Raw genomic sequence first — 230,686 nt, forward strand, 5'->3', positions numbered from 1 at the left:
TCGTGCTCTTTGCACTCCCGTCTCCCTAAGACATGTATAGTTTTTATTTTTCATTAGATAAATAGCTTTTATAAGGACATATTTATGCGTTAGCACCTAACTGCTGTCAATAGAACTAAATTAACCAATAGATGTCAGCAATCACTACATTGGGTATAAATACTGAAATTAACGCCTAAAAAAAGCATTTTTTAGCGTTTTTTAATAAGGATAATGGTAAAAAACCAATTATTTTCTTATTGAGAATCAGACTATAAAGCGGGAATTTTCTTAAAAACTGCCGATTTATCATCCAACCATGGCCAGATGATAATTTTAAATAGCCAGATAGCGAATAAAGCTTTGTTTTAAATGCGGTTTAATTGCGTCACAGAGAGGGGATACCAACTGTAGGTTATGCACCGATACTTATTACCAGTGCATAATGTTGCATAATGGTCAGGCGGGATTGGGGATATCGATAAAGATAACTTCAAATTGATGTTCGCTAGCCAACCATTCACCTAACGCCTTGATGCCGTAGCGCTCAGTGGCGTGATGCCCCGCCGCATAAAAATTCACACCCATCTCTCTGGCAATATGAATTGTTTGCTCTGAAACCTCACCAGTGATAAATGCGTCAACACCAAATTCTGCCGCTTGCTGAATGTATCCCTGCCCGCCGCCGGTACACCAGGCAATGCGCCGTATATCAGCCGGTGCGTGAACACCACAATGTAATACCTCACGGCCCAACAGCGTTTCCAGCCGTTCACGTAAGGTCACTGCATTTAGCGGTGCATCAAACTCACCATAAGGTAAGAAAGATTCAATTTCCCCCAGCCCCCGAATACCCAGTAATTTAGCTAATTGCGCGTTATTGCCTAATTCAGGATGAGCATCCAGTGGCAAATGGTAGCCATACAAATTGATATCGTTGGTGAGCAATGTTTTCAGCCGGTTACGTTTCATTCCACGCACCACGACCGGTTCATTTTTCCAAAAATAACCATGATGAACCAAAATAGCATCGGCCTGTTGCCCAACCGCAGCATCCAATAGTGCCTGGCTGGCGGTCACGCCGGTGACAATGCGCTTGACCTTTTCGCGCCCCTCAACTTGCAAACCATTGGGTGCATAGTCTTGAAAAGCCGAGATATTCAGTTGGTTATTGAGTAGAGTTTCCAGTTCGGTATTGCGCATTTCATCAGCCTCAAAAAATATAAATGGGTAGTTAAAAACGCTGGCTATCGCCTTGCTCCATCAGGATAAAATCAACCCCCATATCATTGCCTTGTTGCAGCTCAGCGGCAATAGTTTTACGCACATCCTGCCCCTGTTGAAATGAAGGTTTTATATGGCTGATAACCACCGGCAGCCCCTTTAATGGTTGGCCTTCACCGCTGTATTTCTCCAGATTTTTCAATTCTTTCAGCAACCACTTTGGCGTCATATGGCCGTACAACTGATTATCAGCAACGTCATTGGGGAAAGAAACTTCAATTATCATCCCTTTCAATTGCTGCTGTTTAACCTTTTCGGCCAGGTTACGCCACACCGTATCCAGATTCTTCGACTTTTCCATCTCATCCGGGCCAGTATCACCAAAATAGGCAAATGACTGATTATTACTACTGATCAACAACATAGAAGAAGGTGATTTATCATGGCTCAGTGGATACATTTCCCCCGTCAAACGGGTTAACCCCAGGCTCAGAGGCTGGTTTGGCCGCACCATTTGCATGCGATAGGTTCCCAGCCGGGTACCGCTGCCGCTATCAGTAAAGTTAGGCCAGACACGCCAGTTAAAATAGTAGTTCCGCAACACATCAATCGTGTCTGCCGAGGCATAAATAGTCTTTTTACTGTCTTGCGGCGAACCGATAATCAGGCCGGAAACATGGTCCAGATGGGCATGACTAAGAAAATAGCTGTTGATGCGCTGGCGGAAGATATAACCCTGACGTGTCAATGGGGCGGCAGTTTCATCGGTAATTTCGGGGAAGGCCCCCTTCTCCAGTGCTTTAGCAATCCCCGGCAACACTGAACCGGCATCCAGAGCTAAGTAGACCGGCTGGCTATCGTCACGAATCAGATAAGATGTCAGATTGCCATCGCTGACACCACCATCAACCCCCAGTGCCACCACCTCGAAACCGGCCGTTGCCAGCGAGCTATATAGGCTAAACGATAAAATCAGCCCGGCGTTGAGCGCCATATGGGTTATCTTATTGGCGCATAACATGGGTTTCGTTAAAACATGGGTTTTAGTTGAAACACAGAATTTAGTCGAAATATATGTCAAAAACATGCAGGCTCCTGGTGATTAGGGGTCCTTGCGGCCATCCCGCTTAGCGGCTTCAAATGCCGCGAGTGTAGCCAATCTGGCCAGCTTATGATCCACCAACGGTAGTGGGTAATCCAGATGTTGCTGTTGCCGCTGCGCCCAACGCCATGGCTGATGGATATCACTGTCTGGCACCCCCGCCAGCTCAGGTAGCCAGCGGCGGATGAAAGCGCCGTTCGAGTCAAAACGCTCGCCTTGGGTGGTGGGATTAAAAATGCGAAAGTACGGTGCAGCATCAGTACCCGTTGAGGCAGCCCACTGCCAGCCGCCATTATTGGCGGCCAAATCCCCATCCAATAGTTGGGACATAAAATAGCGTTCGCCGTGTCGCCAATCGATCAACAGGTCTTTAACCAGAAAACTGGCGCTGATCATCCGCAGGCGGTTATGCATCCAGCCGGTTTCATTCAACTGCCGCATAGCTGCATCAACAATAGGGTAACCTGTCCGCCCCTGCTGCCAGGCGATTAATTGTTGCTCTGAGTGATTCCATATTACGCCATCAGTCCAGTCAATAAAGGGACGATGGCGGCATAAACGCGGATAAGCCACTAACAAATGACGATAAAATTCACGCCAGATCAACTCATTAAGCCAAGTAAAAGCACCGCCGTCGGTATTTTCCAACAATGCCGGGCATTCTGCCAACAGGCGGTTAAAACATTGGCGGGGTGAAAGTACCCCCAGCGCCAGATAAGGTGACAGACAACTGGTCCCTGCCACTGCCGGCAGATCACGTTGTAACTGGTAGTCCTGAACCTGCTCACGACAAAAACTGCGCAAGCGTTGCAATGCAGCCTCTTCGCCTGCCGGGAATAATTGGTTGTCTACCGGCTGTTGTGGATAGTCAAACGGGAGCAGCGGTAATGGCATAACAGCCACGCTATCGCGTATTTTTGGCGCAGGGACACAGCGGCATTCACTCATCATTAAACGCTGAATAAAAGCACGGCGAAACGGGGTAAATACTTTGTACATCTCATTATTACCGGTCAGGACGCTGCCTGGCGGCAATAACACACTGTCATCGAAACGGTGGCAGGTAATGGTGTGACCGGCTCCTTGCCGATGATTGAGCCGCGTGACTAGCGCCCCATCTCGCAGTTGTTCATTTAACTCATATTGTTGGTTAAAAAATAGCGCATCGACTTGCTGTTGCTGACAAAAATCATCCAGCCAGATAATGGAATCCTGAAAGTCATCACACTGGTGATAGTGTAGCGGTATCCCCCGGATAGCCAGTGCGTGCTGTAATTGTTGTAGATTTTGCAGCAGAAAGGCGGCCTGCCGAGGAGCCATATCATGTGCGGCCCATTGTGCAGGGGTCGCTATAAATAGCGCAATCACAGTGGCTTGCGGATCTTGGCAAGCGGCATGCAACGCCAGATTATCCGTTATGCGTAAATCATTGCGAAACCAGATCAGATGCGTCGCCATGCCTTATCCTTGTGCCGAGTAAAACGTAAAATAGCGTTGCCCGGCCAAATAATCATTTGGGAACTCAAGCAAATAAGCATTTATTTGGTCAATGGGGGCACTCAAAGGCAACTCACCTACCCGATACTGGTCGATAAGTTGTGCTAATGCCTGACGTTGCGTTGACATAAGGTAAGGCCGAAAATAGCCCTGTACATGCATTAATACATTGGTGTGATTGGCGGGCGTGGGTTGATGAGACAACAAATGCAGTAAACGCTGGCGATACTCAGCAGTAAACTCAATTAATGATGACCACCTATCCATTGAGGCAATAAAAGGACCAATTTCGCGATATTCAGGCTGTGAATGCGCCAATAGCACTAACTTATAGCAGCTATGAAAATCCATCAGTTTGCCACGCGTTATGCCTGCTGCACATAACGCATCGAGTTCATCACGCGCATGACGGTACTCAATACTGTGCGTTACCTGATTACTCTCCAGCATTCTATTCTCCCTTGGCCTTGGCAGCTTTTCTCATCACAGCATAACAGTTGTTGCCCGAGAACCACGTTATTGCTTGATACCTTTATATCTCTGTCAGGTATCGCAGACAGTAAAAAGCCCGTGAGTGTTTGCTCACGGGCCATTAATTTTACGACACCTTTACCTAATTATAAACAACTGATTTATATCAGTAAAAATCTTGCGCCGCCGATTCAGATTGCGCTAACCATACCGGTTTATCGCTGGTTTTAGCCCAAACACGGTGCAGGTAACTGTAAAAACGGGCACGGTCTTTGCGGAAAAGCATTACCGGCAGTGCCAATACTCCGACCAGAATCGCTGCGCTCCGGCGCAAGAGAACCTGATGTAATGGATATGCGTTGTACATGGACATAGTGATCCTCCTTTAAAACGCCTTCGTGTAACAGCCAACTCCACTAAACAGAGGGTCGATTTACAGCTTGGCGTTAAAAATAAAATAAACAAAAATGGAAACTGGACAAAATTTTACCGCATTGGTTGAAAGTTTACCACTCATCCGACCACTTAATTACGTAAAAAACCGGAATAAATTGTCAATCCTGTAATTTTGTTACAGATAGGTTAACTTAAAACCAACCGTTAGTTACATTACCGTTATGTACTATTTACCAATTGGCAAATTATATGTACTGACTCAGTGCTAACCCTTCAAGGGCCAGAATTGGCAGTGCTACGCTGCCACTACTCAATTTACACGCATTTAATGTCTATTTTTTGACCGTTTTTATACTTTTTTTACACCTCACGGCCTTTTTTTATCAGGAACTTTTCGTATGACTTCATAAGCTGTTGTTATCAAAAATAAGCGCTGTGGAGGTGTATCGTGAGTTTCAGCATCATTAGTGGTGCGCTGCTGGTTCTACTGCTTCTGGGCTATCTGGTTTATGCCTTGTTTAATGCGGAGGATTTTTAAATGGCAGCGTCAGGATTTCTGCTTATCGCCAGCTTCATGCTGGTGTTGTTGGTGCTGTCCCGTCCGTTGGGGAGCTTTTTGGCACGCATAATCGAAGGCGAACCCTTTGCCCCGTTGCGCCAGATCGAGGCCGGTTTATGGCGTTGTAGCGGTGTAAAAAATGAAGAGATGAACGGCTGGCAATATGCGCTCGCCATTCTCTGCTTTAACTTACTGGGTATTGTCCTGCTGTTTACGCTGTTGATGGCTCAAGGTTCGTTACCGCTGAACCCTGAAAATATGCCGGGTATGTCATGGCATCTGGCCTTAAATACGGCTGTCAGCTTCGTCACTAACACCAACTGGCAAGCCTATAGCGGCGAAAACACCCTCAGTTATCTGAGTCAAATGGCTGGTCTGACGGTACAGAACTTCCTCTCTGCCGCAACGGGCATTGCCGTCGCTTTTGCTCTGATCCGTGCTTTTGCCCGCCACTCTGCCCACACGCTGGGAAATGCCTGGGTCGATCTGGTGCGCATCACCTTATATGTCTTACTGCCGATTGCGCTGATTATCGCGCTGATTTTCGTCAGCCAAGGGGTATTACAGAATCTGGATAGCTACCTGCACATCACCACATTAGAAGGGGTAAAACAGACCCTACCAATGGGGCCGGTGGCATCACAGGAGGCGATAAAAGTACTGGGGACCAACGGCGGGGGCTTCTTTGGTGCTAACTCTGCACATCCATTTGAAAACCCAACTGCATTTAGCAACTTTGTCCAGATGTTGGCCATTTTCCTGATCCCCTGTGCGCTCTGTTTCGCCTTCGGTCAGGTGGTGGGGGATAACCGCCAGGGCCATGCGCTGATCTGGGCTATGTCACTGATCTTTGTGGTAGCAGTGGTCGTCGTGATGTATGCCGAACTGGCCGGTAACCCACATTTAACTCAGTTAGGTGCCGACAGTAATATCAATATGGAAGGTAAAGAGTCCCGTTTCGGTATTCTCGCCACCAGCATCTATGCCGTGGTGACCACTGCTGCGTCCTGTGGTGCGGTTAATGCCATGCATGACTCCTTTACTGCACTGGGTGGCATGGTGCCAATGTGGTTAATGCAAATTGGCGAAGTGGTGTTCGGTGGTGTCGGTTCTGGTTTGTACGGCATGCTGTTATTCGTGCTGTTGACAGTGTTTATTGCCGGTTTGATGATTGGCCGTACTCCTGAATATCTCGGCAAGAAAATTGACGTGTTTGATATGAAAATGACCGCGCTGGCCATTCTGGTCACCCCAACTATCGTGCTGCTGGGTACCGCACTGGCGCTCTGCACTGATGCCGGGCGGGCGGGGATTCTTAACCCCGGTGCGCATGGTTTTAGCGAAGTTCTCTACGCCCTCTCCTCTGCGGCCAACAATAACGGCAGCGCCTTTGCTGGCCTGAGTGTCAATACACCGTTTTATAACCTGCTGCTGGCTGCCGCCATGTTCCTTGGCCGCTTTGGCGTGATTCTGCCGGTATTAGCGATTGCCAGTTCTCTGGTCGCCAAGAAACGGCAACCTGCGGGTAATGGCACGCTGCCAACCGCCGGCCCGCTATTTATCGGTTTGCTGGTGGGTACGGTGTTATTGGTCGGCGCATTGACCTTTATCCCAGCGCTGGCCTTAGGTCCAGTTGCTGAGCATCTGCAAATTTGGTTAGCACTTTGATGAGAGAATGACTATGACACGCAAACAACGCGCGATTTTTGAACCTGCACTGGTTCGTACTGCGCTGATAGATGCCGTGAAGAAGCTGGACCCGCGCGTCCAGTGGCGTAATCCAGTGATGTTCGTGGTCTATCTGGGGAGCTGGCTGACCACCCTGATTTGGCTGGCCATATTAAGCGGCCAGGCCACTGGTAGCGCCATGTTTACTGGCAATGTGGCCCTGTGGCTGTGGTTTACCGTACTGTTTGCCAACGTCGCCGAAGCATTGGCCGAGGGGCGCAGTAAAGCGCAGGCAGAAAGTCTACGTGGGGTGAAAAAAACCAGTTGGGCTAAAAAACTGTCAGAAGCCCGCGTGGATGCTCCGCAGGAAAAAGTCTCTGCTGATAGCTTGCGCAAAGGCGATGTGGTGCTGATTGAAGCTGGCGATACTGTGCCCTGTGACGGCGAAGTGCTGGAAGGCGGCGCATCCGTTGATGAAAGCGCCATTACTGGCGAATCAGCTCCGGTTATCCGTGAATCCGGCGGTGACTTCTCTTCCGTAACCGGCGGTACCCGCGTACTGTCCGACTGGTTGGTGGTTGAGTGCAGCGTTAACCCCGGTGAAACCTTCCTGGACCGGATGATCGCCATGGTTGAAGGTGCGAAGCGGCGTAAAACCCCTAACGAAGTGGCGCTGACCATTCTGTTAGTGGCACTGACTATCGTCTTTTTACTGGCAACAGCAACGCTCTATCCGTTCTCGGTGTTCAGTGTTGAGGCCAACCATGCCGGTTCACCGGTAACGATTACCGTATTGGTGGCGTTGCTGGTTTGTTTGATCCCCACCACCATCGGTGGCCTGCTATCAGCCATCGGGGTTGCCGGGATGAGCCGGATGTTGGGGGCCAACGTGATTGCCACCAGCGGGCGTGCGGTAGAGGCTGCTGGTGACGTTGATGTGCTGTTGTTGGATAAAACCGGCACCATCACGCTGGGTAACCGCCAGGCATCTGAGTTTTTACCTGCGCCGGGCGTTACTGAACAACAACTGGCCGATGCCGCACAGATCTCTTCTTTGGCAGATGAAACGCCAGAAGGCCGCAGTATCGTGGTATTGGCTAAACAGCGCTTTAACCTGCGTGAACGTGACTTGCACAGCCTGAATGCCACCTTTGTGCCTTTCTCGGCACAAACCCGAATGAGTGGCGTGAACGTGCAAGACCGAATGATCCGTAAAGGCGCAGTGGATGCTATCCGCCGCCATGTGGAATCCAATCAGGGCCATTTCCCACGGGCAGTGGAAGATGCGGTGGAAAGCGTTGCCCGTACCGGTGGTACACCACTGGTGGTTGCCGATGGACCACGGGTGTTGGGTGTGGTTGCGCTGAAAGATATCGTCAAAGGTGGCATCAAAGAACGTTTTGCTGAACTGCGCAAAATGGGCATCAAAACAGTGATGATCACTGGTGATAACCGCCTGACAGCAGCAGCTATTGCCGCCGAAGCGGGTGTGGATGATTTCCTGGCGGAAGCCACGCCAGAGGCCAAACTGGCCTTGATTCGCCAGTATCAGGCTGAAGGCCGATTGGTGGCGATGACCGGTGACGGCACCAACGACGCCCCGGCACTGGCGCAGGCTGACGTTGCCGTAGCCATGAACTCGGGGACACAAGCGGCGAAAGAAGCGGGCAACATGGTGGATTTGGATTCTAACCCAACCAAGTTGATTGAAGTGGTGCATATCGGTAAACAGATGCTGATGACCCGCGGCTCGCTGACCACCTTCAGTATCGCCAACGACGTTGCTAAATATTTCGCCATCATTCCGGCGGCATTTGCAGCCACCTATCCACAGCTCAATGCCCTGAACGTCATGCAGTTGCACTCACCTGCATCGGCCATACTGTCGGCGGTCATCTTTAACGCGTTGGTGATTGTGTTCCTGATCCCGTTGGCACTGAAAGGGGTGAGTTATAAGGCGATGAGTGCTGCGGCACTGCTGCGCCGTAACTTATGGATCTACGGACTGGGTGGTTTATTGGTGCCGTTTGTCGGTATCAAATTGATTGATCTGGTACTGACCGCCCTGATGATGAGCTAAAAGCGCAGTAATCAATGTTGTGCAATGGCCACGGCGTGTTTTGCTCGTGGCCGCTATTAAGACCGAATAGAGAGGCAATATCCATGTCATACCTGCGACCTTCACTGGTTCTACTGATATTACTGACACTTATCACCGGGATAGCTTATCCTTTGCTGACCACTGGATTGGCAAAATTGATGTTTGCCGAGCAAGCGCGCGGTTCACTGGCGATGCTGGGTGATGAAGTTGTCGGCTCTACCTTGCTAGGCCAAAACTTTACTCAGCCGGGCTATTTTGCCGGCCGCCCATCGGTAACGGCAGATATGCCTTATAATCCAATGGCCTCTGGTGGTAGTAATTTGTCCATCAGCAATCCCGCACTGGATCAGGTTATCAGTGAGCGAGTAACATTACTGCGTCAGGCTAACCCGGCACAAACTGGCCCGGTTCCGGTTGATCTGGTGACAGCATCAGGCAGTGGCCTGGACCCAAGTATTTCACTGGAAGCGGCTTATTATCAGGCTCCCCGTATCGCCAGCGTGCGCCAAATGCCGTTGTCTGAGGTGAAGCAATTGATTGACAGCAATGTACAGAAAGCGACACCAAATTTCTTCGGTGAATCCGTAGTCAATGTGCTGAGCCTGAATATGGCATTGGATGCCCAAAGCCCGGTAAAAGTACCGGCTAACCCGGCAAAATCTTAAGGACATAACATGGTGGATGCAGAACCAACCCGCCCAGACCCTGACAGCCTGCTCGCAGCAGCCAATGAGAAAACCCGTGGCCGGCTGAAAGTCTTTTTCGGGGCCTGCGCGGGGGTGGGTAAAACTTACGCCATGCTGCAAGAGGCTCAGCGCCTGCGGGCTCAAGGGCTGGATGTATTGGTTGGCGTGGTAGAAACACACGGGCGCAGCGAAACTGCGGCGCTGCTGGAAGGGCTGGACATCCTACCGCAAAAGCGAATTCACCACCGTAATCGTCACGTTCGTGAATTTGATTTGGATGCAGCACTGGCACGCCACCCAGCACTGATCCTGATGGATGAACTGGCGCACAGTAATGCCTATGGCTCGCGTCATCCCAAACGCTGGCAGGATGTTGAAGAACTGCTGGATGCGGGTATTGATGTACTGACGACCGTCAATGTACAACATCTGGAAAGTTTGAATGATGTGGTCGGTGGCGTGACCGGTATCCGGGTGCGGGAAACCGTGCCCGACCATATGTTTGATGAAGCCACTGAAGTGGTTTTGGTCGATCTCCCTCCCGATGACCTGCGCCAGCGGCTAAATGAAGGCAAGGTCTATATTTCGGGCCAGGCGGAGCGAGCCATCGAGCACTTCTTCCGTAAGGGCAATTTAATCGCCCTGCGTGAACTGGCACTGCGCCGTACTGCGGATCGGGTTGATGATCAGATGCGTGCCTTCCGAGACACTCAGGGGCGCGAACGTGTCTGGCATACCCGTGATGCCATCTTATTGTGTATTGGTCATAACAGCGGTAACGAAAAACTGGTTCGAACCGCTGCCCGGTTGGCAGCCCGACTCGGGTGTATCTGGCATGCGGTCTATGTGGAAACACCCCGCCTGCATGGCCTGCCAGAAGCGAAGCGCCGGGCCATTTTACGTACACTGAAATTGGCGCAAGAGTTGGGAGCAGAAACCGCTACGCTGTCAGAACCCCGTGAAGAGCAAGCCATACTGCGTTACGCCCGAGAACATAATCTGGGTAAAATCATCATTGGTCGCCGCACGGAAAAAAAATGGAAACTGCGTGGTAGTTTTGCAGATCGCTTGGGCAAACTGGGGCCGGATCTGGATTTGGTGATTATTGCTCTGGAAGGCGATAACCCTCCCAGTGTGGTGAAAGAGAATGATTCTCGTACCTTCACTGAAAAGTGGCGGATGCAACTACGTGGCTGTGTGGCAGCCATCGGTTTGTGCGCACTGATTACGGTGTTATCGCAGTGGCTCATCCCCGGTTTCGATCAAGCCAACCTGGTGATGGTCTACTTGCTGGGTGTTGTGATTATTGCGCTGTTCTATGGCCGCTGGCCGTCGGTCTTAGCGGCAGTGATTAATGTCGCCAGTTTCGATCTGTTTTTTGTGCAACCGCATTGGTCACTGGCGGTCACTGATGTGCAGTATCTGGTGACGTTTGCCGTGATGCTGATTGTCGGTATCATGGTGGGTAATCTTACAGCCGGTGTGCGCTATCAAGCCAGAATTGCTCGTTATCGAGAACAACGCGCCAGACATTTGTATGAAATGTCGCGCGGATTAAGCCGAGCCCTAACACCTGCGGATATTGTCAAAACCAGTCGTCATTTCCTCTCCAGTAGTTTTCAAGCGAAAACTGACCTGTTACTGCCACGGGAAGATGGTCGCTTGCAGCAAGTCGTCACAGACGAAGGCGGGGCACTTTCTGTTGATGTCGCCATTGCCCGCTGGAGTTTTGACAAAGGCGCGCCGGCCGGTGCCGGTACCGATACCCTGCCCGGTGTCCCCTATCAGTTATTACCGTTAACCGCCTCCAAGCAAACCTTTGGCGTGCTGGCAATAGAACCTGCCAACCTGCGCCAATTAATGGTGCCGGAGCAGCAGCGCTTGCTGCAAACCTTTACCAGTCTGATCGCCAATGCTCTGGAAAGGCTACATCTGGCGCGCAGTGCTGAATTAGCAAAACTGGATGCCGAGCGGGAACAATTGCGTAACTCGCTGCTGGCGGCGCTATCTCATGATTTACGGACCCCATTGACGGTATTATTCGGTCAAGCCGAAATATTGACGCTGGATCTGGCGGCGGAAGGCTCACGCCATGCGCCGCAAGCCAATCAAATCCGCCAGCAGGTATTAAGTACCACCCGACTGGTGAATAACTTGTTGGATATGGCGCGTATTCAATCGGGTGGGTTTAATCTACGTAAAGAGTGGCAATCACTGGAAGAGATCGTGGGTAGCGCCCTGCATATGCTAGAAACCGCCCTCAATCATCATCACATCAACGTCGAATTACCGGATGAAATGGTGTTGATCAACTGTGACGGCAGCTTACTGGAACGGGTGTTTATCAATTTGTTGGAAAATGCCCATAAATATGCCGGTCAGGGGGCATTACTGGGGATCTGGGCTGCAGTACAAGGTGATTGGTTAAATGTAGAAGTATGGGATAATGGCCCTGGGGTAACCCTTGGGCAAGAACAGCTGATTTTTGATAAGTTTTCCCGAGGTAACAAAGAGTCAGCCATTCCTGGTGTCGGCTTGGGTTTAGCCATTTGTCGTGCCATTATTGATGTACATGGTGGGCGCATCTGGGTTGAGAACAATAAAGATGGCGGTGCTAGTTTCCGCTTCACGCTACCACTAGAGAAAGCGCCAGATATTGATGGTGAAAATATTGATAGTGAACACCTTGATGCTGAAAAATAATATACCCTAAATAATTCGAGTTACAGGAAGGCGGCAACTGAGTAAGTCCCCAGGAGCTTACATAAGTAAGCTCCTGGGGTGACAAATCTGCCAGGAGCAGATTTGAACGCTGCTTGCAGCGGCCTCACACAGGCGAGGCCCATGGATGGGCCGAGTAACGAAAGCAGCCAACGCACAAACAGCTTGAAGTATGACGGGTATGAGGAGAAGCGACTATATCCCCGACTAACATCCTAATCGTTGAAGATGAAAAAGAGATCCGGCGCTTTGTTCGTATTGCGCTGGAGAGTGAGGGCTGGCGAGTATTCGAGAGTGATACCTTGCAACGGGGGCTTATTGAAGCCGGTACCCGCAAACCGGACCTGATTATTTTGGATTTGGGGTTACCAGACGGCGATGGACTGACTTATATTCAAGACCTGCGCCAGTGGAGTGCCATTCCTATTATCGTTTTATCGGCTCGTAACAGTGAAGAAGATAAAGTGGCCGCACTGGATGCCGGGGCCGATGACTACCTAAGCAAACCTTTTGGAATCAGTGAATTACTGGCTAGAGTACGAGTTGCTTTGCGCCGCCATAGCGGGGGCAGTCAGGAAAGCCCGCTGGTGAACTTTGCTGATATCAGCGTTGATCTGATCAATCGGCAAGTTACCCGTGCCGGTGAAAACCTGCACCTTACGCCGATTGAGTTTCGCCTGCTCTCTGCATTGTTGGCGAATGCCGGTAAGGTGATTACCCAGCGCCAGTTATTGAGCCAAGTTTGGGGGCCGAATTATGTCGAGCACAACCACTATCTGCGCATTTATATGGGCCATTTACGTCAAAAATTAGAAACAGACCCTACCCGCCCTAAGCATCTACTAACTGAAACCGGCGTCGGCTATCGCTTTATCCTGTAACATGTTGTGTGACATCAAATTTTACATTGCTACTAGGAAAATAGACTTCAGCGGCGTAGCATCAAGCCTTTAAATGCTAATAGGTCTTATTATTCATGAGTACATGGTTGATTTACGCCCTGCTATCTGCATTCACCGCCTCTCTGGTCGCTATCTTCGGTAAAATCGGCTTGCAGCAGTTGGATGCCAATACTGCGACTGCTGTTCGTGCTGTCGTGATGGCGCTGTTCCTGGTCGGTGTGGTGTTAGCTCAAGGGAAATTCAATCTGATCGGTGGTGTATTGGCCGATAAAAAAGCCCTGTTATTCATTATTCTCAGTGGCGTTGCGGGTGCGTTATCCTGGCTGTTTTACTTTATGGCTATCAAGCATGGCAATGTCTCTCAAGTGGCCCCGATTGATAAACTCAGTGTGGTTTTTGCGGTGATTCTGGCGGTTATCCTGTTTGGTGAAAAAATCTCTCTGCTGGCCAGCTTGGGCGTTGCACTAATTACCGCCGGAGCATTGCTAGTAGCATTGGGGTAATCGGCTCCTGGCAATGGAAAGCAGGGCTAAAAGAAGAAATATAATATTAGGTGTCAGTTTATCGGCTGATCGAGCTTCTGGCGAAAAAATAGCGCCAATAGGCGCTATTTCTTACCGGTTATGACTATTTACCCGCTAGCACTTCACTAACAATATCTACAGCTTCCTGCTCTATCTTTTCGCGATGCTCTGGGCTGATAAAACTTTCACAGTAAATTTTATAAGCGTCTTCAGTGCCGGATGGACGAGCGGCAAACCAGCCGTTATCCGTCATCACTTTCAGGCCGCCAATGGATGCACCATTGCCCGGTGCTGTGGTTAAACGGGCAGTAATAGGATCACCCGCCAACGTGCTGGCTTTCACCATCTCAGGTGACAATTTAGACAACGCATTCTTCTGCGCCTGAGTCGCCGGAGCCTGAATACGGTTATAGCTTGGAGCACCAAAGCGTGCAGCTAAATCATCATAGTGATGCTGTGGATTTTTACCGGTAACGGCTGTAATTTCTGCCGCCAGTAAACACATGATAATACCGTCTTTATCAGTAGACCACGGCGTGCCATTGAAGCGCAGGAAGGACGCCCCTGCACTCTCTTCACCACCAAAACCAAAACTACCGTCGTGCAAGCCGTCAACAAACCATTTAAAGCCAACCGGGACTTCTACCAACTTACGGCCTAAATCGGCCACCACGCGATCAATCATCGCACTGGAGACCAGCGTTTTACCCACGGCTACATCAGCGCCCCATTGTGGACGATGCTGGAACAGGTAATTGATCGATACTGCAAGATAATGATTCGGGTTCATCAACCCTGCCGGAGTCACAATACCATGGCGGTCATAATCGGGATCGTTAGCAAAGGCTAAATCAAATTTATCGCGTAACGCCAATAAGCCAGCCATTGCGGATTCTGACGAGCAATCCATACGGATCACGCCATCATGGTCAAGGTGCATAAAGCGGAAGGTCTGATCGATGGAATCATTAACCAGTGTTAGATCCAACTTATAGTGCTCGCCAATACGTTGCCAGTAAGCAATACCAGAGCCACCGAGAGGATCAACACCTAATTTCAGACCAGCACGTTGAATGGCTGGGATATCGACCACATCCACCAAGCCTGCAACATACGGCTGAATCAAATCTTGTTCGCGCAGATGATCACCACGCCAGGCTTTATCCAGCGTTTGGCGTTTGATGCCTTCCAATTTCAGGCTGAGTAACTGATTAGCTCTTTTTTCAATTACCGAGGTCAGATTGGTATCGGCCGGGCCGCCATTGGGTGGGTTGTACTTGATGCCACCATCTTCAGGCGGATTGTGTGACGGTGTGATAACAATGCCGTCAGCCAAGGCTTTACCCTGCACATTATGGCAAAGGATGGCATGCGAAATCGCCGGAGTGGGTGTAAAACCATTATCTTGCTGTACCACGACATCCACACCATTCGCCGTCAGCACTTCTAATACCGAGATAAATGCCGGCTCAGATAATGCGTGGGTATCTTTGCCCACATAACACGGGCCACTAATGCCATGTTGGTGACGAACTTCTGCGATCGCCTGAGCGATTGCCAGAATGTGTGCTTCATTAAAACTGTGGCGTAATGAACTGCCACGGTGGCCGGAGGTGCCAAATTTGACCGCATGGGCCGAATTTTCAGCATCTGGCTGCAATACATAATATTGCGACGTTAACTGAGCAACATTTATCAAATCGCTTTGCTGAGCGGGTTGCCCGGCACGAGGGTGATTGGCCACAGTCACTACTCCCTATATATCCCCTTCGTACTTGGAGCCGCAAGCTGCGTTCACTCACCCGAATCACTTATTTACGTAAGCTCATCGGGATTATGAGCCTCTATGAGGTTCACCCTGCGGGCCAGTGCAAGCGCTGTTCAACATGGTTTACAACCAAGTTGCCATTCGCTTGCTGCCTACCTGCAACTCCAATTTCTTTGGGTATCGGTTCAACGAAATTAAATAGTCCCGCACACTTTTTCGGTCAAATCCGGCGGGAACTGCATTGCCAGCATGAGATGTTGCACCATACTGCGTTTACGCTCGGTATTGGTATTGGTAATGACCCAGTATGGCGTACCCGGGACATGTTTGGGTTTGGTGTGCGTCCCGTTTTGCAACAATGTCTGCTGGTCACCGGCAAAATAAACCCGAGTGCGACCATGTAATGATTCAGTCGCCTCAGTAAACGCCTGCGCATCCAGTGTGTAAAGTGTGGATAGCACTAACATAAAGCGGTTAACCGCCCTATTTTGTTCCGCATACTCATCGGACAGCAGCAATTCACGCACCGCACGAACCCGATCTCGTGGTGCTGGAGCCGCCGCCACTTTCACCGTATCAGTGCTGGCAGGTAGGCTTGGTACCGGCTGACCGGCCGTAAACTTCAGCATACGCCGTAAAATATCAGACGCGCTCTCGCCAATGTGCTGCGTATGGCTGGCAATATAGCGATAAAGTTCTTCGTCGAGTTCAATAGTTTTCATCTTTATCCAAAACAATAATTCAATTGATTTTTATATATTTTTTATAACAGTCAATGAAAAGTTTAATTTTGACTTACATTTTTTTAACCATCTGGTTTTACGATATTTCACTGCTTTCGGTTAGATTAACAGACTCTAGAAGGTCATCCAACTTTCCCCGCAATGACTTTGAATAGTGACCACAACAATGCCCAGCCTCAATGTGATATCAATCGCAACCATCCTGCTCAACTTCACGGCGTTGAACGTTGCTTTCTGTGCTGTAAGACTACATTCAGGGGGACCAAACTGCGAGGGCGGGTTTATTGGCGATCACTTCTCTGCCATGAATAGTTAACTGATTTCCTGCATTAAGAGTGACATCGCCCACCGGTGCTCATCAGACCCGATTTTTTCTGCTCGAACAGGTGAGACTCGCCCTTGCTCTGTTGCGCGGTGCTGACGGAGTTAGGCCCAAGATAGGGTGAGTATACCCAGCCAACAGCGGCAAGATTTGGCGATCGATTGGGTGCGGGGTAACGGCGAGCTGGTGATTTGTGGGGATTGGCAGACCGGATCCGGCATCACCGATGCCGAACAACTGGAAGTGACCGCCGCACCCGGTGTGATCCGGTTGCAGCGGCGGGAAGAGGACGTTTTCAGGGCTTAAAAGCAAAGATCCCGGCCAGTTGGCCGGGATTTGTATTATTCGATGGGCATCACTACATATCCATCAAGTATATGAACATCCCCTACATCGCATTCTGGATAAATCCATTCAGCCCAATTGTTGATAACCCATTCAGTGCTTAAAGCCCTACCTTCAGTTGAACCACTTTCAACAGGTAAAGATATTAAAATTAATCCAGCCTTGTGGCCTGAAGATACAACCAAGCCGTGAGCATCAAAGAAGTCAATAACCATAAAATCTACCCACGCTTCATAAGGCCAAACAGCTGGCAATCTGAAGACTGAACCACGTTTGATAGATTTATTTTTATAATCAACTAATTTCATTACTTCACCTTTAAATCATGGCCACCGGATTCATCTATGGTATTAGGGATTTTTTGCATAGAGAAATCAACCTCACCCAAATGCTTACCCTTTGATGTCACAGCCTCAAATCGGCCATGTTGCGTGTCAAGTGCATAAAGGTTCCCATCCAGTCCACGGTATACATCGCGATTATTTAGCTTGGTCAATTTGTTGTCTTTGACCATTCCGTTTGCTGCTGCAACCTGTGGAGCTGTCTCCTTGACCATCGCCACTCGTTCTCTGGGAGAAAGGAATGCCAGGTTTTTCTCAAAATCACCAACTGTTGTACCCGTAGCGATCTTGATATTTAGATCAACCGCTTTAACGACATCCGGTACTTTCTTACCCGGCAGGAAAAGTCCCGCCAGCATTCCACCAGTGGCTTCCAGCGCCATCTGATCCCCATCGTATGCCTTTTTGGCTGACTCTGCGATGGCTGACCAGGTTTCACTCTGTATCAGTGCTTTTACGGTATCTGCCGCAGCCTGATTTTTACCCGTCAGATCGTTTAATGCCTGAGTGCAATAACTGTCCCCGGTAGCACAGGACGCCAGCGCCATCACATAATCAAGCGCATAGTCGCCGCCACCCAGTGCCGTATCACCAGTATCAGCAAGAGCTGTGATGATAGCGTTTGCGATAGCAGATGTTGTGCCTTCCCCCAGTTTATCCCTAATTTGATTTTTCAGGGATTCAGCAGCCTGTTTCATCGACTCACGGCCTTGATCACCAGACAGCGCATTATTCTCTACAACAACTTCATCCAGTGCGGAGTCAGCCAGACAACAGAATTTTTCCTAGTACACTCAGAACATTACAACCACTTTTTCCCTGTGAATTTTGGCTCAGGCAACTCTTTTCCCAGACGCGCTTTTTCAGCCCGTTACGCCATTTTCCCCAATGTTGTTAAAGAGCAACTAACCGCAACATCATAACAGCGCTTTTCCCCCTGCCATTACCGCTGTCGGGGTTTTGTGACGGTGGACAGGCGGTGGGCAGCGTCTTTTGGCTGCCAGCCTGACACAGGCACAGATGGCGAAGGAGCTGAGCGTGTCACAACGGGCCGTGCAGTCCTAGGAGGCAGGCGGCGGATACAGATATCCATACTGCCCGCTGTAGCTAAGCTGCTGTCGGTTTCTCTGGAAGGATTACTCGCGGAAGAGACGGGACACACCCCGCGCAAGCGCGGCCCGACATCACGACTGGAACAACAGATTGAGATTATCAGCCAGTTACCCAAGATCAAGCAGAAGTTTGTCACCGAGATGCTGGATAACGTGATTGGTAAAACAGAGTAGTTTACAGACGCGGGGTTGTGGTGCTCGAACACCCCAACCCCGCTAACCACAAGCAACTAACAGAGGTAGTTACTATGGCTGAGCAACATCATAAGTCAGAACCCGCCACACCCCAAGCCCGTAAAAGCATTGTGGGCTACCGCCCCAACGGTGGCAGACCGAACCCGCTGCCACAACTGACGATTAGGGGAAGATGGCTAGAGCCGCTCGGATTTACTACCGGGCAGAAGATCGAAGTGATCACCGAACCGGGGCAGTTGATCATCCGGCTGGCGGTTGAAGGATAACTGGCTGACTCATAAAGTAATCCCGCCACTGAGGGCGGGATTTTATTCTTAGTTCAGAAGATCCGTTGATACGTTGCCAGTCTCATAAAACTCCTTAACCACCTCGATAACCAAATCGAACTCTTTAACTATTGATGCTTCTGAATACGGCTCGCCAAGTATTGATATGAATTTTTTGGACTCAGACTTGTTATAAAAAGTCCTAATATCTAAATCACCATCATCCATCATTGTCTCAAGCAATACCATGTAAAACCCACTATCAGAATACAATGTTAACTTATAAGGAATTTGATTATCCTCTTGATCATTATCAAGAACTAATATTCCGTTATGAGTTTTTAATATATTCAAGTAATTCATTATCTGAACTATTGATGGTTGCGTTATCAGAGGCAGTTGCACGCGTCTATCATAGTCAAAGTAATATCCACCCAGCTCAAAGTTTATCATTGTTTTTTAATTTCCTTGATTGATTTCATACCAGGTGGTTCTGTCGCATTAGCATGGGCAAGTCAGTAAACGTTGCGCTGCCGGTTATTTAAGCAGCCAACAAATAAAATTGTTCCGCCGGGGATAAATGCGGTCCGGCGTAATGCTGATATTGCCCTTTACGTATCATCTGTACCAACTCGATGCCTGCTAACAGTGTCTGTGCCCGTCGAAATGAGCTGAAGCCCAGCATCGGCCGTATTCGACGTTTGATATTCCGGTTGACTTGCTCAACCAGATTGCTCAGGTACTTGCTCTGCCTGATGGTCATCCTTTCTTCTTCTGGTTTGTTGGCGTTGAGTATGGTCAGGGCCCCCGTGTTGGCGCCACTTTTATCGATAGTGACCACCTCCGGTTCACCATGATGACGAATGGCCTTGCGAAAGAAACGCAGCGCAGCGGCGGCATCTCGCCTAGCGATCAGCAGGAAGTCGACGGTTTGACCTGCAGTATCGACCGCGCGGTACAGATATTTCCACTGCCCTTTGATTTTGATGTAGGTTTCGTCCATCCGCCACCGCCGACCCACGGTGCGCTTATGTCGACGAAACGCCTTCTCCAGCAACGGCACCAGGCGGATAACCCAGCGGTGAAGCGTCGAATGGTCAACAATAACGCCGCGCTCCGCCATCATTTCTTCGAGATTGCGTAGGCTAAGGGCATAAGCCAGATACCAGCGAACGCATTGAGCAATAACATCGATGGGATAGTGCGGGCGTTTGAAAGCTTTTCGTATCAGAGGCATGAGCAGGCAACATCGTTAAAAAAAACAGCATGTTACCTGACGCCGTCTTAATGCGACAGAACCCTTTTAGTCGAACTCTTTTTCTAACCGTTCAACAACCCGTTTATAGATTTCAACTACTTCGGGAACGCCATCACTTAGGTCATCATGGAAGTATTCCTGATAAAACTCTTCTGGCCAAAGTGATATTTCATATTCACTTAGCTTCTTTATCTTCCAGTATGAGGATGGCCGATCATCAACAATATCAAAAATACATAACGGAACAGATACGATGTAATCCATTGGTATTTTTTGTAATTGCAGCAATGTCCCTGCATTAACTCCAACTTTACTGCTCATAGCCAACACCGTATAAATTTCTCCGACAGTGTATGGATATTGAGGATCTTGCTTGTCCATCAAGCCAAGAGCAGATTTCTGCTGTGCTGTTAAGCTAGTCGCAAGGCATTTTACTTTCATAACATCCCACTATTTTTTATGGCTATCGTTTTTGGCTCAACAAGCTGGCCCGTAACTGCATTTCGGTAAGCATGGATTTCGAAAACTGTACCATCAGCAGCTTTGTAGCTTTGGCTGCTGACTTTACTCCAGTCAGACGCTTTGCCACCATATTCTGCAACTAGACGGGTCGAGTCTCTTAGTACAGCATCAGAACCATAGCCAGCCATCGAAGCGCCACCATCAGCGCATCGTTCATCGCCAGCCCTTTCTGGCAGGACGCTGAACCTGGGTCAGTGCTGCAAGACGCGATATTCTTGCCGTGCTCATGCACGAACTTGGTCTGGGTTTCTTCATTTCCGCCCAGAAGATTATTCTCAACAATAGTGCAGTAACCCCGACTAAAGCCGGGGTTACTGTTTAGTTACTTTCTATCCAGACTTGTTTAATCCAACTTGCCAGATCTGGCCATTTTTCATCACTATAACCATCCGTCGTCCAATATCTAACTTGGCCGCTAGGAACAAGGCAATAATAGCTACCGTTATCTTCACAGATAGGTAACCAACCTTCCGGTAGTCCCTGTTTTTTAGCATCACGTAGCGCCTGATCAAGCTCACCGTAGTAATTCCCATCTTTAGTAACCGATAACAGCTCAACTGTTCCATAGAAGACGTTACTGATCTCTTTAAGAGCTTTTTTATAGTCTTCTGGAAAAGTAAAACCAATATTTTTTTCATAGCTCGCTATTAATGCGTCGTCAGGTAGTTCTATATTAAGACGTTCACCTCCTGACAAAATCTTTAACTCATTAATTACTTTCTCGATATCACTATTCATATGTTCTCCTACTTAAGTCCTGCTGCTCTTTCTTTCCAATAGCTAGAACGCCATTTATTAAACTCAGCACGGTTAATGCCAGAAGGAATGCTGTTATCGTTAATATGGATAACTCCATGATTCTCCTTATGGAAAGATTGAGTGGCTTCAGCAATTGGCCCATCTTGTCGTTGCAACATATGATGGAGATTCACAGGGTTACCATCAGTACCTATTGGTGCCCTGCCTGCATCCATTAGCTGAAGATTTGTTTTTCCAGACTTTGGATCCACATAGTGAGGATCGAACAAATCATTCCGCTGATAGACCTTGTTACCATTAAATTGTACTGGCTCATCAGACCAATATTTTCTTTCCTGACCGAAGTACTTGGCGCTAATAACTTCATCGCTGGCCTTATTGAGTAACTTCGACGCTTCAGCAACATCGCCTTTTTTCAGTGCTGTTTCTGTTGCCTTGATAAGCTTACCCGCTGTATCACCCAATATAGGAACCAGACCTACTGTAGCTATCAAGTAATCCAGCGCACTCTGGGCTTCCGCAAAACTCTTGATATCGCCGATAACAGGAACGAAGTCTATCCCAAAACCCGCAGCCCCTTTCAACAGCTCATCTCGATGTTCACTTATCTTCGCCGAACAAGCATTAGCGCTAAGTCCGGCGCAGTTCTGCGCTTTGAACTCTTCAACAGCGGCAACCAGTTCTTTCTGCGCATTCTGGTATTTCTGTTCCTGGGTCACTCCAGAGACTTTATTATCGATAATGTCATGGAGAGAGTTATTCTCCACCGCATTCTTGCCTGTCTGCGCACCTGCAACCGTATCAGCGGTACTGTCACCGGTCAAGCCACCGGCCAACCCTGCAGCCAGTGTCGCCAGGGCGCTGACTGTCTGCTTCTGGTCTTCGGATAGATTATCCTTGTCCCAGCCCATTGCGGCGATAATAGTCGGGGCCATCAACTCGGCAGTGGCCGCGCCCGCTGCGCCCGCCAGCGCACTGTTACCACTAGCATAGGCGGTGACAGCACCCAGCACGGCGTGCGCCATGGCGTTGGCCGCCTGATTATCTCCGGTGCTTTTCTTAATGACTTCCGCCAGATACGGGGCTGAGGCTCCTGCCAGTGCTTGTGCCATATTACCGCCAGCCAGACCTTGGATGGCGGCCGTTGCCGCCTGAATCCCCTGTTGCAGTGCACTGCCGGTGCCATAAGGGGCCATGGCGGTACTGCGTATTTGGTTGGTCAGTTGTTCTTCCGTCGGGGTCAATATCCCTTTTTTGGCCAGTGTCTCTTTGGCAGCCTGAATAGCCTCTGGGTCTTTCAGCGCTTTTTCTTCCGCTATTTTGCCCTGTGTGCGAACGATATCGCTGACCTGACCACCAATCTCGCCAATAAGCTGCGCTTCTCGCAGCCGGTTCTGCTCCTTCTCTTTATCAAAGATAGGGCCGATGCTGCCGTTGGCGTTGTCGGTATCACGGCTCAGGTCATCGACATTCTGCTGCTGTTTACCGGTATCGCGGATAGTGATAGTGCCATCGCTGACCGCCGATTGCGTAGTACCATCGGCATGACCATCATTGCCCAGCCCTGAAAGCACTACACTCCCCAGATTACTCAGCAGGTCAGACCCCACCGGACCACCGGTACTCAGGCTGCCGCCCTGATGCTCGGCTTTGAAATTAGCTTTGTTTTCGATGTTACTGAAGCCCAGCGTACCGGTATCCAGACTGTTTTTGCTCTTGTCTGCGGTGCTGGCAATCACTGCGCCATCGAGCTGGGTATGCTCGCCGACCTTAACATCAAAGCCGCCTTTGCCGGCAAAGATACCCGTCTGCTCCTGCACACTGTCATAATTGCTGTGCAGCTTGTCTTTACTCATGCTCAGGTTGGCAGACCCCCCCCCACCAATCACCGCGACACTGATACCGCCGCTGATACTGGTTTGCTTCGAATCATAGTTATCGCTGTCTTGCTGGCTTTGCAGCAACAGGTCACGCCCCACATCGGCCTTGACACTTTCACCGCTCGCCTGAGCGCCTATCAATGACGTATCACGACCACTGTGCAGTGATAACGTACCGCCTGTGTCAACCTGAGTTTCACTCCAGAAGGTGCCGTCGCCGTGTTCTTTCCCCTGGCTCTTATTGGCGTTGGCAAAGATACTCAGGCCGCCACCAGAGCTCCCCACGCCCAAACTGACACCAATATTGCCGCCACTGCTGTTGTTACTGCCGTCGGTTTTTTGCGTGTTGGCTGCACCGAGCAGCAGCAAATCACGCGCCGCATCCAGCGTGGTATCGCCACCCGCTTTAAGCTGGCTGCCTGCAATCAGGATATCGCCGCTGTTTGCCGAGCTGCCTTTTCCGGTCGCATTGATGGTCAGATTATTGCCCGCCGTCAGGGTCGAACCACTCACACGGGTCTGTTCCTGATGTTGTTGCGAGGACGATTTCTGTGACCCTAATGAAATACTGATACCCACCATGCTGGCGGCATCACCGCCTTGTGCCTGCGCCAGTTGACCGGCCTGCACCGCCTGAATACCCGATAGCGCCGCTTTGGTGCCCTGCAAGGCAGCCAGTCTCCCGTTGGTCTCTTTTTTGGCGTCCTGTGCGGTGGTGACCGCGGTATTGACCGCACTGCCGACCGCGCCAGACAGGGCAACGGTGATGCCACTCTGTTTACTCTCGGTGGTATGTTGTTGGGACAGGTTGTTTTCCGCAGCAGTTATCGCGACATCTGACCCTTGCAGGCTGATGTCTTTATTGGCGATCACTTCGCTGCCATGAATAGTTAACTGATTTCCCGCATCAAGAGTGACATTGCCCCCCAGACTGCCCACCGTGCTGCCCACGTTGGAGAGAGATTTGCCCGTGTCGGTGGTTTTTTGGCTGTTGCTGCCCACCGTGACACCAATACCGCCCGTGCTCATCAGGCCCGATTTTTTCTGCTCGAACAGGTGAGACTCGTTCTCGCTCTGTTGCGCGGTGCTGACGGTGAGGTTCTCTTTAGCCCGCAGGTTAATATCGTTATCGGCCACCACGTTACTGCCGGTGACCGCGATAGTGTTGCCGCTGATATCGATAGAACCCGCTGACAGCATCGAGCCGACTGCCAGTGTCTGGCTAATACTGTCTTCGGTACGTGTGGTGGTCGTCGATGCCAGCCCTTTGCTGATGCCAGTATGATTGCGCTGCGCGTCATGCTGTTCAGTCTGGGTGGTGAGCGTAACAACATCCCCGCCCGCCGCCAGCTTCAGCGCACCGTCGGTTTGTACCGCACTGGCACTGATATTGATGTCTTTTGCTGCCTGCAAATTGATGTCGCCGGTGGCATTCAACTGGCTACCACGCAGCGTTTCATCGTAGAGATCCACTGAACTGGTATGGCGCGTGCTCGAGGATTCACCGGTGACATGCAGGCTGTCGGTCGCCGCACTCAGATTAATGTTTTGTGCCTGCACATCCACTGCGCCTGCATTGATGTTAGCCCCCACCGCAGTCAGGTTGTCTACTTTAGCGATCAACGCACCACCGACATTCACCTCGCTGCCCAGATGGCGGATATGCTCACTGGTCGAACTGCCATAACCATAATTCGCACTTATCTGGTCGCTGCTTTGTACGGTATTGAGGATCCAGTCGCCGCCGGTATTGACCTGAAGATCCTTGCCGACATTGAGGCCAGCGCCTTGCAGGATAAAATCACGACCGGTATTGATAGCCGCGTTATTACTGACATTAATGCTCGCCAGCGGCCCCAGCAGGGTTTGATTGCGCAGCACTGCGCCATTGCTGCTACTGAGTTGCTCACTGCTGGTGCGCAGGACCACATCGCGCCCGCTATCCAGTTGCAGGTTAGTGGCATTTAGCCGCGTACCGGTCAGGTCAATATCACTGTTCAATGTACTGAGCTGCATGTTGCCACCGGCCTGAAGTAAGCCGCCATTGCTGGTCAGGGTGATATCTTTTGCCATGTTAATGCGCAGGTCATTGCTGGCTTTAATCGCCCCTTGATTGGTGAAACCCTTCACCTCGGTTAATTCGATATTCTCGGCAGCAATCAAGGCCCCGTTGGCCTGTAGGTCACCCGGTTTGACGCCAGCCAGATAGACCACCGGTACCAGCACGGTTTGCCCGGCAACGTCACGGCTTTCCATCAGCACGATATTGTGGGTCAATGCCGCCATCTGTTCCGCACTGAGGTGGGTGCCAAGGGCAAGATTGAACGTCTTGCTGTACTCGAGCCCCGCCGCAAAGAGCTGTTCGAACTGCTCCTGAGCGCTACGGTAATCACTGGCGACTGCCTGACCGGTCAGCGCCAACACCTGATCCCGCACCAGACGTTGTTCGTAGGCGTTATCCCCCAAACGTTTGAATATCACATCCGGGTCGTTATTCAACTGCTGGAGTACATAATCTGACCCGCGCCAGTTATTAAGATTGGCAAACGCCGGGTTAGTTTCCACCAGATAGCCACCACTTACTGCACGATCTGGGGCGGCGAGGCCAGTGCGATCCACGTTGGCGGAGGGGGTATTGATACTGTCGAACGAAAGTTTGCCTTCCGGATCCGGCGCGTAGTGACCTTTATCTGTGTTGAGCTGATATAGCCCGCCATTGGGGAGTGTCAACGAAATACCGTTAAACTCGACGGCGAGATCTTTACCGGTATGGTCGCGACCACTCGGCGGCGCAATAGCACCGGGGTTGGCCCCATTGTTGATCGTTGTGCCGCTGCCACTCAGGGTTTTCGCCGTAAGACTGGAGGCATATTGGTTGGTGGTGCGCTCTCTGACCTCCGGCCCCCACGCCGTGCCCCACAAATTGCCTTTGTAGGTACGGTAGCGCCACTCACCGCTGGATGTCGTCCGTTCAATCAGGCGTTGTGCATTCCCCCAACCATCCTGGTTCAGGGTGACACCCGAAAGATCAATCTCTCCCTGCGCACTCACTTTACTCCAGAAGTTTTCCAGCGTGCCCACCTGCGGGGTCAGGTTCCCCCCTGCTAACAGGTGTGCCTCAGGGCTAATGTGATCAATGCCGTTATAGGCGTAAGTCGACGTATAATTAGTGCCAATATAATCACTGTTCATCGAGCCGCCATGAGGTGGTTCAGCATAGCGACCACCCGGTACATCAGGATTGGTTGGCGACCAGTAAGCTGATCCGCTAACGGTATTGCCCGTCACAAATTGTGTATTGGCGGTGAGAATATGGCGGCGATTGGTCAGTGTCGTGGCGTAAATCAACATATCTTTGCCGGATTCGATCAGACCGGAAATGTTGAGGATCTGAGCCGCCGTCAGGTAATTTCCGCCCTTATCTTGCCCGCCCGCCAGAATGACCTTGCCCATCCCTAAAAGGGTGGTGGTCGGGGCAGTGTCAGTGCTCGTGACGAGATCACTGTTCTCAATCACCGGTGCCAGCAGGGCTAGCGTGCCGTTTTCATCGGTGGCACCCATCAGGGCGTTAGGGCCAGAGTTGGTGATACGCTCCCGCGCTTTCAGCGTGGCTTCTGCACTGATCAGGGAGCCGGTGTTGAACAGGGTGTTGGAGTCGGTATCGAGCCGACCACGGGTTAAGATCTCGCCACGGTTCGTCAATGCGCCCGTCGCGGTGAGGCTGGCTTGGGTCGCACTGATATTGCCGTTATTCAATAAACTGACCGAGTGGGTGCTGAGTTTGCCGCCCGCTAATAACTGCCCGTCATTGGTTAACGTGCCGTCAGTGCTCAAGGTTAAATCACGCCCGGCCTGAAGTGTCGAACCGGCCAGATTATTGAAATCACTCAGTAAACCAATAGTCAGATCCTGACTGGCACTGACTTTACCTGCGCTGCCATCAAACTGACCAAGATTCAACGAGATATTATTCGCCGCCAGCGCACCGCCCTGGTTATGGAGGGTTTGCCCGGCATTTGCCCCCGCATTAATGGTCAGCGTTCCAAGGGAGAGAATATTGGCGCGCTGCGTGCTGATGTCACCACTGTTGGCGGTGATGTTTATCTCGCGGGCTTGTGTCTGACTGCCGGTCAAATCAACCCGGCTACCGGTTAACGTTATGGCACCGGCGGCGATATTTTGCCCTTGCGCATTCAAATCCTGACCGGTCGCCACCACCAAGTCACCGGTATCCGTCAGGCGGCCATTACTCTGCACACCTGCGCCCAAGAGACTGTCGCCGTCACTGTCAAGGCGCTCCGTCTGTACCGTCACGTTACCTTTGGAGAGCAGCGTGCCCGCGCGGTTATCCAGATAGCCAGCCAAATTGAGGGTGAAATCCATGATACCGGTTTGCGCTATCACCCCGCCGAGATTGGAGAGCGATTGGGCGCTAAGTGTGACCCTCTCCGCCATCAGGTTGGCCTTATCGGTGCGCAGCAGGGCGGTGGTGCTGGCCGACAGTTGCGTGGCCGCTTTTACCACGGCCTCCGTTAAGGTGATATCGCCAGATTTAGCCACAAAGTTGATGGTGTTGGCCTGAGTCTGGCTGCCAGTGAGATCAAGTTGGCTCCCCGATAGCGCCAATGCGCCGGCGGCCATGTTTTGCCCTTGCGCTATCAAGGCGTGTTCAGTGCTGACCGTCAAATCACCGCTGCTGGCGCGGTTGCCGTCAGATTGCAATCCCGCCCCTATCAGGGATTGATGGGTACTGAATAAGTCATTAGCGCGCAGTTGGAGATCCCTAAGTGCGGCGATTGAACCACTGTTGCCTACGCGCCCATCAGCCTGCCACTGCAGTGCGCCCTGAGTATAAATTGAGCCGCTGTTAACCGCGTCGCCGTGCGTAATGAGTTCGCTGTTGCCTGCGCTATACAGGCTGCCGCTGTTATCCAGATAACCTTCTGCCCGCAGGTGGACGTTGCCATTGGCGGCGTACAGCTTACCCTGGTTGGTTAGATTACCGTTGATGGACAACTGCATCTGGTCACCGGCGCTGTATAGCGTGCCACTGTTATTGAGGTCGCCCTGCGTCGATAACCGCATATCACCGCGCGTTTGCATCACACCGCGGTTAGCCAGATGACCGGTGGTGGTGAACGTCAGTTGCTGTTCGGTATAAATCTCACCGCGGTTCTCAACATTGCCGTTAACCGTAAATTGCCCGACACCGGTGGCATAGATAGCACCCCGGTTAAACAGACTGTCGGTGCTCAAGGCCATGTCACGCCCCGCCAGCAGGGCGCTACTGTCATCAGCATTGGTGTTGCTGATACTGAGCGCGGTGAGCTGCATATCCCGCCCGGCTTCCAGTTTGTATTGGTTAATCAGGGAACCGGTGGAGCTGAACACCAGATCACGCCCCGCCGTTAAACGTGCGCCAGCCTGATGAGTGAAATCACTTTGCAGGCGTATCCACAGGTCGGTCGCTGCCGCAATTTCCCCTTTGCTGTTATCCAATTTGGCCAGATTGAGCTGGATATTATCGGCATGCAATTTACCGCCACTGTTATTCAGGGTTTGTTTCGGATTTGCTGCGGCGGTGATCTCAAGGGTTCCGGGAGTGAGCACCGTCGCGTCTTGCGTAGAAACATCGCCGTCGCGGGCCGTTATAGTGATATTGCCAGCCTGAGTTTGGCTACCGGTGAGATCAACACGGCTGCCGGTTAGCGTCATGTCTTGTGCTGCGACGTTCTGCCCCTGAGCAATCAATGCTTGCCGCGTAGCGACATTCAGCGAGCCGCTTTGGGCCAGTTTGCCATCGCTTTGTACACCTGCACCCAACAGGCTGTTGCCGTTGCTGTTCAGGTTTTCAGCTTGCAGTGAGAGTTTCCCGCCAGAGAGCAAGGTGCCGCCACGGTTATCAATATCACCCGGCAGGTTCAGGTTGAAGTCCGTGGTACCGGTTTGCGCTATTACCCCGCCGACATTGGAGAGCGATTGGGCGTTCAGCGTGACTTGATCTGCAATCAGGCGGGCGCTGTCGGTACGTAATTGCGCGGCGGTCGAAGCAGACAGATGCTGGCTGGCGGACAGGTTCGCGCCAGTGAGATCGATAGCCCCGCCTTGGGTGGTCAATGTGATATCACGGCTTTGAGTTTGGCTGCCACTGAGATCGATACTGTGCGCGTTGAGATTCTGCGCCGTACCACTGACATTTTTCCCTTGGGCGATTAACTGCCCGCTGGCATCAATGCTAAGAGTGCCGCGGGTAACACTGCTGTTGTCGGATTTGACACCCGCACCTAACACCGAATTGCGGCTGCTGTTCACTTCAGCCGCGCGCAGCGTGGTATCACCTGCCGCCGCGACAGTGCCGGTGTTATTCAACGTGCCTGCGGTGGTGAGCTGGGTATTGCCCTGCGCATAAAGCACTCCTGCGTTTGCTATACCGGTGGTGGTCTTCACCGCCAGATGCTGAGCACTGTTGATCTGGCCGCTGTTGACCAGCATGCCATCCGCCGTGATAGTGATATCGCCCGCTGACGCGCCTATTTCACCCGCATTACGCACCCCGACACCGCTTTCAGTGCCGATCAGGCGAATTTTACCGGCGTACATGCCGCCCAAACTCGCCACATCCACCGCCACGGTAGGGCGGGCGCTGCCATCGTCGGCTTTGGCGGTAATATTCTGGTGCGCGGCGTCAACCTGATTGCGCCCGGCGGTGACTTTTAGATCATTGGCCCAGATACCGGCATTCACTTTAACCGAACGGGCAATCAGATCGGTATGGTCCTGACGGCTGCTGTCCAGACCTTTGCCCTGAATAACAATCTCACCCCGATCCACATCGTAGCCAGTGAGCTGGCCGTTATTGAGTTGTGCCTGACCGGTAGTTAAGGTCGCGCGGTTGGCATTAATAAAACCACAGCCTTCGCAGGTAATGCCCGATGGGTTGGCGATAACCACCTGCGCTTTGCGCCCGGCCACCTCGATATAACCGTTGAGTCTGCTGGGATCGCGGCTGTTGACTTCATTGAGGATAATACTGGCTTCACCGCGCGCCAGCGACGGGTTACCGCTGACAAAACCGCCAAGTTGGGTCTGGTTGACACCCTGACCGTTATTGAGGATCACCCCGCGATTATCGACATCAAACTGGCTGTAAACGTTACGGGAAACACCGCCGCTGCTGGGCGTCTGGATATTGACCTGTGGCGTACCGTTGGCGCTGTTGATAATGGTCGGTTGCTGGTTCCCCGGTGCACTGGCATCGGCGACAATAGTGGCCTGCGCGGATAACGAGACGCAACCGAACGCCAGTAACAGACTAAAGCTCAGCGGCGATAAGGTACTGAGACGGCGGCGCTGAGTATGCCCAACACCGGAGGACGGTGACGAGGCAGCCCGACCGGAGGCGGCGATATCGGCCACCACCATTAATAAGCCACGCGCTTTGTTGAAAACGATACGGTACAGGTTCTTATTCATAACTCATCCCAGAGTAAAGCATTAAGCGGGTGCATCAGTATTGCCAGTTCAGGTTAAAGCCTACGGTCACCGAGTCGGCCTGGAAGCCATCGGGTTGAGACAGCGGTTTGCCGGCAAACAGGTCATAGCGGGTATTGAGCACCGTGCCGCGCACGCCGATGACACTGCCCGCCAGATGGTGGCCCAGCAGATAAGGCCCGCTGCGACCGCTCACTTCACCGTAGTCCACGCCGACATACAGCTCATGCCCCGGTAGCGGGGTGTACCAGCCGAGATCATTGCGCACTGTCCAGCCGTTATCGGCGTTTAGCGTGCGCTCGCCATCAAAACCGCGCACCGACCAGCGGCCGCCGATGGCGAACTGATCCTGTGGCGTCAGGGGGGTGTTGGTGCTTTGCCGCTGGTATTGCAAGTTGTAATGGAAATTTTGCGCCGCAACCGCAAAAGGAATATCCAGTTGCGCATTCAAACGCAGAATTTTGCTCAGGGCAGTGGCTTCACCGGCGTACTCTTCCTGTGCCGGCACCGCACCCAACCAGCGGGTGCCGCGCTGGTAGCTGACACCGGCATCTAGCGTGGCCTGCGAGATAAAGTGGCGGTGTTGCAGGCCAACGCGCCAGGCTGAGGTACGGCGGCGCTGCACTTCAATTTCGGTGTCATTGATATAGTTTTTTGACGAACGGGTCAGCACATCGTAAGTAAAGGTGGTTTTCTGGCTGGCATTGCGGTGCAGCAGGCGGCTGAGTTGCAGCGTCACATTCTCACTGTCACCCCGGTATCGGATATCACCATTCAGGCCCGCCACCGTCTGGTGATAGTCATAGCTGCTGGCGGTGATGCCCGCCGTCCAGTAACCGAATGGCAGCGAGTAGTGGCCAGTCAGGTTATTGGTGCCTTTCTCGCCGCGATTCTTTATTGAACCGCCAGCCGAGACATAAAACAGGTCACTCAGCGAAAGCGGGTTATCGAGAAACAGGGTCGCGCCCCCTTGATAACGGCCGGTACTGCGGGTGCCGGAGTCATCCAGTGAGGCCGCCAGCCGCCACATTTTGCGCTGCTGCCAGCTCAGGGCGATATCGGTCTCACCGGGGGCTTCACCGGGGACCAACTCCATACTGGCTTGCACCGTGGGGACGCGCTGCAGGTTCTCCAGTCCTTGCTCGATATCACGCAAATCTAACAGGTTACCGGGGCGGGCGGGGAAGGCGCTGAACAGCGTGACATGGCGGTCACTGTCGGGCGTCAGCTCTACGCTGCGTATTTTGCCGGGCACTACGTGTAACGCCAGCGTGCCGCTGTTTAAGTCCTGCTGCGGGGCCAGCACCCGGGTGGTGACATAGCCGTGGTCGATCAGGCGGTTTTGCAATTGGCTCATCAGCAGATTAATGCCCTGCCCGCCCAAACACTGGCCTTGTGCCTGATTGGCGAGGCGTTGCAGGGGCAACCAGCGGGGTAGAGGCTCGGTGCCGCTGAGGGTAACGCGGTCAATAACGAAGCAAGGTTTCTCAGCCGGAAAGACAATCCGGCCCCAAGAGGCCGCCGGTGCTGATAAGCGCACATCCGGTGTTGCGGGGGCCAGGCGCTCTTCCAATGCCCGTTGCCGTTCCTGTTGGTGAATACTCTGTTGAACAGGGGCTAATTCCGCGCCAACACTGGATAACGGAATAGTCAATGCTGGCGATAATATGCCAGCTATTAATATGAAATAACAAGGACGTGACACGAGGAGGCCCTTCCCCAATATTTTGGGTAGATAAATATAAAATAGATTGTGCGCATTATGCCTGTAAAAACGTTATTTTCAATATTTTTATCGTCACTTTAAATACATATAATAAATAAAGAATTAATATTGTAGGAAATATCCCACAATCAGGATTCCCACCCAAAAAATATTATTTCCTCGTATTTTAATTACCGACCGTAGGATAATTTATCTTTTACTGATAATAAACTTAAGCAGTGGTTTCCGTTATTATAAACCCACCCTCCAATGAGCCTGGTGTGGCTTTTCATTCTCAGCATGCACTGATGAGTACCGTTATCATGGCGTTATCGAGATAACTGGCCCGCCGCGCCCACCACAACGCAGTAATCCACATATGCCTGATGATAAGGCCAATAATTGTGTAGCAGCACACCTTGGTTCAGACATGATATCCTAGCCACATTATTCCTTCGTATGAACGCCGCTATGAAATTAAACTTCCGCTTACAAAACGCGCTTTCTGCCACACCTTCCCTGCCAATCATGCTGATCCATGGGCTATTTGGTAATCTGGATAATCTGGGTGTTTTGGCTCGTGACTTGCAAAAAGATCATAACGTGATTCAGGTTGATATGCGTGACCATGGTTTATCACCCCGATCACCGCAAGTGAATTATCCTGCGATGGCGCAAGATGTACTGGAACTGCTGGACCACCTCGCCATAGAGAAAGCCATTATTATCGGCCATTCAATGGGCGGCAAAGTGGCAATGGCGCTGACGGCGATTGCTCCTCACCGTATTGAAAAGCTGGTCGCGATTGATGTCGCCCCTGTTAATTATCAAGTCCGCCGCCACGACCAGATCTTTACTGCCCTTAATGCCGTGAGTAATGCAGGTATAACCCAGCGACAAGAAGCCGCTCAATTGATGCGTGAATACATAAAAGAAGAAGGTGTCATTCAGTTCTTATTAAAGTCATTCCAAAACGGCGAATGGCGGTTTAATGTGCCCGCACTATGGGATCAATACGAAAATATTGTTGGTTGGCAACCTATTCCACCGTGGCCGCATCCGATCTTGTTTATTCGTGGTGAATTGTCGCCGTATATTCAAGATAGCCACCGTGATGAAATTGCCCGTCAATTCCCACAAGCCCGCGCCTATGTAGTCGCAGGGACAGGCCATTGGGTTCATGCGGAAAAACCAGATTCTGTCTTGCGGGCGATCCACCGCTTTATTGATGCAAACAGCACTGATGAAAAAGAGACTGAGTAAAAAAAGTACAGCTCACGATGGGGATTGATTAAAAATCATCCCCTGGGGAAAAAAAATGTATTTCCTGTGGAAAAATTGTGCAAAAAAGAACGAATTAGCACAATCTAATCACAGTAAAGCATTGTCGTTGCTCAGTTGGCTGGGGTATTATGGCGCGCTCTAATTTTGCTGCGGGCTTCGGTCGCTGTTCACGGATCGTAACCGGTGCAAATGCAAATTCAGGCTGCTGGTATATAGGTTATTCAATGCGCTCAAGCTATGTTCTCAACCTGAAACATGTAAACCGAATCGTCAGACAAGGCTCCGTTACGCTTTCTGATGTAAATCCCTTGTAGTACCGCTACCTATGGCAAAAGAACAAACGGACCGCACAACGCTGGATCTGTTCGCAGATGAACGCCGCCCTGGGCGTCCGAAAACAAATCCATTATCCCGTGATGAGCAGCTTAGGATTAATAAGCGAAATCAACTACGGCGCGACAAAGTGCGTGGCTTACGACGCGTGGAACTGAAGATTAATGCCGATGCCGTCGATGCTCTCAACAGCCTTGCTGAGCAACGTAACATCAGCCGCAGTGAACTGATTGAACAAATGTTGTTGGCTCAATTAGCTCACTCACAAGACGGGTTTTAACCCTATCGGTTACCACGACGGCGTGGCGTAATCACTTACGCCACGCCGTTTTTACTTTATCCCCGTCGTACTTGAAGCCACACGGCTGTTAGCTATTTTTAGAATGTTTCCCAGTTTGCGTTACTGTCCGCTTTGGCGGTGGCAGGTGCTGTGGTTCGCTGATTTGCCCGCATTTTCACCACCGGTTTTGCTCGTTCGTCATCTGCCTTTAATTTAAACACGGCCACCGCTTGGTTTAATTGAGTAGCCTGTTCTTCTAGCGAGGCTGCCGCACGGGAGGCTTGCTGTACCAACGCAGCATTTTGCTGTGTCACGCTATCCATTTCTGCCACCGCCTGCCCGACCTGGCTAATACCTTTACTCTGTTCATCGGACGCAGAGGCTATCTCACCCATTAAATCCGTTACATTAGTGATAGAACGAACAATCTCATCCATAGTAATACCGGCACTTTCTACTAATGCCGAGCCACTACTGACACGACTGACCGACTCATTAATCAAACCATCAATCTCTTTCGCCGCCTGTGCACTGCGTTGTGCAAGATTACGCACCTCACTGGCGACCACGGCAAAGCCACGACCTTGCTCACCGGCACGGGCAGCTTCAACGGCCGCGTTAAGGGCCAAAATGTTAGTCTGAAAAGCGATGCTGTTAATTACCGTAGTAATATCAGCTATTTTCCGCGAACTGGCTGAAATCTCATTCATGGTGTTAACCACATCTGCTACCAATACTCCGCCCTTTTTCGCGGTGGCAGAGGCATTGGCCGCCAGTTGACTGGCATGATGTGCATTATCAGCATTGTGTTTTACCGTTGCGGTTAACTGCTCCATGCTAGCCGCCGTTTCTTCAAGCGCCGCAGCCTGCTGTTCAGTACGAGATGACAAATCTGTATTACCGGCTGAAATCTCGGCTGCACCATGATAGATCCCATCGGTGCTACTACGAATTGCCTGAACAGTATTCACTAAACTGGTTTGTACATCGCGCAACAGCGGAAATAATCGCCCAACACAGTTGCGACCAAAATCGGTAATAGGATGACCAAGTTGGCCAGAAGCAATCACTAGAAAATGCTTACGAATATCGTCCAATGGGCGCACCAGATTGGCAACCAGGTAACGATCCGTTGCCAGCAAAATCAATAGACCGATGACCAACGCAGAGATCAGTGTAATGCTGCTCACTTTGGTCAAATGAGAGAATTGATCTTTAGCCACCCCAATGGCTTTTGATGCCGCCTGATTAAACTTTTCAGCGACTGAACCATACTGGCGACTCAATGCGGGTACCGTTTTCTTGGCTAAATCCTGATAAGCGGCGCTGTTATTGTCCATTGCAGCCTGATACAGCGGCGTAACGCCTTGTTCAATTAATCCACTCCATCCATCAATCACGCCGCTGACTAAAGCGGGATCTAGCTGTGCATGATCGATAGCTTTAAATTCTGCCAGCTTTTGCTTGAGGTTCTCCAATGCAACATCGGATGATTTCAACTCTTTATCAGCATCCGCAATGTTACCGTTCTGGCGGTAATCTACTGACCGAGAAAGGCGCGTCACCATACGGAAATATTGATCCGTCCCCTGATTAACCAGATTCATGTTTTCAACCAACACACTATTTGCGTTGGAGGATTGTGTCAGTTGATTGAGTGACAACAATGTATAGGCTGATACGCCCCCCCAGAGCAGGCAAAATGCGCCAAGTACCCAAAGCAATGCCACCCTGATAGTAATATTTTTTAAAAACTGCATGTTCGTTCCCCTTATATATCGGATAGTTACCGTTAGAAACTTAGGTGTTATTTGATGACCGAAAAGCAATAAAGGACGTTCATACAGCTAACGACAACTCCTTTGCCACCAGACTTGCATCTGACGGTTTTCCCCCTGGCACCGCAAGTTGCAACCATTCAGTTACACAATGGTTATCGGCAATGGCGTTCTAAGGTTGAGCGACTGGCAAAAATTAAATATCGCATAAACTTGATAAAAGTCTGACGGCGTTCTCTGGCATTATGTCGCCCTATACATGTGTTATAATACTTGGCGAAGCGCTCAGTAATTTGCATAACTATTTGAATTCAAAAGGTATTAAGCTATATGGCAACTGTAGGCATTTTCTTTGGCAGCGATACTGGCAATACTGAAAACATTGCCAAGATGATCCAAAAGCAACTGGGCAAAGATGTTGCTGAGGTTCACGACATTGCCAAAAGCAGTAAAGAAGATTTAGAAGGCTTCGATATTCTGCTGATCGGGATCCCAACCTGGTATTACGGCGAAGCGCAATGTGATTGGGATGATTTCTTCCCAACACTGGAAGAGATCGATTTCAACGGCAAGCTAGTGGCACTGTTCGGTTGTGGTGATCAGGAAGACTACGCTGAGTATTTCTGTGATGCGATGGGTACCGTGCGCGATATTATTGAGCCACGTGGTGCGGCAATCGTAGGTCACTGGCCAACGGCTGGCTACCACTTCGAAGCGTCCAAAGGCCTGGCCGATGACGAGCACTTTATTGGTCTGGCAATTGATGAAGACCGTCAGCCAGAACTGACTAATGAACGTGTCGAGGCATGGGTAAAACAGATCACTGAAGAACTGAGCCTATCTGAGATTGTGGGTTGATCGAACAATGTGGGTTGATCTGACAATCGTCAGTTAAGCTAACGAGTCGGAAACGCGATGGTCGTGTGCAACACTGCCGGGCGTTTCCGCTGCCTTTTATCCTTTTGACCTGCACTCTTTATTATAACGTTGCTTTCTCTCTCTCAGTAACCCACTCAATGTGAACAACCCGTTTGGCTATCCGATTGTGCTTTGTTAAGCGGCCCACAGATCCACACCGTCATTCGCGCAAAATGAAAATAAAATGCTACAAATTTGTAACTTTATCCCTCGGCACTGTACACTTAAATGATGTGTTATCCCCATTCATCAATACACTGCATGATTAATCTTACAAAGTGTGCAATTATATCTTTGTTAACAACCACGGTTTTCATTTGGGGCTAGCAGTTCTATAATGAGACGCAATTGTAATTATTGCGCCACGGATGTCATAGGCTGAACAGCCTTAATTTGAATCGATAGTAACAGGACTGAATCCGCATGACTGACAACAACAAAGCCTTAAAAAATGCAGGTCTTAAAGTAACGCTGCCCCGGCTTAAAATTCTGGAAGTGTTGCAAGACCCGTCGTGCCATCACGTCAGCGCGGAAGATCTTTATAAAAAGCTGATCGATATCGGTGAAGAGATCGGTTTAGCCACGGTTTACCGCGTACTGAACCAGTTTGACGATGCCGGTATTGTTACCCGCCACAATTTCGAAGGGGGTAAATCAGTCTTTGAGCTGACGCAGCAACATCATCATGATCACTTGATCTGCCTGGATTGCGGCAAAGTGATTGAGTTTAGCAATGAATCCATTGAATCGCTTCAACGTGAAATTGCTAAGCAGCATGGTATCAAACTGACCAATCACAGCCTGTATCTGTACGGCCACTGTGAGACCGGCGATTGCCGTGAAAACGAGTCGGCACACGATAAAAGATAATGTCGCGTTATCGCATTGATGTGATAAAGATTTTAAGCACTGAATACATTACGCTTATGTTTAATCCAGATTGATAAGTTCCACTGTCTGGCTAACATAAGCTATCAGCAAGATGGCCACCTTTCCCATTTTATACCCGAGTATCTCTCGGTTGGGAGTCAGGTGGTCGTTCTTATTTGTGCCCTTCGTACTTAACGCCGCTAGAGTGTTCGAACTCTCTGGGTGCCTTCACCTGCTGCCATCCGCAACGCCAATGACTTGGGCGTCTACCCCGTTATTAAAATCTGTATCCCTTTTGTAGTGACAAATTTACTGTTTATCCTCTCCCCCTCATTTAACGAGCCGTATCAATTTTTCAGCAAAAAAACCCCGGACTAGCCGGGGAAAGAACCATCAACTCAACTTCACTTAAATTTGTTTAGCTAAAAATCAAGCAAACAGGAGATAACATTAGACACAGCTCAATAGTACCAATGGTCAGACTTTAACCGGCTCAGCACGACTACTACGTTTACCATCTGGGCTGGTGGAGCGAATCATCACCTCACCACTCACGGTAGGTTGTACCTTGGCATCATACTTTTGCCACTGCTTACCGCCATCCGTTGAATACTCGATAATCAGGCCCGGCAGTGAGATATTGGCTTCCAACTGCCCTGCCACAACCCGAGCACCTGGGACTGGTAAGCGATATGACACACCGGCTTTATCCAGCTTCGCCAGCTCACGCTGCCCCATGATATTGGCAAAGCGCTGCCAATCGGTGTCCAACGCCTTGGTGTCAACCATATGCGTCTCACCACCTTTGTATTCGCGGCCCGCTTTGTAATCTTGCTCCCACGAAGCGCGGTGCCAGGCACGCTCGGCCAATGGCAACACGCGAGGGAAGATCATGTATTCCATCTGCTCATCAGTACGGACGGTTTCATTCCATGACTGACCTGAGATGCCATGTACACCCGGCCAAGGTTTATCACTTTTGGCGCTGAAGTGATTGCCATCGCGGTCCACCGAGGTCTCGGCATTCTGTGGCATGTTGTCTGGCGCGAAACTGAATACTTTTGCTTCGTCATTAAAGCGGGTTGCCCAGTAGTAACCGCGTTCATTCGGGTTAACTTCATATGGCATATCGAAGTAGACATAATCGGGATTCGATGCGACCACTTCATAGCCTTTATTAGCCCAATCATTAATTGAGTCGGCCCCACCCCAGAAGAGAGTATCCCAGAAGTTGACTCCAACACGTTTAGTCGCAAAAGCTTTGGCGTCTTTGGCATCTTTCAGCCCATCCTGCCACGCCTGCATCTTCTCGATGCCGTGCGCATTAACCAGCTTGCTGACTTCAATGGCAAAATAGCTGGAAAGATGTTCAACATCCTGCACCTTGCCTTGTTTGACCATATCCTGACAAACCTGTGATTTGGCCCAAGGTTTATCTTCAACACTCTTATCAATAATGCCCTTGCCCGCTTCAATCGGGCCGTTTTTGTCCTGATAACCCGCGCCCAAACGAATGTTTTTCGCCTCATCACCACCAAAGTGCCAGGTAGTCAGCGGCATACCGGCCTCTTTATGCATCTGCGCCATTTCGCCAATCACTTTATCGACAAAACGCTTAGAGGAATCGAGGCATGGGTTAAGATAGCTTTTACGCTCATAGAACTGAACTGACGTGGTGTTGGAATCATCAGTCGGGTCAAGTAGACGGAATTCGTTAGCTTCTTTTTCTTTGCCCTGTTTCATCAGATTGTTGTAACGGGCTTCCATCGACACTACGGCTGCACGGGCGTGTGCTGGCATGTCGATTTCAGGGATCACATCAATCTGGCGTGCTTTGGCATATTTCAGAATCTCAATATAATCATCACGAGTGAAATGGCCGCTACCCATATTATTGCTGTCTGGGCCAGAGCCTAATTGCGGCAACAAACAGGTATTTTCCGTCAAATCGTGACAACGTTTGCTGCCAACATCAGTCAATTCCGGCAAGCCCGGGATTTCAATACGCCAGCCTTCATCATCACTCAGATGGAAGTGGAATTTGTTGAGCTTATAAGCTGACATCTGATCGAGTAAGCGCAGCACCGCATCTTTGGTTTTGAAGTTACGGCCAACATCGAGGAAGACACCACGGTATTCGAAACGTGGCGCATCTTTCGCCTCAAGAGTGGCAATAGTCTTAGTGCCGTCAGTCGGAACCAATGACAGGATAGATTGCAGGCCATAGAACACGCCTGTCGGATCAAAACCAATAACCTGCGCCCCTTTCTCGCCAATTTTCAACTCGTAAGCACCGGAAACCGCTAAGTCCCCCTTAAAAGCAGCCGGTTGAATCACGGTTTTTATCGGGAAACCAGCTGAATTGGCCTTCAGACCCAGTAATTCAAAGCGTTGCCGGGCCGCCTCTGCGGCCGGTTTTGGCAATACACTCAGATCCAGCGCAACACCTTTACTCAGGTCCACATCCTGCTTGTGAACCTTAATCTCCATTGGCGTGGGAATTATCTGCCCACGCAAACTAGCGGCAGATAACGTCTTAACCGCTTCATTTTTCACAAAACGTGATTCCGGTGTCATCAACACGTTATGGTCATCTTTGGTGCGTTTCCACTGATCGCCAGTAAACTGTGTCAGATATTCATTGATATCTTCGGTATCAGTATTTTTCAGTACTTTTGGTTTTGCATCGCCAGCAGTGGCATACCAGCGCGGCATAAAATCAGTGGCAAACAACTGCCAGTATTCACCCGTAATGGGGATTTCAACCACCTGATTGGCGGGGAATCCGGTGAATTTGGCGGTAGGTTCAATTTTATGTAGATCACCCGTCAGGTGAGTAATTTTAAACTGGCTGTTATCAACTGCTAGAATCTGGCGGATGCTATGGAAATAAATGGCCCAGTCCTGACCGACTATCTTATCCCCGGTGTTAGTCAGAGTAATCATGACTTTATTACAGGATGCCCAGTCAGCACCCAGTTTGGCACAATCAACACCATTGTCAGCAGCACGGTTATCCAACAATTTATAATTAACTTTCAATGTGCTGAGTTGATCTACAAGTTGTTGATTGTTGGTATCAGCATTGGCATATCCCATCAAGCCAAAGGTTGCGGTTATCGCCGCTAAAGTATTTAATTTGAATTTATTCATCACTAACCTCATCCGTAATTAATAACTGCTGCCAGAACGGTTATTGACAGTATTGCTGCTAGCAGCGTTATTGTTAGCTCAATTACCGTTATCCTAATAATTTTTATCTGGGATGTTATTTATCTGGCTTATTATTACTGCGTATTTCTTGCCACAGCTTTCCGCATTGTGCGTCATAGGCTTGACCATTACCGGTATGTGCCGCGTCAATACAACGCTGATAATCCAATACTCGAACGGTCTCTTTCTCCGTAAAAGCTTGATGTGCTTTCTCTTGTTTCAGCACATTCAACACTGCCTTGCAGGGTATCAATCTTTCTGGCGAACCTTCGCTGGCATTGATGCACGCGCTGTAGGCTTGCTTGAGTTTGCTATCTTCCGGTTGAACCGGGGTTTGTGGTGCACAGGCACTTAGTCCCAATACAGTGGCAATGATAAAAAGTGTTTTCTTCATGGCGGATGCTCCAGTATTTCCCCGGTATAGTTACCGGGGATGGCAATCAGAAAGTGGTTAACATCAGAAGATGGTAAATGGTGCAATCACGATGAATTTAACGTCTTTTTCATCCTGGAATACGTTGCCGAAACCGCCGCCAAAGCTTGGAATATTGGTGTGGTTGTCATACATGGTGTAATGCAGTTTGAAGAGCGTGCCTTTCGCCCGGCCTTCTTGCAGGGTGTAGAGAACGTCAAAGTTCCATGCTGATTCTTTCAGGCGCGTATTCTGGTCATAAATTGGGTTAGTACTTGGTTTTGCATCCCAGCCATATGCATAGGAGGTTCCCACTGACCAGCCCGCCAGATTCCAGTTTTTCAGGTCATACATTACGCCACCAAACAGCGCTTTTTCGCCGTTGGCGTTGAAGTCAGAGCGGGAATCCCACCAAACATCCAAACGGCCATTAGAGCTCGCGTAGCCTGGCGTCATACGTTGCAGGAAGTAACCTTGGTTACCGTCAGCTTTGGCCCAAGTACCTTCAAGGCGCAAGTCAAATGGCCCGGTGGTGTAGCCCAATGTCAGCGCTTGTAACCAGGCTAATCCGTCATAGACGTCGTTCACATTGCTGGCACCGCCATCAACTTTATCTTTTGCGCCGTAGAACTGATAAGAAGTACGAAGATCATTGCCCTCCACCGGGAAGGCGTAAGAAGCCTTGGCAAAATACTGATCCATGTAATCTTTCGCCTGGCCGAATGCCGCTTCCATCACCAGTTTGTTTTTGAAGTCGTATTTAGCACCGATTGAATGCAGGTAACTTACGCCAGTCTTGCCATCAGCCTGACGGAAGTTGTACATATTTTGATACCAAGGTGCTTTATATTCATCGGTCCACATGTAAGACATGGACAAGGCACCGGCCGTATCAAAATCGAATTTTGCACCACCTTCAGCCCCCCGATAAGTGCCTGGCATAAAGCTCCAGTGTGGGGCAAGCAGTGTCTGACCTGTTGGCTGGATATAACCACCACGCGCCCAGAAATCGCCTAACTTAAATTTGGCCGCCGCTTTATAAACACTGACGCCACTCTTATCACCGGTCCATTTCTCATCCCAACGGGTTTTAGCATCACTGAAACCAATTTCGTTAGGAGCCGCCGGGCCACTGTTGGTCATTTCAACTGCGCCGAAAGCTGCCAGATCAATACCAAACATGTCAGCCGCATAACCGGAAGAGAAATCCAGATTGGCATTAAAAGTCGAGTGATGCAGGTTGGCGACATACTTGCCGTACTCCGCACTCCCTGGCGTTAAATCTTTACGGTCACGCTGACGCTGCCAATAATAAATCCCACCGGTCAGTGACGAATCATCAATAAAACCTTCAGCCTTGGCCTCAGGGGCTACTATGAACCCCGTTCCTAACAATGCACCCGCGACTGCGAGCGCCAGCGTTTTACGTTTAGCACCGTGCGTAACCATATGAAAAAATTCCTCTTTGACATCACATTTAAAGTGCGTTGCCTGTGTCCACCACAGCTCACAGGTTTAGCCTCAAAAAAAACCCTAGTGGGTAAAATTTTTGCTGGGGAGAAATAGCCACCAGCTGTTACTGCTAAAAACTTCTCTTGCAAAAAACAACCGCTCTGTAGATTGCTGCTGCCACACAGACTATTTTTCGCGACGCGAATTATCAATTAAAAAAAAAGCTAATTATTCAAAGTATGACAACGTGCACATAACTGTGAAAAAATATTACACAGCTCACAAAAGCTTTAAAAACAATGAATAACATCGTATTTTTAATCAAAAATCGTCTCTCGTTGACATATTGAATGGTTTCAGCAAATACGAGATTTATCCTAAATAAATAGGGTTAATTACTGGGTTATTTCGCAAAGCGAATATTTAAGAAAGACTTACAGACAGCCACGTTATCGCCAAAAAAGGAAGCAATATGTCGACATTGACCCGTGGATAAAATGTAGAAGGAGCAAAGAGGAGAGAATTAATGATTGTTTAGTAAAATAAACAAACGCGGTTTTATATCCAAAGAATTTGGCATTGCATCCCGATAGCCAGACCCATCCTGATAAGCTTACGCGGTCATGTGATTTTGGTGCATACCCTTCGATAGGAGCAAATTTGAAGGCGTTAAGGGCATAAAAAAGCGTGGACTAAGCCACGCTATATACTGTTTGGTGTGAGCGCTACAACTTAGTTGGACGCTTTCGCCGCCCAGGTATCACGCAGACCTACCGTGCGGTTAAATACTAAGGCATCAGGACGTGAATAGCGGCTATCGGCACAGAAATAACCTTCACGTTCAAATTGATAGGTTTTCTCTGGAACCGCAGCAGCCAAACCTGGCTCAACAAAACCCTGACGGATAATCAACGACTCAGGATTGATGGTAGACAAGAAGTCTTCCGCCGCAGCCGGGTTTGGTACGCTAAACAAACGGTCATACAGACGAATTTCTGCTGGCAATGCGTGTTTAACAGAAACCCAATGAATAACCCCTTTAACTTTACGACCATCAGCCGGGTCTTTGTTTAAAGTTTCTGCGTCATAACTACAATAAAGTGTAGTCACATTGCCTTCAGCGTCCTTTTCGACACGTTCAGCTTTGATAACATAGGCATTACGCAAACGTACTTCTTTGCCTAGCACCAAACGCTTGTACTGTTTATTGGCTTCTTCACGAAAATCAGCGCGATCGATGTAAAGCTCACTATCGAAAGGAACCTGACGAGTGCCCATATCCGGGTTATTCGGGTGATTTGGCATGGTCAGCCACTCTTCCCCGGCCACCCGATTTTCAATAATCACCTTGATTGGGTCAAGAACCGCCATGGCCCGTGGGGCATGTTCGTTGAGGTCATCACGGATGCAAGACTCCAGTGACATCATTTCAACGTTGTTATCCTGCTTGGTCACCCCAATACGGCGGCAGAACTCACGAATGGAACCTGCGGTGTAACCACGGCGACGCAAACCAGAAATCGTTGGCATACGTGGATCATCCCAACCTTCCACGACTTTCTCGGTCACCAATTGATTCAGCTTACGCTTAGACATAATGGCGTATTCTAGATTCAGGCGAGAGAATTCATACTGGCGCGGATGGCATTCGATAGAGATATTATCCAGCACCCAATCGTACAAGCGGCGGTTATCCTGGAACTCCAGCGTACAGAGTGAATGGGTGATCCCTTCGATCGCATCAGAAATACAATGGGTAAAGTCATACATCGGGTAGATGCACCACTTGTTACCTGACTGATGGTGCTCGGCAAACTTAATACGATACAGCACGGGGTCACGCATCACGATAAACGGTGACGCCATATCGATTTTGGCACGCAGACAAGCTGTACCTTCAGCAAAACCACCGGCACGCATCTTTTCAAACAGCGCCAGATTCTCTTCCACACTGCGATCACGGTACGGGCTGTTTTTCCCCGGAGCCGTCAGGGTGCCACGATATTCGCGCATCTGCTCAGCAGTTAACTCATCGACATACGCCAGGCCCTTATTAATCAGCTCTACAGCGTACTGATACAGTTGATCGAAATAGTCTGAGGAGTAACGTACATCACCGCTCCAGGTGAAGCCTAGCCACTCTACGTCGTGTTTAATCGACTCTACGAACTCGACGTCTTCTTTCACCGGGTTAGTGTCGTCGAAACGCAAATTACACTGACCCTGATAATCTTGTGCGATGCCAAAGTTCAGGCAAATAGATTTTGCATGACCAATATGCAGGTAGCCATTTGGCTCTGGCGGAAAGCGGGTATGAACCGACGTGTGCTTGCCGCTGGCTAAATCTTCGTCAATTATCTGACGGATAAAATTACTCGGGCGGGCTTCTGCCTCACTCATTGTTCTATTCCTCAATGCAAACGCAACAAATATAACCGCATATTTACCTAATAGATTTCAAGGATGCAGGAAGGCGGCAAACGAGAGACAAATCGGTCGGGAACCGATTTGAATAGCATCTATGCTAGCCCGCAGGGTGAGCCTCAAGGATGAGGCTCATTCATCCCGATGAGCTTACACAAGTAAGTGATTCGGGTGAATGAGAGCGGCCAACACACCTGCAACTTGAAAGATGACAGGTATAATCCAACAAGCCCGACTTGGAAACAACCGTTTGTTACAGGAAATAAAACAAAAAAACGGGAAGAGATTGCTCTCTTCCCGTTGGTTCAGCTAAAAGTTAAATCGGTTATTCAGGACAGCAGTCCCTTTTCACCATTAGCCTTAAGCCAATTATTTGCCACGGATCTCAAACAACGGGCTTTGACCGGCCACAACAGAGCTGCCTGCCAATACCGAGATACCGGCATAATCATCAATATTGCTTACCACAACCGGGCTAATCATTGAGCGCGCATTGGCGTTCAGATAAGCCAGGTCTAGTTCCAATATCGGTTGGCCGGCAACGACAGTGGCCCCTTCGTCAACCAGACGAGCAAAGCCCTGACCGTTCAGTTTTACCGTATCAATCCCGATATGAACCACAATTTCTGCACCGGTTTCAGTTTCCAGACAGAATGCATGGTCAGTATTGAAGATTTTTACGATAGTCCCGTTCGCCGGAGAAACCACCATTTTATCAGTAGGACGGATGGCAACACCCTCACCCACTGCTTTGCTGGCAAAAGCTTCATCAGGAACTTGATCCAGTGCGACAACATCACCGGTAATAGGCGAAACCAGTACCAGAGAAGCTGTTTTAGTGGTGTTAATAACCGCCTGAGGCTTAACGTCTGCGGGTGCCACAGAACTGCTGGCGGCAGGAACCGAACCACCAGCCAACACAGTACGCATGGCTGAAGCAATCAATTCTGCGCGGGTACCGACAATGATTTGCACACTTTGTTTATTCAGACGAATGACACCTGACGCACCTAAGCGCTTGGCAACACTGTCATTAACCTGCGCAGAATCTTTTACGTTCAGACGCAGGCGGGTGATGCAGGCATCAATGGCAGTCAGGTTATCTGAACCACCGATAGCACCAATATAGCGACGCGCCAGACCGTTGATTTCACTTTCGTTCACTGCAGGGGTGTTATCAACATTGACGTCATAACCATCTTCTTCACTGCCTTCAACGGCCAATTCACGCCCAGGTGTCAACAAGTTGAATTTCTGGATGGTGAAACGGAACACCACGTAGTAAATGGCGAAGAACACCAAACCTTGTGGGATCAGCATGTACCAATGTGTGGCGAGCGGGTTGCGAGAAGAGAGCACCATATCCACTAAACCGGCGCTGAAACCAAAACCGGCGATCCAATGCATGCTGGCTGCAATGAATACTGAAATACCGGTCAGCACGGCGTGCAAGAAGTACAGCACAGGGGCAACAAACATGAAGGAGAATTCAAGTGGTTCGGTGATACCGGTGAAGAAGGCTGCGAATGCACCCGCCAACATGATACCTGCCACTTTCGCTCTATTTTCAGGACGCGCGCAGTGATAAATCGCCAACGCCGCACCTGGTAAACCAAACATCATGATTGGGAAGAAGCCAGCCTGATAACGACCAGTGATACCCACAATGGCTTTACCAGAATCAATAGACTGCTGGCCACCGAGGAAGTTAGGAATATCGTTAATACCGGCAACGTCAAACCAGAACACTGAGTTCAAAGCATGATGCAGGCCGACTGGGATCAACAAGCGGTTGAAGAAGGCATAGATACCCGCCCCTACTGAACCCATATCTTTGATGTATTCGCCGAAGGTCACCAGTGCGTTATAAATCAGCGGCCAGACGTACATCAGAATGAAGGCAACCACGATCATCAGGAAGGACGTCAGAATCGGAACCAGACGGCGGCCACTGAAGAAAGAGAGTGCTTTTGGCAATTCAACACTGCTGAAACGGTTGTACAGTTCAGCAGAGATAATACCCACCAGGATACCAACGAACTGGTTGTTGATTTTACCAAAAGCTGCCGGAACCTGATCAACCGGGATCTTTTGAATCATCGACACCGCAGCAGGCGAGCACAGCGTGGTTAATACCAGGAAACCTACAAAGCCGGTCAGTGCAGCCGCACCGTCTTTGTCTTTTGACATACCGTAAGCAACACCAATTGCGAACAGCACGGACATGTTGTCGATAATAGCCGCACCGGATTTGATAAATAATGCCGCCAGTGCATTATCACCCCCCCAGCTTACCGGGTCGATCCAATAGCCTACGCCCATCAGTATCGCGGCGGCTGGTAGTGTGGCCACTGGGACCATCAAGGCCCGGCCCACTTTTTGTAAGTAACTAAGAATATTCACCTTTCCCCCTATTCGTCCGTTATCGGACCCTTTAAGTAGTTTATTTAATTGACTCACTACCTTTTAGAAAAACGCATGGCACACTTTTTATTTATTCACGGTACGTATTACTCATTGCGGAGTGTAAAAAAATTATTTCGTAACGCAAATTAAAACCCCCTATTTTGTGATAAATGTCACCAAAAACTAGTGAAAAAGCACCAATGCACTAGCCATGATACAAAACTTATTTTATCATTCGAAAAATGAACGAAGTATTGTACCAACGCATGAGTCAAAATCTGAGTTACGCTTAGCTGGATGATTCGAACCGCGTAGAGTATAGCCACTATTAGCAATCCAAGAGGTGCAAGATGAGACTTATCCCACTGAAAAACACCACAGAAGTTGGTAAATGGGCAGCGCGTCATATCGTTAGCCGTATCAATTCGTTTAAACCAACCGCTGAGCGCCCGTTTGTTCTGGGTCTGCCAACCGGTGGCACACCGATGGAGGCATACAAACATCTGGTCGCCATGCACAAAGCCGGTGACGTCAGTTTTCAAAACGTGGTTACGTTCAACATGGACGAATATGTCGGTTTGCCACAGGAACATCCTGAAAGCTACTACACCTTCATGCACTCCAATTTCTTCGATCATGTTGATATCCCAGCCGAGAACATCAACCTGTTAAATGGCAACGCGCCAGATATCGATGAAGAATGCCGTCGTTACGAAGCAAAAATTAAGTCTTACGGCAAAATTAACCTGTTTATGGGTGGCGTGGGCGTTGACGGTCACATCGCATTTAATGAACCGGCATCATCTTTGGCATCCCGTACCCGCATCAAAACCCTGACCCAAGAAACCCGCATTGCTAACTCCCGCTTCTTTGGTGGTGATGCAAACCTCGTGCCGAAATATGCACTTACAGTAGGTGTGGGTACATTGCTGGATGCAGAAGAAGTGATGATTCTGGTCACTGGCCACGGCAAAGCACAAGCCTTGCAAGCGGCAGTTGAAGGGAGCATCAATCACATGTGGACCATCAGTTGCCTGCAACTGCATGCCAAAGCCATCATGGTGTGTGATGAGCCTTCCACTATGGAATTGAAGGTTAAAACTGTAAAATACTTCCATGAATTGGAAGCTGAAAATATCAAAGGTCTGTAATAGTCATCAGGGGGCTAAGATGTACGCTTTAACTCACGGCCGTATTTATACCAGCCACGAAGTACTGGATAATCATGCTGTTGTCGTGGCTGATGGATTGATTGAACGTATCTGTCCTGCCGCTGAACTTCCGGCTGATATTGAGGTGCGCGATTTGGGCGGCGCCATTCTAGCCCCCGGATTTATTGATGTGCAGTTAAATGGCTGCGGCGGTGTGCAATTCAATGACTCTCTTGAGGCTATCTCCGAAGAGACGTTGGATATCATGCAGCGCGCTAATGAAAAGTCAGGTTGCACCAGCTTCCTGCCAACACTCATTACATGCAGTGATGAGTTTATGAAGCACGGCGTTAATGTCATGCGTTCATATCTACAAAAAAACCAGCATAAAGCGTTGGGTCTGCATCTGGAGGGGCCATATCTTAGCCCGCTCAAGAAAGGCACCCATAATCCGGCGTTTATTCGTAAACCCACCGCTGAAATGATTGATTATCTGTGCGCAAATGCGGACGTGATTAGCCAATTCACTCTGGCACCAGAAATGGTCGATGACAAATACATCCGCCAGTTGACTGAAGCCGGTATTCTGGTTTCAGCCGGCCACTCCAACGCTACCTATCAGCAAGCCCGCCAAGGCTTTGCTGCTGGTATTCGCTTTGCGACACACCTGTATAATGCCATGCCATACATCACCGGGCGTGAACCTGGCCTGATCGGGGCTATTTTTGATACCCCAGAAGTCTACACCGGGGTCATAGCGGATGGCCTGCATGTCGACTGGGCCAATATCCGCAACGCAAAACGCCTGAAAGGTGACAAACTGGTACTGGTAACCGATGCCACCGCTCCGGCGGGTGCTGAAATTGATCAATTTATTTTTGCTGGCAAAACAATATACTATCGTAACGGTTTATGTGTGGATGAGAATGGCACATTAAGCGGTTCAGCACTGACGATGATCGAAGCGGTACAAAATAGTGTTGAACACGTTGGCATCGCACTGGACGAAACATTGCGTATGGCGACACTGTATGCGGCCCGCGCTATTGGCGTGGATAAGCAGTTAGGGAGTATCGAAGTCGGCAAAGTAGCCAACCTGACTGCCTTTACCCGCGATTATAAAATCACTAAAACCATCGTTAACGGCAACGAGGTTTTAAAATAAGCGAGTAATTTTATTGATGAGCACCGGCGGACAGTCACAAATTGGTAATGTGGATCTTGTGAAGCAACTCAATGGTGCCGTTGTTTACCGGCTTATTGATCAGCAAGGCCCGATTTCGCGCATTCAGATTGCCGATCTCAGCCAGCTCGCCCCCGCCAGTGTCACCAAAATTACGCGTCAACTGCTGGAGCGGGGGCTTATCAAGGAAGTTGATCAGCAAGCCTCCACCGGCGGTCGCCGTGCTATCTCTATCGTGACAGAAAACCGCCAGTTCCATACTATTGCGGTGCGTCTTGGCCGCCATGATGCGACTATCACCCTGTTTGATATGAGTGGTAAATCGCTGGGCGAAGAGCATTATTCGCTGCCTGAGCGCACGCAAGAAACGCTTGAGCACGCGCTATTTACTATTATCAGCCAATTTATTGAAGCCTATCAGCGCAAATTACGTGAGCTGATTGCCATTGCCGTTATCCTCCCAGGCTTGGTTGAACCGCGCAAAGGTATCGTGCGCTATATGCCCCATATCAATGTCAGCGACTGGCCATTAGTTGAGAATCTGCAAAATCGTTTTAATGTCACCAGTTTTGTCGGCCACGATATTCGGAGTTTGGCATTGGCAGAGCACTATTTTGGTGCAACACGTGACTGCGAAGACTCCATCTTGGTTCGTCTGCACCGTGGTACCGGTGCGGGTATCATCGTAAATAGCCAGATATTCTTAGGCAGCAATGGCAACGTGGGTGAGATCGGCCATATCCAAATTGACCCACTGGGTGAGCGCTGTTATTGCGGTAACTTTGGCTGTCTGGAAACAGTGGCCTCCAATGCAGCGATTGAAAATCGGGTGCGCCACCTGCTCGCTCAGGGCTACCCAAGCAAATTAACGCTGGATGATTGCCATATTGGCGCTATCTGTAAAGCGGCTAACCGGGGTGACTTGCTGGCAAGCGAAGTGATTGAGCATGTGGGCCGCTATCTGGGCAAAGCCATTTCTATCGCCATCAACTTATTTAATCCGCAAAAAGTCGTTATTGCGGGTGAAATCATTGAAGCCGATAAAATCCTGCTACCCGCTATTCAGAGCTGCATCAATACACAAGTATTGAAAAACTTCCGCCTGAATCTGCCAGTCGTCACGTCGCAGCTTGATCATCAGTCTGCAATCGGTGCTTTTGCTCTGGCTAAGCGCGCCATGTTGAACGGCGTATTATTGCAACGCCTGCTGGAAAACTAACGCGTAGATGCAAATAAGGCTATGGCAGGGGTAAACCCCTTATCGCTCATGTTATAGTGGACCATTGCCGTGCAAAAATGAGTAATATAATACCCTTCTGACTTGAGGCTGCTGCTCTCACTTACCCGAATACTGACCAGCGTCAGCACATCGGGATGCACTCATTTGCTGCCTAACTGTAACTCCAATTAATTTGGGTTTAACCATGACAATTAAAAGCGTTATTTGTGATATCGATGGTGTGTTGTTACATGATAATAAAGCGATACCGGGCGCTAACGACTTTCTAGCCCGGATTCAAAATGCTGGAATGCCGCTGGTTATTCTGACCAACTATCCGTCACAAACCGCGCAGGATCTGGCTAACCGCTTCAGTTCTGCCGGGTTGGACGTACCCGAAAGCGCCTTTTATACCTCGGCGATGGCAACTGCCGACTTCCTGCGCAATCAGGAAGGTAAAAAGGCCTATGTTGTGGGTGAAGGTGCATTAGTGCACGAACTCTATAAAGCTGGCTTTACCATCACCGATATCAATCCTGATTTTGTGATTGTCGGTGAAACCCGTTCCTATAACTGGGATATGATGCATAAAGCTGCCTATTTTGTCGCCAATGGTGCACGTTTTATTGCCACCAACCCCGATAGCCACGGTCATGGGTTTGCTCCGGCGTGTGGTGCCTTGTGCGCACCTATTGAGAAAATCTCCGGTCGTAAGCCATTTTATGTGGGCAAGCCCAGCCCGTGGATCATTCGCGCGGCGCTGAATAAAATGCATGCCCATTCAGAAAGCACGGTGATTGTGGGTGATAACCTGCGTACCGATATTCTGGCCGGTTTCCAGGCTGGGTTGAAAACGATTTTAGTTCTGTCCGGTGTCTCAACGCTAACAGATATTGAAGCCATGCCATTCCGCCCGAACTATGTTTTCTCTTCCGTGGTTGATATCAATATTATCTAATCTCTGTTGGCGGTCATGCCATGGCCGCCAGCCTCTTTTTTGCTCCCTCCCTTTTAGCGCCATGCCTTTTTTTAGTGCAGTGCACCAAAGTTTCTTGCCATTACGCCCCATTTTGGCGCATTTTCTTTTATAGCCTTCGTCCTTGATGCTGTAGGGGTATTAGCTGGGGGTCACTCACCCTAATCACTTGACTGAGTAAGCTCATCGTGACTCACCCGCTGGCAGCCTACCTGCAACGTCGAGTGCTTTGGGTATAGGTACCCATTGCCATACCCGCCAGTGCACCAAAATAATAGCGCTGTGAATTGGCGTATAAATTGCATGTATTTCTCACATCTAGTTTAGAAATAATTTGGATGACTGCATCGTCATGGGGCATAACTTGCATCACTCATAAGCAAGTGTGAAAAAATAGATCCAGCGATGAACGACTCAAATTCAACATCATCACCGCCAAAGCAGAGAAGTTAGGGAGATTATTATGTGTTCTATTTTCGGGGTCCTCGACCTTAAAACCGACCCCATTGAGTTACGCAAAAAAGCGCTGGAAATGTCACGTTTAATGCGCCACCGTGGCCCAGATTGGTCTGGTGTGTGGGCAAATGATAAAGCTATTCTCGCCCACGAACGTTTGTCTATCGTTGACGTCAATACCGGTGCCCAGCCCCTGTTTAATGCGGCCCACACGCATATTTTGGCCGTTAATGGTGAGATCTATAATCATCAGGCATTACGTCAGCAATATGGCGACCGTTACGCATTCCAAACAGGCTCAGACTGTGAAGTCATTCTGGCGTTGTATCAGGAGAAGGGGCCTGAATTCCTCGACGACCTGCAAGGTATGTTCGCTTTCGTCCTGTACGACACAGAGAAAGATGCCTATCTGATTGGTCGTGACCATCTGGGGATTATCCCGCTGTATATGGGCCATGATGAAAACGGCAACATGTTTGTGGCTTCAGAGATGAAAGCATTGGTGCCGGTATGCCGCACCATTAAAGAGTTCCCGGCTGGCAGCTATCTGTGGAGTAAAGAGGGTGAAATTCGCGAATACTATCATCGCGATTGGTTTGATTTCGACAACGTCAAAGACAATGTAACTGACAAAGTCCAGTTGGCTAACGCGTTAGAAGAAGCGGTAAAAAGCCACTTGATGTCTGACGTGCCTTACGGCGTATTGCTGTCCGGTGGTCTGGACTCTTCCGTTATCTCGGCTATCACCAAAAAATTTGCGGCCCGTCGTGTCGAAGACGATGAACGCAGTGAAGCCTGGTGGCCACAACTGCACTCCTTTGCAGTAGGTCTGATTGGCTCCCCGGATTTGCGTGCTGCGAAAGAAGTCGCCAACCATTTAGGTACCGTGCACCATGAGATTCATTTCACCGTGCAAGAAGGGTTGGATGCTATTCGCGATGTGATTTATCACATTGAAACCTATGATGTCACCACCATCCGTGCCTCAACGCCTATGTATCTGATGTCGCGCAAAATCAAAGCGATGGGGATCAAGATGGTGCTGTCTGGCGAAGGATCAGACGAAGTATTTGGCGGCTATCTCTATTTCCACAAAGCGCCAAATGCGAAAGAATTACATGAAGAGACCGTGCGTAAATTGCTGGCCCTGCACATGTATGACTGTGCGCGTGCCAACAAAGCAATGTCTGCCTGGGGTGTTGAGGCCCGCGTACCTTTCCTGGATAAGAACTTCCTCGATGTTGCGATGCGTATCAATCCGCAGGACAAAATGTGTGGCAATGGCAAAATGGAAAAACATGTCCTGCGTGAATGTTTTGAATCTTACCTACCACACAGCGTCGCATGGCGTCAGAAAGAGCAATTCTCTGATGGTGTTGGCTATAGCTGGATTGACACTCTAAAAGAGAAAGCTGCTGAGCAAGTCACTGATCAACAGATGGAAACTGCCCACTTCCGTTTCCCATACAACACGCCATCATCGAAAGAAGGCTACTTGTATCGCGAAATCTTTGAAGAGTTGTTCCCGCTGCCAAGTGCCGCTGAATGTGTGCCCGGTGGCCCATCAGTCGCCTGTTCATCAGCAAAAGCCATCGAGTGGGATGAATCATTCAAAAGTATGGATGACCCTTCTGGCCGTGCCGTTGGCGTGCATCAGGACGCTTATAAATAATTGAATGTGATGGTCTGCCTATTATTGACTGTCCAATCTCAAGGCTGCCCTAGGGTGGCCTTGTTTTTTGCTGGCAAATTCAACAATTAATCACCATAAGTGCTGCTTTAATCACCAGACTGTTCACAAGCCACACAAACGAACCCTTTCAGCGCTTTTTTGGGAAAAAATTAGTTGACGCAATTCGGCCATATACGCATAATGCGCCCCGCAACGCCGATGAAGGTAATGCGGAAAAAGATGGCTACGTAGCTCAGCTGGTTAGAGCACAGCACTCATAATGCTGGGGTCACAGGTTCGATTCCCGTCGTAGCCACCATCTTTTTGCGGGAGTGGCGAAATTGGTAGACGCACTAGATTTAGGTTCTAGCGCCGCAAGGTGTGCGAGTTCAAGTCTCGCCTCCCGCACCATTATTCGTTCATCGGTTTGTCACAGCGGATGGGATATCGCCAAGCGGTAAGGCACCAGGTTTTGATCCTGGCATTCCCAGGTTCGAATCCTGGTATCCCAGCCATCTTTTTTTTTGATGGATAGCTGTAAGACAAGAATGTTGTCATGTAAAAAAGAATTGTATTTCAGTTGGGATATCGCCAAGCGGTAAGGCACCAGGTTTTGATCCTGGCATTCCCAGGTTCGAATCCTGGTATCCCAGCCATACAACTTCTCAAGATTAAAGATTTAAAGATGGCTACGTAGCTCAGCTGGTTAGAGCACAGCACTCATAATGCTGGGGTCACAGGTTCGATTCCCGTCGTAGCCACCATCTTTTGGGGTATCGCCAAGCGGTAAGGCACTGGATTCTGATTCCAGCATTCCGAGGTTCGAATCCTCGTACCCCAGCCAAATTTAGAAAAGCTCGCTTCGGCGGGCTTTTTGCATTCTGGGATTTCACTATATTCCCTCTTGTTGAGTCCTATGTCTCAAGTTCAGGTTGGATTAGGTTTCGATTGATGCTTAACATTGAGAGTAGTTCGGTTGTCAGAGCTTTAGATCTCACTTGACCTGCGAGGCTTCAACCGGTCAAGGGTGTGTTGGCGCACACCCTTGACAATCCCGCGCCTGCGCACGTATCGCTTGTCCACTTCGTGGATACCCTCAATTATCGTTACGGCTGACGGACCGGGCCGATTCACTCCTGTTCAAGCGGCCCTCGCTCGACATCCATGTCTCGCGTCCTACCTCCACTCTTCACTCGGCAGCTCAAATGTGCTTTTAAAGTCAAAAGAGAAAATCAAAACCTAAAACGATGGTTTTGACGTTGGGCGCAATATGGAATATTACCGACAAAGCTTGCAGGTCGAATGAACCGCATGGACGCGGCGAAAGGGACTGTCGAGCTGGGAGCGAGTCAGCCCCGATTAGAACAGCCTGCAAGCTGCCGGAGGGCCGGCATTGCCCTCCTGCTCGGTTGAGGCGACAAAGCCAGCAAAGAGAACAGATCGAATATCAACCGAAACCAGCTCCGATCTGTCCCAAATATTAAGTATTGAAGTCAAAAAAACAGATCCCCCTCCTACAGCCCCAATGCATACCTCAACGCATGTTCTTTCAACTTGCCCGCGCGCTGAGCGGCTATCAACGCCAGATTCCGTACGAATTTCACCGGTGGCAGATCATTGCTGAATGTGGTGTAAAACACATCCATACCACTTTGCATAATCAGATTATCAGTACGGCGGCGGCGTTGATAACGCAGTAATACCCGCTCGCTGTGCCACGGTTCTGCCCGTTCACGCGCTTGATTAAGTACCTCCAGCAACGCATCAACATCGCGATATCCCAGATTAACCCCCTGCCCAGCCAGCGGATTAATGGTATGGGCTGCATCCCCGAGTAAGACCAATCCCGGCTGTACATAACGTTGTGCATGGCGACGCACTAGCGGGAAAGAGCCAGCAGCAATCGCCTTAACAGCCCCCAACCGTGATGGGAAAGCCTTAGCAATTTCCTGGTTCAACTGTGCCATCGGCAGCGCCTGAAGCTGACGAATACGTTGTGGGCTGTCGTACCAGACCAATGACGCCCACTGACCAAACAGTGGTAAAAAAGCGCGCGGCCCCGTTGGGAAAAACTGCTGCCAGGTTGTGTCTTGCTGAGCAGTATCCGTCTCTACGGTGATTAACATGCAAGACTGGCGATACTGCCAGCCACTGGTGCCAATACCGGCTAATTGTCGCACCAGAGAATTTGCACCATCAGCACCTATCACTAAACGGCCCTGTATCTGTCGCTGAGCGTCTAACGTGATTTGCCAGCAGTCATCTACTCTAACCATAGTTTGCAGCCGTGACGGGCACAGCAACGTCAAATTAGGGCATTCCGTTATCTGTTGCCACAAAGCCAACTGCAAAATCCGGTTCTCAACCATAAACCCCAGCTCAGGCAACGAGAGCGAGGCTGCATCGAATACCACCTGTGAGCCGGGCTGCTCCCAGGTCTCTAACCGACGATAAGGTGCATAGCGCATCTGTTGTACCTGCGCCCAGACACCGAGTTGTTTCAGTAACGACACCGAGGTACAACCGATAGCGGAAACCCGCAAATCGGGCACGCTGTCAGCTTCAAATGGGGCTGGGGCTTCATGCTCCAGTAACGCGACTGACCAGCCTGTTTGTGCCAGTCCAAGCGCGGCGGCGGCACCGACCATCCCGCCACCGACCACCACAACATCATAATTTGGTTGCGATTTATTCATTTTGGCCATTCTTTAAAAGTTAAAATAACATCCATACTTTATCTGCCCTCAGTGTACCGGATTTTTCATCACCCCACAGAATAACTAAGCCGAACTGCGGTGGTCATCGCAACTGCAAATGACTACAATACCCCGCAACTACTGAGCCTTTGCGCCTGATGAACACATGGATCACCGCACCGCGCGATGTAACATTTATGATGAATTTTTGGTGGTAGATAAGCCATGACGAAAAAACTGCATATTAAAACCTGGGGCTGCCAGATGAATGAATATGATTCATCTAAAATGGCTGATTTGCTGGCCAGCACCCATGGTTACCAGTTAACAGAGATTCCCGAAGAAGCCGATTTACTGCTACTGAATACCTGTTCAATTCGCGAAAAAGCACAAGAAAAAGTGTTCAGCCTGCTGGGCCATTGGAAGCTACTGAAAGCAAAGAACCCCAATCTGATTATTGGTGTCGGTGGGTGTGTAGCATCGCAAGAAGGTGAACATCTGCGCCAACGCGCCCCCTGTGTTGATGTCATTTTTGGGCCGCAAACGCTGCATCGCCTGCCAGAAATGATTAACCACGTCCAAGGCTCGCACAGCCCGGTGGTAGACATCAGTTTCCCTGAAATTGAAAAGTTTGATCGGCTGCCAGAGCCACGCGCTGAAGGCCCGACCGCGTTCGTCTCTATCATGGAAGGATGCAATAAATATTGTACTTTCTGCGTAGTGCCTTACACCCGTGGCGAGGAAATCAGCCGCCCAAGTGACGATATTCTGTTTGAAATTGCACAGTTAGCCTCCCAAGGGGTGCGGGAAGTGAATCTGCTCGGCCAGAATGTCAATGCCTATCGCGGTGCCACCTATGATGGTGATATCTGTAGTTTTGCCGAGTTATTACGACTGGTTGCCGCCATTGACGGTATCGATCGTATCCGCTTTACCACCAGCCATCCAATTGAGTTTACCGACGATATCATCGATGTTTATCGCGATACGCCAGAACTGGTGAGTTTTCTGCATCTGCCAGTGCAAAGTGGTTCTGACCGAATTTTAACCATGATGAAACGCGCCCACACCGCACTGGAATACAAGTCCATCATCCGCAAACTGCGTCAGGCGCGGCCAGATATCCAGATAAGTTCCGATTTTATCATCGGTTTTCCTGGTGAAACTCAGCAGGATTTTGAGCAAACTATCAAGCTGGTCGCAGATATTCATTTTGATACCAGTTACAGCTTTATTTATTCTCCACGCCCCGGCACACCTGCGGCAGACCTGCCAGACGATGTCAGTGAGGAAGAGAAAAAACAGCGACTGCATATTTTGCAACAACGTATCACTCAACAGGCCATGGAAATCAGCCGCGAGATGGTTGGCAGTGTGCAACGTATTCTGGTAGAAGGCACCTCCCGCAAAAGTGCGGTGGAGTTAGCCGGGCGCACTGAAAATAACCGCGTGGTGAATTTTGAAGGCACGCCAGAGATGATTGGCAAATTCGTTGATGTCGAAATTGTAGGCGTTTATGCCAGTTCACTGCGCGGTATTTTGCAGCGAACCGAAGACCAGATGGCGCTACGGGTTCATGAATCGCCACAATCGGTCATTGCGCGAACCCGAAAAGAAAATGAAATTGGCGTGGGGCAGTACCAACCCTGATCGCCGTTGTTCGAGTTAACTCGCATTAGCAGGCACTGCATTGTCAGTGCCTGTTTTATTTCAGTGGGCTGCTACGCAGATTTGGACTTTTTAAGTTGCACCGTTTGATGGCCGCTACTTGAATAGAGCGTGAAAGCACGGATTGATAAGTAAACTTGCGTCAGCACCATGCACCATGAATAATTCTTAAATGACATGTATGATTGGCGTTATATACCCAAGGTCATTTCAAGTACGAAGGTATAACAGTGAATCATACAAATAATATCCGTGAATGATATATCCAGAGGAACACAGTGACTCAGAGAAATAGTTTGCACGTAGTGACACAAGAAATCTTGCTAGAGCCTACCGATAATCAGCGTTTGCTGAGTCTGTGCGGCCCTTTTGATGACAATATCAAGCAGTTGGAGCGCCGATTAGGCATCGAAATTAATCGCCGTGACAATCGCTTCAAGTTAGTCGGTAAGAATATCAGCGTTGTTGCAGCGGCAGATATCCTGCGCCATCTGTATGTTGACACCGCCTCCATTCGTGGTGTTACCCCGGAGATATCCCCGGAAGATATCCATCTCGCAGTGAAAGAGAGCCATGTATTGGAGCAAACTGCGGAGAGCGTGCCCGATTACGGGAAAGCCGTGAATATCCGTACCAAACGCGGCATGGTCAAACCGCGTACCCCCAATCAGGCGCAATACATCGCCAATATTCTCGATCACGATATTACTTTTGGGATTGGTCCTGCAGGGACGGGTAAAACCTATCTGGCGGTAGCAGCGGCAGTTGATGCTCTGGAACGCCAGAATGTGCGCCGTATCTTACTGACCCGTCCGGCCGTTGAAGCCGGCGAAAAATTGGGTTTCCTGCCAGGGGATCTAAGTCAGAAAGTCGATCCATACCTGCGCCCACTTTATGATGCGCTGTTTGAAATGCTTGGCTTTGAGCGAGTTGAAAAACTGATTGAGCGTAATGTGATTGAAGTGGCTCCGCTGGCCTATATGCGTGGCCGGACACTCAATGATGCCTTTATCATTTTGGACGAGAGCCAAAACACCACCATCGAACAGATGAAGATGTTTCTCACCCGAATGGGCTTTAACTCCAAAGCAGTTATTACCGGCGATGTGACACAAACCGACTTACCCCGTCACCAAAAATCTGGCTTAAGCCATGCCATTGAAGTGCTGTCTGAGGTAGAAGAACTGAGCTTCAACTTCTTCCATAGCGAAGATGTAGTGCGTCACCCTGTGGTCGCCCGCGTGGTTATTGCCTATGAAGCCTGGGAAGCGGCAGAACAAAAGCGCAAAGAGACCATTACCGAACAACGTAAACGGGAAAACCATACCCCGTCTGAGCAGGAGGCTCCGTGAGCCAAGTTATACTCGATTTACAAATTGCCTGCGCCGATAGCCAGGGTTTACCCGCCGAAGCTGATTTTCAACGTTGGCTAGAAGCGGTATTACCGCAGTTTCAAGATGTGGCAGAAGTGACCGTTCGGTTGGTTGATGAAGCTGAAAGCCATGAGCTGAATCTAACTTATCGTGGTAAAGATAAACCAACCAACGTGTTGTCTTTTCCTTTTGAGGCTCCACCTGAAATTGAACTGCCACTATTGGGTGATTTAATCATTTGCCGTCAAGTGGTTGAACAAGAAGCCATCGAACAAGAGAAAGCACTATTAGCTCATTGGGCGCATATGGTTGTTCACGGCAGTCTCCATCTGCTAGGGTATGACCACATCGTGGACGATGAAGCAGAAGAAATGGAGTCAATTGAGACTGAAATCATGCAAAGTCTGGGTTATCCAGATCCGTATATTTCAGAGAAAGACCCCGTATAAGCCCATAACACTGGGTGTTATAATGCCCAGCTAGTCAGGGGAAAAGCTGTCGGCGGTGTGAGTCTACTACTGCCGATAAAATATAATCTTTACCCAACGTCATTGGAATTACAGGTAGGCGGCAAGCGGACCTAGCTAACCCCCTGCACCTTCCAGTACCAAGGGTATAACATGAGTAAACTTAACTAAAACGCCATGAGCGACGACCACTCACAAAACAACGATAGCCCCAGTCCCAAGAAAGGGTTCTTTACTCTTATCCTTAACCAGTTATTTCACGGTGAACCTAAAAACCGTGGTGATTTGGTAGAGCTGATCCGTGATTCTGAACAAAACGATCTGATCGATCCCGATACCCGTGACATGCTGGAAGGCGTGATGGATATTGCCGAGCAGCGCGTGCGGGACATCATGATCCCCCGTTCTCAAATGGTCACATTAAAGCGTAACCAAACGCTGGATGAGTGTTTGGATGTGATTATTGAATCTGCTCACTCCCGCTTTCCGGTGATTAGCGAAGATAAAGATCACATCGAAGGTATCCTGATGGCCAAGGATTTGTTGCCGTTTATGCGCACCGACTCCGAGCCATTCAGTATTGATAAAGTGTTACGGACGGCGGTTGTAGTGCCAGAAAGTAAGCGTGTCGATCGGATGCTGAAGGAGTTTCGTTCCCAGCGCTACCACATGGCGATTGTCATTGATGAGTTTGGTGGCGTTTCAGGGCTGGTGACCATTGAAGATATTCTTGAGCTGATCGTTGGCGAAATAGAAGATGAGTATGACGATGAAGAAGACAGAGATGTCCGTCAACTCAGCAAGCATACCTATACCATTCGTGCGCTGACGCAAATTGAAGATTTCAATGATGTGTTCAATACCCATTTCAGCGACGATGAGGTTGACACCATTGGCGGCTTGGTAATGCAGGCCTTTGGCCATTTACCTGCCAGGGGTGAAACCATTGAAATTGAAGGTTACTTATTTAAAGTTGCCATGGCGGATAGCCGACGTATCATTCAGGTTCACGTAAAAATCCCGGATGATGCTCCGCAACCCAAACTGGAAGAATAAATCCTTGATGCCTATTGCTTCATATCTTCAACGCCAGTGGGTTCGCGCCCTACTGGCGCTATTTTTTGGTGCCTGCGGTACGCTGGCCTATTCACCGTTTGATCACTGGCCCGCAGCCATTGTTTCACTGTTTGGCTTACTCAGTCTAACGCTGAACCGCAATACCCGGCAGGCCGCCTTTATTGGCTTTTGTTGGGGGATGGGGCTATTCGGTAGCGGTATCAACTGGGTCTATGTCAGTATTTCTGAGTTTGGCGGGATGCCAACGGCCATCAATATTTTCCTGGTGGTGTTACTGGCGGCCTATTTATCGCTCTACACCCTACTCTTTGCCGGTGTGTTAGCACGTCTCTGCCCACAAGCGACATGGTGGCGGCTAGCGATTGCCGCACCGGTGGTATGGCAACTGACGGAATTCCTGCGCGGCTGGGTATTGACCGGCTTCCCGTGGCTGCAATTTGGCTACAGCCAGATTAATGGCCCGCTGCGTGGGATTGCCCCAATACTCGGTGTTGACGGCATCACCTTTGTACTAATGGCGATCAGTGGGCTACTGGTCTACGCCTGCTATCAGCGCCGGGTTACTGCGGCAATAGTGGCTATAGCGCTGTTATTATTACCATGGCCACTGCGCCAACTGCATTGGTTCACACCGGAGCCGGAACGCGCCGTCAATATCGCCATGGTGCAAGGTAACATTGCTCAGTCTATGAAGTGGGACCCTAAAGTCCTGCTCTCTACTCTGCAAGTCTATCTGGATGAAACTCGCCCATTTATGGGCAAAGCACCGATTATCATCTGGCCAGAATCTGCCATTCCTGATATTGAAACCGATCAAACCGGCTTCCTGACGATGGTTGATGATCTGATGCGGGCCAATCACAGCAGCTTGATCACTGGGATTGTCGATGCCCAGCGCCGCCCTGAAGGTAAGGGGTATCATTTCTTTAATAGTGTCATCGTGTTAGGTGATAAAGAGCCGTATCAATATCCGAGCCAAAACCGTTACAGCAAACACCATCTGGTCCCATTTGGTGAGTTTGTACCGCTCGAATCCCTGCTGCGGCCGCTGGCACCGCTCTTTGATTTACCCATGTCAACATTCAGCCGTGGCGGCTATGTTCAACCCTCGCTCAAGGTGGCTGGATATAACCTGACTGCGGCTATTTGTTATGAAATCGTGTTAGGCCAGCAGGTACGGGATAATTTCAACCCTGATACCAATTTCTTGCTGACTGTCTCAAATGATGCCTGGTTTGGCCACTCGATTGGGCCGTGGCAGCATTTCCAGATGGCACGGATGCGCGCACTTGAATTGGGTCGCCCACTGCTACGCAGTACCAATAATGGTATCACTGCGGCGGTTGGCCCGAGTGGTGAAGTGCTCGCCCAGATCCCGCAATTTACCCAACAGGTGTTAGAGGTCAAAGTCACACCAACTACGGGAATCACCCCTTATGCCCGTATGGGTTCATGGCCGATGTGGATTATCACGCTGGTACTTGGCGCCATCACGCTGTTCCACGCGATCCGTCGTCGTTCTGATAAAAAATAACGCAATATGTGGGCATGTTATCTGCATGCCCATTAATCTTGAGAGCCTTATGTCACTGAAGCCTGAATTTATCCTCACTAGCGAAGCACAACTCAGCGAGCACTACGCCGCCCCCTTTGAAACCGTGTTGAAGAAACAGATAGATCACATTGATGATTATGCTAAAAAACTCATCGCGGCTGCCCCCTTCGCCGTACTGGGTACCCTCGGTGCCAATGGGATCGACTGCTCCCCCAAAGGTGGGGAACCGGGTTTTATCCATGTACAGGACAGTAAAACGCTGATGCTACCAGACCGCCCTGGGAACAACCGCCTGGATGGTATCCGCAACCTGCTGCATAACCCCGCTATCGGTATCTTGTTCCTGATCCCTAACTGGGACGAAGGTTTCCGGGTGAATGGTCGGGCGAAGATTTCGGTCGATCCTGAACTGTGTGAGCGCTTTAGCCAAAATGGCCACCCCGCCCGCAGTGTATTAGTGATCGACGTTGAGGAAGTGTTTATTCATTGCGGCCGCGCGATTACCTTTGCCAAGCTGTGGAATCCAGAAAAACACGCTGCAAAAGAGACCCTGCCGACAGCATTGGATGTGTTTAAGGCCCATCTGGCTATCAATAACCAGCAATTAGGCTAACGGGCAGTAAAGCCGCTGTTTGGCGGCTGATTAATGACCTCATATCCCCCACTTGTCTCCTATAATCCTCAATTTGCAGAGCAATAATCCTTATCTCTTCGCCGCGACTGGCACAGACCTTGCATTATTTCTAACCATTATGTGTTAACTCTTGGGCAATACCCGCCAACCTTTTAGCCGTTGTCGGGGATTACCGCAACAAGTAGGGAACACAGGGTTTCAAATGCGGGATCACGATTATTTGTCCAATTGTTTGCACGCTCATTTATAGGGCATCCCCCGCACCATTGAAGTGCATTGCTGTTTTATTGCCTCTATTTGGTGCGATTTGCGTCCCAAAAAACAAACATTTATTCATCATTTACATAACATTTGGCTATTTTTTAAAGATAATCTGATACAAGTAACAGCGAAAACCACGTATCAACCAACAAAACATCGGTGGTTGTACCGCTGAAACGAAACAAAACGATTTCTCGCCTGACGAGATTTAGCAACAACGTACTTTTAGCATCACAACATCAAGTAATAAAACAACAGCAAAGGAGTTGGACCATGCATATGCGTAAATTGGCGTTAGCGCTACTGTTAGCTGGGATGGCAAGTGGCGTAGCCCAAGCAGAAGAAGCGGCAGCACAACCCGCAGCGAAAGCTGAAGCCCAGGCTGATACTCTGAAAAAGATTAAAGACAGCGGCGTGATTGTGGTGGGTCACCGTGAGTCTTCCGTTCCCTTCTCTTATTATGATAATCAACAGAAAGTTGTGGGTTACGCACAAGATTATTCTAATCTGATCATCGATGCAGTTAAGAAAAAACTTAATGCACCAGACTTACAGGTCAAACTGATCCCAATCACCTCACAGAACCGTATTCCACTACTGCAAAACGGCACCTTTGACTTTGAATGTGGTTCCACCACCAATAATCTGGAGCGTCAGCAACAAGCCGCGTTCTCTAATACCATTTTTGTTGTCGGTACCCGCTTACTGACTAAAAAAGGGTCTGACGTTAAAGATTTCAAAGATTTGGCCGGTAAGGCAGTGGTTGTAACTTCAGGTACGACATCTGAAGTCCTGCTGAATAAACTGAATGAAAAAGACAAAATGGATATGCGCATCATCAGCGCCAAAGACCACGGTGACTCTTTCCGCACCCTGGAAAGTGGCCGCGCAGTAGCCTTTATGATGGATGATGCTTTGCTGGCCGGTGAGCGTGCAAAAGCCAAGAAACCAGACCAATGGGATATCGTCGGTAAGCCACAGTCTCAGGAAGCTTACGGCTGTATGTTGCGCAAAAATGATCCGGCCTTTAAAGCCTTATTGGATGAAACCATTGCCAGCGCACAAACGTCTGGTGTGGCTGAAAAATCATTCGATCGCTGGTTCAAAAACCCAATTCCACCTAAAAATCTTAACCTGAATTTCTCATTGTCTGATGAAATGAAGGCGCTGTTCAAAGCACCTAACGATAAAGCATTGAACTAACAATAATAATCAGGGCGGGCGTTGCCTGCCCGACTCGATTGATGATGGGCCGATAGGAAATACCCAATAGATTTCAGAGTGCAGGAAGGTGGCAAGCGCTGGCCCGTAGGGTGAGCCTCTGATGAGGTTCATAATCCTGATGAGCTTATACAAATAAGTGATTCAGGTGAACAAGGGCAGCCAACACATCTGCAATTTGAAAGATGCAGGGTAAAGACAGGATGCGGGGTGGCCGTTCCCCACTCCGCATTTTTTTGTGAGTCCTCGAAGGTCGCCACGCATTAAATCATCAGTCATCAGGGTGGCTTATCCATCCTTTTAAGGGAGTTTGTTATGTCAATAGACTGGAACTGGGGCATCTTCTTGCAACCTGCCCCCTTCGGCAATACCACCTACCTCGGCTGGATCTGGTCCGGCTTTCAAGTCACCGTCGCGTTGTCACTGTGCGCCTGGGTGATCGCGTTCTTCGTCGGTTCACTGTTTGGTATTTTAAGAACCGTGCCCAATCGAATCCTCTCAGGGATAGGGACGTGCTACGTTGAGCTGTTTCGTAACGTCCCCTTGATTGTGCAATTCTTTACCTGGTATCTGGTGGTACCTGAACTGTTGCCAGTTGATATTGGCATGTGGTTTAAAAGTGAACTGGACCCAAACATACAGTTCTTTCTTTCATCGATGCTTTGCCTTGGCTTATTTACCGCAGCACGTGTTTGTGAACAAGTCCGTGCCGGGATTCAGTCACTGCCTAGAGGCCAGAAAGCAGCGGGTTTGGCTATGGGATTGACCCTGCCACAAACCTATCGCTATGTGTTACTGCCCAATGCTTATCGGGTGATCATTCCCCCGATGACCTCAGAAATGCTCAACCTGGTAAAAAACTCCGCCATTGCTTCAACAATCGGATTGGTCGATATGGCCGCTCAAGCAGGTAAATTGCTGGATTATTCAGCTCACGCCTATGAGTCCTTCACCGCCATCACTCTTGGTTATGTACTGATCAACGCCGTGATCATGCTGTTGATGCGATTAGTTGAGAAGAAAGTGCAGTTACCCGGCAATCTGGGGAGTAAATAATGTACGAATTTGATTGGAGTTCTATCGCCCCCAGCATGCCCTATCTGCTGCAAGGGTTAGTGGTCACCGCCAAGATAACCATTACCGCTATCGTATTTGGCATTATCTGGGGAACGGTGCTGGCAGTCATGCGCTTGTCACCGATTAAAGCCATCAGTTGGTTTGCAACTGCCTATGTCAACGTGTTCCGCTCTATCCCGTTGGTGATGGTGCTGTTGTGGTTTTATTTGGTTGTCCCGAGCTTATTACAAAATGTGCTGGGCTTATCACCAAAAACTGATATTCGGTTAATCTCAGCCATGGTAGCCTTTTCGCTGTTTGAAGCGGCCTATTACTCAGAAATTATCCGCGCCGGGATCATGAGTATTTCCCGTGGGCAATCCTCTGCGGCGCTGGCATTGGGCATGACCCATGGGCAGTCAATGCGACTGGTTATTCTGCCTCAGGCTTTCCGCGCCATGGTGCCGCTGCTGTTAACTCAGGGGATCGTGTTATTTCAGGATACTTCACTGGTGTATGTGCTTAGCCTGGCCGATTTCTTCCGCACCGCCACCACCATTGGCGAGCGGGACGGTACTCAGGTCGAAATGGTGCTGTTTGCCGGTTTGGTTTATTTCGTTATCAGTATTGCCGCGTCGATGCTGGTTAACTATTTGAAGAAAAGGACTGTTTGATGATTTCCCTGAAAAATGTTTCTAAGTGGTACGGCCACTTTCAGGTGCTGGCTGACTGCACCACCGAAGTTAAAAAAGGTGAGGTTGTGGTGGTCTGTGGTCCTTCAGGCTCAGGCAAATCAACCTTAATCAAAACCGTTAATGGGCTGGAACCTATTCAAAAAGGCAGCATTACAGTTAATGGTATTGCTGTGAATGATAAAGGCACTAATCTGGCCCAACTGCGTTCCAAAGTGGGCATGGTATTCCAGCATTTCGAGCTGTTCCCACACCTGTCTATCATTGAAAACCTGACGCTGGCGCAAATCAAAGTGCTCAAACGCGATAAAGCAGAAGCGCGTGAAAAGGGGTTGAAACTGTTAGATCGCGTGGGCCTTTCTACCCATGCAGATAAGTTTCCTTCTCAATTATCGGGTGGTCAGCAACAGCGCGTGGCCATTGCCCGTGCACTTTGTATGGACCCAATTGCCATGCTGTTTGATGAACCCACCTCCGCACTTGACCCGGAAATGATTAACGAAGTGTTGGACGTGATGGTCAAACTGGCATTGGAAGGGATGACCATGATGGTGGTTACCCACGAAATGGGCTTCGCCCGCAAAGTGGCTAACCGCGTTATTTTTATGGATGAAGGGAAAATTGTCGAAGACAGCAACAAAGATGATTTCTTTAACAATCCTAAGTCGGATCGCGCCAAAGACTTCCTGGCAAAAATCCTGCATTAATCACACCACCTCCCCTGCGCCCGTAGGGGAGGAAATTTGCGTCTGTTCTCTTTTTACGCCCTGTGTGATTGCTTATCCGTTTTTTTGTGCGCATCCTCTGGTTAACACTGTGACTAACAAGAGGAAAAGTGATGCCCCGCTCTATTATCATTGATTGCGATCCTGGCCATGACGATGCTATTGCGTTGATTCTGGCGTTGGCCTCCCCCGAACTCAACGTAGCAGCGGTTACCACCTGTGCCGGTAACCAAACTCCAGACAAAACCTTGCGTAATGCTCTGCGCATTCTGACACTACTCAAGCGTCAGGATATCCCGGTGGCCGGGGGTGCACTCAAACCATTACTGCGCGAATTAATTATTGCCGACAATGTTCACGGTGAAAGCGGATTAGATGGCCCCTCATTGCCGGATCCAGACTTTGCCCCGCAAGCAGATAATGCGGTGGAGCTAATGGCGAGAATATTACGTACCAGCCCTCATCCGGTGACCATTGTGGCCACTGGCCCATTGACTAACGTTGCCTTGCTGCTGGCCGGTCATGGTGCTCTGGCGGCCAAAATAGAGCGTATCGTCATCATGGGGGGAGCCGTGATGTTAGGAAACTGGACCGCCGCTGCTGAATTTAATATTTATGTCGATCCTGAGGCCGCTGATCGGGTATTTAAATCAGGCATTCCAATCACCATGGCGGGGTTAGATGTGACCCATCAAGCACAGGTGATGGATGAAGATATTGATCGCATTCGTCAGTTAAATAATCCGGTAGCCGACGTGGTCGCGGGCTTATTGGATTTCTTCATGCTGTATCACCGCCAGGAGCGCTGGGGTTTTCAAGGTGCCCCACTACATGATCCTTGCACCATTGCCTGGTTATTGGCCCCCGAGTTATTCACCAGCATTGAACGCTGGGTTGGCATCGAAACCCGAGGTGAATACACCCAAGGCATGACGGTGGTCGATTACTACCAGCTCACAGATAATGTGCCTAATGCAGAAGTCTTAATGGGCATCGATAGGAAAGGGTTTATTGATTTGCTGGTTGAACGGGTTGCCCGCTACAGCGAATAATCGAATGACACTCCGCCACTGCGGAGTGTCTCTTTTTAGCCCAAATTAACGTTAGGGCTGGAATGGCCGGCGATTAAATTGGTCATGTCCACACTTAGGGCAGAGCGGCAACACTTCAGGGGTATAGAAAGCCAGATGATAGTGGCATTTCTCACACACCAAATTCCCTAATCCAACCACCTCACCACTGTGATACACCCCATGGTGACTGACATCTTTAAACACCTCACGCCACTCTAGCTGTGTTTTGTCAGTGATGTCCGCCAGCTCCTGCCACAAGCTCTCTTTAATCACCCGCATAAATACGCTGTCAGTGAATTCATCCTTACTCTCTTCATAACTACGGGCAAACTCCTCCAGATCGCGGCGCACCGCCTGAATGATTTGCTCAACCTCACTCCGGCTCAACTCTTCTACTGCGTCTAACCGCTGCTCGGCGCTTTCCACCAGCTTATCGATATCACGTTCACCATTTTTCAAGCGTTCAGTCAGTGATGCCACCAACTCACGATAATATTGAGCTACCTTGTTCATACTGTCTCCTCGATCCGCGATTGTGATACAGCAAAGGTTGTTACAAAGAAAATAGTGATAAAGCTAATCTCTCGCCTGTTTGTGGTTGCCTCGTTCCTATTGTCTGCTGGTACTTACTCTGATATTAAAGCTAACGTTTATTATTTTAGTCGTAAATGACTGAAGTCACGTCATCGTAAGGTTGTTACTCCCCCACTTTGATGATTTCTGCCATTCACCGCGCAGAAAAACCCTTCTGCAGTATGCTGAGTGTTGTTGCGCCTGCCGCTTATCAGCTATGCTATGCGGATCTCTCTTTATGATATGAAACAGATGATGCTACAGGCGTAGCTGTTTTTCACTATAGGACCACTGGCCGCCATGCAAGAGCAATACCGCCCAGAAGATATCGAAACGCAAGTACAGCTTCACTGGCAAGAGAAGCAAACATTTAAAGTCACTGAAGATACCAGCAAAGAAAAATATTACTGCCTATCTATGCTGCCATACCCTTCAGGACGCCTGCATATGGGGCACGTTCGTAACTACACCATTGGTGATGTTATCTCACGCTACCAACGTATGCTGGGCAAGAACGTCCTACAGCCGATTGGCTGGGATGCGTTTGGCCTGCCGGCAGAAGGTGCCGCCGTTAAAAATAACACCGCACCTGCCCCATGGACTTACGACAACATCGAATATATGAAGAACCAGTTGAAACTACTGGGCTTCGGTTACGACTGGGATCGCGAGATTGCCACCTGTAAACCTGACTACTACCGTTGGGAACAGTGGTTCTTCACCAAGTTGTATGAAAAAGGCATGGTCTACAAAAAGACCTCTGCGGTTAACTGGTGTCCACACGACATGACCGTGTTAGCCAACGAACAGGTGATCGACGGCTGCTGTTGGCGTTGTGATACCAAGGTTGAACGCAAAGAGATCCCGCAGTGGTTTATTAAAATCACCGATTACGCTGATCAGTTGCTTAATGATCTGGACACGCTGGAAAGCTGGCCGGAGCAGGTGAAAACCATGCAACGCAACTGGATTGGCCGCTCCGAAGGGGTTGATATCGTTTTCGACGTGCAGGATAGCGAAGAAAAACTGTCAGTTTATACTACCCGTCCAGACACCTTTATGGGCGTGACCTATGTGGCGGTTGCTGCCGGTCACCCATTGTCACTGCAAGCGGCTGCCACCAACCCAGCGCTGGCTGATTTTGTGGCGGAATGTCGTAATACCAAAGTTGCTGAAGCTGAAATGGCAACGATGGAGAAAAAAGGCATGGCGACCGGTCTATACGCCATCCATCCACTGACAGGTGAAAAGCTGGCTATTTGGGCAGCTAACTTTGTCTTGATGGATTACGGTACCGGCGCAGTAATGGCAGTTCCAGGCCACGATGCCCGTGACTGGGAATTTGCCACCAAATACCACCTGCCAATCAAGCCGGTTATTTTAGCCGCTGACGGCAGCGAACCTGATTTGAGTCAGGAAGCGATGACCGAAAAAGGCACCCTGTTCAACTCCGGCGAGTTCGACGGTCTGGATTATGAAGCAGGCTTTAATGCCATCGCCGACAAGCTAGTCGCTCTTGGTGTTGGCCAGCGTAAAGTGAATTATCGCCTGCGTGATTGGGGTGTATCACGTCAGCGTTATTGGGGTGCACCTATCCCAATGGTGACATTGGAAGATGGCACCGTTGTGCCAACACCAGAAGACCAACTGCCGGTAATTCTGCCAGAAGATGTCGTGATGGACGGTATTACCAGTCCTATCAAGGCTGACCCTGAGTGGGCGAAAACCACCGTTAACGGGATGCCGGGCCTGCGTGAAACCGATACTTTCGATACCTTTATGGAATCATCTTGGTATTACGCGCGCTACACCTGCCCACAATTTGACGAAGGCATGTTGGATCCTACCGCTGCAAACTACTGGTTGCCCGTTGATCAGTATGTAGGCGGTATTGAACATGCCATCATGCACCTGATGTACTTCCGTTTCTTCCACAAACTACTGCGTGATGCCGGTCTGGTGAACTCCGACGAACCAGCCAAACGCCTGTTGTGCCAAGGCATGGTATTGGCTGACGCCTTCTACTACACCGGTACCAGCGGTGAACGTATCTGGGTTTCACCAGCTGATGCGATTGTCGAGCGTGATGAAAAAGGGCGAATTGTTAAAGCGACCGACCCTGACGGCCATGAACTGGTGTATGCCGGTATGAGCAAAATGTCGAAATCGAAAAACAACGGTATCGACCCGCAAGTTATGGTAGAAAAATACGGTGCCGATACTGTGCGCCTGTTTATGATGTTTGCTTCCCCCGCTGAAATGACGTTGGAATGGCAAGAGTCCGGCGTTGAAGGGGCTAACCGCTTCTTAAAACGTGTCTGGCGTCTGGTGTTTGAAAGCACCGCCAAAGGTGCGACTGCGCCGCTGGACATCGCCAGCCTGACGGAAGAGCAAAAATCACTGCGTCGCGACCTGCACAAAACAATTACCAAAGTCACTGATGACGTGGGCCGCCGTCAAACCTTCAACACCGCTATCGCTGCAGTAATGGAGTTGATGAATAAGCTGGGCCGCGCACCTCAGGAAACTGAACAAGATCGTGCTCTGCTGCAAGAAGCATTACTGGCAGTGGTGCGGATGCTTTATCCATTCACCCCGCACGTTTGCTTCAGTTTGTGGCAAGCACTGGGTGGTGAAGGTGATATCGATACCGCACCATGGCCAATTGCTGATGAACAGGCGATGGTTGAAGACTCTAAATTAGTAGTCGTACAGGTTAATGGTAAAGTGCGTGGCAGAATTACTGTGCCTGCCGATGCCACTGAACAGCAAGTTCGCGAACGCGCTGGTCAAGAGCACCTGGTGGCTAAATACCTGGATGGGGTTACTGTGCGTAAAGTAATCTACGTCCCTGGCAAACTGCTTAACCTGGTTGTAGGTTAAGACAAGGAGGAGTTGTGCGACATCGTATTCTGACGTTGTTGCTGGGGTTAGCGGTGCTGGTCACCGCTGGCTGTGGCTTTAATTTGCGAGGCACCACTCAGGTGCCACCTGAGCTGCAAAAACTGTTGCTGGAAAGTAGTGACCCTTATGGCCCGTTAACCCGAGCTATACGTCAACAGTTGCGTTTAAGCAATGTCACCATTGTTAATGACCCGATGCGTAAAGACTTACCCGCCTTGCGGATCCTTGGTTCATCAGAAAATCAGGATACCGTGTCAATCTTCCGCAACGGGGTAACGGCAGAGTATCAGTTAGTGTTGCATGTGCAGGCGCAGGTATTGATTCCAGGCCATGATATTTACCCATTACGGGTGAATATCTTCCGCACATTCTTCGATAACCCGTTAACAGCACTCGCCAAAGATGCCGAAGCTGAGGTTCTCCGTCAGGAAATGCGTGAACAAGCCGCTCAGCAGTTAGTGCGTCAGCTTCTGACCGTACATGCTGCTGAAGTCAAAAACGCGCAAGAAAATGGTGACAAGTCAGTTGGCAATAACACGGCAACAGGCACCGCCAAGATGGCAGAAGTTAAAGAAATCAATATCGGCAAACCTGCAGTTAGTACCCCTGCCCAATGATCCGAGTCTATCCTGAACAACTTGTCGCGCAGCTCCATGAGGGGCTGCGCGCTTGCTATCTGTTGTGCGGTAATGAGCCATTGCTGTTACAAGAAAGTCAGGACCACATTCGTCGGGTGGCAATAGAACATGATTTCACCGAACATTTCAGTTTTGCGCTAGATGCTCACACCGAGTGGGACAGTATCTTTAGTCTTTGTCAGGCACTCAGCCTATTTGCCAGCCGCCAAACATTGACACTGAGTTTCCCTGACAGTGGTTTAACAGCACCAATGAACGAACAGTTGGTCAAGTTATCAAGTCTGTTACATCCAGATATTTTATTGATTTTACGCGCAAATAAACTCACCAAAGCACAAGAAAACAGTGCCTGGTTTAAAGCACTCGGGAGCAATGGCGTATTTGTCAGTTGCCAAACACCGGAACAGGCACAACTGCCACGTTGGGTCAGTACGCGCGCTAAAAGCCTGAACCTGGAGGCCGATGACCCCGCCATTCAGTTGCTTTGTTACTGCTACGAAGGCAATCTACTGGCGCTATCACAAGCTTTGGAGCGTTTATCGTTACTCTATCCTGACGGTAAACTGACGCTGCCTAAAGTTGAGCAAGCCGTCAACGATGCCGCGCATTTCACCCCTTACCACTGGCTCGATGCCCTAATAGCAGGGAAAAGCAAACGCGCCTGGCATATCCTGCAACAATTGCAGCAGGAAGAGAGTGAACCGATTATTTTGCTGCGCACCTTGCAGCGAGAACTGCTATTGCTGTTAACGTTAAAGCGGCGAATGAATCAGGTGCCACTGCGCACACTATTTGATCAGTTAAAAGTATGGCAAAATCGCCGGCCCATGATGACGCAGGCTCTACAACGCCTTTCCCTGCCACAATTGCAACAAGCCGTTCATTTGCTGGCACAAATTGAAGTTCGCCTGAAACAAGATTATGGTCAGTCAATCTGGCCGGAATTAGAAACACTGTCTATGCTGATGTGCGGCAAAATATTACCTGAGAGCTTTTTTGATGCCCAATAAATCCCCGACTCGCGCCCTACATGCCCTGTTCGGCGGTACCTTTGACCCCATTCATTACGGCCACTTAACGCCGGTTGAAGCATTGGCTCAACAAGTGGGTTTGCAACATATTATTTTATTACCCAATAATGTCCCACCTCACCGCCCACAACCCGAGGCCAATGCACAGCAACGGCTGAAAATGGTAGAGTTAGCCGTCGCCGATAATCCGCTGTTCAGCATCGATGCGCGGGAATTATTACGTGACAGCCCATCGTTCACCATCGACACCTTGGAAAATCTACGTAAAGAACGTGGTACCGAATTGCCCTTAGCCTTTATCATTGGGCAAGATTCATTATTATCGCTGCATAAATGGCATCGCTGGCAATCAATATTAGATGTGTGCCATTTGCTGGTTTGCGCCCGCCCTGGTTACTCACAAACGCTGGAAACTCCTGAGTTACAGCAATGGCTTGATGAGCGACGGGTCTTGGATCCGCAAGCATTAAACCTGCAACCACAAGGGTTAATCTATCTGGCTGATACACCTTTATTGGATATTTCAGCTACCGATATTCGCCATCGGCGTCATAATGGTGAAAGTTGTGATGACCTGCTGCCACGTGCTGTCCAACGATATATTGAGTTACAAGGTTTATATCGCCAAAAGAATTGAAGTTGCAGGTAGGCAGCAAGAGAATAAATCCCGATGAGCTTACTCAGGTAAGTGATTCGGGTGAGTGAACGTAGCGAACACCCCTGCGACTTCAAGTATGAAAGCGATTCGCGGCTGAGGGTTTATATCGCGACGCATTCACCCATGTTATACTCCGCCGCTAAATTTCAGGTATTCGCTGAAAAACCGTTACATTCTAACTGTTCATACCGGTAACTGTTCGTGGGAACTCCTGCAAACAATACGGAAGAACGTTAATACCCAAAGAACTTGACGTTGCAGGTAAGTAGGCAGCGCACGAATCCCGATGAGCTTACATGAGTAAGTGATTCGGGTGAGAAAGTGCAGCTAACACCCCGGCAACTTCAAGGACGAAGGGTATGGACAGAAATCACCCGAGGGGGAACCTTTGCAAGGTAAAGCGCTCCAAGAATTTGTTATCGACAAGCTCGATGACTTGAAAGGCCAGGACATTATCACTTTGGATGTTCAGGGTAAGTCCAGCATTACTGATTACATGATCATCTGTACCGGGACCTCGACCCGCCATGTTATGGCGCTGGCAGACAATCTGGTGCAGGAATCCCGTGTGGCAGGCATGATACCGCTAGGCGTAGAAGGCCAGGGTGTGTCTGACTGGGTTGTTGTGGATTTAGGCGAAGTCATTGTGCATGTCATGCAAGAAGAAAGCCGCCGTCTGTATGAACTGGAAAAACTCTGGAGCTAAGCGGTGAAACTGCAACTGGTAGCCGTCGGCACCAAAATGCCAGACTGGGTGCAGACAGGTTTTATGGATTACCTGCGCCGCTTTCCCAAAGATATGCCCTTCGAGCTGGTAGAGATACCGGCCGGTAAGCGGGGCAAAAATGCGGATATTAAACGCATTTTGGAAAAAGAAGGCGAACTGATGCTGGCGGCGGTTGGCAAAAATAACCGCATTGTCACGCTGGATATCCCAGGCACTCCCTGGGAAACCCCGCAACTGGCTCAGCAATTAGAACGCTGGAAGCAGGACGGCCGTGATGTCAGCCTGCTGATTGGCGGGCCTGAGGGGTTAGCCCCAGCCTGTAAAGCTGCGGCAGAGCAGAGCTGGTCGCTCTCTGTGCTTACGCTACCCCATCCTTTAGTGCGTGTTATAGTGGCTGAAAGCCTCTATCGCGCCTGGAGTATTACGACCAATCACCCTTATCATCGGGAATAAGCGGGCGATGAACCTGAGTAAAGTGATGGCTTTAAGTAAAGTGCTGGTTTTGGACAAGATGAAGTAGCTGCGGGATGAAAAAAGAACCTAACCCTTTTCGCGACTATTCGGCTGAATCAGCCTTGTTTGTCCGCCGCGCCCTTGTGGCTTTCCTCGGTATCCTGCTGCTAAGCGGAATATTGATCGTAAACTTGTACAATTTGCAGATAGTGCGTTTCGAAGACTATCGCACCCGTTCCAATGAAAACCGTATTAAGCTGGTCCCTATCGCCCCAAGCCGTGGCATGATATTTGATCGCAACGGTACCCCGTTGGCGATGAATCGGACCATTTATCAATTAGAATTAATGCCGGAAAAAATCGAAGACCTCCCCACAACACTCAATGCACTACGCCCGATAGTGGATCTGACGGATGAGGATATCGCTAATTTTGAAAAAGAGCGTAAGCGCTCACGCCGCTTTACCTCCATTGCCGTTAAGACCCCTCTTACTGAGGTGCAGGTTGCCCGTTTCGCCGTTAACCAATTCCGCTTCCCTGGTATCGAAGTCAAAGGCTATCAACGCCGCTTCTATCCCTATGGCTCAGCCCTGACTCACGTTATCGGCTATGTATCGAAAATTAACGATAAAGATGTCGAACGGTTGGATAAAGACGGCATTTTGGCTAATTATGCCGCAACCCACGATATCGGCAAGCTGGGTATTGAGCGCTATTATGAATCCGTATTGCACGGCAAAACCGGTTATGAAGAAGTTGAAGTCAATAACCGTGGCCGGGTGATCCGCCAACTACATGAGCAGCCGCCGCAGGCAGGTAAAGATATTTACCTGACGCTCGATTTAAATCTGCAAACTTATATTGAAAAACTCCTGAGTGGCAGCCGCGCCGCAGTGGTGGTCACCGATCCACGCACAGGTGCAATCTTAGCGTTGGTATCGAACCCAAGTTATGACCCGAACCTATTTGTTGATGGGATCTCCAACAAAGATTATCAGGGGTTACTGAACGATCCTGACCGTCCGCTGATTAACCGTGCCACTCAGGGCGTCTACCCCCCTGCGTCTACAGTAAAACCCTATATTGCCGTTTCCGCCCTGAGTGCTGGGGTTATCACCAAGAACACCAGCTTGTTTGACCCTGGTTGGTGGCAACTGCCTGGCTCAGAAAAACGCTTTCGCGACTGGAAAAAATGGGGCCATGGTCGGCTGAATGTCACCAAGGCGCTGGAGGAGTCGGCGGATACCTTCTTCTATCAGGTTTCCTATGACATGGGGATTGATCGCTTGTCCTCATGGATGAGTAAATTCGGCTACGGTGAATATACCGGTATCGATCTATCCGAAGAGCGCGCGGGCCTAATGCCAACTCGTGAGTGGAAACAAAAACGCCACAAAAAACCGTGGTACCAAGGGGATACCATTCCAGTAGGTATCGGCCAAGGGTATTGGACCGCCACCCCGATCCAAATGGCAAAAGCGTTAATGACGCTGATTAATGATGGGGCGGTTAAAACGCCACATCTGCTACAAAGTACCCGGATTGATGGCGTGTTAGTGCCTTATCAACAAGAAGATCGCACGCAAATTGGTGATATTCACTCCGGTTATTGGGAAATAGCTAAAGATGGCATGTATGGTGTAGCCAACCGCCCGAACGGTACGGGGCGTAAGTTTTTTGAAGGTACACCTTATAAAGCAGCGGCAAAATCCGGTACCGCGCAGGTTTATAGCTATGAAACCTATAATGCCCATAAAGTGGCGGAACACTTACGTGACCATAAATTGATGGTTGCGTTTGCGCCTTACGAAAATCCAACGGTATCTGTCGCCATGATTTTAGAAAATGGAGGTGCCGGGCCTGCGGTGGGGACTATTACCCGCCAAATACTCGACCACATTTTGTTGGGTGATAATAATACTGAATTACCGGATGCGGCCCCTCTGCCTCCAGGTGTTGAAGCAGATTAATTGAAGCGGACGAAGGTAACTCATGACTGATAATCAACAAAAAGGCTCTTTGTGGTACAAAATGCACATCGATCTGCCGTTTTTGATTTGCATCCTGGCGCTGTTGGCTTATAGCGCCTTTGTGATGTGGAGCGCCAGCGGGCAAGATATCGGCATGATGGAACGCAAAGTTGGTCAAATCGCTATGGGCCTGATTGTCATGCTGGTTATGGCGCAAATACCGCCGCGCGTCTATGAAAACTGGGCACCCTACCTCTATTTCGTTTGCGTAATTTTGTTGGTATTGGTTGATGCCTTTGGTCAAATCAGTAAAGGTGCACAGCGCTGGCTGGACTTGGGTTTTATCCGCTTCCAACCCTCTGAAATTGCTAAAATTGCGGTTCCGCTGATGGTAGCACGCTTTATGAACCGTGACGTCTGTCCACCCTCATTAAAAAATACCGGTATTGCGCTGATTTTAATCTTTATGCCGACCTTATTGGTGGCCGCTCAACCCGATCTGGGTACCTCGATCCTAATTGCGGCCTCTGGCCTGTTCGTCTTGTTTCTCTCCGGTATGAGTTGGCGTTTAATCGCTATTGCCGCCGTATTGGTCGCTGCGTTTATCCCTATATTGTGGTTCTTCCTGATGCACGGTTATCAGCGGGACCGCGTGATGATGCTGCTGGACCCGGAAAGTGATCCACTCGGCGCGGGTTATCATATTATCCAATCAAAAATCGCCATCGGTTCAGGGGGCTTATCAGGTAAAGGCTGGCTACACGGGACCCAGTCACAACTGGAGTTTTTACCGGAGCGCCATACTGATTTTATCTTTGCCGTACTGGCGGAGGAGCTAGGTTTAATTGGCGTGCTGGTATTATTAGCCCTTTATCTCTGTCTCATTATGCGTGGTTTGGTGATTGCCGCCCACGCACAAACCACCTTCGGCCGAGTGATGGTCGGAGGATTAATGCTGATACTGTTTGTATATGTATTTGTTAACATAGGTATGGTCAGTGGAATTTTACCTGTGGTTGGCGTACCTTTGCCTTTGGTCAGCTATGGAGGCTCGGCGCTGATAGTTCTGATGGCCGGGTTTGGTATCGTGATGTCGATACATACTCATCGCAAAATGTTATCGAAGAATTTATAGAGGTGAGCAATGCGTAAGGAATGGCTTTGGATAGGCATCGCAGGCGTGCTGTTATCAGCATGTACCAGTCAGCCCCCGGCACCCCAGCAACAGGTGCAACAGACGTACAACGGCCCGGTTGAAGAGATTGGTGGGGCAGAGCCGCGCTATGAACCCTTTAATCCTAATTTTAATCAGGATTATAAAGCCAATGGCCAGTCGTACAGCATTATCAAGGATCCACAAAACTTTACTCAGGTGGGCCTTGCCGCTTGGTATGGCGAAGAAGCTAACGGCAACACAACCTCAACTGGCGAAACGTTCGACCCTAATGCGTTGACCGCCGCCCACCCTACGCTGCCAATTCCAAGTTATGTGCGCGTTACCAATGTCAGTAATGGCCGCCAGATTGTGGTGCGCGTGAATGACCGTGGCCCGTATACCCCAGGGCGAGTGATTGATTTATCTAAAGCGGCCGCTGATCGCCTGAATATTTCGAATAACACCAAGGTGAAGATTGATTTTATCAATGTCGCACCTGATGGTTCGCTGTCTGGCCCAGGCATGGTAGGTACCACCATTGCCAAACAAAGTTATGCATTACCAAACCGCCCAGATTTGACCTCCAGCGGGATGGGGACGCCAATGCAACAGGATGCGCCCGCAGTAAGTGCCCCCGTGCGCCCTATCGCTAACAGTAATTTGTCTGGTGCAGATGCCTCTCAACCGGTTGCACCACAAAGTAGCGGTTTCCTGCGGGCATCGACCCCGGTGCCGGCTGGCGTATTGGAAAGCTCAGAACCCGCAGTTAATTCTGCATCCACCCTGGGTGCTGGGCCGGTGACACCACCAGTTGTTGCCAACCCTGGTCCAGTAACATCAGTAGCAACAACAGGTGCTGCCAGCTCTGGTGGTTATGTGGTTCAGGTCGGTGCGTTGAGCGATGCTCAGCGGGCGCAAACCTGGCAGCAAAGTCTGAGCCAACGTTTTGGGGTACCGGGCAAAGTAGATACCAATGGCAGTGTGCATCGTGTCCAACTTGGGCCGTTCAGTAGCCGCCAACAGGCCGTAGAACTGCAACAACGCCTGTCGAGCGAAGCTCAGCAGCAGTCATTTGTGGTCGCGGCACCTTAAAACATACATACCTTGTAGCAATTTAAGGTCTGTCAGATAAAAATAACCGTAACCTCCTGTGCAAACAGGATGTTACGGTGAAACGAATAAACGCCACACAAGTGTATAGCCAAATTTATTGGCGTTGCAGCAAGGCCGCAAATAAATGCATCCCGATGAGCTTGCACAATTCAAGTGATTCAGATGAGTAAGTGCCGCTAACGCCGCTACAACGTCAAGTAAGTAAGGGTATGGTATAGTGTGGCACTTTCTTAACTTACTCCCACGGATGTTGTTGTCCTGATCATGAAATATGTAACTACTTCTCGCATTATCAAGAGCCTGGCGCTCGGCACTGTTATTGTTATGAGCGCAGCTTCTGCTGCAAACGCTGATGACGTAAATCTAAAAACCATGATCCCCGGCGTGCCACAGATCGACTCAGAAGCGTATGTGCTGATTGATTACAACTCCGGCAAAGTATTGGCAGAAATGAATGCTGATGCGCGTCGTAATCCGGCCAGCTTGACCAAAATGATGACCAGTTATGTTATCGGTCAGGCAATCAAAGCAGGCAAAATCGGGCCAGAAGATATGGTTACCGTGGGGAAAGATGCCTGGGCAACTGGCAATCCAGAATTCAAAGGCTCTTCGTTGATGTTTTTGAAACCCGGCGACCGTGTACCGGTTTCTAAACTGACTCGGGGTATCAACCTGCAATCCGGTAATGACGCCTGTGTCGCGATGGCTGATTATGTTGCTGGCAGCCAAGACTCATTCGTCAACCTGATGAACAACTACGTTAAAGCTCTGGGCCTGCAAAACACCCAGTTCAAAACAGTTCACGGTTTAGATGCTGAAGGCCAGTACAGCTCTGCGCGCGATATGGCGCTGATTGGTCAAGCACTGATTCGCGATGTGCCGGATGAGTATGCCATTTACAAAGAGAAAGAGTTTACCTTCAACAATATCCGTCAGATGAACCGTAACGGTTTACTGTGGGATACCAGTCTGAATGTTGATGGTATTAAAACCGGCCATACCGAAGCTGCTGGCTATAACTTGGTTGCCTCTGCGACCGATGGTCAAATGCGATTGATCTCAGCCGTACTGGGTGGTCACACCTACAAAGGCCGTGAAACTGAAAGTAAAAAATTACTGACTTGGGGCTTCCGTTTCTTTGAAACCGTCGCACCGCTAAAAGTAGGTAAAGAGTTCGCTTCAGAGCCAGTCTGGTTCGGCGACAGTGATCGTGTGCAGTTGGGTGTTGATAAAGACGCATACCTGACTATTCCACGCGGCCGCATGAAAGATTTGAAAGCCAGCTACGTGCTGAATACACCTGAGATTCATGCGCCACTGGCGAAGAATCAGGTTGTTGGCATGATTAACTTCCAGTTAGATGGCAAAACCATCGACCAGCGCCCATTAGTGGTGATGAACGAAGTTAAAGAAGGTGGGTTCTTTAGCCGCATGGTGGACTACATCAAACTGATGTTTCACCGCTGGTTCGGTTAGTTGGTGGGCTTGAAAACCACCAGACTATCCCCATATTATAAATAATATGAAACTCCCGCCCCGGCGGGAGTTATAATTTTAGGGTCGGATGATTTTTTCATTACCCTAACACCTATCCGGCAGTAATCTGTCCATCAACACCCAGGAGCGCACATGAAAACTAAACTGAACGAACTGCTTGAGTTCCCTTGTTCTTTTACCTACAAGGTAATGGGCATTGCTGAACCACAGTTGGTAAACCAGGTGGTGGAAGTGGTACAGCGCCATGCTCCGGGTGATTATACCCCGCAGGTAAAACCGAGCAGCAAAGGCAACTTTCACTCCGTCTCCATCACCATTACAGCCACCCATATTGATCAAGTGGAAATCCTGTATAAAGAACTGGCAGACCTTGAACTGGTGCGGATGGTGCTGTAATTAAGGCTATAGAGTTAAGCCTTATTGCCGACGAGCAAGATACCTAATTTGTACCAAGCCCACCTTATTATGGCCTGGACCGGATATTCCCGCTCTGGGCCTTATTTTACCTTTTAACCCCATGGTTGAACCGTAAACCTGCTTTTTTAAATGTCAAAATAGTAGCCCCACACTGCTGGGCTGGTATACTGACGCCACCATTTCTGTAACCAGATGATGCCTCGCTTGCAACAACATAAGATCATTTTACGTCAGCTAGGGCTACAACCCTATGGCCCCGTATCTCAAGCTATGCATAATTTCACTGAGTTCCGTACTGACGCCACTCCTGATGAAATCTGGCTGGTTGAGCATCAGCATGTCTTCACTCAGGGCCAGGCAGGGAAAGCCGAACATGTGCTGATGCCCGGTGACATTCCAGTTATCCAGAGCGATCGAGGCGGGCAGGTCACTTATCATGGACCCGGTCAGCAAGTTATGTATGTCATGATTGACCTCAAGCGTGCCAAAGTTGGCGTGCGGCAATTGGTTACCGCGATAGAGAATACTGTGATTCACACCTTGGCTCATTTTGCTATTGATTCACAAGCCCGCCCAGATGCACCCGGTGTCTATGTCGGTCAGCAAAAAATATGCTCGTTGGGATTGCGTATCCGTAGAGGTTGCTCGTTTCACGGGCTGGCTTTGAATATCGATATGGACCTGGAGCCGTTCCAACGCATAAACCCATGCGGTTATGCCGGTATGCAAATGACCCAGGTCAGTGCATTAAAAGCAGGTACAACTGTTGCTGATATCCAGCCAATTTTGGTGCGCGAATTTACCCGCCAATTAGGCTATCCGCAAGCAGAGCAGCAGCCATGGTCGCAGGCAGACTATTTATCATCAGACAAACCCTAAGTTAGCTAATTGAAATCGTGAATGCCTTGGCTCTTTCAGCATAGCCAACATAATTGGAGTGGCAGCAAAGCAATAAGCGAATGACAAATCTACTGGCAGGGGAATTGGAACGCTATACCTTAACGCCTACAAAATTGGGGGCTGAATAGGATAGGGGAATGATGATATAATTTTTAAACAATTTTCAAAAAATTTTTAACGAACGCCATATCACGTTGAATTTAATGAAAAATCTCAAATTGAGAGATTCAGAACTGGAACCTGCACGATTATGAGTAAACCGATTCAGATGGAACGCGGCGTAAAATATCGCGACGCAGATAAAATGGCGTTAATCCCGATTAAAACCGTGGTTACCGAACGTCAGGAACTGCTACGTAAACCCGAATGGATGAAAATCAAGCTACCTGCTGACTCCAGCCGCATTCAGGGTATCAAGGCAGCAATGCGTAAAAACGGTCTGCACTCGGTTTGCGAAGAGGCATCCTGCCCTAACTTGTCAGAGTGCTTCAACCACGGAACGGCGACCTTTATGATCCTCGGCGCAATTTGTACCCGCCGTTGCCCATTCTGTGACGTTGCCCATGGTCGTCCGGTTACACCTGATGCCAATGAACCAGAAAAGCTGGCGCAAACTATTAAAGATATGGGGTTGCGCTATGTGGTTATCACCTCAGTTGACCGTGATGACTTACGCGATGGTGGTGCTCAGCACTTTGCCGATTGTATCTCAGCCATTCGTGCCAAAAATCCGACCATAAAAATTGAGACACTGGTACCTGACTTCCGTGGTCGCATGGATCGTGCGTTAGATATTTTGACTGTCACACCACCGGATGTGTTCAACCATAATCTGGAAAACGTACCACGTGTGTATCGTCAAGTGCGACCAGGGGCTAACTATGAGTGGTCGCTTAAATTACTTGAGCGCTTTAAAGAAGCCCATCCTGATATTCCGACTAAATCAGGGTTGATGGTTGGTTTGGGTGAAACCAATGCTGAAATCGTTGAGGTTATGCATGATTTGCGCCGCCATGGGGTCACCATGCTGACATTGGGGCAGTATTTGCAACCAAGCCGCCACCATTTACCCGTACAGCGCTACGTCAGCCCGGCTGAGTTTGATGAAATGAAAGCAGAAGCCATGGCAATGGGCTTTACTCATGCGGCTTGTGGCCCGTTTGTTCGCTCTTCTTATCATGCCGATCTGCAAGCAAAAGGGTTAGAAGTAAAATAAATAAATTGGCCTGATGAGATTTTCAGGCCAATTTACTGAAACACTTAGTTACACCTTAAATGCCAGATAAGCAAAAACGGATTTCCATTGGAGATCCGTTTCCTGTTACCAGACATAAAAAGCTAGCTGATAATAGCTAAGCTATAGAACTATTATGCTTCTGCTATGACCGGATACCGGCGACATCAAGCGAGGGCAATCAGTCCTTATGCTCGATTGGAGGTATTGTTTTGGCTTCATCTGCCGTTTTAGCTGCAGTTACAGGCGTCGCCGTAGATGCATCATCATTACCCATGGCCTTTTTAAAACCTTTCAGGGCAGCCCCCAAATCCGCGCCCAACGTGCGCAATTTGCTGGTTCCGAATAACAATACAATCAATATGCCGACTACCAACAGTTTGGTAATGCTGATACCTTCCATACTCACCTTCTTGATTAGTTCTGTTCATTAAACAATGAATATATCCTTCTTACTGGATATTGCGCCGATATGAGTACTCCCTGCCCCCCTGAATCACTAACATGAATCAGAATGGTGAGATTCACTCGCGGTCGACAACACCAATGACGCTGGATATCGTTAAATAATGGCCTATTTACGAAAAAATTACCGATTAAAACGACAGTAATATGTAACAGATTTCGTTAGTGAACTATGATTTACTCAGGGTCTATGAGCACTTATTTTGACTTATTCAGGATGAGACATTGTCGTTAACATCCCCCCCAGAGCAAAAAGAAAGAGGGATCCGCCAATTGCCTTATTCAAGTAGAATAAATACCCGTCGATCAGGGTTAAGCTTTGCTAAAAGGACTTATTTACCTCGAGTATTTGGCTTGGGTGTTGGTATGTTTTGTGTAAGTTCAGTGCTCTACACACAGAACTCACCGCTATGGCTATGGCTGATGTTAGCTATTAATGGCTTGGTATGGCCACATATTGCATTCTTGCTGGCATTGCGCTCTGAACAACCGTTTGATCGAGAAATAATCAACATGAAAATAGACTCAGCACTGGGTGGTGTCTGGGTAGCAATCATGTCATTCAATGCGTTACCCTCTGTTGTTATTCTATCCATGATGAGTATGAATAATATTGCTTCGGGGGGTAAGAACATTTTTTGCAAAGGATTGGCCTTGCAAATCTCCTGTAGTTTATTGACCGCATGGATATTTAATTTGCCCTTTAAACCTGAAACGTCTCCACTTCAGGTTTATGCCTGTTTGCCGATGATAATTATCTACCCTTCCCTGCTCGGATTAGTAACCTATCGCACCGCCAAGCGTCTGGCCGAAAGCAAAGAAGAGTTATTACGTATTAGTGTAAGAGATGGGTTAACTGGTTTGTACAACCGCAGGCATTGGGAACACCAGTTGCATAATCAGTTTGACAGTTGCCGGCGCTATCAGCACGGCGCAACACTCATTTTACTTGATATTGATAATTTCAAAGCCATAAATGACACCTTTGGTCATGCGGTTGGTGATGAAGCTATTACGATTCTTGCCGAAGAGTTATTGCTGGGGCTGCGAGCCATTGATATTGTCGGCCGCTATGGTGGAGATGAATTTGGCGCTATTTTACCCAATACCACTGCCGAACAAACCCGCGAAGTATTAACGCGAATTCAAGAAAAACTGGCCGCGTTAGTCTTTACTCAAGCCCCTACCCTACAACTTAGAGTGAGTGCTGGCATTGCTGATTACAGGCACGATATGATTAATTATCAGCAATGGTTGAAAGCTGCTGACTCCGCACTGTACCTAGCTAAAGATAATGGGCGTAATCGTATTGAGCTAGCCAGTTAAAAACTATTCCCAATAGATTTCAAGATGCAGGAAGTCAGTGTATTATTAACCGCAAGATCTGGAGATGACATTCCTCCATAACCGCCCTTCAAGGCTGATGATGTCTACGTAACCTTTTCATTAAGGTGCGTAGTATTGCGCCTAAGCCTTTCTGAAAAGCCCGCGAATAACAACAAACTACCCGCACGATGCGGTATCCATAATGAAAGGTATTTATGTTTAATACATTACTCGCAGTATTTATTGGTGGCGGTGTGGGCAGCGTCACCCGCTGGCTGATCAGCCTGAAGCTAAACAGCCTATCCAGCCATGTCCCCGTAGGAACACTGTTGGTAAACCTGATTGGTGCCTTTATCATCGGGCTGGCATTATCCCTGTTTACCCGCGTTACACATATTGACCCGGTATGGAAGCTACTGGTCACGACAGGTTTTTGTGGTGGCCTGACAACGTTTTCCACCTTCTCGGTGGAAGTGGTTTACCTAATCCAAGATGGCAAGCTGGCATGGGCGGCAGGAACTGTTTTGCTTAACCTGGCGGGTTCACTTGCGATGACGATGCTGGCCTTTATATTGGTCAATCACTTTGCGGGGCAATAATAACTATTAACTATAAAAATAATAGCTATCAACTATAAGAACCGTAACTATAAGCCAGTTTAGCTTTCCAGGTAGTCCGTAATATTACCCGGAAACGTGCACTGGCTAGAAAGTCATATCTCTGCGGATATCATCTTAATGTTTTCTTAATCTATGAACTGGATAATCACTTGGTTGAGAACAGTTCGCCACTGGTGGTGACTGACGTACCGGATAGCGCTATGTTTGGATTACCTAAGAAACGGGGCGAGTGGCTAGCAACCCTTTTTTGTCTGGCCATCACAGTGATTTTTCTCAAAATCTATCTCTACTAAATTAAGACGACTCACTCCCCTCATTGCTATTTTTGTTGATGGCGAGACAGCCACTCAAGCCATATCATTCAACAAAGCCGTATTTACCTTACTGATACCGCCAATAAAAAACCCGCCTATTGAGGCGGGTTTTAATAAATATGGGCTACTTAGATAGCGATAACATTAGCAGCAGATGGGCCTTTGGCACCGTTCGTGATTTCAAATTCTACACGCTGGCCTTCAGCAAGAGTTTTGAAACCATTGCTAGCGATGGCTGAGAAATGAACGAAAACGTCCTTGCTGCCATCTTCTGGGGTAATGAAGCCGAAACCTTTGGACTCATTGAACCACTTAACGCTACCTTTAATCTTAGACATCAAACTTACCTTTACGTGAATGTTGGACACAAATCGTGTGTCAACTACAGTACAGCAATAGAACTGTTTTTTGTCCACAGCAGAGATCACAAAAAGAAGAGAAAAAGTGAAAAACGCCGATTTATTGCTCTATTATCAGCACAGAAAGCCACATTTTTTTGCTTTTATAGCTCACTATAATGGGGCTGAAAAGCGCCTTAGCGAACTGACAGACTGTATCTGAAAGCTATTCACCTGTATTATACTTATCCATTGGATACGCTAATATGAGATGCATGATGAACGGTAGAATAACAACTTTTTTTGAAGATAAAGGCTTTGGTTTTATCACCGATGAGAACGGAGATAACCGTTATTTTCACGTTATTAAAGTTGCTAATCCCGAGATGATCAAAAAAGGGGCTGAAGTTACCTTTGAGCCAACAACCAATACCAAAGGGTTGTCAGCATTTGCTGTAAAAGTAGCAATTGAGAGTAAATACATATTCATTGCTAACGAGAGAATCAAACTCACCAGCATCAAGTCATTCAATACTTTTACTAAAGAAGTCCCGGCACAGGCCGAGGTAGATAAAGCCAATACCATACTTTCAGTAAATTTACTGATGAACAAAATCCGGCCGCAGGAAGAAGATATTTCAGAGAAAACCGTGCCATTGCAAATGTTATCAATAATAACATTCCAAAATGTCACTTATACATTTTCTGAGCATGAAGTTGATATCGAGAGTACGGTTGCTAAGTTGAAGAGTATTTAATACCGATTCTATTTTTATTAAAACTGATAAATATCAACACCATCAAGCAGCCCCAAATGCCTTTGGGGCTGTCCGGCCTACCCGGAAAGTTAGGTGCTGGCATCCCTGCCCGCTAACCAAGAACATCCTTTTGATATTCTCTGGTGTCGACGCCAAAATAATAAAGAATTAAGTTACTTTCATTAACTATTTGAACATAAACATTTTAATCAACTCAACGTCAGTACGAGCACCTAGCTTCTTCATAGCAGAACGTTTTTGTCCGCTAACTGTTTTCTCACTCTTTTTCAAAATTCTGGCAATATCACCGCCTGAAAAACCTTCATTAAATAGCTTCAACACAATATTTTCATTCGGCGTTAAATACTGCCGCTCGGATGACGCCACCCCCAACACCGCAGTGGCCTTCCGTTCAACTAAATTATCTTTAAGCCCACGAAATTTTCGTTTAAATACAGCGGTAATCTTGTTGATCACTGTATCAACCGAATCCTCTCTGAAAATCATAGTTACATTACTGAATCTGGGGATACCTTGTAAAAAGCTATTCAGTCTGGCATCACAAATCAAAAAAACATCTGCTTCAGAAGGGGCCTTATCCAAACGCTTTAGCGCTTCGAAAAAACTGAATTCATCAACACCAATAAAAATAGCATCTGCTGAATAAAATGCTTTTCGATAGAATTTAATCTCTTTTTTAAAACCTAACGATGCAAATATTTTTTTTACGACAGTTACCATACCCAGTGTTTGATATTTATCGTTATCGACTATCATACAGCTTATCATATTGGCCACACCCGTTAGCGCTTCAGCATCCCATGAATAATTAACTCATATCTGTTTGGAATACGATTTAATATCGTTACAAAACAAATAGATAACACGGCACTTTCCCTACTTGTTAGTAGAACATAGGGGGGTGTAGATATATATAGGATGTCAACACCGGAAGGTGTAGGAAACGTCTTTTTCTCTGTGAAATATTTCCTTATTGTTCATTTTTGTTTAAGTTTTCCAAACGTGACAGCATCAGGATTGTATGCAAAAATATAGATATATTAGTAGTCTGAATAGGAAGGTCCCGATGCAAACCATACGCCCTATGAAGCTGCATCCCTCAGTTAACCTTATTTTAAGTCAAACTACTTTATGAGAAACGTCGGTTTACATGCCCTAAAAACGTTAAGCTGCTTTTCTGCTGTTACTTTCTACTCTGCAAGTAAAACCTGTACTGACCAGTGTTTTCTTGGCGGAGAAGTAATGAGTGTTCTGTACTTTTTATCAATTATTGCCACTCCATTATTTTTCATGATCATTGGCTATATCGACTCTAATGATGAGATAGATCAACAGGATATCCTGCGTAAGCTGAAGTCTATAATAACTATTATTATCTTCTGGAACGTCCTTTTCTATTTTATCAATGAGGATGGTTTCAAACGAGGATACTTCCTACAAAGTTGGCTTTTGTTCAGCATTGCCATTATTTACCTGCTGAATCCGATAATCTCGAAGGTTTTGAAAAGTAACCGAACGGCCATAATAACGCTTTCGTGTCTGGTTATTTTCTCTGTCACGATTGACCTGATCAGCGCCTTCACTGAAAGACCATATTTAATTGATTTCCCACAATATTTTAGATTATGGACTTGGGTTTTCTATTATATGGCTGGTAGGTTCCTTTGCTCGAAGATATGCCAGAAAATAACAAAGTTACCAAGAATACGTCTCGCCGCTAAGGTGCTACTGCTGCCAACCGCGATCTCAATGTATTTTTACGAAAGTTTTATGTCGATACATGTGTATAAAACCGTTAATGCCGGTTATTTCCTCGATAACTTGCACGTTTTAATACTCAGTTTATGTTTATTTGTCATATTTGATAACTTTGACACTAAACATGAATGGATAAAGAAAACATTGGCCTATATCAGCCCCTCAATGATCGGGGTGTACATACTGCATGATGGTATTTTCTATTTCATTGCCAGCGCATATAATCTGTCAGACGTCACACTAAGATTTACATTGCTACTATCAGTATTCGCTGCCTCTGTATTATTGTCGCGTATTCTATTACTGAATAAGTATACGTCCCGTTTTATCTCATTTTAATTGATAGCGGCTGGCCGACAGATCAGTACACAAGGCCAGCCGATAGCTTTACCAAAAGTCCTCACTGCAACCCTGGCTGTTCGTCACTCGACTTAAAGCGATTAAGCCACAACAGTAGGCAAAAAACGACAACCCGAACACAGGCTATTGGATTTGAATCACGGTCAGCGTATTACCAAATACCGCGCCAGTATCAATATAAAGCTGATTTTTAAACAGTAACGGTTTCACCAACGGCGTATGTCCGAAGATAAATTTATCTGCCCCTGCAATTTTGCGACTATCCCCTTCCATCGCCGCGTTAAGCCGCTTACGGCTCCACAACACTAATTGCTCGCTGACAGGTTTACCATAGACGTATTCATCTGAAGGATAATCAGCATGAGCGATAATATATTTCTCGCGCTCAGTATTTACCTCAATAATTAAAGGTAATTTTTCTGCCCGCTTAATGAGTTGCTCTACCAGAAGTTTCTTGCTGGTTTCCAGTAAGAAAAACCATTGCCCACCATTCGCTATCCAGGTGTCAACCTCCCCTCCAGCTAGCACATCAATTGCCATCTGCTCATGATTACCACGAACAGCATGAAACCAGTGAGTAGTGAGCAGTTCGTAACACTCAATATTCTGCAAGCCGCGATCCGCCAAGTCCCCGACAGACAACAATAGATCCGTCGAACGCTCAAACTGTACGCGACCGAGAGCATCCATCAGTTTTTTATAGCAGCCATGAATATCGCCTACCACAAAAATACGTTGGTATTCACTACCGTCTATTTTACGGTACATAACAGGCTCCACAGTCGGTGTATGGCCTGTATTAACCTTAGCTTACTTGAGTGTTTTTTGAGTAGCTGATGCCGCTATTTTCTGTGGTTCAAGCCGTGACCGCCAATGGCTGGTACTTATCTCAGTAATGACCAATGAAAACCTTGAGGAAATGGCGCTGACAGTTGGAAGTGAGTTAATTGCACTGTTTAGTGGGCTAACTACAGGGTTTAAAGCACCGAGGGTGAACCTCGCCACCAACAAGCCTTAATCACCGATTCGCTTGGTTAAAATGACTGCCCATGATTGAATAAGCCGCCCTCAGGCGGCTTATTTAGCATTGAGGCACCGCTACAAAGGCCGGTATATGCCCCTGTAATGCGCTAATCTTTCGTGGAAGTAATCACGCTCGTCCACCGAAAGCTTGGCCTCAACTTCATCAACATCAATGTTCTTCTTTTGGCTTTCCATAAAAGCAACCGTGGATGCCACAAAGTCCAGGCTGGTATGGCAATATTCAGAAACCAGTTTTTCTAGTGCTGACATTTCACACCCCCTACTTCGCTACCACACAAATATAATTAACACAAATCATCAATCCATAACCGTGAACAAGATCACTAAAAATGACATCAGTCTGTTTACTTCAATTGATGCAAGCTCCCGATATTTTTAACCTTACGCCCTGGATCATGATTAATTTCTTCGCCACAGTGATATAAGTGTCAGCCAGGTATCAATTTTCCGTTACTGCAAGCGAGATCATTTTCTTATATTGAACCGCACAACAGTGCCTTTTAAGCTATTTTCCGTTATCTTGTGGGATTAACCTCAAGACAAAAATAGACCACCGAACTGGAGCCGAAATGAGAAAGACAACCATGATTATGATCGCTATTGCACTGGCGGTATTCGCTTATACCTACTTTACCGGGGTGTAACATTCGCCAACAATCAGATGATTGCCAGGGCGCTATCTAAGCGTAACGCTTTCTGGCATGGCTCTTTATTTATCATCCATTGAATTAGGTCCCACAAATAAGAAGATGCTAAAAGTTATTGCTCAAGATTTTATAAAACCGGAACACATTATCGATGTTATGCCACTCTATAAAGAATTAGTCGCCAGAACAAAGCGAGAACCGCTTTGTATTTCCTATGATTTATGTATCAATCATAAAGATCCCGGCCATTTTATTTTTATCGAGGAGTGGCCAGATCAAGCCGCGTTAGACATACATTGTGCCACTGCGCATTTCAGAGAATTGGTTCCAAAAATTAATCAATACCAACGAAAAGACGGCACCTTCATCTTAATGCACTGTTTTGAATAACCCTTAAGAACAGCTTGTTATTGTGCAAGTTGCTCTTCCTCATGATATTGATTTTGCCACATGGCGGCGTAACGCCCATTGGCAAGTAATAACATATCGTGGCGGCCCCGTTCCACAATGGCACCGGCGTCCAGCACAATAATTTCATCCGCATCAATGATTGTTGATAATCGATGGGCAATCACCAACGTCGTGTGATAGCGGCTAACTTCTCGCAGATGAGCCTGAATTTCACGCTCAGTTTGCGTATCCAATGCACTGGTCGCTTCATCAAATACTAATATAGCGGGGTTTTTAAGGATAGTACGCGCAATAGCGACCCGCTGTTTTTCGCCACCAGAGAGCTTCAACCCCCGCTCCCCTACTCGTGTCTCATATCCATCTGGCAGGCTAGTGATAAATTTATGAATATGTGCGAGTTTTGCCGCACGTTCTATCTCTGCAAAAGTTGCAGACGTTCTGCCATAAGCAATGTTATAACGCAATGTGTCATTAAACAGCACGGTATCCTGCGGCACAATACCTATCGCTTCGCGCAAAGTCGACTGAGTAACAGCCCTAATATCCTGATTATCAATGTAAATAGCACCACCCGTTACATCATAAAAACGGAACAGTAAGCGTGAGAGAGTTGATTTCCCCGCACCAGAAGCACCCACTACAGCGACTGTTTTGCCCGCAGGGATGCTGAAACTCACGTTATCCAGAATAGGCCTGCGGGGATCATAACCAAAGCTGACTGACGCAAAACGGACTTCACCTTGGGTCAGTTTCAAAGGCAATGCATCTGGTCTATCAGTCACTTCTTTCTTAACCATCAGCAGGTCGAGCATATTTTCCATATCGATCAAGGCTTGCCTGATTTCAGAATAAATAAACCCAAAAAAATTAAGCGGTTGATATAACTGAAGCAGATAGGCATTCACTAATACAAAATCACCAATAGTCATTTTGCCCTGCGTGATACCTTGCGCCGCCATCGCCATCATGACGACCAACCCGATTGAGATAATAGCAGTCTGCCCAAGACTCAATGCAGTAAAACTGAATTGGTTTTTGATAGCTGCATGTTCATAGAGTTGCCGTGAAGTATTGAAACGCTGCGCTTCGAACGCTTCATTACCAAAATACTTAACAGTTTCATAATTGAGCAAACTGTCGATAGACTTAGTGTTTGCATCTGCATTGGCTTGATTTAGCTCACGCCTGAAGCGGGTTCGCCAACTGACGGCCATTATCGTAAACAAAATATAGCAGCCGACCGTCACCAAAATCGCGATCGCAAACCAGCCATCTAACAGATGCCACATGATCAACGAAACCAGTGTTATCTCAAACAAAATGGGAAAGATAGAGAACAACAGGCGCGAGAGTACGGTAGCGACAGCTTGGGTTCCACGCTCGATTGATAGGGATAAACCACCGGTTTGTCGGTCCAGATGAAAGCGCAAACTTAGTTCATGCAATTGTTTAAATACACGTAAGCCAAGTAACCGAGTCGCATTCTGGCTGACATGTACAAACATGACGTTCCGCAGCTCCTCAAATAAGGAAGCACTGATTCTCGCGATGCCATACGCAATAATAAAACCGATTGGAATAGCCAGTATCTTGGCGTTTTCACTGCTTAATGTATCAACCATCGCCTTATAAGCTAGTGGGACCAGAGTGGTACTGACCTTGGAAACCACCATAAAGATCACGGCCGCAACCAGATAATAGCGAAGCTTAGGGTTATTTTTCGGCCAAAGATAAGGTAGCAGGAACTTTAGTAAGCGTGAACGATCCATATTTATGTATTTATCATCTCAGGTGAAATAGTTGTATTTATTTTTTATATTCTGCCACGTATAAGTGGAATGGCCTAATGAGGTCGGCACTATCTGCCGAATTAGAATTTAGTCACCTGTGACGAGATTAGTCGATGCAACATCAGCACCCTCGGATGATAGGGGCCAATGCGGGAAAAACTTTATTTACTCCTCTTTTTTTGATTATAAATACAGCTATTGAGAATTAGAAATAACAATTATAATCAGTTAGATAGATAATTAAATACATATTTTTAGTCGTAATTAAGCACCATACTGACTTCAGCAAGCCGCGAACCCAATTAGTCATTCATTTTTTTTGAACAAGATAAGCAATTCTCTTTGATATTCAATTTTTGTGATCGGAGTAACATTACTCCTATCGAAAGCAACCCGCTTTCACATACACAAATAGAAGAGAATTTATTATGAAAACTACCATCGCAGCAATCGCACTTATCGCAGCTATCCTGGCACCTACTGTTTCAATGGCAAATATCGGCGACAGTGATAGTTATAAAGGAACCTACTCAATAAGCCAGGGCCAAAACACTAACGCAGCTGATCAGACAGCCAAAAACTAAGATAAAATAATAGCATAAAGTCCCACTTAGATTAAGTGGGGCTATTTATTAATAGCCATAGCACCGAATTCCCTCACACCGATCGTGTTAGAAACCATTTATAATTAACTTTATTATATTTTAATCACGCCACATTTAATTCTGCTACCAACCGAATTAACTTTATAAAAAACAATCACCAATAAAAATCACCTCTGGTTATAAAGATACCCCGCGTTTATTAACTGAACCGGATCGTTGGCTTGCGCATAACGCTGAAAAATCACTGCGGCCCCCGAATCGCGTCACGATACTCGCATTCGGAAGCCACTATTGATTGCATTCTTATTCGTCGAAGAACCAGTAACCCTGATTAATCAATTCGGTTAACTCAGCCATGAAAGTTGGATTGTTTAGCGCCTCACCCAGTTCTTTCTTGCCAATCATCGTGTAGCGGCACAGTGCATCGGCAGCTTTAGCATCGGTTGTTTCCAGCCGTTCGCTGTTGATAAAGAAGCTGTCGCCCACTTGCAGAACACGCAAGCCGCTCAGGCGCGTCAAGATCTGACCATCCATCAAAGCACCAACAATTTCATCTTGCTCGTAAGGTGGTTGCGCGGCAGAGATATCCAACTCATGGCGCGGCGTGGTAGCAAAGCGACCAAACCACTGCTTAAAGTCTTCCGGCTGATTAATCATGTCGACCATCATCTGGCGCAAGCGGTTAAGCTCGTATTCCTCAACCCGACCCGGATGTTCCCGGCAGGTTAAATCAGGGTCGCTGTAGTGCTCACCGCCGAGATCGTTCTCCAGCGCATAGTCAGCAAAACTGCTGATCAGATCCCTGCCATTCGGCCCGCGAAATCCAACAGAGTAATTGAGTGCCGTTTCATGGGTAAAACCGTCGTGTGGGAAGCCTGGTGGGATATATAAAATATCGCCCGGAGCGAGGTCTTCATCAATAATTGGTGTGAAAGGCTCAACGTGGAGCAGCGCCGGATGTGGGCAAAACTGCTTCAATGGTAATTTGTCACCCACGCGCCAACGGCGGCTGCCCATTCCCTGAATGATAAAAACATCATATTGATCGATATGCGGCCCGACACCCCCACCCGGTACGGAAAAAGAGATCATCAGATCATCTAAACGCCAGTCCGGCAGCACGCGAAATGGACACACCAATTCGGCAGACGGAGCATGCCAGTGGTTAACAGCCTGAGCCAACAACGACCATCCGGTCTCACCCAGGTTATCAAAATGCTCAAACGGCCCATTACTGGCCTGCCACTGACCATTGGTATGGCTGACAAGACGGCTATCTACCTCCGCTTCCATCGCCAAACCAGCCAGTTCATCCGGTGTAATCGGATCAATGAAGTTAGGGAAGGCATTTTTTAATATAACAGGTTGTTTTTGCCAGTATTTCTCTAAAAATTCGGGCCAATTAAGATTAAGTTGATAAGCCATGCTTTAATACCAGTGAGATGACAAACGGCCCTGATTATAAAGTGGCTGCCCCATAGGCCGCCTTGTCATTGGTCAAGGCTATGTCGGGCGCATCAACAAATAAGACTATCCCCTCATCGCAAGATGGGGGGATACAGAACCCTTCCTATATCGGCAAAAATAGTGTCCAGTCTTGTTACAATGCGTTAAACCGTGCTTCCACCTCAGTTATGGCATCTACCCGTGTTTGATGCCGTCCCCCTTCAAATTCTGCATCGAGCCAGGCATCCACAATCATCTTAGCCAGTTCCAACCCTACGACCCTAGAACCAAAAGCCAGTACATTAGTATTGTTATGTTGCCGGGAAAGCTGTGCCGAATAGGGTTCACTGCACACTACCGCGCGGATACCAGGATGTTTATTTGCCGTAATCGAGATACCTACGCCCGTACCACAAATCAAGACGCCACCATCAACTTCCCCAGAAGTGACCGCTTCAGCAACTTCATTGGCATAACGTGGATAATCCGTACGTTCTGTAGACCACCAACCTTTGTCAATCACCTTGATGCCACGCGTTTGTAAGTGAGCAACAATATCCGCTTTCAGAATAAATCCAACGTGATCACAACCCAGAGCGATACTTTTCATTGAATAACCTCTCATTCGTCAGTAAGCCAAACTTCACAAATTTCAGTTTTATGTGAGCTAAAACGATACTTTTAGTTAAAAACCCCAATAACAGCGGGCATTAAGGTGTCCATTTTACGTACTATAATCATCAATTTTAAATAATCCGTGTAGTACACATAAAGACCATCCTGTTAAATAGCACCCATAAAGAGCACTCAAAAGATTGATTTTATTAAAAATAAATTAACTTATAATGTTTAGTCTCTCGAACATAAAACTACACGAAACATAGTTACTTTATAAATTATCAAAATCTGTGAAGTTGATTGCATATTTCGTCAACACATTGTGATGATATAGTGACGTCTTCAATTTTTGGACATGAGACCGAGATGAGTCAGTCAGAGTTTGATCAAGGTATTCCTAACGGGATCGGTATCGCCCCCTACCTACGAATGAAGCAGGAGGGGATGACGGAAAATGAAAGCCGTATTGTTGAATGGTTTCTTACACCAGGGAACTTGAGTGCCGCACCGGCGATTAAAGATGTTGCCGAGACCCTCATGGTGTCAGAAGCGATGATAGTTAAAGTTTCAAAACTGCTGGGTTTTAGCGGCTTTCGCAATCTGCGCAGTACGTTGATTGATTACTTCTCGCAGTCTGAACAGGTGTTACCGGCCGAGTTATCGTTTGATGAAGCGCCAGAGGATGTGGTTAATAAGGTATTTAACATCACCCTGCGCACGATTATGGAAGGGCAATCGATCGTTAACGTCGATGAAATCCACCGTGCAGCACGCTTTTTCTATGGTGCCAAACAGCGTGATTTATACGGCGTGGGCGGCTCGAACCCCATTTGCGCCGATATTGCGCATAAACTACTGCGCATAGGTGTGCGTTGTCAGGCTTACCAAGACGCACACATTATGATGATGTCCGCTGCATTGCTGAAAGAAGGTGATGTAGTGCTGGTCGTGTCCCATTCCGGTCGCACCAGTGATTTAAAAGCCGCTGTAGAATTGGCAAAAAAAAATGGAGCGAAGATTATTTGTATTACTCATAGCTATCACTCCCCTATTGCCAAACTGGCTGATTTTATTATTTGTTCGCCAGCACCAGAGACCCCTTTATTAGGGCGGAACGCCTCAGCGCGTATATTACAACTCACATTATTAGATGCATTTTTTGTTTCAGTAGCACAACAAGATATTGAACGAGCCACGATTAATCTGGAAAAAACTGGCGCTATTGTCGACTTTTTCCGACGAGATAAATAATAGTAATAAAAAACCGGCATGTCTCTATTTTAAGGCATGCCGGAACTCTCTCCCTACAATGAGAAATGAGCCATGAATAAACTTCTAAAACTCTTTAGTGGTGCAGCCATAGGTATGATGTTATCCACCAGCGCGTTCGCTGCCGCAGAGTATGCGGTTATTTTAAAAACGCTCTCTAATCCTTTTTGGGTGGATATGAAAAAAGGAATTGAAGAGGAGGCAAAAGTATTAGGTGTCAGTGTGGATATATTTGCATCTCCCTCTGAAGGCGACTTTCAGTCTCAACTGCAATTATTTGAAGATCTGAGTAATAAAAATTACAAAGGCATCGCCTTTGCGCCACTGTCTTCAGTTAACCTGGTTATGCCTGTGGCCCGTGCCTGGCAAAAAGGAATTTATCTGGTCAATCTTGACGAGAAAATTGATATGGATAATCTGAAAAAAGCCAAAGGCAATGTCGAGGCCTTTGTCACAACCGATAATAATGCGGTAGGTGCCAAAGGAGCGGCTTTTATTATTGATAAATTAGGCAGTACCGGTGGTGAAGTCGCTATTATCGAAGGTAAAGCGGGTAACGCTTCTGGTGAAGCACGCCGTGCAGGAGCAACCGAAGCATTTAAGCAAGCCAGCCAAATCAAATTAGTTGCCAGTCAGCCTGCTGATTGGGATCGTATTAAAGCGCTAGATGTCGCCACCAATGTTTTGCAGCGCAACCCCAATCTGAAAGCTATCTATTGTGCCAATGACACCATGGCGATGGGGGCTGCTCAGGCGGTCGCCAATGCAGGTAAAGTTGGCAAGATTCTGGTTGTCGGCACCGACGGAATACCCGAAGCACGTAAGATGGTCGATGCTGGGCAAATGACCGCCACGGTAGCGCAAAACCCAGCGAATATAGGTGCTACCGGGTTGAAGCTGCTGGTGGAAGCAGTTCAACGGGGGAAAGTGATCCCATTGGATAAACAACCACAGTTTACGCTGGTGGATTCTGTACTGGTCACCAAATAGCGTTATAGCCGTACCCACCCGGCCATATCCGGTTAGAGAGCAGAGCCATTCACTCGGCTTTCCTCTTACGGGTTAGGTCGGGTAAGGGTAGATTTCGGTAGAAATAAAAAACTAAGGTGATTATATGGTCACGCCTTATATCTCTATGGCGGGGATCGGCAAATCCTTTGGGCCGGTTCATGCCTTAAAGTCCGTTGATTTAACTGTTTTCACGCATGAAATTCATGCGTTATTAGGTGAGAATGGCGCAGGTAAATCAACGTTAATGAAAGTATTGTCAGGCATTCATTCCCCAACGAGTGGATCAATAACTATTAATGATATTAATTACGACAAACTGGATCATAAACAGGCAGCGCAATTAGGTATCGGAATCATTTATCAGGAACTTAGTGTTATTGATGAATTGACGGTGTTAGAAAATCTTTATATTGGCCGTCACTTGACGAAAAAAGTCTGCGGTATAAACATTGTAGACTGGAGAAAAATGCGTATCCAGGCAGCAATAATGTTATTGCGCGTGGGTTTAAAAGTCAGCCTTGATGAAAAAGTGGCTAATTTATCCATCAGTCATAAACAGATGTTGGAAATTGCCAAAACATTAATGCTTGATGCTAAAGTCATTATTATGGATGAGCCAACCTCATCACTGACAAATAAAGAGGTAGATTACCTCTTCTTAATTATGAATCAATTGCGCAAGGAGGGTACTGCTATTGTTTATATCTCTCATAAACTGAATGAGATCCGCCGTATTTGCGATCGCTATACAGTAATGAAAGATGGTAGCAGTGTGTGTAGCGGCATGATTCAGGATGTTACCAACGACGATATTGTGCGCTTGATGGTCGGGCGCGAATTACAAAACCGCTTTATTGCCTTCAAAGAAAATGCCGGCAACGTGGTACGCGACACGGTGTTTGAGGTGAAAAACCTGACCAGTCGCGATAAGAAAAAAGTCCGCGATATTTCGTTTACTGTCAGCCGTGGCGAGATCTTCGGGTTTGCCGGTTTGGTGGGTTCCGGCCGCACCGAATTAATGAATTGCCTGTTTGGTGTCGACAAAACCAGTCATGGCGAAGTCTGGCTGAATGGCAAAAATATCACCCCCCGCTCCCCGCTGGATGCACTGAAGAAAGGCATGGGTTATATCACTGAAAGCCGGCGTGAAAACGGTTTTTTCGGCAATTTCTCTATCGCTGAAAATATGGCTATCAGCCATAGCTTAAAAGAAGGGGGTTACAAAGGTGCAATGGGGTTGGTTAAGCCACAGCTTGAGCAGGAAATTGCCGAAGAACAACGAAGCCTGCTGGCACTAAAGTGCCATTCTGTATCGCAAAACATCACAGAACTGTCTGGCGGGAATCAGCAAAAAGTATTGATTTCTAAATGGTTATGTTGTCATCCCGACGTGATTATTTTTGATGAACCCACCCGAGGTATTGATGTGGGTGCTAAAGCCGAGATCTATAAAGTGATGCGCACCCTTGCGGATGAGGGGAAAGTCATTCTGATGGTCTCCTCTGAGCTTCCCGAAATTATTACCGTTTGCGACCGTATTGCGGTGTTTTGTGAAGGGCGATTGACGCAAATCCTGACCAACCGCGATGACATCAGCGAAGAGGAGATTATGGCATGGGCATTACCACAAGAGTGAAATCAGATACGGCTGGGAAAAAGCCGTTTAACTTCGCCGCTTTTTGGGATAAATACGGCACTTTTTTCATTCTGGCGATCATTGTGGCTATCTTTGGCTCTATTTCGTCGGAGTATTTCCTTACTACCAATAACATCACGCAAATATTCGTCCAAAGCTCAGTCACCGTATTAATTGGGATGGGGGAATTCTTTGCCATTTTAGTGGCGGGGATCGACTTATCTGTTGGTGCGATTCTGGCACTGTCTGGCATGGTTACCGCAAAATTGATGCTGGCTGGGGTAGACCCAATATTTGCAGCACTGATTGGCGGTGTGCTGGTAGGTGGGGCACTGGGGGCCATTAATGGCTGTCTGGTCAACTGGACCGGTCTGCACCCTTTCATCATCACTCTGGGCACCAATGCCATTTTTCGCGGTATCACCCTGGTGATTTCTGATGCCAACTCGGTGTATGGCTTCTCCTTTGAGTTTGTAAATTTCTTTGCTGCCAGTGTGTTAGGCATCCCCGTCCCGGTGTTATTTGCCCTGTTTATCGCCATATTGCTTTGGTTTCTGACCACCCGTACACGTCTTGGTCGCAATATTTACGCCCTGGGTGGCAATAAAAACTCCGCTTTCTATTCAGGCATTGATGTGAAATTTCACATGCTAGTGGTGTTTATCATCTCAGGTATCTGTGCCGGTCTTGCTGGTGTGGTTTCGACAGCGCGCCTTGGCGCGGCTGAACCGCTGGCCGGGATGGGGTTTGAAACCTATGCCATCGCCAGTGCCATTATTGGCGGTACCAGCTTCTTCGGGGGCAAGGGGCGCATCTTTTCAGTGGTTATTGGTGGCCTGATTATAGGCACCATCAATAACGGCCTAAATATTCTCCAAGTACAAACCTATTACCAACTGGTGGTGATGGGCGGCCTGATTATTGCCGCTGTCGCCCTTGACCGACTTATCAGTAAGTAAGGACTCGATAATGAAGATATCTCCCTCCCTGATGTGTATGGATTTGCTGAAGTTTAAAGAGCAGATTGAATTTATTGACCAAAATGCGGACTATTTTCACATCGACATTATGGACGGCCATTTTGTGCCTAACCTGACACTGTCCCCCTTTTTCGTCAGCCAAGTGAAACGTATCGCCAACAAACCACTGGACTGCCACTTAATGGTGACACGCCCGCAGGATTACATTGCGCCTTTAGCAAAAGCAGGCGCAGACTTTATCACGCTGCACCCAGAAACTCTCAACGGGCAAGCATTTCGCTTGATCGAGGAGATCCGCAGTTTAGGGATGAAAGTCGGCCTGATCCTCAATCCAGAAACGTCGGTCGATAGCATGAAATATTACATTCATAAAGCAGACAAAATAACCGTCATGACGGTGGACCCAGGCTTTGCCGGGCAGCCATTTATCCCTGAAATGTTAGATAAAATTGCTGAGCTGAAAGCCTGGCGTGAAAAAAACCAGCTTAATTATGAAATTGAAATTGATGGTTCTTGTAATCAGGCAACTTACCAACTCCTGATTGAGGCTGGAGCCGATGTGCTGATTGTTGGCTCTTCCGGGCTGTTCAATCATGCCTCTGATATCGATAAAGCCTGGGCGCTGATGTCGCAACAAATCATTCATGCCAAGAGTGAGGTGTTACAGCATGCCTAAATATGACGTGGTGATCGGGGTCGATATGGGGGCGACCCATATCCGTTTTTGTTTACTCAAGCGCGATGGTGTGATGCTCCATTGTGAGAAGTTACGTACCGCTGATGTCATTGCATCGGGGTTAGTTGCTGGATTAAGCGCCCGACTGCATCAATATCTTGAACGTTATGATGCATGCTGCCAAGGGCTGGTCATGGGGTTCCCGGCACTGGTAGAGAACGACAAAAAGAGCATTATTTCCACGCCAAATTTACCGTTAACCCCGACTGACCTGGCGGGGCTGGCCGATAAGCTGAGTGCAGCGCTACACTGCCCGGTTCAATTCGAGCGTGATGTTAATATGCAACTCTCCTATGACGTACATGAACATCAACTTGAGCAGCAATTGGTCCTCGGTGCTTATCTTGGTACCGGCATGGGGTTTGCTATCTGGATGAATGGCGCCCCCTGGACTGGAGCACACGGCGTGGCAGGTGAATTGGGCCATATCCCCATGGGGGATGATGAAAAGCAGTGTGGATGCGGCAATTACGGCTGTCTGGAAACCACCTGCTCCGGTTTGGCGTTACGCCGATGGTATGACAGCACGCCGCGCGAATTTGAGCTAAGTGAACTGTTTCTCTATGCCGCCGGGCAGCCATTTATTGTGCAATTTATGCAACGAACAGCAAAAGCTATTGCCACCAGCATTAACCTGTTTGATCCCCATGCGATAGTGCTCGGCGGAGGGGTGATGGATATGTCAGGTTTCCCACTAGAAGCGTTGATCCGGCAAATACGAACTTATTTGCGCCGCCCGCTTTCCCATGACGTGGTGCGCTTCGTGCAAGCTTCATCATCAGCATTTAACGGTGCTAGCGGCGCTGCGACAATAGCCAGTAAGCAGTGGTTTATTTGATAGAATCAGCGTGTTTTTAAGTGATGTTCTCTACATCAGATATCGGCATATTGAGGCTCATGCTAATTATCCGCCCCGCAGCAGACCGGATTCGCCAGAGTTACCCTTCCCTCGCTCAGGGCAGCCCCACACCATACCGGTTTCAGACGATACTCTCCGTTGCCGACCGGTATGATTTTCACATGGTGCACCTGACTGATTTTAATATCTTAGCTGCCGGTGCTAGGTAATCGCCCTTCGATAATCATATTGTCAATATCATTATATTCTTTAGCTAATTATTCGCTGAAATTGATATTCTATTTTTCGCATATTTAAAGACAAAATTATTCTGTAGAACTGCCATTTCAAATATTTTCCCTCATGATATAGTCAAATCCTATTATTTTACCAAGAAGACTAATGTTGAAGCGCGAGGCTTAAAAGGCAAAATGGCTATCTTGGGTTACGATGGTTCAACTGATGCGCTGAAGGCAGTACGAGACGGTGTGCTCACCACAACAATCGATCAATACCCAAGGGAAACAAGGCCGAAAGGCAGTAAAAATTCGGACCGATTACATCCGTACGGGGGCTCGCCCGGCAACAGCAGATGTCTTGGTTAGCCCTGTTGCAATTACCAGCAAGAATCTTAATAACCCAGAACGAATCGAGCTTGTAAAATAATGTCGCCAGCGACTTTATCACTCTCACCACCACTGTGTTAGCACGACTTTTATGGCACTGTTGCAAATAAGTTTTTGATCTGAGTTTCACCCTTCAAAAAGGGCTCAGAGAGAGACCAAAAACCTTATTCACCAAACGCACCTCGCCATTAGGCGACCGTAATACTTAGGCTCAGCCTGGAATATACGCAATGCTTTCCAGGTTCGGAGAAAGTTTACGTTTTTTTACTGCACGGGATGGAGGGTGGCATAAATTGCAGATAAAACAACTAATGGGTTGATGCGCATGGGTAATAAAAGCACCACCACAGCAACTGCAGGCGGAAAGTTGTAACATATTACTGTCGACAAAGCGCACCAATGTCCAAGCCCGTGTCAAGGATAACAATGGTTTTTTACCAAGCTGTTGTGGAAACTGTTCCAAGTATAAATAATAAGCCTTGATAATGATTTCTACTTTCTGATATTGCCTATTTTTCTGTAGGAATTGATAAACATTATAAAACATCGATGAATGAATGTTCTGTTCCCATGTCATAAACCAATCGGCAGAAAATGGCAGCATTCCCTTAGGAGGGGATATACCACGTAACTCTTTATACAGTTTGACCAGGCGGCCACGGCTGAGTTGCGTTTCACTTTCCAGTATCTGTAAGCGTGCGCCTAAAGAGATCAATTCCATGGCAAGTTGAATCTCTTTAACTTCTTGAACAATACTTTTTTTGCTCATCATCAGCCCCCCTCATCATTGTACTCTCCCTTTTACCCGGTAACTTTTGCTGTAACTGGCTTGATAGCAAAATACACGTATGGACTTGTTGCAGATCGTCGATACGGGACTCTTTGGTCAAACGCTCAACGGTGCTATGATCGTCGAAACGGAAATGGCAGATCAGTTGATTGATTTCTGCCAATTTGATCAGTTGTGGCAATGTGAGTTTTGACAATACATCGACCATCGCTTCATCAATTCCCAAACGGAATGTTGCCAACGCCTTTTCATCCTTTATCAAACGTTGCGCCAAAAGCAAATATGACAAATTGATATTATGAAGGTGTTTAAGCAGTTCAGACTTGTCCATATTAGTCATCCTTACAGACTATGTTGTTTAAAAACATTTGCTGAGTGATACTTTTATCGCCAGACTCGAGTCTCTTCCCGAAGTTGTCCTACCATTCTCATCATACTGGCCGCGATTATTTCGCGGTTTTATTTCTCAAAAAGACTGCTGCGTATCTCTCCCATGTAGACTGCAATGTATAAATATACGGAAACCTTGTCGTTAAATGGTTTTTCATAATACAACCCTCCAATAGAAACGTCGTAACATAGCGGTATAGATGTATTTCATCTCAAATACCTGTCTGACAAAGCTTTAAGATTGAGATGGTAACTTTTGAGAAAATCACTAAAAATCATCAAAAGTCAGGCTGTTTTTAATAACTATTTAGAATATTTTCGCTATGAAACTATTTTCAAAAACCATGATAATATTTACAAATGGAAGTACAATTTTACATCTGGATTATCATTAACCAACAACAAAATAAAAACAATTTTTTAAAGAAAATGCAACATATTTCACAAAAAAAATCATCATATCCACTTTAGAAGTCAGCAAAAGATATTTTCTTTATGAGGATACTTCACTAACCGTTTTTGATTTCAGGATTCATAAATACTAATAGATAGGATATTTCCTACAAAACAAGAAATATCTTATTAGGTAAATAACATATAAGTTATTTACCTAATGTTAAAAATGAATATTCCATACTTTAATTGCACTAATATGGCGAGTGAAGGGAACAAAAAAAGATAATATGGTGGATAGATATTATTAGAATTTCTTCAGTAAATTGTTTTGATAGCTGCCTAAACTGCTTGTGTATAGTAAGGTATTCATACCAGCATACCGCGTGGTATTACAGGTTCTCAGCACCTCCCCTCCCAAAAAAGTGCCATCTGATATTTGAAAAACATTTATTATTATTATGTTATATTTCTAAAGTAATTAATTAAATTCAACGATGCAAAATCGCGTTACTGCTCTAATCCATTATTTTAATTGATGATATTACAGACTATTGCATAACCTATCGCCATTGTCCTGACTATCTCTGTAACTCCAAATCCCTGAGTACGCATTATCTGGATCTGTGTCTTTCGACTGTCCGTCTTTGATCAAACTTAATAAGTTAAATTTGATTTTGTGATTAAAGTCAAACATTTCAAAGGAAGGTTGTCATATAACATATACAACATGTCACACCAATAAAGTTAAAGTTGTAGACCAGTAGTTTAATCATTGATGCTCATTTTATATAATATGACATACATTATATATGTATAAGAAAAGTAAAAACACAGGGAAATAATATGAACTGGATAATAGAATCCCTACCCATTCTATGGGTAGTAGTTGGTGTATTGGTATTACTTGTCTTAAATATTAAATTCAAAATTAATGGCATGCTAGCCTTGTTACTTGCGGCAATTACGGTTGGGCTATTAGAAGGCCACCCATTAGCCTCAATTAATAAATCGATAGAAACAGGGGTTGGAAGTACCTTAGGCCACTTAGCTCTGATTATTCTTTTCGGCGCGATATTAGGCAAGCTAATGGTGGACTCAGGTGCAGCTCAGCGCGTTGCCAGCACATTATTGGAAAAATTTGGTCCGAAGAATGTACAGTGGGCAATATTAATAATTGGGCTTATCTTTGGTTTGGCGATGTTCTATGAAGTCGCATTCTTAATATTGGCACCGTTGGTGATTAGTATTGCTATAGAAGCTAAAATACCCTTCCTGAAGTTAGGTATAACTATGGTTGCAGCAGCAACAACTGCCCATAGCCTCTTTCCACCACAACCTGGTCCAACCGCATTAGTTGCAGCATTCCATGCTGATATAGGCATGGTATATATATACGGTATCATAGTCGCGATTCCCACAGTCATTTGTTCTGGTATACTATTGCCCAAAATACTTGGTAATTTAGATCGCCCTATTCCTCCATTACTTGAATCATCCAAAGTCTTTACTGAAGAGGAAATGCCTAGTTTTGCCGTCAGTTTACTGGTTCCTCTAACCCCTGCAATCATTATTGTCTTAGCTACAATAATTAAAATTTACATTACACCAAATGGGAATTTATTCACTTTCTTGAGTTTTATCGGTAGTGCACAGATCAGTATGCTGATTACGGTAATTATCAGTATTTTTGCATTTGGTATTTTCCGTAATAAATCGATGACTGAAGTAATGAGTTCTTACACTGAAGCCATTGAAAAAGTAGCACTCGTAGTTTTTATTATTGGTGCAGGTGGTGCATTTAAACAAATAATTGTCGATACTGGCGTTGGTGACTATATTGCGGAGATGATGAAAAACTCATCAGTATCACCACTGATCATGGCATGGTTTATTACTGTATTGTTACGTTTGGCGACAGGTGCAGGAACTGTTTCTGCTATTACTGCTGCCGGTATTGTCGGTCCACTAATACCTACTTTTAATGTTAATCCTGCACTAATGGTGTTGGCAACAGCTTCAGGGAGTAACACCTTAACCCATGTTAATGATGCTGCATTCTGGCTATTTAAAGAATATTTTGGTCTGTCGATTAAAGACACTTTTAAAACATGGGGATTACTGGAGTTAACTAACTCGGTTGTTGGACTGGCAATCGTATTACTGTTGAGTTTGATTGTTTAATCCTTAATATTGCAGGCAATCGGACTGGTTGCAGTGCCAGTCTGATTGCTACTAAATGTGGATTACGTCGTACCGCTGCGACAATATTTTGCAACATTGCAAAAGGTATATATTTAAGTCACTGGTGTGTCAGTAATCTAATACAAAAGATGAATACCATTGGTTACCAACGATTAGAACATTACAGCAAGAAAACCTCAGCCCCCGCAGGCTGTCACCTTCCTTCTTGGCACAATGACAACTATGCAGACACTGAGGGCATTATCTCTGATGCTGGTGGTGTTTATTCATATTCTACATTCATGATTCCAAGGTCATGGTTGGCATGAAGCCACTTAATACCCGTAACTTTTCCTGTAGGGAAGTTAATTTCCGGTGAATTAATCGATGCTGTTGTCTCTATTTCCTTCCCGTCGTTGAAGCACTCGATGTGTACAGTTTGTTGTGAGTTATTGATGGTACAGCCATCTTCAACGATCATCCCTACGATATGGATCACACCACTAGTTGCTCCGCTGCAGAGGGGAATGTTAGTGAACAAAAGAAAACTGATTGAGGCTGATATGCAGGCGAGTTTATAAGCATTCATGATAAACCTCACTGTTAAAGTTACAATTAAGCAACAAAACAAGATCACTTAATTAACATTTTAGTTGATTTTTTTATACATGCAACGAAGAGGAAAAAAAATTAATATGGCGGATTACCCTATGGCACTGACTATCTACCACGGGCAACGGGATGAGCGAAGGATGGATGCCTAGCTAAAAGAGCACCCATTGAAGACATCAACATTCAGGTCACTTATTTTTCAGTCAGCGACAGACAAATCAGATATTTGTGTTTACCCAAAAACGGCGCTGGAAATGGCCGTTTTATGGCGAGTGTTTGCCCTGTCGTGTTTGCTGATCAAACTTGCCCTATTTCTTATTATTTCATATCAAGCTGAAGGCTATTACGCACCACTTTATCCAAAAATTTTGCAGGCGCGAATCTGAGAATGAAATTCAACTTTCCTGCCAACGTTCCCGCCGTGTAACGCAACTTGGGGCGTGAAGTCTGAATAGCCATAACGACCACTTCCGCTACCACCTCTGGACTTTCCGCTTCAGCCATTGCCTTGCTAACAACTTTGGTTAGCTTAGCCCGAATAAGCTCATATTCTTCAAGCTTGGCATCCGGTACTAAATTATTGGCTTCAAACTGTGTTTTTATGTAGGCAGGTTCGATGACAGAGACTCTTATGCCCTGCGTGCGCAGTTCATGATCCAATGATCCTGAATACCCTTCGACCGCATGTTTGCTGGCAGCATAAAGTGCCACATACGGCAACGGAACAATCCCCAGTATCGAACCGATGTTAATGATACGCCCCCAGCCTTGATGGCGCATGTGAGGAACGACTGCCCGCGTTAACCTGACTATGCCCAAAAAGTTCGTATCAAAAATGCGCCTGGCCTGCTCGATCGAACTTTCCTCCGCAGCCGCCGGAGCAACCCCAAAGCCCGCATTATTCACCAGAATATCGATCCGCCCCTCCAGCCTCAGCAACTCATCAATGGCAGCCTCGACAGAAGCGTCGTCCGTCACATCAAGTGTCAATAATGGAAATGGATGCGTACCTGCCAGCGAGCCACGTCGGCTCGTGCCATACACCGTATAACCTGCCGCTAAAAGTTTATTAGCAGATGCTTCGCCAATACCTGAGGAAGCACCTGTAACCAGTGCTACACGTTTGTTTGTCATGCTGAATTAGCCCTTCATGAGTTTTTTTAGGTTGCTCGTCAGCGATGAGAAGACAAGCCATACAGAATTTATAATGGATTTATCTCGGTGCAGCACAGCAGGAAGACTGTTCTGCACAGTGCACCGTATCGACTAAAGGGTTTTATATCGCTCCGCGGCTTCAGCTTGTTTGATGTCCGAAAGCAGAGTCTGTCGCGCAGCATCAAGGGCGTCCCAGCGTGCAGCATTATGTAACGGTGGGATGGTAACCAACTCACGGCGATCAAAGCCAACCAGTGCTGCATCAACTAATTCGCCCACTTCCATCATTTTGGACAAGGTACTGATGTCGATACCCGCACGTTCCCAAATTTCCGTGTAAGTTCCGGCAGGGAGTACCGCCTGGACATAAATGCCCTTAGGTGACAGCTCAAAATTCATTCCCTGAGACAAGAAAAGGACAAAGGCTTTGGTTGCGCCATAAACCGACATTGCAAATTCAGGGGCGAGTCCGACAACGGAACTTATGTTGACGATCGAACCCTCGCCGGCTTTTACAAACCGTGGTGCCACTGCACTGGCAAGTCTCGTCAGGGCAGTGACGTTAAGCGCGATAAGACGTTCTATCGAATCAGGCGCCTGCTCTGTAAAACTGCCCGACTGCGCTATACCTGCGTTATTGATAAGAATACCTATTCGAGTGTCGTCGCGTAGGCGAGTTTCGACCGCTGCTAAATCATCCGCTTGCGTAAGATCGGCAGGCAGAACATCAACAGAAATGCCTCTTTCTTGTCGCAGACGATTTGCAAGCATCTCTAACTTTGCATTGTCGCGAGCGACCAGAACAAGGTCGTGCCCCCGGCGGGCGAACCGTTCAGCGTATACAGCACCAATACCCGTAGAGGCGCCTGTGATGAGGACTGATGATTTGGTCATAGGTTGATCTTCTTTATTAATGAGTAAACAGAACCCGCAATATGGGATGTATGTAGGTAGAAACTTGATACCCGCGAGTCTACTGGCTGACTTCTGTAAACGATGGGTAATCGGTGTACCCTTCTGCACCACCGCCATAAAGCGTTTCAGGGATAAGTGCGGCCAGAGGCACTCCCGTCTTCAGCCTTTCGACTAGATCTGGGTTGGAGATGAATGGGCGTCCGAACGCGAATAGATCGGCTTTGCCTTGTGCAAGTTGAGTGGACGCCAACGCCAAGTCATAGCCATTGTTACCGATGTAGGTGTTTTTAAAGCGTCGACGCAGGGAATCGTAATCGAAAGGTGATACATCACGGGGACCGCCTGTTGCGCCTTCAACCACATGGAGGTACACGATGCCTAACGCATCGAGTTGCTCAGCGAGGTAGTCATATTGCGGCTGTGGATCACTGCATGAAATCGCATTAGCGGGTGAAACCGGTGAAATACGCACGCCTGTGCGTTCAGCGCCAATTTCATCTTTAACGGCAGACGTCACTTCTAACAGCAGGCGCGCTCGATTCTCAATAGAACCACCGTATTCGTCAGTACGCTGATTAGCGCCATCTTTTAGGAACTGTTCCAGCAGATAACCATTTGCGCCATGGATCTCAACGCCATCAAATCCGGCGGCAATGGCGTTTGCAGATGCCTTTCTGAAATCGTCGATAATGTCTTTTATTTCTCTTAGCTCAAGCGCACGAGGCACAGAGACGTCGGAAAATCCATTGTTCACAAAGGTTTTAGTCTCGGCACGGATAGCGGACGGAGCAACCGGCGCAGCGCCATCCGGCTGTAAGTCGACATGAGAAATTCGCCCTACATGCCACAACTGTACAAATATCCGCCCACCTTTGGCATGCACGGCGTCAGTCACCCTGCGCCAGCCATCGACCTGAGCTTGCGTGTATATCCCCGGCGTATCCTGATAGCCCTGCGCTTGTGCGGAAATCTGCGTGGCTTCAGTAATCAGCAACCCCGCAGTTGCACGCTGAGCGTAATACGTCGCTGCCAGTTCATTGGGTACCAGACCCGCTGCGGCACGATTACGTGTTAGCGGCGCCATCACAATATGATTAGTGAGCGTTATTGGCCCCAGATTATAGGGTTGAAATAATTGTCGATTCGTCATGTAAGTTCCCCTGCTAAGTGATGTGTGAAAACACAATGTAATGATGATGATCATAATCTAAAAAGTCAAACGGTTTGATTACGATCATCATCAATGTATACTTGTGACATGAATTCTTAGGAGAGGATGCGGAAACGATGAAAGTTTCTAAAGAGCAGGTTCGTGAAAACCGAATGCGTATTGTTGAAACCGCCTCAGTGTTGTTTCGTGAACGGGGCTATGACGGCGTGGGAATAGCGGAACTGATGTCAGCAGCAGGTTTAACTCACGGCGGGTTCTACAAGCACTTTAGTTCCAAGGCTGATTTGATGTCGGAGGCGATGAGCTGCGGTTTTTCACAATCCGCAGAAAATACAGTGGGTGTGGACCGGGAAAAATTTATTGAATACTACCTATCCCGCCAACATCGCGACTCTATGGGAAAGGGGTGCGTGATGTCGGCACTTGGCACCGATACAGCACGCCTGTCTGAATCCATTAAGGCAACATTTGAGACCGGAATTGAAACTCAGCTAGCTCTTTTAGCGAATGGAAATGCAGCGGGAAGCAAAACGCGTGCCGACCTGATTGACACTATTGCACATCTTGTCGGTGCACTTGTGTTATCGCGTGCTTGCCCTGACGATTCCGCTCTGGCAGATGAGATTTTGGCTGTTTGCCGCTCCCGTATTCTCAGTCAGGAAGTCCATGAGGATTGAATCCCCAGAGCATCAGAGACTCAATAAAATGTTCATAAATTCTCAGGTCACATCTTAATAACGTGCTCGATAAGGCAGTTTTCTGCCTTAATACAATTGATCAAACCAACGAATTTGATTTGTATACGGCCACATCAATCAAAACAATCTAAGAAATTGATCTGCTCCCCTTTGATAAATCCAAGGTAAGGTTTGTGATGTCCGCTCTGGCACAGGGCAACTCATAGTAATTAGCTAATGCCTGCATTTCGCATAATAGTGGTCCGCCCCCTGTGCATTGAAATTTATTAAAAATGAAGAGAATATTGCAATATTTCCAACCTTTCATCGGAACATTTTATATCTGGATATTGATCAAATAATAAATTAAATCCATTTAAATATTAATGAGTTAGAAAAGAGACATATAATGAAATATCTTACCTCTTTTTTTGCAATAGCCATCCTTTTTGCCGTTTTTTTCTTCATTCGTTTATCTGATTTTGACCTTTCTGGCTATGGACAACAGCGAATCATATCATTTCAACATCATCAGGATGTTCTGCAAGGTACGCTGATTCTTCCTCCTGATAAAAAGTATCCCCCAGTTGTACTTATCGTTCACGGTGATGGTGCTCAGGACCGCTGGTCAGGGGACGGATATATCCCACTCGTTAAGTTCCTTGTTGCACAGGGGATAGCCGTTTTTTCATGGGATAAACCCGGCATAGGAACAAGTTCCGGTAACTGGCTGGCACAGACAATGCCTGATCGTGCAGAAGAGGCTGCCCTCGCGTTACAAAAACTGAAAGAACAACCTGAATTGAAAAGAAGTCGTGTAGGATACCTTGGTTTTTCGCAGGCTGGCTGGGTAGTACCGCATGCAAGTCAACTGGCAGCACCCGAATTTGTTGTGCTGGCCGGTGCAGCGATAAACTGGCGAAACCAAGGGATATATTTTACGGAACAACGGCTTAAATCTGAGGGGCGAACTGCTGTTGATATTCAGAATGCTAAAAAGCTTGAAGCAGAGACTTTTGATAGGCTATTCACGGAAGAAACGGCTTCGCGCCCATGCTTATCGCGCTGTACGCGGCAAGACTTTGAGCGCAGGAATTCTCGCGCAGATGCGACAACATATATCTCAGAGATGCATACGCCAACGTTGATCATAATGGGAGACGCTGACCGAAATGTGGATCCTAATGAAACAATAGCTTTCTGGACCAGAGCATTACCCGTGGACACCCCCCGTTGCATACGGCTGGTCCCCAATGCAACTCACGGACTTCTGCGCAGCAAATGGTTTGATTACCAGCTACCCTCTCAGTTTCCTCTGTGGAAACAGGGCGTATTTCTATTGTCCGGGCAATATGCTTATTCACCTGGAGCACTCAATGTTATTTCACTCTGGATACTTAATCAGGAATGTGACTACTGAACTGCATCCTGACTGCTTGTCGAAAACCAAGCAGTGGGGCGGACAAAATGAAAGATTTCCGGCCTATTTCGAACAAGCCATTGCGTTCATAAAGTCTTCGTGCACCTTCATTATCTGCAATAATATCAAGAATAAGTTTTTTCCCCTGTCTATAGGCCATATTTTTAATATGACACAGCAACGTCGGTCCAATCCCCATGCCTCATACAGACTCGTTGACGAAAGCAGATCGACAGGTGTACCCATAGCCGTTATTTGAAGGGCTTGCGGGATCATATCAATCGATTTCAGTACAGTACGATGCGTGCCGGGCAGAGTACTGAGTATGACAATCAAGGGCATTCATGGCGGCATCAAGCCCCATTGTGAAGCACAGGGATGGTGGACTGAACCTGCGCTAGTTTCGCTGTTGTCTGGGCGAGATCAAGGTTCTGCGTGAGCGCATCGGAGATACACTGATTTAGGGGCGGATCGTTAAAACTCTTCCACCAGTGAGATAAGCTGTCATTTCGTGATGCCGAGCTTTTTCTGACAAAGGATTGCGCCTGATAATGCTTTGAAAAAGGTGCCTCAGGGCGATGATAATCTGGCCCAACAGTACAACCGGCAAGCAAAGAAGTGCTCACTACAAGTGCAATAGTATGTAAAGAAAACATTGCGCCACCTTGAAACAATTTAAATCTGTGACCAAACAAATAAATGGTCACTTATTGTCAATCGGAGCCTATCACGCTAAGCTGGAAAAATGACTAAAAATATAAACGTTCCTTCATCACGTGGTCCACTTGATCACAACGTCCGAGACCAGATAGTTGAAGCAGCTACAGAACATTTCGGACACTATGGCTATGAAAAAACCACCGTTTCAGAGCTTGCTAAATCTATTGGTTTTTCAAAGTCCTACATATATAAATTTTTCGACTCTAAGCAGGCTATCGGCGAAGTGATTTGCGCTAACCGCCTTGAAATGATCATGGCAGTAATCAATTCAGCGATAGCCGATGCCCCGTCAGTAAGCGAAAAAATTCGCCGACTCTTTAGGGCGATCACCGAAGCTGGTAGCGAACTGTTTTTCCACGATCGAAAACTTTACGACATTGCCGCCGTTGCGGCGCGGGATAAGTGGCCTTCGACAGAGATGTATGAAAATCGCCTGCGTAAACTGATTGAGAACATCATTGTCGAAGGCAGGCAGGCTGGAGAGTTCGAACGAAAAACGCCTCTTGACGAAGCCACACACGCGATATACCTGGTAATGCGGCCCTTCATGAGTCCCGTTCAATTACAATACAATCTCGAAGCAGCCCCGACAGCTTCCGTTCTACTCTCATCTCTGATTCTAAGAAGTCTGTCACCCTAACTAGTGACCATTGACTTTATTGGTCACTAGTCTGAGAATGTGGATACCGTCCTGTTAATTCAATAAGGGTTCCCATGCTCAGGCTTAATTCAGCCAATATTGCCGCCTTCCTCCTCCCACTTGCCTTGGTGGCTTGCGGTGATAACCCCGGTAATGATGATCCGCGCACGCGACCTCCGCTGGTAAGGTCAGCACCCGTTGAGAGTGCGATCGATACTTCTCGTGCGTTCACCGGCGTGGTTGTTGCCCGAACGCAAAGCGACCTTGGTTTTAGGGTGCAGGGCAAAATCCTTGAACGTCTTGTGGATACTGGTCAGTCCGTCAAACGGGGCCAACCATTGATGCGGCTAGATCCTGTTGACCTTAAATTACAGGCGCAGGCTCAGCAACAGGCTGTGGATGCTGCCCGGGCGCGTGGGAGAAAAGCTTCCAATGATGAGGCTCGTTATCGTGGCCTTGTTGCTGCTGGTGTAGTGTCTGCGTCGGAGTACGATCAGATTAAAGCTGCGGCAGATACAGCCAACGCGGAACTTAGTGCAGCTCAGGCCCAGGCAAATGTGGCGCTTAACGCGATGAGCTATGCCTTGCTGCAGGCCGATGCAGACGGTGTGGTTATGGAGACGTTCACCGAACCCGGTCAGGTGGTCAGTGCTGGACAGGCGGTCATCCGTCTTGCCAGATCCGGGCAGCGCGAGGCGCTTGTGCAACTGCCAGAAACGTTGCGCCCTGCCCTAGGCAGCGAAGCTCAGGCTACGCTCTATGGCAACCAAAATCAGCCTGTCATTGCAAAGTTGCGCCTGCTTTCAGATTCAGCGGATGCCACGACCCGCACATTTGAGGCGCGGTACGTGCTTGAAGGCTTGCTGGCGAACGCGCCGCTGGGTGCGACCGTAACGCTGCACATCGAAAATAGAGTGGGAAGTCAGGTAATGCAGGTCCCTCTGGCTGCTCTCTACGATGCGGGCAAAGGTCCTGGTGTCTGGCGAATTTCCGCTCAACCTACAAAAGTTTCATGGCAGCCCGTTAAAGTTCTTAGTCTGGGTGACGATGCAGCCAGGGTAACTGGCGGCGTAAAGCCTGGTGAAAAGATTGTCGCGTTAGGGGCGCATCTTCTGCATGAAGGTGAGGTTGTCCGCCTGGCTGAACAACCCGATGCTGCTCTGGCGGGGAGTAAGCCATGAGCGAAGGACGATTCAACTTGTCAGCGCTTGCGGTGCGCGAGCGCTCAATCACGCTGTTTCTTATTATCCTCATCACCCTTGCTGGCATTTTCTCGTTTTTTGGGCTCGGGAGAGCTGAAGATCCTCCCTTCACGGTTAAGCAGATGACTATTATCACCGTCTGGCCTGGAGCGACCGCGCAGGAAATTCAGGATCAGGTTGCCGAACCACTGGAAAAACGCCTGCAGGAACTCAAATGGTATGACCGCACGGAAACTTATACCCGCCCAGGCATGGCTTTTATCACGCTGTCACTACAGGACAAGACGCCGCCTTCTCAGGTGCAGGAAGAGTTCTACCAAGCGAGGAAGAAGCTTGGCGATGAATCCAAAAACCTCCCCCCCGGCGTAATGGGGCCGATGATAAATGACGAATTCTCTGATGTTACTTTTGCCCTCTTTGCACTGAAAGCGAAAGGAGAACCACAGCGGTTATTGGTGCGTGATGCCGAAACGTTACGCCAGCAACTCCTGCATGTACCTGGCGTGAAGAAAGTGAATATTATCGGAGAACAGGCCGAACGGATTTATATCTCCTTCTCCCATGACCGTCTGGCTACGATGGGGCTATCTCCTCAGGATATTTTCTATGCGCTAAACAGCCAGAACGCATTAACACCTGCAGGTTCAATTGAGACCCGCGGCGCACAGATCTTTATCCGCCTCGATGGTGCTTTCGATAAACTGCAGAAGATCCGCGATACGCCATTTATTGCTCAGGGCAAAACGCTCAAGCTGTCCGACGTGGCATCGGTCGAACGGGGTTATGAAGATCCGCCCACCTTACAGATTCGTAACCAGCATGAACCGGCGCTGCTGCTGGGTATTGTGATGCGTGAAGGCTGGAACGGCCTGGATCTGGGTAAAGCGCTGGATGCCGAAACGACAAAAATCAATGAGAACATGCCTGTGGGTATGACCCTAACGAAAGTCACCGATCAGTCCGTGAATATCAGCTCTGCGGTCGATGAGTTCATGATCAAATTCTTCGTCGCCCTGCTTGTCGTTATGGTGGTGTGTTTTGTCAGCATGGGCTGGCGCGTTGGGGTGGTGGTCGCAGCGGCGGTACCGCTAACGCTGGCCGTCGTTTTTGTCGCGATGGAAGCCTCCGGAAAAAACTTTGACCGAATTACGCTCGGCTCCCTTATTCTTGCCTTAGGCTTACTGGTCGATGATGCCATAATCGCGATCGAAATGATGGTGGTTAAAATGGAGGAAGGCTACGACAGAATCAAAGCTTCCGCCTACGCATGGAGCCATACCGCCGCGCCAATGCTGGCCGGTACGCTGGTGACAGCCGTTGGCTTTATGCCCAATGGTTTCGCACAGTCTACCGCTGGGGAATATACCAGCAATATGTTCTGGATTGTAGGCATAGCCCTGATTGCCTCATGGGTCGTGGCCGTCGTTTTCACGCCTTTTCTGGGTGTCAAAATGCTGCCAAATATTGCAAAAGTGGAAGGCGGCCATGCCGCAATGTATAACACGCCTCGTTATAACCGCTTTCGCCGTGTACTGGTCCGCGTTATCGCGCGAAAATGGTTAGTGGCAGGTACCGTTGTAGCTATTTTTACTCTCGCAATTCTGGGGATGGGGCTGGTGAAAAAACAATTTTTCCCCACCTCTGACCGTCCAGAAGTATTAGTGGAAGTCCAGATGCCTTACGGCACCTCTATTGAGCAGACCAGCAACGCAACAGCGAAAATAGAAGACTGGCTGAAAAAACAACCAGAAGCAACAATCGTTACCTCCTACATCGGCCAGGGTTCACCTCGTTTTTATCTGGCTATGGCACCAGAGTTACCCGATCCATCGTTTGCGAAGATAGTTGTGTTGACTGATAACCAGGAGTCACGCGAGGCGCTCAAGTTACGACTCCGGGAAGCGGCAGCCAACGGGCTGGCGTCTGAAGCGCGCGTACGCGTGACGCAACTGGTGTTTGGTCCGTATTCACCTTTCCCTGTCGCTTGGCGTGTTATGGGGCCTGATGCCGATAAACTGCGTGAAATCGCTAGTAAGGTTAAGGCTGTGATGCAGGGAAGCCAGATGATGAGGACCGTCAACACCGACTGGGGTCCACGAGTACCAACGTTACACTTCTCCCTAAATCAGGATCGTCTGCAGGCTACAGGTTTAACGTCAAATACCGTTGCCCAACAGCTTCAGTTCCTGTTATCGGGTGTTCCCATTACGTCTGTACGTGAAGATATTCGCTCAGTACAGGTTACTGGTCGTGCCGCGGGCGATATACGCCTGGATCCGGCGAAAATAGAGGGCTTCACCTTAGTCGGCAATTCAGGTCAACGCATTCCTCTTTCACAAATCGGGGAAGTTGAGGTCAGAATGGAAGACCCCGTACTGCGTCGTCGCGATCGAACACCCACCATTACCGTGCGGGGTGATATTGCAGAAAATCTGCAGCCACCGGATGTCTCTACATCAATCATGAAGCAGCTAAAACCGATCGTTGATTCACTTCCGCCTGGATATCGTATTGAAATGGCGGGTTCGATTGAGGAGTCTGGCAAAGCCACTCAGGCAATGGCACCGTTGTTCCCCACTATGATTGCGATGACGCTACTGATCATCATTCTGCAGGTGCGCTCAATGTCAGCAATGGTCATGGTATTCCTTACTGCCCCACTGGGGCTGATCGGTGTGGTTCCTACTCTACTGCTTTTCAATCAGCCGTTTGGCATCAATGCACTCGTCGGATTGATCGCGCTCTCGGGCATTCTTATGCGTAATACGCTTATTCTTATTGGGCAAATCCATCATAACGAGAAGGAAGGTCTCGATCCGTTCCATTCTGTGGTAGAGGCAACGGTGCAGCGAGCCAGACCGGTATTACTGACGGCGATGGCCGCTATTCTGGCGTTCATTCCACTGACGCATTCGGTGTTCTGGGGGACACTGGCTTATACGCTGATTGGCGGAACGTTAGGAGGCACCGTCATTACTCTTGTCTTCCTGCCCGCGATGTATGCGATCTGGTTCAGGATCCGTCCTGAGGTGCAGACCCATTCCGAACAACAACTGAGAAACTCAATATAACGTTCAACTATCACAGACGGATAGTCGCTACCGGTTGCGGCGTTTTCAGTCCGCTAGGATGTGGGACAGAAACAGTCTGGCAGCGGCTGTAGGAAGGTGCCGAGGCCGATAAGTCTACATTTACACGTTCAAATGGCACATTTTTCTCGAGAAGAACGATCGCTGAACGCTGCACAAAGGGACATAGTGGGTGGCTAATAAGTGTCAGGTCATGGGTAGACATCTCAAACTCCAGATAAAAGGATAGCCCGCCACTATAAAAGGTGGCGGGCTTGATGAATTGTAAATCTTATTTTGGTGGCTTAGATTGAAACGCCGCCGTCGATGATGATTTCTGAACCCACGGTCCAGGCTGACTCATCAGATGCGAAGTAAAGTACCGCTTGCGCTACTTCCTGAGGCTTACCAAAACGACCTGCAGGGATGGTTGCAACGATATCTTTCATCACTTGATCATGATATTCCACTGGAATCCCCGCCTTATCGTAGAGCGGTGTATCAACAGGGCCAGGGCTCACTGCGTTGATACGGATCCCACGAGAAAGTAACTCGTTAGAAAGTGTTTTCGACATGTTAAGCAATGCTGCTTTGGTTGAGCCATAAACTGAAGAGTTCACTGGTCCTGTGTGAGCATTTACAGATGTATTAAAGACCACTGATGCAGAGCTTGCGAACACTGGCAGCAGCGCCTGCATCAGGAAGTAAGGACCTTTAACGTTGATATCATAAATGCGGTCGAACTTCTCTTCTGTCCATACCTCAATTGGCATATACATTGATATACCAGCATTCAGGAAAGCGATATCCAGTTGTCCAAAGTGTTCCTTAACCGTTTGAGCCAGAGCTTTCTGTGCGTTCACATCAGCGGAATCAGCGCTCACGACTAACACATCATTACCAAGTTCTACTTTCGCCTTTGCGATAGAATCAGGGTTGACACCAGTAACAATTACGCGTGCACCTTCTGCAACAAACAGCTTCGCTGTTTCAAGACCAATACCACTTGTTCCACCCGTAATCAGTGCGCGTTTACCTTGTAATCTGGACATGTAAAAATCTCCTGTTAGTTTTAACAACTAATCGGCGAATGACCGATTTGATAGCCACTGTATGCTCATGCTCATATTGTGATAAGATTGTATTTTTAAATATGTTTCATGCATTAAAAGCATGAGTGGGTTTGAGGATGGATAGATTACTTTTGATGACATGCTTTGTCCGTACCGCTGAAACAGGCAGCTTTTCCGCAGCCGGTAGGGATTTAGGCTTAGGGCAACCGAACGTGAGCCGTCATGTTGCAACCCTCGAAGAGCATTTGCAGACCAGATTACTTCACAGAACAACCCGCAAGCTTTCCCTGACGCCTGAGGGAGAACGTTATTATTTGGAAGCAAGACGTATTCTGGAAGCCGTCGAAGAGTCAGAGTCTTCTTTCAGAGAAAATGTTACACCCACAGGGCTATTACGCGTTGCCTGCCCCACAGCATTGGCTCACACATTCTTAGTCCCACACATCCCAGATTTTTTAGAACGCTACCCTGAGCTAACACTCGATCTACAGATTAATGACCGCTATATCAATCTCGTTGATGAAGGTGCTGAGCTGGCAATCCGCATTGGACACTTGGAGGACAGTGCTATGCGTGCCCGCAGACTTGGCATGTTCGAGCGAGTCTGTGTTGCCAGTAACAAGTACTTAGCTAAACACGGAACCCCTAATACCCCTGAGGATTTAAAAAAACATGATTGTTTGATCTATACCTTGCTAACAACAGGAGCTACCTGGAGATTTCAGGATATCAATGTCCCTGTTTCTGGTCGGCTCAGGGTCAATTCACCAGAAGCAGTACAGAAATTTGTCAATGCAGGGATTGGAATCGCACAGGGCCCAGAATGGCTGTTCGAGGAGGGACTGGAAAATGGCAACTTACAATTATTACTGACTGATTACACTGCATCGCCCGTTCCCATTCAGGCCGTTTATGTTGCTAATCGACTTTTACCAAAACGGGCGATTGTGTTCATGGATTTTGTTGCTGAAATTTTTGAAAAAAACCCCGCCTTCAAACTGTACAACTCAATGAAATGAGCCTGAGATAACGAACGAAATATTTGCTGGCACTGGAAGAACGAAAATCGCCCTTACTTATGCCATAAAAAACTTGTTGAATGCCTCAGTGTGTGAAACGGACACTGATGACCTTGAACGGTGCTAATCAATAACAACCCAGTCAGGCCTACCCATTCATTTTTCAGAGTAGGAAATGCGGTATCCACTGTCCTCCCTGAGAACGCTGGCAAACCCAGCCTGACTTAAGTGCATGCCGGCAATGATCAGTTTTTCGCTGACAGCTTTTTCCATTATTTTCTTTCTTGTTTCCTCGGCCTGAGCGGGGTCGGTGTCGAATAAAATAGAAACAGCCGGTTGCGCTGACTGAATATGAGGATAATGGACAATGTCTCCCCATATTAATAAGCATTTATCATCCGCATCGATGCGAAAACCGGTATGCCCAGGCGTATGACCCGGTAGCCATACCGGCAGAATACCTTCTGCTATTTTGTCGCCGTTAAAAAAACGCACCTTCTGGGCATAAGCGTCTAAGGTTTGGCGGACCAGCCAAAAATTACGTTGCCCGCGCTCATTCGCTATGTTGAGTTTTTCATCATCCTGCCAGTGTTGCGCTTCGAGAGGATGAAGAATAATTTCAGCGTGTTTAAAAACGGGCTGTTTTTCAGAATCCAGCAGGCCTCCAATATGATCCGGATGGCAGTGCGTCAATAAAACAGTATCGACGTCGTCAGGGCTAACACCCGCTGCGGCAAGGTTTGCGTTGAGTTGTCCCGCCATGTTATTCAGCGGGCCTGTACCAGCGTCAACCAAAATGATCCGACCCAGACCGCGGATAAGGTAACAGTTTATATGGATATCGCCGGGCTCACCGATTCCGGCACGGCATTGAATAACGTCCGCATCAGCTTTTTCAATGCCTGACAGCAAATCCAGACTCGCTGACATATTGCCGTCACTCAGCACAGTTACCTGAAAATCGCCAATCTGACGGAACGGAAGGGGATGGCTCATCACTACCTCGAGGTTAGTTGCGGGCGAATAGGTGTTCTGCTGGGGAGCCAAAACAGCGAATACGGGTCATCAGACCAGAGGCCTGTTGAGTGGCAAAATCCAGTTCACGCATAAAGTTCTCCATCACTTCATGGGTTCGCAATGTTGTCAGACGATAAAAGAGCTCGGCATAGACTGGTTGCCCGCATCCCGGCTTTACATCGACAAAAATGATATGAACGTTTTTGGGTTCTGCACCAAGGATGTCACAGCAGAGGGCGCTGCATTTATGGGTAAAATCACCAAGGCTTTTAAACTTGTCAGAGTGATTTTCAGAAATATAAAAAGTCAGATTAGGCATGATGTTATGGCTTTCCTTTTTCAGCACTCTGCAACTGCGGAGTCAGAGGCTCATAGAGATACACACCCGACATATCTGTAAACAGCGAGGCCATCTCAACAGGCAAGACATATACAACGCGATAGTCAGGGGATTTATCCAGCCCCACCGCATGCATTTCCAGACCCCGATATCCCAGTACTGTCTCTAAAAAGTCTATTGGCTTTGCGCTCAATAGCAGAATTTCATCGGAAGAGATGGCTGGAGCAAGGCCTTCACCTTCATAGAGGTTACGATGCCAGTCAGTAATGCAGACCTGCCAACGAGAGAAGTTACCGCCTCCTTTTAAACGGTAATCCTCACTGCTGAGAATATCCGCATCATTAATCGTATGAATGGCAAGGTAAACAGGGCAGCCGGATTTGACGGCGCGAAAGCGTTGAGAGGTAGTGAAGCCAGCAACAGATATCAATGCGGGTAGTTTTTGTTGGCTGTAAAAGGCATTCCATTCTGCCTCGCTTTCAGGATTGTTATACGAGCATTCCACGGTATAAAACATCAGCCCATCTCACATGAGTTATAAACGCGAGCAAATACATTCGCTCAATGATTTTTCATCATGCTACAGGCTGGTTATGCCGCTTAAAAACGATAATATGTCACGGATTAGTGATATTAAGTCAATGAAAGCACGTTGTAAGCACAGAGCAAGGAACAGGTGGAATGCGCAGAAAAATACCCAGTAGTGCGTCCCTGCAGGCTTTTGATGCCGCCGCAAGGCACGGTAATTTTGCCCGGGCCGCAGAGGAGTTATCGTTAACCGAAGGGGCGATTAGCCGTCAGATTGCGCGTATTGAAGCGTTGCTGAACTGTAAACTGTTTGACCGTATGGGAAGCCGGGTAAAGCTTAACCCTGTCGGCGCACGCTATGCACATCACGTGCGTGAAACTCTCGATCGGCTCGAAAGAGATACGCAGTACATAATGGGAATGCCTGAGGGCAGTAAGAGTCTGGATATCGCCGTCCTGCCGACCTTTTCCAGCCGTTGGCTTATTCCCCGCCTGAGCGGCTTTAACTCTTTGTTCCCGGACATAACGTTAAATATTGCGGCGAGAACGGATCCGTTCATTTTGCCTGGAAGTGGCTTTGACGCGGTCATTCATTTTGAACATTCCGCATGGGCAGGTATGCGTATGCAATTTCTGTTTCAGGAGATTCTGCTGCCTGTTTGCAATCCCGCACTGTTAACAAATAATGACGTCAATCGACAGTTAAACGAACTTCCGCGCATTCACCGTCGACAGAATCCTGATGCATGGCATCACTATGCCCGGGAAAGTGGAATACGCCTCGATAATCCGGCTCAGGGTGTGCGGTACGATCTTCATGAAATGTCCATCGCTGCCGTCATCGCGGGACAAGGCGTAGCATTGGTTCCGCGTATGTATGTCGAGAATGAATTGAGTTGCGGCATGCTTGTTTCGCCCTGGCCAGCCTCGGACTGCCTGAGCAAAAAATTCTGTTTAGTAAAACCGACGGAAACAGGAATCAATGAGGCTGCGCTGGAAAGTTTTGAACGCTGGTTGCTTGCTGAAATGAATACGCTCACCAGCCTTAATGCCGAACGATGACGTTACGTCCGCTCATCGCTGTGAGTTCAACCGATGGATGCAACGCTATCCTTAATCGAAGGAGGACGTTGCCATGAAACGAAGAACGCGTATTAACTTCACGCCCGAACAGAAAGCGATTATCTGGGACAGATATAAGCAAGGTGATCCCCTGCATGATATCGCCAGAATGTTCGACAAATATCATCCTTCTAACGGACTGTGCTTTCCAGTTTCTTATGGCCTAACAGAAGTTGGATCACCCGGAGATTCTTGGTTTTCTTGTATATCAGGTAAGGTTTTGTTCTTCTCATGGAATGTGTGCCGTACAGCGAATCATCAAGACCAGGCTTTGCAGCCCATCCATGAAAAATGCGATTGTATTATCGGGTTGAGATATGTTGGCAAGAACCGACCCGAGATTGGAACAAGTAGTCTTTACTGTGCAGATTACCCAGCTTTATTAGCGCTGCAACTGCTTCTCTCGTCCCTTTGGTTATCTCAAATTGGACGGAGCTACCGGTTTTCTGTTGTAACACCGTTGCTCTGCTCGAAACAGAACTGCCATATGCAACATCTGATACTTTGAGTTTTACCAGATCACAGCCCCGTAGCTTACTGTCCAAAGCCATGTTGAACAGGGCCAGATCGCGCGTTTTACCTGCCAGTTCAAGTCTGATTCGAATCCCCCAGATATGAGATATCTAAAGCGGTCTTTTTTGTCCGATGATACGGTCTTTGTTCCACGGTGACGTGTTCATACTCAAATCCCCTGCAATATGGGAGATTTGAGTATGGTTGTCCCTCATGAGCGAAGTGCGGAAATTGGCATTTATGCGCGCAAAACCGGGGATGTGTACGTAAGGTGCTGCGTCATTAGAGAAAGTTGAGTGGCTAGGCTCGTCTGCAGGCAGAGGGTAGCTGATCCCGGTAGACGTATTTCAGTTTGTCTGACCGAAAGATAATTAATACTATAATTTTGAAAAAGTTAAACTAAGTATTATGCATAAGACGTGAAGCTAAAGGACAGATATGACAGCATATTCAAACTCTGATGCGGCAAGGGATTTACGCTCGGCCTTAGACAAGGCCCCCGCTGGCGCTGTGAACGGAGAATGGTTCTTTATCACCGAACAGGCTAGAGTCTCCTCACAAACCGGAGGCTACATGTATGCAGACGGGAGTCACGTTGCAGGGGGGAACCACTCCTTTCAGAAGGTCCGGGAGGTTGTCGAGAAACTCGAAGCATCACGGATACAGCCCTTTAATAAGGTTATCGTTCACTGGACAAGGTCTAAAATACCGTTAATACGGGGGCGCGTTACGGTTGACACACTATTCGATGAGACAATTGTGCCGCGCGGTCCTCAAGACCCGATTTATGAGGCAGCTTCTGTAGCAAGGCGAGCCTTTTGGGAAAGGTATGGCAGCGTCTCAGATGGCTTTATGGCTGAACGAGATGACGCAAACGTACACAACCAGACGAAATGGTTCGGGCCCCATCGTCGAGTGCTCAACACTAAGAGCAACACCAAATTAACTCTGGCCACTGATGGCCTTTCGACTCCCTGGGCTGGCATTGCAGACCCGGAAAATGGCGTAGGATGCGAACTTTTCATGGAATTTGACGCTTCGAATATCTTCAGCCACCAGGTTGATGACTGGGCTCATATCTTGATTAACCTGGGTGATCTCGTTGCCGATGGGTATCAGGTTGCTGCCGATGTTGAAAAATATGGCGCAATCCTGTTTTGCACTCTTACAGACGAATATAACCCAATGACCCGAATCATCCTCAGCCGTGATGGCCGTAGGATTGATAATTTGCCTTTCGGTTCCGTTCCGCTGATCCGTGTAACGCCGATAGCAGAGTCAGAGATTGAACACCTTGATCAATCTGATGAATGGGCATCAAGCGCAGCTAGACATGCTCTCGCGGAACGGCAGATAGAAACATAGACAATTATCACGAAGTTATTCACGCCCCTTACGGGACAGAGTGAGTTCACTCACCTTACTTTAAGGAAGAACAGCATCAAATGATTGGACCTTGTTCCGCTGTGAGCGAAGTTCGCTGACCCCGAATATGCTCAAGAGTAAAAAGTAATACAGGATCAACGGTATAATTGTGGATCAGTTCTTTTTAGAAAATAGATAAATGCCAGTCGATGCGACTGACTGAGGAAATTTCCCATCGAAAATTATCGGCTACATCGTGGCAGGCTTATCGACCATATCCAGCTTGTAGTAAACAACTTCGAAACAAGCAAAGCTTTTTACACAGTTGTACTATCTGTTCTGGAGATCCCTGTAATAAGTACAGACGACGATTATATCTGGGCAGATGAACTTGTCGTTTCGTCAGTAAAAAGTCCAGCCTCTGCAGGTGAGCTGACAGGACGCCATCATTTGGCTTTTCAGGCCAAGAACCGTGAAGTGGTGGATGCTTTTTACCATGCGGCACTCTCTCATGGTGGGCGTGACAATGGAGCGCCTGGCGAACGAAGCTACCATCCAGGGTACTACGCGGCTTTTGTGCTCGATCCTGATGGTAACAACATCGAGGCTGTTTACCATGGAGAGGCAGAGCGCAGTACACAGTCTGTAGAGATTCGCTTCAGCCTCTGAGTAATATGAATGGCTGGTACTAATACTGTAAGTATCCCACAACGGCGGATAGTGCGCTTTTAGCTATCTATCCGGTTCGTGCCATAACTTTCTCTATATCCGCTGCTGGCACGAAACGGACAAATTAACTGGGCTGGGGGTCCACTGTGAGCGAGTAGCAGACATTGTGCATTTAGAGACTAGTGTAACACCAGGACTCTCTGTGGCTGTTTAATGTAGCCTTAGGTTGCTAAGGATGTATTGCTCAAATTCTGCTGTATGTAATCAATGAGCGCTCGCGTTTTAGCTGGCAAATAACGCCTGTCAGAATAAAGTGCGAACAATTGAAGTGGGGCTGGCGGTTGTTCAAACTTAATCTCGATCAGCCGTCCATCGTCGATGTAGGGTTGGCAGGCCTGTTTCGAAAGAATGGCGAAACCAACACCCGCTACCGCCGCGCGTCCTGCCATCTCTCCGCTGTTTACCCTGTAATGGCCTTTAACCTTAATCGTCTCGAATCCCTCCTTTTTATTCATAAACTGCCAGGGAGCACCTTTAAGTGCATTTACCGTGGTAATACAGGGTAATTCTTCAAATTGCTGTATACGAGAAGGGATGCCATAACGCTGAATGATGGAGGGGGCTGCAACGATAGTGCAAGGGATTGTCACCAGATGACGGGCTATGTAATCACTGTCATCCAGTTGGCCACGGCTCACAATGATGGCTAAATCCAGATCGTCTCGCAGGGATTCAAAACCAGACAAATTTGTGACACAGCTAATTTCCAGATCCGGGTGCTGGCAGGCAAAATCGGCAACCACAGAACCCAGCAGTGCAGGACCTATTTCATTGGGAATACAGATACGTAGTGGCCCCTTGAGCTGCATTTGCCGCAACGTTAATTCTGTTTCAGTCTGCTCAAGCGCTTCCAGTAATGGCTTCGCCCGGGTATAGAGCAGGTGTCCCGCCTGGGTGAGTTTCATATGTCGGGTGTTGCGCTCAATAAGCTGAAGATTCAGTCTGTCTTCTAACTGAGAAATACAACGACTCACGTTTGATGTCGGCATTTCAAGGATTTTCGATGCCCCAACAAAACTGTCTCTTTCAACCACCGCAATGAAAACTTTCAGGGTATTAAAATCAAGAGCTGGCCGCATCAACTATCCCATAAATGATAACAATAAGTGTCAGTTTTACCATCTAATGAGCCGCATTGATAGCAGTTAAACTCAGATATCTTTCATCCACAGGTCGCTTGTTATGTCACTGGTCACAACAACGTTTAATCATAAAGCCCTCATCCGGATAGCGGTTGTCATGGCTTTTATCCAGTTCACGAATGCACTGGAATATATGATGTTCAACCCTGTTTTTGCTTTTATGGCAGCAGACTTCGTCGTTCCCGTATCATTCTCAGGCTACGTATCCGGCATGTACACCTCCGGGGCAGTCCTCTCGGGAATTATCGCCTTTTACTGGATTGGTCGTTTCAATAAGAAACGTTTTCTCTTCGTCAATATGGCACTCCTGGGGATACTGACATTTTTGACGACACTCACCTCCAGTTTTAGTCTTCTGCTTGCATTACGATTCTGCGCAGGACTGGTAGGAGGCACAACAATGGGGGTGGGTATCAGTATATTGATAAATCTCGCACCGGCTAACTTGCGCGGAAAAATGTTGGCGACGGTCATTGCATCATTTTCGATGGTAAGCATTGTCGGAATGCCCGCGATACTATTTTTGTGTGCTCATTACGGCTGGCATGTCGCTTTGTGGTTTATCAGTACGCTGTGTTTGTTGGCATTGCCACTGATTGTTTCCATCATCCCTCAGGATCCACTCTCTTTCGACACACCCCACGCACTGCCACTCGACGTTAATACTTTGCTGTTCGCTTCCAGTAATGCGCTGGTACAATTTAGCCCGATGCTGATCATTCCTGTTCTGGTACCATTAATGACCCAACTGCTGGGCGCCTCTCAAGACCTGCTGCCATTGCTGTTTTTCGCCGGGGGCATTGCAGGATACCTGTCAACAAAAATGACAGGCGCGTTAACTTCCCGTTTCTCTGCTTTGGTTCTGGCTACAGGGTCAACCATCGTCTTTATAGTGAGTTTGCTAATACCCATTCTGGGCTATCCGCATGCGGGGCTATTTATTACTGTATTTCTCGGTGCATCATACAGTCGTCTGGTTTCCTCCTCGGCGCTGACCATTCAGTTTCCTGATGACAGGCAACGAGCGGGATTCTCTTCATTGCAGTCATCAATAATGTACATGATCACAACGGTCGCATTTTTTCTGTCAGCTTTTCTATTACCTGGGCACGCCATAGCACCACAAAATATGAACACGTTGCTGGGGGTATGTGCAATTTCCGCATCAGGGTTCCCAATCATGGTTATCATTCTGAAAAAGAAACTGGCTAAGCGTACGCTCCAACCGAATCATCTCATCAATGATTAGCATAACGTCCGCAGTTGGCACAATGCCGACGTTTAGATTTCGTTCAGACTTATCACAGTGTCAGAGCTGGCCTGAACTGATATTCTTCATTTATTCAGATAATGGCTGAATTTATGAATACATCTAATAAATCTTAGTTAATTACACCCCATTATCAAATAAATCACTCTGCGTTATGCTTATCTCAAGCACAACCCTCAAGGGTAAGGTCATGCAAACAATAAAACTGAATAATGGGATTGATATGCCTCTACTGGGCTTTGGGGTCTTCCAGATGACTGAGGCAGCAGAATGTGAACGCATATTGATGCACTGATAGCCAGACCCCGCCAAACTCAAGCAACACAGAGATTAGATTTTGTAATCTGGAACAGCGTCAAGAATTACAGGTATAATCCCACAAATTATTCAATTGGTTTAGAGACGAAAATGACAAAACTCACCTTACAAGAGCAGATGCTAAAAGCGGGATTAGTGACCAGCAAAAAAATGGCTAAAGTCCAAAGAACAGCTAAAAAATCACGAGTTCAGGCTCGTGAGGCAAGAGAGGCTGTGGAAGAAAATAAAAAAGTACAACTTGAGCGTGATAAAGAGCTAAGCGAACAACAAAAACACGCTGCTTTATCTAAAGAGTATAAAGCTCAGGTGAAACAGCTCATTGAAATGAACAGAATCAATATTTCAAAAGGCAATATTGGTTTTAACTTCACAGATAATAATTTAATTAAAAAAATAACTGTGGATAAGACTACTCAAGCTCAGTTGATTAGTGGCCGTCTCGCCATTGCTCGTTTGGTCGTGGATAACAGTAGCGAGAGTGAATACGCTATTATCCCCGCGAGCGTAGCCGATAAAATTGCGCAGCGAGATGCGAACAGTATTGTATTAAATAGTGCGCTTAGTCAGGAAGAGCAAGATGGCGAAGATCCGTATGCCGATTTTAAAGTGCCCGATGATTTGATGTGGTAATTAACGTCTTGCAGATGCTTATATATGAAAGGCCCCTTAGGGCTTTTCATTAAGATTTTATGTCCAGCCAGTTCATAGGAAAACGCAGGGTTATTCTGGGCAATTGCCAACATTTTTGCTATCAATCCGACTGGATTACGTCTATAGATATAAGCAACGAAAGGGATGAATACGAGAAAATATAATATTTTCATTTTTAATGCCGCTGTTTGAATTAACGGCGACGGATAGCGGGTTTGGCGATAAAAGTCATTTGATTAAGCATTTCCATATGCACTTTGGCACGACTCCGGGCACCTTCGCAGTGACATCGTTATAGATACTTTCGCTTTCAGAATGGGCTGGTATTACGGGCTTTGATCCACTCTTCGCCAATGGGATGATTAAAATGTAACTCACTGGCGTGCAGCATCAGCCGCGGAGCCCGTTCGGTACCTGGTAGCAGGCGACCGCCATACAGGTCGCAGCCCAAAATAGGGTGGCCCAACTGCTGGCAGTGAATGCGTAGTTGATGGGTGCGCCCGGTCTCCGGGGTTAGCTGTACCCGCGTCAATGGCAGTAACGTACTGTCTTCCAACTCATGATAAAAACGCTCAACAACCTGATAGTGGGAACGAGCGGGCTTACCGTGGATTGAACAAATAGACATTAGCGGGAACAGCGCCGGGTCTTTGGCAATCGCAGCGTCTATCACCCCTTCGTTGTCGTCCAGATGTCCACAGAGCAGTGCGCTGTACACCTTAGTCACTGTGCGCTGACTGAACTGTTGGCAGAGGGCAGCGTTAATAACCTTATTGCGGGCAATCACCATCAGCCCGGAAGTACCGAAATCAAGGCGATGGACCAGGGTACAGCCGGGGAATATCTGTACCAGCCGATGATGTACCGAATCGAGATTTTGTGGATTTTTCCCCGAGAGGCTGAGCAGCCCTGCGGGTTTATTGATAAGCACCAGGTGATCGTCCTGATAGAGAATCTCTATCTTGTCATGGCACGGAGGGGCAATAAAGGTATCAATAATCGTAGACATCGGCTGCCCGGATGGAGAGTGGGAGTGGATAATAACGAATTTTCAACCAACTGGCGAATCAAGTACCTACAGTCGCAAAATTAAACACCTAATACATTGTTAAATAACGATATTAATTAAACTCACTTTTCAATACATCACCAAGCTATTTAACTGAACATGCACGTAACATCACAAAAAACAGCATGTTACCTAACAACACCTTAGTGCGACAGAGCCGTTTTAGCGTTTCCCTGGCTCAAACCATGCAGCTAATTGCAGAATATCATTTTCTTGCAGAGTCCCAGCGTTGTAGCGTAGCTCTAGCCATGATTGGAGCCAACTGTATTTCGCTTCTGCCAAATCCCGCCGCGAGTTATACAGTTGCTGCTCAGCCAATAAGACATCCAGATTGATTCGTTCACCACCCAGTACACTGCGACGGGTAGCCAACAGTACCTTTTGCGCTGAGTCTACCGTCATTTGCCACGCACGTATTTTGGCAGCACCACTACTCGTGAGATTGAACTGGCGTTTGAGTTCCGCCAATACCTGTCTGGTTTCTTGATCGAGTTCCGCCTGCGACTGTTGATAGTGTGCCGTTGCCTGCCGAGTCGCACTGGAAATACTCCCCCCAGCATAAATAGGTACATTCAACTGTAGACCAATGCTTTGCGTATCATATTTCTGGTTATAATTATATTCCGCTTCAGAGCGAGAATTACGGGAGGAGGCCACCAGTTGCAAGGTCGGCAGATGACCGCTACGACTGTTTTCTATTTCATAATGTTTGGCATCTAGATTCTCCCGCTGGCCAGCAAGACGGGCATTATAGCGAATAGCCAGATCGCGCCACTGCGCCAGTGTGCGGTCATCGCTGATATTCTGTGGCAAAGCGTCCAACGTTAATGGCCGTAACTCTGCCAAGTTAACCGATCGACCCATCATATTTTCCAGCTCGGTTAATTGGCTGTCCAACACATCTTGTTGCTCAATAAGTTGTACCTGGGTCAACGTCAGGCGTGCAGCAGTTTCATCAATATCTGTTTGTGTGCCCTCTCCGGCAACCAATAACCGACGATTCAGTTGGATCTGTTCCTCATAAGCACGTAATTGGGCATTTAATAGGGATGTTTTTTCCTGAGCTAATAAGGCGCTGCTATAAGCCCGATACAGCCGGACGATCAATTCCTGGCTTTTATCACGATAGCGTTGATCTGCGAATAACTTACGCGCAATGCCTTGGCGATAGCGGGCATAGGCGCCGTAATCAATTAATGGTTGCCGCAAAGACAGCATGGAGACATAGCTATCGTAATCCCGTTTTACCTTACTGTTACTGCGGTTATCGGCCTGACTCACAGTGGAGTAATTGGTGTTTGCCCCATAGCTGTATTGCAAGGAGGGTAATAAGCCAGATAAACCCAAAGCGGCCTCCTCTTGCCCTGCATCCCGCTCATAACCCGCAGCCCGATATTGTGGATCATTATGCACTGCCAATTCCCATGCATCGAGTAATCCCAGTGCATTTCCCTGCTCAGGTAACACTAACAGGATGAGAAATATGATTCGTAAAGTTAATGGCATCCAATGCTCCCTACTCTTCCGTTAATGCTATGTGCAGGCGATCCATCAATGGCTTAAATAGATAATTAATCATTGAGCGTTCACCAGTACGGACAAATCCTTGAACCGGCATACCAGGCTTGATTTCTAAGTGATCCAACTTCTGCCGCGCCGCCTCACTGACTTCTACCCGTAAACTGTAATAAGGCTCTTGCGTTCTTTCATCTAATATCCGGTCAGCCGACAACAATTTTACCGTCCCTTCTACTTTCGGCGTAGTGCTCTGATTAAACGCTGTGAACTGCAATTCCACCGCTAAGCCAGAGTGGATTTTATCCACCATTTCTACCGGTACTCGCGCATCCACAAAGAGCGGCTGATCATCAGGCAAAATTTCCATCAGGGACTGGCCCGCAGCAATAACACCACCTTCGGTAAAGACTTTCATCTCCACCACTGTACCGGCTACCGGCGACCGCATTTGTATATTTGCCAGATCGAAATTCGCTTTTTCCAACTGGCTGAACACTTCAGTTATGGTGGATTGCACTTCCGCCATCTGGGTGTTGACCTCTTTTCGATATTCTTGTTGACGCAGTTGGATACGGAAATTCTGTTCCTGTATTTCCCGTTCAACCCGTTTGATTTCGCCGACAATTTGCGCTATTTCGCCATTAAGTTGCGCATAAAGCTGCTTACTTTCCAGCATTTTATTGCGCGGGACATAGTTCTCATCCGCTAACGATTTCAATCCGTCCAACTGTTGGGACAATGCTTGCTTTTGGCTATTCTTGCTACCAAGAACTTGCTTCTGCGCCCCCATCGCGGCCTGTAAACCGGCAATATTGGCGCGTAATCCATCACTTTCCAACTGTAATGCCTGCTGGCGGCTATCAAGTAGTAGTTGTTGTAAGGCCAGCATTTCATCCATACCAGTCTGCCGCTTCACCTGTTGTAAACGAGGCGTCTCTACCAACTGTTTATCCCCCTTTTGCTCGGCCAGTAAACGAGCTTCGTTGGCCAACAACTGATAGTACTGCGATGTTAGTCCATCACTGACGGAGCGTGCCCTGACAGCATTTAAAGTCAGTAGCACTTCACCGGCAACGACCCTGTCGCCATCATGAACCATAATGTGGTCAACAATACCGCCTTCGGGATGCTGAATGGCTTTTCGGTTGCCAGAAACCACCACAGTACCCGTAATCGGAACCCCTTTATCCAACGGGGCCAATAGAGCCCAAAGGATAAAACCGCCAAAACCGGCCAATACCAACCCCCATCCCCAATACAATGCCCGATTCTCACTGCGTTGTATTTCCTGCAAAAATGCCTGTTCCGTTTTTTTATTGTGTTCGGACATATGACTTGCTTCTCTTCTTATTGCCATTCAACCCGGAATGCCTGTTGTTTGCGCAGCGCGCTTTAGTTCAGGCTGATTGGACGCATTTAGCCGCTGTAGCTCGGCCATCACTTCGCCTGCCGGACCAAATCGCTGTTGTTGCCCCTGGTTCAGGATCAATAACTTATGGGCACGAGCGGTCAACGCAGGACGATGAGTGATCAGCACCAAGGTACAACCGCGTTTTTGTAGCGCATCCAGTGCCGTCAACAGGGCACGATCCCCGGCTGTATCCAGACTGGCATTCGGCTCATCCAGCACCAGAAAACAAGGATCACCATATACTGCTCTTGCCAGCGCTATCCGTTGGCGTTGACCGCCCGACAAACCCGCACCACTCTCACCAAGCTCCGTGTCATAACCTTGAGGCAGCGAGAGGATCAGCTCATGAACCCCGGCTAACTTTGCAGCGGCAACCACTTTCTCACTGTCAGTGGTACCGAATCGGGCAATGTTCTCTGCCAGAGTACCGCTGAATAATTGAATATCTTGTGGAAGGTAGCCGATATATGCACCCGATACCTCTTTATCTAACTGATTCATGTCGGCTGAATCCAGTCGCACAGTTCCTTGACTCGGCGCTTGTACTGCAACTAACAAGCGTGCCAAAGTAGATTTTCCTGAGCCGGAAGCACCCAGAATCCCCAGCGTTTCCCCCGCATTAAGAGAAAAATGAATATTATGCAAACGTGGAGGTTGATTGGTATTGGGACGAAAAGTGATGTGTTCAACACTCAGCTCACCTGTCGGTGGTGGCAAGGTCATGCTGTCTTCACGATGGGGATGATTGTGTAACAGTAAATGCAAGCGGTTCCAGGCTTGACGTGCTGCAACCCATTGCTTCCAGACCCCAATTAACTGGTCGATAGGACTAAGCACTCGCCCGACCAAAATCGATCCGGCGATCATCATACCCGCGGTAATCTCACCGTTTACCGCCAGTAATGCTCCCAAACCTAGCATCAAAGATTGTAAAACAATGCGCGAGCTTTTCGATAAAGCAGTCACAGCAGCAGAGCGTTCACTCGCCAGATTCTGCTGGCGGATAAAACCATAGTGCTGCGCTAACCAGCGCTTACGCATATTGCCTAACATTCCCATCGCTTCAATCACTTCCGCATTGCGTAAATGCGTATTGGCCTGATGGGTTGCTTGCATTGACAGCTTATTGGCTTGCGCCAATGGGTGGTGGGTAACACGTTGGTTTAACCAGGTGAGGATGATCAGAAAAATAGCACCGCCCAACGCCAGCAGACCCAGCCACGGATGTAATAGGAAAACCACAGCGAGAAATAACGGAAACCAAGGAGCATCGAAGAAGGCAAACAGAGCGTTACCGGTGACAAACTGGCGTAATTGAGTTAAATCCGTTAACGCCTGCCCTGCTTTAGCATCACCATCGCGCAAGTTACGCTCAAAAGCCGCATTGAAAACCTGTTGATTGAGACGCAAATCCAGTCGGGTACCAAGACGGATAACCACCAGGCTACGCACCCACTCTAGCGCTCCCATAAAAAAACATAAGCCAACCATGAGCAATGTTAGCATCAGCAATGTCATCTCATTACCCGAAGCCAAAACCCGGTCATACACCTGCAACATATACAAGGAAGGTGCCAACATCAGTATATTAATAATGGCACTGAATACACCCACACCGTAGAAACTCTGCCGACATGCACCCAGCGCTTCTCGCAATCGGTCATAATTAGGAATTGAATGAGAAACCATATCTTTCCTTTAATGGTTTTCTGACAAGCGAAATATTATGTTTATGACTTTACCGCTCAAGGAAAGAAATAAAGTCATTAGATGAGGTAGATGGGCGTTAATTCGGTATACGGCGCAATGTGACCACTCCGGTATTATCCGGCAAAGTCATTTCATAACCTTCTTGTGCTCGTTCAAAAAATGCCAATGCATTACCAGTCCCATCAGTTAAAGTAATGCCGTCCGGCGTTGGACGCCAGCCCTGCGGAGCACTACCCAGTAACTGTTTAAGGCAGGAGGATTCCCCGCTGGCATGCCAGGTCAAGTTGGGTTTAATTACCGTGGATTTCAGCTCAATGCCGCAGACTTTCACAACAGAGCTATTTAACTGTAATTGCCATTGACCACTTAAATCACTGGCATTCGGTAGCACCAGACTGCTCGCCATAATCGCTCCTGAACTCATTAAAGTTGATATCGCCAATATGGCACCAAACAGTGTCCGATAAGGTTTACGTAATGACCTCTTCACTATAAATACTCCTTTATAAACAGTGCTTGGCTTATCACCCGGACGCTGGTTTACTTTTATCAGCACAGCCCTATAAGATAAACGCTATCTTTATATCAGACTGTTCCATAATTCATAATATAAAGAGGCGTTCAGCAATAATTAACCCACTCTACATACAACTATAAAACTCATTATTCTTGATTTATATGCTATTTTCATCTCCAACACGGTTGTGAGTTTTTTAATTCCTACTTCTGTAATATGTGATAAAAACGTCTGATTAAATCAACCAGACGTTGGATAGCAATCACATCAAACAATAAAATCAGTTGTCTGAGTTGGCTGACCCACAATTTTCACAAGGAAATCAGGTAATAATTGCTCGCCATCAACATTTAATGCCAAATCGCTGATATTAGTCTGCGGATCATAAGTTAATAATGCTTCACCGGCAGAACCGCTGAAATGATCAACAAAGTGAATACCACCACTGCCAGTATTAAAAACGGATAAATCGATTTTATCTATACCGCCCTCAAAATCCATGATCCAGTCTGGCGCACTTGGTGAAGAATCCGTGGTCCGGCCGAATACGAAAATATCGCTACCGCTGCCCCCCCAAAGTTTATCTGCACCGCCGCCGCCGAACAGAACATCATTACCTGCACCACCATGTAGTTCGTTATCTGCTCCATTACCCACCAGAACATCATTACCAGAACCACCAATGGCATTCTCAATCGTCACGTTGGCGGCGATTGAAACGTTAGCTTTTAATCCCCCAACATCAGAAAAAGCAGCTTCTTCCAGATTGATACGTTGATCAACGCTATAGCCTGAGAAATCAAAGGTATCAATGCCACCCGCATCCCACACAGAGAATACTTTCTGATCACTGCTATCTGTCAGGGTAAAAGAGTCACGCTGAGTGTTGGAGTTGAAACCATAGATATTATCTTCCGTGCGAGTATCCATATTCGCACCGTAAAGACGCTGAATTGCAAAAATATCATCCACTAGTGGCGTTGACGCGTAGTGCCCCTGATGGTCAGCCCCGGATTGCCAAGCATCCCAGTAACTCATGATACTGAACTGACGAGTATCTTCACCATAAACCGCATCCTTGGCAAAAGTATTACCCTGTCCGGCGTTATAATTCGCAGGGTGACTCAGACCAAGTGCATGTCCCAATTCGTGCGCCAGAGTCAAGCGGCCATACTCCATTTTCTCTGGCTCTCGGATATTATCCATATTGTAATTATACCAAGTGCTGGTATCAGCAATTCTTCCGTTAGGACCAGAAGTGTAACTGGAACTGGTATATGCCTGCCCTCCCGCCAGCTGCCCATCAGCCGTTAACGAATAGTTACCCAATGTAATATTGGCTTTTTCGGTTGGCCCTACTTCGGTGAAGTGGATATTAGCGACATCAGACCAGGATTGCAGTGAAAATTTAGTTTGTGTCACTTGCTCAGGATTGAATTTAATAAACCCGTGAACATCATTCGATTTTTGAGACTGTAAATCGAGGAATGAATAATTTAGATCAACATCGTGCCCTAAGGTCGTTTTTCCATTCCAATTTAGTTCGCTACGGTTTAACTGCAGAGCCGACTTACCTAAATCAAAACTAACCTTTCCACTTGACGTAGTAAAACCATCGCCTCGAACTGAGTCACGGAATAAATCAATGACAGCACCATAGCCACTCTGGCTAATAGTGTTATCGATCTGATCATTAGCTATTTTATTGATTGATTTCAACGTCAAGTTCCTTGTAATTAGTTAAATTCACCACCACGTCGACAGCCCACATTAATTAATGGATGGATGTTTTCCCCATGTAATAAAGTGAATCCATGTCATATCCTTTGTAGTGGCATTACATAAAAATATACTTATGATATAAAAATAATTTTCCAGCTAATTAATAGCTGGGAAATAATTATCGGATCATCACGATGCATTCTAATTATATGCTTTGAATTATTAAAATCAAGGAATGGTAATTAAAATCAATAAAACCAAAACATCTGATTACGTGCATAAAGCACAGCCAATATCATTATATAACCTCATCATTACTGGGTTTATTTACTAATAACGTCTAACAAAATTCATTAGACGTTATTTTTGTTTCATAAATATAGGTTATCAGACAATAAAATCTGTTTCTTGTGCTGGCTGCCCAATTATTTTCACTAAAAAATCGGAGAATGAATGGTCGCCTGCCACATTATTTAATGCTAGATCGCTAACATTGCTTCCAGCATCATAAGTCAGCATAGCTTCGCCTGCTTTACCACTGAAACTATTAACAAAATGGAAGCCGCCACTGTTGGCAAAATTGAAAGCTGAAAGATCAATCTTGTCAATGCCACGTTCAAAATCCATTATCCAATCAGCAACTTGTGGGGTGGAGTCACTAACTTTACCAAATACAAAAATATCTTTACCGCCCCCGCCCCACAACACATCAGCACCGCCATCGCCGAACAAGATATCATTACCATCGCCCCCCATTAAGGTATTACGAGCGTCGTTACCCACGATGATATCGTTACCTGAACCACCAATCGCATTTTCGATAGTCACACCGGCCGCAATAGAAACGTTGCCCTTCAGACCACCGACATCAGTGAAGGATCCCTCATGCAAGTTAATACGTTGGTCATTGCTATAACCGGAAAAATCAAAGGTATCGTTACCATCGGCATCCCAGACCGAAAAAATTAATGCCTTACTGCTGTCTGCAGCAGTGTAATAATCACGATGGGTATTGGAATGAAAACCATAGATGGTATCACCGGTGCGGGTCGTCATATTCGCTCCGTACAAGTGCTGAATAGCAGCAATATCATCCAACATCGGTGCAGCAGCATAATGCCCTTTGTTATCGCCTCCGGTATTTTTTTCGTTCCAATAACTCATAATACTGAACTGACGGGTATCTTCCGCATAAGTCACATCTTTATAAGTCGGTGTTCCCTCTCCAGCATTATAATTACCGGGATGGCTAAGTCCCAGAGCATGTCCTATTTCATGGGTTAGTGTTTGCCGTCCATATTCCATGGTATCCGGGTGACGTATGTTATCAACGTTATAATTGTACCAGGTAGAACCAGATGAACTCCCACTGCCAGGCAAAAGTGCATAAGCCTGTGAATCAGCCAGTGACCCGTCATGAGAAAGTGTAAAATTGCCAAATGTAACATTAGCTTTTTGGCTGGGAGTGATTTCTGTGAATGTAATATTGGCAGCATCTGACCATGACTGTAATGATAATTTAGCAGTGGCAATTTGCGCAGGGTTAAATTTAACAAAACCCTTATCGCCCCCCGGAATTCGAGTAACACTATCTAAAAATGAATAAGTCAGCTTTACCGGCTGATCAAAAACGTATTTACCATTCCACGTTTGATCAGTGCGAGTAATTTGTAATCCAGCATCTTCATTGGAGTAAGAAGGCTTACCGTTAATCACTAAGTTTTCACCACGCGCATGATACTGAAAAAACTCGCTTACTGCATTATAACCACTCCGAGCCATCGCGGAATCAAACTGTTCGACAACTTTATTACTACTTGCTTTCATAGATAATTTTCCACGTAATTGGACTTAATCGTCATTTAACTGAACATAGCCGATGAATTAATTTAATATTAAATTAAAAAATACGGGCATCCACCTTCGCAATATTTCAGAAGAATTAACCAACAAAGGAACATGCATGATGAATAATTCGCTAAGTAGTCATGCAAAATTAATTATAGCTGGTAAATATAAAATGCAAGGTAGATCGCGTTTATTTTTATTTATTCAAATTTAATTTTTAATATTCAATTAAAACAAATGATTACAATTCATATAAAGTTGAATTGTTTTACTAAAAATAAATGCTTTTATTAATTATTCAAAAAAGTACGAATTGAGGGTTATACGGCTGTGTTGCATTAATAGCGGTAAGTCAGCAAGATAGTGAGTACTTATCATCATCGCCGACTTTATCTATCAAAGTCCCAATCAATTTAGTGAAAATTTAGCCTGATGATAGCGAATGGGATTGGGATATAGCAAGCTCTGTCGCATTAAGGCGTTGCTAGGTAACATGCTGTTTTTTTTGTGATGTTACCTGCCCATTTTCCTGATCCAGAACGCCTTTTCCGCCTACATAATCCCGCCGATATTATTGCTCAGTGTGTCCACTGGTATCAAGTTTACTTACTGAGTTTACACAACCTGGAAGATATGATGACAGAGCGCAGTATTGAGCTGGTACAGATGATATGCAAAGAACAACCTCATCATCCTGCTGATGACATATTGTTATCGGCAGAACAATGTTACCTGTTGGCCGCTTGAAAAATAGGCAGTGCCATTTTGCCGACCTCGCTCTGTTAATGCGACAAAATCTACAAATACGTAGTAGTTTAATTTTCACGTCAAACTTAAACCAGAGCTAAACGAATGGAGGATTTAAGTATTTCGTATGAATAATCACGCTAGCAATGTTCTTAGTGAGAGAATTCCAATTAAAATCAACGGTATTTCTTACCTGACGCGGAGTGTCATCACGACAGAAAAATTACGTTAATGATGCATTCCAAACTCTAAAAATTAAAAATATAACACCCAAGATTACAATAACAAAAAAATAGAAAGAATTACCAATCACACGTTCTGTTACTTTGTTCAAAAAATAAAATTCAAATATAATTTAGCATGTTAATTAATCATTCCATGAATTATCATCTTTAGTTAATAGATGATTCACTCATATGGAGAATGATAATGAAAATCTTGTTTATCGATGGAGCACAAAAATCGTTGCATTATAATAATAAGAAAATTATGTTAACGGAAAAGGAATTTTTAATGCTCGAATTGCTACTAAGTAAGAGAAAAAACAATAACATACCTATAGATGAAATTATAACTCATGTCTGGAGTGGAAGAGAGAATACTATAGTTAAAGGCAATGTCTCACAGTTAACCTATCGGCTAAGAAGTAAATTATCCGCCATAGGGGATGCTATCCAGATATCTATTTCTATGAATAGTGGCGGACGTTGTAAAGTACACCGAGACGCGATAACCATTATCACAACAAATAATGGAATTCTGTGCTTATTGCTCAAGTCACTACTGAATATTAACAAAAATGACGCCATATAATCTTGGTTAGTTAGCCGGTAAGCAATCTTAAGGCACTGGCAATAACGATAGACTAAATTATAACCAAAGATGATCACAAATAACAAATACGATAAACATAAATAATTGCAAATGACTTGGATAGTATCGAGATTGCAATCTATTATTTGAAATCCAATAAGCACGAGAAATTAACATAAAGCAACTATGATAAAAGGAGTTAGATTTATCCATTCGGCATGGGCTAAGAATAAATCCAGAAATATATGCTTATATATAGACATGGGTCTGATTATTATTTGGCCCATGCGCTGAAGTGAAATAAACCACTCCAGTTACAGGTTAAGATCATTATTTATACTGATTTTTATGGTGAAATATAATGAACAGATATTCAAAATCAGCCATTGAGCATGGCTAATAAATGGAGATACATCATGTCACTAAAGCCCCCAGCAGAAACACAAGTTATTACGTGGGTAATCATCGGTGTCCTATCTGCCTGGGGAGGGGTGGTGAGATATCTAATGGATAAACAAGGAACCCGCTGTAAATGGAGTTGGATGGCTGTAATTAGCCAAGTAATAATATCGAGTTTCACCGGTTTATTAGGTGGATTATTGAGTTTTGAAAGCGGTGCTAGCTATTACATGACATTCATATTTTCCGGATTGTTTGGTGCAATGGGCAGCACAGCTCTGAGCTATATATGGCGTCGTTTTTTCAATCCTTCAGGGAGGTAAAATGAGTAACTTCATTCTTAGCCACATCAGTAAGAATAATTTACGGGGCGTTCATCCCCACCTTATTGACATTGTGAATTTGGCACTTGAGATTACAGATATAGATTTTTGTGTCATTGAAGGCGTCCGTGATATTTCACGTCAACGCCAAATGGTACTAACCGATAAAAGCCAAACGTTAAATAGCCGTCATTTAACTGGACATGCTGTAGATCTGGCCCCATGGATAAATCAATCTATTCCGTGGGATAACTGGAGTGCATTTAAAGTAGTTGCAGATGCAATGAAAATTTCCGCAGAAAAATTAAATATCCTCATAGTATGGGGTGGAGATTGGAAGACGTTAAAGGATGGCCCACATTTTGAACTCTCACGAAAGAGCTACCCATGATATTACCTATTTCAAAAATGTATAGCATCGGACTATTTCTAGTCATACTACTTGTATGTATATTATGGACATGCTATCAGCAGCGAGCTTATAACAAAGTTCAACAAGATAATAAGCAACTGAAAATGCAAAATAGCTTATTAAATAACCGGTTTTTACAACTAAAAAGTCAGACTGAAAATTTAGCTTTTGTCATAACTAAACAAGCTCAAAGCCAAACTGAACTCGAGACAGACAATGATTTACTCCGTCAAAAAACTCGTGCCGCTTTGACGCCCGCTAATCAGTCTGTTGATGTTACCCGGTTGCAGCGCGAACTCATTGAACCAAAATAACTATCCTTCCGAGCTTATTCCTCGCTCTATTTTTGAAAGAAGCGATGCACCACCATTCTATGTTGAGCGCAGAGGCGATTATCCAGACTATTTTCCCCGTCTATAGTTAGTGTTGGAGGCGTAATAATCATGAGCCAACAATGCCCCTATTTGCAATCAACATTATATTTTTCATTGCATTTATTTCAGAAAGTAAACCCAGTAATATAATCTCAGCGTGAGGCCCATTGGCTATTTATGGGGGTTTTATCTGTGCCAATTAGAGTAAAGCAGCCCACATTAGATTACAGCAAGATGTTCTATCAACTAATCAAGTCAACACTGTTAGTAACTGGTTAACTTGCGACTAACTGTAATAAAAAATCACCCCCACAGAATTATGCCTAATTTATAATTAAAAGTGATATAGCAGCAAGGCAAAATACATAATAAATAATTAAAATAAAAACATATAAATACTAATAACATTGCTTTTAACCTAAAATTGATTTTTTAATAAGTGATATGTTGAGTATTCTTCTGGCACCAACACTATGGTTGGTACAACAAAGAGGATGTAAAATATGAACAAGGTAACTATCACTATTAATACTGATTCAAATGAAGTAGACGTTAAAAACCCAACTGAGGCTGATACCGAGAATTTAACATTGATCGCAGCGCAAGCCAGAGCCAGAGTGCCAACTGAGGTTGCTCCCAACTCAAGTACCGAGGTTCTTTATCGCAGCACACCAATTATTCCTGAAAGTCGTCGGAATGTAATGATCACTAATGATGGCGCTGCAAATGTCATTACAGCTCAATACTATTGGTCGCACAGTTTTACAAGTCAATGGTTCTTGTATACATCTATTGACGTCAATGTCGGTGATTCTAAGTTATTAGTTTCACCATCTAATTCACTATATTACAGTAAGGTTGTTCTGATTAACAACACAAGCCGTAAAGCATATGTTACCGCGGAGGAAAAATAAATACCGCCTTGTTCTAAGATAATTTATTTTTATCAAGAAGGAAAATAAAACATTAACTGGTCTCACCTTCGCAACAGTGAAGACCAAATACTTACTATTAGTTTTGGACTTCTGTTCATGCAGAAGTGAGGCCACTTATTGTCATTAATAAATTAATTTCTTAGAAAATACGACATTATCTTTTATTTTAAACTTTAACTAAAGGTATATTAAATGAATAACATTACAGAATATAGCAATACAGCAGCCATTGTTCCTTACAATGTATATGCTACTTCAGCCTTTGAATTCGACTGGGACTCATCAGCAATTCTTAAGCAAGCAGTGCTTAAAGGCATATCATTCATTCCTTATGTCGGTGATTACTTATCCTCTATTATTGGTTTCTTTTGGAAAGACCAAGAGAGGGATATCTGGCAGGAAATTTTGGGACGGGTACAGCAACTTATTGAGGAGAATGTGCTTAAAGCTATTAAAGGCATTCTATTGGGTGATATTGCCGAACTTAAAGGGAAGATTGCCTCCGTAGTTGCAGCTTTGCAAGATCAACCTGGGACACCTGAAGCCAAAAGTCTATTTATGAGCGTATCGGTACATTTGGATAGTGTACAACGCAAGTTTACTACTTTTGATCACAAAACTAACTATCATATTTTGCCGATGTATTCAGCAACAGCTTTAATGCAAATAATGTACTGGACTATGGGCATTGAGCGTAAAGACGATATTGGACTGAACAGTAATGAAGTTGGGCAACTTCAGCGAAATATTGATCTATTGGTTAAACATGTCGAGAGTTATATTCAAGAGATTTACGATACAGAATTAGAGATCCAATACAACGACTCTGCACCAAATACTGTAGCTAACAATGTTATGTATGTGCATGGCTACTGTCGGGTGCATGGTTTGGAGTACACCGAGATCATTCAAAATATCCAGAAAAATGGAAGCAATACAAAGGGACTGTATTTAAAAACACTGAGTTATTCGACCTTCTTTGGCTGGCCAACCAGTCAGGCACGAATTCTTGCATTAAAAGACGAAATTAATATGCCGGAGCCATTTAAGCCAAAATTAGTAAATGGCCGTATAAACCAAATAAAGTCAGTTAAAGGTTTTATTCGACGTATCGGAGGCGCTTTACGGGTAGGTGGGTTAGAAGTTATCTTTGAAAATGGTAATAAGTATCAACAAGGAACTGTTACCGGCGAATCTAGTTCAATTGACCTCAATGGGGGTGTCATTGAGACAATAGAAACCTGGGGTAATGGTGCTATTGACGAAGCCAAATTTACCCTAAGCGACGGACGTACCTTAACTGTTGGTCAACGCTATTCAACAAACTACAGAAAGTTTGCGCTCGATGGGCACTATATTTCTGGTATTTTTATTGCCAGCGATCGAAGTGAACTAGTCGGTCAAGCTGCAAATATTTGTGTTTCTTATCACCAAAAACAATGAAATAAATAATTTAATCTATATAAAGCTGCATTTTGCAGCTTTATATTAAGTTAATTAGAAAAGGAAAGTAAAAATGAATAAAATACCTCTGGCTTTGTTTTTATATGTTTTTTGCATTTCAGCTTATGCAGTGAAAGAAACGAGTTCAATTTCAGAAACAAATATTCCACCTGAAAGGAGCATGCAACATTCTGCGAGGAACAGTGAAACCTATACCTATATAAAGTGTGTCTATAGGAAAAACAAAGATAAAAAGTTTGATGCAACTTCATCCTGGGAATGGGGGCGAGCGGGTAATACAGCCAATAATTATGCTACAGTTAATGGTCATTGGTATTCCAGCGCCATTCTAGCTAATATGTTTTATACAAAAGCTAGCCACCAAGAAATAAAAAATGTTTGCATTAATACATTAAATAAGAAAGACATTAACTATAGTGATTTAATACCTTACGCATCTGATTACACTCTATCTTATTATTACTCATTCTGGAATGAAGGGAGTAATATTCCCTCAATCGAAGTTGGCAAAGCGAAACTGGATAGAATGGTTGTTTTCGGCGATAGTTTATCTGATACGATTAATGTTTATAACGGTTCTTATGGAACAGTGCCAAATAGTAATACATGGTTTTTAGGGCATTTTTCAAACGGACTTGTTTGGCATGAATACCTGAGTAAAAAGCATATCAAGGTGCCTGGCTACACATGGGCAACGGGCAATGCAGAGAGTGGCAGTAATCTTATATTCTCAGGATTTAGTCAGCAATTAGACTCATTTGAGTCTTATATGAAGAAATCTAATGGATATGATATTGGTCAAACTCTTTTTCTTGCTATGTTTGGCGGCAATGATTTTATCACGGGAAACAAACTACCTGATGATATTGTTAATAACTATAAAACCGCTTTAGTTCGATTGAAAAATCTGGGTGCCAAGCAGGTTGCGATATTTACTCTCCCTGATTTCTCAACTATCCCTGCGGTTAAGAACTGGAGCCAGTCCGAAAGAGATAAATTAAAAAATAAATCCATTGAGTTTAATACGAAACTAAACTTGTTAATAAACTCTTTAAAATCAACCTATCCTGATGTCAAATGGATTATGCCAGATTTAAATGCAGCTTTTGATAAAATAATCAAAAACCCCGCAAGTTTTAATTATGTAAACGCTAAAGATACTTGTCTGAATCTGAGAGATTCCAGTCTTGATTATATTGCAGGTGCATCACCTAAAGACGAGTGTAAAAATAGTAATGGAGCATTTATTTTCTGGGATAACATGCATACAACGACAAAAATGCATGAAGATATCAGTGATATCTTGGGTAATGAAATTAAATTCTTACTGTAAATGAGCGTTAGCAATATAAGTAACCGTTATGTAGAAATGGCGTATGTCCACTGTTGAGTGGCATACGCCTCTTTATATTATTATACCAGCTCAATGCCCGCCAACACGGTCTGTGCCTGACGGTAATCGCTTCCTCATCGGGTTTGTCGGCGCTGAGCGTAGCCAAAGTTGCGGTATTAGCACCCCACTTTTATCGATAGTAATCACTTCTGGCTCGCCATGATGGCAAATAGCTTTACGATCGTATTGCTGACAGCGGTGTGATCGCCTCGCAACAGGTAGTTAACGGGATTTTCCAGCGAGGCATTAGGTTAAATGCCTGCGTAGCTGGCTGAGCTTCCTGTATTTCTGTGGCGACATGCCAACATATTTGTGAAAGGAACTGTAAAAACGGCTGCTTGAGCGGAAGCCCGCCGTCAGAGCGATATCCAGTATGGTTTTATCCGTATCACTCAGCAGTGCCCTTACATGGTTGATACGCATCGCAGTGATGTATTGCTTCATGGTCAATTGCATCACGCGCTGGAAAATCCCCATAGCATAATTGGAATTGAGCTTGACGTGCTCAGCCACGCTGTCGATGGTCAGCGCCTGATCGTAGTTGTCTGCAATAAATCCCAGCATCTGGCTGACGTAAAACTGCGCGTGTCTGGAAACGCCATTCTTGTGGGTCCGGGCGGTTTTGTTGACCAGAATCGGCTGCCAGCCAGAAAGGCTAAATCGCTTGAGCATCAAACCGATCTCGTCAATCGCCAGTTGCCGGATTTGCTCATCGTCACTGGTGAGCTCAGCCTGCCAACGCTGCACTTCAAAGGCACTGATTTGATGGGCTGTATGCGATTTTACCACCATGCCGTGCGTAACATGGTTGATCAATTCCCGATCCAGCGGCCATGAGAGAAACAAGTGCATCGGTAAATTCAGGATTGCCATGTTACGGCAATCGCCGGGACGGATAAGCTGATGCGGTACACAAGCCCAGAACAGCGTGATGTGCCCCTGCTTAATCCGCACCACCTCATCGTTAATCAGATACTCCACATCGCTGTCAAAAGGCACATTCACTTCCACCTGACCATGCCAGTGGCTGGACGGCATGGCGTGCGGAGCACGAAGCTCAATGTCCATCCGCTGATAATCGGAATAGAGCGACAGCGGGCTGCGTGCCACAGGGTCGGTACTACTGCACATGTCGGGATCGGGCGCTAAAGCACGTACCACAGAGTTTTCCATAGCGATCGTTTTCCGGGGTTCCTGAATTATCAGAATAGTGGCACAGCAGAGGGAAACATGGCGCGATCGAAACCACATCCTGGCCTAGAGCATTGCTTTAATTTCCCCATATGCTCTGCTTTTTCCCTCTTTTTATCCCATAAACTCAGATTCCGAAGGCTGATACGCAGAATCTGAGTTTATGGGAATGCTAACTCAGGAACATGGAAGCGTTACCACTCCGCGTCATGCCACCATGGCGTTATCCCAACACGCCACTGGAGAACACACATGTCAGTCCCAAAAATCACTTTTATCGGCGCTGGCTCGACCATTTTTGTAAAAAATATCCTCGGCGATGTGTTTCATCGCCAGGCGTTTAAATCAGCCCATATCGCGCTCATGGACATTGACGCAACGCGCTTGGAAGAGTCGCACATTGTGGTGCGTAAACTGATGGACTCTGCCGGTGCCAATGGGCGTATCACTTGCCATACCGATCAGAAAGCGGCCCTCGACGCGGCGGATTTTGTGGTTGTCGCGTTTCAGATTGGTGGTTATGAACCCTGCACCGTCACTGACTTTGAAGTGTGTAAACGCCACGGTCTGGAACAGACTATCGCTGATACACTAGGCCCCGGCGGCATTATGCGTGCGCTGCGCACCATTCCACACCTGTGGCAGATATGCGTAGACATGACGGAAGTGTGCCCGAATGCCACCATGCTCAACTACGTTAACCCGATGGCGATGAACACCTGGGCGATGTTTGCCCGCTATCCGCAGATTAAGCAAGTCGGGCTCTGCCACTCCGTTCAGGGTACAGCGGAAGAACTGGCGCGCGATTTGAATATCGACGCCAGTGAATTACGCTATCGCAGCGCCGGGATCAATCATATGGCCTTTTACCTCGAACTGGAGAAAAAGGATGCCCACGGCCACTACCGCAGCATTTATCCAGACCTGCTGAATGCCTATGCCAGCGGCCAGGCACCGAAAGCAAACATTCACGGTAACCCGCGTTGCCAGAACATTGTGCGTTATGAAATGTTCAAAAAACTGGGCTACTTTGTGACGGAATCTTCAGAGCACTTTGCTGAATATACCCCGTGGTTTATCAAGCCGGGGCGTGCTGACCTGATCGAACGCTACAAAGTGCCGCTAGATGAATATCCGAAGCGCTGCGTGGAACAACTGGCGAACTGGCAGCGGGAGCTTGAGGAGTACAAAACGGCGGATCGTATTGAGATTAAGCAGTCCAACGAATACGCCAGCACCATCATGAACGCACTGTGGACCGGTGAACCCAACGTCATCTATGGCAACGTGCGTAACGATGGCCTGATCGATAACCTGCCGCAGGGGTGCTGCGTGGAAGTGGCCTGCCTGGTGGATGCCAACGGGATCCGCCCAACTAAAGTAGGCAAACTCCCCTCACATCTGGCCGCGCTGATGCAAACCAACATCAACGTGCAGACGCTGCTGACCGAAGCCATTCTGACTGAAAACAAAGAGTACGTTTACCATGCCGCCATGATGGACCCTCATACCGCAGCCGTGCTGAGTATCGAGGAGATTTATGCGCTGATTGACGATCTGATCACCGCTCATGGTGACTGGCTCCCTGCATGGCTGCACTGATAACACCTAGCGATCGTCGGGTGCCTAAGCGCCCGACTTCCCTTCACTAAAACAGAAGGCGGGCGCTGGCAACAGTGACCCTGTACCCTATGAGTGTTTCAATAACGACAAAGATCAGCTACGGTTTTGGCGCTTTCGGTAAAGACTTCGCCATTGGCATTGTTTACATGTACCTGATGTATTACTACACCGACATTGTCGGATTGTCGGTGGGCGTGGTCGGGACGTTATTCCTAATTGCGCGAATCTGGGACGCCCTCAACGACCCGATCATGGGCTGGATTGTTAACAATACCCGCACCCGCTGGGGGAAATTCAAACCCTGGATCCTGATTGGCACCATCACTAACTCTATCGTGCTTTTTCTGCTGTTCAGCGCCCACCACCTTGAGGGCACATCACAACTGATATTTGTCATCGTCACCTATATTCTCTGGGGCATGACTTATACCCTGATGGATATTCCTTTCTGGTCGCTAGTGCCGACGATTACGCTGGATAAACGCGAGCGCGAGGAACTGGTGCCTTACCCGCGCTTCTTCGCCAGCCTGGCTGGTTTTATTACCGCCGGAGTGACGCTGCCCTTCGTCAATTACGTGGGTGGGGCCGATCGCGGGCTTGGGTTTCAAATGTTTACCCTGATACTGATCGCTTTCTTCGTCGTCTCAACGTTTGTCACCTTGCGTAACGTCAAAGAGGTATATTCATCTGATAACACAGCGGAGGATACCAGCCGTATCAACCTGAGAACCATGATTGGGCTGATCTACAAAAACGATCAGCTGTCCTGCCTGCTCGGTATGGCACTGGCATACAACATCGCTTCCAACGTCATCACTGGTTTTGCGATTTACTACTTCACCTACGTGATTGGCGATGCGGCGCTCTTCCCCTATTACATGTCTTACGCGGGTGCGGCTAACTTGATCACCCTGCTCCTGTTCCCTCGCTTGGTGAAGACGCTGTCACGCCGTGCGCTGTGGGCTGGGGCTTCGATCATGCCGATTCTCGGCGGTGGGGTGCTGCTGGGAATTGCTACTGCGGGATATCACAACCTATGGCTTATCTCACTGGCGGGGGTGTTACTTAACATCGGTACTGCTCTGTTCTGGGTGTTGCAGGTGATCATGGTGGCCGATACCGTTGACTACGGCGAGTACAAACTTAACGTGCGCTGCGAGAGTATTGCCTACTCGGTGCAAACGCTGGTGGTAAAAGCCGGTTCGGCCTTGTCGGTGTTTTTTATCAGCATTGTGCTAGGCATCGTCGGCTATATTCCTAATGCTGCACAATCACCAGAGACGATCGTCGGCATGCAGTTCATCATGATCGCCCTGCCTGCGCTTTTTTTCTGCGTGACGCTGTTTATTTACTTCCGGCTTTATAAGCTGAACGGCGATTTTCAGCACAAAATCCAGACTCATCTGCAGGCTAAATATAGCCAAACATCTGATAAACCTGTACTGGAAACAGGCCACATTCTGTTGCCTGAAGCTGAGGCAAAGGGATGATCATGGAGTGGATTTCGCTTATCGGCTACCTAGCGGCCAGCCTGACAACGCTCTCTTTTCTGCCGCAGGCCATCAAGGTGATCTCAACCCGCAATACCCAGGGCATCTCTTTGCTGATGTACGGCATGTTCGTCGCGGGTTTGCTGCTATGGCTGATTTATGGTGTGTTGATCAGCAATATGGCCGTCAGCCTGGCGAACCTACTGACGTTACTGTTCGCCCTACCGATTCTGGTGATTAAGTACCAGAATCGTTAAACCACCCACGTTTATTCTTGGGTATTCAGTTTCAGTATAAGGGGTTCCACGCCGGAATCCCTGATTTGTCTACGATCAGCAATAACCGCGTTGTCACACAAACGACCAATTGAGTGACAATCACTAAATGATGATTCAGACGTTAAAAGCCGTCACGTTCCCCCCTTCCTTTGTACACACGACAGAGGATAAACAAATGAACTATACCGACTCGTCAAAACGATCAACATAACAAATTATCGCTCTTGTTGGCATTGTTGCGACTCTGCTTGATTTTAATCAACCCATCAAAACACAACGTACGATTACCCTATCTAATTTAATGAGTGCAGCACTCGCCAGCTTCTTTTTGGCGCAATAACGCGCGAATAACGCCCTGATAGGATTTTTATTATGATGAAACGTAACTCTGAATTAACCGCGTCGCAGGAGCGTTATTTGGCGATAGCCACAGACACTTTACTGTCGCCAAAACAGAAAGCGAATTTTTTGGCGCTTGAAGCGGAAAACAGCATTCCGTATCTCTCTCTCAGCGCCGAAACCGAAAAAGCGCTCAGCGAGCGCGTAATTTGTGATATGTACGAAGGCCATGCGCCGTACAAACCGCGTTATGTTCTGCCTGATTATGCCCGTTTCTTGCAGCAAGGCTCTGCCTATCTGGAGTTAGCGCCCGCCGAAGATTTCGATGATGCACTCAATCAACTGACAATCCTGTATCACCACGTACCATCAGTGACGGGCTTACCGGTCTTCTTGGGGTATCTCGACCGTTTATTGATGCCGTATACCGAAGGTTACAGCGAAGAGCAGCTTTATCAGAAATTAAAACGTTTTTGGATCATGCTCGACAGAACTTTGCCCGATGCCTTTATGCACGCCAACATTGGGCCTGATGACAATATTATCTGCCGCCTGATTTTACGCATCGATGCCGAATTGAAACAGGTTGCTCCTAACCTGACCTTTATGTATCACCCTGAGCGCACGCCGGGATCCTTATTTTTACAGGTAATAGAAAACATCTGCGAATGCAGCAAACCACATATTGCGAATGATATTGTTCATTCAGCGGCATTTGATGATATCGGTTACGGCGTGGTGAGTTGTTATAACTCATTGCCGATAGCGGGTGGTGGCAGTACGTTATCGCGCATTAATTTACGCGAAGTGGCACTACGCAGTGAATGCGCGGATGATTTTCTATCACACCAGCTACCTAAATACTGTGGGATCCAAATGGAACTCATTGAGCGCAGAACCGAATTTTTGTATGAAGATTCTCAGTTCTTCCAAACCAGTTTTCTCGTGCAAGAAGGGCTGATCAAACCCGAACGTTTCGCCCCGATGTTTGGTATTTATGGCATGGCCGAAGCGGTGAATATTCTAATGGAAAAAGACGGCATTGAGGCGAGTTATGAACCGGGATCACCGGCGCTAGCGTTGGCGTATCAGATCAGTGCGCAGTTGGATGACTATGTGATAAGCACGCCCGTGAAATACGGCTTAAATCACCGCGCCATGTTACATGCCCAATCGGGCATTAGTTCAGACAAAGATACTACGCCGGGCGTGCGCCTTCCTTATGGCGAAGAGCCGGATCCTGTTTCACATATTATGGCGGTGGCACCGCATCACCGTTATTACACCTCCGGGATCAGTGACATTCTTACCGTAGACGAAACTATCAAACAGAATCCGCTGGCGATGCTGCAATTGTGCAAGGGTGCATTTAGCCAAGGCATGCGCGAATTTACAGCGAACGTCGCGAGTAACGATTTAGTGCGCGTAACGGGATATATGGTGCGTTTGTCAGATATTCAGAAATTCAAAGAAGCGGGTTCACGGATTAACACCACATGGTTAGGGGATGAAGCCGCCGCAAACTGCAATATTTTGGGTCGTCAGCCACGGGTTATCAGTCGTGAACAATCGATGCGCTACGATAAATAAAATCCTACCGTTTTCCTGTGTGGACGGCCCCGGCAACCGGTTAGTGCTCTTTTTACAAGGGTGTAATTTGTGGTGCCAGAATTGCCACAACCCCTATACCATGCGGTTGTGCGATGATTGTGGGGACTGTGTTGTCACCTGTCCCCACGGGGCATTGTCATTCTCTGATGATGGCAAGGTTGTGTGGGCAAAAGAGTACTGTCAGCAGTGTGATACATGCTTACAAACCTGTACTAAAAACGCCAGCCCGATGACACTGCATTACAGCGTTGATACTGTGCTGGCGATAATCCGCCATTATGTGGCTTTTTTAAACGGTATCACGATCAGCGGTGGTGAAGCGACGCTGCAATTACCGTTTATTAGCGCGCTTTTTTCTGCAATAAAACAGTCTACAGACCTATGCCATTTAACCTGTTTCATCGACAGCAATGGCTATCTCTCTGAAACCGGTTGGCACAAAGTTTTGCCTTATGCAGATGGCATGATGATTGATTTAAAAGCGTGGCGTCCGCAACGTGCACTCATCTTAACGGGTCGCGATAACCAACGGGTTATCGACAGCATCCGGTTATTAGCAACCGCGAATAAACTGTACGAAGTGCGGCTATTGTATATTCCAGAACACACGGACTATCTGGCGCATATTGATGAATTATCAGCATTTTTAATCACGCTCCCCGACACGGTGAGAATTAAGATTAATGCCTTTCAAACCCACGGTGTGACAGGGGATGCCTCACACTGGCCGACAGCTGAAAAAATAGATGTCGAGCACTTTGCTCAATTACTGCGAGAACGGGGCGTGAACAACCTACATTTGCCGAGTGTTTATCTTTGATGTGATTTGGTGTTGGCTTTCAGTACCAGAATGCCTTAATTTTCTTTTTTGCGGATTTCGGTAACGGGCGTACCACTAATAGCCAAGGCGATCAGGGCGATATTGCATAACACAAAGAGCATCACCGCCGATCAGTTTGTGACGTAAGCCCCGCCGATACGGAGTGTGCATAAAGTGTTTCCTATTATTTATTTGGCTGGAGCATATTATGCTGTCGTCATCCTGCCAGCAGGTTAGTGGGGCTATCACCAAAAAGTGTCCCGCATGTTGTTCAGGATATTTCCAGTACCAGTGTATGGTTCTGCGGTCCTTCGGGATTTGCTAAAGCGTTACGTAGTGAGTTCACTGCAATGGGATTAAATGATAATGATTTTCATGTAGAACGCTTTGAAATGCGTTGAAATTCCCACATGAAAGGTATCTTCGCCAGTAGTTCCGGGAACGCATACTTCTCTCAGGCGAGATCATTAAACGCACGTCGAGTAATATACTGTTTTTATGTTGGTATCTGGCTCACGCCCTAAGTCTTCACTTTAGTGCCACCCTTACCGTATGCTTACTGTAAGCCAAGAAATTGCGTGACGACCCACACTCCGAACTGGAGTAAGATTAGGAACTTCACTTACTCATTCAAGATTTTGATAAATTTCCTCCTCCTGAGCAAAGTGCAAGCGCAAAATGGCATCCAAACCGTATAAAACGCGCTGCAATTCAGTTATTGTCTCCGCTTTCGGGCTCCTATCCGGCGGTATTGCCTTGATGATACGCTTTAGTCGTCGGCCCAACTCAAAGATTTCTCTGTGAGTACGACTCATAGCCGCCATAGGATCGTCTCCCCCCAAGAGCTCGGCAAGAACCGGATACACATCGGTGTCATCGGATCGTTCATGAGGAAATAACTTTTCTTGTAACATTACATCCAATTCCACCGCAGCTTGTCTGACTTGGGCTGGTGCTATCATACTCAGTTCTGTTGTGAAATAAGTCAGGTACTCTAGCACTGGAGCGAGAGCCAAGTGATCATCCCGTAGAGTCTGTAATTGGGTTGCAGATAAAGTGTGACGGCTGACGCGCAGTGGCGCAATATTAAGCGCGCGTAACGCGTTCAAAATAACTGCAACGTCAATCACTTCCTGTAGCAATGCGCCGTAGAGCGGCGGAAGATAGCCGAATGCTGCAATCAGCATCGCGACTGCAGACATCCCCATTCCGGCAATAACACTTTGTAATGCGATTAAACGTGTCAGACGTGCCGTATGGAGCGCTTCAGCAAGGCGGTCAAGCCGATCCACCAAAAGCACGACATCTGCAGCCTCGGACGATGCCGCCGCTCCGCGAACCCCCATGGAGACACCCACATCGGCTGCAGCCAGAGCTGGTGCATCATTCACGCCATCACCAACCATCATAGTGATCCCCAAGGAACGGCCCGACTCGATTGCGACTTGTTTTCCCGCAGGGGTCTGCTCAGCTTGTACCTCGTCGACACCCACTGCTGCACCAATAGTGTCGGCGATTTGCTGATTATCGCCAGTGAGCATTACTATGCGCTTGATTCCAGCCCTACGCAGCAAACGCAAAGCGCGTGGAGTTTCAACCCGGATCTGGTCCGCCAGATGCAGAGCTCCGGCGATTTCTCCATCCAGTGCCACAAATACCGCTGCACCGCCGTCTTCGGCGACCTCCTGCAGAAACGCATACGCCCATTCGGGGGATGATGCACGCGCAGAGACGAACTCGTAAGAGCCGATTGCAACCTGTTTCCCATCGAGTATACCGCTGAGGCCAGATCCCCCTTGCTCCTGAACTGCTGTAGGGAGCGACAAGGACAGGCCACGTTCGCGCGCGGCGTCGACTACTGCGCTAGCAATCACGTGCCCGGACATCTGATCCATCGATGCCGCGACAACCAGCACGCTATTAGGGTTGACACTGCTACTGGTTTTGATCGAAACCAGACGCGCCCGTCCGCCAGTTAATGTTCCTGTCTTGTCAAAAAATAATATTCTGGCCTGTGCGAGTTGCTCCAAAGCACCACCGCCCTTGATCAGAACACCACGCTTCGCACATATCGACATACCCGACACAATGGCGATCGGGACAGAGAGGATGAGAGGACAAGGTGTTGCTACCACGAGCACCGCCAACGCACGCACCGGATCATCGCTCAAAAACCAGGCGGCTCCAGCCACTGCCAGCGACAGGGGGACAAACCACAACGCATAGCGGTCTGCCAAGCGGGATGCGGGTGCCTTGGAGCTTTGAGCTGCAGAAACAAGTCGGATAATACCGGCGAAGGTACTTTCGTCCGCTTTGGCCGTCGCAAGCATTTCAAAAGGAGCTCCGGCATTTAATACGCCACTGCGCAGAGCATCACCCTCTCGGCGTTCAACCGGTGTAGACTCACCACTCAGCATGGATTCATCCAAAACAGCTAGTGCAGAGGATAAACGGCCATCAACGGGAACGGTATCTCCACTGCGCACCAGAAGTCGGTCGCCCTGAATCACTTGTTCCAGCAGGATCTGAACAAACCCGCCATTCTCAAACCGGTTGGCTGTTCTGGGAGCCTTTGCCAGCAAAGCTGACATTTCTCGCCCGGCACGACGCTGCGCAAAACTCTCCAGGGCTCTGCCACTGGCTAACATGACTGCAATCACCGCTCCCGTAAGGTATTCGTCAAGAGCAATGGCACCGCTGATGGAAATTAAAGCCAGCATGTCGACACCTGCCTCACGCCTGACAAGTGCTCGCAATGTGTCATAGAGTAACAGAGCCAACGCCGGAGCAGAGCCACCGATCCAAACCCAATGAGCTATTTCCCGATTGCCCCCCCAGAATAAACCAAGGCCACAAAGAAGTGCGGCCCCGGATACAGCAAATACAAACAAGTTAGCGGACCAAAATTGTTTCATGATGCAAAACCCCTGTTATTCAGGTCTATAAGGGAAAGCTCAGGCTACTCTGACCCTGCCCCAAGATTAGATACAACACTCAGTTAGTAATGTCGGAAGTTCCTAGATCTGCTTTTAAAACCAACTAGATACCGCGCCAGCCGTCGATCACGCGTCCCAACTTGCTCAAACTTGGTTAAACATGATTACATGTCAATCATACTCAACGTTCCATTTCTGCCCCATTACGCCCCCCATAGGCATCCTTGCCAAACTCTCCAAATCACTCCGGTGCTGCCAGCCAATCAATGTCAGGAACGATCACCTCATATCGGATACAATGTGATCAATAACTGGTTATGGTGCTAGTTCTTACTTACTTGATGTGATAAAGCTTCTGATTTAGCCCTACCTCGATAACGATATTTAATCCATGCATTTCGAATGAATGCATTTATTGGTTTTTCGTAACATTTAAATATAATTATTGATGAAAAAAGTGAAATACAGAATGCTACTATTATATAGAAAAATAATTCTCTTACATTATTAGCTGATGGATTCATAACCTCAGTTAGTTTTGCAATAACCATCCAGTGAAGCATGTAAAATGAAAATGAAGCCTCTCCGAGAAGAATCAATAGCTTGTTAGATAGCAAATTTGACAACACCCCTGAATTGAAAGAAAACGCCATTACTAAAAATGCCATGCATGGTATAAATAAGAAATCATAACGAATATTCATATCACTGATGTAATTAGTTGAAATGTACATAGTTAGCGCAACAAATAGCAATGAAGAAATTTCCATTACTGTTCCTAATTTTTTGCCAGGTAAAAATTCACTATGTAAGAAAAGTCTGCACAAAAGAATACCAATAATAAAGTCGCATATCCTGAATAATGGATTCACATAAAATAGCCAATGCCCAGAAACAATCTCAGGAGGGTTGAAAATATAATAAACATTAAAAGCTTGGATAACCAAAAGTAAAATAAACAATCGACTTGTGCTAAAACCTACAAGGAAACAGAATGCCATATAAAAGAACACCTCACATGATATGCTCCATGACACCGGATTAAATGAAAAATAATATGCTGTATCAGGTATAAATGAATTAACCAAGAAAATATTTGATACAAGTGATAACTTATTAACAGCGTCAAAGTTAACAAAGTAACCAAATAGACTAAGAACTAGAAATAGCGCTAACAAATGAACAGGAAATAGCCTACAGACTCTGAATACAATAAAGTCCTTATAGTCGAACCTGCCACTTTCAATATGCCGCTTAAAACTATAGTTTATTATAAATCCAGATAGAATATAAAAGAAAGTAACACCAGTGTAACCGTTAAAAAAATATCTTGCCGCAAATTGCACTTCTGGTATGTTTGATGTCCCAAGCAAGCCAAGGTGGTGTAGAAAAACGCCTAACGCAGCAAAAAACCTAAGCGACGTAAGACTTTCAATTATAAATGATTTCTTTGACATTAATCCGTCTCGGTGTTTGACATTTCCGTGAAGGTTAATTTTATTCATCGGCAATGTCAAACCACTTAACTTACGTTTGTTTAAAGCTCTTGTACGTCAGCAAGGTTAGTAATTGTCCATGTTGACTTTTGAGAGCCATTAACTCCTATCATTCTAACTTTTAATCCATTACCACTAGCTGACGGAGAAGCTAGGTTAGAAAGGTTTTGTTTCGCCCAGTCACCGCCAATAAATACTACGCTCATTTCAACAACCCCATTATCTATACTTATCATGGGAGTTAAAACTACTGAATTCTGCTGATCAATTGTTTGGAATGTATTAACGACTAGAGAAGGCCTGAATGATGGGTCACCTTGAATAGTAGCTCTAAGCTGCCCACCTTTATTAAACTCCGTTGCACATGTATTTATTACTATTGAGTATGGGTTTGTAAAACTAAATGCCCAACAGGTAGTTTCTCCCTGCATTGGAGTGCAGTTTTCAGCTGTGCAATTTGTCATTGTGGTATATTGCATTCCTGATAGTTGAAAAACAATCTGATAACCACTGACTTGAACTAACCTCATATCCATTGAAGTTCCTATCACCCTAACCAGCCCCGCCCTATAATCCTCAAAAAGAACGCCACAATATCCTTTTCCTACATATCGCGGGAAGCCAAGCATTTCCATTACACCAGAAAATAGAACATATGACATGCATCCTATATAGGCACAGTCAAAAGCACATTGACGAACGACAGGAGCTGCGGCCTTACCAAAAAAAAGACCATAATGTGGACGTATTGAATCAACGTTATCTGCGGTAAGACTGTACCTCCTGAACATACACCCAGTTAAAGTTACGTGCGCTGTGAAACTATCCATACTTGAATCTCTAAGATCCCAATTATTTGGAACAAACCCAGCCAGAGCATCTACAGGAAGTACAGTTTTCCATTCTTCTTGTAGTTAAAAACATTATTAGTTGTTTTGTAAAATACTGTACTTTCCGCCTTTCCATGACCCCTTATACCCATGTTGTTATATAATGGCACCATCTCACTATTGTGAATATCTCCCGCAGGAGCTTCAATAATTATTCGAGTTGCACGCGCACAGTCAGTAGCTCTTGTAATAGCTTCTGCGTTGTCAGTTATTCCATCAGCCTTACCCCCCAGAACTGCATGTCATAAGCCGTGAAAATTAATGCGCTTCCAGGCTAACTATCCTGTTGCTGGCTTAATGACAATGCCGCCATCATCTGGTAGCGCAGAGGTATTATCAAAAGACTCAAAGAACCCACCTGCGGTATGTTTCTGTATTACTGTAGTGCTATAAGATGAAGCGACAAACACAATCTGCCCCGCTGCTGACGGAATCTGTGCTCGTAACTTGGCAAGGTTTAGAAAACGCCCCAGTTCATTGAAGCCTGTTTTAGCCACAAGCCTATCCTGCGTTCCTTTGAGGCTATCAAGTGCTACAGACATGCTACTGCCTCAAACGACCCAGTGACTATCTCACGTGCCTTATCGGGATACTTGGCGCATATCTTGCCGAACTCAGAAACATGCAGATAACGCAGTGTGCCGCCACGGAATGAAGTGCTGATGTAGAGCGAGCCGCCTTTGTTAAATACCAACTCACCCGCTGAATCATTACTTGCCGGATTGGTTGCTTTGATTTCATCGGGCAACTTGTCGTAGGCGTATTTCACCTTTTCGCGAAACAGCCTCCTGGCGTCATTCAGTGTATGGGCTACGATGGCTGACAAAAGATGAGGCTGTAACCTTAATCAATTGTATGCCAGAGAACGCTAAAACGGGCAAGGCAATTGGCGTAGCTCTGAACGATATGTCATGCAAGGTATTACGTGAACAGATAGGCCGACACTCAAGATATGTGTTTGTCCACACCTCGGCATGGCACCGGTCGGATGGAACAAAAACCGATGAGGTTAGGAAAATGCGTGTCGATGATAATACAGCATGGAGAACTGGATTAAAGCGCTCAGGAATCACTGATTTCCGTTTTTACGATTTGCGGCACACTTGGGCAAGTTGGTTAGTTCAAGCTGGGGTCCCACTATCAGCACTTCAGGAAATGGGAGGATGGGAAAGCATCGAAATGGTCCGTCGATATGCTCACTTGTCGCCAAACCACCTAACTGAGCATGCGCGTAAAATTGACGAAGTAATGGGGATTAATGTCACTAATCTGGCACTTTTAAAAAAGGTTGCTGATAATTAGGGGGTGAATAGATGGTAACTAATTAATTTTTATGGAAACAACAGGATTCAAACCTGTGACCTATGGCTTAGAAACTCCTAGATCTACCTTTAAAATCAACTAGATACCGCGCCAGCCGTCGATCACACGTCCCAACTTGCGCAAACTTGGTTAAACATGATTACAGTCAATTATACTCAGCGTCCCATTTTTGCCCCATTACCCCATCCTACCTCAATAGGCATCCTTCCCCACCTATCATTCCCGCGCTTATAGGACAACATGTTATCAATAGCTGATCAGGAGCCTCTCAAGTGCTAAACTCAGCAATCACTTAAAATCACTCTTATTGACAAATGCTTAAGCTCTTTTCCAGATACATATCTGTGGGTGTTGTAAATACGGCCATTCACTGGATGGTTTTTGCTATCATTTTCTACGGCGTAAGGGACGACCAAGTGTTAAGCAACTTCACTGCGTTCTGTGTGGCCGTAACTTTTTCTTTCTTCGCAAATGCTCGCTTCACATTCAAGGCCCAAACCACGACCATTAGATATATGCTTTACATCGGGTTTATGGGGGCACTTAGCTCTGCTACCGGCTGGGCTTCCGAATCGCGTGGGCTACCACCAATTTTTACCCTAGTAGCATTCTCAGCTATCAGTCTAGTTTGCGGATTTTTCTATTCTAAATATATCGTTTTCCGGAGTGAACAAAATTGAAAATATCGTTAGTTGTTCCTGTCTTCAATGAAGAGGATGCGATACCTATTTTTTATAAAGCCGTTCGTGAATACGATCCTCTAAAAGAGTATGAAGTTGAGATTGTGTTCATCAATGATGGCAGCAAAGATTCAACTGAAAATATTATTAATGCGCTAGCTATTTCAGATAAATTAGTTAAACCATTAAGTTTTACCCGTAACTTCGGCAAAGAGCCTGCTCTATTTGCTGGACTAAACCATGCCACTGGCGATGCTATCATCCCTATTGATGTTGATTTACAAGATCCAATTGAAGTCATCCAGCTTCTCATTGAGAAGTGGAGAGATGGTGCGGATATGGTATTAGCTAAACGCACTGATCGCTCAACTGATGGGCATTTAAAGAGAAAGTCTGCCGAAATGTTTTATAAGCTACACAACAAAATCAGCACGCCGAAAATTGAAGAAAATGTGGGTGACTTCCGCTTGATGTCGCGTGAAACAGTTGAGAACATTAAACAACTTCCAGAACGCAACCTATTCATGAAAGGTATCTTGTCGTGGGTTGGAGGCCGGACGGAGGTTGTTGAATATTCTCGCGCCGAACGCTGCGCAGGCGAATCTAAATTTAATGGGTGGAAACTATGGAATCTCGCACTTGAGGGAATAACTAGCTTCTCAACATTCCCACTTCGCATATGGACATATATAGGTCTTGGCGTGTCTGCCTTTGCTTTTCTATACGCAGCATGGATGGTTGTCGATAAGCTTATTTGGGGGAATCCTGTTCCAGGCTACCCGTCACTTTTAGTCTCTATATTATTTTTGGGTGGCATACAGCTTATCGGTATTGGGGTGCTAGGTGAGTACATAGGTAGAATATATGTAGAGACAAAGCAAAGACCAAAATACCTATTGAAAGGGACAAAAAGTGTTAAGTAAAATTAATTATAAACCAATGATACCTCTATGGGTAATTGGCATTATTTACATCCTTCCAATACTGCTTACTAACAGCTCATATTATGATGATATTGGAAGGTCTGTTTATGGATATTTCTCATGGGGAATTGATGGCAGGCCGCTTTCTGATTTTATATTTAAGACATTAGATCTAGGTGCTCCTGCCACTGATATATCGCCTTTCCCTCAAATTATATCTATGCTGATAATGACAAGCTTATGCTATTTAATGCACAGATATCTTAATCCTGATCATAGATATGGATGGCTTGTTTTTACACCAATATTTCTTAGCCCATTTTTCATCCAGAACTTCGCGTTTCGTTTCGATTCGCTTTCCATGTCGCTGTCTGTGGCAATTAGTGCTATTCCTCTATTCTTTATGAAGTCTGGAAAGATAAAGTTATTTGCATATTCTGCCATTTGTGTATTTTCTTCTCTATGTTTGTATCAAGCATCACTCAGCGTTTTTGTTGCAGTAGTATGTTTTCATGTTATTTTCTCCATCAAAAAAGAAGAGGATTCTTACAAAACCATTTTAGAATCTATTGTTGCTACTGCTGGAATGGCTGTGGGATATCTATTCTATTTGAAAATAATCATTCCGATATTTGTAACCAGTGATTATGCTAACGGATACAACCAAATTATTGGCAACGTGGATGAGTTAAAAGGCAATATTTTAATTACAGTAAATATATTACGATCTTTCTTTGCAGGTTTTATTGCAAAAGTGTTTCTGTTTGTATTTTTACTTTCACTTTTCGGGCTTATGGTTCTTATCATAAAGGTGTACAAGTCAGAGGGTAATCTGGCAAATAAAGCCGTGAAATTAATGCTTATCATCTTAAGCATTGGAGTAATGATGCTGTGCATCCCTGGGCCGGGGTTAGCCCTAAAGGGAATGCCTACCGGCCCTCGAGTCTTTATAGGGTTTGGTTTTGCTATTTCTTTAATGTTTGCTTTAATATCATTCATTTCAAAAAGGCATCAAAGTAAACTTAATTCCATTTACTGTATTATTATTGTTATTTCTTTCTCATATATGGCTACATTTTCAAATGCAATGAAATCACAAGATAGGCTCACAGATAGAATTATCAACGGTATAACGAATGACATCAATAAAGTTGGTAACAAAGAAGTAAAAACAATAACTATAGACGGAAACTCTCCTTACTCAGCGGCAGCTGATAAAGCTATACAAAAATTCCCACTATTGAAGCAAATTATTCCATCTTATTTTGATGGCCCACTCGCGTGGGGAATTGTGAAAATGACTGAAATATATTCTGGTAAAGATCAGCCATCCCCTCCACGTCAAAATGAAATAATTTCGACGATATGTAATATGCAGTTAGTCACAGATGCTGGTTTATACAAAACATATTTTAACAAAGGAGATCTTGTAGTCTCTTTCACGGACAGAGATTGCAAATAAAAAAGGCCCTTTCGGGCCTTACTCAAGCTAAACGAGTAAAAACACCGCTGCTGGTTGTAGTCCAGTCCTCTCCTCCGGCATTGATAATTACTACTTTTGCGTTAGTACCAGAAACAATGGGGACAGTATTATTAGCTTTTGTCGAGTCGCGGGATAAGTCGCCACCAATAAATGTAACTCTTAGCGTCCCAACGTTGTCGCTATCTACTCTATAAATTGCAGTCGCGGCAACAGAGTTTTCCTGTCCAATAGGCAAATATCCATTAACTGTCAAAGTCCTAGTAAAGCTTGGGTTTGCAGCGGATTTCACGGTTATTTGCCCCCCTTTAACAGATTCTGTCGCGCAACCGGTCATGGTGATACCGTACGGATCGGTAAAGCTGAAGGAGTAACAGATAGTTTCGCTGGGTAACTGAGCATGCGCGTAAAATTGACGAGGTAATGGGGATTAATGTCACTAATCTGGCACTTTTAAAAAAGGTTGCTGATAATTAGGGGGTAAATATAGGCCCCTACAGGAGTGGGATTAAACGCATAACATACTGTTAAATAAATACATTTACCAAGTTCGATTTTCGAGATACCCCCAATGATACCCCCAAATAATTTTCCTTCCCCAAACCTGTACAAATAAATTACCAAGAATCGTGAAAGACGGTATTTGCTATCAGAATGATTTCATATCATCGCACTTCATTTTAATGGTTGTTATTTGACCACCAATTTAATAGTTGATTATGGATTCATAATCGCAAATAAAATTTCTCTATATATAACCAGAAAGTGGTCGGTTCGGTAGGTTCAGTCGGTTCACGGACTTATTTATTTGATATATAACATAAATTAATTTTAAATTGAACCGACCCACGGTAGGTTCATCTATCAAGGAAGTCGGTTCAGCAACCATGAAATTTATTGCTATATACAAACGGGTCTTCCCCTGTTGTGGTGGCAAAGCGCCTTTACGACATCCTGAATGCAATGAAAAACCGAGTATCGAACGGCAATGCGGAGTCTCTAAACAGTAAAATACGGCTAATCAGGATCAAATCAAGAGGCTTCAGGAATAAAAAACGGTTCAAACTGGGAGTGCTGTTCCACTATGGAAAGTTGGATATGAGGTATTGAACGAGCGGAATAAGCAACCAAAACTAGGCTGCTTATTAATTTACTCAAAGTGGATGAATAACTTCTACTTCATGCTGAAAAACATATGGATCCGACAATAAGCAAAATTTATCATCGTCGCGGTAGGTGACAGCTACATGGTAGTCGTTACCCGCAAAAGCTTTAACCGCCTCAATATCTTCCCAATATGTTGCAAGGAAAAAATGTTCCCAGCTTCCTTGGGTAACTCTTTTTACAAAAGCACCTTTGTTACCCTCGATCCCCTGAGAATGTCTCACACCAGTTAAATCAAGATGTGCAGCGAAATCCTCAGCATGTTCAAGCGGTACACATCCATGCCATGTCCTTACGATCATTATTCTTCTCCAGCAAAAGTTGGACTAATAACTTAACTGAAAAAGACAGGGTCGATCAAAACATATCCGTGAACCCACTATGATCGGGGAAGACCCATGCAAACACAGTTAAATAAAAGTTAAATCTTGAGAGGGATTTATGCTGCGTGTCGAAGTAACGATAGATAAGCTGAACGCGAAGAGTTTTCCGGCTGGCTACACCAACGCACTTACTGAAGAGCTAACGAATCGTCTCAGTCGTAAATTTAGCGATGTTGACGTGAAAGTCAGGTTTGCAGGTGCCGATGGGTTAACAGTACTGGGTGGGGCCAGCGAGGATGAGGGTACAGTCGAAGAGATTTTGAAGGATACGTGGGAAAGTGCTGATGATTGGTTTCAGCCTTAAACTACTCCCGCCAGGCTGGTGACCTACCGGCCATTATCTCCCTGATATATCCCCAGTATTTGTGCTACAACTTATTTGATCTATGATGCTTAAGGGAAATTAAAGCTCCGTGGCACTAAAAGGGGTCAGTCAACCTATGGGGCAATATGAAAATTAATAGTACCTTATCGGCTGCTGCCATCATTGTTGCAGTTGTGTCGTTTGGCTTTCTGGTGTTTGATTTGTTGACTAGGTAGCTAACGACTAGCCTGTAGATAGGCAAGGAAGATAGATGAAAGAGTATGTAGTTCCTGGAATCTTAGTCTTGGCTACTGTTATAACTATTTCCGCAGTAGTAGCTATCACCATAGCCTTACTGGGCAATGGGATAAAAATTGGTGATATGACTTACTACCTCAGCTAGCCCATAGAGGGGTGGGTGATTTTGTTAGATTTACATCGACGCGAAAATGTTAATTTATAATTTCCTAGCATAAAAATAAGGATTTAGGATGGAAAAGCTTTGCTTCCCTCCCCTCCTTCCTCCCGGATTTCATGATTTGAATGATGCTGAAATCAAGACGCTATGTGTTGATGCATTCCCGAAATCCGCCAGAAGGAGTATGCTATACTGTAATTACATACAGCTCATGAGTGATGTTAGGAGTTTAAACCAGCAATTTAAATGTTTTTTAGAGCTATGGGTAGATGGTTCATTCACAACGGAAAAGCCCGAGCCTGACGATATTGATATATTGTTAGTTATTGATTTCGACCAACTGAATCTTATTCCAGTAATGTTCCATCCGCAAATAGAGTGCATACTCAACAGGAAGTACATTAAGAATAACTATCATATTGACCTTCTTTTGTTGTATAAAAATTGCCCACGAAGTGATTATGATGAAGATAGAATGCATTGGCGTGGTGTGTTTTGCCATGATAGAGAGGATACCCCTAAAGGGGTGGCGAGGTTGTCACTATGAACGATAATAAAGATATGATTTCACTAAAGAAACGTATTAAGTTCGTTCAAAATAAACTCGACTCGATATCATCTGCCAAGGATATGACATTTGCAGATCGCATCATGTTAAATAACATGGATGCTTATATGAGCGACCTCCAAGCAGAGCAACGCGCGTTGGACATTCGTCATCCACTACTTGATTTCATGGAATTGCGATTAAAAGGTTCAATCGTTGACCTAGGAACTGTGCCACTTGAAATTATGGGCATAATCACTAGCAATTTAGCTGCAATGGTTCAGCGAGCAACGCACAAACTATCTTCAGGCAGGGATTCACATAAAGTTCCTTATAGTATAAAAAGCTCATTAAATATGCGACTTGCTGAGCTTTCTCCTGGATCCACTAGGCTTGGACTTACATTTTCAACGGGGCAATGTGAACTAGTTGAAACCGTATCTAGTAAAGCAATTAAAGAAATCATTAACTTACTGGATGCAGTTGACGCTACTACAATGATGAATCAGGTCGCAGAAATTGGATTCAACTCGGCCCAAAGTTTGAAAAAAATCGTAGAAGAGTGCGATAAAAATCATATTGATTTTGATTTATCATGGATTGGCCCATTTAGTGATGGAAATCGTAAGGTTTCTGTTAATTCCACAAAGATAAAAATGCTAAGTGACCGCCTAGCTGCCACAACTATTTCCTCTCCGGTCATAGAAACTATTGTTGGTGAGCTAGCTTCACTATCAAAATATGGCAAGCTTGAAATTGAAGTAGATGGTGAAAAGATACGAGCATCATTCCCTGTAGATATGCTGGAAAATATACAGAAAAAACACAAGGTTGGTAAGAAGTTATCTCTTGTTGTTGAAGTTACTGATATTAATAATGATAACCTTGGGTTACACAGAAAAAACTATTTTGTGAAATCATTCAATTAATACTTCGCCCCCCTAACCCGGCCCCGCAGCCGGGTTTTATTACTTCCTAGCCAGCGCTTCCACCACAGCCCTCATCGCCTCTTCTGTAGTCTCTGAACGCTTTATCTTTTTATTAGCTAATGATGTCCTCAACACTCCCACAATAACAGCATGCTTTGGCTCCTGACCAAGATCACGCATCTCAAGCACCACCTTCCCCACTACTCGGCACATTTCGTTATATAGCGCGTCTGAATCTTTTGTGCTCATAGCCGCTCCTATCTCAATTTCACCAAATTTAGCACAACTATCATCGTTTTCACTCAATAGCGGAAAAGAACAGGCCGGGCCATTAAGCCCGGTTTTGTATTTTATACTTTGGGAGATTACATCAGATATCAGGCCGAGTTAGCTTAATAAAACCAGCCGCTCCACTGAGTGCATTTATTCATATTGAGTAAGTAAACCGACCTTCCATATTACACTCAGTTAAACGTCACCAACATTTCTGCAGCAGCATCTACTGACCCAGTCGGAAGCGAACTGCCCCCCGAGCATAAACGCCACGTTACCTGATTACTGGTGGTCTGGCTTGCTTGTGTACTGGTGATGTTACCCACTTTTAGCTGGGTGTTATCAAAGGGCAGCCCGGTGGTTGCACTGCAACTACCACTGCCGGTGACACCATTATTAATCTCGCCGGTAATATAGCCACCGCCCTGACTGAGCGCCAGGCGGCTTGGCGTACCTCCGTACAGGCCAGTGAGTGCCCGGAACTGCACGTTGATATTGGCCGTAATACCCGCCGAGCTGTCTTGCGTGCACTGGGCTATCAATGAATTGGTCCGGGTACTGAGTTCAGCACCGCTCTGGAGATTAATAGCGACCGTGCCAAAATCAATCTGAGTGGGGGTACTGACTATACACTCCAGTGTCGAAACTCGTATTGTCGTGCTCTTTGAAAAGATAGCTTTAAAATCCCTATAACCATTCCCTACCGTGGTGAAGTTCACATTAGATAATAAAATATTACTCTGGCTAGTTTGCGTGCCGTCAGCCACAATCACCCATGTTCCTGTCGTTGTCGCATTGATATACGTGCTGGCCTTATAGAAATTACTGATGTTGGACATTCTGGGGGCTAAACACCAGGCGAGGCCCATAAGTGGATTCGTTATCACCGCACCACTTGACGTCGTGGCTTGTGTACTCGGCAACCCAATAGTCCCACTGAGCGTCTCTGGCGTGTTGTTCGCCAGCACATAATCGGCCGTGACGGTTGCCCGGGGAATTATCCCAAGCCCCGGGGCTATCTTGAACACTTTATACCCAGCAATGGTCGTCAGCGAACTGTCCGACACACACGAACTTACCGATAAACTCGTGGGGTTAATATATATACTATCGTAGGCATATAAATCTGGGTTGGGGAAACTGGACGTGGTGGTGGGGACTCTATTGGTGGCGCTAAATGGCATCCCCTCCCACACGATGCCACTGCCTTTACCAATGGTAATTGTGTCCGCTAAAGCAGAATGCCCTATTAACATCATCATAAGAGTAAGTAGCTTTAGACTCTTCATTCTATATTCTTCCGCTCCAGGGGAAATTTTAAAAGTCAATAATGACGGGTAGCTAAATCCCCCCGTAATGAAAATCAGTTATATGCAAATGTAAACCAGATAGGCACGCTAACTCAAAATCAGAATGTCATAATGATAACAATATTATAAAAAAAATATATTTGAGCATTTTTTAGCCAAAAATATAGATTTTCATATCGTTTATTTAAATTTTAATGGTTTTTAATTCAAAAAAAACAGAAAAAACAAATAATAAAGCATAATACTCTAACTTAATTTTAATGAAAAAGTACCCAAGGCGAAGTATGTAGGCAAAAAAAAGTCAACTACTCTGCACGTCTCCGTATACTGTCGATCTTCTGGTGAACCCATGAGCACCGTCTATGAATTACAATCGACGTAGCACAATTGAAAGTGTTTTCACTCGTTATAGGCAAGAATAGACCGGGCAATTACGACGATACTACTGAAATGGGAAGGTGGCAGAGTATATTTCTAAAATACTCAATAGGAAATCGACGCAAAGAAACAACGCGTCTATAATCACCCATCATTTATGATTTCAAGCTTCTGAGGTTTTTTGATGAACGATGTGTTTGAAAAACAGCTAGCAGATTTTGTAGCTGCAGGAAATGAAGTGGTAGGAAGGCCCGCAAGAATTTCAGGAGTATTTACCTTAACTTATGGTAAGGGTAAAAATTCAAAGTTAATTTTTGAAGAAGGTTGTGTCTTTAACAATTTCTCAATAAATATTGAGCAAGGTGATGCGATTTTCTCAGCCGGTAAATTCTCATATATTCGTGGTAGATACTTTGTTGGTTCTGGATCAACTATTTCCATAGGTGATAAAACTGCCATCAATAGACATCTGTTGATGACTGCTATGGAGGGTGCGTCAATTACAATCGGTAAAAACTGCTTAATTTCAGATGTATCACTTTCAACTACAGACTGGCATTCAATCATCAGCTTGGAAACTGGCGATAGAATTAATCCTGCAAAAGACATTGTTGTTGAAGATTCAGTTTGGTTAGGTGAGGGAGTAACAATAAACAAAGGCGTGACAGTTGGGCACAATAGTATTGTTGGTGCAAAATCAGTTGTTACCAAGCCAATAAAGCCTAACTGCATTGCAGCTGGAATTCCTGCAAAAATACTAAAGGAAGGCGTTACATGGCAGAGAGAACTTATTCCTATGCCAAGTCTACCCGCCGACAAATATTAAATATTTAGGCGGTTATCTTCACATTTCCCGCCTAAATTAGATATCCCACACTAGGAAAATATAATTCCAAAAGTAGTTAAAGTATTAGTTGTTGTGTTAGCTGTTCCATACGTAGCCCCATTGGCTACAATGATACCGCCCGTATTAATTCTAATATCAACAGATGAGTTTCCAGTTACTGTGGCTCCGGTTGCTGTTATCTTACCGCCCGTATCGGCATAACACCCTGTAACACCACCTTTAACTTGTCCGAGAGACACGACAACCTCGCCCCCAGTGCTGGCTCCTGCTACCGTTATTCCTCCCTGAATATTTCCACTATTAGCAGAGATGGTTGCGCCGTCTGCTGCCAGTATTCCTTTACCGATGATCCCTGTCATTGTGCAGTTATCTACTGACACTCTCGATGAGTATCTTGCTGTAACACCAATGATTTTTGTCTGATTAGCAACTAATCCAAATGCCGCAACATCAGAATCAATAATTGCAGACACCCCATATAAGCTGCCTGTCGCTTTACCTGTTGTAGCATTAATCTTTGAACCACGGTAAGCGTGATATGACGCCCCCGGATTTACAAAATTTCCCACGTCAGATGGCATCCCTGTTCCTGCATTTAATGCAGATGAGTTGTGCGCGTTTATAGTGGCAGCCATATCAGCATAGAAACCATAAATTGAGCAGTTATCTGCCTTTGTATCCGAAGCTGAAATCACTGCACCTCTAGATGCCCACACCCCTATTTTACAGTTACTAACATTCATCGTATCTGCGTTAACTCTTGATCCTCTAGTTGCTATAACCCCAGCCTGCCCACTGCCAGATGCATCTGAAAACTCGGCGTGAATGGTGCTGTTCCGCTCGCAATATATGCTATTCAGAAGACATCCTGTGGCAACTACATTTTCGCAAACAATAACGCTACCCTCTTGAGCCTCAAATGTCGCATGCCTAAAGTTTGTCCCTCCTGATATTTTTATTTGATTTGGCAGTTCCTCTGTGGGACTCCTCGATCTATCAGACCATCCATATGAACCACCAAGAGCAAAGTATAAAGTCCGGGCGATTTGTCGTCCGTCGAAAATACAACCCAACACAGGACCGCGAGCATGATATGCCATGATGACGGTACCTGACGTAATGGTTGTCCCGCCATCAAGGCCCACTACGCCTATAAAATCATCTGCAACCTGTACTATCCCTGTAGCGGATTTAATATAGAATCTTGAAAAATCACCATGTTGAACTTTAAGTCCATATTTTTCTTTATAGTTTGCTTCAAGGTTTAATATTATGTATTTACCTTGTGTAGTTGTTTGTATATGTAAATCGTCAACAGCAGCTTGCATGTTAGGATAATCGCTGGGGATATTAAAAGTTTTTGCACCAGTAAAAGTTGAAAGATAAAAGCCATCATCTCTCTTTATTGTTGCGTATTTTTCATTTAATTTTCTCAAAGACTGCTGAACAGTATCTCCGTTCTCCGTCCCAACTAGCGCCGCCCCCATACCAACTGCATTGCTTCGTAAATTTGAGCGAAGAGCAGCATCTCCTACGCTAATCCACGCATTAATTCCCACGCCCCCTGTACTTTCAGGTGTTGACCCTGGAGGCACCGCCTTGGGGAGTACGCCATCCCAGCGGTAATATTCCCCGTCTGTTTCATTCTGAAGCGCCTGATTTGCCAAAGTGAGCTTATTACCGGGCAACGGTGCTCCAGCCTGAAAAGACTTTAACGGAATAAGTCCGAATGAAACGACCGCATCATGCGCATCACTTTTAAACTGACTGATTGCAGCCGTAGATTCCAGCTCGAAGCCATACCATGTCTTTCTTTTCTTCCCGCGTCGGTCAGTCCAGATGGCCTGAGTAATATCGTTTAAAGCAAAATCCATATTCTGCGCATTATCGAACAAATCTTTTGCAGCAGCAGACCCCAGCGGGTTACCGGTATTGTATGTGGTCATTTGGGCCTCAGAAATGAAAAAACCCGCCGAAGCGGGTTAAATTTAGGCGACGTCGCCGGGGTAATGGGCATCATCGTAATCGTAGAAAGTTGAACGGTATTCTTTCGCTGTCACCTCGCACGTCCCATCGCTACCCGGTGATATTTCTGCAACGATGGCATCGTATCCCACGCGTTCTGATGAGCAAAAAATCAGCCGTGGCGGTTCGATGCTCGGGTCGTTCATAATCCATTCGTCGGGCGAAATCTCACTGTTTTCGGGTAACGAAAGCGTATAGTCATCAATCCGCGAGGGGATGAGTAATGCCGTTGCTGATCCATTTTGAAGCCGAATTAAGCAACGTGGATGAGTGAAGCTCCAGTCGAGAGGCTCATTGACACTCAGTGTTATCTGCTCGCCATCAGTCGAGGCGTGAGTGATGAGACAACTTATTGTTTTGCTGCCAGGCGTATCATCGGTCAACACCAGGCGGTCACCGTAGTTGTAGCAAAGCGCATCCATTTCAGTACTTGTTGAGAATGTCTGCCGTTGCTGTCGATACTTCATCAGTCGGCGCATGCCAATTCGATAAGCTCTGTCTTCGCTGATAACCCCATCCAGTGTAAAACTCTCAATCTTAGTCGGCGTGGGGTTGTCAGGGGTTCGGCATTGTACCGTTTCTTCGGTCCAGCTTGTGCCGTTGACGTAGGTCACATCCACACCATCAAAGTCATCCCGTGACGGGGCCGAAAAGGCCACACGGAGCGGCTCTGTAGTTTCCTGTGGGCTGATAATGCCGGTCCAGTTCTTCACGCCCTCCCTGCCAACGGAAGCCAATCCTTCAGACAGCAGAAAATAACTCATGCCCGCATTAGTGATCTTTTGCAGAATATCCAGCGCAGACGTACTGTCATCGCTGGTAGCGAAATCGAATGTCTCCCCTCGAGGTGTCCAGTAGTTGTTTTCCAGAGCATGGATGGCATCCACATCTATCTGCTCCATTGTCATGCCCAAACTGGTCAGAACGTGCATCACTGCACCGCTCATTGAGCGCGAGGCATACCCGTCATACATCCGGGTCGCTACCATATTAACCCGCCGATCTGACTGTGATGCCAGCCGGTTACCGGTGCGAATAGTCAGCGCTAGTGTCGTCACGTTGGCATATCGTGATGGAGATTTGCTCAGCCTCGACCGCAGCGCCTGCCAGTACACATTATTGACAGTTCGTGATCCGCCTATTTTAGTGGTTCGCCGGACTCTCACCTCGTACTGGGCTGGTGCCAGTCCACTGATACGTCGAGTGTAACCATGGCCGTTCACCGTTTGATTAGTGAAGCCATACCTGACTTGCGACCACGCCCCGCCACTTGCCACATTGCGATATTGAACCACCATGCTGACGGTATGTGGCTGGGAATCACCGCTGGCCTTGTACTGTATATGCCCATTAGGGAACAAGAAGTTATTCTCAATAACCGTTGTTTTCTCCCCGTCAGGGCAAGCCAGAAATGGCCCCAGCCAGTTTTCAGCGTCATTCTCACCGGATACCGACGCATCAAGGAGCGTTCGGCTATTAAATCCCGCCCAGTTGCTATCTGCGCTGCCAGATACTTTCAGCCGGTTAACAGTGATTGTTGTGTCATCAACACCGGTAATGATGAACTGCCCCACCCCATACATCAGCGACAGTCGCGGCATCCCAGCAGGGATACCACTGAATGCGGTGCCTGTTGCAGAACTATAGGCCAACGTAATATGCGCATCTACGCCCGCAGAGCCGCCGCTCGACGCAACACCGGACACATTGACCGGACTATCGCCAAATACCGGTGCTGGCAGCAATGAATGCGTAATGCTTCCACCCGAAAAGGGACTGGATGATTCCTGAATAACAACCCTGCCCTCACGCTCTACGGCGACACAGCCTGAACCTGTTAAAGCATTGGTAATGGCACCCAGCAGGCCGACCATGTTGATGTAGTTAGCGATAAGGCTGACCGGATACGTTTTCCCTTTCCATGTGATGCTGAACGTATAGCTGGATCCGCTGAAATCGTAAGTTGCAGGGGCTGCACTGGCGGTAATGCTGGCTGCATTGCCCCCGACACCAGGCAACGGATCAACTGCGGGTGTGTAAGAAGCAATAAACAGATTGTAGCGGGTATCGTTGAAGGTCAGCGTAACCGGATCACCCACTACAGGACCCAACTCAGTGAAGTTGCCATAAATAACACTGTACCCACCCACTTTGCCGACAGCGTAGCTGTCAGGGGCGATCACCGTGATAACGGTTCCCTCAATCCATGAGACTGGCACACTAGGATCATCCGCGTCCTCGCTACCGTTTTCATTACTCACACCAATCAGGGTGATAGTGTTACCGGCAAAGAGGATGGCATCTGCATTAACGTAAATACTGCCCGGCGCGGTGGAATTCATATCCAGTCCACTACCACTGGACGTGCCCCCCACCTCAGTCGATGCCCACCAGTTTTGCGACCGGGGGTCACTCGATACGGTGGCACCTGGACTGTAAAGGGTATAGCTCACATCGTCGCCAAAACTGACTACCGGTGTAGAGCCAATCCGCATTGTAGATTGGGGAATGGAATAATGGCCCACACCCACACACAGCATCATCTCTGTACGGTAGATCTCGGGGTTATTGGAATCGAATCGCGAGGTGGGTTGCACGATATAATCTGGATACACGCGGTATTTACCAAACACCTCACGGATCGGGTCGCCCAGTTTCACGTTATTGGCTTTTGCGGGGGACAAGTTGAGCTGATCGCCCGTGGAACCTGTAGCATTACCCGGCGTGTCCAGCGTGCTCATCATGTAGATGGAATAAGCTGCCGATGCAACCGCTAGCGCCACTGCCGCCCATAACGCAAATTCTGCACCTGTACCGTAAGGGACCGGATACACCCGAACGTCACTTTCCGGGCTGATAAAGCAAAGTGGCCACGCTGATACCGATATCGGTTTTCCGTTGACTTCAACCGCAACCGGCTGACACATATCATGTTGGTAGTTCGTTACGTTGACACTGAACCATTGATGCAATGACATGGGTTTGTGTTCGTGAGTCTCCAGCGGCTCACCTGGTAGACGTGAGGGATAAATTCTGATGGTCATTGCCAGAACTCCACTTTGACAAAGCGACGGCAGAACCGCGCCAACGGCAGGAACGTCACATTACTTTTAGGGTTGCACTCGGCAACGTACAATTCACCGGACAGGCTGACCACAATGCCAACATGTGTCACCGTACTCCCCGAATAGCAGGCAACCCCAGCACCCGCACAAGGCTCACACCGTTGCAGATCAATCATCAGATTCCGCGCTTCTCTGTTCAGTCCGCCATCGTCTTTAGTGACACCTGAAAACTCGGGCCATTCATGCAGCCCGAGATCGCATCGGATTTCATTCACAATGCCGAAACAGTCAAGTTGCGGGTACACTCTTCCACCCTTCAGCCAGGTGACTGAACGGTATTTGTCTGTGTTGAACATAGGGTTTTCCTCAGGACAGGTAGCGCAATCCGGGGTAGTTCGGCAATGTATAACGGTAGCGGGGCCACGCAGTATCGAGCACGTTCATGTAGCCCGCCGTGATCTGAACCTCGGTAGCTGTCCAGTACCCTGATTTCACTATCAGCGTATAGGGCTTTGCTGCAGGTGCGGATAAGTCGGTAGAAACATAGTATCGGTACGTCAGTAAGGCGGTACTGAGGTAATCGAGCGCCCCTCTAATGGCCGTGGAGACAATGCCATCAATATTACTGATAGCAAATTGCAGATCCTGCGTACCATCACTGTTTCTTGCGGGAAGGGCGATATCAATGCCACACGCGGTGAAGGTCGCTGATTCGCCACTTTCCAGCACGGCGGTAATGTCTTCCCAGCCCTTGGTGAGCCAATAGGTCTTGTCACCCACCGCAATCTCAAGTGTCTGAATAATCACTTCTGACCCACCGGAGGCATACAGTCGATTTAATATGGTCATGCTTCTGGCCACTCCTGATTTAAGGCAAGATCGATAATACTGCTGTTGATAATGTAGTCGGGGAACTCACCTAACCCTGAAGGTAATAACGGGCGCTCCCAGAGTTCCAGCGTGGCAGAAAACCGCCAGTATTTAGGGGCTACCAAAATCGGACCTTCATAGATATCAATAAATCGGCATTTGTAGGCTTCAACCCCCAGAGGGGTTTGCAACTTCATAAAAAACCACGCCACGCCATCACTGATGGTATCCCTAAACCACGCTTCAAATAACTGAGATTCAGCATCTGTTTTGAATATCCAACTGACGGATGCCTGAGTGGGAACGGACGTATAAAGTCGTCGCTGCCTTGCCCGTCCAGAAGTCATTTGAGTGCGCAAAATGGGGCTGACCGCTTTAAATCCATAACCCTCCATTAAAGGCAGGGGCAAATACGCATGCGGATAGTTAATATCACTCACTATCTTGCCCTCCGTTTGGTGTTCCATCCGGCCCCCATCGCTTTTGACGCTTTGCCTTGCCCTTTAGCCAGATCATTAACCATCAGGGCATACCCTTGCTGAACGGCACTTTCCAGCATCTGTAATGTCCGCTGATCGGGGTCGCCGTTAACTTGAATCGTCGGTGAATAGTTAAATTCCCCACCAGTGGTTTCACGCTGCTCCTGAATAGCCCCCAGCGTGGCGTCGAGCTTTGCCGAGGTTGCGGCGGTTGTGACACGCTCCCCTTTCTGAAGTAACCAGGTGCCGGTTGCCGGGACGTTATCAATACCATCATGCGCCATGCCCGCTAACGCGGTGCCCGCCATCAAACCGATAGAGGAGTAACCCACTGCGCGTATCGCCATCGACATAGGAATACCCATTATCATCCCGCCTTGCGCCATGGCTTTAGTAGCGGCTTCTTCGGTATTAAGCACTGCCTGAGCAATGGAGGCGGCCTTGCTGGCAACAAACATCGCTTTGTAGGCTGCTGAGCTTTTCCCGACCAAATCACCGAGTAAATCAGCCGCACTTCCTGTCATTGATGAGAACACGCCCAGCGTTGCTGAGGCATAAGCGGTTTGAATACCGGCCAGCCGCTCATTGTTTTGCTGGTTGATTTCAGCCACACGGTCAGCATAGATTTGTTCGTTACCCTCTTTGGTAGACAGCAGTTCTTTTTGCATATCGATCTGCTTGTCGTACCATTTTTTAAGCTCCTTTTCTGCATCGGCAACCCGACTCAGTTCACTGCCAGCACCACCCACTGAGGCATCCAGACCGGCATACTTAGGGGCTTCCGTTACGCTGCCCTTTGAGATTTTCTCCAGCGCTTTTTGGTAATCTTCCGTCGCCGGTGCGGCCTCTTTCAGTAACTTGAGGCGGGCGCGGGTCGTTTCCAGCACCTGCTCTTCCGGGGTGCGTAATTGCTCCAACATGGATTTCAGTTTGACCTGTGTTGCCAGCCGGTCCTGCTCGGCAGCATTACGGGTCAGTGTGAGCTTTTGGGCCTCGCTGAGTGCGCTCAGTTCACCGTTCGCCAGCTCATAACTGATCTTGGCCAGTTCGCCCTCTTTCCCGTGCATCGCAATTTGCTGGTTTTGCTGTTGCAGTACTTTGTCATAGGCATCACCGAGTTTTTTTGCCTCGCTGGCCCCTGATTTAATGGATGCCGTCAACTTTTGGGCTGCATCATTATTTACAATGATCTGAGACTGAAGTTGCACCCATTCGCGCACCCCTTCTAACCCCGGAGAGACATCAACCTTCCCACCAGAAGCAACAATCTTCTGTATTTGTGGTGCCAGTAACTCAGCTTGTTCCCCCGCAGCAGCATAGGCCCCACGCAACAGTTCAGCCTCATTTTTAGCCCCTGTTGCTGCCAGTTTTGATACATCTAGCGCCAGTTTTGCGCTGGTTAACTGCTTGGAAAAATCGACATTTAAAGAGGCTGCCAGCCCATTATTAGCCGCTGTCGCTTCTTTCGTAACGCCGATAATCGCCTGCAACCTTTCAGTGAAACCCTCGAGCTTTCCCTTGCTCTCTACATAGGCAGTAGCCAGTTCTTGCAAGCCTTGGCGCTGCTCGTCCGACATGTTTGTCGCTTTTGCAAAGGCATCGAAATTTGACTGCATATAACCTTGCAGGTTTTTAATCCCGCCGGCGCTGCTGTCAACATCGCGCAGTGTTGCAACAAACCGATCTAACGCTTGCTGATTTTCTGCATTGATAACCAGCTCTGTGCCACCAAACGCATTGGATACCAAATCCTTGGGAATTGCCTGAGTGGCATAAATTTTGATGGCTTCAACAGATTTCCTGATCTCTGCATCCGTGTTGGCAATGTCATTTCTCAGGCTGTCGGTAAATGATCGGCGCTGAACCTCCCCCAGCTCCCTGAATTTTTTTGTCAGTTCATCAACCGGCAAGCTCATATCCGCGAGGCTTTTTGAGGCTTCGTTTGAGTTATCACGTAACAGCAGGAATCCGGCAGCGGCGGACACGGCCATCATGGCAAGTCCGGGCAACCCACCGACCGCAGACAACAAACCAGCCCCTATACGTCCGGCCACACTGGTGATGGCATTCAGTCGGGTTTGCGCCACAGCAACGCCATTTATCGCCGCTTCTTCGACTTTTCTGGCCTGTACCAGCGCCAGTGTAGCGGCTCGCTGCTTGTCGGTATCGGTCGCCACATCTAAAGCCGCCTGCGCCGCACGGCGTTCCAGCGTCGTTTTATATTGCGCGGCTTGTGCAGCTTTAAGCTGTGCATCAGCCAGACTAATTTGTTCTTTCTGCGCCTTTAATAACTCCCGCGCAGCACCACCAGCACTGATCCCTACTGAGGTAAGGTATTTTGCAGCACCGCCCGCCGCCAGGGCTGTACCGGCAATAGCCAGCATATCAATGTGATCAGCCAGAAAACTGATCGAGCCAGAAACGGTTTGAGTGACACCGTGCGCTGCGTTAGCATCGCCAATATAGGCTTTCCAGTGGTTTGACAGTTTGGTGATGGCATCACCGATCGTCGTCGGCATCGCTTCCGCCAGTTCGGCGTTGCGGTCTTTCGCCGCAATAGTGGCTTTTGCAAAGGTATCCATCGATAACTTGCCGCTGGCCGCCAGTTTTTTAACTTCCGTCTCCGTGGTACCTAAATACCGGGCAATATCACCAATAATGGTCGGCATCACCTCCATCACGGTATTCCACTGATCTCCAGCCACTTTGCCCATAACCATCGATTTAGACAGTGCGTTAATGGCGCTTTGGCCTTTTTCAGTGCTCGCCGCATTGGTAGTTAATGAGCTGGAAATCGAATCAATAAAATCAATGGTACTGGCCGTCGAGAATCCCAGTTCCTTCATGGAATTGGCGCTGCGGATAAACAATTCCGACTGCTCATCAATTGATTTATAGGTGCGGTCACTGATTTGCATTAACCGCTGCTGAACATCGATGTACTGCGATTGTGAATCTGTTGCCATCCTGACGCGTGAGGAAAGTTGCCCCCACTCATCAGCAGTTTTTATCAAACTCCCGATCGTAAATACCCCCGCCAGCACACCGGTAGCCTGCGAGGCTATAGCGCGGGTGGATTCTAATTGACCGTTTAAGGCTTTTAACGCTTGCTGGCTCTCATTTATGGCCGCGTTATTGCGCCGGGAACCTGACTCCATGGTTCTATGGTAATCACTCCCTAAACGAGTGGCGCGGGCAATCTCAGATTGAAATGAACTCGAGTTAGCCGACAAATTAACGATCAGATCACCCAGTACGGTCATAGCTCCCCCGATAAAAACCCGCCGAAGCGGGTAAGTTACTCAGCCAACTTCCCTAAGAATGCTTCAAGTTCTGATCCAGACTCTCCACTCTCATCTGCTGGCTCATTCCAGCGCAGCAAAGCATCCGCGATACTGAGCGGATTCTTGCCACCCTGCGCGTTATAGGTCGCGGCAGTGATCTGTGCAGCATGATAATCACCGCGCTCATCCCCAATTGGGCTGAGACGGTCATACTCAACCCACATCCGCAATTCAGTCATGCTGATCGTTTCACGTAGTTCGCCTAGGGTGCGGCCCAGGCGCAGGGCAAGCGTCATTAAGAATCGGGTTTCTGGCTCTCGGACTTTTTTTCAGCGTCTGCCGCCGTGGTTTGTAAATCCAGCGCCTGTCGCAGCAGTCGGGAATGTACCGGCCCATAAAACTCAACAATGGCTTCTGCATCTGCCTGCGTGAAAACAGGCTGGCGGTCCTCATCCAGCAGCACATCAATGAGCATCACCACATCCGCGCGAATGTTCCTTTGTGCTTCTTCTGACAATGACAGTGCGGGGGCTTCAGTCTCCCCATCCCCTTCCCCTGGTTTCATAACGTCACGCCAACGCGCCCAGCCCGCAGGTGAAGGCTCACGCAAAACAACGGTGGCCCCTTCCCATTCGGAAACGGTGATCACTTTCGTTCGAAAACCCGATAAAGGCGCAGTGGCCAGTTCCCTGAGAGATTTTTTCAGTACAGCCATGAGAATGATCCTTTCTTAGACGGTAATTTTTTTTGCAAGTGCAGCGCGGGACTCCGGCACAACCGGCGTGATTTTTACCGGCTTACCGATAATGCGAAGTGTATAAGAGGCCGAAACCACACCTGAGAGGCCAGCACTCCAACTGTTCTGCCGCACTTCAGCAAGGTAGGCAAAACCATTGCCAGACGGGAAAACAACCGTGATAGCGCGACGGGTATCGTCTTCATACGCCGCCATCAGTGAACTCTGTGCCGTTTCTTCGGCACTCCAGTTGCGGTTAATGGTCATTTCTGCCGGTGACGACAGCCCGTTCACCATCTCTTTTTCAGTAGAGCAAAGGCTGGTGACGTCGATGTCATCCTTCTGCCCACCGGTAAAAGTTAAGTTCCTTCGTAGAACAAGATGCGGATAACCATACGGCATCTAACGGATTGGCCTCAGTCGCCACTTCAGCAGAAACGCTAAAAACTGTACCTTGTGTTTTTTCATACTTACTGGTCATATTTTGCTCCAGACATAAAAAAACCCGCTCAGTGGCGGGTATGTGCTATTAGAAAAGGCATTATTTAAAGTACGACAGAGAGTAGCTGATGTCCGATGAACCCCAGGTGACTGCTTCATCATCACGACGGTAGTCATAGCCTAGCGGGGAGATGCTTTCTACCTGTTCATATAACAGCGGTATATCCCCCATGACAGGATAAATTTTGTTTTCCATCCACTCATCCAGTGCCGAGTCGGGGCTTTTTGCTTTTAAAAAAACCTCCACATGCAAGACTGAACGCCAATGGTCACCGTCGATATACTCCCCCGTAGACTCTGAATCAGTCAGATAAACGGCGACGGCTGGCAAATCTGTTACATCAAGGAATCCCGGTCGGCCATCAAAGAAAGTGACACTCGGATCATCAATGGAAGCTCTCAGTGCATCAAGTACTGCTGTACGTATTGCGGTATGTTTGTTCATCGTTTAATCACCAGTCGTAATTGATTGCTCAATGCCGCCGCCAGTTCTTTTGGCATATCACTCATCAGAAGGGCTTTTGTTTCATCATCAAATGCCTGTGTGAGTGGTGCTGCCATTGGGATCTTAATCACTTCAATGGGGTAACGGGCTTTTGACGTTCTGCGCATTACTTGCCAACGTCCATTACTGAGTTGTTGTAAAAATGCGCCTGGAAATGTGAAACGCCCCACTTTCAGCACACTGTCTGCGCCCCCCTTGCTCCCTTTACGACGCGATAACTGCATACGCACTGGGCCAAGATTAATAACGGGTAAATCACCCCGTTTAACGCGGATAGTGGCTATTGGGCGTCCCGGACTGGCCTTTTTTAATTTAGCTCGCCCCCGAACCAGTTTTAACGGCACTTTGGTACCCTTGGAAACTTTTGAACTACTGCGACTTATTGCCCGCCCAGCAACACGGTTCACGGCTTGCGCGGTAGCCCGTGGTACCGCCGTTTTACTGAGCGCGGCAAGATTACTGATCAACTGATCCAAACCTTGAACTGTCATGACATCTCCCGTTACTCCAACCAGATTTGGGGTTTACCATTAAAAGACTGATGGCGGGTAACGATGTAGGATTGACCATCCAAAACCACCTGGTCATTACGATGTGGCACATAGTCAGCGGAGAAAATAACCAATGAAATGCCATCGCCAGTCATGGGACCCATTTCAGGAATTAGATGACTTTCTACGGAGACAAATTCCACATCGTTAATCAGTACCGGCCCCCCCATTCGCGCCACGGTCACCCGGTCCATTCGGGATGTTAGGCGGTCAAAGACGTTAGCCATTGATTTTGACCGCAACAAACGAACTGCCAGCAGGTGCGGCATCCCATGCCCGCCCTGCGGCGACAGCACCTGTCGCACTTAACTGAATCTTGCCGTCTTTTAGTGCCACTTTTTTGCCTACGGCTATGTCATCAGTCTCCAGCTTGGGCAATAAAAACACCCCAGCAGCAAAACCATCAGCGACAGAACTGGGGAGGATATCCGTGATGGCCACTGCGATTAAATCGCCAACGACCACCGGATCACCGCTTAAAATAGCTGTATCACCACTATTAGTGATCGAAATGGTCATGCCTTCCTGAACATAATTCTTAGCCATTGTTGTTATCTCCACGGCCCCGAAGGGCCGAATTTCAGGTATAAAAAAAGCCCGTCAGGGCCGAGGAAGTAAAGTACGGGGATTACTCTCCGCTGGATTTCACCAAGCCACGATGATCAACAGGAGCGACACCCGCATCAATACGCACTTTGGTTGTCACGCCGTCCGAGGTGAAACCTTCTTGCTGATCAATGTACGGCGTATCCATTCCAGACAGATAGGCAACCTCAATCGTATCTGTTCCCTGTGCCGCTGCGAGATACCAAGCCTTGGCGCTGGCATCATCAAGACGAGGCTCGGCAATGACGGTGGCAAAATCTTTAACTGGGTTGATGATACCCGCATTAATGTCTGCACCCTTGACACTGGATGAGCGAATGACCTGGTTAGTCGCAGATTCCAGGCTGGTTGGAACAAGAATAAAGGCCGGGCGAATATTCAGGTGACGATCGCCTTCTTTTTGTGTACGCATCATTTGACGGGCTTTATCAAGATTGGCCACGTCAATCCCGCCGCTCGTAAGGTTGCCATGCTTATTATCAAACAGAGGGGTGTTATCGGTTGTCATCTTAGGATTGGTCGTCAGAATAAGGTAAACCAGATCCGCAATGGTGGCTTTCGCTGCCCGCCCCAACTTCATTGGAATATCGGTCAGCATGTTCAAGTCATCATTAATAATAGCCTGACGGGTGATGGAGAATAATTCACCGTAAGTCGCCAGCGCGATGGTGGCCTGTTTGTCACCGGTGGTCACATACTTATATTCCGCACCCTCACGAACCTTGCGCAGCGATTGAAAACCACCCATACCAACACGGTGTGCAGTTTTAAAATCAGACAGTTGCCCTTTGCGTGTCCATTCTTCGAACGTTTCCGGCGCTTCTTCCCAGCCTTGCAGGATAGATTTATTACTCACGTCGATCAGAATATTACCGAAATCTGAGGTGCTGTGAGTAAAGGCCATTCCCACCATTTGCATAGGGTTGTAGGAGGCCACACCAATACCCCGCTCGGTCAGAGACATACGCGCCAATTCACGTAGCGTCATGCTGTTATAAGCGTTGTCTTTCTGGCGTTCTTCATAGCCTGCACGTACCATCAACGCCTGACGAATACCATCGCCAGTGAAGTTACCGTTCCCGGCATAGATGTGCTGACCCGCAGGTGGGGTTTTATTCGATGGCGTGGCATCTTTCCCCATCAATGCCAGCAACTTTTCTCGGGACTGTTCCAGAGTGCAATCAATATCTTCGACACACGCGGATTGCAGTTCCTGATAGCGCCCACCGAACATAGCAAACAGATCTTTAATACCGTTGATCCGCTGTTTTTGCGCCTCACGCTCCTGAGCACGAATGGCATTGTCATCCAGAGATGCTGCAGGTACTGCCGGCGGAGTGGGTGCGACAGGCTGTATCGCGGTCGCTTTGGGTTTGATAATCATATTTTTCAGAGAGGCTGGCATAGAATCGAATTCCTCGATACGTTTTGAATTGATGCGGGCCATGGCCTGCATCGACGGGAGTAGTTGATCGGCAAAACCGTGCTCAACACATTCCTGTGCCGTCAGCCAGGTTTCTTCACCGAGCATGACAGCCAGTTCTTCCGGGGTTTTACCGGTCTTTTTGGCATAAGAGGGAATAAGAACCCCCTCCACCTTATCGAGCAGATCGGCATAGTCGCGCATATCATTGGCATCACCACCGGTAATGCCCCAAGGCTTGTGGATCATCATCATCGCGTTTTCCGGCATAATGACGGGGTTGCCGACCATCGCAATCACCGAGGCCATAGAGGCGGCAAGGCCGTCGATATAAACCGTTTTACTGGCGGGATGAGTATTCAGTAGGTTGTAAATGGCAATACCTTCAAACACATCACCGCCCGGAGAGTGGATGCGCAGGTTAATATGGTCGATATCACCCAACGCTTTCAGGCTGCTGGCAAACTGGCGGGCGGTTACACCCCAGTAACCGATCTCCTCATAGATATAAATATCTGCGCTTTTTTCCCCACTGGCTTTCATGCGGAACCAGCTTTTATCTCCGCCAGACGCCTGCGGTGCCTTAATCAGTTTCTTTCTGCTGCTCTTGCCCACGGGCATCTCCTTTATCGTTAGCCGGATCAGTATCAAAGGTAAGATCCAGCTCGGTATTTTCGTCAATTTCCGCCTTACGACGGCGTTTTACATCCCCCGGATTAGCACCGCGAGCGCGGATCCAGTCAGCTTCTGTGGCCGCGCCACCCCGAATCAACACGCGCCATGAATTTGCCTCTTTTAACGGGTCAATCCACGGCATAACGGGGCCGCTGTATACCGCATTCAGCAATGTATTTTGGTCAACATCGGGTGGGACGGTGATAATGCCAGCGGCAATAGCCTGTTTCAGCCAGTTGCGGTACATGGGACGGGTGACCGCTGCAATAAAGGTATCCTGCAAGATGCTGTAGCCCTCGAAAGATTCCACCAGCTCCTGTCGCTGGGCACTGTATGTACCGTCATAGTTGCGGGATATACTGGAATAGCTTCCACGACTTCCGGCGGCAACCGCTCTTAGCTGACCGTTACGGAAATTTTCAAGGTTGGGATTGGGCCGGTCTGACTTGATCATGCCAATTTCTTCACCTGGCAACAGGTCATCAAAGATAATGCCAGGTTCAATGTTCAAATCCCGCTTATTGTCTGCAGATGAATCATCATAGGTTTGAGCGTCACCTTTTTTAATGTACATACCCAATGCAGCCGCTATACGTGCAGCAGTTAACTCAGAGTCCTCGTACTCTTTGAGCGCACTCAACCGGATCAGGATGCCAGACAATAAGCTGTTTCCACGAACCTGATGTAAACGACGCATAAACTTCAGGTGCACCATGTCATCAGCCACGATTTCTTTCGTGTTACCCAGCGCAATACCTGTCGTGACCAGGGATTTATAAACAACATATTTAGTGGGGCGTCCCCAGCCATTCAGGTAAATACCCTGACAAATACCTTTTCCATCGTCGTTCATCTCCAACGGAACAAAGTCAGGTTCAAGCGCCTCAATCCAAAAAGGAATGTCGGCTGTTGCCGCTAACCCCTGAGCAGATCCACTGACAAATTGCCCAAAGACTTCACCGTCGCGCAACCAGGTGCGTGCCATGAGGCGTTCGAGTACCGGCCGGGTAAACTGCCCGGTCACATCAGGTGAAACAGACCACTCCGCCCATGCTGCCCTGATTTGTTTCGCCAGATCATCAGCCACTAACCCGGTACGAAGAATAGGCTGTGGATCGACGATGATGCCCTTAGCACCAATGATGCGCTCTTCCAGTTTATCCAGCAGCCCGATCACTAGGTCATGATTGTTGTCCAGCCAGCGAGCCTGTTCCCTCAAAGAACGGCCCGCTACTTGACTGAGCTGGTTAGCGTTACGGTTTTCACGCTTAGCGCGATGGGTCCGGGTGGGTAATACCGCTTCATATGCACGTATAGCCACGCGAGATTTTAAGCGGGCAGCTTTCCAGCCCGGTGAGAGCAAACCAATAGCATCATCAAAAATGCTCATTATGGAAACCTCGCCACTTTATACATAGGACGTCCACGCCGGGTTGCCAGAAGATTAGCGAGGCGGCGCTCCCATACGTCTCGCCCCTTTCGAATCTCACTCAAATTTTCCATCGCCATTGACTGACCGTTAAAGGTGATGGACTTACCTTCCAGCACCGCCATTTCGGCTGCGGCATAACGCTGGATCATGTTTTCAATCTCTGCCTGATTCACACCCAGCCTCCTGAGGTAGATGGTGCCCATGCAGAGGTATTCCCTTCTTGCTGGGCTGATGATTTTTTAGATTTTGTTGACTTGGTACGGGATGTTGGGGAAGTCGATCTTTCAGCGGGAGGTAACAGTGATTTGGCTTCAACAGGTCGTGCCCATGGAGGCGGTTTTTCCCAGTTGATTTTCTCGTAACCCCGCAGTATTACCAGTGCATGGGCATACACCATAAGGTCAAATGCCTCATTTGCGCCCTTACCCGGTTTTGTCCATTTACCGTCAGGGCTTCGTTCCTCGTAGGTCAATTCGTCATAGAACCATTCCCCCAGCCATGCCGGGAAATGCACGTAGTTAGCCCCCGGAGTTTCACGCTGAAGCGCGTTACTGATCCGGTCTTTCAGTTGATTAGTCTGCAAAAGATAAAGAGGTACATCCCCTCGGGCCTCAGCCCGACGATTAGGGCGATCTGTATTATCAGGAAGCGTTTTGGTGATCAGCTTGCTGCGCGTCGTGCTATCCCCCTTAAAGAGAAAGACGCGCTTATGTACACCATCGCGACGGCATTGCCGCCAAAACTCGTAAGCGTTCCCGGTTACGCCATCCTCGCCGCCGGAGTCCACTCCCATTGCAAGTACAGGCAATGAAACGTTGGGGTTGCTATCCAGCGGCCATTCTTTATCCAGTACATCGGAACGCAACAGGTCCCAATCTTCGAGATAACCGGCGGGATCAATTGGCAGACTTTCGCCATTAGGCCCGACACGCATCGACTGCTTGATGTTGTAACGGTCAACTATCCACCGTTCACCGTGGGTACCATAGCCAATAACCTGAACAACGAAACGCCGGTTTTTCCCCCCCTGCACATCAACGGTGGCTATAAGGAAATGCACACCGTCCGGCACAGTACGCTTCGTTACGTCCTCCGCACGAATCATCAGAGTTTCAGATTGTCGCTGCTCTACGCTGGATTGAGGGGTGTAGGGCAATCCCCAGTCAGTGTTAATGACCGCTTTCAATGTCTCTTCGCTCTGATTCGCTTCATAGTCCTTCTGAGCGGAAAGTAACTTATAGACCAACTGAGAAAGCGTCTGATAAGCAGCGGCGGGTCCTTCCATCCAAAATGATGCGATGCGAGATCTGCGCGCCTGACCAGTGATATTTCCATGACAATCTATTTTCTCGCCATCACGCAACCAGATACCTTTCTGATTAAGGTCCCGCTTTTGGTTAGCCGTTATTTTTCCCTGGCAGTGCGGACACTCTATATAAGCGGATTCACTGGCCTCCACGGGGTCTGCAATATTTTGATATCCCTGAACAACATCTTTTGAGGGCTGGAAATACTCGCCGCAGTGCGGGCAAGGCCAGTACCAGCGGCGTCGGTCGCCACGGTTATACAGTGAAAGAATGCCCGTAGTTGGCGGGGCTTCGTGGGGTGAGCTTCTCCGCCATTTGGCATCAGTGATAGCGCGGCCAGGGGAGCTTTCAACCAGTGTCATACCTGATGACATAAATGTTGTGGTTCGTTTTGAGGCCAGGGTGAACCCGTCGCCCTCCCCGTCAATATCTTCCGGGAAGCGGTCATAATCCGTCAGCGCCACGAACTTATAATCTGATGATGACATTACGTTGATGGATGGCCAGCCTATTTTAAGGAATGACCCATCACGAAATATTTTATCGTGAACGTTATTATCGTTTCGGCGCGGACTAAGCCTTTTTGCTACTGCAGGGCTACTTCGGAAAGTACGATCAAGACGCTTCTTGCTGTGCTCCCTTGCCTTATCTTCTGTCATTTGAACGATGAGCATGTCGGAAGGATCACAAACAATGGTGTAGACAGCCCAGCCATCAATCAAACCAATTGTTTTACCTGTTCGGGCTGGACCGACAAAAATTACTGCGTCATATTCACGCGATGCAAGCATGTCCATGGGTTCAAGAACATAAGGGGCAACGTTCGGGTCCCAGGGAACCGAATTACCCGCCCCCTTTGGTACTCTCATGTATTTATGTACCGCCGCTGAGACTTTAATACGGCGCGGCGGCCGTAGGATTAATGAAATATCTCGTCCTATAGTTTCCGCTGACGCATAAGCCATTAATCCTCCTCGACAATCACCTCCCCTTTATCGCTCATAAGATCAATCGCACAAGCTTGATAAGAGCGTTCAGATAGCGTCGTACGTAAATCATCTATTGCAGCCTGAACAACTGTTACTGCTTGAGGCGATAAAGCGCAGTCGCGCTCCAGAATATCTGGAATTGTCTCCAGAACCTGCACTACCGATTTTGTCATTGCTGAATAAACGGCTACGACCTCATTAACAGGAATTAAACTGCGTTGTTCTTTTTCTAATTTGATGCGCTCGTTTTCCGATTGAAACCAATCCTTACGTTCTTTCGGGATCATGTGCGAGGGATCATGTGAGATATCTTCACCCGCCTCACGGACAACGGCGAATAATGCAGGGGCCACATCTTTAAGGGCATAAGTCGGATTGCCACGGAAGGTGCCTGTGGCCTGAATATTATTCTCCACAAGCCGCTTTCTAATCGTTGCCCTATCCACAGAAAAAGCCTCAGATATCTTGGATATACTCCAATTAAAAGCATCAGCCAGGTCGCCAATATTTCCCATCACCACCTCTCGCCACCAGCTCAACCTCTTATATATCAATTAAAAACAAATAGTTAACCTCATATAACCTGATGAATATGATTTTGAATTTCATCAGGTCAATTTTAATATTTTAATTTAAAATCATATGGATAGGACACCTGCTGATGATGCGATCAAAATCCAAAAACTAGCCGTTTTCCGCGAGTTCGCCGCCCCGTGGTAGGGACCCCCTCCGGGAGTACCTTTACAAATGATATTGATTGTCATTTCTATTTATATTTTGACCTTTAGGGTTCCGTAATCAGATCCACATGATTGGCTCTAAATAGAAAAGCCACCGGCTTATAAGGCTAGTGGCTCCAGGTACGCGTTATCATGTTTACCCAACAAGCCATTACTCGAATAGAGACAGTGCTTCTACTGCGTTCTGAATTGCCTTAGATGTCTTCGCTACAACGCCCTGCTCTGTATAAACCGCTGCAAACTGATGGGCGAACATCTCATACTTCAACTCACTATCACCAACGAATGCAATGGCCTCTTTAGCCGCAGCAGTATCATTTGTGACCAGCTTTAATACTCGTAGCTTCAATGCCTGCGAAGGGGTGATAGCAGCGACTTCTACGTTTAACTCTGTCATTTCATTTCTCCTATGTAGTCATTATCAATGGCGCTCAATGAATGTCACCCTTGGCTCTTTCATGGTTGATTCCAAATAGAAAAGCCACCGGCTTATAAAGTCAGTGGCTTATTGTTCGTTAAGTGATTAGCTGTATATGCGGGGCTTATATTGGTTTTGGCTTCTGTCTCATAATTGCTTCTTCAATATCTTCCATTAATGGTTCATTGCCAATATAACCAACAAGATACATATCACCATTATCGGAATAGTAGTCGATAACCTCAAAGATGGCTTCACGTAAGTGTGGGTCTTTTCGGTGCGGAATTAAATTTAACCTACGTAATCCCTGCTCAATACTGCGCACTTCCCCATTCCACCCCTCACCAAAAAGCATTATATCTTGCATATAGCAACCTCTGGTCAATTAAGTAATAACGAGAATATATTACTACAAACATTATCGATGGCACTCAATGAATGCCACCTGTAATGCTTTTACTCTTCGATTATCGCGCCATCAGGTAGATCTTCTTTTCTTGCAATATATACTGTGCAGCCAGGGTGAGCATCATCTTCAATGGCTGATAAGTCTTGTTCATCGAACCACTTTTCCTCCGCTCGTCCATCTACTGTTTTGTAATGAATTTGGTAGAGGATTCCCTGATTAGAATATTCAGCTCGACCTTTGATATGACCGGTCTCACCACTAATAGATATTTCGACGAGCTAATTTAGTTCAAACTTAAACATTAGTTACTTCCATTTATTAATATGATTATTATCTGAATGACCCTAAGCAATGCTGATGTGAATGAAACTTAGTAACCACAGAATGAACTCAATCACTCCCCAGCCAACAACAGCACAGATACAACCAAGAACAATGAATGATCCTGCGCCTGGCAAGTTATACATTACTTTTTCCCTCTAAGCGTTTGATCCGCTTGTATAAGAGCATCACCATTTCTGCATAACTGAATCCACCTCGCTCGTACAGGCGCTCAAGTGATTGGCTGCTGCCAAACTGTGCGCGGTATTCCTTGTAGGCTTCTTCAGCATATTCAGCGGAAATTGTGGGGTTGATTGACTTCTGAACGGGGACTTTCATGTTTGCTATCCACTCAGGCATGCATTATTGAAGCTTGGTGCTGTTGATGATTAACCGGTCGTCAGTGACAACCTTCTGCAATGCGGTGACCTTCTCAACTAGCTTGTCGGCTCGTTCAGCGATTGAAATAAGAAACCCGACATCTGCGTCTGAAAATCCGCAGTCTCTGGCTGCATCAGTGAGCTGTCCACTGGCGGGAGTAACGGGCATACCCCCAACTGAAGCGGAGAGACACTCGAAGCGCTTTTGCAACCTGATATTGCCAGCACGGTAAGCAGCAATAGTGCCTTTTGCTTTGTTCTCAGCATCTACTACCCCTTGTTGATATGCCTTTAATCCTGCTGATTGGGCAGCCTGAAGTTGGACCTCTTTTTCAGTGGCGCTCTTTCTGGCGGCTAGCTCTGCCGTTAGGTCTGATTTATCGCGCTTAGTCCACTTGAGAGACCATTCCGAATCTTTACTATCGCTACCCCACCAGTACCCGCCTCCGACTAAAACTGAAATCGTCAGTGCGACGGCTATCAATCTCAATAGGGTTTCTTTCATGCGGGTATCTCGATATGAGGCGCGTCCAGAAACTTAGCTGGCTTGTCATTCGGATTGTCTGTCCAACTGATACCAAAACGCAGCTTAACGCCTAACTCTTTACCTGCGCGGTGCATGGCATCCAATACCGGCAACCAGCATTTATAATCATTCCAGTCGGCCCCTGTAGGTAACAGGTCAACCGCATTGCCGGAAATATGACGGCTGTTCATGGTCTGGCTTTTACCAGTGGCCACCAGCTCTTTTTGCCGTTCTACCGCGCGCACCCCTTCAATCACCGTAAAATCAACAGTGGTAATCTCAATGGCCCGGCGAACCACTTTTACTAGGGCAGCATTTACCCCTTCGAGGTTTTTCTCACTGCGCTTACTAAAGCGGAAATTAGACATTGCCACCTCTCTTTACCTTAAATAGCTGCACTACGTTGCCCTTAGCCCTCAACACAAGCAGGCAGAGCACGATGTTGATAAATAGCTCAGCGGGATCCGTAGTTCCCTCATAAGCTCCAAGCGCGATACGGATCGCTACTGAACCGGTAGCAAACATCAACCCCCACGCCAGATATGCGCCCCAGCGAACGTATTCGGTGCCATTGCGGCGAAATGAGAAAACACGGATAAAAATCACTGCACAGACGACAGCATTGATTAGCGTTTCAGGATCATGAGTCACCATCGCTGCCCCCTCTTTTTTTAAAGAATCCACCACCACTGTTGATCATCATCAGCACGCGAATGACACAACCAGCGGCCAGTAATGCACCCGCAGCATCCGCGCCCCGGTCGTAACCAGCCGGAAGGAAATCAACAATCCAAGCTGCTGCGGGTTTGTACATCGTCAGGCCTGCCGTGAAGCTGCCGATCGCCAAGATTATGCGGGAACGAATGCCATACTCTGAGGCGGAAACAACAAACAGGATCGCGCCTGCAAAAGCGCCCAACACGACATCAGCCGGTAACCCAGCGAAAAACGTCATGACTGCAACACCCGTTACCGCCCCGCCCGCCACCGTTGTGGTAGTCACAGGCTCTGCCATATGTGCTCCTTTGTTCGCTCAGCGAACGCCGGGCGGTATAAGTAAAAGGCCACGTATTAGCGCGGAGGCCCGACATTGATAAATTGAAGAATTTAGCCCACCAGTGCAGCCACTCATCTGTTAATAGTGTGTGTGGAGTTGATTGGGTGACTAGCGAGCTAAAACTGAAAAGGCCCACCGAAGTGAGCCTTAAACTTGATTACTGAATTATTTAGCAAATTTCTCAGCTTCTTCGCGAGTAGTGATGAAGCTTTCGCCAAGGCCAATCGCAATCAATATTCCTACGATATAGCCCGCCAGCTTACTGTTTAAAATCTTCTTGAACATAGAACCTCCAATTTAGAGGAGTAATCATTCTATGCCCTTTTAATCATTTGTAAAATGTCGTGTATTCACCACATTCGGCTAATTCTACATAGGGGATAATCCCGCATGTAAAAAAGCCCTCGAGCTATTAACTCAAGAACTTGAATAGTTGCCGGTCTTTCCCGGCTGTCACTGCGTACAAGTGAAATATGCTCAGTTTCTTTTGGACAGATGACCCTGGATGTCAGCCTGAGCATATCTCGAAATTAGTATAAGCGAGATTTTCGCTGATCTTCAAATTTATTACTCACATCGATGTCGTCAGGCAGCAAGACCCATGCGACATAGAAATCATGCGGAGTCAGCTCACTCATGAGCCAAGTATAAATACCGGCATAGCCATCGGAGTCACGCACATAGCCAATATGGTAACCATCGCAGGGATTGAGCAGTAAAACTGTTTTACCGTCCATATCAGGCTTTGGCTTCTCGTCTGCTGGATGAAATACCAAACTATCAGTGGACAGTTTCGACATTGTGAGTCCTCAGAAACGACAAAACCCCGCAAAAAGCGAGGTTTTTTGAATTGTGTAAGCTACGTGACTAAGTAACCACTCTTAGCAGAATAATAGGTAAATTTCGTAACGAATAGCTTTTTATACGATTTTTGTATTCTTTCATACTTATTCTGGTACCCATTGTACTCTGGACTCAGTCAGCTCGGTGCCAGGAACTGGCATTCTAAATTAACCTCGCCCTTCAGCCTGTGAGGATGAGACCAGACGTTATTTTTGCAATGTTGATGTTTACCCACTAAGGAAAAAGCATGTTTATCGCAGTATATATGTTATGGATTATTGGCTTCGTTACCGCCTTCGCCGTTTATATGACGTACATGAACGCTGTTTTTGCAAAAGCTAAGGCGTCGGGTGATGTTCGGCGCGCAACTGAACCGCTTATGATCGAAAATCGCCGATTGCGCGTCTTGTTGGGTCTTCAAAACAGCCGCGCACGCCATCTGGCTCGCCTGTATCAAAAAGGCGATAATATGAGCCTGGTAATCGAACTGCTAAACCATGAAACTGAGCCGTTTTATCGAGATTGGGAGATTGACGCTAACATCCGCGCTACAAACAATCCCTTCGTGAAGGGAATATGAACATGAGCTACGAATCGGATTGGTTGACTAATATAAGCACGAACGCGGTATTATAACTTCCAGAGAAAAATATAAACTAAGTAATGATGCGAGAAAAATCATGAAAAGAGAGGAATTATTCAGCTACGCACGGGAGCATTTTAAATCTGAGCCCGAATATCTCTGGAGCAAGCTGCCGAGCTATGCAGTACTTCGGCATCACGATGGAAAGAAATGGTTCGGTATCGTGATGAATGTCCCTGGTACTAAGCTGGGTCTAAAGACGGATGATGAGTTAGATATACTCGAAGTGAAAGTCAGGCCGGAATACATCGGCTCATTACGTAAAAAAGATGGCATCTTACCCGCTTATCACATGAACAAAGAGCACTGGGTCAGCGTACTTCTTTCCAGTTCGCTATCTCCCAACGAAATACACGAGTTGCTCGCAGATAGCCATGGGTTGACCTCCTGTAAAAATATATCAAGACGGCGTTAATGAAAGAGATGGACCCATACTAAAAACAATACACTCTAAATAATATTTATTATTTTATGACCATTATGGATGCAAAAGTGCTTATGTCTTCAGCGAGCACTGATCTTCCGCTTTTCGCTCACAGCGGACCTTCAGCTTCGTTAACACGTCCGCTCCGTGCCAGGAACGGACTCAATGTAATGCTATCCATCAAATCCTTATTCAATGCGTTCCACATTTGGATGACGCTCGGTTGCGGCTTCATGGAAAATGTCACCCAGCCAGCCGGCAATCTCGCCTTCCGTCATATCGTCTGGTATAGCGATGTCATAGAGTCGAGAAAACTTTCTCTCCGTCAGGTCAGCACGAAATACCAGCCATCGTTCATTCTTACGTTGAACGCCAATATGCCGCCCAAAAACGTTATATATCAACATATGCAATCTCCGATCATACTAATGAATCCCTGAATCTATGATATATACGTCAGAGCAGGCCAGCGAGTAAATCGTACATATATGAAAGGCCAACGTCCGCTGTTCGCTCATAGCGAACCTTATGACCTTGCTTTTTGTCTGCTCTGTGCCCAGGCGGTGTGAAAACCCTAACCAAAAACTGAAGTGCGTGTGGCTATGCAAAATCTGGAATCGAGCTACTGGTCAACAACGTCAAATTTTACGTAGGCGCTCATTTTTTGCCTCTGCACTTGACCGTTTCTGCAATCACTAACGTTTTCACACAGCCTGTGCCAGAAGAGGACGTTCTAGCACCAGCTATGTTAATCAAAAACGAGCAGATCAGTTCTTATAGCGGTTTAAAAAAATGGTCGTCTAATTTTCGGTTGTGAGTGTTTCATCGGATGTTCTAGATTCATCCTGTACTTTATTAAAGGAGATAATCATGAACTTCACGGAACTTCACCATCAAAACAAACCATTACTCATCGCCAATGTCTGGGATGCTGCTAGTGCAATTATGGCGCACCAGTCGGGCTATCAGGCCATGGGTACTTCAAGTGCAGCGATTGCCGCAACGTTAGGTTACGAAGATGGAGAAGCAATGTCTTTTGATGAATTGCTCTACATTGTCACACGTATCCAATCCGTCAGTAGCCTACCATTAAGTGTTGATGTAGAAGCGGGATTTGGTGGCACAACTGATGAGATAACGACCAATCTTAAACGTCTCGCGCAGCTTGGAGTTGTTGGTATAAATCTTGAGGACAGCAGAATTGTTAACGGTGTCAGACAACTTGATGATGCGGTTGCATTTTCCAGTCAATTAAAAGAGATTCGCAATGCGTTGAACAACGAGAGTTATCAACTATTTCTTAATATCCGTACTGATACATACCTGCTTAATCATGAACATGCTTTACAGGAAACGCTTTTACGTGGCCGACTTTATGAAGCATCGGGGGCAAACGGGCTTTTTGTCCCATGTCTGACGTCAGAAAAAGATATTGAGACCTTTTCCAAAGAGCTTAATATTCCATTAAATGTCATGTGTATGCCAGATCTTCCCACGTTCGAAAGGCTGGGGAAAATGGGTGTAAGTCGCATTTCTATGGGAAGTTTCGTTCATTCAGCCATTCAATCGAAACTTAAAGATTTAATGCTACTTATCCAGTCGCAGCAAACATTTGCAGGAGTTTTCATTGATGAAAGTTCTCGATAATGCCCAGTGCAATGTCTGGTATCAGGCATTACTTGAGCGCGCTTCGGAGTATACAGGGGTGTTTTTCGTTGGTGTCAAAACAACGGGGGTATTTTGTATTTCGGTATGTCGGGCGAGGAAACCAAAACGTGAGAATGTCGAGTTCTATAAAGATTTTAAATCTGCTCTAGATGCAGGTTTTCGCCCCTGCAAAGTGTGCCGACCCACTGAAAATGCGCACACAGCTCCGTTTTTTATCGAACAAGCACTTGAACTCGTGCGCGCTAACCCTAAAACACGAATAAGCGACACTGCGCTACGTAAGCACGATGTCAGCCCCGAGCGGGTACGACGCTGGTTTCTACAAAACCACGGTATTACCTTCCAGGCATTTCAACGAATGCAGCGGGTGAATATCGCACTTCAGGAGCTAAAAGGTGGGTCCGCAGCCACCGATGTGGCTTTTGATAATGGCTACGAATCATTGAGCGGTTTTGCTTATACCTATAAGCGACTTACGGGTGTTGCTCCAACAGAGCAGACTCAGATAATTATAATTCAACGATTTACCACGACCCTAGGCCCAATGTTCGTCTGTGCTACGGAACGTGGAGTTTGCCTGCTGGAGTTTACCGACCGCCGAATGCTGGAGACGGAATTCCGTGATCTCCAACGTTTGCTGAATGCTCGAATAATGTCAGGGGAGAATAGCCACACCCGACAAACGGAAAAAGAGATTTGTGAATATTTTTCCGGAACGCGACAACAGTTTGAGCTCACGCTCGATGCTCCAGGCAGTGATTTTCAACGCTCCGTCTGGCAGGGGCTAAGTGCTGTTCCTTATGGACAAACGTCACACTATCAAGCTCTTTCCGGGCAGATTGGAAAACCTAACGCAGTACGAGCGGTGGCCGCCGCAAATGGAGCAAACCGAATAGCTATAGTTATTCCTTGCCACAGAGTCATCGGCAAGGATGGTTCGATGACCGGTTACGGCGGGGGCATCGCGCGCAAAGAATGGCTAATCGAACATGAACGAAAACATCGCTGATAGACAGATACCAGCTGACGGCTAAAACTAAACAGGATGGTGAAAGCTGAGTTTGGCACTTGGCTATCCATGTGCCGCCCTGTTAACTCGATCTGATTGTAAGGTCCACTTCTCGCCCTTAACCGACGCTAATATTTATCCAATCCTTGCTACAGAGCATTGTCAGAACAGGTCTGATACAGTTTTGTACTATCAGATTTATGCGTCCACTCATCCATTTCTAACTTAGCCCCAGCCATAATCAAACAGGCATCTACAAAAGTTTCAGCCAGCATGAGTTTTAACCGAATCTTACCCTCTGAGCATTTATGCTTCCTGGCAATCGCTGACTTTGATATACCCTTTTTATAATGCTGCTCTATCAGATTATACTCTTCGCTGCGTCCTGCCTTTTTTAGCCTGCCTATAGCAGTATCGACTAACAACCCATCATTATCACAGCACGACAACCGTGATTTTGTGGTACTGGGTAACAGACCTTTAAATCCTGCTGCAATGGGGGAGTAACCTACGCCACTATCTTCATTTGCTGCCCAACCGCCCCAGCGTTCTAATACCAATTGAATATCACGCATATTATGGATACCCCTCTGAATCTCTGAACGTTACCCAATAAAAAAGCGAGCCGTATTTAATATACGACTCACTATTTATATTGATTAGCTATGTAGATATATTACCATAAATCGTAACGATAAATGAGTAAATAACGGCAATATCTTCCATGATGGCAGCACGTTAGGCGACGTTAATTGAATTATTTAACAAAGTTAATTCTTAGCGGTGCATTCATCACCAGATCCCCGTCTATTCCAATGCTTCTGCTTTTGCATCCCCTATACGCACTCATGCACGCCTATCAAATTCAGATATACCGCATCATTATCTGAACCTGAAAAACTCTGATGTCGCTCACTTTGCAAATACCATTTCAATACCTCCAGTGCCTCTCGTTGATGGCGAGGACGGATGATTTCAAGCTTCTTATCAAGATAGGTTTCACGGTCAGATATAGGCCCCTCACAATCATAACCATATCCACCAGGGTCCATTTCTTTGCAAGCAGCATTACGCACCGTATATAACCATTGCCAATACTGAAATTCTCTTACAACATCAGACAGTGTATGAGGTTCTGGTAAAACCCCAGCGAACCCCTTTGACGCTTGCGCTCGCAGGTCCCATACATCAGTAACTCGCTTACCCTCAATACATCCCTTCTTTTTTTCCTCAGGTGTCCAGCCAAAATCATTATCATAAATATCACCACAGACCATCTCCATGAGTTGTTCGGCTCTAGTAGGCTCCAGTGCTGCCTCATAGCTGCCAAATGTACCCCTGACCTCTGCTGCGCGGGAATATTGTGTTCTGGCTCGGTCGATATAATGCTGTGGGTCGCCCATCATCATTGTCGAAAAACTGGCAGTCCATCCCGCACCATTCGCTTCCAAATAACGAGTGTAATTATCACGAGCATCTTTGGGGGAGATAGTCAGTTTGTGCAAAGCTTCCTCTGCCGCTGCAATATGTCCAGGCACACCGGTATTGATAACTTCCAACACCCATAAATAGGCGTCGGTCTGCCTGTCTCCCGTAATACGCCGCTGTACAGGTAACGGCTTTGGCACTATAAGTGCGGTGCTGTATTGCTTCTCTGGTATCTCAAACATCGCTGTATGCTCGGGATTATCAGCAAATAACCCCGACCGCTTACAGGCGCGTTTGACCGTGCTCAAATTCAAATTAGTCATATCGGCTATCCGTTTATAACCGATGCCTGATTGTTTAAGCCGAAATACCTCAGCACGTAATTCTTTTGTCATTCTCATGATATGCATACCCTGTATTCTTTTACTCTCTGTCAGGGCATTGGTGTAATACCCCACCAGAGAGAATGATTAATCCGATTCAGGTCAGTTCAAATGGAGGGAATCTGCTTATTCCTCCAAATCATCTGGCATCATGAGCACCACAAAACGGGGTTGCTTACCGTCAATTCTGAGCGTTTTCTTGGTGATCCCCTTGCTCGGTTTATCCAACATACCGGCATCTGCCAGAACCTGAGCAAAAGCCACTGCATTAGCACCTACGGCTATCTCGTCGCGAAACACCGACGGGAAGGTATGGAATACCAATGTGTCGAGTCCCTGCTTTTTCTCCCGATACCCCGCTAAATCCTTTATTGGTAAATCTCGCGGATCCGTCTCAGGGTGTGGTAAATAACGGCTATAACCGAAGCGTTGCAAGAAAGACTCAGCCTGTTCCGCCCATGCTTTTGATTCACGGTTACCCATACCAAAATCATTAACCCATGCATTAAAGCCATGTTGTAAAGCATCACGACACTCTTGTTCATTCCAACTGGTAAGGTGTTTGGAAAGTAGCAAAGCGGCTTCCAGTATGGCGAACCTCGATGCAACACGGCGTACCTGCTCACTGGCTTCATCGGGTAATAATGCTATCCACCGACGTTCCGCATCCCTGACAGCTTGCGCTGCTACCTCTTTCTGGCTGGCTAAGCACTTAATCCATGCCCGCCCTACCGCACCGTAGTGGTCTTTACAAGCATCTCGCATAGCATCTGCATGGGCTTTACCGTCCTTGAAACCATGGTATTCAGTTGCTTTGGTGATAGGCACATTTAAGAGCCGAACCAGTTGGCCAGCGTTTACCTTGCCTCCATCAGCTCGGATATAACTCTCAAGGTCGATTTCACCTGTACTGAATGCCATTGCTCGCCAGCGTTTCACATCCCGATTACCGCCCTCCTTGGCCCCCTGAATTTTGCCAACTCCGTTAAACAAAGCGTAAGCAGCATCAGCAACTGCGCGTTTATTGCTGCCTTGCCCTATCTCATCCAGTGGCATAAAACCGTCATTGTGCGCCGCAGCCTCATTTACCAAGCCCAATGCTGTTGAGTACCACGTCAGTTTCAGCGCTTCGGGTTCACCATAAACAGTGGTAGCCGCGTTACCCGTCGTGGTTTTACCCGCGGAGGAGCCACCGAATAAATGAACACCAAAACCATCCGCACCAGCCAGACCAATGAGCGGAGCAGCAAAAGCACAGGCAATACCCAGCATCATGGAGGGGTTTCCTCGAGCAAGTTTTGCAACATTGCTGCGCCAACTCTCTGGCGTGCCTTTAGTGGTATAGCCTTTTGCCGCCGATGAACGGCCATTAAAGAGTACAGGGGTTGCAGGCGACCCAATCACCGAACCATCGGGCATAATGTATGCACCACATTGCCAGCCAGTAGCATTGGCAACCGTCCAAAGCTGCCGTTCTCCACTGCGTTGCAGATAGTCCGCCAGTATTGCCCGTAATCCACTCTTGGCTGTGATAGATAAACCACCAGCCCGCAGCCGCGACCAGCCTTCCCGCTCGCCAATGTCACGCATGGGTAAAGCTTCTGAACGTTCGGTACTGTTACCCTCCGGCGTCCAGGAGAGGATCAGATACCGCTCGTTATCGTCTTCACCTATCCCCGCAACTGATATCGGGTCACTCAGCCAGCTTTCTCTTTCCGTAATATTGCCGTTACTTTTATCCAGTTTGGGTTCAACCCAATACATGCCCCCTTTACGCTCATCAACATATGGACGCCTGACATCCTGAGGCTCCGCTACCGGAGGCTCCTCTTCTGCCAAAATATGTGGTTGATATAGAGAATCAGCAAACGCGGTAATACTCGCATCCAGTCCATACTGCTGACGATAATCATCCCAGTCGGCTTTATGGTCTGTCGGTGGTAAGGCAACCCAGCCATTCACCGCGGTAGCCGCTTTCTCAGCAGATTCTTTCCCGACATTCTTTTCACCGGGTTTAAGATCGTTATCAGCAGCAATGATAATTTTCGCATCAGGCCAACGTTCCCGGCTGGCTTTCGCTATATGGATCAGGTTCCCTTCATCAATAGCGGCCAGCACAACCCCATCACTCAGTAACGAAACTGTAACGCCGGTTGCGTTACCCTCTGCAATTAACACCGTGACAATCGGATCATCATCCAGAGCAGTTGGAAGCCTCACAGGAATGAACGAACCTTTCTTGATGGTGCCGGATATCAGTCGTTTGGTGCCATCAGGCTTAATCACCTGCGCACCCTTTACTACGCCCTCCATTGTTTGCAGTACCAGCAGCAAAGAACCGTCACTCAATAAGGCTTGAGGGGGGCTTGGAAGCCCCTTATTAAGTAGGTACTGAGATTCGCCAGGTACCGTTTTCGCCACCAGCTCCGCAACCTTATCCGCTATCGGGATACTGGGTTGTACCGGCTGTTTTACAGATTTAGCAGGTACCGTCGCAGACACTCGCGAGTCGGGATCCATTCCCAGTGCATCTGCTACCATGACCGCCGCCTCAGTGGAGGTGCATTGCTTAACTTTCTGTACCAGCTCAAGCCCATCACCGGCACCACACTGATTACAGAAATGGGTCCCACGTCCATCCTGATCATCAAATCGGAATCTGTCTTTGCCGCCACATGCCGGACAAGCAGAATGGTCGCGAGGTCGTTCCGGTACATCAATACCGAGGTAACCAAGAATATCGCGCCAACGGTTGGTAGCCTGAGCCGTAACTTCACGGATCATGTCGATGGATGGCTTCATGCTGCACCGTCCTGACTGAATACCAGCCCATGCCGGTTATCGTGAGGATTAGCCAAAGTCTCTACGACTGTAGCCTTCATGACTTCCGTCATTGTCTCGACGCCGTGCGGTGTCAATTTACTGTTATCCTTACTCAGCATCTGAGTGTAGGTTTCCACAAGAATCCGCGAGCCGTCATCACGCCCGAATTCCTGAAAACAAAGCACTTCCAAAGAATGAATAAGGCAATTACAAATTGCTGCCTCAGTTAAATTTTCCAGAACAACAACCTTTCTAGAATTAATAATGACATTGGCAATGGATTCGCCTCTATTTCGTTTCTGACAATAAGCGATAAATGCCACTGCAATATGTTTACGATTTAATTCGATTGAATGATTCAGGTTCGTCATAAATATATCCTTTCCTTTCATCAGGCCGAGCGAGTCCCCAGCCTGATGGCTGTCATTTTTGAGATGTTGGAATGCTAACTAATTAAATACAGGGCATTTAGCTATTGGCTTTATCAAGGCGCTCCATTTTGTCCGGCCTCCCGCTCAAGCAAATGAACCGCAACTGGCCCGGCGAGATCCAGTGCTAGACCTAGTAATTCCTTTTCGTCAGTAGTATCTAATTCAACATTGGATTCAAACATCAACAGCAAGAGAGCATTTAATTGACCAGCCTTATGCGTGGCAATATCCAGAGGTACTGATTCATTGGCTTTCATGGTTATGCTCTCCCAATAAAGGTAAATTCAGCAACGAACCGCGCCAGTGGCATAATGCAGGGCGATGAATATCCGTCACGGCTAAAGGTAACGCGATTAAAGGCAACGGAATCGACAGTGACCAATGAGCCATGACTGTCTTTGTAACGATCATTTGGCTGTGGCTGGCCCATAATTCACCCCCTTAATATTTTTCGCCGCTTTTTCAGCGCGTTCCTGAGCGATCCAAAGAAGTTCATAACCCGTGTCGTTACCATCCTCACTAGCAATTAGCATTGAACTGACTTTTAAAATTGAAGCAATTTCACTGAGAAGATCGGAAACTTCGCAGGGCGCTAATTTATCCATGAGTCACCCCCATAACATCGGACAGATTGATGCTATGTACTGCCAGCCATGCTTCGCGAGGCCATGATTTTACAGAGCCATACTGTGGATCCGGCACAATCTCAGGTTTAAAGCCATTCTCAAAACACCATTTCCGCAACGGATGCCACGCAAACTTCTGATGAGTCACATTTTCTACAGCTTTCACCGTGGCATGCTTTGTACTTTCCCCCAGCCGCTCTTCCAGTACACGACATTTGCGAGTGGCTGCACTTAGTTTGCCGAGGGCGCTGGCTTCACGTTTACGGCTAATCTGACCTTTGGTGCGAATGGCTTTGTCGGCGCGTTGCTTTTCAGCTAAACGGCCTTGCTCGGAGTCGATAGCCAACTGAAGAATTTCCAAACGACTGAGGTCGGGAGTCGTTGCAGGTGCAGGTAACGCACCACGTCGAGTAAAATAAAACTCGGTGAGGTCGTTGTAGTATTCCCACGCCTGATCCGTTTCTAACATCTTCGCGTGATTGGCAGCACCGCGCTCAGTCCAGAGCATAAGTGAGCGTGTTTTTGGCGAGATTTGCAGCTCGCTTAAAACTAGTCGCAAATTGTTGAGTTCAGTACCAACTACTTTGAAGAAGTGTTTACCCTCAACAAAACGGGATTTATTTTCATGGTGATTTTGCTGGATACGGATCGCTGTTGTGCCATACCCAGCCGCAAGCTGCTCAGTAGTTGCCACGCGCTGCCCACGATACTCAATAACCTGCAAATCTTTGGCCGCAACCATTGCCAGTTCAGTTTTATTAGCCATATCAGTTTTTCTCCCGGGCATAAAATGACGCGACACCATCAGCAAGGACGTTTTTCATCACATCCAGTCCTTCAGCACTGATCTCTTCATCAGCAAAACAAATAGTCAGCATATGGATGGCGAACGACTTCCCCATCTTCCCTAGATATTGCCTCTCTGCGGGAATAACCAGACCTTTCCAGATGCAGATTGCTGTTGAGTCAACATCAAGCGTGATTGATACCCGACGACCATCTTCAGTGTTGACATAAGCCACCGGTCTTCCGCTGTCTTTCAGGAGATGGCTAAGATACGCGTGAGCTAGCTTGCGACAGAGCCTGCCTATACGTCTTTCGTAATGTTCAGTCATTGCACACCCCCTGCTCATTTTTCGCGTCATGCTCTTCAAACCGCACGATGTTATGTGCCGCCTCAGTCCACCAATACACTTGCAACCGTTGCTGCTCGTTCTCAATCAGAGGAATAACAACTGTCAGCAAATGAAGCAGACCTTCTTTGACGCGTAATAAACGAGTGCGGGATACATTCTCGCTGGTGTCAGGGATTGGCTTACCATGGCTGCCCATCAGTTCAGCAATCAGGGCTTGAGTTTCTTTGTATGAAGGTGGGTAGATATCATCCTCATCAAGGAGCTGCATGATGCTGGTGATCTGAACGTTGCTTAACCGGCGCTCTGTAGCCCCCAAGAGAACAGTGGCTGATGCTTTATCAAGGTTTTCAGCTTCACCACACCATGACAGTTTGAGATCACCACCAGCAGCGTCTAATGCGCTAAATTCAACACGGTATTTTTTAAGCATTGCATACCCCCTGTGCAGGAATGCGACCAGCAAAGGAAAGTATGAACTGACCAGCCAGAGAGCGGCGGGCATCTTGTTCAGAATGGGCAGTTACTGATTCACGGTGCGGTTTAGCGTTCAAGTCAGAACGGCACACGGCGAGAAAGAGATACTGAAATTTAGGGCGAGTTTGGGTACTATGTTGTAATGCCATAGTGTAAGCCTCATTTACATTGTGGTTAGACGCCTCAGCAGTGTTGGTAGCACTCTGAGGCGTTGCCTTTTTTACACCATGAGTAAGTAAGGTGTTAGGGCACATTAGCGCCAAGTGTTGGGGCACGTCAACTCTTTTTTTCCTTTCAAGATTAGTGTAAGGTGTCATAACACTTAAAGGAGAGCGTTTAATGGCAACAAGAGCAAAAAATAATAAGTCAGCGACAAAGGGGATACGCTTTCCCCATGAACTTATTGACCAGATTGACGCAAGCGTAGAACGAGAAAAAGAAGATAACCCCACAGTTAACTTTTCCGCATGGGTACTCGATGCCTGTGGCCGCAAACTCAAGGGTGAGCAACGCAAGAAGGCCAAAGAAGCACCAGAGGGCTGAACAGGCTTACTCACAGTAACTCTGTGACCTACGAAAGTTTCGCATGTACGAACATGCCATGCTGCAACATGTTGATTTTCCTCATGATGGAAAAAACCATAACCACAAAGGGCGGTATTCTCAGTACCTCCCTTTTCTTTGCCTGTAACTTGCTGATTTTCATTGTTACATCCGTTTCGAATGACTACCGAACCTAAGCAATGTTTATATTCGGACGAACCTGAGTAACGGTAATTTTCAGCCGAACCCGAACACTGTTCGCCTTTGATTTCCCGACAAACGGACTGTGCGTTCCTCGAAAGAATCAATAAGTTAGCCCCACTTCCTGCGCGACAGGTTTGTGCAAGAATCAATGAGTTAGCCGATTGCTCCATTTCAGCACAATTAAGTTTAATCAACGGGTTACGGTGTGCCGGTAAACTCGGTGGATTGCGGTGTTTAGTATGCGACTCGCTCAAAGATAGTCGGTTCAGGGTGGCGGCTTGAGTTGTGGGCATCATGCCACCACCTCTACACGCAGACCTTTAGCTGTGTAGCCCTGAACCTGCTTACCATTCACACGAACCCGCTTTTTAGTCAGTAAACGGATGTGGTCGCCATAGACATGGAGTAACTTTCCATCTAAAGCGACCTCGTTATAACCATATCGTGGCTTGTGTGACACCTGCACAAATGGGCTGCAATCCTTGCTATTAGCGGAAACTGGTGCGACAACCCCCTTATCTTTGCCAGTTACACGGTACAGCCAGAAACGCCCATCCCTCCCTGTCAGCTTTCGAGTACGAACCGGAATATAACCGGCTTTGCGCATGGCGATACTGAACGCTGAATCATCGGGGTAATACTGGCGACGAATATTGGCAGGTACTGAAATAGCGAAACTTTGTTTAGTCCAATACTCTGTCCATTGATCAACAAACTCGATAGGCAAACCATTAACTTTAATACCGCTGAGTACGATTTTAGGCTGAGTTTGGGTACTGCCAATTAAGGCATTTAATTTTTTCATGTTTAATTACTCTTCGTTAAATCGCTTGATAGTTGTAGCGATGGAAATCAAATGCTGGATTAAACCTAACGCAAATACACGCAACAAATGCACACCCTATATGCTTAATTAGGCGACCTCCTTGCGTGACTCAGCAATACGTTGATTGATCCACTCGTCAATTTCGCTTTCAACGAAGGCAATAGAACGGGTACCGATCTTAATCGATTGAGGAAAACGATTCTGGCTGATGAGGCGGTAAAGCCAAGCCTTACTGTAACCAGTACGGCGTTGGACTTCTGATAAGCGAATTAATGATTGGGACATTTTCACCTCTTATTCATGAATTTTTGACATAAAAAAAGCCCAACCGACTGGAAGGACTATTTTTTCAAATTTTTGGTACAACAAAACCCACAACATGAAATCATGTGCGGTTTATGAAGGTAGCTTTAGATTTTTGGAATAGATACAAACTTTATTAGAGTGTTGTACACCTCTCGGCATACGACCATATTTACTAATTATCGACTAACTAAACTTCGTTAGCTTTCGAGTCACTACTGCGGTAAATGCGAACCCCTGCAAGGCCATTAATATGGTTTGAGGTGCTCCGCAAGCGGCAGAGCGAGCCGGATTTATTAAAGAGCGGTATTACATTAATTGGAAGGGACGAAACATCCCAGTTAGTAGTGTTAAAGTACATGCGATTGAAAATCAATATCCGCCACATCTCGGTGATAGAACCACGCAAAATAGATTAACTAAATAATATTATATATGTATTACCCATTACTTGATACTAGCCGATATGGGCGGCATGTACCATTAACATGCGAATTAATGAATATTACTTAACATAGCTTTAAAAAACGTTACGGTGTCGACGACTTTCGCTGACAAATACTAACATGTGAAAGCTCCCAGCTTGATTACCAATATATACAAATAAATTGTATTTAAAGGAACTTCGTGAGTTAGGGGGCTTCACACAATTTTAAAGAGCGTTTCGCTTTGCAGCGACGTAGGACTGACGTCCATTATTTAAAGAACAATACACATCTTCACTGCTCTATCGAGTTTGCACTTCTCAGCGCTCGATTAGTTACGCTTTTCAGCGCTAACTTTTAAAGAACATCTACTATTACTTACTGTAGAACACTACTGTTTACTTGTCCAGCACCTAATATTACCAATGCACGGCATCACTTCACATTTTCACATCACACTGTGGTGAAAAATTTCGGCTTATCGATTACAGATTTAGGGTGATTTAGCTGAGAGAAAGCAAGATTTTCGGGAGATAACGCGATTAGAGTCGGTTCAAACGGCCTAAAGTCGGTTCAGGGTCGGTTCAAAAAATGAATTAATTAACTTATAAATCAATAAACTAAAATATTGAACCGACTGAACCTACTGAACCGACCCTTTTTTATTCCTCACGGAAGAATTTTACTCAATAACTAATCTTTTGACTGACGTTCCAGACTATCCATATAGTCGGCATACCACTGAAGCATTTCCCTGCGGCCATCAAGATACTGAGCGTGATTATAGGTGCCACGAATACTGTTCTTATCGACGTGGGCCAACTGTGTTTCTATCCACGCAGTATTAAACCCCTGCTCATGCAAAATGGTACTCATAGTGTGCCGGAAACCGTGACCAGTGGCTTTGCCATGATAACCAATACGCTTTATAACCTGATTAATACTGGCTTCGCTCATTGGCTTTAAGCTGTCATTACGACCGGGGAATACCAGTTTAAATCGCCCAGTAATCTCATGTAATTGACGCAGTAATGCCAAAACTTGCTCTGATAAGGGAACCAAGTGAGGACGACGCATTTTCATTCTGGCGGTGGGAACTTCCCAGACGGCTTTGTCCAAGTCAAATTCTAGCCACTCAGCGGCCCGTAGTTCAGTTGTACGAACACCGGTAAGCATAAGGAGTCGTGTTGCTATTCGAGTGACTGTACTGCCGCTATAGGCGTTGAGAGCATTAAGGTATGCGGGAAGCTCGTTCGCTAAGAGGTGGGGGTAATGTGTGTGCTTCTGAACCGCCAGAGCGCCAGCTAGTTCACTTGCTGGATTGTTCTCTGCTCTGCCAGTTACGATTGCATAACGGAAAGTTTGGCTGCATGCCTGACGGATCTTACGCATTTTATCGAGGACGCCGCGCTTTTCTAACTTGCGTAGGGTTTCGAGAATTTCTAGAGGTTTGATTTCGGCAATTGGACGTTTGCCAACGTAAGGGAAGATGTCTTTTTCGAACGACTCCATTAAATCATCAGCATAACCTTTGGACCAATTGGGCCTTTTGTAGGCATGCCATTCTCTGGCTAGAGCTTCGAACGTGTTATCAATGCTGACTTTTCTGGTTTGTTTTTCTACTTTCTTTTCTTCACCAGGGTCGCCGCCCACTGCAAGTATACGCTTTGCCTCATCTCTTTTTGCTCTGGCTTCAGCAAGAGTGATATCAGGATAGACCCCAAATGCTAGCAATTTTTCTTTACCGGCGATCCGATACTTCAGCCGCCAACAACGTGAACCAGTAGTTTTTACTAACAAAAATAATCCACCTCCATCAGATAGCTTATAGGGCTTCTCTTTTGGCTTTGCAGTATCGACCTGTCGGGCGTTCAGTTTCATGTGGGGGTATCTCACTTCATTGAACCTAGACATACCCCCAATAGTACCCCCACTTTGTTGTTGATTGCAGTGGATGTAGGTAGACGTTGGGATGCTAGGAATTGTCAGAGAGGCTGATTATATAAGGGATTAGTAGACTTAGATAGACGTTAGAAGAGGTATAGATGGTACGCCCTACAGGATTCGAACCTGTGACCTACGGCTTAGAAGGCCGTTGCTCTATCCAACTGAGCTAAGGGCGCATTTGATATTTACCGCAGCACAGAACACTGCCGGTAGTCAGTTGCGGGTTGGATTATACGGGCAGTCGCTTTCGAGTCAATGGGTTTTCGCCTTACTGTTTACCATCTGGCTATTTAATCGTTAATTAATCGTTATTATACGCCTGACAGCGCGCCCCGCTTCTGACAAAATAGGCGGATTCCCGCTTTTTTAATTGATGGATCCCTCCACTGATGTCAGCAAAAATTATTGATGGTAAAACGATTGCGCAGCAGGTAAGAAATGAAGTTGCTGCGTTGGTACAGAAACGTTTGGCTGCCGGTAAGCGTGCTCCCGGTCTTGCTGTGGTATTAGTTGGTGTTAACCCAGCCTCACAAATTTATGTCGCCAGTAAGCGTAAGGCATGCGAAGAGGTCGGTTTTGTTTCACGTTCTTATGATCTGCCAATGACTACTACGGAAGCAGAATTGCTGGCATTGATTGATTCACTGAATGGCGATAGTGAAATTGATGGGATTCTGGTGCAACTGCCACTGCCTGCAGGTATTGATAATATCAAAGTGCTGGAACGTATCCACCCTGATAAAGACGTAGATGGCTTCCACCCGTATAACGTGGGTCGTCTGTGTCAACGCGCACCGAAATTGCGCCCTTGTACCCCACGCGGCATCGTTACCTTGCTGGAGCGTTATAATATCTCGACTTATGGCCTCAATGCAGTTGTGGTCGGTGCATCCAATATTGTAGGCCGCCCGATGAGCCTTGAACTGCTGTTAGCCGGTTGCACTACCACCGTCACGCATCGTTTTACCAAAAATCTGCGCCAACATGTCGAAAATGCTGACTTACTGGTGGTTGCCGTGGGTAAACCCGGTTTTATTCCCGGTGAATGGATTAAACCTGGTGCTATCGTGATTGATGTAGGCATTAACCGTCTGGAAAGTGGTAAAGTAGTCGGCGATGTAGAATTTGATGTCGCCGTTGAGCGTGCGGGTTGGATTACACCGGTTCCCGGTGGCGTCGGGCCGATGACCGTTGCAACACTGATACAAAATACCTTGCAAGCCTGCGAGGAATATCACGACATCAACGAAAATTGATTGTAAGGACAGGAATGGACATTTTTCATTTGGAAAAACACCCGCACGTCGAGTTGTGTGACTTATTAAAGTTACAGGGCTGGAACGACAGCGGTGCCTCAGCTAAAGCCGCCATCGCAGATGGTCAGGTGAAAGTCGACGGGAATGTAGAAACGCGTAAGCGCTGCAAAATCCTAGCTGACCAGGTTGTTGAGTTTCAAGGCATGAAAGTGCAGGTTAAAGCCTAATCACCTCGGCAAAGGCGAGTTCTAGCTGGTTATTGCGAAAGGCTGCCATGGCGAGATAAGGGCAAAAAAATGCGGTTACTGGTCAGCACCAGAACCGCAATTTTTTTAGATGCAGATAGCTAAATTGCATCTATCGACCCAATACCATGCTATTTACGGCGCCATATCGTCCCTTGTGGGCCATCTTCCAGCACAATACCTAGCTCATTCAACTGATCACGGGCCGAATCGGCCAGCGCCCAATCTTTACTGCTACGGGCATCGTTACGTTGCTTAATCAACGCTTCTATTTTTGCCACTTCGTCATCATTAGTCTGCGCGCCGCTTTGTAAAAACAGCTCTGGATCCTGCTCTAATAATCCCAGCACATGGGCCAGTTTACGCAATTCTGCCGCTAAACCATTTGCCGCCGTAATATCTTCAGTTTTTAAGCGGTTTACTTCACGGGCGATATCAAACAGTGCCGAATAAGCTTCTGGCGTATTGAAATCATCATCCATTGCCGCGCGGAACCGCGCTTCAAACTCTGCCCCCCCCGCAGGAGTCGCATTCGCATCAGTCCCACGTAGAGCGGTATACAGGCGTTCCAGTGAAGCACGCGCTTGTTTGAGGTTCTCTTCGCTGTAGTTAAGCTGACTGCGATAATGACCAGACATCAGGAAGTAACGCACAGTTTCAGCATCGTAATAGGCCAAAACATCACGAATGGTGAAAAAGTTATTCAGTGATTTAGACATTTTTTCTTTGTCAATCATCACCATACCGGAATGCATCCAGTAGTTCACATAGGGGCCATCGTGGGCACAGGTAGATTGTGCAATTTCATTTTCGTGGTGCGGGAACATCAAATCAGAACCACCGCCGTGAATATCAAAATGTGCGCCTAACTGCTTGCCATTCATCGCCGAGCATTCAATATGCCAGCCAGGGCGACCCGGCCCCCAAGGTGATGCCCAACTTGGTTCACCCGGTTTAGACATTTTCCACAAGACAAAATCCATCGGATTGCGTTTAACATCTGCCACCTCAACCCGGGCACCGGCCTGTAATTGATCCAAGTCCTGACGGGACAGCAAACCGTAATCAGGATCACTGTCCACAGCGAACATCACATCGCCATTTGATGCGACATAAGCGTGATCACGGGCAATCAAGCGCTCGGTCAGTGCAATAATTTCAGGAATATGGTGCGTCGCACGCGGCTCCAAATCAGGGCGTTTAAGATTCAGTGCATCGAAATCTTTATGCATTTCTGCCAGCATACGTGTCGTCAGTTGCTCACAGCTTTCATTGTTTTCCAGTGCACGCTTGATGATTTTATCGTCAACATCGGTAACATTACGTACATACGTCAAAGAGTAACCTAAATAACGCAAATAACGCGCCACGACGTCGAAAGCGACAAAAGTACGCCCATGCCCAATGTGACACAGGTCATAAATAGTGATCCCGCATACGTACATACCAATTTTACCGGCATGAATAGGCTTGAATTCCTCTTTTTGGCGACTCAGTGTATTAAAAATCTTTAGCATCGGGACATTCCGTGGTTTTTGTTTTTGCGGTAAGCAGGGTTTATACCCAAAGTCATTGGCGTTGCAGGTGGAGCGCAAACAACCTCAAGGACGAAGGAGATAAAAGGATATCATCAGATTATGCGGTAAATCAGCCACTGATTCAGCACTTTTTCGTACATCTTGCTCGCGTTTCGAGTGCTGACTCAATCTCAGAGTTATGATATAAGAGCCGTCTAAAGAGTTACGACTCATTTGTGAATACACTATTACACTAGCAGGAACATTATTATGGTCACGTTTCATACTAATCACGGCGATATCGTCGTCAATACCTTCGCGGATAAAGCGCCGGTTACCGTTGAAAACTTCCTGAACTACTGCCGTAAAGGCTTTTATGATAACACTATCTTCCACCGTGTTATCGACGGTTTCATGATTCAAGGCGGTGGTTTTGAGCCGGGCATGAACCAGAAAACCACTGATGCAACTATCAAAAACGAAGCTAACAACGGCCTGAAAAATACCCGTGGCACCCTGGCAATGGCGCGTACCAACGATCCGCACTCTGCTACTGCACAATTTTTCATTAACGTTGCTGACAACGACTTCCTGAACTTCCGTTCAGAGCGCCCGGATGGTTGGGGTTACTGCGTATTCGCTGAAGTTACTGAAGGTCTGGACGTTGTTGATAAAATCAAAAACGTTGCTACTGGCCGTAGCGGCATGCATCAAGATGTGCCAAAAGAAGATGTGATCATCAAAAGCGTCACTATCAGCGAATAATGACAGCTTAATGAGCACGCTTTTTATTGCAGATTTGCATCTTAGCGTTCAGGAACCGGCAATCACTGCCGGTTTCCTGCATTTTATACAGCGTGAAGCTATTCATGCTGATGCGTTATATATCCTGGGTGATCTGTTCGAGTCCTGGATTGGCGATGATGACCCCGAACCACTGTACCGGCAAGTTGCCGCTGCGCTGAAATCACTCCAACAACGGGGTGTGCCTTGCTACTTTATCCACGGTAATCGTGATTTTTTGCTCGGTAAACGCTTTGCTCAAGAAAGCGGGATGATCCTGCTGCCGGAAGAGAAAGTCGTCGAACTGTATGGCCGTAAAATTGTTATTTTACATGGCGATACCCTGTGTACCGATGATACTGACTATCAGCATTTTCGTCGTAGAGTACATAATCCACTGATTCAAAAACTGTTCCTATGGCTACCTCTGCGTTTTCGTTTACGCATTGCGGCTTATATGCGTAACCAAAGTCAGCAGAACAATAGCGGCAAATCTGAGCTGATCATGGATGTAAATCCACAAGCGGTGATTGATAGCTTCCAACGTAATGGCGTCAGTTGGATGATCCACGGGCATACGCATCGCCCAGCGGTTCACACCGTAGCACTCCCCGCCACAACCGCCCATCGTGTGGTTCTTGGTGCCTGGCATGTTGAGGGTTCGATGGTCAAAGTCACGGCAGACAGTGTTGAGTTGATTAAATTCCCATTTTGACCTTCAGGTTTATCTGGCGAGTGGGTATAAAAAACCGATAAATCCCACTAAAAGCCGCGACGCAACCGTTTTCCTCGCCTTTGGCTCATGATATGCTCTACGCCCTCTTCGCCAGTCACGATTTAAGTAAAATCATTCTGGCCGACGCTTGTGCAATCACAGGAGCTTTACACTCATGGGAGCTAACCTCGATTCGGCTTATACAGCCGGGGTTAAAATCGCTATCGTAATGGGGTCCAAGAGTGACTGGGCCACCATGCAGTTCGCCGCTGACGTGCTCACCACGCTCAATGTTCCATTTCATGTGGAAGTTGTCTCCGCACACCGCACCCCCGATAAGCTGTTCAGTTTTGCCGAGTCGGCCCAAACCAATGGCTTACAGGTGATAATTGCCGGTGCCGGTGGTGCTGCACATCTGCCGGGTATGATTGCGGCAAAAACGCTAGTACCTGTTTTAGGTGTTCCAGTACAAAGTGCTGCGCTGAGTGGTATCGACAGCCTGTATTCGATTGTGCAAATGCCGCGTGGTATCCCAGTGGGGACCTTGGCTATCGGTAAAGCCGGTGCCGCCAATGCCGCTTTACTGGCCGCGCAAATATTGGCATTGCACGATGCCGAATTAGCCGATCGTCTGGCTGATTGGCGCAAAAGCCAAACTGACGAAGTGCTGGATAATCCAGATCCTCGGGTACCAGACTTACAGGTGAAGGCATGAAACCAGTTTGCGTATTAGGTAATGGCCAGCTAGGGCGCATGCTGCGTCAGGCTGGCGAACCACTGGGTATTGCCGTTTATCCGGTGGGCTTGGATGCGGAACCTGAAGCCGTGCCTTATCAGCACAGTGTGATTACCGCTGAGATTGAGCGCTGGCCAGAAACGGCGTTAACCCGTGAGCTCGCTACACACACGGCTTTTGTTAACCGCGATATCTTCCCGCGTCTGGCCGATCGCCTGACACAAAAGCAATTGCTCGATAGCCTGAATCTGCCAACCGCCCCGTGGCAGCTATTAGCAAGTAGTAGCGAATGGCCACAGGTCTTTGCAACATTAGGTGAGTTGGCCATCGTCAAACGCCGAGTCGGTGGCTATGACGGCCGCGGACAGTGGCGTTTGCGGGCCGGTGATCAGGATACCTTACCGACTGATGCTTACGGTGAATGTATTGTTGAGCAAGGGATTAACTTCAGCGGTGAAGTTTCGCTGGTCGGCGCACGCAGCAGCCAAGGTAAATCGGTGTTTTACCCGTTAACCCACAATCTGCATGAAGATGGCATCCTGCGCATGAGTGTGGCTTTGCCACAGCCCGATAGCAGATTACAGCAACAAGCTGAAAAAATGCTGTCAGCCATTATGGATGAGCTGAATTATGTTGGCGTAATGGCCATGGAGTGCTTTATCGTTGGCGACAATTTGTTGATCAATGAGCTGGCACCACGGGTGCATAACAGCGGCCACTGGACGCAAAATGGCGCATCTATAAGCCAGTTTGAGCTACATCTGCGTGCCATTTTGGACCTGCCCTTACCGACACCGGTGGTCAACACCCCGTCAGCGATGGTCAACCTGATTGGCACGCCAGTGAACATCAAATGGCTATCTCTGCCGTTGGTGCATCTGCATTGGTATGAAAAAGAAGTGCGCGCAGGTCGTAAAGTAGGCCATCTGAATTTGAACCATCCCGATGGCACACAATTACGTGCTGCTCTGGCCGCACTCGCGCCGTTGTTACCAGCGGAATACCAGAACGCGCTGATCTGGGCGCAGGATAAGCTGTAACGCATCTGGCCTGCCCCATAAATCGTTGGCGTTGCAGCAATACTGCAACGCCAGATTACCCTAGTGGGCTAACTGTCATAATTGCGGAACAGCGCCCTTCCCTGTAACAAACGCGCACCTAACCAACCGCCACACAGTGACAACAATAGCGCGCCAGCCAACGGCAACAGCCACCACATAACCCAATTAGGCTGCCATGGGAAATCAAACACTAAGCGCTGCAATGCCCACAGTGCCGCCTCTGCTCCGATGGCAGCAGCCAGCCCGGCAACCAATCCCAGTAAGGCAAACTCCCACCACAAGGTACCTCGCAGTAAGCGTTTACTTGCGCCTAGTGTCCGGTAAACCACCAGCTCCTGACGGCGCTGACGCATCCCTACTTGAACCTGCGCTAACAGCAACAAAGTGCCACAGATGATCACCAGTATTACCATCACTTCCAGTGCACGGCTCACCTGCTGCAACACCTGCCCGACCTGTTTAAGCATCGCGCCAATATCCAACAAACTGAGTGTTGGGAACTGCCGATTCAGTTGTGTCAGCACCTCCCCGTCTCCTTGATAGCGGAAACTGGTCAGCCAGGTTTGTGGCTGTTTATCCAATGCACCTGGCGGGAAGATAAAATAAAAATTTGGCCGCAGGCTTTCCCAATCCACCTGACGAATACTGCTAACTTTAGCTTCGAATGACTGTGTATCACCGCTAAATGTCAGCTTATCGCCGATTTTAATCCCCAGCCTGTCAGCAATGCCTTGTTCCATCGACACTTCGTCGGCTTTAGGCGGCCATTGGCCGGCGGTCAAAATATTGTGCGCCGGTAAGTCTTGCTGCCAGGTCAGATTCAATTCACGGTTAACCGCTTCGCCACCGGGTTCATCTTCACGCACCCGCTCGGTGGCCAGTTGCTGGTTAATTTCAGATAACCGTACCCGCACGATAGGGTAGAACGTTGATGGCGTTATCTGATGTTGCGCCAGAAATTCAGTTACTTGTGGCACCTGTTGCGGTGTCATATTCAGCAAGAAGTAATTCGGGCTGTCTGGCGGCAATTGTTGCTGCCAACGATCCAACAGATCCCCACGCAGTACCAATAACAACGCTAACAGCATGAAGGATAATGAAAATGCCGCCAGTTGCGTTAATGTCATCCACGGTTGACGTAGCAAACGGTTGATTGCCAGCCGCAATGACAGACGGGTAACGGTCAGGCGGCGCAACAGTACCAGGCTGCCCCAGCCAATCACGCCCAGTAATAACGCCAATACCACCATGCCAGCCAGAATGGCCCACAATAACGCGTTTCCTCCCATCAGCAATGCCAATAAGCCAATCACGATAACCAGCATTGCAGGAATAAAGTAACGCAGCGGCCAAACATTCGCGGAAACATCACGGCGCAAAACCCGTAGCGGCTGGGTCGCTAGCAATTGCCGATAGGGGCGAACACCCACCAGCAACGAAATCAATACCAGCGAACCCATTGACCATACCCATGGCCATAAACCGGCTGCTGGCAATGCAGCCGGTAATACCGGTGACAATAAGCGAACTAAAACTTTCTCGAATAAGAGGCCAATCACACTGCCACACAGGCCTGCCAACACCAGTACTGACAACCACTGACCGATAATCAACCGCCGCAGCGCGCTGCGCCCTGCACCTAATGTTTTCAGGACCGCAACTAAATCATAGCGGCTGCGGCAATAGTGGCCCATCGCCACCGCAACGGCAGCAATCGAAAGTAGTAACGTCAATAGTGCCGATAACAGCAAGAACTGCTGCGCCCGTTGCAGCGATTTCCCCAGTGCACCACCTGACTCCTGCAAGCCGTACAAACGCTGCTCTGGTTTCAGTTGTGGCGTGAGCCAGTCACTAAATTGGGTGACGCCATCAGGCTGGCCGGCGAACATATAACGATAGGTCAGACGGCTACCCGGCTGAATCGCACCGGTCTTTTCCACGTCAGCCAGATTGATCAAAATACGCGGCGCGGTTTGGAATGGATTAAAGCCAGAATCAGGCTCCTGAATCACTTCACCAACAATTTTCAGTGAAGTATCACCGACATCCAGCATATCGCCGACCTTAACCCCAAGTAGCGACAACAGCCTTGGAGCCACCAACACCGTACCCGGTTCAAGCACCGCGCCAACAGGCAGCGTATCTAATTTGCCATACAGCGGATAGGCTAAATCAGTGGCTTTCACATCAGCCAGTTGTGGGCGATCACCCGCGAAAGTCATGGTCATAAATGATAACTGGCGACTGACGGTCAACCCTTGCCGTTTAGCTTCCAGCAACCACGCGTCAGGAACCGGATGCGCTGCACTCAGCACCCGATCGCCGGCCAGAAAATCACGGCTTTGCTGACTCAGCCCTTTTTCCATACGGTCACTGATAGTACCCAGCGCCAGCACACAGGCCACCGCCAGCGTTAATGCCAGCCAGACAATTAACAGTGAGGGTGAGCGCCACTCACGCCAAAACCAGCGCCAAATCATACTTCCTCCCACAATTTGCCGTCCCGTAGCCGCAAGCGGCGCTGGCAACGCCCCGCCAGTTGTACATCGTGGGTAACCAGAATCAGTGTAGTGTCATAATCCCGATTGAGTGAAAACAACAAATCAGCAATTCTGTCACCGGTATGGCGGTCAAGATTACCGGTCGGCTCATCGGCAAATAACACTTTAGGCCGCCCACTAAAGGCCCGTGCCAATGCTACTCGCTGCTGCTCACCACCAGATAGCTGAGCGGGCAGATGATGAAGCCGTTTGCCCAACCCAAGTTGCTCTAATAACTCCACCGCATGGGCCTTACTATTGCGTTCGCTCTCTCCACGCAACAATGCAGGAAGCTGAACGTTCTCCAACGTATTGAGTGTGGGCACCAACATAAATGACTGAAACACAAAGCCGACGTTTTTTGCACGTAATTGCGCGCGCCCTTCTTCATCCATGGCGGTCAAAGACTGGCCGAGTAAACTCACCTCACCACTGCTGCCATCATCAAGCCCTGCCAGAATCCCCAGCAAAGTTGACTTACCGGAACCCGACTCACCAATCAGCGCAATTGTCTGCGCGGGTTTGACAACCAGCTCAACTCCGGTAAGGATGGAGAGCTGTTGCTCACCCTGGCCGACGTATTTATTAAGATGATGAACTTCAAGAACGTTTTCCGCTGGCATCTTCCCTTCCTTTTACTGTTGGGATTATTCAGTTTGCGAGCCGCCGCAACCGATACACTGTTAATTCTTGGCGATAGCTTAAGCGCCGGTTACCGCCTACCGATTGCCGAAGCATGGCCTTCACGGCTGGATAAAACATGGCAGGGAACACCGTCATTGCCGAAGGTAGTCAACGCCAGTATCAGTGGTGACACCGCCGCTCAAGGCCTGGCCCGCCTGCCCGCCTTGCTCAAACAACATCAGCCACGCTGGGTGCTGATAGAATTGGGTGCCAATGACGGACTGCGTGGTTTTCCAACGCAAGATATTCAACGGGACCTGACACAAATTATCAATCAGATATTGGAAGCGAAAGCCCAACCTTTATTGATGCAAATCCGCATTCCGCCTAACTATGGTCGCCGTTATACTGATGCTTTCACCGCGATGTATCCACAACTGGCACAGCAATTTAACATTCCATTGGTCCCTTTCTTTATGGAAGCTGTTGCTGTGAAACCGCAGTGGATGCAGGATGATGGCTTACACCCTAACGCAGCGGCCCAACCCTTCATCGCAGATTGGATGGCGCAACAACTCAAGCCGCTCGTTGCGATACATCAATAAAAGTAATATACGCTAAATAATTCAAGTTGCAGGAAGGCGGCAAGCGAGAAAATCCCGCTGAGCTTACATCAGTAAGTGATTCAGGTGATTGAGCACAGCCAACGCACATACAGCTTGAAGTATGACGGTATAACATTTGTTCAAACAAATAGAACCACTCACTAGGTAAAGTTATGCAAAAAGCAGTCTTAATTACCGGTTGTTCCAGCGGCATTGGTCTGGTTGCGGCACAGGATTTGAAAAACAGGGGCTATCGCGTGCTGGCTGCCTGCCGTAAACCTGATGATGTGGCAAAGATGACACAATTGGGTCTGGAAGGTATTGAACTGGATTTGGATGACAGTGCCAGTGTGGAACGTGCTGCCGCGCAGGTTATCGAACTGACTGGCGGGCGCTTATACGGCCTGTTTAACAACGGTGGTTTCGGCCTGTATGGCCCGTTGCACACCATTTCACGCCAGCAGTTGGAAAAGCAGTTTTCCACCAATCTATTCGGCACCCACCAGCTCACGCAATTGCTCCTACCAGCAATGTTGCCCCACGGCGAAGGGCGTATAATTCAAACCAGTTCGGTGATGGGGTTGGTTTCTACGGCTGGTCGCGGCGCTTATGCTGCCAGCAAATATGCACTGGAAGCGTGGTCTGATGCACTACGGATGGAACTGCACGGCAGTGGTGTACATGTTTGTCTGATTGAACCCGGCCCGATCAGTACCCATTTTACACAAAACGTAAATCAGGCCGAGGCCGATAAACCGGTCAATAATCCTGGTATCGCAAAGCGCTTTACCCTGCCCCCGCAGGCTATACTACCGAAATTACGCCATGCGCTGGAAAGCCCGCGCCCACAATTGCGCTATCCTGTCACATTAGTGGCCCATGCTTTGACCATTCTGCGCCGCATCCTACCGGGGCGAATGTTAGATAAAGTCCTGCGCGGCAATGCTTAACTGACTATCCAAAAATAGTTGGGGTTGAAGCAACATAATCTGCCCCCATCTAGTGTTAAAACGGATGAGAGAAATAATTCATGCTAGCACCTACTACGATTGATATTACTGAAGCGAACCTACACCAGACCTTAGAACAATCCATGGCCGTGCCAGTATTGTTCTACTTTTGGTCCGAACGCAGCCAGCATTGCCTGCAACTGACGCCAGTGCTGGATAAACTGGCCGCAGAGTATGCTGGTCAATTTATTCTGGCTCGTGTCGACTGCGATGCAGAGCAGATGGTGGCATCACAGTTTGGTTTACGCTCAATTCCGGCGGTTTATCTGTTTAAAGACGGTCAACCGGTTGATGGCTTCCAAGGGCCACAACCAGAAGAGGTTATCCGCGAACTGTTGCAACGGGTACTGCCGAAACCTGAAGAGTTGAAAGTTGCCGAAGCCGTGCAATTGTTAAGTGAAGGCAACGTACAAGAAGCGCTGCCACTGTTGAAAGACGCCTGGGCGCTGAGTGGGCAAAACAGTGAAATTGGCCTGCAACTGGCTGAAGTACAAATCCAGTTGAACCGCAGTGAAGATGCTGAAGCGGTGCTGGCAACCATTCCACTGCAAGACCGTGATACCCGCTATCAAGGCCTGATTGCTCAGATTGAGTTACTCAAACAAGCGGCTGACACCCCAGAGATCCAACAGTTACAACAGCAACTGACTGAACAGCCTGACAACGTCGAACTAGCGGTTCAATTAGCGCTGCAACTGCATCAGGTTGGCCGCAATGAAGAAGCTTTAGAGCTGTTACTGAGCCATCTGAAGAAAGATCTGGCTGCGGCCAATGGCACTGCACGTAAGACACTCATGGATATTCTGGCCGCATTAGGCACCGGCGATGCACTGGCAGCCAAATATCGCCGCCAACTTTATTCATTGCTGTACTGACCGCGAATTTTAATCGCCATGGCTTTTGGGGCGATCTCCTTATTTGCTGCTGCGCGGGATCATCTCGCGCAGTTTTACTCTGCGACAACCTTACTTTTCCTCATTTACATGCTTTTACCGGCCATTCGTTAGGCATTTAGCGCCCCGTCACGTAATATTAAGAAACAAATATTATTGCTGACAGGAAGTTAAATATGTTTACGGTCATCCCTGTTCTTATCGTTGTTGCACTGATTGTGGTGTTTTCCTCAATCAAAATCGTTCCACAAGGTTTTCAGTGGACTGTCGAGCGTTTTGGCCGTTATACCAAAACCCTGATGCCAGGCTTGAACATCGTTGTGCCATTTATGGATCGTGTTGGTCGTAAAATCAATATGATGGAACAAGTCTTGGATATCCCATCCCAAGAGATCATTTCCCGCGATAACGCCAACGTGGCGATTGATGCCGTCTGCTTTATCCAGGTTATTGACCCGGTAAAAGCAGCGTATGAAGTCAGCAATTTGGAATCGGCCATCATCAATTTGACCATGACCAACTTCCGTACTGTTTTAGGTTCCATGGAGCTGGATGAAATGTTGTCCCAACGTGACAACATCAACGGCCGCCTGCTGCATATTGTGGATGAAGCCACCAACCCGTGGGGCATTAAAGTTACCCGAATTGAAGTCCGTGACGTGCGCCCACCGGCTGAACTGATTTCTGCGATGAATGCTCAGATGAAAGCGGAACGTACTAAACGTGCTGATATTCTGGAAGCCGAAGGGGTTCGTCAGGCCGCAATTTTGCGTGCTGAAGGTGAGAAGCAATCACAGATTCTGAAAGCTGAAGGTGAGCGTCAATCCGCATTCTTGCAGGCAGAAGCCCGTGAGCGTGGCGCTGAAGCTGAAGCCCAAGCCACCCGAATGGTTTCTGAGGCTATTGCTGCCGGTGACATTCAAGCCATTAACTACTTTGTGGCACAGAAATATACCGACGCACTGCAACACATCGGCTCCGCTAATAACAGCAAAGTCATTATGATGCCGCTAGAAGCTAGCAGCCTGATGGGCGCTATCGGCGGGATTGCCGAACTGATTGGCGAGAGTAAAAACAGCCGAGGTAAATAACCATGCTGGAGGAAATTGCCGCGAATCCAAGTTGGTTTTGGCTATCTCTCGGCGGGCTGTTACTGGCCGCTGAGATGCTAGGTGCCAGTGGTTATATGCTGTGGAGCGGCGTTGCCGCCGTAGTCGTGGGCGCGTTAGTCTGGCTATTTCCCTTTAGCTGGGAGATGCAAGGCGTGCTATTTTCCGTCCTGACAGTGGTCGCTGCATTCCTGTGGTGGTACTGGCTGAGTAAACGCACCAAACCACAACCTGCGATGTTGAATCAACGTACTCATCAGTTATTGGGTACGCGGGCAACATTGACCGAACCGACCATTGATGGTTTTGGTCGCATGCGGGTTGGCGACAGTAGTTGGCGTATTTATTGCGCGACCGAGCTAAGTATTGGTACCGAAGTTGAAGTGATATTAGTGGAAGGCAATACCTTGCATGTCCGCGCCATCCATCACTGATACCTATATCATCATAAGTAGCATATTGACCGGCAGGCCGTCAGTTGAGCGGCCTGTCAGTTAACTAACTGTCTCTTGTTTACTCACAACCTTCCGTTTAATGGCAACGTTCTTCTTATTATCAACAACCTGCTTATCTGCCGAGTGGCAACATCCCGACAGATTATTGATAATCGGGCAATCAGCGCCATCATCCCCAGGGCACTCATCTGCCAGTGCTAGCAAGCGCAAGCGCATCTGATTAAGATCATCAATATGTTGCTCAATTTCCGCTACCTTTAGCAGCGTCGCCGCTTTCACATCCGCGCTGTGGCGGGCCGGATTATGAAATAATGCCAGTAGCTCACGGCATTCATCCAGTGTAAAACCAACCTGTCGCGCCTGACGTAACAGTGTTAACTCTTCAATGTGTTTGGCACTGTAGCTGCGATAACCGTTATCGGTGCGGATCGGCGGCGTTACCAGTTTTTTTTCTTCGTAGAAACGAATGGCTTTGCTGGTTAAGCCGGTTTTTTTTGCGACATCGCTTATGTTCATATTTCCCCTTGACCTTCCCCTTGCTGGAAGGTTTAACCTCCATAATTAGTGAAAATAACGATGTCAGTCAAGCGGAATAAAATCTGTACAGCGTAAAGTTGCGGAGCAGTCCATTATCACCGCAGATAAGCGATGTGACTGGGATTACCAACTAAACTTATCCCGACGAAATTAACGGATAAGTGGTTACTCGATAAGGGGTTAATTATGTTGCAAACCACAGTCTTGGCCTTGCATGGCCTTTCCTGTATGAATTGTGCCAAACGAGTGAAAACTGCGTTAGAAAGCCGTGAAGATATTCATCATGCTGAAGTCGATGTCAACTACGCCAAAGTGACCGGTGAAGCCGATATCAATACGTTGATTGATACCGTCAAGCAAGCCGGTTATCAGGCAGAAGAAGCCCAAACACCCGATACACAATTACAGCTCTCAGGCTTAAGTTGCGGTCATTGTACTGAAGCTACACGCAAAGCGCTGGAAGCCGTTCCCGGTGTGATTGCCGCCGTGGTAAGTGTGGATAGCGCTAAAGTGTATGGCAAAGCAGATCCACAGGTGCTAATTAGCGCAGTGGAACAGGCGGGTTATCACGCCGCACTGTCAGGTGCCCTATCCCCAAAAACTGAGCCGCTGACTCACTCAGCCCCATCTCAGCCGGAATATCAGGCAGCGGCCTCTTCAACCATTCCGGCAGTAACAAGTGATATTAATGCTAAACCAACCACAGTGGCGGATATCGATAGCGTCCAGTTATTACTAACCGGAATGAGCTGTGCCAGTTGTGTATCCAAAGTACAACATGCTCTGGAAGGGGTTGATGGGGTTGAGGTTGCGCGTGTCAATTTGGCGGAACGTAGCGCGTTAGTCACCGGTACCCCAAGTAATGACGCCTTAATCGCAGCCGTCAAAAATGCCGGTTATGGCGCGGAAATTATTGAAGACGAAGGCGAGCGCCGCGCACGTCAGCAACAGATGTCCCAAGCCAGTATGAAGCGCTTCCAATGGCAAGCAGCGCTGGGCCTGCTGCTGGGTATCCCACTGATGGGATGGGGGTTATTTGGCGGCAGTATGACGCTAACCCCCGAAACCCAGACACCGTGGCTTATTGTCGGGGTTATTACTCTGCTGGTGATGATATTTGCAGGTGGACATTTTTATCGCAACGCCTGGGTCAGCCTGAAAAATGGCAGTGCCACCATGGATACCTTAGTGGCGCTAGGTACTGGGGCGGCATGGCTTTATTCCATCACGGTGAATATCTGGCCAGATGTTTTCCCGATGGAAGCGCGCCATCTTTATTACGAAGCCAGTGCCATGATCATCGGTTTGATTAACCTTGGTCATGCGATGGAACAACGTGCCAGACAGCGCTCATCCAATGCGTTGGAGCGATTGCTGGATCTGGCACCACCAACAGCACGATGGGTGTCTGACGAAGGCGAGCAAGTGATCCCTTTGGCTGAGGTCCAATTAGGCATGACTTTGCGCCTGACTACCGGTGACCGTGTACCGGTTGATGGTGAAATTGTGCAAGGCGAAGTGTGGATGGACGAAGCCATGCTGACCGGCGAACCTATCCCTCAACAAAAATCAGCAGGTGATGTGGTACATGCGGGTACCCAAGTACAGGATGGGTCAGTACTGTTCCGCGCCAATGCCATTGGTAGCCAAACCACACTGGCGCGTATCATCAAACTGGTTCGTCAGGCGCAAAGCAGTAAACCAGAAATCGGCAAATTGGCGGACCGAATCTCTGCAGTATTTGTACCAACCGTGGTGGCAATTGCTGTTATCGCCGGGCTGATTTGGTATTTCCTCGGGCCACAACCTCAGTTGGTGTACACCCTGGTGGTCGCTACCACGGTGCTCATTATTGCTTGTCCCTGCGCGCTGGGGCTGGCGACGCCGATGTCTATCATTTCTGGCGTCGGGCGGGCGGCCGAGTTTGGTGTTTTGGTTCGTGATGCCGATGCGTTGCAGCAAGCCAGTAATCTCGATACGTTGGTGTTCGACAAAACCGGCACGCTAACAGAAGGTCACCCGCAAGTGGTGGCAATTCATACCTTTAACGGTGTCAGTGAACAACAAGCGCTGGAATGGGCCGCAGCACTAGAAACTGGCTCTAATCACCCATTGGCTCGTGCTATTTTGCAACGTGCCGAAGGGCTGACGCTGGCTACAGTTAGTCAGTTCCGCACCTTACGCGGCTTGGGTGTCAGTGGTGAAGTTGACGGCATTCCGCTGTTGCTAGGGAACAACCGTCTGCTGGAGGAGCAGAGCATTGATACCCGTGAGTTGCAATCGCTCATGCAGCAGCAAGCCGAAAGTGGTGCCACTCCGGTTATTCTCACCGCGATGGGTAAACCCGCGGCATTGCTGTCGATCCGCGACCCACTGCGCAGCGACAGTGTCAGCGCGCTGCAACGATTGCATAAGCTGGGATACAGCCTGGTGATGTTAACCGGTGATAACCCTATTACCGCCAATGCCATTGCCAAAGAAGCCGGTATTGATCAGGTGATCGCGGGTGTGTTGCCGGAGGGTAAAGCTGAGGCTATCAAGCAACTGCAAGCCGCCGGGCACAAAGTGGCCATGATTGGCGATGGTATCAATGATGCCCCCGCACTGGCACAAGCTGATGTTGGAATTGCCATGGGCGGTGGTAGTGATATCGCAATTGAAACTGCGGCTATCACGTTGATGCGCCACAGCCTGCATGGGGTGGCGGATGCTGTTGAACTTTCCAAAGCAACATTGCGTAATATGAAGCAAAACCTATTGGGTGCTTTTTTCTACAACGCATTGGGTATTCCGATTGCAGCGGGTATTCTGTTCCCGTTCACCGGAACATTACTTAGCCCGGTGGTAGCTGGAGCGGCTATGGCGCTGTCATCCATTACCGTGGTCAGCAACGCTAACCGTTTGCTGCGCTTTAAACCGAAGCAATAAGCGCGCCCAATAGACTCAAAGTCATTGGCGTTGCAGGTAGGCCCACGGATGGGCCAAGTAACTAACGCAGCTAACAACCCTGCGGCTTCAAGTACAAAGAGTATAACCTAATGGCGCACAATACTTTCATGTGCGCCATTTAGCGTTTAGCATGTTAAAAAATGCTAAAAAGGGAACCCCATGGATATGGGCCAATTATTACGCCGCATTGCAAAATTTCTCGGTATCCTGACACCGGCGACCTACCCTTATCCGGCGTTGGATATCACCTTACCCGGCGAACGCCACTTCCATATGGTTGGCAGCATTCATATGGGGACCGAGGGCATGTTCCCCCTCCCCCACGAGTTGCTGAATAAATTGAATCAGGCTGATGCCCTTATCGTCGAAGCGGATATCACCGATGCCTCCTCACCTTTTGGTAACGATACCCTTAGCGAACCATTAATCGATAGATTACCTGAGGAGCCATATCAGCAATTGCTACAGCGCTGCGAAGAGCTGAGCACGGATCCGCACACGATGGCCTTTCTACCGGCATGGCAGGTTGCCTTGATGCTACAGGCTCGCCAGGCTCAACGCTTGGGGTTGCGCGGGGAGTACGGCATCGATTATCAATTATTGAAAGCGGCAGCAGCGCAACAAAAAAGAGTTATTGAGCTGGAAGGAACACAAATGCAGCTCGATTTACTGGAGACATTACCTGATAACGGTATGTCTTTGCTGCTTGATACACTAACCCATTGGCACACCAACGCACGCCTGCTACAAACCATGATTGGCTGGTGGCTAGAGCATCACCCAGCCAATAACCTAACTACACTGGCGCCAACCTTTAGCCAAAACCTATACGACGTACTGATGATTCAACGAAATAAACGCTGGCAACAGCAGCTCGAACAGTTACCCACCGGGCGTTATGTGGTTGCAGTAGGTGCACTGCATCTGTATGGCGAGGGCAATCTTCCTGATTTGTTGCAACCCGGCGTACAGTAATCACAAATAAAAGTAAAAAAAAGGCCGATATCGCTATCGGCCAGTCAAAGAGGAATTTTCATTATTTTAGTTATTAAGCGCCCACACTCCTTGCGGATAATATGAGCTGCAGGTACAGGGTAGCAACCTCACGATTAGATTAGCAACTTACATTCATCATGACTCAAGCAACTCATCATAATGACCTTGATTTTATTAGGTTAATTTTAACCCTACCGCAATAATTGGGTGTAGGATAATCCACTGGAATGAATTTTCATTTTTAATTGGACGTTTATTATGACCCCCGCAGTCGTTTTGCTGGAAAAACAAAAAGTTCCGTTCACATTGCACGCTTATCACCATGACGCAGCAGAAACTAACTTTGGCGATGAAGCCGTTAAAAAGTTGGGGCTTAATGCCGATCAGGTTTATAAAACCTTGCTGGTCGCCTTGAATGGTGACGCCAAAAATCTGGCGGTTGCCGTTACCCCCGTCGCCACTCAGCTTGATCTGAAAAAGGTGGCTCGTGCTTTAGGTGCCAAAAAGGCGGAGATGGCTGACCCACAATTGGCGCAGCGCACCACCGGTTATTTAGTCGGTGGTATCAGTCCATTAGGGCAGAAAAAGCGCTTGCCAACAGTGATCGATAGCCCGGCACAGACGTATGCCACTATATTTGTTTCCGGTGGCAAGCGGGGTTTAGATATTGAATTGGCAGCAGCAGATTTATGCCAGTTGCTACAAGGCAGCTTTGCCGATATTGCCAAACGGGATTAGTTGATTTATTGCATGACAGACCCGTAGCGCGCTGCACACATATCGCGCGCAAATCACCAGAAGCCTCCACTGCCAAATGGAGGCTTCCAGCTTCACGCCTTACTTATAAACAATCTCACCTTTCGGCTGATACTGACTGGCATCCAGTGGAGAGTGTTTTTCAATATACTGCTTCAATACTTCAGCATCGATAAAGCCGGTGTTCACATAGCCCGGTAGGGTATCGATTTTCGGGTAACCATCGCCGCCTAATGCATTAAAACTCAGAGTCGCCAGACGATACGTTTTATTCGGATCTAATGGCTTGCCCTGTATTTTCACGTCACTGACGCCATTGCCATCAGCGACCAAGCTGACATTAGCAAATTGTGCATAAGCACCTGAATCGACTTTTTTATTTGCCACCACGGCCAGATACTTCTCGATCTCACTGCCTTTCATATCGGCGTAAACTAACGTATTACCAAATGGCTGGACCTTAAGCACATTTTTATACGTAATATCACCGGCGTCGATAGAGTCACGCACCCCACCACCACTCATCACGGCGAAGTCAGCACCGGCTCGTTCCATTTGCGCGGCCAGTAACACCCGCGCCAGATTGGTCTGCTCGAAACGAACCTTGCTGCGATCACCTTCTAACTTGCCATTGACGCTGCCGACTTTAATATCCAACTGCGCCTTACCTTGCTCTTCAAAAGGCGTAAGTAGCTTCAGCATCGATGGATCTTGCGCGATCTCTTGGGTATAAAAGACCCGCTCACTGGTACCATCAGCCTTCTCAACTTTTTTCTTTAAATTGATGGGGATTAACTGATAACTCACCAGTTTCAATTCACCATTACGGAATTTAAAATCGGCACGGCCAACATATTTACCCCACTCATGAGCTTGAACAATCCAGGTTCCGTTCTGGCGATCAGGAGCACAAGGTGTACCGGGAACATAATCAGCCTGCTTATGGTTCTCACTGGCCATACAAACCGGATCTTGCGAGTGACCACCCACTATCATATCTAAATAGCCCGCCGGAAGGCTGCGTGCCATCTCTACATCACCCGGAGCATTCGAACCATGCTTACCATCATCGTAATGCCCCATATGGGTAGCGGCGATGATAATGTCAGGCTTATCGGTCTTTCGCAGTTGATCGACGACTTGCTTTGCTTCAACGGCCGGGACATGGAATTCAATATCGGTGAAATATTCGGGATTCCCGATCTTGGCAGTATCATCAGTCGTTAAACCAATTACCGCAATTTTCACCCCTTGCTTATCAAACAAGGCATAAGGCTTAAATAAGCGCTGTTGCGTGCTTTTCTGGTAAATATTGGCCGATAGCAGCGGGAAGGTTGCCCACTTCTCTTGTTGGCGCAGCACACTTAGTGGGTTATCAAATTCGTGATTGCCGATGGCCATCGCGTCATAACCGACCAGATTCATCCCCCGAAAATCAGGTTCCGCATCTTGCAAATCAGATTCAGGCACACCGGTATTGATATCCCCGCCTGACAGCAGTAGCAGGCTTCCACCTTCGGCTGCAACTTGTTTGCGAATATTATCGACGACCGTTTTCTGCGCCGCTAAACCATACTCACCGTGATCGTTTTGCCAGAAATGCCCATGGTGATCATTAGTGTGCAATATAGTGATATCGTAAGTTTTATCTTTTTCCCAGGCAGCAGCCCATCCAGGGGCGAACGCTAGCGACACAGCCAAGGCACATGCTGTGGTCGGTAATGAAAAACGCATGGCAAATCTCCATGTAGTCGTTAAAAACCGGCCCGATGAATACCGGCTTAATGAGTGAAAAGAGTGTAATGCATATCAATAGCACGATAAATCAAGACCATACCGTGACATAACTCGCATTGTAATGTGACGATTTGTAGATGAATTTCATGACTTTGGAATATATATCAAATTATGTCAGATGTAGTAAAAATCATTCGATCTGCATAATATGTATTCGTTACCAGCATATTATTAACAGTGAAAATTATTAGGCGAATACTCACTATGACCGATCGTTCTGAGACTGGATTCCAACCCTCCACTACTGCCGCTGTAAAACGTACATCCTTCTCTATACTGGGTGCTATTAGCGTATCTCACCTGCTCAACGATATGATTCAATCGCTGATTCTGGCGATTTATCCTTTATTACAAGCCGAGTTTTCACTGAGTTTTGCTCAGATAGGGCTAATCACGCTGACTTACCAGCTTACCGCATCACTACTACAACCCTTGATAGGGCTTTATACCGATAAACACCCCCAACCCTACTCTTTGCCAATTGGTATGGGTTTTACCTTATCAGGTATATTGCTGCTGGCGATGGCAACCACTTTCCCAGTGGTTTTATTGGCGGCAGCGCTAGTTGGCACCGGTTCATCAGTATTCCACCCTGAATCATCACGGGTAGCACGCATGGCATCCGGCGGTCGTCATGGTCTGGCCCAGTCCGTTTTCCAAGTTGGCGGCAACTTCGGAAGTGCTCTCGGCCCACTATTAGCTGCAATCCTTATTGCTCCTTACGGTAAAGGCAATGTTGGCTGGTTCTCCCTCGCGGCATTACTGGCCATTGTGGTGCTACTGCAAGTCAGCAAGTGGTATCAGCAGCAGCAAAAAATGACACATGGCAAAATCGTAAAAGTCTCATCAGCAAAAGTACTCCCTAAAAAGACAGTGATTAGCACATTAGTAATCTTGATGGTGCTGATATTCTCTAAATACTTCTACTTGACCAGCATTAGCAGCTATTACACCTTTTATCTGATGCATAAGTTTGGTGTTTCAGTGCAAAACGCCCAGATACAT

Annotated in this window: 213 protein-coding genes, 7 tRNA genes, 9 pseudogenes and 1 riboswitch (2 of these 230 cut by a window edge); of the genes and pseudogenes, 117 read left to right on the plus strand and 112 right to left on the minus strand. The window is 47.4% G+C overall.

Annotation, left to right across the window (positions count from 1 at the left end; translation table 11 throughout):
* From pxpB to EL015_RS14550, 6 genes are all read right to left on the minus strand, one after another.
* Positions 1–15, minus strand: partial view of a 5-oxoprolinase subunit PxpB gene (pxpB, locus tag EL015_RS14525; protein WP_050086195.1) — the 5' portion only. It extends 642 nt beyond the left edge of the window; the window shows 15 of its 657 coding nt (coding positions 1–15); the start codon lies at positions 13–15; its stop codon lies beyond the left edge, outside the window.
* Positions 16–438: 423 nt separating this feature from the next.
* On the minus strand, positions 439–1,182 hold the full coding sequence (locus tag EL015_RS14530) for a type 2 GTP cyclohydrolase I (protein ID WP_005188917.1): 744 nt from the start codon (positions 1,180–1,182) through the stop codon (positions 439–441).
* 31 nt (positions 1,183–1,213) lie between these two features.
* Positions 1,214–2,224 carry an MBL fold metallo-hydrolase gene (locus EL015_RS14535; protein WP_005188914.1) on the minus strand — a complete coding sequence of 337 codons (1,011 nt, stop codon included), beginning with the start codon at positions 2,222–2,224 and terminating at the stop codon, positions 1,214–1,216.
* A gap of 81 nt (positions 2,225–2,305) precedes the next feature.
* On the minus strand, positions 2,306–3,763 hold the full coding sequence (gene phrB / locus EL015_RS14540) for a deoxyribodipyrimidine photo-lyase (RefSeq protein WP_005188907.1): 1,458 nt from the start codon (positions 3,761–3,763) through the stop codon (positions 2,306–2,308).
* A gap of 3 nt (positions 3,764–3,766) precedes the next feature.
* Positions 3,767–4,252, minus strand: a complete 486-nt coding sequence (locus tag EL015_RS14545) for a YbgA family protein (RefSeq protein WP_005188904.1) — start codon at positions 4,250–4,252, stop codon at positions 3,767–3,769.
* A 187-nt stretch (positions 4,253–4,439) separates the two neighbouring features.
* On the minus strand, positions 4,440–4,646 hold the full coding sequence (locus tag EL015_RS14550) for a YbfA family protein (protein ID WP_032907042.1): 207 nt from the start codon (positions 4,644–4,646) through the stop codon (positions 4,440–4,442).
* Positions 4,647–5,117: 471 nt separating this feature from the next.
* Between EL015_RS14550 and EL015_RS14555 the strand changes: the two genes are divergently transcribed.
* The 7 genes from EL015_RS14555 to EL015_RS14585 all read left to right on the plus strand — a co-directional run bounded on the left by EL015_RS14555 (position 5,118) and on the right by EL015_RS14585 (position 13,809).
* Positions 5,118–5,207, plus strand: coding sequence for a K(+)-transporting ATPase subunit F (locus EL015_RS14555; protein WP_032907040.1), 90 nt, complete (start codon positions 5,118–5,120; stop codon positions 5,205–5,207).
* Positions 5,208–6,896 carry a potassium-transporting ATPase subunit KdpA gene (kdpA, locus tag EL015_RS14560; RefSeq protein ID WP_005188896.1) on the plus strand — a complete coding sequence of 563 codons (1,689 nt, stop codon included), beginning with the start codon at positions 5,208–5,210 and terminating at the stop codon, positions 6,894–6,896.
* A gap of 13 nt (positions 6,897–6,909) precedes the next feature.
* On the plus strand, positions 6,910–8,976 hold the full coding sequence (gene kdpB, locus EL015_RS14565; RefSeq protein WP_005188893.1) for a potassium-transporting ATPase subunit KdpB: 2,067 nt from the start codon (positions 6,910–6,912) through the stop codon (positions 8,974–8,976).
* An 83-nt stretch (positions 8,977–9,059) separates the two neighbouring features.
* Positions 9,060–9,662, plus strand: coding sequence for a potassium-transporting ATPase subunit KdpC (gene kdpC / locus EL015_RS14570; RefSeq protein ID WP_005188890.1), 603 nt, complete (start codon positions 9,060–9,062; stop codon positions 9,660–9,662).
* Between the two features lie 9 nt (positions 9,663–9,671).
* Complete coding sequence (gene kdpD, locus EL015_RS14575) at positions 9,672–12,386, plus strand: two-component system sensor histidine kinase KdpD (protein WP_005188887.1); 2,715 nt, start codon at positions 9,672–9,674, stop codon at positions 12,384–12,386.
* Between the two features lie 215 nt (positions 12,387–12,601).
* Positions 12,602–13,285 carry a two-component system response regulator KdpE gene (kdpE, locus tag EL015_RS14580; protein ID WP_032907038.1) on the plus strand — a complete coding sequence of 228 codons (684 nt, stop codon included), beginning with the start codon at positions 12,602–12,604 and terminating at the stop codon, positions 13,283–13,285.
* Between the two features lie 95 nt (positions 13,286–13,380).
* The gene (locus EL015_RS14585) at positions 13,381–13,809 is read left to right on the plus strand and encodes an EamA family transporter (RefSeq protein WP_005188879.1); all 429 of its coding nucleotides are present in this window, start codon (positions 13,381–13,383) and stop codon (positions 13,807–13,809) included.
* A 124-nt stretch (positions 13,810–13,933) separates the two neighbouring features.
* Here the strand turns inward: EL015_RS14585 and pgm are convergent, their stop codons facing one another.
* Together pgm and seqA are read right to left on the minus strand one after the other, a co-directional pair.
* On the minus strand, positions 13,934–15,574 hold the full coding sequence (gene pgm / locus EL015_RS14590) for a phosphoglucomutase (alpha-D-glucose-1,6-bisphosphate-dependent) (RefSeq protein WP_005188878.1): 1,641 nt from the start codon (positions 15,572–15,574) through the stop codon (positions 13,934–13,936).
* A 218-nt stretch (positions 15,575–15,792) separates the two neighbouring features.
* On the minus strand, positions 15,793–16,320 hold the full coding sequence (gene seqA, locus EL015_RS14595) for a replication initiation negative regulator SeqA (protein ID WP_005188877.1): 528 nt from the start codon (positions 16,318–16,320) through the stop codon (positions 15,793–15,795).
* Positions 16,321–16,783: 463 nt separating this feature from the next.
* Between seqA and EL015_RS14600 the strand changes: the two genes are divergently transcribed.
* Positions 16,784–16,969 (plus strand): hypothetical protein, encoded by a 186-nt coding sequence (locus EL015_RS14600; protein ID WP_005188875.1) that lies wholly within the window; start codon positions 16,784–16,786, stop codon positions 16,967–16,969.
* A gap of 35 nt (positions 16,970–17,004) precedes the next feature.
* Here EL015_RS14600 and imm45 read toward each other — a convergent pair whose 3' ends face one another.
* Positions 17,005–17,316, minus strand: a complete 312-nt coding sequence (gene imm45, locus EL015_RS14605) for an Imm45 family immunity protein (protein WP_032907036.1) — start codon at positions 17,314–17,316, stop codon at positions 17,005–17,007.
* Positions 17,316–18,086: pseudogene (locus tag EL015_RS21955) on the minus strand (hypothetical protein); the annotation flags it as partial. The gene imm45 and the pseudogene EL015_RS21955, both read right to left, overlap by 1 nt.
* 231 nt (positions 18,087–18,317) lie before the next feature.
* Here EL015_RS21955 and EL015_RS14615 point away from each other — a divergent pair.
* Entirely contained in the window at positions 18,318–18,635 is a 318-nt protein-coding gene (locus EL015_RS14615; protein WP_005188870.1) for a hypothetical protein, read from the plus strand.
* 74 nt (positions 18,636–18,709) lie between these two features.
* On the plus strand, positions 18,710–18,922 hold the full coding sequence (locus EL015_RS14620) for a SymE family type I addiction module toxin (protein WP_005188868.1): 213 nt from the start codon (positions 18,710–18,712) through the stop codon (positions 18,920–18,922).
* Between the two features lie 48 nt (positions 18,923–18,970).
* On the opposite strand, the gene EL015_RS14625 is transcribed toward EL015_RS14620, so the two are convergent.
* The 7 genes from EL015_RS14625 to EL015_RS14660 form a co-directional block, all read right to left on the minus strand.
* The gene (locus EL015_RS14625) at positions 18,971–19,375 is read right to left on the minus strand and encodes a DUF6911 family protein (protein ID WP_050311473.1); all 405 of its coding nucleotides are present in this window, start codon (positions 19,373–19,375) and stop codon (positions 18,971–18,973) included.
* Between the two features lie 88 nt (positions 19,376–19,463).
* Positions 19,464–20,159: an IS6 family transposase gene (locus EL015_RS14630; protein ID WP_005188864.1), complete on the minus strand. Its 696-nt coding sequence runs from the start codon at positions 20,157–20,159 to the stop codon at positions 19,464–19,466.
* 66 nt (positions 20,160–20,225) lie between these two features.
* A complete protein-coding gene (locus EL015_RS14635) occupies positions 20,226–20,621 on the minus strand; it encodes a hypothetical protein (protein ID WP_005188862.1) in 396 nt (131 codons plus the stop codon).
* The gene (locus EL015_RS14640; RefSeq protein WP_032907034.1) at positions 20,618–20,830 is read right to left on the minus strand and encodes a hypothetical protein; all 213 of its coding nucleotides are present in this window, start codon (positions 20,828–20,830) and stop codon (positions 20,618–20,620) included. The genes EL015_RS14635 and EL015_RS14640 overlap by 4 nt, the downstream gene beginning before the upstream one ends.
* A 190-nt stretch (positions 20,831–21,020) precedes the next feature.
* Positions 21,021–21,440 carry an SMI1/KNR4 family protein gene (locus tag EL015_RS14650; RefSeq protein WP_005188857.1) on the minus strand — a complete coding sequence of 140 codons (420 nt, stop codon included), beginning with the start codon at positions 21,438–21,440 and terminating at the stop codon, positions 21,021–21,023.
* Positions 21,441–21,448: 8 nt separating this feature from the next.
* Positions 21,449–30,814 (minus strand): hemagglutinin repeat-containing protein, encoded by a 9,366-nt coding sequence (locus EL015_RS14655; RefSeq protein ID WP_005188854.1) that lies wholly within the window; start codon positions 30,812–30,814, stop codon positions 21,449–21,451.
* Positions 30,815–30,848: 34 nt separating this feature from the next.
* Positions 30,849–32,537: a ShlB/FhaC/HecB family hemolysin secretion/activation protein gene (locus EL015_RS14660; RefSeq protein ID WP_053011637.1), complete on the minus strand. Its 1,689-nt coding sequence runs from the start codon at positions 32,535–32,537 to the stop codon at positions 30,849–30,851.
* Between the two features lie 471 nt (positions 32,538–33,008).
* Here EL015_RS14660 and ybfF point away from each other — a divergent pair, with 471 nt between their 5' ends.
* Both ybfF and ybfE read left to right on the plus strand, forming a co-directional pair.
* Positions 33,009–33,800, plus strand: a complete 792-nt coding sequence (ybfF, locus tag EL015_RS14665) for an esterase (protein ID WP_005193250.1) — start codon at positions 33,009–33,011, stop codon at positions 33,798–33,800.
* A gap of 346 nt (positions 33,801–34,146) precedes the next feature.
* Positions 34,147–34,434, plus strand: a complete 288-nt coding sequence (gene ybfE / locus EL015_RS14675) for a LexA regulated protein (RefSeq protein WP_005193249.1) — start codon at positions 34,147–34,149, stop codon at positions 34,432–34,434.
* Between the two features lie 98 nt (positions 34,435–34,532).
* Here ybfE and EL015_RS14680 read toward each other — a convergent pair whose 3' ends face one another.
* Positions 34,533–36,194 (minus strand): methyl-accepting chemotaxis protein, encoded by a 1,662-nt coding sequence (locus EL015_RS14680; protein WP_005193248.1) that lies wholly within the window; start codon positions 36,192–36,194, stop codon positions 34,533–34,535.
* Positions 36,195–36,542: 348 nt separating this feature from the next.
* On the opposite strand from EL015_RS14680, the gene fldA reads away from it, so the two are divergent.
* Complete coding sequence (fldA, locus tag EL015_RS14685) at positions 36,543–37,070, plus strand: flavodoxin FldA (RefSeq protein WP_005193246.1); 528 nt, start codon at positions 36,543–36,545, stop codon at positions 37,068–37,070.
* Positions 37,071–37,553: 483 nt separating this feature from the next.
* Positions 37,554–38,000 (plus strand): ferric iron uptake transcriptional regulator, encoded by a 447-nt coding sequence (gene fur, locus EL015_RS14690; RefSeq protein ID WP_005193245.1) that lies wholly within the window; start codon positions 37,554–37,556, stop codon positions 37,998–38,000.
* 477 nt (positions 38,001–38,477) lie between these two features.
* Here the strand turns inward: fur and EL015_RS14695 are convergent, their stop codons facing one another.
* From EL015_RS14695 to nagE, 5 genes are all read right to left on the minus strand, one after another.
* Positions 38,478–41,153: a family 20 glycosylhydrolase gene (locus EL015_RS14695; RefSeq protein ID WP_005193240.1), complete on the minus strand. Its 2,676-nt coding sequence runs from the start codon at positions 41,151–41,153 to the stop codon at positions 38,478–38,480.
* 115 nt (positions 41,154–41,268) lie between these two features.
* Positions 41,269–41,607 carry a ChiQ/YbfN family lipoprotein gene (gene chiQ, locus EL015_RS14700; RefSeq protein WP_005193237.1) on the minus strand — a complete coding sequence of 113 codons (339 nt, stop codon included), beginning with the start codon at positions 41,605–41,607 and terminating at the stop codon, positions 41,269–41,271.
* A gap of 63 nt (positions 41,608–41,670) precedes the next feature.
* Positions 41,671–43,074, minus strand: a complete 1,404-nt coding sequence (gene chiP, locus EL015_RS14705; RefSeq protein WP_005193234.1) for a chitoporin ChiP — start codon at positions 43,072–43,074, stop codon at positions 41,671–41,673.
* Positions 43,075–43,809: 735 nt separating this feature from the next.
* On the minus strand, positions 43,810–45,477 hold the full coding sequence (gene glnS, locus EL015_RS14710) for a glutamine--tRNA ligase (RefSeq protein WP_005193231.1): 1,668 nt from the start codon (positions 45,475–45,477) through the stop codon (positions 43,810–43,812).
* Between the two features lie 393 nt (positions 45,478–45,870).
* Complete coding sequence (gene nagE, locus EL015_RS14715) at positions 45,871–47,904, minus strand: N-acetylglucosamine-specific PTS transporter subunit IIBC (protein ID WP_005193282.1); 2,034 nt, start codon at positions 47,902–47,904, stop codon at positions 45,871–45,873.
* 353 nt (positions 47,905–48,257) lie between these two features.
* Here nagE and nagB point away from each other — a divergent pair, with 353 nt between their 5' ends.
* From nagB to EL015_RS14770, 11 genes are all read left to right on the plus strand, one after another.
* Positions 48,258–49,058 (plus strand): glucosamine-6-phosphate deaminase, encoded by an 801-nt coding sequence (nagB, locus tag EL015_RS14720; protein ID WP_005193281.1) that lies wholly within the window; start codon positions 48,258–48,260, stop codon positions 49,056–49,058.
* Positions 49,059–49,077: 19 nt separating this feature from the next.
* A complete protein-coding gene (gene nagA, locus EL015_RS14725) occupies positions 49,078–50,223 on the plus strand; it encodes an N-acetylglucosamine-6-phosphate deacetylase (protein ID WP_005193280.1) in 1,146 nt (381 codons plus the stop codon).
* 16 nt (positions 50,224–50,239) lie between these two features.
* Positions 50,240–51,460, plus strand: a complete 1,221-nt coding sequence (nagC, locus tag EL015_RS14730) for a DNA-binding transcriptional regulator NagC (RefSeq protein WP_005193279.1) — start codon at positions 50,240–50,242, stop codon at positions 51,458–51,460.
* Positions 51,461–51,665: 205 nt separating this feature from the next.
* On the plus strand, positions 51,666–52,418 hold the full coding sequence (locus tag EL015_RS14735; RefSeq protein WP_032908027.1) for an HAD-IIA family hydrolase: 753 nt from the start codon (positions 51,666–51,668) through the stop codon (positions 52,416–52,418).
* Positions 52,419–52,899: 481 nt separating this feature from the next.
* Positions 52,900–54,564, plus strand: coding sequence for an asparagine synthase B (gene asnB / locus EL015_RS14740; RefSeq protein ID WP_005193277.1), 1,665 nt, complete (start codon positions 52,900–52,902; stop codon positions 54,562–54,564).
* A 242-nt stretch (positions 54,565–54,806) separates the two neighbouring features.
* A tRNA-Met gene (locus EL015_RS14745) sits at positions 54,807–54,883 on the plus strand.
* A 7-nt stretch (positions 54,884–54,890) separates the two neighbouring features.
* Positions 54,891–54,975, plus strand: a tRNA-Leu gene (locus EL015_RS14750).
* 29 nt (positions 54,976–55,004) lie between these two features.
* Positions 55,005–55,079, plus strand: a tRNA-Gln gene (locus tag EL015_RS14755).
* A gap of 66 nt (positions 55,080–55,145) precedes the next feature.
* A tRNA-Gln gene (locus tag EL015_RS14760) sits at positions 55,146–55,220 on the plus strand.
* Between the two features lie 31 nt (positions 55,221–55,251).
* Positions 55,252–55,328 (plus strand) — tRNA-Met (locus tag EL015_RS14765).
* Positions 55,329–55,333: 5 nt separating this feature from the next.
* Positions 55,334–55,408 (plus strand) — tRNA-Gln (locus EL015_RS14770).
* 670 nt (positions 55,409–56,078) lie between these two features.
* Here EL015_RS14770 and ubiF read toward each other — a convergent pair.
* Entirely contained in the window at positions 56,079–57,260 is a 1,182-nt protein-coding gene (ubiF, locus tag EL015_RS14780; protein WP_032905763.1) for a 3-demethoxyubiquinol 3-hydroxylase, read from the minus strand.
* Between the two features lie 225 nt (positions 57,261–57,485).
* Between ubiF and miaB the strand changes: the two genes are divergently transcribed.
* From miaB to rihA, 11 genes are all read left to right on the plus strand, one after another.
* Positions 57,486–58,910, plus strand: coding sequence for a tRNA (N6-isopentenyl adenosine(37)-C2)-methylthiotransferase MiaB (miaB, locus tag EL015_RS14785; protein WP_005182758.1), 1,425 nt, complete (start codon positions 57,486–57,488; stop codon positions 58,908–58,910).
* Between the two features lie 296 nt (positions 58,911–59,206).
* The gene (locus tag EL015_RS14790; protein ID WP_172668594.1) at positions 59,207–60,280 is read left to right on the plus strand and encodes a PhoH family protein; all 1,074 of its coding nucleotides are present in this window, start codon (positions 59,207–59,209) and stop codon (positions 60,278–60,280) included.
* Positions 60,277–60,750: an rRNA maturation RNase YbeY gene (gene ybeY / locus EL015_RS14795; RefSeq protein ID WP_032905735.1), complete on the plus strand. Its 474-nt coding sequence runs from the start codon at positions 60,277–60,279 to the stop codon at positions 60,748–60,750. The genes EL015_RS14790 and ybeY overlap by 4 nt, the downstream gene beginning before the upstream one ends.
* 195 nt (positions 60,751–60,945) lie before the next feature.
* The gene (corC, locus tag EL015_RS14800; RefSeq protein WP_005182755.1) at positions 60,946–61,824 is read left to right on the plus strand and encodes a CNNM family magnesium/cobalt transport protein CorC; all 879 of its coding nucleotides are present in this window, start codon (positions 60,946–60,948) and stop codon (positions 61,822–61,824) included.
* Between the two features lie 7 nt (positions 61,825–61,831).
* Positions 61,832–63,379 carry an apolipoprotein N-acyltransferase gene (gene lnt / locus EL015_RS14805; RefSeq protein WP_005182754.1) on the plus strand — a complete coding sequence of 516 codons (1,548 nt, stop codon included), beginning with the start codon at positions 61,832–61,834 and terminating at the stop codon, positions 63,377–63,379.
* Between the two features lie 49 nt (positions 63,380–63,428).
* Positions 63,429–64,013, plus strand: coding sequence for an MSMEG_1061 family FMN-dependent PPOX-type flavoprotein (locus tag EL015_RS14810; RefSeq protein ID WP_005182753.1), 585 nt, complete (start codon positions 63,429–63,431; stop codon positions 64,011–64,013).
* Between the two features lie 555 nt (positions 64,014–64,568).
* Positions 64,569–65,498 carry an amino acid ABC transporter substrate-binding protein gene (locus EL015_RS14815; protein ID WP_005182752.1) on the plus strand — a complete coding sequence of 310 codons (930 nt, stop codon included), beginning with the start codon at positions 64,569–64,571 and terminating at the stop codon, positions 65,496–65,498.
* Positions 65,499–65,831: 333 nt separating this feature from the next.
* Positions 65,832–66,572, plus strand: a complete 741-nt coding sequence (locus EL015_RS14820; protein ID WP_005182751.1) for an amino acid ABC transporter permease — start codon at positions 65,832–65,834, stop codon at positions 66,570–66,572.
* Positions 66,572–67,246: a glutamate/aspartate ABC transporter permease GltK gene (gene gltK / locus EL015_RS14825; RefSeq protein WP_032905734.1), complete on the plus strand. Its 675-nt coding sequence runs from the start codon at positions 66,572–66,574 to the stop codon at positions 67,244–67,246. Before EL015_RS14820 ends, gltK begins: the two co-directional genes overlap by 1 nt.
* Positions 67,246–67,971 carry an amino acid ABC transporter ATP-binding protein gene (locus tag EL015_RS14830; RefSeq protein ID WP_005182750.1) on the plus strand — a complete coding sequence of 242 codons (726 nt, stop codon included), beginning with the start codon at positions 67,246–67,248 and terminating at the stop codon, positions 67,969–67,971. The genes gltK and EL015_RS14830 overlap by 1 nt, the downstream gene beginning before the upstream one ends.
* Positions 67,972–68,102: 131 nt before the next feature.
* The gene (gene rihA, locus EL015_RS14835) at positions 68,103–69,041 is read left to right on the plus strand and encodes a pyrimidine-specific ribonucleoside hydrolase RihA (RefSeq protein WP_005182745.1); all 939 of its coding nucleotides are present in this window, start codon (positions 68,103–68,105) and stop codon (positions 69,039–69,041) included.
* Positions 69,042–69,092: 51 nt separating this feature from the next.
* Here the strand turns inward: rihA and EL015_RS14840 are convergent, their stop codons facing one another.
* Positions 69,093–69,575, minus strand: coding sequence for a zinc ribbon-containing protein (locus tag EL015_RS14840; protein ID WP_005182743.1), 483 nt, complete (start codon positions 69,573–69,575; stop codon positions 69,093–69,095).
* Between the two features lie 360 nt (positions 69,576–69,935).
* Between EL015_RS14840 and leuS the strand changes: the two genes are divergently transcribed.
* From leuS to lipA, 13 genes are all read left to right on the plus strand, one after another.
* Positions 69,936–72,518, plus strand: coding sequence for a leucine--tRNA ligase (gene leuS / locus EL015_RS14845; protein ID WP_005182741.1), 2,583 nt, complete (start codon positions 69,936–69,938; stop codon positions 72,516–72,518).
* 14 nt (positions 72,519–72,532) lie between these two features.
* Entirely contained in the window at positions 72,533–73,156 is a 624-nt protein-coding gene (gene lptE / locus EL015_RS14850; protein ID WP_005182739.1) for an LPS assembly lipoprotein LptE, read from the plus strand.
* Positions 73,153–74,187 carry a DNA polymerase III subunit delta gene (holA, locus tag EL015_RS14855; RefSeq protein WP_032905733.1) on the plus strand — a complete coding sequence of 345 codons (1,035 nt, stop codon included), beginning with the start codon at positions 73,153–73,155 and terminating at the stop codon, positions 74,185–74,187. Before lptE ends, holA begins: the two co-directional genes overlap by 4 nt.
* Positions 74,177–74,845, plus strand: coding sequence for a nicotinate-nucleotide adenylyltransferase (gene nadD, locus EL015_RS14860; protein ID WP_032905732.1), 669 nt, complete (start codon positions 74,177–74,179; stop codon positions 74,843–74,845). The genes holA and nadD overlap by 11 nt, the downstream gene beginning before the upstream one ends.
* 409 nt (positions 74,846–75,254) lie before the next feature.
* On the plus strand, positions 75,255–75,572 hold the full coding sequence (gene rsfS, locus EL015_RS14865) for a ribosome silencing factor (RefSeq protein ID WP_005182734.1): 318 nt from the start codon (positions 75,255–75,257) through the stop codon (positions 75,570–75,572).
* A gap of 3 nt (positions 75,573–75,575) precedes the next feature.
* On the plus strand, positions 75,576–76,046 hold the full coding sequence (gene rlmH / locus EL015_RS14870; protein ID WP_005182723.1) for a 23S rRNA (pseudouridine(1915)-N(3))-methyltransferase RlmH: 471 nt from the start codon (positions 75,576–75,578) through the stop codon (positions 76,044–76,046).
* 74 nt (positions 76,047–76,120) lie between these two features.
* Positions 76,121–78,016 (plus strand): peptidoglycan DD-transpeptidase MrdA, encoded by a 1,896-nt coding sequence (gene mrdA / locus EL015_RS14875; RefSeq protein WP_005182721.1) that lies wholly within the window; start codon positions 76,121–76,123, stop codon positions 78,014–78,016.
* A gap of 22 nt (positions 78,017–78,038) precedes the next feature.
* Positions 78,039–79,151 (plus strand): peptidoglycan glycosyltransferase MrdB, encoded by a 1,113-nt coding sequence (mrdB, locus tag EL015_RS14880; protein WP_005182719.1) that lies wholly within the window; start codon positions 78,039–78,041, stop codon positions 79,149–79,151.
* 9 nt (positions 79,152–79,160) lie between these two features.
* Positions 79,161–80,264, plus strand: coding sequence for an endolytic peptidoglycan transglycosylase RlpA (gene rlpA, locus EL015_RS14885; protein WP_005182718.1), 1,104 nt, complete (start codon positions 79,161–79,163; stop codon positions 80,262–80,264).
* Between the two features lie 285 nt (positions 80,265–80,549).
* Positions 80,550–81,761, plus strand: a complete 1,212-nt coding sequence (gene dacA, locus EL015_RS14890; protein ID WP_005182716.1) for a D-alanyl-D-alanine carboxypeptidase DacA — start codon at positions 80,550–80,552, stop codon at positions 81,759–81,761.
* 153 nt (positions 81,762–81,914) lie between these two features.
* Positions 81,915–82,178: a DUF493 family protein YbeD gene (gene ybeD / locus EL015_RS14895; RefSeq protein WP_032905731.1), complete on the plus strand. Its 264-nt coding sequence runs from the start codon at positions 81,915–81,917 to the stop codon at positions 82,176–82,178.
* 213 nt (positions 82,179–82,391) lie between these two features.
* Positions 82,392–83,078: a lipoyl(octanoyl) transferase LipB gene (gene lipB / locus EL015_RS14900; RefSeq protein WP_005182712.1), complete on the plus strand. Its 687-nt coding sequence runs from the start codon at positions 82,392–82,394 to the stop codon at positions 83,076–83,078.
* A gap of 271 nt (positions 83,079–83,349) precedes the next feature.
* A complete protein-coding gene (gene lipA / locus EL015_RS14905; protein ID WP_005182711.1) occupies positions 83,350–84,315 on the plus strand; it encodes a lipoyl synthase in 966 nt (321 codons plus the stop codon).
* Positions 84,316–84,514: 199 nt separating this feature from the next.
* On the opposite strand, the gene tatA is transcribed toward lipA, so the two are convergent.
* On the minus strand, positions 84,515–84,736 hold the full coding sequence (gene tatA / locus EL015_RS14910) for a Sec-independent protein translocase subunit TatA (RefSeq protein WP_005182703.1): 222 nt from the start codon (positions 84,734–84,736) through the stop codon (positions 84,515–84,517).
* Positions 84,737–85,071: 335 nt separating this feature from the next.
* Between tatA and EL015_RS14915 the strand changes: the two genes are divergently transcribed.
* A complete protein-coding gene (locus tag EL015_RS14915) occupies positions 85,072–86,124 on the plus strand; it encodes a diguanylate cyclase (protein ID WP_071984973.1) in 1,053 nt (350 codons plus the stop codon).
* A 51-nt stretch (positions 86,125–86,175) separates the two neighbouring features.
* A riboswitch (Fluoride riboswitch) is annotated at positions 86,176–86,238 on the plus strand.
* A gap of 101 nt (positions 86,239–86,339) precedes the next feature.
* Positions 86,340–86,723 (plus strand): fluoride efflux transporter CrcB, encoded by a 384-nt coding sequence (gene crcB / locus EL015_RS14920; protein ID WP_005182699.1) that lies wholly within the window; start codon positions 86,340–86,342, stop codon positions 86,721–86,723.
* A 463-nt stretch (positions 86,724–87,186) separates the two neighbouring features.
* Here the strand turns inward: crcB and cspE are convergent, their stop codons facing one another.
* Positions 87,187–87,396: a transcription antiterminator/RNA stability regulator CspE gene (cspE, locus tag EL015_RS14925; protein ID WP_002210315.1), complete on the minus strand. Its 210-nt coding sequence runs from the start codon at positions 87,394–87,396 to the stop codon at positions 87,187–87,189.
* A 278-nt stretch (positions 87,397–87,674) separates the two neighbouring features.
* Here cspE and EL015_RS14930 point away from each other — a divergent pair, with 278 nt between their 5' ends.
* Positions 87,675–88,154: a cold-shock protein gene (locus EL015_RS14930; RefSeq protein ID WP_032905761.1), complete on the plus strand. Its 480-nt coding sequence runs from the start codon at positions 87,675–87,677 to the stop codon at positions 88,152–88,154.
* A 186-nt stretch (positions 88,155–88,340) separates the two neighbouring features.
* Here the strand turns inward: EL015_RS14930 and EL015_RS14935 are convergent, their stop codons facing one another.
* Entirely contained in the window at positions 88,341–88,931 is a 591-nt protein-coding gene (locus EL015_RS14935; RefSeq protein ID WP_032905730.1) for a helix-turn-helix transcriptional regulator, read from the minus strand.
* A gap of 375 nt (positions 88,932–89,306) precedes the next feature.
* On the opposite strand from EL015_RS14935, the gene EL015_RS14940 reads away from it, so the two are divergent.
* The gene (locus tag EL015_RS14940; protein ID WP_005182691.1) at positions 89,307–90,272 is read left to right on the plus strand and encodes an acyltransferase; all 966 of its coding nucleotides are present in this window, start codon (positions 89,307–89,309) and stop codon (positions 90,270–90,272) included.
* Positions 90,273–90,416: 144 nt separating this feature from the next.
* Here the strand turns inward: EL015_RS14940 and EL015_RS14945 are convergent, their stop codons facing one another.
* Both EL015_RS14945 and EL015_RS14955 read right to left on the minus strand, forming a co-directional pair.
* On the minus strand, positions 90,417–91,061 hold the full coding sequence (locus EL015_RS14945; protein ID WP_005182690.1) for a metallophosphoesterase: 645 nt from the start codon (positions 91,059–91,061) through the stop codon (positions 90,417–90,419).
* A gap of 330 nt (positions 91,062–91,391) precedes the next feature.
* Complete coding sequence (locus EL015_RS14955) at positions 91,392–91,586, minus strand: glycogen synthase (RefSeq protein WP_005182674.1); 195 nt, start codon at positions 91,584–91,586, stop codon at positions 91,392–91,394.
* Between the two features lie 500 nt (positions 91,587–92,086).
* Here EL015_RS14955 and EL015_RS14960 point away from each other — a divergent pair, with 500 nt between their 5' ends.
* A complete protein-coding gene (locus EL015_RS14960) occupies positions 92,087–92,374 on the plus strand; it encodes a putative quinol monooxygenase (protein WP_005182672.1) in 288 nt (95 codons plus the stop codon).
* 17 nt (positions 92,375–92,391) lie between these two features.
* Here EL015_RS14960 and EL015_RS14965 read toward each other — a convergent pair whose 3' ends face one another.
* Entirely contained in the window at positions 92,392–94,164 is a 1,773-nt protein-coding gene (locus EL015_RS14965) for an ABCB family ABC transporter ATP-binding protein/permease (RefSeq protein WP_005182670.1), read from the minus strand.
* Positions 94,165–94,613: 449 nt separating this feature from the next.
* Between EL015_RS14965 and EL015_RS21735 the strand changes: the two genes are divergently transcribed.
* Entirely contained in the window at positions 94,614–94,769 is a 156-nt protein-coding gene (locus tag EL015_RS21735) for a hypothetical protein (RefSeq protein WP_164711359.1), read from the plus strand.
* 324 nt (positions 94,770–95,093) lie between these two features.
* Here the strand turns inward: EL015_RS21735 and EL015_RS14970 are convergent, their stop codons facing one another.
* Both EL015_RS14970 and rpiB read right to left on the minus strand, forming a co-directional pair.
* Positions 95,094–96,215, minus strand: coding sequence for a ribosomal protein uL16 3-hydroxylase (locus tag EL015_RS14970; protein WP_005182668.1), 1,122 nt, complete (start codon positions 96,213–96,215; stop codon positions 95,094–95,096).
* Positions 96,216–96,390: 175 nt separating this feature from the next.
* Positions 96,391–96,846 (minus strand): bifunctional allose-6-phosphate isomerase/ribose-5-phosphate isomerase RpiB, encoded by a 456-nt coding sequence (gene rpiB, locus EL015_RS14975; protein ID WP_005182666.1) that lies wholly within the window; start codon positions 96,844–96,846, stop codon positions 96,391–96,393.
* 374 nt (positions 96,847–97,220) lie between these two features.
* Between rpiB and EL015_RS14980 the strand changes: the two genes are divergently transcribed.
* From EL015_RS14980 to alsK, 6 genes are all read left to right on the plus strand, one after another.
* Positions 97,221–98,105, plus strand: a complete 885-nt coding sequence (locus EL015_RS14980; RefSeq protein ID WP_042569372.1) for a MurR/RpiR family transcriptional regulator — start codon at positions 97,221–97,223, stop codon at positions 98,103–98,105.
* A gap of 72 nt (positions 98,106–98,177) precedes the next feature.
* On the plus strand, positions 98,178–99,113 hold the full coding sequence (alsB, locus tag EL015_RS14985; RefSeq protein ID WP_005182661.1) for a D-allose transporter substrate-binding protein: 936 nt from the start codon (positions 98,178–98,180) through the stop codon (positions 99,111–99,113).
* Between the two features lie 124 nt (positions 99,114–99,237).
* Positions 99,238–100,770, plus strand: a complete 1,533-nt coding sequence (gene alsA / locus EL015_RS14990; protein ID WP_005182659.1) for a D-allose ABC transporter ATP-binding protein AlsA — start codon at positions 99,238–99,240, stop codon at positions 100,768–100,770.
* Positions 100,749–101,729, plus strand: a complete 981-nt coding sequence (gene alsC / locus EL015_RS14995; protein ID WP_032905729.1) for a D-allose ABC transporter permease — start codon at positions 100,749–100,751, stop codon at positions 101,727–101,729. Before alsA ends, alsC begins: the two co-directional genes overlap by 22 nt.
* Positions 101,730–101,739: 10 nt before the next feature.
* Positions 101,740–102,426 (plus strand): D-allulose 6-phosphate 3-epimerase, encoded by a 687-nt coding sequence (gene alsE / locus EL015_RS15000; RefSeq protein WP_032905728.1) that lies wholly within the window; start codon positions 101,740–101,742, stop codon positions 102,424–102,426.
* Positions 102,419–103,324: an allose kinase gene (gene alsK, locus EL015_RS15005; protein ID WP_032905727.1), complete on the plus strand. Its 906-nt coding sequence runs from the start codon at positions 102,419–102,421 to the stop codon at positions 103,322–103,324. Before alsE ends, alsK begins: the two co-directional genes overlap by 8 nt.
* An 837-nt stretch (positions 103,325–104,161) precedes the next feature.
* On the opposite strand, the gene flhC is transcribed toward alsK, so the two are convergent.
* Together flhC and flhD are read right to left on the minus strand one after the other, a co-directional pair.
* Entirely contained in the window at positions 104,162–104,722 is a 561-nt protein-coding gene (gene flhC / locus EL015_RS15010; protein ID WP_172668595.1) for a flagellar transcriptional regulator FlhC, read from the minus strand.
* Positions 104,688–105,071, minus strand: a complete 384-nt coding sequence (flhD, locus tag EL015_RS15015) for a flagellar transcriptional regulator FlhD (protein WP_005182647.1) — start codon at positions 105,069–105,071, stop codon at positions 104,688–104,690. Before flhD ends, flhC begins: the two co-directional genes overlap by 35 nt.
* A 1,310-nt stretch (positions 105,072–106,381) precedes the next feature.
* On the opposite strand from flhD, the gene EL015_RS15020 reads away from it, so the two are divergent.
* A complete protein-coding gene (locus tag EL015_RS15020) occupies positions 106,382–107,707 on the plus strand; it encodes a gluconate:H+ symporter (RefSeq protein ID WP_408068445.1) in 1,326 nt (441 codons plus the stop codon).
* A 283-nt stretch (positions 107,708–107,990) separates the two neighbouring features.
* Here EL015_RS15020 and EL015_RS15025 read toward each other — a convergent pair whose 3' ends face one another.
* From EL015_RS15025 to EL015_RS15040, 4 genes are all read right to left on the minus strand, one after another.
* The gene (locus EL015_RS15025; RefSeq protein ID WP_032905722.1) at positions 107,991–108,296 is read right to left on the minus strand and encodes a hypothetical protein; all 306 of its coding nucleotides are present in this window, start codon (positions 108,294–108,296) and stop codon (positions 107,991–107,993) included.
* Between the two features lie 341 nt (positions 108,297–108,637).
* Positions 108,638–109,453, minus strand: a complete 816-nt coding sequence (locus EL015_RS15030) for an oxidoreductase (RefSeq protein WP_005182640.1) — start codon at positions 109,451–109,453, stop codon at positions 108,638–108,640.
* Positions 109,454–109,585: 132 nt separating this feature from the next.
* Complete coding sequence (locus EL015_RS15035) at positions 109,586–110,368, minus strand: SDR family NAD(P)-dependent oxidoreductase (RefSeq protein ID WP_005182639.1); 783 nt, start codon at positions 110,366–110,368, stop codon at positions 109,586–109,588.
* A 79-nt stretch (positions 110,369–110,447) separates the two neighbouring features.
* Positions 110,448–111,539, minus strand: a complete 1,092-nt coding sequence (locus EL015_RS15040) for an alkene reductase (RefSeq protein ID WP_032905721.1) — start codon at positions 111,537–111,539, stop codon at positions 110,448–110,450.
* A gap of 137 nt (positions 111,540–111,676) precedes the next feature.
* Between EL015_RS15040 and EL015_RS15045 the strand changes: the two genes are divergently transcribed.
* Both EL015_RS15045 and EL015_RS15050 read left to right on the plus strand, forming a co-directional pair.
* Complete coding sequence (locus EL015_RS15045; protein WP_005182635.1) at positions 111,677–112,237, plus strand: TetR/AcrR family transcriptional regulator; 561 nt, start codon at positions 111,677–111,679, stop codon at positions 112,235–112,237.
* A 409-nt stretch (positions 112,238–112,646) separates the two neighbouring features.
* A complete protein-coding gene (locus EL015_RS15050; RefSeq protein WP_005182632.1) occupies positions 112,647–113,657 on the plus strand; it encodes an alpha/beta hydrolase family protein in 1,011 nt (336 codons plus the stop codon).
* A 353-nt stretch (positions 113,658–114,010) separates the two neighbouring features.
* On the opposite strand, the gene EL015_RS15055 is transcribed toward EL015_RS15050, so the two are convergent.
* The gene (locus EL015_RS15055; protein WP_032905718.1) at positions 114,011–114,313 is read right to left on the minus strand and encodes a hypothetical protein; all 303 of its coding nucleotides are present in this window, start codon (positions 114,311–114,313) and stop codon (positions 114,011–114,013) included.
* 89 nt (positions 114,314–114,402) lie between these two features.
* Between EL015_RS15055 and EL015_RS15060 the strand changes: the two genes are divergently transcribed.
* The 3 genes from EL015_RS15060 to EL015_RS15070 all read left to right on the plus strand — a co-directional run bounded on the left by EL015_RS15060 (position 114,403) and on the right by EL015_RS15070 (position 119,290).
* Positions 114,403–115,017 (plus strand): TetR/AcrR family transcriptional regulator, encoded by a 615-nt coding sequence (locus EL015_RS15060; RefSeq protein WP_005182628.1) that lies wholly within the window; start codon positions 114,403–114,405, stop codon positions 115,015–115,017.
* Between the two features lie 74 nt (positions 115,018–115,091).
* Positions 115,092–116,198, plus strand: a complete 1,107-nt coding sequence (locus EL015_RS15065) for an efflux RND transporter periplasmic adaptor subunit (RefSeq protein WP_005182627.1) — start codon at positions 115,092–115,094, stop codon at positions 116,196–116,198.
* The gene (locus EL015_RS15070) at positions 116,195–119,290 is read left to right on the plus strand and encodes an efflux RND transporter permease subunit (protein WP_032905715.1); all 3,096 of its coding nucleotides are present in this window, start codon (positions 116,195–116,197) and stop codon (positions 119,288–119,290) included. Before EL015_RS15065 ends, EL015_RS15070 begins: the two co-directional genes overlap by 4 nt.
* Before the next feature lie 10 nt (positions 119,291–119,300).
* Here the strand turns inward: EL015_RS15070 and EL015_RS21960 are convergent, their stop codons facing one another.
* Positions 119,301–119,513, minus strand: coding sequence for a glutathione S-transferase N-terminal domain-containing protein (locus EL015_RS21960; protein WP_226719000.1), 213 nt, complete (start codon positions 119,511–119,513; stop codon positions 119,301–119,303).
* Between the two features lie 79 nt (positions 119,514–119,592).
* Complete coding sequence (locus tag EL015_RS15080; RefSeq protein ID WP_005182625.1) at positions 119,593–120,339, minus strand: SDR family oxidoreductase; 747 nt, start codon at positions 120,337–120,339, stop codon at positions 119,593–119,595.
* 137 nt (positions 120,340–120,476) lie between these two features.
* Here EL015_RS15080 and EL015_RS15085 point away from each other — a divergent pair, with 137 nt between their 5' ends.
* Positions 120,477–121,379, plus strand: coding sequence for a LysR family transcriptional regulator (locus EL015_RS15085; RefSeq protein ID WP_005182624.1), 903 nt, complete (start codon positions 120,477–120,479; stop codon positions 121,377–121,379).
* A 156-nt stretch (positions 121,380–121,535) separates the two neighbouring features.
* Here the strand turns inward: EL015_RS15085 and EL015_RS15090 are convergent, their stop codons facing one another.
* Genes EL015_RS15090 through EL015_RS15100 form a run of 3 tightly spaced genes read right to left on the minus strand, consistent with a single transcriptional unit; the run spans position 121,536 to position 123,253 of the window.
* Entirely contained in the window at positions 121,536–122,375 is an 840-nt protein-coding gene (locus EL015_RS15090; RefSeq protein ID WP_032905713.1) for an MBL fold metallo-hydrolase, read from the minus strand.
* 13 nt (positions 122,376–122,388) lie between these two features.
* Complete coding sequence (locus EL015_RS15095) at positions 122,389–122,715, minus strand: tautomerase family protein (RefSeq protein WP_005182622.1); 327 nt, start codon at positions 122,713–122,715, stop codon at positions 122,389–122,391.
* Between the two features lie 4 nt (positions 122,716–122,719).
* The gene (locus EL015_RS15100; protein ID WP_005182621.1) at positions 122,720–123,253 is read right to left on the minus strand and encodes a hypothetical protein; all 534 of its coding nucleotides are present in this window, start codon (positions 123,251–123,253) and stop codon (positions 122,720–122,722) included.
* 164 nt (positions 123,254–123,417) lie between these two features.
* Here EL015_RS15100 and EL015_RS15105 point away from each other — a divergent pair, with 164 nt between their 5' ends.
* Positions 123,418–124,326, plus strand: coding sequence for a LysR substrate-binding domain-containing protein (locus EL015_RS15105; protein WP_005182619.1), 909 nt, complete (start codon positions 123,418–123,420; stop codon positions 124,324–124,326).
* Positions 124,327–124,399: 73 nt separating this feature from the next.
* A pseudogene (locus EL015_RS15110) lies at positions 124,400–124,519 on the plus strand (IS30 family transposase); the annotation flags it as partial.
* Here the strand turns inward: EL015_RS15110 and EL015_RS15115 are convergent.
* Positions 124,518–125,009, minus strand: a pseudogene (locus tag EL015_RS15115) (tyrosine-type recombinase/integrase). The pseudogenes EL015_RS15110 and EL015_RS15115 sit on opposite strands and share 2 nt — an antisense overlap.
* Positions 125,010–125,337: 328 nt before the next feature.
* On the opposite strand from EL015_RS15115, the gene EL015_RS15120 reads away from it, so the two are divergent.
* Complete coding sequence (locus EL015_RS15120; protein ID WP_005182616.1) at positions 125,338–126,264, plus strand: hypothetical protein; 927 nt, start codon at positions 125,338–125,340, stop codon at positions 126,262–126,264.
* Between the two features lie 234 nt (positions 126,265–126,498).
* Positions 126,499–126,933 (plus strand): VOC family protein, encoded by a 435-nt coding sequence (locus tag EL015_RS15125; protein WP_032905710.1) that lies wholly within the window; start codon positions 126,499–126,501, stop codon positions 126,931–126,933.
* Between the two features lie 221 nt (positions 126,934–127,154).
* Here the strand turns inward: EL015_RS15125 and EL015_RS15130 are convergent, their stop codons facing one another.
* The gene (locus EL015_RS15130) at positions 127,155–128,072 is read right to left on the minus strand and encodes a LysR family transcriptional regulator (RefSeq protein WP_005182604.1); all 918 of its coding nucleotides are present in this window, start codon (positions 128,070–128,072) and stop codon (positions 127,155–127,157) included.
* Positions 128,073–128,175: 103 nt separating this feature from the next.
* On the opposite strand from EL015_RS15130, the gene EL015_RS15135 reads away from it, so the two are divergent.
* From EL015_RS15135 to EL015_RS15145, 3 genes and pseudogenes are all read left to right on the plus strand, one after another.
* A complete protein-coding gene (locus EL015_RS15135) occupies positions 128,176–129,384 on the plus strand; it encodes an MFS transporter (protein WP_005182602.1) in 1,209 nt (402 codons plus the stop codon).
* A 211-nt stretch (positions 129,385–129,595) separates the two neighbouring features.
* A pseudogene (locus EL015_RS15140) lies at positions 129,596–129,694 on the plus strand (2,5-didehydrogluconate reductase); the annotation flags it as partial.
* Between the two features lie 119 nt (positions 129,695–129,813).
* On the plus strand, positions 129,814–130,353 hold the full coding sequence (locus tag EL015_RS15145; RefSeq protein WP_005182598.1) for a DUF2058 domain-containing protein: 540 nt from the start codon (positions 129,814–129,816) through the stop codon (positions 130,351–130,353).
* Between the two features lie 331 nt (positions 130,354–130,684).
* Here EL015_RS15145 and EL015_RS15160 read toward each other — a convergent pair whose 3' ends face one another.
* The 7 genes from EL015_RS15160 to EL015_RS15190 all read right to left on the minus strand — a co-directional run bounded on the left by EL015_RS15160 (position 130,685) and on the right by EL015_RS15190 (position 140,148).
* Positions 130,685–131,383: an RluA family pseudouridine synthase gene (locus tag EL015_RS15160; RefSeq protein WP_005182593.1), complete on the minus strand. Its 699-nt coding sequence runs from the start codon at positions 131,381–131,383 to the stop codon at positions 130,685–130,687.
* Between the two features lie 222 nt (positions 131,384–131,605).
* Positions 131,606–132,949, minus strand: a complete 1,344-nt coding sequence (locus EL015_RS15165; protein WP_032905707.1) for a TolC family outer membrane protein — start codon at positions 132,947–132,949, stop codon at positions 131,606–131,608.
* A 10-nt stretch (positions 132,950–132,959) separates the two neighbouring features.
* Positions 132,960–134,291, minus strand: a complete 1,332-nt coding sequence (locus EL015_RS15170) for an HlyD family type I secretion periplasmic adaptor subunit (protein ID WP_005182591.1) — start codon at positions 134,289–134,291, stop codon at positions 132,960–132,962.
* A 27-nt stretch (positions 134,292–134,318) separates the two neighbouring features.
* Positions 134,319–136,061, minus strand: a complete 1,743-nt coding sequence (locus tag EL015_RS15175; RefSeq protein WP_005182590.1) for a type I secretion system permease/ATPase — start codon at positions 136,059–136,061, stop codon at positions 134,319–134,321.
* Positions 136,062–136,158: 97 nt separating this feature from the next.
* Entirely contained in the window at positions 136,159–136,572 is a 414-nt protein-coding gene (locus tag EL015_RS15180; RefSeq protein ID WP_226967856.1) for a protease inhibitor Inh/omp19 family protein, read from the minus strand.
* 294 nt (positions 136,573–136,866) lie between these two features.
* The gene (locus EL015_RS15185; protein WP_005182588.1) at positions 136,867–138,324 is read right to left on the minus strand and encodes a serralysin family metalloprotease; all 1,458 of its coding nucleotides are present in this window, start codon (positions 138,322–138,324) and stop codon (positions 136,867–136,869) included.
* A gap of 384 nt (positions 138,325–138,708) precedes the next feature.
* Entirely contained in the window at positions 138,709–140,148 is a 1,440-nt protein-coding gene (locus EL015_RS15190; protein ID WP_005182587.1) for a serralysin family metalloprotease, read from the minus strand.
* Positions 140,149–141,345: 1,197 nt separating this feature from the next.
* On the opposite strand from EL015_RS15190, the gene EL015_RS15200 reads away from it, so the two are divergent.
* The 7 genes from EL015_RS15200 to EL015_RS15230 all read left to right on the plus strand — a co-directional run bounded on the left by EL015_RS15200 (position 141,346) and on the right by EL015_RS15230 (position 146,969).
* Positions 141,346–141,729 (plus strand): winged helix-turn-helix domain-containing protein, encoded by a 384-nt coding sequence (locus EL015_RS15200; protein WP_032905700.1) that lies wholly within the window; start codon positions 141,346–141,348, stop codon positions 141,727–141,729.
* Between the two features lie 416 nt (positions 141,730–142,145).
* Positions 142,146–142,451: a phage holin family protein gene (locus EL015_RS15205; protein WP_032905698.1), complete on the plus strand. Its 306-nt coding sequence runs from the start codon at positions 142,146–142,148 to the stop codon at positions 142,449–142,451.
* 1 nt (position 142,452) lies between these two features.
* Positions 142,453–142,842, plus strand: coding sequence for a M15 family metallopeptidase (locus tag EL015_RS15210; RefSeq protein ID WP_032905696.1), 390 nt, complete (start codon positions 142,453–142,455; stop codon positions 142,840–142,842).
* Between the two features lie 125 nt (positions 142,843–142,967).
* Positions 142,968–143,177, plus strand: a complete 210-nt coding sequence (locus tag EL015_RS21740) for a hypothetical protein (RefSeq protein ID WP_005182582.1) — start codon at positions 142,968–142,970, stop codon at positions 143,175–143,177.
* A 563-nt stretch (positions 143,178–143,740) separates the two neighbouring features.
* A complete protein-coding gene (locus tag EL015_RS15220; RefSeq protein WP_032905692.1) occupies positions 143,741–144,151 on the plus strand; it encodes a hypothetical protein in 411 nt (136 codons plus the stop codon).
* Positions 144,152–144,364: 213 nt separating this feature from the next.
* A complete protein-coding gene (locus tag EL015_RS15225) occupies positions 144,365–145,615 on the plus strand; it encodes an insecticidal delta-endotoxin Cry8Ea1 family protein (protein ID WP_005182579.1) in 1,251 nt (416 codons plus the stop codon).
* Between the two features lie 73 nt (positions 145,616–145,688).
* Positions 145,689–146,969: an SGNH/GDSL hydrolase family protein gene (locus EL015_RS15230; protein ID WP_005182577.1), complete on the plus strand. Its 1,281-nt coding sequence runs from the start codon at positions 145,689–145,691 to the stop codon at positions 146,967–146,969.
* Between the two features lie 34 nt (positions 146,970–147,003).
* Here EL015_RS15230 and EL015_RS22215 read toward each other — a convergent pair.
* Both EL015_RS22215 and melR read right to left on the minus strand, forming a co-directional pair.
* Positions 147,004–147,209: pseudogene (locus EL015_RS22215) on the minus strand (IS6 family transposase); the annotation flags it as partial.
* A 66-nt stretch (positions 147,210–147,275) separates the two neighbouring features.
* Complete coding sequence (melR, locus tag EL015_RS15240) at positions 147,276–148,202, minus strand: transcriptional regulator MelR (RefSeq protein WP_005182576.1); 927 nt, start codon at positions 148,200–148,202, stop codon at positions 147,276–147,278.
* Positions 148,203–148,472: 270 nt separating this feature from the next.
* Between melR and melA the strand changes: the two genes are divergently transcribed.
* The 5 genes from melA to EL015_RS15265 all read left to right on the plus strand — a co-directional run bounded on the left by melA (position 148,473) and on the right by EL015_RS15265 (position 154,381).
* Positions 148,473–149,822, plus strand: a complete 1,350-nt coding sequence (gene melA, locus EL015_RS15245) for an alpha-glucosidase/alpha-galactosidase (protein WP_005182573.1) — start codon at positions 148,473–148,475, stop codon at positions 149,820–149,822.
* A gap of 89 nt (positions 149,823–149,911) precedes the next feature.
* A complete protein-coding gene (melB, locus tag EL015_RS15250) occupies positions 149,912–151,333 on the plus strand; it encodes a melibiose:sodium transporter MelB (protein ID WP_005182571.1) in 1,422 nt (473 codons plus the stop codon).
* 2 nt (positions 151,334–151,335) lie between these two features.
* On the plus strand, positions 151,336–151,590 hold the full coding sequence (locus EL015_RS15255; protein WP_005182570.1) for a SemiSWEET transporter: 255 nt from the start codon (positions 151,336–151,338) through the stop codon (positions 151,588–151,590).
* Positions 151,591–151,986: 396 nt separating this feature from the next.
* Positions 151,987–153,540, plus strand: coding sequence for a YjjI family glycine radical enzyme (locus tag EL015_RS15260; RefSeq protein ID WP_032905755.1), 1,554 nt, complete (start codon positions 151,987–151,989; stop codon positions 153,538–153,540).
* Positions 153,512–154,381 (plus strand): YjjW family glycine radical enzyme activase, encoded by an 870-nt coding sequence (locus tag EL015_RS15265; protein WP_032905690.1) that lies wholly within the window; start codon positions 153,512–153,514, stop codon positions 154,379–154,381. The genes EL015_RS15260 and EL015_RS15265 overlap by 29 nt, the downstream gene beginning before the upstream one ends.
* A gap of 626 nt (positions 154,382–155,007) precedes the next feature.
* Here EL015_RS15265 and EL015_RS15270 read toward each other — a convergent pair.
* The 5 genes and pseudogenes from EL015_RS15270 to EL015_RS15290 form a co-directional block, all read right to left on the minus strand.
* Entirely contained in the window at positions 155,008–157,296 is a 2,289-nt protein-coding gene (locus EL015_RS15270; RefSeq protein WP_005182566.1) for a heavy metal translocating P-type ATPase, read from the minus strand.
* A 344-nt stretch (positions 157,297–157,640) separates the two neighbouring features.
* The gene (locus tag EL015_RS15275) at positions 157,641–158,774 is read right to left on the minus strand and encodes an acyltransferase family protein (RefSeq protein WP_032905688.1); all 1,134 of its coding nucleotides are present in this window, start codon (positions 158,772–158,774) and stop codon (positions 157,641–157,643) included.
* An 80-nt stretch (positions 158,775–158,854) separates the two neighbouring features.
* The gene (locus EL015_RS15280) at positions 158,855–159,475 is read right to left on the minus strand and encodes a hypothetical protein (protein WP_126286793.1); all 621 of its coding nucleotides are present in this window, start codon (positions 159,473–159,475) and stop codon (positions 158,855–158,857) included.
* 506 nt (positions 159,476–159,981) lie between these two features.
* On the minus strand, positions 159,982–160,245 hold the full coding sequence (locus tag EL015_RS15285; RefSeq protein ID WP_050413729.1) for a hypothetical protein: 264 nt from the start codon (positions 160,243–160,245) through the stop codon (positions 159,982–159,984).
* Positions 160,245–160,523 (minus strand): annotated as a pseudogene (locus tag EL015_RS15290) (terminase); the annotation flags it as partial. The gene EL015_RS15285 and the pseudogene EL015_RS15290, both read right to left, overlap by 1 nt.
* On the opposite strand from EL015_RS15290, the pseudogene EL015_RS15295 reads away from it, so the two are divergent.
* The 4 genes and pseudogenes from EL015_RS15295 to EL015_RS15310 form a co-directional block, all read left to right on the plus strand.
* Positions 160,514–161,005, plus strand: a pseudogene (locus EL015_RS15295) (site-specific integrase); the annotation flags it as partial. The pseudogenes EL015_RS15290 and EL015_RS15295 sit on opposite strands and share 10 nt — an antisense overlap.
* A gap of 335 nt (positions 161,006–161,340) precedes the next feature.
* Positions 161,341–161,706, plus strand: coding sequence for a GtrA family protein (locus EL015_RS15300; RefSeq protein WP_032905686.1), 366 nt, complete (start codon positions 161,341–161,343; stop codon positions 161,704–161,706).
* Positions 161,703–162,629 (plus strand): glycosyltransferase family 2 protein, encoded by a 927-nt coding sequence (locus EL015_RS15305; protein ID WP_005182556.1) that lies wholly within the window; start codon positions 161,703–161,705, stop codon positions 162,627–162,629. Before EL015_RS15300 ends, EL015_RS15305 begins: the two co-directional genes overlap by 4 nt.
* The gene (locus tag EL015_RS15310) at positions 162,619–164,091 is read left to right on the plus strand and encodes a glucosyltransferase domain-containing protein (protein ID WP_126286794.1); all 1,473 of its coding nucleotides are present in this window, start codon (positions 162,619–162,621) and stop codon (positions 164,089–164,091) included. The genes EL015_RS15305 and EL015_RS15310 overlap by 11 nt, the downstream gene beginning before the upstream one ends.
* 22 nt (positions 164,092–164,113) lie before the next feature.
* On the opposite strand, the gene EL015_RS15315 is transcribed toward EL015_RS15310, so the two are convergent.
* Positions 164,114–164,446 (minus strand): hypothetical protein, encoded by a 333-nt coding sequence (locus tag EL015_RS15315; RefSeq protein WP_032905685.1) that lies wholly within the window; start codon positions 164,444–164,446, stop codon positions 164,114–164,116.
* Positions 164,447–165,039: 593 nt separating this feature from the next.
* On the opposite strand from EL015_RS15315, the pseudogene EL015_RS15320 reads away from it, so the two are divergent.
* Positions 165,040–165,219: pseudogene (locus tag EL015_RS15320) on the plus strand (transposase); the annotation flags it as partial.
* Between the two features lie 44 nt (positions 165,220–165,263).
* Here the strand turns inward: EL015_RS15320 and EL015_RS15325 are convergent.
* Positions 165,264–165,575, minus strand: a complete 312-nt coding sequence (locus EL015_RS15325; RefSeq protein ID WP_032905681.1) for a hypothetical protein — start codon at positions 165,573–165,575, stop codon at positions 165,264–165,266.
* 142 nt (positions 165,576–165,717) lie between these two features.
* On the opposite strand from EL015_RS15325, the gene EL015_RS15330 reads away from it, so the two are divergent.
* From EL015_RS15330 to EL015_RS15340, 4 genes are all read left to right on the plus strand, one after another.
* Positions 165,718–165,960: a DinI-like family protein gene (locus tag EL015_RS15330; protein WP_032905751.1), complete on the plus strand. Its 243-nt coding sequence runs from the start codon at positions 165,718–165,720 to the stop codon at positions 165,958–165,960.
* Between the two features lie 271 nt (positions 165,961–166,231).
* On the plus strand, positions 166,232–166,363 hold the full coding sequence (locus tag EL015_RS22050) for a hypothetical protein (protein ID WP_269057139.1): 132 nt from the start codon (positions 166,232–166,234) through the stop codon (positions 166,361–166,363).
* Positions 166,364–166,451: 88 nt separating this feature from the next.
* A complete protein-coding gene (locus EL015_RS15335) occupies positions 166,452–166,925 on the plus strand; it encodes a DUF6932 family protein (protein WP_032905676.1) in 474 nt (157 codons plus the stop codon).
* Positions 166,922–167,854, plus strand: a complete 933-nt coding sequence (locus tag EL015_RS15340) for a hypothetical protein (protein ID WP_005182549.1) — start codon at positions 166,922–166,924, stop codon at positions 167,852–167,854. Before EL015_RS15335 ends, EL015_RS15340 begins: the two co-directional genes overlap by 4 nt.
* A 39-nt stretch (positions 167,855–167,893) precedes the next feature.
* On the opposite strand, the gene fumD is transcribed toward EL015_RS15340, so the two are convergent.
* A complete protein-coding gene (gene fumD / locus EL015_RS15345; protein WP_032905675.1) occupies positions 167,894–168,103 on the minus strand; it encodes a fumarate hydratase FumD in 210 nt (69 codons plus the stop codon).
* Between the two features lie 215 nt (positions 168,104–168,318).
* Positions 168,319–169,155: an adhesin gene (locus EL015_RS15350; protein ID WP_241971661.1), complete on the minus strand. Its 837-nt coding sequence runs from the start codon at positions 169,153–169,155 to the stop codon at positions 168,319–168,321.
* A gap of 844 nt (positions 169,156–169,999) precedes the next feature.
* Here EL015_RS15350 and EL015_RS15355 point away from each other — a divergent pair.
* On the plus strand, positions 170,000–170,641 hold the full coding sequence (locus EL015_RS15355) for an acyltransferase (protein ID WP_050413728.1): 642 nt from the start codon (positions 170,000–170,002) through the stop codon (positions 170,639–170,641).
* A gap of 50 nt (positions 170,642–170,691) precedes the next feature.
* Here EL015_RS15355 and EL015_RS15360 read toward each other — a convergent pair whose 3' ends face one another.
* From EL015_RS15360 to EL015_RS15490, 26 genes and pseudogenes are all read right to left on the minus strand, one after another.
* Positions 170,692–172,608 carry a tail fiber/spike domain-containing protein gene (locus EL015_RS15360; protein ID WP_005182544.1) on the minus strand — a complete coding sequence of 639 codons (1,917 nt, stop codon included), beginning with the start codon at positions 172,606–172,608 and terminating at the stop codon, positions 170,692–170,694.
* 42 nt (positions 172,609–172,650) lie between these two features.
* Positions 172,651–175,731 carry a host specificity factor TipJ family phage tail protein gene (locus tag EL015_RS15365; protein ID WP_032905673.1) on the minus strand — a complete coding sequence of 1,027 codons (3,081 nt, stop codon included), beginning with the start codon at positions 175,729–175,731 and terminating at the stop codon, positions 172,651–172,653.
* A complete protein-coding gene (locus EL015_RS15370; protein WP_032905671.1) occupies positions 175,728–176,108 on the minus strand; it encodes a hypothetical protein in 381 nt (126 codons plus the stop codon). The genes EL015_RS15365 and EL015_RS15370 overlap by 4 nt, the downstream gene beginning before the upstream one ends.
* Before the next feature lie 10 nt (positions 176,109–176,118).
* Complete coding sequence (locus tag EL015_RS15375; protein ID WP_032905670.1) at positions 176,119–176,601, minus strand: DUF1833 family protein; 483 nt, start codon at positions 176,599–176,601, stop codon at positions 176,119–176,121.
* The gene (locus tag EL015_RS15380) at positions 176,598–177,062 is read right to left on the minus strand and encodes a hypothetical protein (RefSeq protein ID WP_032905668.1); all 465 of its coding nucleotides are present in this window, start codon (positions 177,060–177,062) and stop codon (positions 176,598–176,600) included. Before EL015_RS15380 ends, EL015_RS15375 begins: the two co-directional genes overlap by 4 nt.
* On the minus strand, positions 177,062–180,364 hold the full coding sequence (locus EL015_RS15385) for a tape measure protein (RefSeq protein ID WP_005182536.1): 3,303 nt from the start codon (positions 180,362–180,364) through the stop codon (positions 177,062–177,064). Before EL015_RS15385 ends, EL015_RS15380 begins: the two co-directional genes overlap by 1 nt.
* Before the next feature lie 35 nt (positions 180,365–180,399).
* Positions 180,400–180,681, minus strand: a complete 282-nt coding sequence (locus EL015_RS15390; RefSeq protein ID WP_032905666.1) for a phage tail assembly protein T — start codon at positions 180,679–180,681, stop codon at positions 180,400–180,402.
* Positions 180,681–181,100, minus strand: a complete 420-nt coding sequence (locus EL015_RS15395) for a phage tail assembly chaperone (protein ID WP_032905664.1) — start codon at positions 181,098–181,100, stop codon at positions 180,681–180,683. The genes EL015_RS15390 and EL015_RS15395 overlap by 1 nt, the downstream gene beginning before the upstream one ends.
* Positions 181,101–181,115: 15 nt before the next feature.
* Positions 181,116–181,602: pseudogene (locus EL015_RS15400) on the minus strand (phage tail tube protein).
* A 60-nt stretch (positions 181,603–181,662) separates the two neighbouring features.
* Positions 181,663–182,067, minus strand: coding sequence for a phage tail terminator protein (gpU, locus tag EL015_RS15405; RefSeq protein ID WP_032905662.1), 405 nt, complete (start codon positions 182,065–182,067; stop codon positions 181,663–181,665).
* On the minus strand, positions 182,064–182,618 hold the full coding sequence (locus EL015_RS15410) for a phage tail protein (RefSeq protein ID WP_005182524.1): 555 nt from the start codon (positions 182,616–182,618) through the stop codon (positions 182,064–182,066). The genes gpU and EL015_RS15410 overlap by 4 nt, the downstream gene beginning before the upstream one ends.
* Positions 182,619–182,629: 11 nt before the next feature.
* On the minus strand, positions 182,630–182,905 hold the full coding sequence (locus EL015_RS15415) for a DNA breaking-rejoining protein (protein ID WP_032905660.1): 276 nt from the start codon (positions 182,903–182,905) through the stop codon (positions 182,630–182,632).
* Positions 182,898–183,224 carry a DUF2190 family protein gene (locus tag EL015_RS15420; RefSeq protein ID WP_005182518.1) on the minus strand — a complete coding sequence of 109 codons (327 nt, stop codon included), beginning with the start codon at positions 183,222–183,224 and terminating at the stop codon, positions 182,898–182,900. The genes EL015_RS15415 and EL015_RS15420 overlap by 8 nt, the downstream gene beginning before the upstream one ends.
* A gap of 82 nt (positions 183,225–183,306) precedes the next feature.
* On the minus strand, positions 183,307–185,250 hold the full coding sequence (locus EL015_RS15425) for a ClpP-like prohead protease/major capsid protein fusion protein (protein WP_005182514.1): 1,944 nt from the start codon (positions 185,248–185,250) through the stop codon (positions 183,307–183,309).
* A 40-nt stretch (positions 185,251–185,290) separates the two neighbouring features.
* Positions 185,291–186,772, minus strand: coding sequence for a phage portal protein (locus tag EL015_RS15430; RefSeq protein WP_005182511.1), 1,482 nt, complete (start codon positions 186,770–186,772; stop codon positions 185,291–185,293).
* Complete coding sequence (locus EL015_RS15435; RefSeq protein WP_032905657.1) at positions 186,772–186,987, minus strand: hypothetical protein; 216 nt, start codon at positions 186,985–186,987, stop codon at positions 186,772–186,774. The genes EL015_RS15430 and EL015_RS15435 overlap by 1 nt, the downstream gene beginning before the upstream one ends.
* Positions 186,984–189,086 carry a phage terminase large subunit family protein gene (locus EL015_RS15440; protein WP_005182509.1) on the minus strand — a complete coding sequence of 701 codons (2,103 nt, stop codon included), beginning with the start codon at positions 189,084–189,086 and terminating at the stop codon, positions 186,984–186,986. Before EL015_RS15440 ends, EL015_RS15435 begins: the two co-directional genes overlap by 4 nt.
* Positions 189,086–189,625, minus strand: coding sequence for a DUF1441 family protein (locus EL015_RS15445; protein WP_032905655.1), 540 nt, complete (start codon positions 189,623–189,625; stop codon positions 189,086–189,088). The genes EL015_RS15440 and EL015_RS15445 overlap by 1 nt, the downstream gene beginning before the upstream one ends.
* 376 nt (positions 189,626–190,001) lie before the next feature.
* Positions 190,002–190,247, minus strand: coding sequence for a DUF2560 family protein (locus EL015_RS15450; protein WP_005182505.1), 246 nt, complete (start codon positions 190,245–190,247; stop codon positions 190,002–190,004).
* A 145-nt stretch (positions 190,248–190,392) separates the two neighbouring features.
* The gene (locus EL015_RS15455; RefSeq protein ID WP_005182502.1) at positions 190,393–190,635 is read right to left on the minus strand and encodes a hypothetical protein; all 243 of its coding nucleotides are present in this window, start codon (positions 190,633–190,635) and stop codon (positions 190,393–190,395) included.
* A 501-nt stretch (positions 190,636–191,136) separates the two neighbouring features.
* Complete coding sequence (locus EL015_RS15465; RefSeq protein WP_032905653.1) at positions 191,137–191,337, minus strand: hypothetical protein; 201 nt, start codon at positions 191,335–191,337, stop codon at positions 191,137–191,139.
* Between the two features lie 24 nt (positions 191,338–191,361).
* Entirely contained in the window at positions 191,362–191,883 is a 522-nt protein-coding gene (locus EL015_RS15470) for a DUF2514 family protein (RefSeq protein ID WP_231118607.1), read from the minus strand.
* Positions 191,880–192,272: a M15 family metallopeptidase gene (locus tag EL015_RS15475; protein WP_032905651.1), complete on the minus strand. Its 393-nt coding sequence runs from the start codon at positions 192,270–192,272 to the stop codon at positions 191,880–191,882. The genes EL015_RS15470 and EL015_RS15475 overlap by 4 nt, the downstream gene beginning before the upstream one ends.
* Positions 192,265–192,558 (minus strand): phage holin family protein, encoded by a 294-nt coding sequence (locus tag EL015_RS15480; RefSeq protein ID WP_032905650.1) that lies wholly within the window; start codon positions 192,556–192,558, stop codon positions 192,265–192,267. Before EL015_RS15480 ends, EL015_RS15475 begins: the two co-directional genes overlap by 8 nt.
* On the minus strand, positions 192,545–192,919 hold the full coding sequence (locus EL015_RS15485; protein WP_005182483.1) for a putative holin: 375 nt from the start codon (positions 192,917–192,919) through the stop codon (positions 192,545–192,547). The genes EL015_RS15480 and EL015_RS15485 overlap by 14 nt, the downstream gene beginning before the upstream one ends.
* A 572-nt stretch (positions 192,920–193,491) precedes the next feature.
* On the minus strand, positions 193,492–193,761 hold the full coding sequence (locus EL015_RS15490; protein WP_032905648.1) for a hypothetical protein: 270 nt from the start codon (positions 193,759–193,761) through the stop codon (positions 193,492–193,494).
* Between the two features lie 290 nt (positions 193,762–194,051).
* Here EL015_RS15490 and EL015_RS15495 point away from each other — a divergent pair, with 290 nt between their 5' ends.
* A complete protein-coding gene (locus tag EL015_RS15495; protein WP_032905646.1) occupies positions 194,052–194,384 on the plus strand; it encodes a hypothetical protein in 333 nt (110 codons plus the stop codon).
* A gap of 100 nt (positions 194,385–194,484) precedes the next feature.
* The gene (locus tag EL015_RS15500) at positions 194,485–194,862 is read left to right on the plus strand and encodes an MmcQ/YjbR family DNA-binding protein (RefSeq protein WP_032905644.1); all 378 of its coding nucleotides are present in this window, start codon (positions 194,485–194,487) and stop codon (positions 194,860–194,862) included.
* 197 nt (positions 194,863–195,059) lie between these two features.
* On the opposite strand, the gene EL015_RS15505 is transcribed toward EL015_RS15500, so the two are convergent.
* Positions 195,060–195,278: a DUF7661 family protein gene (locus EL015_RS15505; protein WP_005182474.1), complete on the minus strand. Its 219-nt coding sequence runs from the start codon at positions 195,276–195,278 to the stop codon at positions 195,060–195,062.
* 463 nt (positions 195,279–195,741) lie between these two features.
* Between EL015_RS15505 and EL015_RS15510 the strand changes: the two genes are divergently transcribed.
* Together EL015_RS15510 and EL015_RS15515 are read left to right on the plus strand one after the other, a co-directional pair.
* Positions 195,742–196,518: an isocitrate lyase/PEP mutase family protein gene (locus EL015_RS15510; RefSeq protein ID WP_032905642.1), complete on the plus strand. Its 777-nt coding sequence runs from the start codon at positions 195,742–195,744 to the stop codon at positions 196,516–196,518.
* Complete coding sequence (locus tag EL015_RS15515) at positions 196,502–197,548, plus strand: bifunctional transcriptional activator/DNA repair enzyme AdaA (RefSeq protein ID WP_032905640.1); 1,047 nt, start codon at positions 196,502–196,504, stop codon at positions 197,546–197,548. Before EL015_RS15510 ends, EL015_RS15515 begins: the two co-directional genes overlap by 17 nt.
* A 149-nt stretch (positions 197,549–197,697) precedes the next feature.
* Here the strand turns inward: EL015_RS15515 and EL015_RS15520 are convergent, their stop codons facing one another.
* The 11 genes from EL015_RS15520 to EL015_RS22100 form a co-directional block, all read right to left on the minus strand.
* Positions 197,698–198,123, minus strand: a complete 426-nt coding sequence (locus EL015_RS15520) for an antiterminator Q family protein (RefSeq protein ID WP_032905639.1) — start codon at positions 198,121–198,123, stop codon at positions 197,698–197,700.
* Between the two features lie 261 nt (positions 198,124–198,384).
* Entirely contained in the window at positions 198,385–199,386 is a 1,002-nt protein-coding gene (locus EL015_RS15525; protein ID WP_415844009.1) for a hypothetical protein, read from the minus strand.
* Positions 199,387–199,485: 99 nt separating this feature from the next.
* Positions 199,486–202,161 (minus strand): TOPRIM and DUF927 domain-containing protein, encoded by a 2,676-nt coding sequence (locus tag EL015_RS15530; protein WP_032905638.1) that lies wholly within the window; start codon positions 202,159–202,161, stop codon positions 199,486–199,488.
* A complete protein-coding gene (locus EL015_RS15535; RefSeq protein ID WP_032898470.1) occupies positions 202,158–202,553 on the minus strand; it encodes a hypothetical protein in 396 nt (131 codons plus the stop codon). The genes EL015_RS15530 and EL015_RS15535 overlap by 4 nt, the downstream gene beginning before the upstream one ends.
* Before the next feature lie 113 nt (positions 202,554–202,666).
* Entirely contained in the window at positions 202,667–202,870 is a 204-nt protein-coding gene (locus tag EL015_RS15540; RefSeq protein ID WP_032905637.1) for a hypothetical protein, read from the minus strand.
* Positions 202,871–202,872: 2 nt separating this feature from the next.
* Positions 202,873–203,043 carry a DUF4222 domain-containing protein gene (locus EL015_RS15545; RefSeq protein WP_032905636.1) on the minus strand — a complete coding sequence of 57 codons (171 nt, stop codon included), beginning with the start codon at positions 203,041–203,043 and terminating at the stop codon, positions 202,873–202,875.
* Entirely contained in the window at positions 203,021–203,218 is a 198-nt protein-coding gene (locus tag EL015_RS15550; RefSeq protein WP_032905635.1) for a hypothetical protein, read from the minus strand. The genes EL015_RS15545 and EL015_RS15550 overlap by 23 nt, the downstream gene beginning before the upstream one ends.
* A complete protein-coding gene (locus tag EL015_RS15555; RefSeq protein ID WP_005182459.1) occupies positions 203,211–204,005 on the minus strand; it encodes an ORF6N domain-containing protein in 795 nt (264 codons plus the stop codon). Before EL015_RS15555 ends, EL015_RS15550 begins: the two co-directional genes overlap by 8 nt.
* A gap of 1 nt (position 204,006) precedes the next feature.
* Entirely contained in the window at positions 204,007–204,261 is a 255-nt protein-coding gene (locus tag EL015_RS15560; protein ID WP_005182458.1) for a hypothetical protein, read from the minus strand.
* 85 nt (positions 204,262–204,346) lie between these two features.
* Positions 204,347–204,805 (minus strand): hypothetical protein, encoded by a 459-nt coding sequence (locus tag EL015_RS21965; RefSeq protein WP_241971662.1) that lies wholly within the window; start codon positions 204,803–204,805, stop codon positions 204,347–204,349.
* A complete protein-coding gene (locus EL015_RS22100; protein WP_338419032.1) occupies positions 204,798–205,166 on the minus strand; it encodes a host cell division inhibitor Icd-like protein in 369 nt (122 codons plus the stop codon). Before EL015_RS22100 ends, EL015_RS21965 begins: the two co-directional genes overlap by 8 nt.
* Positions 205,167–205,188: 22 nt before the next feature.
* On the opposite strand from EL015_RS22100, the gene EL015_RS15575 reads away from it, so the two are divergent.
* Entirely contained in the window at positions 205,189–205,392 is a 204-nt protein-coding gene (locus tag EL015_RS15575; RefSeq protein ID WP_032905633.1) for a YlcI/YnfO family protein, read from the plus strand.
* Between the two features lie 496 nt (positions 205,393–205,888).
* On the opposite strand, the gene EL015_RS15580 is transcribed toward EL015_RS15575, so the two are convergent.
* The 4 genes from EL015_RS15580 to EL015_RS15595 form a co-directional block, all read right to left on the minus strand.
* Positions 205,889–206,401, minus strand: coding sequence for a hypothetical protein (locus EL015_RS15580; RefSeq protein ID WP_050413727.1), 513 nt, complete (start codon positions 206,399–206,401; stop codon positions 205,889–205,891).
* Positions 206,402–206,509: 108 nt separating this feature from the next.
* Positions 206,510–206,707 (minus strand): helix-turn-helix transcriptional regulator, encoded by a 198-nt coding sequence (locus tag EL015_RS15585; RefSeq protein ID WP_032905631.1) that lies wholly within the window; start codon positions 206,705–206,707, stop codon positions 206,510–206,512.
* 1,136 nt (positions 206,708–207,843) lie between these two features.
* Entirely contained in the window at positions 207,844–209,031 is a 1,188-nt protein-coding gene (locus EL015_RS15590) for a tyrosine-type recombinase/integrase (RefSeq protein WP_005182448.1), read from the minus strand.
* Positions 209,032–209,196: 165 nt separating this feature from the next.
* A tRNA-Arg gene (locus EL015_RS15595) sits at positions 209,197–209,273 on the minus strand.
* Positions 209,274–209,486: 213 nt separating this feature from the next.
* Between EL015_RS15595 and folD the strand changes: the two genes are divergently transcribed.
* Both folD and ybcJ read left to right on the plus strand, forming a co-directional pair.
* Positions 209,487–210,353: a bifunctional methylenetetrahydrofolate dehydrogenase/methenyltetrahydrofolate cyclohydrolase FolD gene (gene folD / locus EL015_RS15600; RefSeq protein WP_005182439.1), complete on the plus strand. Its 867-nt coding sequence runs from the start codon at positions 209,487–209,489 to the stop codon at positions 210,351–210,353.
* Between the two features lie 14 nt (positions 210,354–210,367).
* A complete protein-coding gene (gene ybcJ / locus EL015_RS15605; RefSeq protein ID WP_005182436.1) occupies positions 210,368–210,580 on the plus strand; it encodes a ribosome-associated protein YbcJ in 213 nt (70 codons plus the stop codon).
* A 149-nt stretch (positions 210,581–210,729) separates the two neighbouring features.
* On the opposite strand, the gene cysS is transcribed toward ybcJ, so the two are convergent.
* The gene (gene cysS, locus EL015_RS15610) at positions 210,730–212,115 is read right to left on the minus strand and encodes a cysteine--tRNA ligase (protein WP_005182433.1); all 1,386 of its coding nucleotides are present in this window, start codon (positions 212,113–212,115) and stop codon (positions 210,730–210,732) included.
* A 270-nt stretch (positions 212,116–212,385) separates the two neighbouring features.
* Between cysS and ppiB the strand changes: the two genes are divergently transcribed.
* The 4 genes from ppiB to purK all read left to right on the plus strand — a co-directional run bounded on the left by ppiB (position 212,386) and on the right by purK (position 215,389).
* Positions 212,386–212,880: a peptidylprolyl isomerase B gene (gene ppiB, locus EL015_RS15615; RefSeq protein ID WP_005182430.1), complete on the plus strand. Its 495-nt coding sequence runs from the start codon at positions 212,386–212,388 to the stop codon at positions 212,878–212,880.
* A 10-nt stretch (positions 212,881–212,890) separates the two neighbouring features.
* The gene (locus tag EL015_RS15620) at positions 212,891–213,613 is read left to right on the plus strand and encodes a UDP-2,3-diacylglucosamine diphosphatase (protein ID WP_005182417.1); all 723 of its coding nucleotides are present in this window, start codon (positions 212,891–212,893) and stop codon (positions 213,611–213,613) included.
* A 175-nt stretch (positions 213,614–213,788) separates the two neighbouring features.
* Positions 213,789–214,328, plus strand: a complete 540-nt coding sequence (purE, locus tag EL015_RS15625) for a 5-(carboxyamino)imidazole ribonucleotide mutase (RefSeq protein WP_005182416.1) — start codon at positions 213,789–213,791, stop codon at positions 214,326–214,328.
* Positions 214,325–215,389 (plus strand): 5-(carboxyamino)imidazole ribonucleotide synthase, encoded by a 1,065-nt coding sequence (gene purK, locus EL015_RS15630; protein WP_032905629.1) that lies wholly within the window; start codon positions 214,325–214,327, stop codon positions 215,387–215,389. Before purE ends, purK begins: the two co-directional genes overlap by 4 nt.
* A 68-nt stretch (positions 215,390–215,457) precedes the next feature.
* Here the strand turns inward: purK and ybbP are convergent, their stop codons facing one another.
* Both ybbP and ybbA read right to left on the minus strand, forming a co-directional pair.
* Positions 215,458–217,890 carry a putative ABC transporter permease subunit YbbP gene (gene ybbP, locus EL015_RS15635; RefSeq protein WP_032905628.1) on the minus strand — a complete coding sequence of 811 codons (2,433 nt, stop codon included), beginning with the start codon at positions 217,888–217,890 and terminating at the stop codon, positions 215,458–215,460.
* Complete coding sequence (ybbA, locus tag EL015_RS15640; RefSeq protein ID WP_005182403.1) at positions 217,887–218,573, minus strand: putative ABC transporter ATP-binding protein YbbA; 687 nt, start codon at positions 218,571–218,573, stop codon at positions 217,887–217,889. The genes ybbP and ybbA overlap by 4 nt, the downstream gene beginning before the upstream one ends.
* Here ybbA and tesA point away from each other — a divergent pair.
* The 5 genes from tesA (at position 218,544) to EL015_RS15665 (ending at position 222,625) form a co-directional block, all read left to right on the plus strand.
* Complete coding sequence (tesA, locus tag EL015_RS15645) at positions 218,544–219,179, plus strand: multifunctional acyl-CoA thioesterase I/protease I/lysophospholipase L1 (RefSeq protein WP_032905627.1); 636 nt, start codon at positions 218,544–218,546, stop codon at positions 219,177–219,179. The genes ybbA and tesA overlap by 30 nt on opposite strands.
* Before the next feature lie 173 nt (positions 219,180–219,352).
* Positions 219,353–220,129 (plus strand): SDR family oxidoreductase, encoded by a 777-nt coding sequence (locus EL015_RS15650; RefSeq protein WP_005182395.1) that lies wholly within the window; start codon positions 219,353–219,355, stop codon positions 220,127–220,129.
* 80 nt (positions 220,130–220,209) lie between these two features.
* Positions 220,210–221,064, plus strand: coding sequence for a co-chaperone YbbN (locus EL015_RS15655; protein ID WP_032905626.1), 855 nt, complete (start codon positions 220,210–220,212; stop codon positions 221,062–221,064).
* Positions 221,065–221,258: 194 nt separating this feature from the next.
* A complete protein-coding gene (locus EL015_RS15660) occupies positions 221,259–222,173 on the plus strand; it encodes an SPFH domain-containing protein (RefSeq protein ID WP_004704953.1) in 915 nt (304 codons plus the stop codon).
* A gap of 2 nt (positions 222,174–222,175) precedes the next feature.
* Positions 222,176–222,625, plus strand: a complete 450-nt coding sequence (locus tag EL015_RS15665; RefSeq protein WP_005182387.1) for an NfeD family protein — start codon at positions 222,176–222,178, stop codon at positions 222,623–222,625.
* A 60-nt stretch (positions 222,626–222,685) separates the two neighbouring features.
* Here the strand turns inward: EL015_RS15665 and cueR are convergent, their stop codons facing one another.
* Positions 222,686–223,162, minus strand: coding sequence for a Cu(I)-responsive transcriptional regulator (gene cueR, locus EL015_RS15670; RefSeq protein ID WP_005182384.1), 477 nt, complete (start codon positions 223,160–223,162; stop codon positions 222,686–222,688).
* Between the two features lie 207 nt (positions 223,163–223,369).
* Here cueR and copA point away from each other — a divergent pair, with 207 nt between their 5' ends.
* From copA to ybaK, 3 genes are all read left to right on the plus strand, one after another.
* Positions 223,370–226,111: a copper-exporting P-type ATPase CopA gene (copA, locus tag EL015_RS15675; RefSeq protein ID WP_005182382.1), complete on the plus strand. Its 2,742-nt coding sequence runs from the start codon at positions 223,370–223,372 to the stop codon at positions 226,109–226,111.
* Between the two features lie 186 nt (positions 226,112–226,297).
* The gene (locus EL015_RS15680) at positions 226,298–227,107 is read left to right on the plus strand and encodes a TraB/GumN family protein (protein WP_032905741.1); all 810 of its coding nucleotides are present in this window, start codon (positions 226,298–226,300) and stop codon (positions 227,105–227,107) included.
* 279 nt (positions 227,108–227,386) lie between these two features.
* Entirely contained in the window at positions 227,387–227,866 is a 480-nt protein-coding gene (ybaK, locus tag EL015_RS15685; protein ID WP_005182371.1) for a Cys-tRNA(Pro)/Cys-tRNA(Cys) deacylase YbaK, read from the plus strand.
* Positions 227,867–227,965: 99 nt separating this feature from the next.
* Here the strand turns inward: ybaK and ushA are convergent, their stop codons facing one another.
* Positions 227,966–229,618 (minus strand): bifunctional UDP-sugar hydrolase/5'-nucleotidase UshA, encoded by a 1,653-nt coding sequence (ushA, locus tag EL015_RS15690; RefSeq protein ID WP_005182369.1) that lies wholly within the window; start codon positions 229,616–229,618, stop codon positions 227,966–227,968.
* 267 nt (positions 229,619–229,885) lie between these two features.
* Here ushA and rosA point away from each other — a divergent pair, with 267 nt between their 5' ends.
* Positions 229,886–230,686 carry the 5' portion of an MFS transporter RosA gene (gene rosA, locus EL015_RS15695; RefSeq protein ID WP_032905625.1) on the plus strand. Its footprint extends 414 nt past the window's final position, so the window shows 801 of its 1,215 coding nt (coding positions 1–801); the start codon lies at positions 229,886–229,888; the stop codon falls past the right edge of the window.

The sequence above is a fragment of the Yersinia intermedia genome, from assembly GCF_900635455.1.
GTDB lineage: Bacteria > Pseudomonadota > Gammaproteobacteria > Enterobacterales > Enterobacteriaceae > Yersinia > Yersinia intermedia.

Excerpts from the sequence above, each read along its gene's own strand:
- EL015_RS14530 (WP_005188917.1), bottom strand. The coding sequence starts at position 1,182 with ATGCGCAATACCGAACTGGAAACTCTACTCAATAACCAACTGAATATC.
- EL015_RS14535 (WP_005188914.1), bottom strand. The coding sequence starts at position 2,224 with ATGTTATGCGCCAATAAGATAACCCATATGGCGCTCAACGCCGGGCTG.
- phrB (WP_005188907.1), bottom strand. The coding sequence starts at position 3,763 with ATGGCGACGCATCTGATCTGGTTTCGCAATGATTTACGCATAACGGAT.
- EL015_RS14545 (WP_005188904.1), bottom strand. The coding sequence starts at position 4,252 with ATGCTGGAGAGTAATCAGGTAACGCACAGTATTGAGTACCGTCATGCG.
- EL015_RS14550 (WP_032907042.1), bottom strand. The coding sequence starts at position 4,646 with ATGTCCATGTACAACGCATATCCATTACATCAGGTTCTCTTGCGCCGG.
- kdpA (WP_005188896.1), top strand. The coding sequence starts at position 5,208 with ATGGCAGCGTCAGGATTTCTGCTTATCGCCAGCTTCATGCTGGTGTTG.
- kdpB (WP_005188893.1), top strand. The coding sequence starts at position 6,910 with ATGACACGCAAACAACGCGCGATTTTTGAACCTGCACTGGTTCGTACT.
- kdpC (WP_005188890.1), top strand. The coding sequence starts at position 9,060 with ATGTCATACCTGCGACCTTCACTGGTTCTACTGATATTACTGACACTT.
- kdpD (WP_005188887.1), top strand. The coding sequence starts at position 9,672 with ATGGTGGATGCAGAACCAACCCGCCCAGACCCTGACAGCCTGCTCGCA.
- EL015_RS14585 (WP_005188879.1), top strand. The coding sequence starts at position 13,381 with ATGAGTACATGGTTGATTTACGCCCTGCTATCTGCATTCACCGCCTCT.
- seqA (WP_005188877.1), bottom strand. The coding sequence starts at position 16,320 with ATGAAAACTATTGAACTCGACGAAGAACTTTATCGCTATATTGCCAGC.
- imm45 (WP_032907036.1), bottom strand. The coding sequence starts at position 17,316 with ATGAAATTAGTTGATTATAAAAATAAATCTATCAAACGTGGTTCAGTC.
- EL015_RS14620 (WP_005188868.1), top strand. The coding sequence starts at position 18,710 with ATGGCTGAGCAACATCATAAGTCAGAACCCGCCACACCCCAAGCCCGT.
- EL015_RS14625 (WP_050311473.1), bottom strand. The coding sequence starts at position 19,375 with ATGATAAACTTTGAGCTGGGTGGATATTACTTTGACTATGATAGACGC.
- EL015_RS14630 (WP_005188864.1), bottom strand. The coding sequence starts at position 20,159 with ATGCCTCTGATACGAAAAGCTTTCAAACGCCCGCACTATCCCATCGAT.
- EL015_RS14635 (WP_005188862.1), bottom strand. The coding sequence starts at position 20,621 with ATGAAAGTAAAATGCCTTGCGACTAGCTTAACAGCACAGCAGAAATCT.
- EL015_RS14640 (WP_032907034.1), bottom strand. The coding sequence starts at position 20,830 with ATGGCTGGCTATGGTTCTGATGCTGTACTAAGAGACTCGACCCGTCTA.
- EL015_RS14650 (WP_005188857.1), bottom strand. The coding sequence starts at position 21,440 with ATGAATAGTGATATCGAGAAAGTAATTAATGAGTTAAAGATTTTGTCA.
- EL015_RS14655 (WP_005188854.1), bottom strand. The coding sequence starts at position 30,814 with ATGAATAAGAACCTGTACCGTATCGTTTTCAACAAAGCGCGTGGCTTA.
- ybfF (WP_005193250.1), top strand. The coding sequence starts at position 33,009 with ATGAAATTAAACTTCCGCTTACAAAACGCGCTTTCTGCCACACCTTCC.
- ybfE (WP_005193249.1), top strand. The coding sequence starts at position 34,147 with ATGGCAAAAGAACAAACGGACCGCACAACGCTGGATCTGTTCGCAGAT.
- EL015_RS14680 (WP_005193248.1), bottom strand. The coding sequence starts at position 36,194 with ATGCAGTTTTTAAAAAATATTACTATCAGGGTGGCATTGCTTTGGGTA.
- fldA (WP_005193246.1), top strand. The coding sequence starts at position 36,543 with ATGGCAACTGTAGGCATTTTCTTTGGCAGCGATACTGGCAATACTGAA.
- fur (WP_005193245.1), top strand. The coding sequence starts at position 37,554 with ATGACTGACAACAACAAAGCCTTAAAAAATGCAGGTCTTAAAGTAACG.
- EL015_RS14695 (WP_005193240.1), bottom strand. The coding sequence starts at position 41,153 with ATGAATAAATTCAAATTAAATACTTTAGCGGCGATAACCGCAACCTTT.
- chiQ (WP_005193237.1), bottom strand. The coding sequence starts at position 41,607 with ATGAAGAAAACACTTTTTATCATTGCCACTGTATTGGGACTAAGTGCC.
- chiP (WP_005193234.1), bottom strand. The coding sequence starts at position 43,074 with ATGGTTACGCACGGTGCTAAACGTAAAACGCTGGCGCTCGCAGTCGCG.
- glnS (WP_005193231.1), bottom strand. The coding sequence starts at position 45,477 with ATGAGTGAGGCAGAAGCCCGCCCGAGTAATTTTATCCGTCAGATAATT.
- nagB (WP_005193281.1), top strand. The coding sequence starts at position 48,258 with ATGAGACTTATCCCACTGAAAAACACCACAGAAGTTGGTAAATGGGCA.
- nagA (WP_005193280.1), top strand. The coding sequence starts at position 49,078 with ATGTACGCTTTAACTCACGGCCGTATTTATACCAGCCACGAAGTACTG.
- nagC (WP_005193279.1), top strand. The coding sequence starts at position 50,240 with ATGAGCACCGGCGGACAGTCACAAATTGGTAATGTGGATCTTGTGAAG.
- EL015_RS14735 (WP_032908027.1), top strand. The coding sequence starts at position 51,666 with ATGACAATTAAAAGCGTTATTTGTGATATCGATGGTGTGTTGTTACAT.
- asnB (WP_005193277.1), top strand. The coding sequence starts at position 52,900 with ATGTGTTCTATTTTCGGGGTCCTCGACCTTAAAACCGACCCCATTGAG.
- ubiF (WP_032905763.1), bottom strand. The coding sequence starts at position 57,260 with ATGAATAAATCGCAACCAAATTATGATGTTGTGGTGGTCGGTGGCGGG.
- miaB (WP_005182758.1), top strand. The coding sequence starts at position 57,486 with ATGACGAAAAAACTGCATATTAAAACCTGGGGCTGCCAGATGAATGAA.
- corC (WP_005182755.1), top strand. The coding sequence starts at position 60,946 with ATGAGCGACGACCACTCACAAAACAACGATAGCCCCAGTCCCAAGAAA.
- lnt (WP_005182754.1), top strand. The coding sequence starts at position 61,832 with ATGCCTATTGCTTCATATCTTCAACGCCAGTGGGTTCGCGCCCTACTG.
- EL015_RS14810 (WP_005182753.1), top strand. The coding sequence starts at position 63,429 with ATGTCACTGAAGCCTGAATTTATCCTCACTAGCGAAGCACAACTCAGC.
- EL015_RS14815 (WP_005182752.1), top strand. The coding sequence starts at position 64,569 with ATGCATATGCGTAAATTGGCGTTAGCGCTACTGTTAGCTGGGATGGCA.
- EL015_RS14820 (WP_005182751.1), top strand. The coding sequence starts at position 65,832 with ATGTCAATAGACTGGAACTGGGGCATCTTCTTGCAACCTGCCCCCTTC.
- gltK (WP_032905734.1), top strand. The coding sequence starts at position 66,572 with ATGTACGAATTTGATTGGAGTTCTATCGCCCCCAGCATGCCCTATCTG.
- EL015_RS14830 (WP_005182750.1), top strand. The coding sequence starts at position 67,246 with ATGATTTCCCTGAAAAATGTTTCTAAGTGGTACGGCCACTTTCAGGTG.
- rihA (WP_005182745.1), top strand. The coding sequence starts at position 68,103 with ATGCCCCGCTCTATTATCATTGATTGCGATCCTGGCCATGACGATGCT.
- EL015_RS14840 (WP_005182743.1), bottom strand. The coding sequence starts at position 69,575 with ATGAACAAGGTAGCTCAATATTATCGTGAGTTGGTGGCATCACTGACT.
- leuS (WP_005182741.1), top strand. The coding sequence starts at position 69,936 with ATGCAAGAGCAATACCGCCCAGAAGATATCGAAACGCAAGTACAGCTT.
- holA (WP_032905733.1), top strand. The coding sequence starts at position 73,153 with ATGATCCGAGTCTATCCTGAACAACTTGTCGCGCAGCTCCATGAGGGG.
- nadD (WP_032905732.1), top strand. The coding sequence starts at position 74,177 with ATGCCCAATAAATCCCCGACTCGCGCCCTACATGCCCTGTTCGGCGGT.
- mrdA (WP_005182721.1), top strand. The coding sequence starts at position 76,121 with ATGAAAAAAGAACCTAACCCTTTTCGCGACTATTCGGCTGAATCAGCC.
- mrdB (WP_005182719.1), top strand. The coding sequence starts at position 78,039 with ATGACTGATAATCAACAAAAAGGCTCTTTGTGGTACAAAATGCACATC.
- rlpA (WP_005182718.1), top strand. The coding sequence starts at position 79,161 with ATGCGTAAGGAATGGCTTTGGATAGGCATCGCAGGCGTGCTGTTATCA.
- dacA (WP_005182716.1), top strand. The coding sequence starts at position 80,550 with ATGAAATATGTAACTACTTCTCGCATTATCAAGAGCCTGGCGCTCGGC.
- ybeD (WP_032905731.1), top strand. The coding sequence starts at position 81,915 with ATGAAAACTAAACTGAACGAACTGCTTGAGTTCCCTTGTTCTTTTACC.
- lipB (WP_005182712.1), top strand. The coding sequence starts at position 82,392 with ATGATGCCTCGCTTGCAACAACATAAGATCATTTTACGTCAGCTAGGG.
- lipA (WP_005182711.1), top strand. The coding sequence starts at position 83,350 with ATGAGTAAACCGATTCAGATGGAACGCGGCGTAAAATATCGCGACGCA.
- tatA (WP_005182703.1), bottom strand. The coding sequence starts at position 84,736 with ATGGAAGGTATCAGCATTACCAAACTGTTGGTAGTCGGCATATTGATT.
- crcB (WP_005182699.1), top strand. The coding sequence starts at position 86,340 with ATGTTTAATACATTACTCGCAGTATTTATTGGTGGCGGTGTGGGCAGC.
- cspE (WP_002210315.1), bottom strand. The coding sequence starts at position 87,396 with ATGTCTAAGATTAAAGGTAGCGTTAAGTGGTTCAATGAGTCCAAAGGT.
- EL015_RS14930 (WP_032905761.1), top strand. The coding sequence starts at position 87,675 with ATGAACGGTAGAATAACAACTTTTTTTGAAGATAAAGGCTTTGGTTTT.
- EL015_RS14935 (WP_032905730.1), bottom strand. The coding sequence starts at position 88,931 with ATGATAGTCGATAACGATAAATATCAAACACTGGGTATGGTAACTGTC.
- EL015_RS14940 (WP_005182691.1), top strand. The coding sequence starts at position 89,307 with ATGAGAAACGTCGGTTTACATGCCCTAAAAACGTTAAGCTGCTTTTCT.
- EL015_RS14945 (WP_005182690.1), bottom strand. The coding sequence starts at position 91,061 with ATGTACCGTAAAATAGACGGTAGTGAATACCAACGTATTTTTGTGGTA.
- EL015_RS14955 (WP_005182674.1), bottom strand. The coding sequence starts at position 91,586 with ATGTCAGCACTAGAAAAACTGGTTTCTGAATATTGCCATACCAGCCTG.
- EL015_RS14960 (WP_005182672.1), top strand. The coding sequence starts at position 92,087 with ATGCTAAAAGTTATTGCTCAAGATTTTATAAAACCGGAACACATTATC.
- EL015_RS14965 (WP_005182670.1), bottom strand. The coding sequence starts at position 94,164 with ATGGATCGTTCACGCTTACTAAAGTTCCTGCTACCTTATCTTTGGCCG.
- EL015_RS21735 (WP_164711359.1), top strand. The coding sequence starts at position 94,614 with ATGAAAACTACCATCGCAGCAATCGCACTTATCGCAGCTATCCTGGCA.
- EL015_RS14970 (WP_005182668.1), bottom strand. The coding sequence starts at position 96,215 with ATGGCTTATCAACTTAATCTTAATTGGCCCGAATTTTTAGAGAAATAC.
- rpiB (WP_005182666.1), bottom strand. The coding sequence starts at position 96,846 with ATGAAAAGTATCGCTCTGGGTTGTGATCACGTTGGATTTATTCTGAAA.
- EL015_RS14980 (WP_042569372.1), top strand. The coding sequence starts at position 97,221 with ATGAGTCAGTCAGAGTTTGATCAAGGTATTCCTAACGGGATCGGTATC.
- alsB (WP_005182661.1), top strand. The coding sequence starts at position 98,178 with ATGAATAAACTTCTAAAACTCTTTAGTGGTGCAGCCATAGGTATGATG.
- alsA (WP_005182659.1), top strand. The coding sequence starts at position 99,238 with ATGGTCACGCCTTATATCTCTATGGCGGGGATCGGCAAATCCTTTGGG.
- alsC (WP_032905729.1), top strand. The coding sequence starts at position 100,749 with ATGGGCATTACCACAAGAGTGAAATCAGATACGGCTGGGAAAAAGCCG.
- alsE (WP_032905728.1), top strand. The coding sequence starts at position 101,740 with ATGAAGATATCTCCCTCCCTGATGTGTATGGATTTGCTGAAGTTTAAA.
- alsK (WP_032905727.1), top strand. The coding sequence starts at position 102,419 with ATGCCTAAATATGACGTGGTGATCGGGGTCGATATGGGGGCGACCCAT.
- flhC (WP_172668595.1), bottom strand. The coding sequence starts at position 104,722 with ATGATGAGCAAAAAAAGTATTGTTCAAGAAGTTAAAGAGATTCAACTT.
- flhD (WP_005182647.1), bottom strand. The coding sequence starts at position 105,071 with ATGGACAAGTCTGAACTGCTTAAACACCTTCATAATATCAATTTGTCA.
- EL015_RS15025 (WP_032905722.1), bottom strand. The coding sequence starts at position 108,296 with ATGAATGCTTATAAACTCGCCTGCATATCAGCCTCAATCAGTTTTCTT.
- EL015_RS15030 (WP_005182640.1), bottom strand. The coding sequence starts at position 109,453 with ATGACAAACAAACGTGTAGCACTGGTTACAGGTGCTTCCTCAGGTATT.
- EL015_RS15035 (WP_005182639.1), bottom strand. The coding sequence starts at position 110,368 with ATGACCAAATCATCAGTCCTCATCACAGGCGCCTCTACGGGTATTGGT.
- EL015_RS15040 (WP_032905721.1), bottom strand. The coding sequence starts at position 111,539 with ATGACGAATCGACAATTATTTCAACCCTATAATCTGGGGCCAATAACG.
- EL015_RS15045 (WP_005182635.1), top strand. The coding sequence starts at position 111,677 with ATGAAAGTTTCTAAAGAGCAGGTTCGTGAAAACCGAATGCGTATTGTT.
- EL015_RS15050 (WP_005182632.1), top strand. The coding sequence starts at position 112,647 with ATGAAATATCTTACCTCTTTTTTTGCAATAGCCATCCTTTTTGCCGTT.
- EL015_RS15055 (WP_032905718.1), bottom strand. The coding sequence starts at position 114,313 with ATGTTTTCTTTACATACTATTGCACTTGTAGTGAGCACTTCTTTGCTT.
- EL015_RS15060 (WP_005182628.1), top strand. The coding sequence starts at position 114,403 with ATGACTAAAAATATAAACGTTCCTTCATCACGTGGTCCACTTGATCAC.
- EL015_RS15065 (WP_005182627.1), top strand. The coding sequence starts at position 115,092 with ATGCTCAGGCTTAATTCAGCCAATATTGCCGCCTTCCTCCTCCCACTT.
- EL015_RS15070 (WP_032905715.1), top strand. The coding sequence starts at position 116,195 with ATGAGCGAAGGACGATTCAACTTGTCAGCGCTTGCGGTGCGCGAGCGC.
- EL015_RS21960 (WP_226719000.1), bottom strand. The coding sequence starts at position 119,513 with ATGTCTACCCATGACCTGACACTTATTAGCCACCCACTATGTCCCTTT.
- EL015_RS15080 (WP_005182625.1), bottom strand. The coding sequence starts at position 120,339 with ATGTCCAGATTACAAGGTAAACGCGCACTGATTACGGGTGGAACAAGT.
- EL015_RS15085 (WP_005182624.1), top strand. The coding sequence starts at position 120,477 with ATGGATAGATTACTTTTGATGACATGCTTTGTCCGTACCGCTGAAACA.
- EL015_RS15090 (WP_032905713.1), bottom strand. The coding sequence starts at position 122,375 with ATGAGCCATCCCCTTCCGTTCCGTCAGATTGGCGATTTTCAGGTAACT.
- EL015_RS15095 (WP_005182622.1), bottom strand. The coding sequence starts at position 122,715 with ATGCCTAATCTGACTTTTTATATTTCTGAAAATCACTCTGACAAGTTT.
- EL015_RS15100 (WP_005182621.1), bottom strand. The coding sequence starts at position 123,253 with ATGTTTTATACCGTGGAATGCTCGTATAACAATCCTGAAAGCGAGGCA.
- EL015_RS15105 (WP_005182619.1), top strand. The coding sequence starts at position 123,418 with ATGCGCAGAAAAATACCCAGTAGTGCGTCCCTGCAGGCTTTTGATGCC.
- EL015_RS15120 (WP_005182616.1), top strand. The coding sequence starts at position 125,338 with ATGACAGCATATTCAAACTCTGATGCGGCAAGGGATTTACGCTCGGCC.
- EL015_RS15130 (WP_005182604.1), bottom strand. The coding sequence starts at position 128,072 with ATGCGGCCAGCTCTTGATTTTAATACCCTGAAAGTTTTCATTGCGGTG.
- EL015_RS15135 (WP_005182602.1), top strand. The coding sequence starts at position 128,176 with ATGTCACTGGTCACAACAACGTTTAATCATAAAGCCCTCATCCGGATA.
- EL015_RS15145 (WP_005182598.1), top strand. The coding sequence starts at position 129,814 with ATGACAAAACTCACCTTACAAGAGCAGATGCTAAAAGCGGGATTAGTG.
- EL015_RS15160 (WP_005182593.1), bottom strand. The coding sequence starts at position 131,383 with ATGTCTACGATTATTGATACCTTTATTGCCCCTCCGTGCCATGACAAG.
- EL015_RS15165 (WP_032905707.1), bottom strand. The coding sequence starts at position 132,949 with ATGCCATTAACTTTACGAATCATATTTCTCATCCTGTTAGTGTTACCT.
- EL015_RS15170 (WP_005182591.1), bottom strand. The coding sequence starts at position 134,291 with ATGTCCGAACACAATAAAAAAACGGAACAGGCATTTTTGCAGGAAATA.
- EL015_RS15175 (WP_005182590.1), bottom strand. The coding sequence starts at position 136,061 with ATGGTTTCTCATTCAATTCCTAATTATGACCGATTGCGAGAAGCGCTG.
- EL015_RS15190 (WP_005182587.1), bottom strand. The coding sequence starts at position 140,148 with ATGAAAGCAAGTAGTAATAAAGTTGTCGAACAGTTTGATTCCGCGATG.
- EL015_RS15200 (WP_032905700.1), top strand. The coding sequence starts at position 141,346 with ATGAAAATCTTGTTTATCGATGGAGCACAAAAATCGTTGCATTATAAT.
- EL015_RS15205 (WP_032905698.1), top strand. The coding sequence starts at position 142,146 with ATGTCACTAAAGCCCCCAGCAGAAACACAAGTTATTACGTGGGTAATC.
- EL015_RS15210 (WP_032905696.1), top strand. The coding sequence starts at position 142,453 with ATGAGTAACTTCATTCTTAGCCACATCAGTAAGAATAATTTACGGGGC.
- EL015_RS21740 (WP_005182582.1), top strand. The coding sequence starts at position 142,968 with ATGCAAAATAGCTTATTAAATAACCGGTTTTTACAACTAAAAAGTCAG.
- EL015_RS15220 (WP_032905692.1), top strand. The coding sequence starts at position 143,741 with ATGAACAAGGTAACTATCACTATTAATACTGATTCAAATGAAGTAGAC.
- EL015_RS15225 (WP_005182579.1), top strand. The coding sequence starts at position 144,365 with ATGAATAACATTACAGAATATAGCAATACAGCAGCCATTGTTCCTTAC.
- EL015_RS15230 (WP_005182577.1), top strand. The coding sequence starts at position 145,689 with ATGAATAAAATACCTCTGGCTTTGTTTTTATATGTTTTTTGCATTTCA.
- melR (WP_005182576.1), bottom strand. The coding sequence starts at position 148,202 with ATGGAAAACTCTGTGGTACGTGCTTTAGCGCCCGATCCCGACATGTGC.
- melA (WP_005182573.1), top strand. The coding sequence starts at position 148,473 with ATGTCAGTCCCAAAAATCACTTTTATCGGCGCTGGCTCGACCATTTTT.
- melB (WP_005182571.1), top strand. The coding sequence starts at position 149,912 with ATGAGTGTTTCAATAACGACAAAGATCAGCTACGGTTTTGGCGCTTTC.
- EL015_RS15255 (WP_005182570.1), top strand. The coding sequence starts at position 151,336 with ATGGAGTGGATTTCGCTTATCGGCTACCTAGCGGCCAGCCTGACAACG.
- EL015_RS15260 (WP_032905755.1), top strand. The coding sequence starts at position 151,987 with ATGAAACGTAACTCTGAATTAACCGCGTCGCAGGAGCGTTATTTGGCG.
- EL015_RS15270 (WP_005182566.1), bottom strand. The coding sequence starts at position 157,296 with ATGAAACAATTTTGGTCCGCTAACTTGTTTGTATTTGCTGTATCCGGG.
- EL015_RS15275 (WP_032905688.1), bottom strand. The coding sequence starts at position 158,774 with ATGTCAAAGAAATCATTTATAATTGAAAGTCTTACGTCGCTTAGGTTT.
- EL015_RS15280 (WP_126286793.1), bottom strand. The coding sequence starts at position 159,475 with ATGTCATATGTTCTATTTTCTGGTGTAATGGAAATGCTTGGCTTCCCG.
- EL015_RS15285 (WP_050413729.1), bottom strand. The coding sequence starts at position 160,245 with ATGTCTGTAGCACTTGATAGCCTCAAAGGAACGCAGGATAGGCTTGTG.
- EL015_RS15300 (WP_032905686.1), top strand. The coding sequence starts at position 161,341 with ATGCTTAAGCTCTTTTCCAGATACATATCTGTGGGTGTTGTAAATACG.
- EL015_RS15315 (WP_032905685.1), bottom strand. The coding sequence starts at position 164,446 with ATGACCGGTTGCGCGACAGAATCTGTTAAAGGGGGGCAAATAACCGTG.
- EL015_RS15325 (WP_032905681.1), bottom strand. The coding sequence starts at position 165,575 with ATGATCGTAAGGACATGGCATGGATGTGTACCGCTTGAACATGCTGAG.
- EL015_RS22050 (WP_269057139.1), top strand. The coding sequence starts at position 166,232 with ATGAAAGAGTATGTAGTTCCTGGAATCTTAGTCTTGGCTACTGTTATA.
- EL015_RS15335 (WP_032905676.1), top strand. The coding sequence starts at position 166,452 with ATGGAAAAGCTTTGCTTCCCTCCCCTCCTTCCTCCCGGATTTCATGAT.
- EL015_RS15340 (WP_005182549.1), top strand. The coding sequence starts at position 166,922 with ATGAACGATAATAAAGATATGATTTCACTAAAGAAACGTATTAAGTTC.
- fumD (WP_032905675.1), bottom strand. The coding sequence starts at position 168,103 with ATGAGCACAAAAGATTCAGACGCGCTATATAACGAAATGTGCCGAGTA.
- EL015_RS15355 (WP_050413728.1), top strand. The coding sequence starts at position 170,000 with ATGAACGATGTGTTTGAAAAACAGCTAGCAGATTTTGTAGCTGCAGGA.
- EL015_RS15360 (WP_005182544.1), bottom strand. The coding sequence starts at position 172,608 with ATGACCACATACAATACCGGTAACCCGCTGGGGTCTGCTGCTGCAAAA.
- EL015_RS15365 (WP_032905673.1), bottom strand. The coding sequence starts at position 175,731 with ATGACCATCAGAATTTATCCCTCACGTCTACCAGGTGAGCCGCTGGAG.
- EL015_RS15370 (WP_032905671.1), bottom strand. The coding sequence starts at position 176,108 with ATGTTCAACACAGACAAATACCGTTCAGTCACCTGGCTGAAGGGTGGA.
- EL015_RS15375 (WP_032905670.1), bottom strand. The coding sequence starts at position 176,601 with ATGACCATATTAAATCGACTGTATGCCTCCGGTGGGTCAGAAGTGATT.
- EL015_RS15385 (WP_005182536.1), bottom strand. The coding sequence starts at position 180,364 with ATGACCGTACTGGGTGATCTGATCGTTAATTTGTCGGCTAACTCGAGT.
- EL015_RS15390 (WP_032905666.1), bottom strand. The coding sequence starts at position 180,681 with ATGACGCTTGCCCTGCGCCTGGGCCGCACCCTAGGCGAACTACGTGAA.
- EL015_RS15395 (WP_032905664.1), bottom strand. The coding sequence starts at position 181,100 with ATGGCTGTACTGAAAAAATCTCTCAGGGAACTGGCCACTGCGCCTTTA.
- gpU (WP_032905662.1), bottom strand. The coding sequence starts at position 182,067 with ATGAACAAACATACCGCAATACGTACAGCAGTACTTGATGCACTGAGA.
- EL015_RS15410 (WP_005182524.1), bottom strand. The coding sequence starts at position 182,618 with ATGACAGTTCAAGGTTTGGATCAGTTGATCAGTAATCTTGCCGCGCTC.
- EL015_RS15415 (WP_032905660.1), bottom strand. The coding sequence starts at position 182,905 with ATGGCTAACGTCTTTGACCGCCTAACATCCCGAATGGACCGGGTGACC.
- EL015_RS15420 (WP_005182518.1), bottom strand. The coding sequence starts at position 183,224 with ATGGCTAAGAATTATGTTCAGGAAGGCATGACCATTTCGATCACTAAT.
- EL015_RS15425 (WP_005182514.1), bottom strand. The coding sequence starts at position 185,250 with ATGAAAGCCAGTGGGGAAAAAAGCGCAGATATTTATATCTATGAGGAG.
- EL015_RS15430 (WP_005182511.1), bottom strand. The coding sequence starts at position 186,772 with ATGAGCATTTTTGATGATGCTATTGGTTTGCTCTCACCGGGCTGGAAA.
- EL015_RS15440 (WP_005182509.1), bottom strand. The coding sequence starts at position 189,086 with ATGGCTTATGCGTCAGCGGAAACTATAGGACGAGATATTTCATTAATC.
- EL015_RS15445 (WP_032905655.1), bottom strand. The coding sequence starts at position 189,625 with ATGGGAAATATTGGCGACCTGGCTGATGCTTTTAATTGGAGTATATCC.
- EL015_RS15450 (WP_005182505.1), bottom strand. The coding sequence starts at position 190,247 with ATGACAGAGTTAAACGTAGAAGTCGCTGCTATCACCCCTTCGCAGGCA.
- EL015_RS15455 (WP_005182502.1), bottom strand. The coding sequence starts at position 190,635 with ATGCAAGATATAATGCTTTTTGGTGAGGGGTGGAATGGGGAAGTGCGC.
- EL015_RS15465 (WP_032905653.1), bottom strand. The coding sequence starts at position 191,337 with ATGAAAGTCCCCGTTCAGAAGTCAATCAACCCCACAATTTCCGCTGAA.
- EL015_RS15470 (WP_231118607.1), bottom strand. The coding sequence starts at position 191,883 with ATGAAAGAAACCCTATTGAGATTGATAGCCGTCGCACTGACGATTTCA.
- EL015_RS15475 (WP_032905651.1), bottom strand. The coding sequence starts at position 192,272 with ATGTCTAATTTCCGCTTTAGTAAGCGCAGTGAGAAAAACCTCGAAGGG.
- EL015_RS15480 (WP_032905650.1), bottom strand. The coding sequence starts at position 192,558 with ATGGTGACTCATGATCCTGAAACGCTAATCAATGCTGTCGTCTGTGCA.
- EL015_RS15485 (WP_005182483.1), bottom strand. The coding sequence starts at position 192,919 with ATGGCAGAGCCTGTGACTACCACAACGGTGGCGGGCGGGGCGGTAACG.
- EL015_RS15490 (WP_032905648.1), bottom strand. The coding sequence starts at position 193,761 with ATGTCGAAACTGTCCACTGATAGTTTGGTATTTCATCCAGCAGACGAG.
- EL015_RS15495 (WP_032905646.1), top strand. The coding sequence starts at position 194,052 with ATGTTTATCGCAGTATATATGTTATGGATTATTGGCTTCGTTACCGCC.
- EL015_RS15500 (WP_032905644.1), top strand. The coding sequence starts at position 194,485 with ATGAAAAGAGAGGAATTATTCAGCTACGCACGGGAGCATTTTAAATCT.
- EL015_RS15505 (WP_005182474.1), bottom strand. The coding sequence starts at position 195,278 with ATGTTGATATATAACGTTTTTGGGCGGCATATTGGCGTTCAACGTAAG.
- EL015_RS15510 (WP_032905642.1), top strand. The coding sequence starts at position 195,742 with ATGAACTTCACGGAACTTCACCATCAAAACAAACCATTACTCATCGCC.
- EL015_RS15515 (WP_032905640.1), top strand. The coding sequence starts at position 196,502 with ATGAAAGTTCTCGATAATGCCCAGTGCAATGTCTGGTATCAGGCATTA.
- EL015_RS15520 (WP_032905639.1), bottom strand. The coding sequence starts at position 198,123 with ATGCGTGATATTCAATTGGTATTAGAACGCTGGGGCGGTTGGGCAGCA.
- EL015_RS15525 (WP_415844009.1), bottom strand. The coding sequence starts at position 199,386 with ATGCATATCATGAGAATGACAAAAGAATTACGTGCTGAGGTATTTCGG.
- EL015_RS15530 (WP_032905638.1), bottom strand. The coding sequence starts at position 202,161 with ATGAAGCCATCCATCGACATGATCCGTGAAGTTACGGCTCAGGCTACC.
- EL015_RS15535 (WP_032898470.1), bottom strand. The coding sequence starts at position 202,553 with ATGACGAACCTGAATCATTCAATCGAATTAAATCGTAAACATATTGCA.
- EL015_RS15540 (WP_032905637.1), bottom strand. The coding sequence starts at position 202,870 with ATGAAAGCCAATGAATCAGTACCTCTGGATATTGCCACGCATAAGGCT.
- EL015_RS15545 (WP_032905636.1), bottom strand. The coding sequence starts at position 203,043 with ATGGGCCAGCCACAGCCAAATGATCGTTACAAAGACAGTCATGGCTCA.
- EL015_RS15550 (WP_032905635.1), bottom strand. The coding sequence starts at position 203,218 with ATGGATAAATTAGCGCCCTGCGAAGTTTCCGATCTTCTCAGTGAAATT.
- EL015_RS15555 (WP_005182459.1), bottom strand. The coding sequence starts at position 204,005 with ATGGCTAATAAAACTGAACTGGCAATGGTTGCGGCCAAAGATTTGCAG.
- EL015_RS21965 (WP_241971662.1), bottom strand. The coding sequence starts at position 204,805 with ATGCTTAAAAAATACCGTGTTGAATTTAGCGCATTAGACGCTGCTGGT.
- EL015_RS22100 (WP_338419032.1), bottom strand. The coding sequence starts at position 205,166 with ATGACACCTTACACTAATCTTGAAAGGAAAAAAAGAGTTGACGTGCCC.
- EL015_RS15575 (WP_032905633.1), top strand. The coding sequence starts at position 205,189 with ATGGCAACAAGAGCAAAAAATAATAAGTCAGCGACAAAGGGGATACGC.
- EL015_RS15580 (WP_050413727.1), bottom strand. The coding sequence starts at position 206,401 with ATGAAAAAATTAAATGCCTTAATTGGCAGTACCCAAACTCAGCCTAAA.
- EL015_RS15585 (WP_032905631.1), bottom strand. The coding sequence starts at position 206,707 with ATGTCCCAATCATTAATTCGCTTATCAGAAGTCCAACGCCGTACTGGT.
- EL015_RS15590 (WP_005182448.1), bottom strand. The coding sequence starts at position 209,031 with ATGAAACTGAACGCCCGACAGGTCGATACTGCAAAGCCAAAAGAGAAG.
- folD (WP_005182439.1), top strand. The coding sequence starts at position 209,487 with ATGTCAGCAAAAATTATTGATGGTAAAACGATTGCGCAGCAGGTAAGA.
- ybcJ (WP_005182436.1), top strand. The coding sequence starts at position 210,368 with ATGGACATTTTTCATTTGGAAAAACACCCGCACGTCGAGTTGTGTGAC.
- cysS (WP_005182433.1), bottom strand. The coding sequence starts at position 212,115 with ATGCTAAAGATTTTTAATACACTGAGTCGCCAAAAAGAGGAATTCAAG.
- ppiB (WP_005182430.1), top strand. The coding sequence starts at position 212,386 with ATGGTCACGTTTCATACTAATCACGGCGATATCGTCGTCAATACCTTC.
- EL015_RS15620 (WP_005182417.1), top strand. The coding sequence starts at position 212,891 with ATGAGCACGCTTTTTATTGCAGATTTGCATCTTAGCGTTCAGGAACCG.
- purE (WP_005182416.1), top strand. The coding sequence starts at position 213,789 with ATGGGAGCTAACCTCGATTCGGCTTATACAGCCGGGGTTAAAATCGCT.
- purK (WP_032905629.1), top strand. The coding sequence starts at position 214,325 with ATGAAACCAGTTTGCGTATTAGGTAATGGCCAGCTAGGGCGCATGCTG.
- ybbP (WP_032905628.1), bottom strand. The coding sequence starts at position 217,890 with ATGATTTGGCGCTGGTTTTGGCGTGAGTGGCGCTCACCCTCACTGTTA.
- tesA (WP_032905627.1), top strand. The coding sequence starts at position 218,544 with ATGAACTTCAAGAACGTTTTCCGCTGGCATCTTCCCTTCCTTTTACTG.
- ybbA (WP_005182403.1), bottom strand. The coding sequence starts at position 218,573 with ATGCCAGCGGAAAACGTTCTTGAAGTTCATCATCTTAATAAATACGTC.
- EL015_RS15650 (WP_005182395.1), top strand. The coding sequence starts at position 219,353 with ATGCAAAAAGCAGTCTTAATTACCGGTTGTTCCAGCGGCATTGGTCTG.
- EL015_RS15655 (WP_032905626.1), top strand. The coding sequence starts at position 220,210 with ATGCTAGCACCTACTACGATTGATATTACTGAAGCGAACCTACACCAG.
- EL015_RS15660 (WP_004704953.1), top strand. The coding sequence starts at position 221,259 with ATGTTTACGGTCATCCCTGTTCTTATCGTTGTTGCACTGATTGTGGTG.
- EL015_RS15665 (WP_005182387.1), top strand. The coding sequence starts at position 222,176 with ATGCTGGAGGAAATTGCCGCGAATCCAAGTTGGTTTTGGCTATCTCTC.
- cueR (WP_005182384.1), bottom strand. The coding sequence starts at position 223,162 with ATGAACATAAGCGATGTCGCAAAAAAAACCGGCTTAACCAGCAAAGCC.
- copA (WP_005182382.1), top strand. The coding sequence starts at position 223,370 with ATGTTGCAAACCACAGTCTTGGCCTTGCATGGCCTTTCCTGTATGAAT.
- EL015_RS15680 (WP_032905741.1), top strand. The coding sequence starts at position 226,298 with ATGGGCCAATTATTACGCCGCATTGCAAAATTTCTCGGTATCCTGACA.
- ybaK (WP_005182371.1), top strand. The coding sequence starts at position 227,387 with ATGACCCCCGCAGTCGTTTTGCTGGAAAAACAAAAAGTTCCGTTCACA.
- ushA (WP_005182369.1), bottom strand. The coding sequence starts at position 229,618 with ATGCGTTTTTCATTACCGACCACAGCATGTGCCTTGGCTGTGTCGCTA.